Annotated in this window: 202 protein-coding genes, 4 tRNA genes, 2 rRNA genes and 5 pseudogenes (2 of these 213 only partly in view); 85 read left to right on the forward strand and 128 right to left on the reverse strand. The window is 55.9% G+C overall.

What is annotated here, in order from left to right; genetic code table 11:
- Together RGW60_RS15630 and RGW60_RS15635 are read left to right on the forward strand one after the other, a co-directional pair.
- Positions 1 to 937 carry the 3' portion of a polyprenyl synthetase family protein gene (locus RGW60_RS15630; protein ID WP_322205444.1) on the forward strand. Its footprint begins 32 nt before the window's first position, so 937 of the gene's 969 nt are visible here — the last part of the coding sequence; its start codon lies off the left edge, out of view; its stop codon occupies positions 935 to 937.
- Positions 938 to 1,043: 106 nt separating this feature from the next.
- A pseudogene (locus RGW60_RS15635) lies at positions 1,044 to 1,265 on the forward strand (hypothetical protein); the annotation flags it as partial.
- A gap of 108 nt (positions 1,266 to 1,373) precedes the next feature.
- Here RGW60_RS15635 and RGW60_RS15640 read toward each other — a convergent pair.
- Both RGW60_RS15640 and RGW60_RS15645 read right to left on the reverse strand, forming a co-directional pair.
- On the reverse strand, positions 1,374 to 1,991 hold the full coding sequence (locus RGW60_RS15640) for an FKBP-type peptidyl-prolyl cis-trans isomerase (protein WP_322205445.1): 618 nt from the start codon (positions 1,989 to 1,991) through the stop codon (positions 1,374 to 1,376).
- A 91-nt stretch (positions 1,992 to 2,082) separates the two neighbouring features.
- Positions 2,083 to 2,388 (reverse strand): DUF6482 family protein, encoded by a 306-nt coding sequence (locus tag RGW60_RS15645; protein ID WP_322205446.1) that lies wholly within the window; start codon positions 2,386 to 2,388, stop codon positions 2,083 to 2,085.
- A gap of 234 nt (positions 2,389 to 2,622) precedes the next feature.
- Between RGW60_RS15645 and RGW60_RS15650 the strand changes: the two genes are divergently transcribed.
- Positions 2,623 to 4,497: a hypothetical protein gene (locus RGW60_RS15650; protein WP_322205447.1), complete on the forward strand. Its 1,875-nt coding sequence runs from the start codon at positions 2,623 to 2,625 to the stop codon at positions 4,495 to 4,497.
- Positions 4,498 to 4,514: 17 nt separating this feature from the next.
- Here RGW60_RS15650 and RGW60_RS15655 read toward each other — a convergent pair whose 3' ends face one another.
- Positions 4,515 to 4,844: a hypothetical protein gene (locus RGW60_RS15655; RefSeq protein WP_322205448.1), complete on the reverse strand. Its 330-nt coding sequence runs from the start codon at positions 4,842 to 4,844 to the stop codon at positions 4,515 to 4,517.
- A gap of 167 nt (positions 4,845 to 5,011) precedes the next feature.
- Positions 5,012 to 7,465 carry a Lon protease family protein gene (locus tag RGW60_RS15660; RefSeq protein ID WP_322205449.1) on the reverse strand — a complete coding sequence of 818 codons (2,454 nt, stop codon included), beginning with the start codon at positions 7,463 to 7,465 and terminating at the stop codon, positions 5,012 to 5,014.
- A 280-nt stretch (positions 7,466 to 7,745) separates the two neighbouring features.
- Here RGW60_RS15660 and RGW60_RS15665 point away from each other — a divergent pair, with 280 nt between their 5' ends.
- The 3 genes from RGW60_RS15665 to RGW60_RS15675 all read left to right on the forward strand — a co-directional run bounded on the left by RGW60_RS15665 (position 7,746) and on the right by RGW60_RS15675 (position 10,792).
- On the forward strand, positions 7,746 to 8,234 hold the full coding sequence (locus RGW60_RS15665; RefSeq protein ID WP_322205450.1) for a DUF3015 domain-containing protein: 489 nt from the start codon (positions 7,746 to 7,748) through the stop codon (positions 8,232 to 8,234).
- Between the two features lie 87 nt (positions 8,235 to 8,321).
- Entirely contained in the window at positions 8,322 to 10,187 is a 1,866-nt protein-coding gene (locus RGW60_RS15670) for a DUF4105 domain-containing protein (protein WP_322205451.1), read from the forward strand.
- 107 nt (positions 10,188 to 10,294) lie between these two features.
- Positions 10,295 to 10,792 (forward strand): GreA/GreB family elongation factor, encoded by a 498-nt coding sequence (locus RGW60_RS15675; protein ID WP_322205452.1) that lies wholly within the window; start codon positions 10,295 to 10,297, stop codon positions 10,790 to 10,792.
- Positions 10,793 to 10,846: 54 nt separating this feature from the next.
- On the opposite strand, the gene ettA is transcribed toward RGW60_RS15675, so the two are convergent.
- Positions 10,847 to 12,511: an energy-dependent translational throttle protein EttA gene (gene ettA / locus RGW60_RS15680; protein ID WP_322205453.1), complete on the reverse strand. Its 1,665-nt coding sequence runs from the start codon at positions 12,509 to 12,511 to the stop codon at positions 10,847 to 10,849.
- 412 nt (positions 12,512 to 12,923) lie between these two features.
- Between ettA and RGW60_RS15685 the strand changes: the two genes are divergently transcribed.
- Both RGW60_RS15685 and glyA read left to right on the forward strand, forming a co-directional pair.
- Complete coding sequence (locus tag RGW60_RS15685) at positions 12,924 to 16,760, forward strand: EAL and GGDEF domain-containing protein (protein WP_322206943.1); 3,837 nt, start codon at positions 12,924 to 12,926, stop codon at positions 16,758 to 16,760.
- Between the two features lie 166 nt (positions 16,761 to 16,926).
- Positions 16,927 to 18,180, forward strand: a complete 1,254-nt coding sequence (gene glyA / locus RGW60_RS15690; protein WP_322205454.1) for a serine hydroxymethyltransferase — start codon at positions 16,927 to 16,929, stop codon at positions 18,178 to 18,180.
- A gap of 232 nt (positions 18,181 to 18,412) precedes the next feature.
- Here glyA and yjiA read toward each other — a convergent pair whose 3' ends face one another.
- The 3 genes from yjiA to RGW60_RS15705 form a co-directional block, all read right to left on the reverse strand.
- Entirely contained in the window at positions 18,413 to 19,390 is a 978-nt protein-coding gene (gene yjiA / locus RGW60_RS15695) for a GTPase (protein ID WP_322205455.1), read from the reverse strand.
- A 74-nt stretch (positions 19,391 to 19,464) separates the two neighbouring features.
- Positions 19,465 to 19,662: a YbdD/YjiX family protein gene (locus tag RGW60_RS15700; RefSeq protein WP_322205456.1), complete on the reverse strand. Its 198-nt coding sequence runs from the start codon at positions 19,660 to 19,662 to the stop codon at positions 19,465 to 19,467.
- Positions 19,655 to 21,760: a carbon starvation CstA family protein gene (locus RGW60_RS15705; protein ID WP_322205457.1), complete on the reverse strand. Its 2,106-nt coding sequence runs from the start codon at positions 21,758 to 21,760 to the stop codon at positions 19,655 to 19,657. Before RGW60_RS15705 ends, RGW60_RS15700 begins: the two co-directional genes overlap by 8 nt.
- Positions 21,761 to 21,966: 206 nt before the next feature.
- Here RGW60_RS15705 and RGW60_RS15710 point away from each other — a divergent pair, with 206 nt between their 5' ends.
- Positions 21,967 to 22,335, forward strand: a complete 369-nt coding sequence (locus RGW60_RS15710; RefSeq protein WP_322205458.1) for a PilZ domain-containing protein — start codon at positions 21,967 to 21,969, stop codon at positions 22,333 to 22,335.
- A gap of 76 nt (positions 22,336 to 22,411) precedes the next feature.
- On the opposite strand, the gene radA is transcribed toward RGW60_RS15710, so the two are convergent.
- Complete coding sequence (gene radA, locus RGW60_RS15715; protein WP_322205459.1) at positions 22,412 to 23,779, reverse strand: DNA repair protein RadA; 1,368 nt, start codon at positions 23,777 to 23,779, stop codon at positions 22,412 to 22,414.
- A gap of 193 nt (positions 23,780 to 23,972) precedes the next feature.
- On the opposite strand from radA, the gene mscL reads away from it, so the two are divergent.
- The gene (mscL, locus tag RGW60_RS15720; protein ID WP_322205460.1) at positions 23,973 to 24,422 is read left to right on the forward strand and encodes a large-conductance mechanosensitive channel protein MscL; all 450 of its coding nucleotides are present in this window, start codon (positions 23,973 to 23,975) and stop codon (positions 24,420 to 24,422) included.
- Positions 24,423 to 24,483: 61 nt separating this feature from the next.
- Here mscL and RGW60_RS15725 read toward each other — a convergent pair whose 3' ends face one another.
- Entirely contained in the window at positions 24,484 to 25,260 is a 777-nt protein-coding gene (locus RGW60_RS15725; protein ID WP_322205461.1) for a ferredoxin--NADP reductase, read from the reverse strand.
- 184 nt (positions 25,261 to 25,444) lie between these two features.
- On the opposite strand from RGW60_RS15725, the gene RGW60_RS15730 reads away from it, so the two are divergent.
- Positions 25,445 to 25,855 carry a helix-turn-helix transcriptional regulator gene (locus RGW60_RS15730; RefSeq protein ID WP_322205462.1) on the forward strand — a complete coding sequence of 137 codons (411 nt, stop codon included), beginning with the start codon at positions 25,445 to 25,447 and terminating at the stop codon, positions 25,853 to 25,855.
- 124 nt (positions 25,856 to 25,979) lie between these two features.
- Entirely contained in the window at positions 25,980 to 27,104 is a 1,125-nt protein-coding gene (locus tag RGW60_RS15735; protein WP_322205463.1) for a methyltransferase, read from the forward strand.
- A gap of 85 nt (positions 27,105 to 27,189) precedes the next feature.
- Here RGW60_RS15735 and RGW60_RS15740 read toward each other — a convergent pair whose 3' ends face one another.
- Genes RGW60_RS15740 through RGW60_RS15750 form a run of 3 tightly spaced genes read right to left on the reverse strand, consistent with a single transcriptional unit; the run spans position 27,190 to position 29,823 of the window.
- Positions 27,190 to 27,357 (reverse strand): DUF2474 domain-containing protein, encoded by a 168-nt coding sequence (locus tag RGW60_RS15740; protein WP_322205464.1) that lies wholly within the window; start codon positions 27,355 to 27,357, stop codon positions 27,190 to 27,192.
- A gap of 12 nt (positions 27,358 to 27,369) precedes the next feature.
- On the reverse strand, positions 27,370 to 28,377 hold the full coding sequence (gene cydB, locus RGW60_RS15745; protein ID WP_322205465.1) for a cytochrome d ubiquinol oxidase subunit II: 1,008 nt from the start codon (positions 28,375 to 28,377) through the stop codon (positions 27,370 to 27,372).
- Between the two features lie 3 nt (positions 28,378 to 28,380).
- Entirely contained in the window at positions 28,381 to 29,823 is a 1,443-nt protein-coding gene (locus RGW60_RS15750) for a cytochrome ubiquinol oxidase subunit I (RefSeq protein ID WP_322205466.1), read from the reverse strand.
- Between the two features lie 331 nt (positions 29,824 to 30,154).
- Here RGW60_RS15750 and RGW60_RS15755 point away from each other — a divergent pair, with 331 nt between their 5' ends.
- Positions 30,155 to 31,402 (forward strand): MFS transporter, encoded by a 1,248-nt coding sequence (locus RGW60_RS15755; RefSeq protein ID WP_322205467.1) that lies wholly within the window; start codon positions 30,155 to 30,157, stop codon positions 31,400 to 31,402.
- Positions 31,403 to 31,439: 37 nt separating this feature from the next.
- On the opposite strand, the gene RGW60_RS15760 is transcribed toward RGW60_RS15755, so the two are convergent.
- The 6 genes from RGW60_RS15760 to RGW60_RS15785 all read right to left on the reverse strand — a co-directional run bounded on the left by RGW60_RS15760 (position 31,440) and on the right by RGW60_RS15785 (position 38,038).
- Positions 31,440 to 32,369, reverse strand: a complete 930-nt coding sequence (locus RGW60_RS15760; RefSeq protein WP_322206944.1) for an alpha/beta hydrolase — start codon at positions 32,367 to 32,369, stop codon at positions 31,440 to 31,442.
- Between the two features lie 61 nt (positions 32,370 to 32,430).
- On the reverse strand, positions 32,431 to 33,372 hold the full coding sequence (locus RGW60_RS15765) for a choline ABC transporter substrate-binding protein (RefSeq protein ID WP_322205468.1): 942 nt from the start codon (positions 33,370 to 33,372) through the stop codon (positions 32,431 to 32,433).
- A gap of 237 nt (positions 33,373 to 33,609) precedes the next feature.
- On the reverse strand, positions 33,610 to 35,814 hold the full coding sequence (locus RGW60_RS15770; protein ID WP_322205469.1) for a xanthine dehydrogenase family protein molybdopterin-binding subunit: 2,205 nt from the start codon (positions 35,812 to 35,814) through the stop codon (positions 33,610 to 33,612).
- Complete coding sequence (locus tag RGW60_RS15775; protein ID WP_322205470.1) at positions 35,814 to 36,800, reverse strand: xanthine dehydrogenase family protein subunit M; 987 nt, start codon at positions 36,798 to 36,800, stop codon at positions 35,814 to 35,816. The genes RGW60_RS15770 and RGW60_RS15775 overlap by 1 nt, the downstream gene beginning before the upstream one ends.
- Complete coding sequence (locus RGW60_RS15780; protein ID WP_322205471.1) at positions 36,797 to 37,330, reverse strand: (2Fe-2S)-binding protein; 534 nt, start codon at positions 37,328 to 37,330, stop codon at positions 36,797 to 36,799. The genes RGW60_RS15775 and RGW60_RS15780 overlap by 4 nt, the downstream gene beginning before the upstream one ends.
- Positions 37,331 to 37,489: 159 nt before the next feature.
- Entirely contained in the window at positions 37,490 to 38,038 is a 549-nt protein-coding gene (locus RGW60_RS15785) for a DJ-1 family glyoxalase III (protein ID WP_322205472.1), read from the reverse strand.
- 256 nt (positions 38,039 to 38,294) lie between these two features.
- Here RGW60_RS15785 and RGW60_RS15790 point away from each other — a divergent pair, with 256 nt between their 5' ends.
- The 4 genes and pseudogenes from RGW60_RS15790 to RGW60_RS15805 all read left to right on the forward strand — a co-directional run bounded on the left by RGW60_RS15790 (position 38,295) and on the right by RGW60_RS15805 (position 42,054).
- Positions 38,295 to 39,590, forward strand: coding sequence for an NCS2 family permease (locus RGW60_RS15790; RefSeq protein ID WP_322205473.1), 1,296 nt, complete (start codon positions 38,295 to 38,297; stop codon positions 39,588 to 39,590).
- Positions 39,587 to 40,675, forward strand: coding sequence for a tRNA (uridine(54)-C5)-methyltransferase TrmA (gene trmA, locus RGW60_RS15795; protein ID WP_322205474.1), 1,089 nt, complete (start codon positions 39,587 to 39,589; stop codon positions 40,673 to 40,675). The genes RGW60_RS15790 and trmA overlap by 4 nt, the downstream gene beginning before the upstream one ends.
- 41 nt (positions 40,676 to 40,716) lie before the next feature.
- A pseudogene (locus RGW60_RS15800) lies at positions 40,717 to 41,066 on the forward strand (neutral zinc metallopeptidase); the annotation flags it as partial.
- Between the two features lie 4 nt (positions 41,067 to 41,070).
- The gene (locus RGW60_RS15805; protein ID WP_322205475.1) at positions 41,071 to 42,054 is read left to right on the forward strand and encodes an alpha/beta hydrolase; all 984 of its coding nucleotides are present in this window, start codon (positions 41,071 to 41,073) and stop codon (positions 42,052 to 42,054) included.
- Positions 42,055 to 42,186: 132 nt separating this feature from the next.
- On the opposite strand, the gene RGW60_RS15810 is transcribed toward RGW60_RS15805, so the two are convergent.
- The 3 genes from RGW60_RS15810 to RGW60_RS15820 form a co-directional block, all read right to left on the reverse strand.
- Complete coding sequence (locus RGW60_RS15810; protein ID WP_322205476.1) at positions 42,187 to 42,780, reverse strand: HAD family hydrolase; 594 nt, start codon at positions 42,778 to 42,780, stop codon at positions 42,187 to 42,189.
- Positions 42,777 to 43,646, reverse strand: coding sequence for an acyl-CoA thioesterase II (gene tesB, locus RGW60_RS15815; RefSeq protein WP_322205478.1), 870 nt, complete (start codon positions 43,644 to 43,646; stop codon positions 42,777 to 42,779). Before tesB ends, RGW60_RS15810 begins: the two co-directional genes overlap by 4 nt.
- Positions 43,647 to 43,794: 148 nt before the next feature.
- Positions 43,795 to 44,364 (reverse strand): GNAT family N-acetyltransferase, encoded by a 570-nt coding sequence (locus RGW60_RS15820; RefSeq protein ID WP_322205479.1) that lies wholly within the window; start codon positions 44,362 to 44,364, stop codon positions 43,795 to 43,797.
- A 354-nt stretch (positions 44,365 to 44,718) separates the two neighbouring features.
- Here RGW60_RS15820 and RGW60_RS15825 point away from each other — a divergent pair, with 354 nt between their 5' ends.
- Positions 44,719 to 45,957, forward strand: coding sequence for a TIGR03862 family flavoprotein (locus RGW60_RS15825; RefSeq protein WP_322205480.1), 1,239 nt, complete (start codon positions 44,719 to 44,721; stop codon positions 45,955 to 45,957).
- Positions 45,958 to 45,990: 33 nt separating this feature from the next.
- Here RGW60_RS15825 and RGW60_RS15830 read toward each other — a convergent pair whose 3' ends face one another.
- From RGW60_RS15830 to RGW60_RS15850, 5 genes are all read right to left on the reverse strand, one after another.
- Complete coding sequence (locus RGW60_RS15830; RefSeq protein WP_322205481.1) at positions 45,991 to 47,325, reverse strand: DEAD/DEAH box helicase; 1,335 nt, start codon at positions 47,323 to 47,325, stop codon at positions 45,991 to 45,993.
- A 39-nt stretch (positions 47,326 to 47,364) separates the two neighbouring features.
- Positions 47,365 to 48,309, reverse strand: a complete 945-nt coding sequence (gene yedA, locus RGW60_RS15835) for a drug/metabolite exporter YedA (RefSeq protein ID WP_322205482.1) — start codon at positions 48,307 to 48,309, stop codon at positions 47,365 to 47,367.
- A gap of 199 nt (positions 48,310 to 48,508) precedes the next feature.
- The gene (locus tag RGW60_RS15840) at positions 48,509 to 49,120 is read right to left on the reverse strand and encodes a 3'-5' exonuclease (RefSeq protein ID WP_322205483.1); all 612 of its coding nucleotides are present in this window, start codon (positions 49,118 to 49,120) and stop codon (positions 48,509 to 48,511) included.
- Between the two features lie 52 nt (positions 49,121 to 49,172).
- The gene (locus tag RGW60_RS15845) at positions 49,173 to 49,652 is read right to left on the reverse strand and encodes an NYN domain-containing protein (protein ID WP_322205484.1); all 480 of its coding nucleotides are present in this window, start codon (positions 49,650 to 49,652) and stop codon (positions 49,173 to 49,175) included.
- 167 nt (positions 49,653 to 49,819) lie between these two features.
- Positions 49,820 to 50,650, reverse strand: a complete 831-nt coding sequence (locus tag RGW60_RS15850; protein WP_322205485.1) for a DUF2076 domain-containing protein — start codon at positions 50,648 to 50,650, stop codon at positions 49,820 to 49,822.
- 196 nt (positions 50,651 to 50,846) lie between these two features.
- Here RGW60_RS15850 and RGW60_RS15855 point away from each other — a divergent pair, with 196 nt between their 5' ends.
- On the forward strand, positions 50,847 to 51,518 hold the full coding sequence (locus RGW60_RS15855; RefSeq protein WP_322206945.1) for a YciC family protein: 672 nt from the start codon (positions 50,847 to 50,849) through the stop codon (positions 51,516 to 51,518).
- Between the two features lie 92 nt (positions 51,519 to 51,610).
- Positions 51,611 to 52,693, forward strand: a complete 1,083-nt coding sequence (locus RGW60_RS15860; protein WP_322205486.1) for an endonuclease/exonuclease/phosphatase family protein — start codon at positions 51,611 to 51,613, stop codon at positions 52,691 to 52,693.
- A gap of 28 nt (positions 52,694 to 52,721) precedes the next feature.
- On the opposite strand, the gene hrpB is transcribed toward RGW60_RS15860, so the two are convergent.
- Positions 52,722 to 55,262 (reverse strand): ATP-dependent helicase HrpB, encoded by a 2,541-nt coding sequence (gene hrpB / locus RGW60_RS15865; protein ID WP_322205487.1) that lies wholly within the window; start codon positions 55,260 to 55,262, stop codon positions 52,722 to 52,724.
- A gap of 513 nt (positions 55,263 to 55,775) precedes the next feature.
- Between hrpB and RGW60_RS15870 the strand changes: the two genes are divergently transcribed.
- Positions 55,776 to 56,195, forward strand: coding sequence for a polyribonucleotide nucleotidyltransferase (locus tag RGW60_RS15870; RefSeq protein ID WP_322205489.1), 420 nt, complete (start codon positions 55,776 to 55,778; stop codon positions 56,193 to 56,195).
- Positions 56,196 to 56,209: 14 nt separating this feature from the next.
- Positions 56,210 to 57,106 (forward strand): cation diffusion facilitator family transporter, encoded by an 897-nt coding sequence (locus tag RGW60_RS15875; RefSeq protein ID WP_322205491.1) that lies wholly within the window; start codon positions 56,210 to 56,212, stop codon positions 57,104 to 57,106.
- A 23-nt stretch (positions 57,107 to 57,129) separates the two neighbouring features.
- Here the strand turns inward: RGW60_RS15875 and RGW60_RS15880 are convergent, their stop codons facing one another.
- Positions 57,130 to 57,873: a DUF6515 family protein gene (locus RGW60_RS15880; RefSeq protein WP_322205492.1), complete on the reverse strand. Its 744-nt coding sequence runs from the start codon at positions 57,871 to 57,873 to the stop codon at positions 57,130 to 57,132.
- Here RGW60_RS15880 and RGW60_RS15885 point away from each other — a divergent pair.
- From RGW60_RS15885 to RGW60_RS15895, 3 genes are all read left to right on the forward strand, one after another.
- Complete coding sequence (locus RGW60_RS15885; RefSeq protein ID WP_322205493.1) at positions 57,838 to 58,338, forward strand: hypothetical protein; 501 nt, start codon at positions 57,838 to 57,840, stop codon at positions 58,336 to 58,338. The genes RGW60_RS15880 and RGW60_RS15885 overlap by 36 nt on opposite strands.
- Before the next feature lie 452 nt (positions 58,339 to 58,790).
- Positions 58,791 to 59,270 (forward strand): Lrp/AsnC family transcriptional regulator, encoded by a 480-nt coding sequence (locus RGW60_RS15890; RefSeq protein ID WP_322205494.1) that lies wholly within the window; start codon positions 58,791 to 58,793, stop codon positions 59,268 to 59,270.
- Between the two features lie 72 nt (positions 59,271 to 59,342).
- On the forward strand, positions 59,343 to 59,543 hold the full coding sequence (locus RGW60_RS15895) for a DUF2788 domain-containing protein (RefSeq protein ID WP_322206946.1): 201 nt from the start codon (positions 59,343 to 59,345) through the stop codon (positions 59,541 to 59,543).
- 50 nt (positions 59,544 to 59,593) lie between these two features.
- Here RGW60_RS15895 and RGW60_RS15900 read toward each other — a convergent pair whose 3' ends face one another.
- The 4 genes and pseudogenes from RGW60_RS15900 to RGW60_RS15915 form a co-directional block, all read right to left on the reverse strand.
- Complete coding sequence (locus tag RGW60_RS15900; RefSeq protein WP_322205495.1) at positions 59,594 to 60,223, reverse strand: pseudouridine synthase; 630 nt, start codon at positions 60,221 to 60,223, stop codon at positions 59,594 to 59,596.
- A gap of 74 nt (positions 60,224 to 60,297) precedes the next feature.
- Positions 60,298 to 61,770 (reverse strand): AMP nucleosidase, encoded by a 1,473-nt coding sequence (gene amn / locus RGW60_RS15905; RefSeq protein WP_322205496.1) that lies wholly within the window; start codon positions 61,768 to 61,770, stop codon positions 60,298 to 60,300.
- A gap of 142 nt (positions 61,771 to 61,912) precedes the next feature.
- Positions 61,913 to 63,562: an acyl-CoA dehydrogenase family protein gene (locus RGW60_RS15910; protein ID WP_322205497.1), complete on the reverse strand. Its 1,650-nt coding sequence runs from the start codon at positions 63,560 to 63,562 to the stop codon at positions 61,913 to 61,915.
- 227 nt (positions 63,563 to 63,789) lie between these two features.
- Positions 63,790 to 65,718 (reverse strand): annotated as a pseudogene (locus RGW60_RS15915) (7TM diverse intracellular signaling domain-containing protein); the annotation flags it as partial.
- Positions 65,719 to 66,117: 399 nt separating this feature from the next.
- On the opposite strand from RGW60_RS15915, the gene RGW60_RS15920 reads away from it, so the two are divergent.
- A complete protein-coding gene (locus RGW60_RS15920) occupies positions 66,118 to 66,915 on the forward strand; it encodes a hydroxymethylpyrimidine/phosphomethylpyrimidine kinase (RefSeq protein ID WP_322205498.1) in 798 nt (265 codons plus the stop codon).
- Positions 66,916 to 66,952: 37 nt separating this feature from the next.
- Positions 66,953 to 67,579, forward strand: a complete 627-nt coding sequence (gene thiE / locus RGW60_RS15925) for a thiamine phosphate synthase (RefSeq protein ID WP_322205499.1) — start codon at positions 66,953 to 66,955, stop codon at positions 67,577 to 67,579.
- Positions 67,580 to 67,583: 4 nt separating this feature from the next.
- Here thiE and RGW60_RS15930 read toward each other — a convergent pair whose 3' ends face one another.
- Both RGW60_RS15930 and RGW60_RS15935 read right to left on the reverse strand, forming a co-directional pair.
- Positions 67,584 to 68,111, reverse strand: a complete 528-nt coding sequence (locus tag RGW60_RS15930) for a methylated-DNA--[protein]-cysteine S-methyltransferase (RefSeq protein WP_322205500.1) — start codon at positions 68,109 to 68,111, stop codon at positions 67,584 to 67,586.
- Positions 68,108 to 69,553, reverse strand: a complete 1,446-nt coding sequence (locus tag RGW60_RS15935) for a DNA-3-methyladenine glycosylase 2 family protein (protein WP_322205501.1) — start codon at positions 69,551 to 69,553, stop codon at positions 68,108 to 68,110. Before RGW60_RS15935 ends, RGW60_RS15930 begins: the two co-directional genes overlap by 4 nt.
- Before the next feature lie 180 nt (positions 69,554 to 69,733).
- Between RGW60_RS15935 and hemL the strand changes: the two genes are divergently transcribed.
- Positions 69,734 to 71,017 carry a glutamate-1-semialdehyde 2,1-aminomutase gene (hemL, locus tag RGW60_RS15940; protein ID WP_322205502.1) on the forward strand — a complete coding sequence of 428 codons (1,284 nt, stop codon included), beginning with the start codon at positions 69,734 to 69,736 and terminating at the stop codon, positions 71,015 to 71,017.
- A gap of 251 nt (positions 71,018 to 71,268) precedes the next feature.
- The gene (locus RGW60_RS15945; RefSeq protein ID WP_322205503.1) at positions 71,269 to 71,817 is read left to right on the forward strand and encodes a tetratricopeptide repeat protein; all 549 of its coding nucleotides are present in this window, start codon (positions 71,269 to 71,271) and stop codon (positions 71,815 to 71,817) included.
- A gap of 40 nt (positions 71,818 to 71,857) precedes the next feature.
- Here the strand turns inward: RGW60_RS15945 and RGW60_RS15950 are convergent, their stop codons facing one another.
- Positions 71,858 to 72,184, reverse strand: a complete 327-nt coding sequence (locus tag RGW60_RS15950) for a DUF1820 family protein (RefSeq protein WP_065833723.1) — start codon at positions 72,182 to 72,184, stop codon at positions 71,858 to 71,860.
- Between the two features lie 130 nt (positions 72,185 to 72,314).
- Here RGW60_RS15950 and miaB point away from each other — a divergent pair, with 130 nt between their 5' ends.
- The 5 genes from miaB to lnt all read left to right on the forward strand — a co-directional run bounded on the left by miaB (position 72,315) and on the right by lnt (position 77,731).
- Complete coding sequence (gene miaB, locus RGW60_RS15955; RefSeq protein WP_322205505.1) at positions 72,315 to 73,643, forward strand: tRNA (N6-isopentenyl adenosine(37)-C2)-methylthiotransferase MiaB; 1,329 nt, start codon at positions 72,315 to 72,317, stop codon at positions 73,641 to 73,643.
- A gap of 195 nt (positions 73,644 to 73,838) precedes the next feature.
- The gene (locus tag RGW60_RS15960) at positions 73,839 to 74,858 is read left to right on the forward strand and encodes a PhoH family protein (protein WP_322205506.1); all 1,020 of its coding nucleotides are present in this window, start codon (positions 73,839 to 73,841) and stop codon (positions 74,856 to 74,858) included.
- Positions 74,851 to 75,351, forward strand: coding sequence for an rRNA maturation RNase YbeY (gene ybeY, locus RGW60_RS15965; protein ID WP_322205507.1), 501 nt, complete (start codon positions 74,851 to 74,853; stop codon positions 75,349 to 75,351). The genes RGW60_RS15960 and ybeY overlap by 8 nt, the downstream gene beginning before the upstream one ends.
- A 5-nt stretch (positions 75,352 to 75,356) precedes the next feature.
- Positions 75,357 to 76,199, forward strand: coding sequence for an HlyC/CorC family transporter (locus RGW60_RS15970; protein WP_322205508.1), 843 nt, complete (start codon positions 75,357 to 75,359; stop codon positions 76,197 to 76,199).
- Between the two features lie 17 nt (positions 76,200 to 76,216).
- Positions 76,217 to 77,731: an apolipoprotein N-acyltransferase gene (lnt, locus tag RGW60_RS15975; RefSeq protein WP_322205509.1), complete on the forward strand. Its 1,515-nt coding sequence runs from the start codon at positions 76,217 to 76,219 to the stop codon at positions 77,729 to 77,731.
- Between the two features lie 61 nt (positions 77,732 to 77,792).
- Here the strand turns inward: lnt and RGW60_RS15980 are convergent, their stop codons facing one another.
- Both RGW60_RS15980 and RGW60_RS15985 read right to left on the reverse strand, forming a co-directional pair.
- A complete protein-coding gene (locus RGW60_RS15980) occupies positions 77,793 to 78,560 on the reverse strand; it encodes a YdcF family protein (RefSeq protein WP_322205510.1) in 768 nt (255 codons plus the stop codon).
- A 108-nt stretch (positions 78,561 to 78,668) separates the two neighbouring features.
- On the reverse strand, positions 78,669 to 79,037 hold the full coding sequence (locus RGW60_RS15985) for a hypothetical protein (protein ID WP_322205511.1): 369 nt from the start codon (positions 79,035 to 79,037) through the stop codon (positions 78,669 to 78,671).
- Between the two features lie 251 nt (positions 79,038 to 79,288).
- Between RGW60_RS15985 and leuS the strand changes: the two genes are divergently transcribed.
- From leuS to RGW60_RS16010, 5 genes are all read left to right on the forward strand, one after another.
- Entirely contained in the window at positions 79,289 to 81,895 is a 2,607-nt protein-coding gene (gene leuS, locus RGW60_RS15990) for a leucine--tRNA ligase (RefSeq protein ID WP_322205512.1), read from the forward strand.
- 90 nt (positions 81,896 to 81,985) lie between these two features.
- Positions 81,986 to 82,591 carry an LPS assembly lipoprotein LptE gene (lptE, locus tag RGW60_RS15995; RefSeq protein ID WP_322205513.1) on the forward strand — a complete coding sequence of 202 codons (606 nt, stop codon included), beginning with the start codon at positions 81,986 to 81,988 and terminating at the stop codon, positions 82,589 to 82,591.
- Between the two features lie 42 nt (positions 82,592 to 82,633).
- A complete protein-coding gene (holA, locus tag RGW60_RS16000; RefSeq protein WP_322205514.1) occupies positions 82,634 to 83,671 on the forward strand; it encodes a DNA polymerase III subunit delta in 1,038 nt (345 codons plus the stop codon).
- A 170-nt stretch (positions 83,672 to 83,841) separates the two neighbouring features.
- Positions 83,842 to 83,997 carry an alternative ribosome rescue factor ArfA gene (arfA, locus tag RGW60_RS16005; protein WP_322205515.1) on the forward strand — a complete coding sequence of 52 codons (156 nt, stop codon included), beginning with the start codon at positions 83,842 to 83,844 and terminating at the stop codon, positions 83,995 to 83,997.
- An 83-nt stretch (positions 83,998 to 84,080) separates the two neighbouring features.
- The gene (locus tag RGW60_RS16010; protein WP_322205516.1) at positions 84,081 to 85,409 is read left to right on the forward strand and encodes a lytic murein transglycosylase; all 1,329 of its coding nucleotides are present in this window, start codon (positions 84,081 to 84,083) and stop codon (positions 85,407 to 85,409) included.
- A gap of 92 nt (positions 85,410 to 85,501) precedes the next feature.
- Here RGW60_RS16010 and lipA read toward each other — a convergent pair whose 3' ends face one another.
- The 12 genes from lipA to RGW60_RS16070 all read right to left on the reverse strand — a co-directional run bounded on the left by lipA (position 85,502) and on the right by RGW60_RS16070 (position 96,954).
- Positions 85,502 to 86,533, reverse strand: coding sequence for a lipoyl synthase (gene lipA / locus RGW60_RS16015; protein ID WP_322205517.1), 1,032 nt, complete (start codon positions 86,531 to 86,533; stop codon positions 85,502 to 85,504).
- A 1-nt stretch (position 86,534) separates the two neighbouring features.
- Positions 86,535 to 87,182 carry a lipoyl(octanoyl) transferase LipB gene (lipB, locus tag RGW60_RS16020; RefSeq protein ID WP_322205518.1) on the reverse strand — a complete coding sequence of 216 codons (648 nt, stop codon included), beginning with the start codon at positions 87,180 to 87,182 and terminating at the stop codon, positions 86,535 to 86,537.
- Positions 87,182 to 87,463 carry a DUF493 domain-containing protein gene (locus RGW60_RS16025; RefSeq protein WP_322205519.1) on the reverse strand — a complete coding sequence of 94 codons (282 nt, stop codon included), beginning with the start codon at positions 87,461 to 87,463 and terminating at the stop codon, positions 87,182 to 87,184. The genes lipB and RGW60_RS16025 overlap by 1 nt, the downstream gene beginning before the upstream one ends.
- A gap of 79 nt (positions 87,464 to 87,542) precedes the next feature.
- Positions 87,543 to 88,706 (reverse strand): D-alanyl-D-alanine carboxypeptidase family protein, encoded by a 1,164-nt coding sequence (locus RGW60_RS16030; RefSeq protein WP_322205520.1) that lies wholly within the window; start codon positions 88,704 to 88,706, stop codon positions 87,543 to 87,545.
- A gap of 241 nt (positions 88,707 to 88,947) precedes the next feature.
- Positions 88,948 to 89,958: a septal ring lytic transglycosylase RlpA family protein gene (locus RGW60_RS16035; RefSeq protein WP_322205521.1), complete on the reverse strand. Its 1,011-nt coding sequence runs from the start codon at positions 89,956 to 89,958 to the stop codon at positions 88,948 to 88,950.
- On the reverse strand, positions 89,958 to 90,965 hold the full coding sequence (gene mltB, locus RGW60_RS16040) for a lytic murein transglycosylase B (protein WP_322205522.1): 1,008 nt from the start codon (positions 90,963 to 90,965) through the stop codon (positions 89,958 to 89,960). Before mltB ends, RGW60_RS16035 begins: the two co-directional genes overlap by 1 nt.
- A gap of 17 nt (positions 90,966 to 90,982) precedes the next feature.
- Entirely contained in the window at positions 90,983 to 92,086 is a 1,104-nt protein-coding gene (gene rodA, locus RGW60_RS16045; protein ID WP_322206947.1) for a rod shape-determining protein RodA, read from the reverse strand.
- Positions 92,087 to 92,117: 31 nt separating this feature from the next.
- Complete coding sequence (gene mrdA, locus RGW60_RS16050) at positions 92,118 to 94,013, reverse strand: penicillin-binding protein 2 (RefSeq protein ID WP_322205523.1); 1,896 nt, start codon at positions 94,011 to 94,013, stop codon at positions 92,118 to 92,120.
- A 13-nt stretch (positions 94,014 to 94,026) separates the two neighbouring features.
- The gene (gene rlmH, locus RGW60_RS16055) at positions 94,027 to 94,494 is read right to left on the reverse strand and encodes a 23S rRNA (pseudouridine(1915)-N(3))-methyltransferase RlmH (RefSeq protein ID WP_322205524.1); all 468 of its coding nucleotides are present in this window, start codon (positions 94,492 to 94,494) and stop codon (positions 94,027 to 94,029) included.
- Between the two features lie 9 nt (positions 94,495 to 94,503).
- Positions 94,504 to 94,914 carry a ribosome silencing factor gene (gene rsfS / locus RGW60_RS16060; RefSeq protein ID WP_322205525.1) on the reverse strand — a complete coding sequence of 137 codons (411 nt, stop codon included), beginning with the start codon at positions 94,912 to 94,914 and terminating at the stop codon, positions 94,504 to 94,506.
- A gap of 59 nt (positions 94,915 to 94,973) precedes the next feature.
- The gene (gene nadD, locus RGW60_RS16065; RefSeq protein ID WP_322206948.1) at positions 94,974 to 95,678 is read right to left on the reverse strand and encodes a nicotinate-nucleotide adenylyltransferase; all 705 of its coding nucleotides are present in this window, start codon (positions 95,676 to 95,678) and stop codon (positions 94,974 to 94,976) included.
- A 1-nt stretch (position 95,679) separates the two neighbouring features.
- Positions 95,680 to 96,954: a glutamate-5-semialdehyde dehydrogenase gene (locus RGW60_RS16070; protein WP_322205526.1), complete on the reverse strand. Its 1,275-nt coding sequence runs from the start codon at positions 96,952 to 96,954 to the stop codon at positions 95,680 to 95,682.
- A 353-nt stretch (positions 96,955 to 97,307) separates the two neighbouring features.
- Between RGW60_RS16070 and RGW60_RS16075 the strand changes: the two genes are divergently transcribed.
- Both RGW60_RS16075 and RGW60_RS16080 read left to right on the forward strand, forming a co-directional pair.
- A complete protein-coding gene (locus RGW60_RS16075) occupies positions 97,308 to 98,009 on the forward strand; it encodes a DNA-3-methyladenine glycosylase (protein ID WP_407074074.1) in 702 nt (233 codons plus the stop codon).
- Between the two features lie 3 nt (positions 98,010 to 98,012).
- On the forward strand, positions 98,013 to 99,329 hold the full coding sequence (locus RGW60_RS16080) for a bifunctional DedA family/phosphatase PAP2 family protein (protein WP_322205528.1): 1,317 nt from the start codon (positions 98,013 to 98,015) through the stop codon (positions 99,327 to 99,329).
- 15 nt (positions 99,330 to 99,344) lie between these two features.
- Here the strand turns inward: RGW60_RS16080 and RGW60_RS16085 are convergent, their stop codons facing one another.
- From RGW60_RS16085 to RGW60_RS16095, 3 genes are read right to left on the reverse strand one after another with little or no spacing between them, the layout of a single operon-like run.
- The gene (locus RGW60_RS16085) at positions 99,345 to 99,932 is read right to left on the reverse strand and encodes an LON peptidase substrate-binding domain-containing protein (protein ID WP_322205529.1); all 588 of its coding nucleotides are present in this window, start codon (positions 99,930 to 99,932) and stop codon (positions 99,345 to 99,347) included.
- Between the two features lie 11 nt (positions 99,933 to 99,943).
- On the reverse strand, positions 99,944 to 100,660 hold the full coding sequence (locus tag RGW60_RS16090) for an LrgB family protein (RefSeq protein ID WP_322205530.1): 717 nt from the start codon (positions 100,658 to 100,660) through the stop codon (positions 99,944 to 99,946).
- Entirely contained in the window at positions 100,657 to 101,019 is a 363-nt protein-coding gene (locus RGW60_RS16095) for a CidA/LrgA family protein (protein WP_322205531.1), read from the reverse strand. Before RGW60_RS16095 ends, RGW60_RS16090 begins: the two co-directional genes overlap by 4 nt.
- Positions 101,020 to 101,225: 206 nt before the next feature.
- Here RGW60_RS16095 and RGW60_RS16100 point away from each other — a divergent pair, with 206 nt between their 5' ends.
- The 3 genes from RGW60_RS16100 to RGW60_RS16110 all read left to right on the forward strand — a co-directional run bounded on the left by RGW60_RS16100 (position 101,226) and on the right by RGW60_RS16110 (position 104,232).
- Entirely contained in the window at positions 101,226 to 101,681 is a 456-nt protein-coding gene (locus tag RGW60_RS16100) for a MaoC family dehydratase (RefSeq protein ID WP_322205532.1), read from the forward strand.
- Positions 101,682 to 101,829: 148 nt separating this feature from the next.
- Positions 101,830 to 103,563, forward strand: a complete 1,734-nt coding sequence (locus tag RGW60_RS16105; protein ID WP_322205533.1) for a C13 family peptidase — start codon at positions 101,830 to 101,832, stop codon at positions 103,561 to 103,563.
- Positions 103,564 to 103,590: 27 nt separating this feature from the next.
- Entirely contained in the window at positions 103,591 to 104,232 is a 642-nt protein-coding gene (locus RGW60_RS16110) for an NAD(P)H-binding protein (protein WP_322205534.1), read from the forward strand.
- 79 nt (positions 104,233 to 104,311) lie between these two features.
- On the opposite strand, the gene RGW60_RS16115 is transcribed toward RGW60_RS16110, so the two are convergent.
- The 4 genes from RGW60_RS16115 to RGW60_RS16130 all read right to left on the reverse strand — a co-directional run bounded on the left by RGW60_RS16115 (position 104,312) and on the right by RGW60_RS16130 (position 108,699).
- Positions 104,312 to 104,599, reverse strand: coding sequence for a YceK/YidQ family lipoprotein (locus RGW60_RS16115; protein ID WP_322205535.1), 288 nt, complete (start codon positions 104,597 to 104,599; stop codon positions 104,312 to 104,314).
- On the reverse strand, positions 104,592 to 105,221 hold the full coding sequence (gene ubiX / locus RGW60_RS16120; protein ID WP_322205537.1) for a flavin prenyltransferase UbiX: 630 nt from the start codon (positions 105,219 to 105,221) through the stop codon (positions 104,592 to 104,594). Before ubiX ends, RGW60_RS16115 begins: the two co-directional genes overlap by 8 nt.
- Entirely contained in the window at positions 105,218 to 106,567 is a 1,350-nt protein-coding gene (gene mpl, locus RGW60_RS16125; protein ID WP_322205538.1) for a UDP-N-acetylmuramate:L-alanyl-gamma-D-glutamyl-meso-diaminopimelate ligase, read from the reverse strand. Before mpl ends, ubiX begins: the two co-directional genes overlap by 4 nt.
- Before the next feature lie 227 nt (positions 106,568 to 106,794).
- Entirely contained in the window at positions 106,795 to 108,699 is a 1,905-nt protein-coding gene (locus RGW60_RS16130) for a sigma-54-dependent Fis family transcriptional regulator (RefSeq protein ID WP_322205539.1), read from the reverse strand.
- Between the two features lie 281 nt (positions 108,700 to 108,980).
- Between RGW60_RS16130 and RGW60_RS16135 the strand changes: the two genes are divergently transcribed.
- From RGW60_RS16135 to RGW60_RS16190, 12 genes are all read left to right on the forward strand, one after another.
- Positions 108,981 to 110,501, forward strand: a complete 1,521-nt coding sequence (locus RGW60_RS16135) for an aldehyde dehydrogenase family protein (protein ID WP_322205540.1) — start codon at positions 108,981 to 108,983, stop codon at positions 110,499 to 110,501.
- 143 nt (positions 110,502 to 110,644) lie between these two features.
- Complete coding sequence (gene eat / locus RGW60_RS16140) at positions 110,645 to 112,015, forward strand: ethanolamine permease (RefSeq protein WP_322205541.1); 1,371 nt, start codon at positions 110,645 to 110,647, stop codon at positions 112,013 to 112,015.
- A 96-nt stretch (positions 112,016 to 112,111) separates the two neighbouring features.
- Positions 112,112 to 113,506, forward strand: coding sequence for an ethanolamine ammonia-lyase subunit EutB (locus RGW60_RS16145; protein WP_322205542.1), 1,395 nt, complete (start codon positions 112,112 to 112,114; stop codon positions 113,504 to 113,506).
- A gap of 12 nt (positions 113,507 to 113,518) precedes the next feature.
- The gene (gene eutC, locus RGW60_RS16150) at positions 113,519 to 114,352 is read left to right on the forward strand and encodes an ethanolamine ammonia-lyase subunit EutC (protein ID WP_322205543.1); all 834 of its coding nucleotides are present in this window, start codon (positions 113,519 to 113,521) and stop codon (positions 114,350 to 114,352) included.
- A 106-nt stretch (positions 114,353 to 114,458) separates the two neighbouring features.
- A complete protein-coding gene (locus RGW60_RS16155; RefSeq protein WP_322205544.1) occupies positions 114,459 to 114,917 on the forward strand; it encodes a GNAT family N-acetyltransferase in 459 nt (152 codons plus the stop codon).
- Positions 114,918 to 115,099: 182 nt separating this feature from the next.
- A complete protein-coding gene (locus RGW60_RS16160; RefSeq protein ID WP_322205545.1) occupies positions 115,100 to 115,750 on the forward strand; it encodes a DedA family protein in 651 nt (216 codons plus the stop codon).
- A 6-nt stretch (positions 115,751 to 115,756) separates the two neighbouring features.
- Positions 115,757 to 116,569 carry a M90 family metallopeptidase gene (locus RGW60_RS16165; protein ID WP_322205546.1) on the forward strand — a complete coding sequence of 271 codons (813 nt, stop codon included), beginning with the start codon at positions 115,757 to 115,759 and terminating at the stop codon, positions 116,567 to 116,569.
- Positions 116,570 to 116,690: 121 nt separating this feature from the next.
- Positions 116,691 to 117,218, forward strand: a complete 528-nt coding sequence (ppa, locus tag RGW60_RS16170) for an inorganic diphosphatase (RefSeq protein ID WP_219062705.1) — start codon at positions 116,691 to 116,693, stop codon at positions 117,216 to 117,218.
- A gap of 215 nt (positions 117,219 to 117,433) precedes the next feature.
- Positions 117,434 to 118,153 (forward strand): LexA family transcriptional regulator, encoded by a 720-nt coding sequence (locus RGW60_RS16175; protein WP_322205547.1) that lies wholly within the window; start codon positions 117,434 to 117,436, stop codon positions 118,151 to 118,153.
- Positions 118,154 to 119,009: 856 nt separating this feature from the next.
- The gene (locus RGW60_RS16180) at positions 119,010 to 119,687 is read left to right on the forward strand and encodes a response regulator transcription factor (protein ID WP_322205548.1); all 678 of its coding nucleotides are present in this window, start codon (positions 119,010 to 119,012) and stop codon (positions 119,685 to 119,687) included.
- Positions 119,665 to 121,065 (forward strand): HAMP domain-containing sensor histidine kinase, encoded by a 1,401-nt coding sequence (locus RGW60_RS16185; protein WP_322205549.1) that lies wholly within the window; start codon positions 119,665 to 119,667, stop codon positions 121,063 to 121,065. Before RGW60_RS16180 ends, RGW60_RS16185 begins: the two co-directional genes overlap by 23 nt.
- A 217-nt stretch (positions 121,066 to 121,282) precedes the next feature.
- Positions 121,283 to 122,335, forward strand: coding sequence for a D-alanyl-D-alanine carboxypeptidase family protein (locus RGW60_RS16190; RefSeq protein WP_322205550.1), 1,053 nt, complete (start codon positions 121,283 to 121,285; stop codon positions 122,333 to 122,335).
- A 140-nt stretch (positions 122,336 to 122,475) separates the two neighbouring features.
- On the opposite strand, the gene RGW60_RS16195 is transcribed toward RGW60_RS16190, so the two are convergent.
- A complete protein-coding gene (locus RGW60_RS16195) occupies positions 122,476 to 123,660 on the reverse strand; it encodes a sugar transporter (RefSeq protein ID WP_322205551.1) in 1,185 nt (394 codons plus the stop codon).
- Positions 123,661 to 124,211: 551 nt separating this feature from the next.
- Here RGW60_RS16195 and RGW60_RS16200 point away from each other — a divergent pair.
- From RGW60_RS16200 to RGW60_RS16215, 4 genes are read left to right on the forward strand one after another with little or no spacing between them, the layout of a single operon-like run.
- A complete protein-coding gene (locus tag RGW60_RS16200) occupies positions 124,212 to 125,378 on the forward strand; it encodes a SpoIIE family protein phosphatase (RefSeq protein ID WP_322206949.1) in 1,167 nt (388 codons plus the stop codon).
- The gene (locus RGW60_RS16205) at positions 125,375 to 125,941 is read left to right on the forward strand and encodes a SiaB family protein kinase (protein WP_322205552.1); all 567 of its coding nucleotides are present in this window, start codon (positions 125,375 to 125,377) and stop codon (positions 125,939 to 125,941) included. The genes RGW60_RS16200 and RGW60_RS16205 overlap by 4 nt, the downstream gene beginning before the upstream one ends.
- Before the next feature lie 21 nt (positions 125,942 to 125,962).
- Positions 125,963 to 126,352, forward strand: a complete 390-nt coding sequence (locus RGW60_RS16210) for a DUF1987 domain-containing protein (RefSeq protein WP_322205553.1) — start codon at positions 125,963 to 125,965, stop codon at positions 126,350 to 126,352.
- Positions 126,353 to 126,359: 7 nt separating this feature from the next.
- Positions 126,360 to 127,106, forward strand: coding sequence for a GGDEF domain-containing protein (locus tag RGW60_RS16215; protein WP_322205554.1), 747 nt, complete (start codon positions 126,360 to 126,362; stop codon positions 127,104 to 127,106).
- A 26-nt stretch (positions 127,107 to 127,132) separates the two neighbouring features.
- Here the strand turns inward: RGW60_RS16215 and RGW60_RS16220 are convergent.
- Positions 127,133 to 128,031 (reverse strand): annotated as a pseudogene (locus RGW60_RS16220) (DMT family transporter).
- 130 nt (positions 128,032 to 128,161) lie between these two features.
- Between RGW60_RS16220 and RGW60_RS16225 the strand changes: the two are divergent.
- The 4 genes from RGW60_RS16225 (at position 128,162) to dxs (ending at position 131,950) form a co-directional block, all read left to right on the forward strand.
- The gene (locus RGW60_RS16225) at positions 128,162 to 128,599 is read left to right on the forward strand and encodes an Lrp/AsnC family transcriptional regulator (protein ID WP_322205555.1); all 438 of its coding nucleotides are present in this window, start codon (positions 128,162 to 128,164) and stop codon (positions 128,597 to 128,599) included.
- A gap of 174 nt (positions 128,600 to 128,773) precedes the next feature.
- A complete protein-coding gene (locus RGW60_RS16230) occupies positions 128,774 to 129,016 on the forward strand; it encodes an exodeoxyribonuclease VII small subunit (RefSeq protein WP_297836734.1) in 243 nt (80 codons plus the stop codon).
- A complete protein-coding gene (locus RGW60_RS16235) occupies positions 129,013 to 129,900 on the forward strand; it encodes a farnesyl diphosphate synthase (protein WP_322205557.1) in 888 nt (295 codons plus the stop codon). Before RGW60_RS16230 ends, RGW60_RS16235 begins: the two co-directional genes overlap by 4 nt.
- Before the next feature lie 151 nt (positions 129,901 to 130,051).
- The gene (gene dxs, locus RGW60_RS16240; RefSeq protein ID WP_322205558.1) at positions 130,052 to 131,950 is read left to right on the forward strand and encodes a 1-deoxy-D-xylulose-5-phosphate synthase; all 1,899 of its coding nucleotides are present in this window, start codon (positions 130,052 to 130,054) and stop codon (positions 131,948 to 131,950) included.
- 88 nt (positions 131,951 to 132,038) lie between these two features.
- Here dxs and RGW60_RS16245 read toward each other — a convergent pair whose 3' ends face one another.
- From RGW60_RS16245 to nrdR, 10 genes are all read right to left on the reverse strand, one after another.
- Positions 132,039 to 132,458 carry an MFS transporter gene (locus tag RGW60_RS16245; RefSeq protein ID WP_322205559.1) on the reverse strand — a complete coding sequence of 140 codons (420 nt, stop codon included), beginning with the start codon at positions 132,456 to 132,458 and terminating at the stop codon, positions 132,039 to 132,041.
- Positions 132,455 to 133,072 (reverse strand): GTP cyclohydrolase II, encoded by a 618-nt coding sequence (gene ribA / locus RGW60_RS16250; protein ID WP_322205560.1) that lies wholly within the window; start codon positions 133,070 to 133,072, stop codon positions 132,455 to 132,457. The genes RGW60_RS16245 and ribA overlap by 4 nt, the downstream gene beginning before the upstream one ends.
- Positions 133,073 to 133,228: 156 nt before the next feature.
- Complete coding sequence (locus RGW60_RS16255; protein ID WP_322205561.1) at positions 133,229 to 133,738, reverse strand: phosphatidylglycerophosphatase A; 510 nt, start codon at positions 133,736 to 133,738, stop codon at positions 133,229 to 133,231.
- A complete protein-coding gene (thiL, locus tag RGW60_RS16260) occupies positions 133,735 to 134,700 on the reverse strand; it encodes a thiamine-phosphate kinase (RefSeq protein WP_322205562.1) in 966 nt (321 codons plus the stop codon). The genes RGW60_RS16255 and thiL overlap by 4 nt, the downstream gene beginning before the upstream one ends.
- A gap of 13 nt (positions 134,701 to 134,713) precedes the next feature.
- Entirely contained in the window at positions 134,714 to 135,214 is a 501-nt protein-coding gene (gene nusB / locus RGW60_RS16265) for a transcription antitermination factor NusB (RefSeq protein ID WP_322205563.1), read from the reverse strand.
- Complete coding sequence (gene ribE / locus RGW60_RS16270) at positions 135,211 to 135,687, reverse strand: 6,7-dimethyl-8-ribityllumazine synthase (protein WP_322166286.1); 477 nt, start codon at positions 135,685 to 135,687, stop codon at positions 135,211 to 135,213. The genes nusB and ribE overlap by 4 nt, the downstream gene beginning before the upstream one ends.
- A gap of 131 nt (positions 135,688 to 135,818) precedes the next feature.
- The gene (gene ribBA, locus RGW60_RS16275; RefSeq protein WP_322205564.1) at positions 135,819 to 136,910 is read right to left on the reverse strand and encodes a bifunctional 3,4-dihydroxy-2-butanone-4-phosphate synthase/GTP cyclohydrolase II; all 1,092 of its coding nucleotides are present in this window, start codon (positions 136,908 to 136,910) and stop codon (positions 135,819 to 135,821) included.
- Positions 136,911 to 136,928: 18 nt separating this feature from the next.
- Positions 136,929 to 137,597, reverse strand: coding sequence for a riboflavin synthase (locus RGW60_RS16280; RefSeq protein ID WP_322205565.1), 669 nt, complete (start codon positions 137,595 to 137,597; stop codon positions 136,929 to 136,931).
- A gap of 59 nt (positions 137,598 to 137,656) precedes the next feature.
- Positions 137,657 to 138,787, reverse strand: coding sequence for a bifunctional diaminohydroxyphosphoribosylaminopyrimidine deaminase/5-amino-6-(5-phosphoribosylamino)uracil reductase RibD (gene ribD / locus RGW60_RS16285; protein ID WP_322205566.1), 1,131 nt, complete (start codon positions 138,785 to 138,787; stop codon positions 137,657 to 137,659).
- Positions 138,784 to 139,248, reverse strand: a complete 465-nt coding sequence (gene nrdR / locus RGW60_RS16290; protein WP_322206950.1) for a transcriptional regulator NrdR — start codon at positions 139,246 to 139,248, stop codon at positions 138,784 to 138,786. Before nrdR ends, ribD begins: the two co-directional genes overlap by 4 nt.
- A 220-nt stretch (positions 139,249 to 139,468) precedes the next feature.
- On the opposite strand from nrdR, the gene RGW60_RS16295 reads away from it, so the two are divergent.
- Positions 139,469 to 139,927, forward strand: a complete 459-nt coding sequence (locus RGW60_RS16295; RefSeq protein WP_322205567.1) for a YbaY family lipoprotein — start codon at positions 139,469 to 139,471, stop codon at positions 139,925 to 139,927.
- Positions 139,928 to 140,100: 173 nt separating this feature from the next.
- The gene (gene trxA / locus RGW60_RS16300) at positions 140,101 to 140,973 is read left to right on the forward strand and encodes a thioredoxin (RefSeq protein WP_322205568.1); all 873 of its coding nucleotides are present in this window, start codon (positions 140,101 to 140,103) and stop codon (positions 140,971 to 140,973) included.
- Here trxA and RGW60_RS16305 read toward each other — a convergent pair.
- Positions 140,970 to 141,311, reverse strand: coding sequence for a hypothetical protein (locus RGW60_RS16305; RefSeq protein WP_322205569.1), 342 nt, complete (start codon positions 141,309 to 141,311; stop codon positions 140,970 to 140,972). The two genes, trxA and RGW60_RS16305, sit on opposite strands and share 4 nt — an antisense overlap.
- A gap of 175 nt (positions 141,312 to 141,486) precedes the next feature.
- Here RGW60_RS16305 and RGW60_RS16310 point away from each other — a divergent pair, with 175 nt between their 5' ends.
- The 5 genes from RGW60_RS16310 to RGW60_RS16330 all read left to right on the forward strand — a co-directional run bounded on the left by RGW60_RS16310 (position 141,487) and on the right by RGW60_RS16330 (position 145,514).
- Positions 141,487 to 142,074 carry a DUF2796 domain-containing protein gene (locus RGW60_RS16310; protein ID WP_322205570.1) on the forward strand — a complete coding sequence of 196 codons (588 nt, stop codon included), beginning with the start codon at positions 141,487 to 141,489 and terminating at the stop codon, positions 142,072 to 142,074.
- A gap of 36 nt (positions 142,075 to 142,110) precedes the next feature.
- A complete protein-coding gene (locus tag RGW60_RS16315; RefSeq protein ID WP_322205571.1) occupies positions 142,111 to 142,821 on the forward strand; it encodes an ABC transporter ATP-binding protein in 711 nt (236 codons plus the stop codon).
- A gap of 1 nt (position 142,822) precedes the next feature.
- On the forward strand, positions 142,823 to 144,088 hold the full coding sequence (locus RGW60_RS16320; protein ID WP_322205572.1) for an ABC transporter permease: 1,266 nt from the start codon (positions 142,823 to 142,825) through the stop codon (positions 144,086 to 144,088).
- A gap of 11 nt (positions 144,089 to 144,099) precedes the next feature.
- Positions 144,100 to 144,642 carry a DUF3299 domain-containing protein gene (locus RGW60_RS16325; RefSeq protein ID WP_322205573.1) on the forward strand — a complete coding sequence of 181 codons (543 nt, stop codon included), beginning with the start codon at positions 144,100 to 144,102 and terminating at the stop codon, positions 144,640 to 144,642.
- Positions 144,643 to 144,827: 185 nt separating this feature from the next.
- Positions 144,828 to 145,514, forward strand: a complete 687-nt coding sequence (locus tag RGW60_RS16330) for an OmpW/AlkL family protein (protein WP_322205574.1) — start codon at positions 144,828 to 144,830, stop codon at positions 145,512 to 145,514.
- An 80-nt stretch (positions 145,515 to 145,594) separates the two neighbouring features.
- Here the strand turns inward: RGW60_RS16330 and RGW60_RS16335 are convergent, their stop codons facing one another.
- Positions 145,595 to 146,524: an NAD-dependent epimerase/dehydratase family protein gene (locus tag RGW60_RS16335; protein WP_322205575.1), complete on the reverse strand. Its 930-nt coding sequence runs from the start codon at positions 146,522 to 146,524 to the stop codon at positions 145,595 to 145,597.
- The gene (locus RGW60_RS16340; RefSeq protein WP_322205576.1) at positions 146,517 to 147,401 is read right to left on the reverse strand and encodes a sugar nucleotide-binding protein; all 885 of its coding nucleotides are present in this window, start codon (positions 147,399 to 147,401) and stop codon (positions 146,517 to 146,519) included. Before RGW60_RS16340 ends, RGW60_RS16335 begins: the two co-directional genes overlap by 8 nt.
- A 231-nt stretch (positions 147,402 to 147,632) precedes the next feature.
- Here RGW60_RS16340 and RGW60_RS16345 point away from each other — a divergent pair, with 231 nt between their 5' ends.
- Positions 147,633 to 151,976, forward strand: coding sequence for a DEAD/DEAH box helicase (locus RGW60_RS16345; RefSeq protein WP_322205577.1), 4,344 nt, complete (start codon positions 147,633 to 147,635; stop codon positions 151,974 to 151,976).
- A gap of 87 nt (positions 151,977 to 152,063) precedes the next feature.
- Here RGW60_RS16345 and RGW60_RS16350 read toward each other — a convergent pair whose 3' ends face one another.
- Positions 152,064 to 154,283 carry a mechanosensitive ion channel family protein gene (locus RGW60_RS16350; RefSeq protein ID WP_322206951.1) on the reverse strand — a complete coding sequence of 740 codons (2,220 nt, stop codon included), beginning with the start codon at positions 154,281 to 154,283 and terminating at the stop codon, positions 152,064 to 152,066.
- 256 nt (positions 154,284 to 154,539) lie between these two features.
- On the opposite strand from RGW60_RS16350, the gene RGW60_RS16355 reads away from it, so the two are divergent.
- From RGW60_RS16355 to mobA, 5 genes are all read left to right on the forward strand, one after another.
- Positions 154,540 to 156,891 carry an FdhF/YdeP family oxidoreductase gene (locus RGW60_RS16355; protein WP_322205578.1) on the forward strand — a complete coding sequence of 784 codons (2,352 nt, stop codon included), beginning with the start codon at positions 154,540 to 154,542 and terminating at the stop codon, positions 156,889 to 156,891.
- Between the two features lie 65 nt (positions 156,892 to 156,956).
- A complete protein-coding gene (locus tag RGW60_RS16360) occupies positions 156,957 to 157,520 on the forward strand; it encodes a TetR/AcrR family transcriptional regulator (protein WP_322205579.1) in 564 nt (187 codons plus the stop codon).
- 70 nt (positions 157,521 to 157,590) lie between these two features.
- On the forward strand, positions 157,591 to 158,067 hold the full coding sequence (locus tag RGW60_RS16365) for a nuclear transport factor 2 family protein (protein ID WP_322205580.1): 477 nt from the start codon (positions 157,591 to 157,593) through the stop codon (positions 158,065 to 158,067).
- A 189-nt stretch (positions 158,068 to 158,256) separates the two neighbouring features.
- Positions 158,257 to 159,237, forward strand: coding sequence for a GTP 3',8-cyclase MoaA (gene moaA, locus RGW60_RS16370; RefSeq protein WP_407074075.1), 981 nt, complete (start codon positions 158,257 to 158,259; stop codon positions 159,235 to 159,237).
- A 44-nt stretch (positions 159,238 to 159,281) separates the two neighbouring features.
- Positions 159,282 to 159,863, forward strand: a complete 582-nt coding sequence (gene mobA, locus RGW60_RS16375) for a molybdenum cofactor guanylyltransferase MobA (RefSeq protein WP_322205582.1) — start codon at positions 159,282 to 159,284, stop codon at positions 159,861 to 159,863.
- Between the two features lie 123 nt (positions 159,864 to 159,986).
- On the opposite strand, the gene RGW60_RS16380 is transcribed toward mobA, so the two are convergent.
- Both RGW60_RS16380 and RGW60_RS16385 read right to left on the reverse strand, forming a co-directional pair.
- Positions 159,987 to 161,237, reverse strand: coding sequence for an aspartate aminotransferase family protein (locus tag RGW60_RS16380; RefSeq protein ID WP_322205583.1), 1,251 nt, complete (start codon positions 161,235 to 161,237; stop codon positions 159,987 to 159,989).
- A 258-nt stretch (positions 161,238 to 161,495) separates the two neighbouring features.
- Positions 161,496 to 162,332: an IclR family transcriptional regulator gene (locus RGW60_RS16385; RefSeq protein ID WP_322205584.1), complete on the reverse strand. Its 837-nt coding sequence runs from the start codon at positions 162,330 to 162,332 to the stop codon at positions 161,496 to 161,498.
- 243 nt (positions 162,333 to 162,575) lie between these two features.
- On the opposite strand from RGW60_RS16385, the gene RGW60_RS16390 reads away from it, so the two are divergent.
- The 7 genes and pseudogenes from RGW60_RS16390 to RGW60_RS16420 all read left to right on the forward strand — a co-directional run bounded on the left by RGW60_RS16390 (position 162,576) and on the right by RGW60_RS16420 (position 169,129).
- On the forward strand, positions 162,576 to 163,604 hold the full coding sequence (locus tag RGW60_RS16390; protein WP_322166307.1) for an ABC transporter ATP-binding protein: 1,029 nt from the start codon (positions 162,576 to 162,578) through the stop codon (positions 163,602 to 163,604).
- The gene (locus RGW60_RS16395; protein WP_322166308.1) at positions 163,601 to 164,473 is read left to right on the forward strand and encodes an ABC transporter permease; all 873 of its coding nucleotides are present in this window, start codon (positions 163,601 to 163,603) and stop codon (positions 164,471 to 164,473) included. Before RGW60_RS16390 ends, RGW60_RS16395 begins: the two co-directional genes overlap by 4 nt.
- A 3-nt stretch (positions 164,474 to 164,476) precedes the next feature.
- Positions 164,477 to 165,271, forward strand: a complete 795-nt coding sequence (locus tag RGW60_RS16400) for an ABC transporter permease (RefSeq protein WP_322205585.1) — start codon at positions 164,477 to 164,479, stop codon at positions 165,269 to 165,271.
- 13 nt (positions 165,272 to 165,284) lie between these two features.
- Entirely contained in the window at positions 165,285 to 165,575 is a 291-nt protein-coding gene (locus RGW60_RS16405) for a (2Fe-2S)-binding protein (RefSeq protein ID WP_322205586.1), read from the forward strand.
- On the forward strand, positions 165,572 to 166,924 hold the full coding sequence (locus tag RGW60_RS16410) for an FAD/NAD(P)-binding oxidoreductase (protein WP_322205587.1): 1,353 nt from the start codon (positions 165,572 to 165,574) through the stop codon (positions 166,922 to 166,924). The genes RGW60_RS16405 and RGW60_RS16410 overlap by 4 nt, the downstream gene beginning before the upstream one ends.
- Entirely contained in the window at positions 166,921 to 168,087 is a 1,167-nt protein-coding gene (locus tag RGW60_RS16415) for an FAD-dependent oxidoreductase (protein WP_322205588.1), read from the forward strand. Before RGW60_RS16410 ends, RGW60_RS16415 begins: the two co-directional genes overlap by 4 nt.
- Positions 168,087 to 169,129 (forward strand): annotated as a pseudogene (locus RGW60_RS16420) (ABC transporter substrate-binding protein). The gene RGW60_RS16415 and the pseudogene RGW60_RS16420 overlap by 1 nt, the downstream one beginning before the upstream one ends.
- Positions 169,130 to 169,246: 117 nt before the next feature.
- Here the strand turns inward: RGW60_RS16420 and RGW60_RS16425 are convergent.
- Positions 169,247 to 169,783 (reverse strand): single-stranded DNA-binding protein, encoded by a 537-nt coding sequence (locus tag RGW60_RS16425; protein WP_322166316.1) that lies wholly within the window; start codon positions 169,781 to 169,783, stop codon positions 169,247 to 169,249.
- Between the two features lie 9 nt (positions 169,784 to 169,792).
- Positions 169,793 to 171,190 carry an MFS transporter gene (locus tag RGW60_RS16430; RefSeq protein WP_322205589.1) on the reverse strand — a complete coding sequence of 466 codons (1,398 nt, stop codon included), beginning with the start codon at positions 171,188 to 171,190 and terminating at the stop codon, positions 169,793 to 169,795.
- A gap of 129 nt (positions 171,191 to 171,319) precedes the next feature.
- On the opposite strand from RGW60_RS16430, the gene uvrA reads away from it, so the two are divergent.
- Positions 171,320 to 174,163 (forward strand): excinuclease ABC subunit UvrA, encoded by a 2,844-nt coding sequence (gene uvrA, locus RGW60_RS16435; RefSeq protein WP_322205590.1) that lies wholly within the window; start codon positions 171,320 to 171,322, stop codon positions 174,161 to 174,163.
- Between the two features lie 67 nt (positions 174,164 to 174,230).
- Here uvrA and bfr read toward each other — a convergent pair whose 3' ends face one another.
- The 51 genes from bfr to RGW60_RS16690 all read right to left on the reverse strand — a co-directional run.
- Positions 174,231 to 174,695: a bacterioferritin gene (bfr, locus tag RGW60_RS16440; protein WP_322205591.1), complete on the reverse strand. Its 465-nt coding sequence runs from the start codon at positions 174,693 to 174,695 to the stop codon at positions 174,231 to 174,233.
- 151 nt (positions 174,696 to 174,846) lie between these two features.
- A complete protein-coding gene (locus RGW60_RS16445) occupies positions 174,847 to 176,295 on the reverse strand; it encodes a catalase (RefSeq protein WP_322205592.1) in 1,449 nt (482 codons plus the stop codon).
- Between the two features lie 173 nt (positions 176,296 to 176,468).
- Positions 176,469 to 176,855, reverse strand: a complete 387-nt coding sequence (rplQ, locus tag RGW60_RS16450) for a 50S ribosomal protein L17 (RefSeq protein ID WP_322205593.1) — start codon at positions 176,853 to 176,855, stop codon at positions 176,469 to 176,471.
- A gap of 42 nt (positions 176,856 to 176,897) precedes the next feature.
- Complete coding sequence (locus RGW60_RS16455; protein WP_322166321.1) at positions 176,898 to 177,899, reverse strand: DNA-directed RNA polymerase subunit alpha; 1,002 nt, start codon at positions 177,897 to 177,899, stop codon at positions 176,898 to 176,900.
- Positions 177,900 to 177,921: 22 nt separating this feature from the next.
- A complete protein-coding gene (rpsD, locus tag RGW60_RS16460) occupies positions 177,922 to 178,542 on the reverse strand; it encodes a 30S ribosomal protein S4 (protein WP_322166322.1) in 621 nt (206 codons plus the stop codon).
- A gap of 18 nt (positions 178,543 to 178,560) precedes the next feature.
- Complete coding sequence (gene rpsK / locus RGW60_RS16465) at positions 178,561 to 178,950, reverse strand: 30S ribosomal protein S11 (protein WP_002555466.1); 390 nt, start codon at positions 178,948 to 178,950, stop codon at positions 178,561 to 178,563.
- 30 nt (positions 178,951 to 178,980) lie between these two features.
- The gene (rpsM, locus tag RGW60_RS16470; RefSeq protein ID WP_002555467.1) at positions 178,981 to 179,337 is read right to left on the reverse strand and encodes a 30S ribosomal protein S13; all 357 of its coding nucleotides are present in this window, start codon (positions 179,335 to 179,337) and stop codon (positions 178,981 to 178,983) included.
- 131 nt (positions 179,338 to 179,468) lie between these two features.
- A complete protein-coding gene (gene rpmJ / locus RGW60_RS16475) occupies positions 179,469 to 179,585 on the reverse strand; it encodes a 50S ribosomal protein L36 (RefSeq protein ID WP_002555468.1) in 117 nt (38 codons plus the stop codon).
- A gap of 27 nt (positions 179,586 to 179,612) precedes the next feature.
- Entirely contained in the window at positions 179,613 to 180,941 is a 1,329-nt protein-coding gene (gene secY / locus RGW60_RS16480) for a preprotein translocase subunit SecY (protein ID WP_322205594.1), read from the reverse strand.
- A complete protein-coding gene (rplO, locus tag RGW60_RS16485; protein ID WP_150642939.1) occupies positions 180,942 to 181,376 on the reverse strand; it encodes a 50S ribosomal protein L15 in 435 nt (144 codons plus the stop codon). It lies immediately after the preceding gene.
- A 3-nt stretch (positions 181,377 to 181,379) separates the two neighbouring features.
- On the reverse strand, positions 181,380 to 181,556 hold the full coding sequence (gene rpmD, locus RGW60_RS16490) for a 50S ribosomal protein L30 (RefSeq protein WP_003444363.1): 177 nt from the start codon (positions 181,554 to 181,556) through the stop codon (positions 181,380 to 181,382).
- 2 nt (positions 181,557 to 181,558) lie between these two features.
- Positions 181,559 to 182,059: a 30S ribosomal protein S5 gene (rpsE, locus tag RGW60_RS16495; RefSeq protein ID WP_003186035.1), complete on the reverse strand. Its 501-nt coding sequence runs from the start codon at positions 182,057 to 182,059 to the stop codon at positions 181,559 to 181,561.
- 3 nt (positions 182,060 to 182,062) lie between these two features.
- Positions 182,063 to 182,413: a 50S ribosomal protein L18 gene (rplR, locus tag RGW60_RS16500; RefSeq protein WP_322205595.1), complete on the reverse strand. Its 351-nt coding sequence runs from the start codon at positions 182,411 to 182,413 to the stop codon at positions 182,063 to 182,065.
- Positions 182,414 to 182,423: 10 nt separating this feature from the next.
- Positions 182,424 to 182,957 carry a 50S ribosomal protein L6 gene (gene rplF, locus RGW60_RS16505; RefSeq protein ID WP_322166326.1) on the reverse strand — a complete coding sequence of 178 codons (534 nt, stop codon included), beginning with the start codon at positions 182,955 to 182,957 and terminating at the stop codon, positions 182,424 to 182,426.
- A gap of 12 nt (positions 182,958 to 182,969) precedes the next feature.
- A complete protein-coding gene (rpsH, locus tag RGW60_RS16510; RefSeq protein WP_065833640.1) occupies positions 182,970 to 183,362 on the reverse strand; it encodes a 30S ribosomal protein S8 in 393 nt (130 codons plus the stop codon).
- 213 nt (positions 183,363 to 183,575) lie between these two features.
- A complete protein-coding gene (gene rpsN / locus RGW60_RS16515) occupies positions 183,576 to 183,881 on the reverse strand; it encodes a 30S ribosomal protein S14 (RefSeq protein WP_322166327.1) in 306 nt (101 codons plus the stop codon).
- Positions 183,882 to 183,894: 13 nt separating this feature from the next.
- Positions 183,895 to 184,434 carry a 50S ribosomal protein L5 gene (gene rplE / locus RGW60_RS16520; protein WP_322166329.1) on the reverse strand — a complete coding sequence of 180 codons (540 nt, stop codon included), beginning with the start codon at positions 184,432 to 184,434 and terminating at the stop codon, positions 183,895 to 183,897.
- A 20-nt stretch (positions 184,435 to 184,454) separates the two neighbouring features.
- Positions 184,455 to 184,769, reverse strand: coding sequence for a 50S ribosomal protein L24 (rplX, locus tag RGW60_RS16525; RefSeq protein WP_322166330.1), 315 nt, complete (start codon positions 184,767 to 184,769; stop codon positions 184,455 to 184,457).
- Between the two features lie 11 nt (positions 184,770 to 184,780).
- Positions 184,781 to 185,149 (reverse strand): 50S ribosomal protein L14, encoded by a 369-nt coding sequence (rplN, locus tag RGW60_RS16530; RefSeq protein WP_002555479.1) that lies wholly within the window; start codon positions 185,147 to 185,149, stop codon positions 184,781 to 184,783.
- 23 nt (positions 185,150 to 185,172) lie between these two features.
- The gene (rpsQ, locus tag RGW60_RS16535) at positions 185,173 to 185,439 is read right to left on the reverse strand and encodes a 30S ribosomal protein S17 (RefSeq protein ID WP_322166331.1); all 267 of its coding nucleotides are present in this window, start codon (positions 185,437 to 185,439) and stop codon (positions 185,173 to 185,175) included.
- A 2-nt stretch (positions 185,440 to 185,441) separates the two neighbouring features.
- Complete coding sequence (rpmC, locus tag RGW60_RS16540; protein WP_322166333.1) at positions 185,442 to 185,633, reverse strand: 50S ribosomal protein L29; 192 nt, start codon at positions 185,631 to 185,633, stop codon at positions 185,442 to 185,444.
- Positions 185,633 to 186,046, reverse strand: coding sequence for a 50S ribosomal protein L16 (gene rplP / locus RGW60_RS16545; RefSeq protein ID WP_282379294.1), 414 nt, complete (start codon positions 186,044 to 186,046; stop codon positions 185,633 to 185,635). The genes rpmC and rplP overlap by 1 nt, the downstream gene beginning before the upstream one ends.
- Before the next feature lie 12 nt (positions 186,047 to 186,058).
- Positions 186,059 to 186,745 carry a 30S ribosomal protein S3 gene (rpsC, locus tag RGW60_RS16550; RefSeq protein WP_003176422.1) on the reverse strand — a complete coding sequence of 229 codons (687 nt, stop codon included), beginning with the start codon at positions 186,743 to 186,745 and terminating at the stop codon, positions 186,059 to 186,061.
- Positions 186,746 to 186,758: 13 nt separating this feature from the next.
- Positions 186,759 to 187,091 carry a 50S ribosomal protein L22 gene (rplV, locus tag RGW60_RS16555; RefSeq protein ID WP_002555485.1) on the reverse strand — a complete coding sequence of 111 codons (333 nt, stop codon included), beginning with the start codon at positions 187,089 to 187,091 and terminating at the stop codon, positions 186,759 to 186,761.
- 13 nt (positions 187,092 to 187,104) lie between these two features.
- A complete protein-coding gene (gene rpsS / locus RGW60_RS16560; RefSeq protein WP_002555486.1) occupies positions 187,105 to 187,380 on the reverse strand; it encodes a 30S ribosomal protein S19 in 276 nt (91 codons plus the stop codon).
- Between the two features lie 16 nt (positions 187,381 to 187,396).
- On the reverse strand, positions 187,397 to 188,221 hold the full coding sequence (gene rplB, locus RGW60_RS16565; RefSeq protein ID WP_322166334.1) for a 50S ribosomal protein L2: 825 nt from the start codon (positions 188,219 to 188,221) through the stop codon (positions 187,397 to 187,399).
- 14 nt (positions 188,222 to 188,235) lie between these two features.
- Positions 188,236 to 188,535, reverse strand: coding sequence for a 50S ribosomal protein L23 (gene rplW / locus RGW60_RS16570; RefSeq protein ID WP_002555488.1), 300 nt, complete (start codon positions 188,533 to 188,535; stop codon positions 188,236 to 188,238).
- Complete coding sequence (gene rplD, locus RGW60_RS16575) at positions 188,532 to 189,134, reverse strand: 50S ribosomal protein L4 (RefSeq protein WP_219062785.1); 603 nt, start codon at positions 189,132 to 189,134, stop codon at positions 188,532 to 188,534. The genes rplW and rplD overlap by 4 nt, the downstream gene beginning before the upstream one ends.
- A gap of 12 nt (positions 189,135 to 189,146) precedes the next feature.
- Entirely contained in the window at positions 189,147 to 189,782 is a 636-nt protein-coding gene (rplC, locus tag RGW60_RS16580; protein ID WP_219062787.1) for a 50S ribosomal protein L3, read from the reverse strand.
- 80 nt (positions 189,783 to 189,862) lie between these two features.
- Positions 189,863 to 190,174: a 30S ribosomal protein S10 gene (gene rpsJ, locus RGW60_RS16585; RefSeq protein WP_003186070.1), complete on the reverse strand. Its 312-nt coding sequence runs from the start codon at positions 190,172 to 190,174 to the stop codon at positions 189,863 to 189,865.
- Positions 190,175 to 190,315: 141 nt separating this feature from the next.
- The gene (gene tuf / locus RGW60_RS16590; protein ID WP_322166335.1) at positions 190,316 to 191,509 is read right to left on the reverse strand and encodes an elongation factor Tu; all 1,194 of its coding nucleotides are present in this window, start codon (positions 191,507 to 191,509) and stop codon (positions 190,316 to 190,318) included.
- A 31-nt stretch (positions 191,510 to 191,540) separates the two neighbouring features.
- Positions 191,541 to 193,643 carry an elongation factor G gene (gene fusA, locus RGW60_RS16595; protein ID WP_322205597.1) on the reverse strand — a complete coding sequence of 701 codons (2,103 nt, stop codon included), beginning with the start codon at positions 193,641 to 193,643 and terminating at the stop codon, positions 191,541 to 191,543.
- 30 nt (positions 193,644 to 193,673) lie between these two features.
- Positions 193,674 to 194,144, reverse strand: coding sequence for a 30S ribosomal protein S7 (gene rpsG / locus RGW60_RS16600; protein WP_003400433.1), 471 nt, complete (start codon positions 194,142 to 194,144; stop codon positions 193,674 to 193,676).
- 122 nt (positions 194,145 to 194,266) lie between these two features.
- Positions 194,267 to 194,641, reverse strand: coding sequence for a 30S ribosomal protein S12 (gene rpsL, locus RGW60_RS16605; RefSeq protein ID WP_213879453.1), 375 nt, complete (start codon positions 194,639 to 194,641; stop codon positions 194,267 to 194,269).
- 199 nt (positions 194,642 to 194,840) lie between these two features.
- Positions 194,841 to 199,040: a DNA-directed RNA polymerase subunit beta' gene (rpoC, locus tag RGW60_RS16610; protein ID WP_322205598.1), complete on the reverse strand. Its 4,200-nt coding sequence runs from the start codon at positions 199,038 to 199,040 to the stop codon at positions 194,841 to 194,843.
- A gap of 64 nt (positions 199,041 to 199,104) precedes the next feature.
- Complete coding sequence (gene rpoB, locus RGW60_RS16615; RefSeq protein ID WP_322205599.1) at positions 199,105 to 203,178, reverse strand: DNA-directed RNA polymerase subunit beta; 4,074 nt, start codon at positions 203,176 to 203,178, stop codon at positions 199,105 to 199,107.
- A 219-nt stretch (positions 203,179 to 203,397) separates the two neighbouring features.
- Positions 203,398 to 203,766 carry a 50S ribosomal protein L7/L12 gene (gene rplL / locus RGW60_RS16620; protein WP_322205600.1) on the reverse strand — a complete coding sequence of 123 codons (369 nt, stop codon included), beginning with the start codon at positions 203,764 to 203,766 and terminating at the stop codon, positions 203,398 to 203,400.
- A gap of 77 nt (positions 203,767 to 203,843) precedes the next feature.
- The gene (gene rplJ, locus RGW60_RS16625; protein WP_322166340.1) at positions 203,844 to 204,344 is read right to left on the reverse strand and encodes a 50S ribosomal protein L10; all 501 of its coding nucleotides are present in this window, start codon (positions 204,342 to 204,344) and stop codon (positions 203,844 to 203,846) included.
- A 195-nt stretch (positions 204,345 to 204,539) separates the two neighbouring features.
- Complete coding sequence (rplA, locus tag RGW60_RS16630) at positions 204,540 to 205,235, reverse strand: 50S ribosomal protein L1 (protein WP_322205602.1); 696 nt, start codon at positions 205,233 to 205,235, stop codon at positions 204,540 to 204,542.
- Positions 205,235 to 205,666: a 50S ribosomal protein L11 gene (rplK, locus tag RGW60_RS16635; RefSeq protein WP_065833634.1), complete on the reverse strand. Its 432-nt coding sequence runs from the start codon at positions 205,664 to 205,666 to the stop codon at positions 205,235 to 205,237. The genes rplA and rplK overlap by 1 nt, the downstream gene beginning before the upstream one ends.
- 119 nt (positions 205,667 to 205,785) lie before the next feature.
- Entirely contained in the window at positions 205,786 to 206,319 is a 534-nt protein-coding gene (gene nusG / locus RGW60_RS16640; RefSeq protein ID WP_322205604.1) for a transcription termination/antitermination protein NusG, read from the reverse strand.
- A 9-nt stretch (positions 206,320 to 206,328) separates the two neighbouring features.
- A complete protein-coding gene (secE, locus tag RGW60_RS16645) occupies positions 206,329 to 206,697 on the reverse strand; it encodes a preprotein translocase subunit SecE (protein WP_322205605.1) in 369 nt (122 codons plus the stop codon).
- A 46-nt stretch (positions 206,698 to 206,743) separates the two neighbouring features.
- A tRNA-Trp gene (locus tag RGW60_RS16650) sits at positions 206,744 to 206,819 on the reverse strand.
- Positions 206,820 to 207,109: 290 nt separating this feature from the next.
- A tRNA-Thr gene (locus tag RGW60_RS16655) sits at positions 207,110 to 207,185 on the reverse strand.
- Positions 207,186 to 207,209: 24 nt separating this feature from the next.
- A tRNA-Gly gene (locus RGW60_RS16660) sits at positions 207,210 to 207,283 on the reverse strand.
- A 24-nt stretch (positions 207,284 to 207,307) separates the two neighbouring features.
- Positions 207,308 to 207,392 (reverse strand) — tRNA-Tyr (locus RGW60_RS16665).
- A gap of 142 nt (positions 207,393 to 207,534) precedes the next feature.
- Complete coding sequence (locus RGW60_RS16670; protein WP_322205606.1) at positions 207,535 to 207,954, reverse strand: hypothetical protein; 420 nt, start codon at positions 207,952 to 207,954, stop codon at positions 207,535 to 207,537.
- Between the two features lie 7 nt (positions 207,955 to 207,961).
- The gene (locus RGW60_RS16675; RefSeq protein ID WP_322205607.1) at positions 207,962 to 208,711 is read right to left on the reverse strand and encodes a pantothenate kinase; all 750 of its coding nucleotides are present in this window, start codon (positions 208,709 to 208,711) and stop codon (positions 207,962 to 207,964) included.
- A complete protein-coding gene (gene birA / locus RGW60_RS16680; RefSeq protein WP_322206952.1) occupies positions 208,701 to 209,660 on the reverse strand; it encodes a bifunctional biotin--[acetyl-CoA-carboxylase] ligase/biotin operon repressor BirA in 960 nt (319 codons plus the stop codon). Before birA ends, RGW60_RS16675 begins: the two co-directional genes overlap by 11 nt.
- Before the next feature lie 130 nt (positions 209,661 to 209,790).
- Positions 209,791 to 209,906, reverse strand: a 5S ribosomal RNA gene (gene rrf / locus RGW60_RS16685).
- A gap of 144 nt (positions 209,907 to 210,050) precedes the next feature.
- Positions 210,051 to 212,059 (reverse strand): 23S ribosomal RNA (locus RGW60_RS16690) (it continues 882 nt past the right edge of the window).

Genomic DNA, 212,059 nt, shown 5'->3' on the forward strand with positions numbered 1-212,059 from the left:
GGACGACTTTAGTGCCGTTGACGTCATCATCAAGAAGCAACTGGCTTCGCGCGTGCCGCTGGTGTCCAAAATCGGCGACTACATTACCTCAGCCGGCGGTAAGCGTCTGCGTCCTTTATTAGTTTTGCTGTGTGGCAAGGCACTGGGTCGTGAGGGCGACGATTTGCGTCTGCTGGCGGCGACCATCGAGTTCCTGCACACCGCGACTTTATTGCACGACGATGTTGTGGATATGTCAGGCATGCGCCGTGGCCGCTCCACCGCTAACGCCCTTTGGGGCAACGCTCCTAGCGTTTTAGTCGGCGACTTCCTATATTCACGCTCGTTCGAAATGATGGTCGAACTGGGCTCCATGCCCGTAATGAAGATTCTGTCCAAGGCTACCCGAGTGATTGCCGAGGGCGAAGTGCTGCAGTTGTCGAAGATTCGTGACGCCAGCACTACTGAAGAAATCTACATGGAAGTTATTCGCGGCAAGACAGCCATGTTGTTCGAAGCCTCGACCCACAGCGCTGCGGCGCTGTGTGGCGCGCCGCTTGAGCAAAGCGAAGCCCTGCGCACTTTTGGAGATCATCTGGGTGTAGCTTTCCAACTGGTCGACGATTTGTTGGATTATCTCGGAGACGCCGAAACCCTAGGTAAAAACGTCGGTGACGACTTGGCCGAGGGCAAGCCTACCTTACCGCTGATCTACACCATGCGCGAGGGTACGCCGGAACAGGCTGCGTTAGTACGTCAAGCTATTCAGAAAGGCGGTCTCGAAGACCTCGAAAGCATCCGCGAAGCCGTCGAAAGCGCAGGTGCTTTGGACTACACCGCGCAGTTGGCGCGTGACTACGTAGCCCGCGCCATTGCATGCCTTGACGTATTGCCGCCGAGCGAATACCGCAACGCCTTGGTCGAACTGAGTGAATTTGCGGTCGCCCGAACTCACTGATCTCACCGATGATGTTTGCAGCTAGCGCTCCGGACAAAATCACCAATAGTCTCTTGCTATTATTCAAATAAGAATTATTCTCATCAATCCACCAAGGAGATGAGACATGACTTATTTGATTGATGCGTGGCTTGACCGCCCACGTCCTTATCTGCGAATTCTTCATCGAGAAACCGGGGCCGTGTGTGCGGTACTGAGAGAAGACGCGCTGGACGAGTTATGGGATCAAGGGGATTTGGATATCACTGACCTTAGTTCCAATGCACCCGGCGTGCTTAAGGAAACGGTGCGTAACTTATTTCTTTTCTGCTATGCCCGTGCATTGCGACCTGCGGGAGAATGCGCTGAGCATGGGGCTTTAAAACAGCATGCTCAGCCCGGATTGCTGAACGAACCTGCAAGATCCCTTCAGCAATCATCAGCGCGAATGCGCTACTTACAAAACGTCCAGCAGCTCCACGTCAAATACTAGGACTGTGTGCGGAGCAATGCTGCCAGCACCTTGAGCGCCGTAAGCCAATTCGCTCGGAACATGTAGACGCCATTTACTGCCGGCTTTCATCAGTTGCAACGCTTCAGTCCAGCCAGCAATGACGCCGCCAACCGGAAACTCAGCTGGCTCGCCACGATCATACGAGCTGTCGAAGACGGTACCGTCGATCAGCGTGCCATGGTAGTGAGTACGAACCTGATCATCAATAGACGGCTGAGTGCCCTCTCCTGCGGTCAGCACTTCGAATTGCAGGCCAGATGGCAATGTGGTTACGCCGTCGCGCTTACCATTCTCCGCCAGGTATGCCAAACCAGCGCCGGCAGCCTGTTCAGCCTTGGCCGCTGCCTGGGCTTGCATGATTTCGCGAATAACTTTAAAGCTGGCGGCCATTTGTGCTTGGTCAACACGGCTATCCTTGCCATGAAATGCGTCATTCAAGCCAGCCAGAATCGCGTCCAGGTCGATGCCCGGCGGCGGATTATCACGTAACTGATCGCCTAACTGACGGCCAATACCGTAGCTGACGCGGGTTTCGTCGGTGGACAGATTAACTTCGGACATAACGCTGCTCCGCTAAGGAGCGCCAAAAGACGCCCCGAACTAAAAGGCCGAGCAGCCTAGCACAATCGCAACTAACTCCCGCCCTCCAGTGCTACCACACAGAGCGGTAGGAAATCGGCACTCGCAGCACTTGCTCGTCGACATTGCGTAGACCACACATCTCATCGTGGACCACCGAATGCACCAGATTGAACGGAACTGCAGGCATCGCACGCAACACCTCTCGCGCATGCTCAACCGAGCGCAAGCTCATGGTTTTGCCGCTCATGTCATAGAGGGGATGCGCCATCCCTTGCATACGGGCTTCCAATAAGTAAATTCCACCTTCCATCGAGATTAAATTCAACTCATCAACGCGCCCGGCGTGAGCGTAAGCGTTCAATTCCTGAAGATTCATGGGTAGTCCTGTCGCAACAATACAAGTTCTGAAAACTGAGTTTCGTACAGCACAGGGAAATCACAACCCTGAGGCAGGCCGTCGGTCTGTTCATCAAGATATCGATAGGCACGCGTATGCCGTCAGCCCCCCTTGCATAAGCCTTTGATCAATCTATGGACTGAAAATATCGCCTCGTATTTTGCCGCGTGCCTTACACTTCTCAGTTGCGACCACCCGACAGGAACACCGTGAATGGCATTAAGACTTCCGCTTACCGGCTTCGCGCTGACCTGTTCTTTGCTGCTAAGTGGCTGTTTCGACAAGACCCATGAACAACAGCTTGCTGCGCTTAAGGTAAAAACTGAACAGTTCGAGGCAAAAGTCGAGGCTATTCAAGACCTGCGGCTGAAAGAAGCCGTTACTACTCTGGGCAGTTCGCTACTTATGCTTGAGCGAATTTCCCTAGAAATGCAGGCGAAGCCGGTTGAAACGGAATACGGCGAGGACGGCTTGGCGCTGCTTAACGATTACCCTAGCGGCCAAGCAGTAACGGATACTTATATAAACGGCCTGTTCATACAACGCAGAACACCTGACTCCGACTTTTTGACTACTCTAGAACCGATATTCCCGTTCTCGTTTAGTGGCGCCGATGAATTCCCTTTTCCACACAATGTGGACTGGCACTCGGTCACACTGGACAACCAAACGGTTATTCCTTTCTCCAAAGACCGTGAAGAAGACGCTGCCAATATCCAGTTAGCACCGGCGGCTGATAGCGAAACCCCGACAGCCAACTTGGAGTTAATCTACCCTTACCAGGATGGCGCTTTACCACCGACCAAGAAGAACAAGCCGATTCCTATTACCCTGAACGGCGAACTCCAGGTAGTGACGCCGCGTAAAGTGAGTCGCTTCGAGCTTACAAAAAAAGATGTTGGCGCAAAGCGAACTGACGACAACATCACAGTCACGCTACTAAGCCAAGGCAAGAGTTTCGCAGAAGTCGAAATCCAAAATAGCGCCGACCTTCCAGATGAGCTAGTCGACGAAGAGCTCAATCCACTCGTCGTTCAAGCGCAAGACAAAACCGGGCGGTTCCTCACGCGCGCGGGCGGTATTGCGCAAGACGCCAGCCAAATCGCGTTCTACGAGAAGAAACTCGACGCGCTTATGCGCCAGAAACAATTCAGCCCCGAGTTTCAAACTGAACTGAATGCCGACATGCACGCCTTCCATCTCCAGCATAAGACTCACTATGCAAAGGTGTATTTCAATGGAACAGTTGATAAGGTCGACGTCAGCGTTTTGGATTATTCGCAAACCAAGATAAGCAAGACTCAGTTGAGCGTTCCGGTGCGTCAGTTCGATGAATATACCTTTGGCCTGGAAGTTCAGCCATTGCTGTTGCCCGTGGTGGTGCACGACGTCCAGGCGGAAAACTTCCTTAAAACCTACGACATGAACGAGGGGCAACTAAGGAAATCTATCGTTATACGTCAGGACGTAGAAAATCTGGAAGATGCGAGAATCGAGTTCAGCCATCCCCCGACATTCAATAACGAGTTTAATGGTTCACCGTTGAGCACAGACGACAGTTTGATCTCGTTCTACGCAGAGGGTACTGACGACAAGCTTGGAAGCAAAATTGACTTGCCACTCAATTCCTACGAGTTCGACGTGACGCAGGGCGATATCAGCTACGATTTAACCCAATTCCCCCAATTGCCAGCCTATGCGAAAGGCACCATGCCGCTGTTGCTGGCAAACATTGAAAAAATCTTTATGGATGTCGCCGCTTTGCCTAAGGGCTTGTCGTTGAAGAGCAACGCACTGGTGATTGATCAGACGTTATTCCCCAATGACGCTTGGCGTTTCTACGCAAAAGACAATACCGGCAAATACCTCAAGGAAATTCTTGAAGTGAGCCACCAAGCTTCGCAATACAGCGAAAACGTTTTCGACGTGCACTACTTTTATGGTCAACCGACGAGCCTGGAGGCCTACCAGCGCACCAACCTGAAGCAAGTCAATTACGATTTCAAGATAAGACTGGACAAGCCGAGTACCGCCAACCTTGAACAGCTGAATCAAAATCCGTCGATCACCCCTGATGACGAACAGTAGACCTTAACGCTACCAACCTAAAACGGTGATGAGCGCTGACAGCGCGAGCTGTCGCCGTTGATACGGCGCAACTCGCCTTGCAGATGCAGTTGCCAAATGGCAACGTCTTTAGCAACCTCATACCCATGTAGCGCAAGGCTTTCAGCGATGGCCAGCATTACAGATTCTGCGGCCAATGGGCCATGAAACGGACCTTGAGCCTTCAGTGCTGAGGGTTGCTCGCCAGACATACCGGCGGCAAACAGTAACGTCCACATGCCGTTGTCTCCCGAGAGAGGGCGAATCACACATTCGATACGAGTGGTCAAGCCTAGGCATTGGCGGGTAAGACAGAGGCTGCGCGACATGGCGAGCTCCTCGTTGGCTACAGTATTCACGCTTCAGTCAGCAGAGGCGCGCGTCAATCCTTTTGACAACTGTGTGTTTCTCCAGAATAGAAGAAAAGCCAGATTCTAAAAGTCTGTAGAACAACGGGGCGCCGAATGGTCATTCCTTCCCATCAGCGCCCTTCCGGTCATTTCTTCTTCTTGGCCAGCACTTTCAGCTCTGGCAGCAACTGAACCGGTTCCTTTTCCAGCTCCTCTTTGAAGTCTTCATCGCTGAGCATTTCGGCGATGTCGCGCAAACGCTCCACAACGCGAGCATTGACGCTGCCCACAGGAAACTGGCCCTTTTCGTTAGGTGCGCCCGCAGGCTCACCGACCAACAAGCTCAATGCTTCGTCAGCCTGGCGCACGGCATAAATATGGAATTGTCCGTTGCGCACAGCCTGGAGCACCCGCTCATCAAGCATCAGGGTAGTGACGTTAGCTTGAGGAATAATCGCGCCTTGTTCGCCCGTAAGCCCTCGCGCTTCGCAGAGTCGGAAAAAACCTTCGATTTTCTCGTTGACCCCTCCAACCGCTTGAACTTCACCGAATTGGTTGATCGAACCGGTGATAGCGAAACACTGCTTGAGCGGTGTTTTCGACAACGCCGAGATCAGGGTGCAGGCTTCGCCTAGCGACGCACTGTCACCGTCCACATATCCGTAAGACTGTTCCAGCGCGATGCTTGCGGAGATCGCCAGCGGAAATTCCTGTGCGTAACGGCTGCCCAAGTAACCGGTGAGGATCATGACGCCCTTGGAGTGAATCGGCTGCCCAAGATTTACTTCCCGCTCAATATCAACGATGCCGCTGCCACCGGGGTAGACCGTTGCTGAAATCCGCGCCGGCACTCCAAAAGCCGAATCGCCGACTTCCAGAACCGTTAGCCCATTGCACTTACCCACGGCAGCGCCATCGGTATCGATGAGGATGATTCCGGCTAGCATGTCATCGAGAATTCGTGCCGATACTCGACCGGTGCGAGTGGCTTTCGCCTTGAGGGCCCGCTCGATATGCCCAGCATCGGTTTTGTCATCATTAGCCAGTTGGCGAATGAAATCCGCCTCGCTGACCAACTGAAACAAGTCGCCGATACGCGCAGACAAGCGCCCTTGATGCTCGGCCAGTCGAGCGCTGTATGTAGCCAAACGCGCCACGGCATCAGCGGTTAACGGGGCCATGCCCTCTTCAGAAGTTCGAGTTTTGAGCAACTGGGCGAATTGCTCCAGGCTTTCGTCGACCATCGGGATGTCTTCATCAAAATCCACCAATACCCGGAACATTTCCTGAAAGTCCGGATCCAGGTCTTGCAGCGTGTAATACAGCGAACGCGCTCCGATAATAATGACCTTGACCTGCAGCGGAATAACTTGCGGGGTCAGCGTCACGGTCGCCAAGCGACCCAGCTCACCCAGAGGCGACTCCATTTTCAATTTTCGCGACTGCAGGGCGCGCTTCAGAGCGTCCCACACAAACGGTTCGCTGAGCATTTTTTCCGCTTCAAGCACTAAAAATCCGCCGTTTGCGCGGTGCAATGCACCCGGACGCAGTTGACGGTAAGTAGTGTAGAGCGCGCCTTGATCAGTGCTGTATTCAATACGGCCGAATAAATTGTCGTAGGTAGGGTGCGGCTCGAACACGATTGGCGCACCGGCGTTCATCGGGTGCCCCACTACCAAGCTCGGACAGTACTGCTCCTCGAGCAGTTTGCGCGCCTCGGCATCGGGTTTGCTATCGTCGACCAATTGCTCGACCACGGTCTTTAGCAAGTACACCTGCATGCCCTGCAAGTAGGCGCAGACGCTGGCGTTTTCAGCGTACTTCTGCGAAAGAGGCGCCAATAGAGGCTGCAAAGCCAGGGTGATGGTTTCTTCGTTCAGTTGGCGCATCAAGTTACTGGACTCACGCTTCCATTGCGGCAAGCTGGCCAACTCTTCGTTGAGACGCTCTTCAAGACTGGAAATATCGTCGTGAAAGCGATCGCGGTCAATTTCCGGCAGTTGCGAAAACTCCGCTTCGTCCAGCGCCTTTCCATCGCTCATCGGCGTGAATGCAATGTTGGTGCTGTCACGGTAAAGGGCAATGTCCTTTTCCAGGGCCAGGCGTTCGATCACGTCCAGCGCTTTGTCGTAACGCTGATTGAACGCCCGGTCGATTGCGCTTTTTTTCTGCTGATACGAAGGATGTTCAAACACCGCCGGAAAGGTTGCCAGCAGGTTATCGATCAAACCGTTGATGTCGGCGATGAAGGCGCCAGCGCTGCCAGACGGCAATTCCAGTGCTCGCGGCTCGCGAGGTTCGTCGAAGTTATTGACGTATACCCAATCCGGCGGGGTTTGCATGCGCTTGCCCTCGGCCTTGAGGTAGCGCTTTACGAAGGAGAATCGCCCCGTGCCGGGTTCGCCCATAACAAATACGTTATAACCGGGACGCGGCATGGCTACGCCAAACTGCAGAGCTTCTACTGCACGCTCCTGGCCGAGCACACCGCGAAAAGGTTCCAGATCATTGGTCGTCGTGAAGCTGAACTGTTCGGCAGAAAAAGGACGTGTCAACGCTTCAGGCGCAAGACGCAGGCTAGCAGCAACAGTATCGGGCATCGGACATCCTTACATCAGGCAGGGCAGATGGGGGGCATTCTGGCGCTCCGCGCACCCAGCTGGCAAGGCGCGCCGAATCTGAATATTTTCCGACGTGTCGCGGCTTCGGCAGCGTGTCGTACTAGCCACTTGATAGATAACAATTTGTAATAAATCACGGAACCCTCGGAGAGTGCCTAAACTCCAAATTGCGCAGCTGGATAATAAAACTGGCTAGCCCTGGTGCGGTTATATGCCAGGAAACCCGACCCTTGGTTTAAACATAAAAGAGAATAAAGCTATGAAACGGATTCTTCTCGGTACTCTTTTCACCGTGGTATCTCTCAACGCCATGGCCCAAGCCCCAGGCGGCCCGGACTGCGGTTGGGGCAACATGCTGTTTGAAGGCCAGCGCGGTACGCCTGCGCATTTTCTGGCGTCAACAACCAACGGTACCTCAGGCAATGCTACGTTTGGTATGACGTCTGGAACTAACGGGTGCGCAACTAACGCAGCATTAACCTACGGCGGCAGATCCTGGATCTCTATGAACGGGATGATGGACGAGCTTTCCAAGGACATGGCCATGGGTCAAGGCGAGGCACTGACCACCTACGCGGTTGTAATGGGCGTTGCACCGCAAGACCGTGCGCATTTCGCCGCAGTCACCCACGCGCATTTCCAACAAATTTTCAGTAAGGCCGACGTAACAGCGGACGACGTGCACACCAACACTCTTGCGGTGTTGAAAAACGATCCGGTTCTGGCTAAATACGCGACCCAGGCTTAATGTTCGTTTGCCTGCCCCTTGGTTTAAGGGGCAGGCCGTCGATACAGCGCAATATGCGTAATTTTTAATCCGGACTAGTTGCCGTCTATGTTCAAACGCACTGTGTTGATGGCGCTCTTTGTCTGCGCCCCGCTGTATGCCGCTCCCCGTGTCGACAACAATCGCTTGCAGCAATTAGCGAACGCCCCTCTTTGGATTTCCTTGGGTCATTACGTCACCGCGAAACTGGGCGGGTGGCGCAGCTATGTTGACGATCCTAAATTCTTTCTTGCTGCCCAAGGTGCCCACGACCCCGTAGCCGAGTTAAGCGCGACCCTTGAAGCGATTTACAAACCCGTTGGCGACGATGCGGCTGCGCAAAACGCTCATGCGCAATGCGTTTACCCGGCGCGCACGCATTATCTTCGCGATCAATTGCACCTGACCGACTTACCCGCAGTGGACTGCAAAAATTTCAAGGAGTGGTACAACGACGTGGCCCCGGACAGCACCGTGTTAATTTTTCCGGCGGCGTACCTGAACAGTCCCTCCTCCATGTTCGGACATACGTTGCTGCGGATAGATCAGCCCGATGTACAGAAAGACCATACAGCCCTACTGAGTCATGCAATCAACTTCGGGGCCTACATCGAAGGGATGGACAACAGTATTCTTTACGCGTGGAAAGGCTTGATGGGTGGTTATCCCGGCTTGTTCGCGCTTGTGCCATATCAAGAAAAACTCTCTGAATACCGAAGCTTGGAAAACCGCGATTTATGGGAATACCGGCTCAACCTGACGCCTGAAGAAACTGGGCGAATGGTGGAGCATCTCTGGGAACTCAGGCAGATACGCTTCGGTTATTTTTTCTTCGACGAAAACTGCTCCTACCGCTTGCTGGAACTGCTCCAGGTCGCACGTCCGAGCCTTGAGCTGACCAAACTGTTCCCGCTAACCGCTATTCCGACTGACACCGTGCGTGCGGTAAAACAGGCCGGTCTGGTCGAAAAAATCGACTATCGCCCTTCCCGTGAGCGTGAGCTGCTTAACCGTGCAGCCCCACTGGATAGCGAGGACCAACAATGGGTGTTGAACATCAGTGCCGACCAGAAACAGCTGCACAATAGTGATTACCTGCTTGTGCCCAAAGAGCGCCGGGCGTTGATTCAGGACGCGGCCTACCGCCTTGAACGTTACCGCGCCAATGGACAGGAACGTGACACCGAACGCTCACAACGCAGTTTCGACCTGCTGCGGGCAATCAGCCAGAACCCGCCACCACCACTGGACATTGCCCGCCCTGGACTGCCGGAAGAAGGCCACGAATCCCGCACCTGGCAAGTGGGTGCGGGGAGCCGTGACGACAAAGCCTATGCCGAATATGGTCTGCGCATGGCGTACCACGACCTCAACGACAACGCGTATGGTTTTCCGCTGGGGGCGCAGATCGAGATTCTGCAACTCAAGTTGCGCCAATACGAAGGAAACCATTGGCAAGTGCAACAGTTCGACGTCGCCACCATCCGCTCCCTTACGCCGCGCACCGAATTGCTCAAGCCCTGGTCTTGGCAAGTCACCGGGGGGCTCGAACGGGTACTGGGCAAGCATGATTCAGAAAGATTGGTCAGCCACGTCAATGGGGGCGCGGGCGGCACTTGGCAAATAGGCAACGACCTGCTCGGTTTTACGCTGGGAACAGTACGGGTTGAACACAACACCGACTTTTCAGCGCTGGTGTCCCCGGCAGCCGGTTTTGACACTGGCCTGCTCTGGCGCAACCCACTGGGCACTCTGAGCCTCGAAGCCAAAAGTGATTACTTCACCAACGGCGAAGTGCGCCGCAACCTGAGCCTGAACCAGCAATGGGAGCTGTCACGCAACCTCGGCTTGCGCCTCACCGCCCAACGAGAATTCAGTCAACTGGCGTCACCGGTTAACGAAGTGATGCTGGAAGTGAAGTGGTATCACTATTGATTTTCTGAGACAACTTGTTGGCGAGGCGTCGGGCCTGACAACCGGCATCAAACCTTTCGCCAACAAGTTGGCTCATACAGAGGTCCAACAAAAAAGGAGAAATCGCCATGAGCCGCGCTTTCGTCAACGAAGATAACGCTGCCGCCCAAGCCAACCAACCGGTGGAGCGGCGGGTCAGTGAACAACCCAACTACGTGACCGGCCTTGGCCTAGAGCAGCTTCAGGCGCGAGTTGTCGAATTGCAGGCGCAATACAGTGAGCAATCTTCTCGGGGAGATCATGCCGACAAACAACGTCAAGCCGATATCGAACGCGACCTGCGTTACTTCAATCAACGCCTGCAAAGCGCTCAGGTCGTTGTTCCCGCCCACTCGACCGACAAGGTGCAGATTGGTAGTTGGGTAACGTTCGCGGATGAAAACAACACCGAACAGCGGGTGCAACTGGTTGGCGAAGACCAAGCTGACGCTGGCAGTGGGTTGATCAATTGGGGCTCGCCATTGGGCCGCGCACTAGTCGGCACAGCAGCAGGCGACGAGGTGCTGTGGAAACGCCCGGCCGGGGATCAGTTAATTGAGGTGGTGCGGATTGAGGCAGATATTTGAAGGGCAAAAGCTCGCCAACACGTAGGCGCCTACGTGTTGGCGAAGCAGTCTAAATCAGGCCAGCTTCTTGTGACGTACTCTGTGCGGCTGGGACGCTGAATCACCCAGGCGCTTTTTGCGGTCGGCTTCGTACTCTGAGTAGTTACCTTCAAAGAAGATCGCTTGCGAGTCATCTTCGTAAGCGAGAATATGAGTCGCAACACGGTCCAGGAACCACCGATCGTGAGAGATCACAATGGCAGCGCCTGGGAAATCGAGCAGTGCTTCTTCAAGCGAACGCAAGGTTTCCACGTCAAGGTCGTTAGACGGTTCATCGAGCAACAATACGTTGGCGCCCTCTTTCAGGGTCAATGCCAAGTGCAGACGACCGCGCTCTCCGCCGGACAAGTCTTTCACGAACTTCTGCTGATCGCCGCCCTTGAAGTTAAAGCGTCCTACGTAGGTACGTGACGGGATTTCATAGTTGCCGATGCGGATCTGATCGGAACCGTCAGAGACCATTTCCCACACGGTTTTCTTGCCGTCCAGATCGTCGCGGCTCTGATCCACGCACGCCAACTGCACGGTATCGCCAACCTCGATGGTGCCCGAGTCCGGGACTTCCTTGCCCATCAACATGCGAAACAAGGTTGATTTACCCGCGCCGTTGCCGCCGATCACGCCGACAATGGCGCCTTTGGGCATTGCAAAGGATAAGTTGTCGATCAACACTCGATCGCCGTAGCCCTTGCTGACGTTTTTGAACTCGATGACCTTGTCGCCCAGGCGTGGGCCAGCCGGGATATAAATCTCGTTGGTCTCGCTGCGCTTCTGGAATTCCTGAGACTGCATTTCTTCGAAGCGCTGCAGGCGCGCCTTGGATTTCGACTGACGAGCCTTGGCACCTTTGCGGACCCATTCCAGCTCGTCTTTCATAGCCTTTTCATGGGCGGACTGCTGCTTGGATTCCTGCGCCAAACGGTCCGACTTGGCTTCAAGCCAACCCGAATAATTGCCCTCGTAAGGAATGCCCGCGCCGCGGTCGAGCTCTAGAATCCAGCCAGCCACGTTGTCGAGGAAATACCGGTCGTGCGTGATCGCAACCACGGTGCCTGGGAAATCGTGCAGAAAGTGCTCCAACCACGCCACGGAGTCTGCGTCCAAGTGGTTGGTTGGTTCGTCGAGCAATAACATGTCCGGGGCAGACAGCAGCAAACGGCAAAGCGCCACGCGGCGCTTCTCACCCCCGGACAGGAACTCGATTTTCGCGTCCCAAGCCGGCAGGCGCAGCGCATCGGCAGCGACTTCTAACTGGCGCTCAAGGTTGTGACCATCGCTGGCCTGCAAAATGGCTTCAAGCTTGGCCTGTTCTGCCGCCAGCTTGTCGAAATCGGCATCAGGGTCGGCGTATTCGGCGTAAACCTCATCCAGACGCGACTGCGCGTTTTTGATCACGCTGACGGCCTCTTCGACCACTTCACGCACTGTTTTGGTCGGGTCCAGCTGAGGCTCTTGCGGCAAATAACCGATATTGAGCTCAGGCATTGGACGCGCTTCACCGTCGAACTCAGTGTCGACGCCGGCCATGATTTTCAACAGCGTGGACTTACCCGATCCGTTTAAACCCAGCACGCCAATTTTGGCGCCGGGGAAAAATGACAGGGAGATATTTTTTAGAATTTCCCGCTTCGGCGGCACAACTTTGCTCAGCCGATGCATGGTGAAAACGTATTGAGCCATGGAAAGAAAACCCGATGTGTGACGATGAATAGAGTGCGAGCTTAGCGCGAGCCTGGACAAAAGCGATTGAAGTTTATTTATCTAAGGCAGTTGCCGCCAGACACAATGCAGCCCTGAACGAAACAGATCCCCAAACGAGGCCGATTGCCGACCTGATTACTAGTGGATCTGGATCAGTATTTGCTAACAGCGGACTCGCTATTGTAGGAACTAGGCTATACACCACGTCAGGCAAAGTTACGCGAATGCGTACGACAGGGCAAACAACCCGGCCTAATGAGACTGGCACTTAGCCACGCTTCAGAGCATGCTATGCGCCCTTCGGGCGTGCAGCTTATAGTGCATTTCGCATTCGCTGCTTCAGGCCAGTCGTCAGGATTAACGTTTGTCCACACCAATAACCACTTCGTCAATGCGCCCTCCTCTCGGCGCGCCCACGGCACCCTTGCGCGGCTCACTCAAAGGTGCCCTTGCAGGCTTGTCGCTACTGATGCTCCTGTTGCTGTTTTGGCAATTGCTGGACCAATTTCAGCAAAATCAAGACCACCAGCGACAGCGCAGCCTGGACTACAGTGCTTTATTGGCTGACCGTTTGAGTTTGAACATGGCGCTCACTGCGCAAGTCGCGCTGAACATTCTGGATAACCAGCCACCTCAAACACCGCGCGCCAAACAACAAACGCAACTGCTCGACGATCTGCATTCGACCTTGCCCTCTATGCACAGCGCAGTGTGGCTAAGTGCCGCCGGAGAGGTAATAAAGGACAGCCGAACCAACGCGTCGTCAGATGATGCTATGTTTCTTGCACAACTGAGCCAGCGTATTAAAGAACAACCTTATTATTTTTCGTCCGCAGCCGACGGCTCTCAGGTTTATCTACTAGTACGCCAGCCGGGTGACATGGGCTATTGGGCGCTGCGCCTTTCACCGGATATTTTATCTACCCTGACCCAACAAGCGGCTCAAGACTTTCAGCCTAAGTGGCGGCTGGAAACAATCTCGACACACCAGGTCGTCTATCGCGACGAAGCGAGCATGGCCGCCGCGGCCAGCGGCCAGCCTGACGTCGACAACCAAATCGGTGTTCAGACCGTTTTGGTGTCGCCGCTGACCTATAGTGATTGGGCGTTACGCGGTCTATTCGACGCCGACAGCGCACGCAGAGCCTTGATCCTTCCCTTGATAATCAAATGCCTGATCGGATTGTTGTGCTCATTGATACCGTTATTTGCACTGGTCAGCTTGCGCCGCCGACAACGCCAGCTATACGAAAATCAACGCCGCTATCACGACATATTCGACGGTGCGGATGTCGCGCTGTGTGTGCTTAATTTATCCGGCCTTATGGTCCAGATTGAACAGTTGCAATTGAAAAGCGCTGACGACTTGGACCGTTTGTTAACCAACGACCCACAGCGACGCCTTGGGTTGCTGCAACAACTGCTGATCACTGAAGTCAATGAAGTGGCATTGGACCTGTTGAACGTGGAGTCCAGTTCACAGGTGTGGGGGCAACTGTTCAAAGATGAAACCGACAGCCTGCCGGGTATTGGCCTGCAATTGATTCGCGCAGTACTCAGCAAGCAGAGCAGGTTGGAATTGGAGATCTGCGTCACCCATCCCCAGGGGCACGATCAGCATCTATGGTTGACAATGCGTCTACCGGCGGAACCGGCCGACTATCTATCGGTAATCATCAGCATTAGCGACATAAGTAGCCGCAAACGTACCGAGTTGTCGCTGATCGAACGCGAGCGATTTTGGTCGGACGTCGTGCGCACGGTTCCAGATCATTTGTACGTGCAAGAGCGGCCGAGCCAGCGAATGATTTACAGCAACCATCATTTGGGGCAAACGCTGGGGTACAGCAAGGCCGATCTGCAACAAATGGGCGAGTATTTCTGGGAAATCCTGCTACATCCGGACGACGCAACGTATTACCACAACGTGCGCACCCAGCAGCGGCAAATCGGAAATGTTGAACTATTGCACTGCCAATTGCGCTTTCGTGACGTCAACAACCAATGGCGCCGCTTTGATGTACGTGAGCAAGCGCTCGCGTGGGACAAGGACAATAACGTAACGCGGATCATTGGCGTAGCCAAAGACATCACCGAGCAACTCGAAGCCAGTGAGTCCTTACGCGACAGCGAACAACGCTATCGTATGCTCGCCGAAAGCATCAGTGACGTGATTTTTTCCACGGACAGTGCTTTGAATCCCAACTATGTCAGCCCGTCAGTGCAGACAGTATTGGGTTACAGCGCCGAATGGATTCTCGGTAACGGCTGGCAGTCGATCATTGCTAATCCCAAGCAACTGACCGGCATATACTCGTTGCTTGAACAACTGGCCAAATCCCTTGGCAACCCTCAAGAACTCGAGGCCTTGCGCACAGACCTGCCAACTCAGCTATTTCTCTTTGATTGTCTGCGCGGCGATGGACGCAAGGTTCCCATCGAGCTGCGCTTGGTGCTGGTATGGGGTGAGCATGGTCTGTTCGAAGGTATTCTTGGGGTAGGCCGAGATATCAGCCAACAACGCCGTGCGGAAAAAGACCTGCGCATGGCGGCTACTGTATTTGAACACTCTACATCGGCCATCCTGATCACCGACCCTGCCGGCTATATCGTACAGGCCAATGACGCTTTTAGTCGGGTCAGCGGCTACGCCGTGGCGCAGGTGCTTGATCAATTGCCTACCATGCTGACCGTCGATAACCAGCAGGAGGCGCACCTGCGCTACATCCTCAAGCAACTGCATCAACGCGGCAGTTGGGAAGGTGAAGTTTGGCTCAAGCGCCGCAGTGGCGAGCATTATCCGGCATGGGTCGGTATCACCGCTGTGTTCGACGATGAAGGCGATCTGGCCAGCTATGTTTGCTTCTTCAGCGACATCAGCGAGCGCAAAGCCAGCGAGCAGCGCATTCATCGTCTGGCCTATTACGACGCGCTGACTCATCTGCCCAATCGAACGCTGTTTCAGGACCGCTTGCACACCGCCCTGCAACAGGCCGAGCGTCAGCAAGCGTGGGTTGTATTGATGTTTCTCGACCTTGACCGGTTTAAGCCAATCAATGACTCGTTGGGTCATGCTGCTGGCGACCGCATGCTTAAAGAGATGGCAACGCGCCTGCTGGCCTGCGTAGCGGACGATGATACCGTGGCTCGTATGGGCGGCGATGAATTCACTTTACTGTTGCAACAAGGCGCTACCCGGCAGATAGCTCTGAATCGAGCGATTCATGTCGCAGAGCAAATTCTTGGCAGCTTGGTGAGGCCCTTTGTACTGGAAGGCCGCGAGTTTTTCGTCACCGCCAGTATCGGGATCGCCCTCAGTCCACAGGACGGCAATGAATTGAGTCAGCTGATGAAAAACGCTGACACTGCGATGTACCACGCCAAAGAACGGGGCAAAAACAACTTCCAGTTCTACCAGGCGGACATGAACGCCAGTGCCCTTGAGCGTCTGGAACTTGAAAGCGACCTGCGACATGCCCTCGAACAGCAAGAGTTCACGCTTTATTACCAGCCTCAGTTCAGTGGCGACGGCAAGCACCTGACCGGTGCTGAAGCGCTGCTGCGTTGGCGCCACCCACGCCGTGGGCTGGTGTCGCCGAATGAATTCATTCCGGTGCTTGAAGAGTTGGGGTTGGTGGTGGAAGTGGGCGATTGGGTGCTGACCGAAGCCTGCCGTCAGCTCAAAGAATGGCATCAAGCTAACGTTCGGGTACCCAAGGTGTCGGTCAACATTTCCGCCCGGCAATTCGGCGACGGCCAGTTGGGCACCCGCATTGCGGCAATCCTCACCGACAGCGGCCTGTCGCCTGCTTGCCTGGAACTGGAGCTGACGGAAAGTATCCTCATGCGCGAAGTCAACGAGGCCATGATTATCCTTGATGGCCTGAAGCAACTGGGCCTGAGCATCGCGATCGATGACTTCGGCACCGGTTACTCATCGCTGAACTACCTCAAGCAGTTCCCCATCGACGTGCTGAAAATCGATCGTTCCTTCGTGGATGGTTTACCTTCGGGCCAGCAGGACGCGCAAATTGCCCGCGCAATCATTGCCATGGCCCACAGCCTGAACCTGGCGGTGATCGCCGAGGGTGTAGAAACCCACGAGCAGCTCGAGTTCTTGCGCGAGCATGGGTGTGACGAAGTTCAGGGCTACCTGTTCGGGCGCCCAATGCCACCAGCCCGCTTCGAAGCGCAATTCAGCAACGATGCGTTGTTTATGTTGGATTGAACCAGTTGCAAGCGGTATTCGTGAAGCTTGTGGCTTGTGGCTTGTGGCTTGTGGCTCGAACTCCAAGCCCCGTTCATCTTCCACATGATTCCCTTTCATATGCCAGATAAAACCCTATGGGTTAGAATGCGGCCTCTTTTCTACTGCCCGATCCATGAGGACCGCCATGTTCAGCCGTGATTTGACTCTCGCCAAGTACGACTCCGATCTCTTCGCCGCAATGGAGCAAGAAGCTCAGCGCCAGGAAGAGCACATCGAGCTGATCGCCTCGGAAAATTACACCAGCCCTGCGGTGATGGAAGCCCAAGGTTCAGTACTGACCAACAAGTACGCCGAAGGCTATCCAGGCAAGCGCTACTATGGCGGTTGTGAGTTCGTCGATGTGGTTGAACAACTCGCTATCGACCGCGCCAAAGAGCTGTTCGGCGCCGATTACGCCAACGTTCAGCCCCACGCAGGATCACAGGCAAACAGCGCGGTTTACTTGGCATTATTGCAAGCCGGCGACACCATCTTGGGCATGAGCCTGGCCCATGGCGGTCACCTGACCCACGGCGCCAGCGTCAGCTCGTCGGGCAAGCTGTATAACGCGGTTCAGTACGGCATCGACGGCAATGGCCTGATTGATTACGACGAAGTCGAGCGCCTGGCCGTTGAGCACAAGCCAAAAATGATCGTAGCGGGCTTCTCTGCTTACTCGCAGATTCTGGATTTCCCACGCTTCCGAGAAATTGCCGACAAAGTGGGCGCGTACCTGTTCGTCGACATGGCTCACGTAGCCGGTCTGGTGGCCGCGGGCGTTTACCCGAATCCGGTTCCTTACGCTGATGTGGTGACTACCACTACCCACAAGACCCTGCGCGGTCCACGTGGCGGCCTGATTCTGGCTAAAGCCAACGCCGACATCGAGAAAAAGCTGAACTCAGCCGTATTCCCAGGTGCCCAGGGCGGTCCACTGGAACACGTGATCGCGGCCAAAGCAGTCTGCTTCAAAGAAGCCCTGCAGCCTGAGTTCAAGACTTACCAACAACAAGTGGTGAAGAACGCCAAGGCCATGGCTGGCGTGTTTATTGAGCGCGGCTTCGACGTGGTGTCCGGTGGTACCGAAAACCACTTGTTCCTGCTGTCCCTGATCAAGCAGGACATCTCCGGCAAAGACGCCGACGCCGCATTGGGTCGCGCCTTCATCACCGTCAACAAGAACTCGGTGCCGAATGACCCACGCTCCCCGTTCGTCACCTCCGGCCTGCGCTTCGGCACTCCAGCGGTGACCACTCGTGGCTTCAAGCAAGCAGAGTGCATCGAACTGGCTGGATGGATCTGCGACATCCTGGCAGACCTGAACAATGAAGCTGTGATTGAAGCAGTACGCGAAAAAGTGAAAACCATCTGCGCGAAGCTGCCGGTGTACGGCGCTTAATACACCCGTTACTCGCTGCATGAAAAAGCCCGGTTCCTAAGCCCGGCTTTTTTATGCTTGGTGTCCCAGCAACCTCCCAGCGAGAGATTCCGCGCTGTCGCGCAGAAATATCGGCCAACTGTTGGAGCTGCCGAAGGCTGCGAAGAAGTCAGCAATGGTGTTGCTGACGTAAAACACCCTAAAGCAGATGGGCATTCAACTTTGGGGGGTCGGATCATAAGCATCAATCCTCTTAACTCCCGAGCTTGGCAAACCCGTCCCGAATCTTCGCTTCCGGCAAGTCATCAGCAATAAACACGATGACGCTTTCGCGCTTTTCGTCTTGCGCCCATTCAGTGTCCCAATCAAAGCCGTACAACTTCAGTACGCCTTGGAACACCATGCGCCGGGGTTCGTTGGCGATATTGAGTACGCCTTTGTAGCGCAGCAATTGATTGCCGTGTTCTTCCAGCAACGCGTTCATGAACTCGCTGAGTTTCTCGATATCCAGTGGGGCGTCGCTGCGCAGGACGAGGCTGGTGATGCGATCTATTGAGTTGCCCGCTGGTATCACCGGGCGCAGGTTAATACCGCCGCCAAGGTCAGCGTTGAGGTTGAAACCGCGCACGTCCAGCAATTCGGCGAGGTCGATGTTGCCGTGTTCGACGATACGAATCGGTGCGCGACGGTTGATGCGAGTCAAGCGCTGGGTCAAGGCGTCGAATGCCGCATCGTCCACCAAATCACGCTTGCTCACCAACAACCGATCCGCAAACCCGATTTGCGCCTGGGCGATGGTCTGAGTCAGGTGCTGCTCGGCATGGGCTGCGTCCACCAAGGTGATAATGCCGTCAAGGATGTAACGCTCGCGCAATTCTTCGTCAATGAAGAAGGTTTGCGCCACAGGCGCCGGATCGGCGAGCCCAGTGCATTCGATGACCAAGCGGTCGAAGGCAATTTCGCCGTTGTCGAGCCGCTCAAGCAGCAGGAACAGCGCTTTGGTCAAATCGGTGTGAATGGTGCAGCACACGCAGCCGTTGGACAGGGTCATGACTTGTACGGGCTCGGTGCCGAGCAATTGGGTGTCGATCCCGGCATCGCTGAATTCATTTTCGATGACTGCGATTTTCAGACCGTGTTCAGCCTTGAGCAGATGACGCAGCAATGTCGTCTTGCCCGCTCCGAGAAAGCCACTCAGAACGGTTACCGGAATAGGGGTTGTAACGGTCATCGGTACTCCTACACATAAAAACGCGCCACGACTGGCGTGGCGCGCTGAATCAAACCCTACTGCGAATCAAGGCCTCAACAGCACTTGGGTCCGCCCTTCCCGCCGTAACGGGCTTCCTGACGCTCCCGAAAGAACGCCTCGTAGGTCATCATCGGTTTGTCTGGGTGCGTCAGTTGCATGTGCGCGACGTAGTTGTCGTAGTCGGGCATGCCTACCATCAGGCGTGCGGCCTGACCGAGGTATTTTCCCAGTCGGCTCAAGTCATTAAACATGGGTTGCACCTCCAATAAATCCCGCTTTGCCGGTGTTCAATGGCATGGCCTGGAAAGGCGCTTCTTTATCGGTGCGTTCTTTACTGCCCCATGCCGCTACGCCGACCTTGATCGCGTAGAACAGGATGGCGAACACCACGAACAGAAACAGCGCGGTCAACGTGGCATTGGTATATGCGTTGAAGATCACGTGCTGCATCTGGTCGATGCTTGTAGCCGGAGCCAGTACCTGACCTGCGTCCAATGCCGTTTTGTATTTGCTCGCCAACGCGAGGAAACCCAGGGCTGGGCTTGGGTCGAACAGCTTTATGTAGCCTGCGGTTGTGGTGCAGATTAGCAACCAAACCGCTGGCAGCAGTGGCACCCAAATGTAGCGCTGGCGTTTCATTTTGATCAGGACCACGGTGGCGAGCATCAGCGCGATGCCGGCCAGCATCTGGTTCGAGATACCAAACAACGGCCACAGGGTATTGATCCCGCCCAATGGATCAATCACGCCTTGGTACAACAGATAGCCCCACATCGCGACGCAACCGCCGGTGGCGATCAGGTTGGCTGGCCAGGAATCGGTGCGTTTAAGCGCCGGAACAAAGGTGCCGAGCAAATCCTGAAGCATGAAACGACCCGCTCGGGTGCCAGCATCGACTGCCGTCAAAATGAACAACGCTTCAAACAGAATCGCGAAGTGGTACCAGAACGCCATGGTGTCTTTGCCTGGCAGCACTTGGTGCAGGATCTGTGCAATACCCACCGCCAGGGTCGGCGCACCGCCCGCTCGGGACAGGACGGTGGTTTCACCGATGTCTTTCGCCACGGCTATCAACGCGTCCGGGGTAATCGCAAAGCCCCAACTGCTGACGGTGTGCGCAACAGTTACTACGTCACCGCCGACAATCGCTGCCGGGCTGTTCATGGCGAAGTACACACCAGGGTCGATGACCGAAGCGGCGACCATGGCCATGATGGCGACGAACGACTCCATGAGCATGGCGCCGTAACCGATGTAACGGGAATTGGCTTCACTATCGAGCAGCTTCGGCGTAGTCCCTGACGCGATCAGCGCGTGGAAACCCGACACCGCACCGCAAGCAATGGTGATAAACAGGAACGGGAACAAGGCACCTTTCCACACCGGACCGGTGCCGTCAGTGAACTGAGTCAATGCCGGCATTTTCAGCTCGGGCGAAATAATCAGAATGCCCACTGCCAACGCGAGAATGGTGCCGATTTTCAGGAACGTCGACAGGTAATCCCGTGGCGCCAGCAATAGCCAGACCGGCAATACTGCGGCGACGAAGCCATAACCCACCAGCATCCAAGTGATCTGCACACCAGTAAAGCTAAACGCTTTGGCCCAGATTGGATCTGCAGCCACTTGACCACCCATCCAGATTGACGCCAGCAGCAGAACCACACCGATCACCGAGATCTCACCAATTCGGCCTGGGCGGATGTAGCGCATATAAATGCCCATAAACATCGCAATCGGAATCGTTGCCAGTACAGTGAACATGCCCCAAGGACTGCCCGCCAAAGCTTTCACCACGATCAGCGCAAGCACCGCGAGAATGATGATCATGATCAGAAAGCAACCAAACAGCGCGATGGACCCTGGGATAGGGCCCATCTCTTCGCGCACCATCTCGCCCAAAGATCGACCGTTGCGGCGGGTGGACAGAAACAGAATCATGAAGTCCTGCACAGCACCGGCCAGTACGACACCGGCAATTAGCCAAAGCGTACCGGGCAAATAACCCATTTGCGCGGCCAGCACTGGGCCGACCAAGGGGCCAGCGCCTGCGATGGCAGCAAAGTGGTGACCAAACAGGATGTGCTTGTTGGTCGGCACATAGTCCAGACCATCGTTATTGAGGACTGCCGGAGTGGCGCGACTGGGGTCCAGTTGCATCACCTTAGTGGCGATGAACAAGCTGTAGTAACGGTAAGCGACCAGATAAATCGCGATAGACGCGACCACAATCCACAACGCACTTATGGGCTCGCCACGGCGCAAGGCCACAACTCCCAGAGCACATGCACCGATGACCGCTAGGATTAGCCAGGGCACATGACGCAGCAGGCTATTATTGGTTTTCATTTTTTTTATTTTCCAGCTGAGTGGACTAGAAGAAGAGCCCTCGGAGTTTAGCCCCACCAGCGCGAAAGGCCATCCCCCACAATCGTCTTGAGCGGTAAATCGCCGACGAAACGCGAACTAAACGCCTTAACGAACCGCCTAAAAAATGTTCCACACGTGCAGCGCAGCTTATGACGCTATAGTCCAGCCCACTAGAGGATGAAATCATGACCAAATCCCACGAAGACCGTCGACGCTTTAAACGCTTCGCTTTCGATGCCAAAACTGAACTCAGTCAAGGCCATAATCGCTGGTCTGTACAACTTGCCGACCTGTCCCTTAAAGGCTTACTCATCCAGCGCCCGACACCTTGGCTCGGAGACCCGCAGCGCCCTTTCAACGTCACGATTCACTTGGGCGAAGACGTGGATGTTCACATGGACATAGAGCTAAGCCATGAAGCGAACGAACAGCTGGGATTTGTTTGCCTGCATATTGGACTGGAATCGATCAGCCATTTGCGCAGACTGATCGAGTTGAATCTTGGCGACCCCCTGGAGCTAGACCGTGAGTTGGCCGCCTTAGTTGACGTTTAGGTAGCCTATCCACCTCAGAAGCACCAGCAGGGTCTGAAAAAGACATCATCGAAGACGAGCACTTAAAGCGTTTTAATCACTCGAACAACGCATCCAGCGCCTGCTCAAGTCGAGTGACCGCAATCACTTGCAGCCCTGGCGGTGCTTCTTTGGGGGCATTGCCTTTGGGTACAATGGCCCGTTTAAAGCCATGTTTGGCCGCCTCTTTCAGGCGTTCCTGACCGCTCGGCACCGGTCGCACTTCGCCAGACAAGCCGATTTCACCGAACACCAGCAAATCGTGGGGCAGCGGTCGGTTGCGCAGACTGGAGATCACGGCCGCCATCAGCGCCAAATCCGAAGCCGTCTCCAACACTTTCACGCCGCCCACCACGTTCAGAAATACATCCTGATCATGGGTAGGAATACCGCCATGACGATGCAGGACCGCAAGCAACATGGCCAAACGATTTTGATCCAGGCCAAGGGTGACCCGACGAGGATTGGCCAAATGGCTATCATCCACCAACGCTTGAACTTCCACCAACATCGGCCGGGTGCCTTCCCACGTCGCCATCACCACACTGCCGGGCACTTCTTCTTGCGCTCGGGTAAGGAAGATTGCCGAGGGGTTGGAGACTTCTTTGAGGCCCTTATCGGTCATGCCGAACACGCCCAATTCGTTGACTGCGCCAAAACGGTTCTTCACCGCCCGCAGTAGGCGTAGACGGCCGTCCGACTCGCCCTCGAAATACAACACCGTGTCGACCATGTGCTCCAGAACCCGTGGCCCCGCCAGTGCGCCTTCCTTGGTCACGTGCCCGACCAGAAAAATCGCCGTGCCGCTTTGTTTGGCGTAGCGCACCAGCAAGGCCGCGCTTTCACGCACTTGCGACACACCGCCGGGCGCAGATTGGAGTTGTTCGGTGTAAATGGTCTGGATCGAGTCGATGACCATGACCTTAGGCTGTTCGATGCGCGCCGTGGCAATGATGGTTTCGATACAGGTTTCGGTCATGACGCGAAGCTTGTCTTGCGCCAGCCCCAATCGACGGGCGCGCATAGCAACTTGTTGCTGCGACTCTTCACCCGTCACGTACAGCGCAGGCATCTGCTCGGCCAAGGCGCAAAGGGTTTGCAACAGAATAGTGGATTTGCCAATGCCCGGATCGCCTCCGATCAGTACTACTGAACCGTCCACCAAACCACCCCCGAGCACGCGGTCCAGTTCAGCGGAGTTAGTCGTGAATCGCGGCATTTCCTCGACGCTGACTTCAGCCAAGGTTCTGATCTGTGCTTTTTGCCCCGTCCAGCCGGTGCGGCCGCTAGGTGGCGTGGCAGCACCGTTTTCAAGCATTGTCTCGACCAAGGTGTTCCAGGCACCGCATTCGCCGCACTGGCCAGCCCATTTCGGAAAAGTCGCACCGCACTCAGTGCAGCCGAACATGCGCTTAGCCTTGGCCATAAACACCCCAGTCATAAAAAGGGAACAATCATAACGCAGGTTTGCGAATCTGCGGATCACCGGCCAGCTCCGACAACGATACCGCGCGGATAAAACTTACCGGTAAAACCCCTGTCGATTGCTACGTCGCAAAGCACGATACGCAGAGCTGACTTACACTTTCAAATCACTCATCTGTAAAAGGAACAAGCTCATGAGCGTACTTAGCGAATTCAAGGCCTTCGCCGTTAAAGGCAATGTGGTCGACATGGCCGTCGGGATCATTATTGGCGCAGCCTTCGGCAAAATCGTTTCGTCGTTCGTCGGCGATGTTGTCATGCCACCCCTTGGGCTGCTGATTGGCGGGGTGGATTTCAGTGATTTGGCGGTAACGTTGCGTCCTGCCGAGGGAACATTCCCGGCTGTGGTTCTGGCGTACGGAAAGTTCATCCAGTCGGTTATCGACTTCTTGATTGTAGCGTTCGCGATCTTTATGGGAGTCAAGGCTATCAACCGCCTTAAGCGCGAAGAGGCTGTCACTCCGACGCTGCCAGCTGCTCCGAGTACTGAAGAAGTGCTGCTGGGTGAAATTCGCGACTTGCTGAAGCTACAAAACGGGCGGCCCCTGGAAAGCGTTCTTGTCGACCCGGCGCGTCTGGGTTGACTGACACCAAACGGCAAGCGCGCCTTTCTAAAGGGCGCCTGCTTTCACCGCACCTTGCGGTTTACCAATAGGTCTCGACGGCCACTTGCCCTGGTCGCCGGCTCAGGCTGAGCTGCATGTCACGCTGTTTAAGCAGGGTGCGCGTGTCTTCGATCATCTGCGGGTTACCGCACAACATAACGCGCGAGTGCTCTGGGGTCAGCGCCACGCCAGCGGCTTGCTCCAGCTGACCCTCTTCAATCAGTCGCGTGATGCGCCCGGTTAACGCCCCCGGATGCAGCTCGCGGGTCACTGTCGGCAAAAACAGCAATTTCCCGGCATATTCAGCGAGATAGTCTCGCTGATTCAGCCCGGCGATCAGTTGTTGGTACGCCAATTCGCACGCTTGGCGCACGCTATACACCAAAACGATGCGCTCGAATTTCTCCCACACTTCAAAGTCTTGAAGAATAGAAAGAAACGGAGCAACACCTGTGCCGGTGGACAACATCCACAGATCACGCCCATCGGCAAACCGATCAAGGGTCAGGTATCCGAACGCTTGGCGATCAATCAGTAGCGTATCGCCTTCGCGCAAATGGCTGAGCTCGCTGGTGAACTCCCCGTCCGGAACGACGATAGAGAAGAACTCCAGAAACTCATCGTGTGGCGAAGACGCCATGGAATAGGCCCGCCACACGACGCTGCCGTCAGCCTTGGTAACCCCTAAGCGCGCAAATTGGCCTGCACGAAATCGAAAGCCTGGATCGCGAGTAGTGCGCAACGTGAAAAGGCTCGGGGTCAGTGGTGTGACGTTGAGCAGCGTCTGACGGGTAAATTTTTCTGCGCTGGCATTCATGTGCGCTTCTGGCTCCTGTGGCTGGAAGTAGTTTCCTCAGTGTCCCGCAAAGTCCGGCTGATAAACACCGCCGGTTTGTAGTGGCTTTTAAAAGGAAAGGACTCAACCTCTATAGGCAAATCTTCTAACTGGCATCTCTATTTTTAACGTTTTGTTTCTACACTTAGAAATGCCTACAACGAGTATGGATGCTCAAAAAATGGAAACCTGGAATGCAGACGAAGTAAAAGGATTGATCTGCGCCGTTGATGAAACAGTCCGCGAATATGTCCCGATACGCAGACACGACGCTATTCCATCGGTAAATCAGTGGGGAAAAGCTGAACAAATCGTGTGGCTGAGCAACTTGCTCTACGCCATCATGAACCAGCGTAATTTAACCTCGAACCCCAACCTTATTCACCCGATGCTATCGCCCAGGGAGACTGATGTGCTCAGATGGTCTGCTGCCGGTAAGACAGCTGCGAACATAGGCGTCATTCTCAATTTGAAAGAGCGCACAGTGCGCTTTCATATCGCTAATGCGATAAAAAAAATGGGCACCACCAACAAAACCGCGGCCGTTGCGCAAGCGTTGAAGTACGGCATTCTCTAGGCATTTCAGGGCATAGCGGAAAACCAGAGGCCATTGAGCGAAAAATCCGTAAAATCGACCACTTCTGCGGGTACCTCTACATCTAGGACCCGTGCAATAACGTCGAACCAGAGTTTTTCTTCTCATGCCCCTGCTTAACAGCCGCTTTGCCCAGCTCGACCTCATTCGCCAGCCTGACCAGCCGAATGAGCCCTTGCAGGCATTCGATGCCGCTGATGAATACCTGCTCAGCTATGTCGCGGAAAAAGGGCTGACAGCAGACAGCCGCGTACTGGTGCTCAACGACAGTTTTGGCGCGCTAGCCACCAGCTTGGCCACTCATGCGGCGGTGGTCAGCAGCAGCGATTCATACTTAGCACTGCAAGGTTTAGAAAAGAACCTGATACGCAATGGTCATGCCTTTGACGCCGTGCCCACAATCCCGGCGAACGAATCATTTACCGGATCGTTCGACTGGGTGCTGATCCGAGTGCCGAAGACTTTGGCTTTGCTCGAAGAACAGCTTATTCGCTTGCAAGGCCATTTGGCGCCGGGTGCCCAAGTGGTGGCTGCGGGGATGGTGAAGCATCTACCCCATGCAGCGGGTGAATTGCTTGAGCAATACGTCGGACCGGTAAACGCCTCACTGGCGGTAAAAAAAGCGCGTTTATTGTTCGCCACGCCCGCCCTCAAGGGCGTACAGCCGTCGCCCTACCCCACCCGCTACACGCTTGATGAGCCGGTCATCGAACTGCTTAACCACGCCAACGTGTTCTGCCGCGAAGGCCTGGACATTGGCACTCGCGCGTTTCTGCCTCATCTGCCGACCAACCTTGGCTACGCACGCGTTGCCGATTTAGGCTGCGGCAACGGAGTGCTGGCGATTGCCAACGCACTGAGCAACCCGCAGGCGCATTACACATTGGTTGATGAATCATTCATGGCCGTGCAATCCGCGCATGAAAACTGGCAGGTAGCCTTGGGTGAGCGAGAGGTCATCGTGCGAGCGGCTGACGGGCTGGCCGGCCAAGAGGGGGGTTCGTTGGACGTGGTGCTGTGCAACCCGCCGTTCCACCAACAACAAGTCGTCGGCGACTTTCTGGCATGGCGCATGTTCCAACAAGCCCGTGACGCGCTAGTGGTTGGCGGCGCACTGTATATCGTCGGCAATCGACACTTGGGCTATCACAGTAAATTGGCGAAGTTGTTTCGAGGTGTCGAACAGGTCGCGACTACGCCAAAGTTCGTGGTGCTTAAAGCGCGCAAGTGAATAGTTCTATGAGGCCAAATTGAATTTCCAGTGTGAGCGAATTTATTCGCTCACACTGGAACCTATCTATGTGTCGTCCCCAACCTTAATGGCTGGTCAGCCCCGCCGCGTTCATGAACAAACGCATGCCATAGGCGACGATACCCAGCGCCGTGACGCTGCCGATATAAATCACAATCAACCACCCGATCCGCTGCCACATCGGCTTCTTCAGGGCCGGGTCTAGCCCGTGAACAGACTCTTTACTAGCCATCAGCGCTTCCCCCTAGTGATAACCGTCTTCGTGAGTCACCTTGCCGCGGAACACGTAGTAGCTCCAGAACGTGTAACCCAGAATGAACGGGATGATGAACAGCGTGCCCACCAACATAAAGCCTTGGCTTTGCGGCGGCGCGGCGGCGTCCCAAATGGTGATCGACGGCGGCACGATATGCGGCCACAGGCTAATCCCCAATCCGCTGTAACCCAGAAAGATCAACACCAACGTTAGCAGGAACGGCGTGTAATGCGCGTTGCGGGCCACCGCTTTAAACAAGCCGAACATCGTGACCAGCACCAGGACTGGCACCGGCAAGAACCAGAAAAGGTTCGGCAGACTAAACCAACGGTGGGCAATATCGGCATGGGCCAGCGGCGTCCAAATGCTGACTACCCCGGTCACGGCCAACACCACCAACGCCAAAGGCCGCGCCAGATCATGCATCTGCTTTTGCAGCTTGCCTTCGGTCTTCATGATCAACCACGTGCAGCCAAGCAGCGCATACGCAACGATCAGCGCCAAGCCACAAAACAGCGTAAACGGCGTGAACCAATCCAATGAGCCACCGGAGAACTGCCGATTGACCACCGGGATGCCGTCAATAAAGGCCCCCAGCGCAACCCCTTGGAAGAACGTGGCCGTCAGCGACCCGCCGATAAACGCCATGTCCCACAGATGACGTTTTTCAGCCTTGGCCTTAAAACGAAACTCGAAGGCGACGCCGCGAAAAATCAAACCGATCAGCATCAAAATCAGCGGCAAATAAAGAGCCGACAATACGACTGCATAGGCCAGCGGGAAAGCGCCGAAGAGCGCCGCGCCACCCAATACCAGCCAAGTTTCATTACCGTCCCAAACCGGCGCGACGGTGTTCATCATGACGTCACGCTCGGAATCGTCCTTGATGAAAGGGAAAAGAATCCCGATCCCTAAGTCGAAGCCGTCCATAACCACGTACATCATGATGCCGAAGATAATGATTACGGCCCAGATCAGCGGAAGATCAATACCCATGACTCAGTTCCCCTTGCTCAGGCTGTCGGGTGCGTCGCCGTCTTCGGAGCCTTCAAGGGCAGCGGAGAGTGGGCGCGAAGGCGTGCGTTTCTGGCCAGGACCGCCGTGTTTCAGTTCCTTGCCTTCGTTGTTGATCGGACCTTTGCGCACCAGACGCATCATGTAACCCAAACCCACACCGAATAGCGTGAAATAGACCACCACGAATAGACCCAGCGTCAGGCTCATCTGCCCGAAGCTATGCCCAGAAGACGCATCTGCGGTACGCAGCAAGCCGTAAACGACCCAAGGCTGACGCCCGATTTCAGTGGTAAACCAACCGGCCAACATTGCAATCAGCCCTGATGGCCCCATCCACAATGCCATGTACAAGAACGCCCGGGACTGGTAGAGCTTGCCCCGCATCCGCAGCCAGAGACTCCAGAGACCCGTGAAAATCATCAGGAAACCCAAACCCACCATGACCCTGAACGACCAGAAAACAATAGTCGAATTAGGCCGATCTTCAGGTTTGAAACTCTTCAAAGCGGGCACTTGCTCGGTCAACGTGTGGGTCAGAATCAAGCTGCCCAAATAGGGAATTTCTACAGCGTATTTGGTTTTCTCGGCTTTCATGTCCGGCAGACCGAACAGGATCAACGGGGTCGGTTTGTCGCCGTCGTTTTCCCAGTGACCTTCGATTGCGGCAATTTTGGCGGGTTGATACTTCAATGTATTAAGGCCGTGGAAGTCTCCGATTACCGCCTGTATCGGCGCAACCAATAGCGCCATCCACATGGCCATCGAGAGCATTGTGCGGATTTGCGGCGTATCACGACCACGCAGCAAGTGCCAAGCGGCTGAGGAACCGACAAAAAAAGCGGTGGCGACAAATGCTGCGGTAGCCATGTGCGCTAGGCGGTAAGGAAAGGAGGGGTTGAAAATTACAGCCAGCCAATCCACCGGAATAACTCGGCCGTCGACTATTTCAAAACCTTGGGGTGTTTGCATCCAGCTGTTGGAAGCCAAAATCCAGAATGTCGAAATCAGGGTGCCGACAGCTACCATAACGGTGGAAAAAAAGTGTAACTTACGGCCGACCTTGTTCCACCCGAATAACATTACCCCAAGGAAACCGGCTTCCAAGAAGAACGCAGTCAACACCTCATAGGTCAGCAGCGGACCAGTGACGGCACCGGCGAAGTCGGAGAACCGGCTCCAGTTGGTACCGAACTGATAGGCCATCACAAGCCCGGAGACCACACCCATACCAAAGTTGACCGCAAAAACCTTCGACCAGAAGTGGTACAGATCCCGGTATACATCGTTTTTGGTTTTCAGCCACAGGCCTTCGAGTACCGCCAGATAACTTGCCAGACCGATGGTGATGGCAGGAAACAGGATGTGAAACGAAATGGTGAATGCGAACTGAATTCGGGCGAGATCAATTGCCTCCAAACCGAACATAGGTCTTCCTCTAATCAGGTGATTGTGACGACAGACCGAAGTCATCACCAGCTGCCCCCAAGGATAGGAGTGCTGGGTGTTGGCATTGTTCTGTAATCATTTCGCAACGCGGGGATTTCAGTAGATCAGGTCTATAGCACCGCATGGCACCTTGATCCAGATCAACCATGGATCAAAGAGTAGACCTATTTGAGGCATGAACTGTGCGGTTGATTGTCGCGTGGCGAGTTGTCTCACTCTGTTACAAGAGGTACGACAACCTTAACCGCCGCAAACAAATGTTACAGAACACATGCTAGTCTCGCCGTTCACCGTCGAGGCCGCGTTACCAATGCCTAACCAAGAACCGAAGTTATTGCGTCAACATCGTCCGTTTTTGGCGTTTTGGTTTGCACGGATTTTCACCGCCAGCGGCTTTCAGATGCTCAGCGTCGCCATCGGCTGGAATATTTATCAATTGACCGACAACGTACTGGATCTGGGGCTTGTGGGCCTGGTTCAGTTCATTCCACGGGTTATTTTCATGCTGCACACCGGGCATGTGGCAGACCGTTATGACCGACGCAAGGTTGCATCGATGTGTCAGGCGGCTCAAGCGTTGATCGCACTGGCGCTGTTCGTCGGCAGCAGCACCAGCACCATCACCCCGGCAATAATCTTCATTCTGTCGTTTTTGCTCGGAGCAGCCCGTTCGTTTGAAATGCCAACGACCCAAGCGCTCCTGCCCTCCATTGTGCCCAATACGCTGTTCCCGCGAGCGGTGGCCGCTGCGCAGTCGGCTCAACAATCGGCGACCATTGTTGCGCCCGCCCTCGGCGGTTTTTTGTACGCCTTCGGCAGTTCTTGGGTCTACGGACCGACTGTGGCGCTGTACATCATTGCCTGCTTACTGATGCTCAACCTACCGGCGCGTCAAACACCGATGAATACGGGCAAGGCGACACTGGATTCATTGCTGGCAGGCATTCGTTTTATCCGCAGCCGCCCGGACATCCTCGGCGCTATTTCTCTGGATTTGTTCGCGGTGCTGCTGGGCGGTGCCACCGCGCTACTGCCGGTATTTGCCAAAGACATTCTGCTGACCGGACCGTGGGGCCTTGGCCTGCTGCGTTCGGCGCCAGCGGTGGGTGCTTTGCTGATGTCATTCTGGCTGGCGCGATTCTCGGTAGACCGAAACGTGGGTCGAGTGATGTTCACTGCGGTGGGCGTGTTCGGCGTGGCTACCATCGCCTTCGGCTTGTCGACGTCGTTCTGGTTTTCCTTGGCGGTGCTGGCAGTACTCGGCGCGGCGGACATGATCAGCATGGTGATTCGCGCCTCGTTCGTTCAGCTGGAAACCCCCGACGAAATGCGCGGCCGGGTCAGCGCAGTGAATGGCTTGTTCATTGGCGCATCCAACCAGTTGGGCGAATTTGAATCAGGCCTCACCGCACACTGGTTCGGCACTGTGCCCGCCGTTGTATTGGGCGGACTCGGTACGCTAGTGGTCACCGGGACGTGGATCAAATTGTTCCCGACATTGGCCAAGCGTGATCGGATGCGGGACATCGTGGTGGAGCAGGAGAAAGAGGCCGTTTAGGTTTTTTTGAGTTTCGGGGAGTGCTTTTGGGAATGTCTTAGGCCAAAAACTTTCTTAGGGCGACCAAAAGCTCTTCATATAACGTGTCTACCTCTGCAGCTTTGCCTTTGGCGCGTAAGCAGCCATGGACCAAGCCTGTGCCCAGATAAAACTCACTCGACACCTGCGCATCCTTGAGTGCTTGGTGATAGCAAACGCCATCGTCCCGCAACGGATCGTATTGAGCCGAAGCTATGAATGCCGGGGCCAATCCGCTGAAATCGCTGGCCATCAACGGCATCGCGTAGGGCAGTTTTTCCTGATGACGATGGGTCAAGTACAGCGCTCGATAACATTCCAGATCGTTATTGCTCAGCAGCGGCGCATCCGCACACTCGGTACGTGACGGTAGGTCCGACGCCCCGCCCAACCCCGGATACAGCAATGCTTGCCCTTTGGGCTGAGGTTCACCGCTATCACGCAACGCTAAACAGAGCGCCGCTGCCAGGTTACCGCCTGCGCTGTCCCCGGCAATAGCCAGCCTCTGAACGTCTACGCCCAAGCTGCTGGCCTGTTGCTGAATGGCTCGCCAGACTGCCAAACAATCATCGAACGCCGCCGGGAATGGAAACTCCGGAGCCAAACGGTAATCCACCGCGATAACTACTGCGCCCAAATCTGACGCCAATGCGCTGGTCAAAAAATCGTGGGATTGAAGGTCGCCCACTACCCAGCCGCCCCCGTGCAGATACACCACGCATGCCCAGCCATTTGCAGGCGCTGCCCCCCAAGGTTGATAACAACGCACGGGCACTTCGGCGAGGCAAAAATCAGTAACATTCAGACCCGCTGGTCGTTCAGGAGTAAAGGCACGGCACATGCGCGAATAGGCTTCACGCATGCCGTCGATGTCGGGGGTTGTGGCGGTAAAACTGAGGGTCTGCGCGACAAATTCGGCCATCGCGGCAGACAAAACATAAGAAGAGATCATGCGGACTCCAGCCCCGCCCAACAGCAGGGTGGGGACGGGCAATGCGAAGGTGTTAGCGTTATTGGCTAAGGCTAAGCTGCAGGTTTTTGGCTGCGTCCTTGCCATCGAAAGTAGTGACACCGGCCAACCAGCGTTGCACGTCTTCCGGATGATCACGCAACCATTGCTTGGCCACGTCGTTTGGCGCCTTGCGGTCCATGATCGGCACCATTAACTGGCTTTCCTGTGCAGCGTTGAACGTAAGATTACTCAGCAAGCGGCTGACGTTAGGGCACCGCTGAGCGTAATCCGGTGCCGTAACGACCGATACGGTAGCGGCACCTTCGTTCGGACCGAACACATCTTCACTGCCACTCAAGTAAGCAATTTTCATGTTGATGTTCATGGGATGCGGGGTCCAGCCGACGAACACGACCCATTCATTGCGCTTGATCGCCCGCGATACGGCAGCAAGCATTCCGGCTTCACCCGACTCGACCAGCTGGAAACCTCCGAGGCCGAACTGGTTGCTATCGATCATGGCTTTGATGGTTGAGTTGGCCCCGGTGCCCGGCTCGATGCCGTAAATCTTACCCCCGAGCTTGTCTTTGAATTTTGCGATATCGGCGAAGGTTTTGAGGCCGCCAGCAGCTACGTAGTCAGGCACAGCAAGGGTCGCTTGTGCATCACTCATGCTAGGTTTTTCAAGCACCTTCACCTGATTGGCCGCGATAAACGGTGCGATATTTTTATCCATGGCCGGTTTCCAGTAGCCAAGGAACACGTCCAGTCGCCCGTCCCGCATCCCACCAAATACAATTTGCTGCGCCGCACTGGTCTGTTTGACCTGATACCCCATGTTCTGGAGCAACACTTCAGCCACCGCACTCGTGGCAATTACATCCGTCCAGTTGACCACGCCCATGCGCACATTTTGGCAAGCCGCAGGCTCGGCCGCCATCAACGCCGTACTGCTCAATATCAACACACCACAACTGATATGACGGATAAATTTTTTCATGCATGCTCCCTCGGGCTGGCTGATTTTTTTATGTGCAGCGCGGCGATCGAACGTCGCCGTGATGGACCAAATTACCCAGCAGCCCGGGGAACAAAACGCCTCTATGCGACCTGCATTTGCACCCTAGCGACATTAAGCAACACACAAGCGCTGCAAAAACCCACTGGTTAGTGAAGGGGTCGAGGCGGCGGCCTGAACATGCCGCCTCGCGAACAACTTCTCTCCTGCAAAGGGTGCCTACATAAGCTTATCCAAGGTAATCGGGAAGTCGCGAATCCGCTTGCCCGTGGCATGGTAGATGGCGTTCGCAACTGCGGCGGCTACGCCACAGATCCCGATTTCACCGACCCCTTTGGAACCTAGCGCATTTACAATGTCGTCATTTTCCTCAACGAATATCACCTCGATCTGACCAATATCCGCGTTCACTGGAATGTGATATTCAGCCAGGCTGTGGTTCATGGTTCGCCCCAGGGTGTGGTCGGTCTGCGCTTCCTCGTGCAATGCCATGCCGATGCCCCAGACTACACCGCCGAGAATCTGACTACGCGCCAGCTTCAGATTGATTACCCGCCCAGCCGCAATGGCACTGACCACTCGACTGACATGCACCGTGCCCAAATCTTCATCTACCTGCACCTCGACGAACACTGCCGAATGCGTCGCAGTGGCATAGGGTTCGCGCTTGTTTTCGTCAGGTTTGGCGTCGACCTGAACCTCCAGCTGTTGTCCAGGAAGGCTGCACACGACTTGCGCCAATGAAAGCCGATGCTCACCCCAGTGAAGATAGCCTTCGGCTACCGTCACCTGATCAGCAGCAACCGAATCTAACGCCGGGTTTACCCTGCGAGCCGCTTCCAACAGTTTTTCTCGAAGTGACTCACACGCTTGCTGCACCGCCGTGCCTACTGATGAGACGGTGAATGAGCCACCTTGCAGAGGCGCCGTGGGCAGCGATGAATCACCTAGTACAAACGTAACGTTTTCCAGCGCCACCCCGGCGCTGGCCGCCGCGATTTGAGTCATGACGGTGTAGGTGCCAGTACCGATGTCAGTGGTTGCGCTGCTAACGGTCAATCTGCCGTCAGCGTCAATCTGCGCCTTGGCACTGGCCTTCATTTGCAGTGACTCCCAGACGCCGCCGGCCATTCCCCAACCGATCAGTTGCCGACCATTGCGCATGCTGCGGGGTTCAGGATTGCGCTGGTCCCAACCGAAGCGCTCCGCGCCCTGGGCATAACAGGCTCGCAGTTCTTTACTGGAATAGGGTTTGTCTTCGTTGCCGTTGCGCTCGGCGAAGTTGACCAGGCGCAACTGCACCGGGTCGATAGCCAGGGCGCATGCCAGCTCGTCCATGGCGCATTCAAGGCCGTTGACGCCTAACGCAGCACCAGGGGCACGCATATCCAGCGGGGTGTAGACGTCCAGTGGTGCCAGCTTGTAGGTCAACTCAACGTTGTCGCAGGCGTAGAGCATGCCGCTCCATTCCACAACGTGCTCGGTGAAATCTTCGAACCGCGAGGTCTGGCCGATTGCATCGTGTCCCACCGCTACCAACCGGCCATTGGCAGCAGCGCCCAGACGCAGGCGCTGCAAAGTGCGCGGGCGATAGCCGAACGTAAACATCTGCTGGCGAGTCAGGGTCACGCGCACTGAACGCTTGAGCTCCAACGCCGCCATCACCGCCAACGGCAGCTGATATTGCGGGCGCAACCCCGAGCCAAAGGCGCCTCCGACAAACGCCGCCAAAATCCGTACCTTGTCCTTTTCCAGCCCAAAGACTTTTTGCACGTAGCTCTGGCAGTTTTGCAGGCCTTGGGTTTTGTCGTGAATCTGCAAGCTGCCATCAGCTTGGTAAAGCACCGTCGAGGCGTGGGGCTCCATTGGGTTGTGGTACTCGTTCGGCGTGCTGTAGTGAACATCGACGCTGAGTGCTGCACCGGCCAGCTCTGCCTTGAAACTGCCGCGTGGTTTGGGCGTTTCGGCGGGCGCGGTGTATGCCTCATCTTGCGCGGCCAACAAATCAGTTTCGTGCGGTTCGCGGGCGTATTCGATGCGAATCAATGAACCCGCATAGCGCGCCAGTTCCAAGGTATCGGCGATCACCAACGCTAATGGCTGACCGCTATAAAGGACACGGTCGTTATATAGCGGGCGAAACGGAGCACCCTCGGCGGCGTCAGCATCGTCATAATCTTTGTCGTAACTGGCGAGCTTGGGTCGATTGCGATGGTCAAGCACCTTCACCACGCCCGGGACCTCCAGCGCTGCCGAGGCGTCAATGTTCAACACCCGACCTTTTGCGATGGTGCTTGATACCACGCTGCCGTGTAGCAGGCCGACTTCTGAATACTCACCTGCATAACGCGCTTGGCCCGTGACTTTCAATACGCCATCGACGCGGTCCAGCGCTTGATCCATTGGGGACGAAGTAGTGTTCATCAGGCGTGCCCTCCTGCAGCGGCATTTTCAAGGGCACGAATGATTGCGCGGCGTGCCAATTCAATTTTGAATCCGTTATGTTCCAGCGGCTGCGCATGCTTTAGCAGGGCGTCGGCGAGTGCAGTGAAATGCTCTGCCGTCGCGGTTTCACCAATCACCAACGCCTCGGCCTCTTGATCGCGCCACGGTTTATGCGCCACACCGCCTAACGCCACCCGTGCATCGAGAATCACGTCGCCGTCCATCTCCAGCGCCGCTGCAACAGACACCAACGCAAAGGCGTAAGAGGCTCGGTCTCGAATTTTCAAATAACTACTGTGGGCAGCGAAGCTTTCAGCGGGAAGCTCGACAGCAGTAATCAATTCATCACCGGCCAACTGGTTGTCGCGCTCGGGCGTGTCGCCTGGCAGCCGGTGGAAGTCGGCAAAATCCAAGGTGCGCTCGCCATCCCGGCCTTGTACATGCACAACCGCTTCCAGCGCCGTTAGTGCTACACACATGTCTGACGGATGAGTGGCAACGCATTCGTCGCTGGCACCCAGGATCGCGTGAATGCGGTTTAAGCCCTTTCTTGCGGAGCAACCGCTGCCCGGCTCGCGCTTGTTGCAAGGCACCGTTGCGTCATAAAAATAGTAACAGCGGGTGCGTTGTAACAAATTGCCACCGGTAGTGGCCATGTTGCGTAACTGCGGCGATGCCCCGGCGAGCAGCGCTTGAGAGAGCAAGGGATAGCGCTGCTCAATCTGCGGGTGCCACGCCAGATCGGCATTACTTACCAGTGCGCCAATCAATAGGCCGCCGCCAGGGATGTCATGGACTTCCCGCAGGGGCAACCCAGTTATATCGATCAAATGCTCCGGGCGTGAGACGTTTTCTTTCATCAAGTCCAGCAGGTTGGTACCGCCCGCAATAAATCGCGTGGCCGGACCTGCCAAATTGATCGCTTGAGCCACGTCGAGCGGCTTGCTGTAGTTAAACGGATTCATTCGTCAGCCCCTCTGTGCGGGACGATGGGCTGCTGCGGGCGCAACTGCGGCAAGGCTTCTTCGACAGCTGCAAGAATGTTGCTGTATGCACCACACCGGCACAGATTGCCGCTCATCATTTCCTGAATCTCGGCCGAGCTGTGAGCGCGACCTTCATTGGCCAGCCCTACAGCGGAGCAGATTTGCCCAGGCGTGCAATAACCGCACTGAAACGCATCGTGTTTGATGAAGGCTCGCTGCATCGGATGCAATGTATCGCCTTGGGCTAGCCCCTCGATGGTGGTCAGCTCGGCGCCATCGCACATGATTGCCAGCGTCAGGCACGCATTAATGCGTTTGCCATCGCGCAACACCGTACACGCACCACATTGACCATGGTCACAACCCTTTTTGGTGCCGACCAGGTCCAAGCGGTCGCGCAGCAAGTCAAGCAACGTAGTCCAAGGTTGCACATCAAGCTGTCGTATTTGGCCATTGAGAATCAGACGGATCGCGTGGCCAGCGAAATCCGTTTGGGGTGTCACGCTCATGGGAACCTCACGATGGGTAGCTGCAGCGCAGTTTGTCCGCGTCTTGGTTTTACGACTTCGTGAGATTGGCAACGTTCAGGCTGGAGTGATGGGTGTCAGAATCAGAAGTGGGTATTTGTAGGAGTTGGCTTGCCAACGAAAGGGAAAGCGAACTACGTATCAACCCAGCATTTTCAAAACCGCCGCCCGCCTTCCCTTCCCGCAGAGAAGTTCAACCAGCACCAAAGCAAACTCCAGCGCCACCGTAGAACCCTGGGCGGTGATGCAATTACCATCTACCACCACCGGCTGGTCAATAAACACACAACCCGATAGCCGACTGCTCACGTCGGGGTGGCAAGTCATACGTCTTTGTTTAAGCACTCCGTAGCCTTGCAACGCAACCGCAGGCGCTTCACCGATAGCAGCAAACAAAAAACCGGCTTTCATCTGTTCGACCAGTCGTTGGGCTAGCGGCTGATAAGCAGCCAGGTGCTCAGCGCCAGGCATACCGCCGGGCAGGACTATCAAATCAAAGGGTTGCGCCAAGACATCGACTAACATGGCATCGGCGGTTATACGCGTTCCGCGTGCGGCGGTCAGCATCCGCCGCGACTCGATACTGGCGACAACCACTTCAACTTCGGCACGGCGCAATACGTCAATCACGTTCACGCTCTGCAGGTCATCAATGCCGTCCGCGACGACTATCAAGGCACGTTGAGTCATCTAAAACTCCTTTGTGGTAGTGCTGTGAGAGTAGTCAGCTTTTGTGACCGGGTCGCTATTAAGTGTCGATAGTGCGCATGGCCGGCTTCCTGCATGTTTTACGCTGAACATCTGCCGGCAGCCATCCACTCGGGCGGCTGGTATGATGCGCGGCTTTTTCCGACACGCAGAAAATGTACGGGCACATTCAACAGCCTGTGCTTTGCTGCATTAGTCGATTCATTTACGGCGCAGGATGCGTCATGGGGAGCTAGACATGCTGGAAAGGCTGTTCCAACTCAACGCACACAATACGAATGTGCGTACCGAAATTCTTGCGGGCGTCACCACCTTCCTGGCCATGGCCTACATCCTGTTCGTCAACCCGAGCATCCTCGGCGAAACCGGCATGGACAAAGGCGCAGTCTTCGTCGCAACCTGCCTCGCCGCAGCCATTGGCTCGGCCATCATGGGCTTTATTGCCAACTACCCGATCGCCCTTGCACCGGGCATGGGCCTAAACGCTTTCTTCACCTACACCGTGGTCCTGCATATGGGCCACACCTGGCAAGTGGCGCTGGGCGCGGTGTTTATCTCGGCAGTGATGTTTTTCATCCTGTCGATCTTCAAGATTCGCGAATGGATCATCAACAGCATCCCGCTGCCGTTACGTTCGGCAATTGCGGCGGGCATCGGCTTGTTCCTGGCACTGATCGCCTTGCACAACGCCGACATCGTGGTGTCCAACCCGGCAACCATGGTCGGCATGGGGGATCTCGCGAAACCGGCACCCATTTTCGCGACGCTGGGCTTTTTCCTGATCGTGGCGCTGGAAGCCCTGCGGGTGAAAGGCGCGGTGTTGATCGGAATCCTGGCGGTGACCATTGTTTCCATCGCATTCCACTTCTCACCGTTTGGTGGCGTGATGTCGATGCCGCCTTCGCTGGCCCCGACCTTCCTGCAACTGGACATCAAGGGCGCGCTGGACATCGGTCTGTTCAGCGTGATTTTCTCGTTCTTGTTCGTCGATTTGTTCGACAACTCCGGCACCCTGATCGGCGTCGCCAAGCGCGCCGGTTTGATGGGCAAAGACGGCTACATGCCGAAAATGGGTCGCGCGTTGGTGGCTGACAGCACCGCTGCCATGGCCGGTTCGCTGCTGGGCACCTCGACCACCACCAGTTACATCGAGTCAGCCGCAGGCGTCAGTGCCGGGGGCCGTACCGGTCTGACCGCCATCGTCGTCGCGATTCTGTTCCTGCTGGCGCTGTTCTTCGCTCCGCTGGCCGGCAGCGTTCCGGCTTACGCCACCGCCCCGGCGCTGATGTTTGTCGGGGTATTGATGATGTCCGGCCTGGCCGAAATCGAATGGGATGACATCACCGTTGCCGCTCCAGTGGCGATCACCGCACTGGCGATGCCGTTTACTTTCTCGATTGCTAACGGTATCGCTCTAGGCTTTATCTCTTGGACTGCGATCAAGTTGCTGTCCGGCAGGGCGCGTGAGCTGAACTCGGCGCTGGTAGTGCTTTCGATTTTGTTTGTGATCAAGTTGGGCTGGTTTAACGCATGAGTGTTTCTTTCGACCCCGCGAGCTATAACCATCAGTTCGCAGAAAAAGCTACGCGCTTGCGTGAACTACTGGCGCCGTTCGATGCGCCAGAGCCTCAATTGTTCGAATCACCGCACGAGCACTATCGGCTACGTGCGGAGTTCCGTCTGTGGCGCGAAAACCAGCAGCGCTTTTATGCGATGTTCGCGCCGGGAAACAACCACACGCCGATTCTGATTGACGATTTCCCCATCGCCAGCCAGCGTATCAACGACTTGATGCCCTTGCTACGCGAACGCTGGGAGGCTAGCGCAACGCTGAACTTCAAGCTATTTCAGGTGGACTTTCTGACCACCCTGGCAGGCGACGCGATCATTACGCTGTGCTATCACCGCCCGCTGGATGAGGTCTGGCAGGTAGCAGCGGAGACGCTCGCCGCCGACCTTAACGTCAGCGTGATTGGCCGATCGAAAGGCAAGCGCATTGTGATCGGTCGCGATTATGCGATCGAAACGTTGGAAGTGGCCGGTCGCACTTTTACCTATCAGCAGCCAGAAGGCTCGTTCACCCAACCCAACGGCGCGGTTAACCAGAAAATGCTCGGCTGGGCTTACGACGCCCTAGGGCAACGTGATGACGATTTGCTTGAGCTGTATTGCGGCAATGGAAATTTCACTCTGCCGCTGGCGACTCGGGTCCGTCATGTATTGGCGACCGAGATCAGCAAAACCTCCGTCGCAGCTGCATTGAGTAATCTTGATGATAACGGCGTGACGAACGTCAAGTTGGTGCGATTGTCCGCTGAAGAGCTGACGGAGGCTCTGAACGACGTACGTCCTTTCCGGCGTTTGGCGGGCATCGACCTGAAAAGCTATGCGTTCGGCAGCATTTTCGTCGACCCGCCCCGCGCGGGCATGGACACCGACACGTGTGAACTGGCACGCCGTTTTGAACGCATTTTGTACATCTCCTGCAACCCGCAAACCCTCGCCGCCAACATTACGCAGCTGCACGACACCCACCGCATTGAGCGCTGTGCATTGTTCGATCAGTTTCCGTATACGCCGCATATGGAATCGGGCGTGCTATTGGTCCGCAGAACTTAATCTCTGATTGTTGCCTCATTGCCCTATCACTGCAGGACGTTCATGTGCAGACATTGCTCGAAATTTCAGCGAAGATTCAAATCGTGCGGCGACGCGGTGTAGCATTGAGGCAGCAACGGCTATTAGTGCGTTCGGATCTGCAACTAGACTGTCTTGAAGGTCTCTGGGCCTAAAACAGACAAAAGCGTTTGAATTGGTTGAAGCCGGGTGATATTGAAGAAGTCTTGAATGCCAGCCCATGGCGATGACTGATGGCAACAACAGAGTCAGTGCCTGTCGTGCCCGACTCTTTCACTCACACATCTCGGCACAGCGCGTGCGCTGGTTCAAGTCCGGTTTTGCCCAGGGACAAATCAATCAGTGCGAAACCTTCTCCGCAAAGAGCCTTTAATCACATGATAAAACCGTTATTGGTCCTGTTGTTGAGCACCCTTCTGAGCCTTACGGCGAACGCAGCGGATCAGGCGGTGAGAGCCTTAAGCCCCGAAAGGCTGGCCATCAATGGCAGCTTGGCAACCATCGGCCTGAGCAAACAATGGAAACAACCGCAGCCCGGCACGCGGCGGGCGGTGATTATCATCCACGGCCGGTTGCGCAATGCTCAAACGTATTTGCGCAGCGCCGAGAAAGCGTCCTATCGCTCCGGGCTGCGTAGCTCAACCCTGCTGATTGCACCGCAGTTTCTGGACCACAAAGATATTGTCAGTCACCACCTACCGGACGTGATTCTACGATGGCACAAGGATGACTGGATGGACGGCAGCGCCGCCACCGGTCCTGCGCCAGTGAGCTCGTTTACGGTTATCGATGAAATCTTGCTGAAACTCAGCGACCGAAAACTGTTCCCGAACTTGCAAGAAGTCGTGATTGCCGGTCACTCCGGCGGCGCTCAGGTGGTGCAACGTTATGCGATGGTCGGCAAAGGCGGCGTAGAACTGGAAAAAGTCGGTATCAAGTTGCGTTATGTCATCGCAAACCCTTCGTCCTACGCTTATTTCAGCCCGCAGCGGCCTGAACCGGTAAACGCGACGACATGTCCCGGGTTCGATACCTGGAAGTTCGGCATGAACAAGCTACCGCCGTATGCTGGCAAACAAACCGCCGAGCAGCTCGAAGCCACCTATGTTAGCCGTGACGTTACCTACCTGCTCGGGGAACTGGACACCGATGTCAACCACCCGGCCTTGGATAAAACCTGCGCCGCTGAAGCTCAGGGCACACAGCGTTTGATTCGCGGACACAACTTCTTCAGCTACCTGCAAAAGCGCCATCCCGAAGGACTGAAGCAGCAAATGATTGAAGTCCCAGGCGTAGGCCACGACGGCGACCTGATGTTCACCTCGCCCGAAGGTCAGGCCGCCTTGTTCAGACAGCTCTGAGGACCAAGACGCGACCATCGGTCAAACCTTTGTAAGAACCAACTTGTAGGCCAAGCGGGATGCCACGCATACCGCATCAGGGCCAAGGCCAACAAGTTGGCTCGTACACATCGCCTCATTTGATAGTCACGGTTAAATCGCCAACATCCCACGCAATGCGATGCAATCAACCGCGTACCAATCGGTTAATTCTGGCCACGGGTTTTCCGGCAGATTGACCAATACGGTCTGTGCGCCCGCCGCGCGGCCGCAGTCGAGGTCGAAGCGGTAATCGCCGACCATGACCATCTTCGACGGTTCGACATTCCAGCCTTGTGCCAGCTTCAGCAGTCCACCGGGATCTGGTTTCGGTGGCGCTTCGTCACGGCCAAGTACGTCGTCAACGGCAAAACAGTCGGCCAAGCCAATTGCCTCAAGCGTTACGTGGGCCAATTCACGGGCATTGCGAGTGAGGATGCCAAGACGGTATCCGCGCGCCGCTAACTCACGCACCAGTGCTACCGCGCCGGGCGCGGGTTGCGAGGCCAGCGCCAATTCACGCTCGTGCTCCAGCAGCCACGCATGCTTGGCGGCAGACACATCAGACGGCAGGGCAGCAAGGTGGCTGAGAATGTCGTCTTGCAGCGGAATGTCCAGCGCACGCTTGATTGCCAGAAAGTCATGCACGGCGAGGGTCAGGGTGCCGTCCATATCGAACACCCAGTGCCGAACCTGTTGAAGACTCATGCCCAGTCCTTGCGATGACGAATCAAGCCTTCCTGACATACAGATGCCACCAACTGCCCGGCGCGATTGTAAACACTGCCACGACTGAATCCGCGAGAATTGCCAGCCCAAGGGCTGTCCATGGCGTACAGCAGCCAATCGTCAGCACGCAGGTCTGCGTGGAACCATAGGGAATGATCGAGGCTGGCGATCTGCATGTCTTTCTGAAACACCGACTTGCCATGGGGTTGCAGGGAAGTCGTCAGCAGGTTGAAGTCCGAGGCGTATGCCATCAAGTATTTATGCAGCGCAGGTATGTCGGGCAAGCTGCCGTCAGCGCGGAACCAGACATACTTCACAGCTTCGGTCGGGGCCGGGTTATAGGGGTCAATGTCCGTCACCGGTCGAAATTCGATAGGTTTGGGGCACAGCAGTTTTTCACGCAACTTTTCAGAAATCAGGGGCGCGCGCTGCTGGGTCAACTCCAGTTCGGAAGGCAAGTTCTCAGGCCCGACGACGTCCGGCATCTGAGTTTGATGCTCGAAACCCTTTTCGTCGTACTGAAAAGAAGCGCTGCACGTAAATATAGGTTGGCCCTTCTGAATCGCCGTGACCCGACGGGTGCTGAAACTGCCGCCATCACGCACGCGATCCACCTGATACACCACCGGCAGCGCTACGTCGCCGGGGCGCAAAAAATAACCATGCAGCGAATGCACATGGCGTTCGTCTTCCACTGTCTGGCTCGCCGCCGACAACGATTGGCCCAGCACTTGACCGCCGAACAATTGACGAAAACCAAGGTCTTGGCTGCGCCCGCGAAAGAGGTTTTCTTCAATCGGCTCCAGGGTCAGTAGCGCAACCAGATCATCCAACACTTGGCTCATTTGGGAATTCCTCACACAAAAACAATGCTGCGCCTTCAGGGCGGCGGCGAACGGTTCCATCAGCGGCAACGGGCAGTGAACTCAGAGCTCATCCCAGACTGCGGGGTCAAGCCGCAAATGATACAGAAATTGTCAGCGTGAACCGTATTCATCCTTGCAACGTTTGCAGCCACTGTTGCCGGGTTATTCGGTAGAGCACGTGGGGCTTCAACGGATTGCCACGAACCAATGTCGGGTGATCAAAGTCGTCAGCTGAATTACGCTGCATGCCAATGGCTTGCATGACTTTTTGTGAAGGCAGATTGAGTTCGGCGGTAAACGACACGATTTCGTCCAATCCAAGGCGATCAAAACCGCATCCCAGCGCGGTCCAAGCGGCTTCGCTGGCATAACCCAACCCCCAGTGTTCACGCGCCAGGCGCCAGCCAATTTCCACCGCAGGGGTGAAATGTGCTTCAAACCCCACCACGCACAATCCGGTAAAACCAATAAACGCTCCGGTATCCTTGCGTTCAAGCGCCCATAGGCCAAACCCCAACTCCGCGAAATGGCCACGCACACGACCGATTAGCGCCGCGCTTTCCAGACGGCTCATAGGTTCCGGAAAATAGCGCATTACCTGAGGATCGGCGCACATCGCTGCGAATTCGGGCAAATCATCATCGCGCCAGCGACGCATTAGCAGTCGCGGGCTGTTGAGTTCGAAAATCGGCTCCATCGGCTTACCCCCCCTGACTCACCCAAGTCCCGCCGTATTGTTCTCTCGCTCAACCGCCCTCATCTCCGACAATGCAGGCAACATCAGGTCTTCGACCTCGAATAAGCTACAAAATGTCCATGCCGCTCATCTACCGTGCCGATTACGTAAAATAGCGCCTATGACGACGGCGCAACTGCCCACATTGGCGGTGATAACGGAGCGAATTCTTGCAGGGCCTTATGACATTGGAGCTAGTGTTGCCTGATTTAGGTCAATCACAGGTGACGCCCAGGATCGTTCATTGCGAGGCGCTTAAAAGCGTGGGCGTCCTCGGGTAGAATGCGCGGCTACTTCGCTGATCCACAGTGCACCATGACCTCTACCCATTCAGCAGTCCCCCTTACAGTCGCGATCATCGGTGGCGGCCCTGCTGGACTGATGGCGGCTGAAGTTTTGAGCCAAGCGGGAATCAAGGTCGATCTGTACGACGCTATGCCGTCGGTGGGTAGAAAATTTCTGCTGGCAGGCGTCGGCGGCATGAACATAACCCATTCAGAGCCTTACCCGGCGTTTCTCGCTCGATACGCTGAACGTTCGCCATTTATTGCACCACTGCTGCAAAGTTTTGGCGCTGACACGTTGCGCGACTGGATTCATCAGTTGGGCATCGAGACCTTTGTTGGCAGCTCCGGTCGTGTATTCCCCGCCGACATGAAAGCCGCGCCGCTTTTGCGCGCCTGGCTCAAGCGCTTGCGCGACGCGGGCGTGGTGATCCACACCCGCCACCGCTGGCTGGGCTGGAACGCCGATGGCAGTCTGCGAATCGCCAATGCTGAGAAGGAGCAGAAGATCAAACCGGACGCGCTGCTCCTCGCCTTGGGCGGCGCTAGTTGGGCGCGTCTGGGTTCCGATGGCGCATGGTTGCCCTTGCTCGAACAACAAGGCATCGCTATGAAGGCTTTGCAACCCAGCAACTGCGGGTTTGAAGTGACGGGATGGAGCGAGTTACTGCGCAGCAAATTTTCAGGCGCACCGCTGAAGAACATTGCTATCGGATTACGCGGGCAAATACCGCGCTTGGGCGAATGCGTTGTGACCGCGACGGGCGTCGAGGGCAGCTTGATTTACGCGCTGTCAGCGCAGATTCGGGAGCAGATCAATCAGCAGGGATTTTCCACCGTGGAGATTGACCTGCTGCCAGGAAAAAACATCGACAACATCCAGGCCGCGCTGACGAAACCGCGTGGTTCGCGTTCGATGTCCAAACACTTGCACGGCCAGCTAGGGATTGATGGCGTGAAGGCGGCTTTGCTGCGCGAATTGGCGCCAGCTGAGGTCTTTGCAGACCCACTGCTGTTGAGCCAAACACTGAAAACCCTGCCGCTGAAACTGGTTAAACCGCGCCCCCTCGATGAAGCCATCAGCACCGCAGGCGGTGTTCCTTTTGAGGCGCTGACCCAAGAACTGATGCTCAAACACTTGCCAGGTGTGTTCTGCGCGGGCGAAATGCTCGACTGGGAAGCACCCACCGGTGGCTACTTGTTGACCGCGTGCTTCTCCAGCGGCCAAGCGGCCGGGCTGGGAATAGCCCGCTGGCTAAAGCGCTTGTAGGGGTTCTCGGCAGCTACTCTGTCACCAGCGAAATTAAGGCTTTTTCTTGCGCGGTCCGGTGTTGAACACGGGCACTTTGCGCACGGCTTTGACTGCAGGGATGTCGGCCGCCTTCTCGTTGCTGTCGACCCATTTACCCAGGTTGCGCTTGGCGCCACCCGGTACTTTGGGTTTTTTCGGCTTCTTGGGTTTTTTCAGGATCTGGCCGCTGGCGTCAGTGGCTGGCACCCGATGTTCCGGCTCAAAGTCCTGCTCTTCGTGGCGATCCAGCGTCTGACGAGTCAGAGTTTCGATGGCAGAAAGCAATTCAACTTCATCGGCGCAAACGAACGAAATGGCTTCGCCGGTAAGCCCGGCACGACCGGTGCGGCCGATACGGTGGATGTAATCTTCGGCCACGATGGGCAGGTCGAAGTTGACCACCGTTGGCAGGTCTTCGATGTCCAGACCACGAGCAGCGACATCGGTGGCCACCAGAATCTTGACCTCGCTGGCCTTGAAACGGTCCAGCGCACGCTGGCGGGTGGCTTGGGGTTTGTCGCCGTGAATACCGTCGGCATTGATACCGAGACCTTGCAAACGCTCGACCAATTGATCAACGCCAATGCGGGTCTTGGCGAACACCAATACCTGACCCCAATGCTGCTTTTTCAGCAAATGAATAAACAGCTCGGTCTTACGTTTCTTGTCGACCGGCACCACCCACTGCTTCACTGAGCTGGCGGCGACGTTACGCGGGCTGACTTCAATGGTCAGCGGGTCGTCGAGCATCTGACCTGCCAACTGACGAATCGCATCAGAGAAGGTCGCCGAAAACAACAGCGTCTGGCGGCGTTTCGGCAGCGCGGCATAGATGTCGCGCAGCTCTTCGGAGAAACCGAGGTCGAGCATGCGGTCGGCCTCATCCAGAACCAGAATTTGCAGTTGGTTGAATTTCAGCGCTTTCTGCCGATAAAGATCAAGCAGACGACCCGGTGTGGCCACCAATACATCCACGCCGCTGCGCAGCTTCATCATTTGCGGATTGATGCTGACGCCGCCATACGCCGCGTAGGTTTTCAGCGGCAGGTTTTCGTTGTACTGCTCAATGTTTGCGTGAACCTGCTCGGCCAATTCGCGAGTTGGCACCAACACCAGCGCCCGTACCGAGTTGGCGGCTACTTTCGGGCCTTCCATCGTCAAGCGCTGCAGCAAAGGCAAGGCGAAACCGGCGGTCTTGCCGGTTCCGGTTTGAGCGGCGGCCATCAAGTCGCGGCCAGCCAGCACCGGCGGAATCGCCTGAGCCTGAACAGGCGTCGGAGTCTGGTAGCCGAGGGCCGTAACGGCACGCAACAGGGGTTCGATCAGGCCGAGAGTGGCGAATGTCATGGGGATACCGTAGAGGAAATTCAGCGCAAGGCGCGCAGTTTACCCTGTCCGCACCGATCCAGCCTGCTCCTGTTCCGTTTCCAGCGGCACGGGCTGTGGCTGCGATCGCTTGCGCCACTGAGGTAAGCCGATCAACACGACAGCGCTAATGATCACCGCCATGGCCAAACACTCTTCGATACCGATATGTTCACCGGCAAAGAGCATACCCAACAGCACCGCCACCGCCGGATTGACATAGCAATAACTAGTCGCGGCCGCCGGACGGACGTTTTTCAGCAGGTACATGTAAGCACTGAACGCGACGATGGAACCGAACACCACCAGATACGCCAAAGCGCCCCAGCCTGCAGCGGGCGGCATCTGTTCCAGGCGCTCACCGCGCACGGCACTGGCTAGCAATAACGCGCCCCCGGCCACAATCATTTCTGCCGCGCTGGCCATGGGGCCGGGTGGCAAAGGCAGGCTTTTGCTCCACACCGAGCCGAACGCCCACGAGGCCGCCGCGAAGATCACTAATGCGGCACCATAAGGGCTGGATTGCAGGTTAGACCCCATGTTGAGCAGGCCGATGCCGATCAATCCAAGAAAGATGCCCGCCCATTCCAAACGCGTGTTGCGATGCCCCCACAGCAAGCCAAACAGGAGTGTGAACAACGGCACCACAGCAACAGACAGCGCCGCAACGCCTGACGCTACGCCTGCGTGCTCGGCCAGTGTAATACCGCCGTTGCCGCAGCCCAGCAGCAGAAAGCCGATCACTCCCGCCGCTCGCCATTGCTTCCACGTAGGCGCAGGAGCGCCGCGAAAACGCAGGAAGGCATAAAACAGACCGCCCGCGATCGTGAACCGAATCCCGGCCAGCATCAGCGGCGGCCACGACGCGACACCAATGCGGATCACCAAATAGGTCGATCCCCAAATCACGTAGAGGGCAAAGAAGGCTCCGATTAAAATCAGAGGAAAACGGCGAGAAGTCGGCATGGCGTGCTTTTAAGTCCTTTTTAGAGTGACTTATCTTATGAAAGCAACACATCAAATATAAGGAACAAAACCTGTTTATCTAGGCCATACAGTTTTCAAAGCACGGATCATTGGCTTATAAACTGTGTTTTCGAAAGATGCAGGCAGGCGCATGCCGCTGGGCCATCTGGACGTGAATGGCAAAGCGATAAGCCTGTGCTCAGAACCCGCGTTGGCGTTTGAGGGCTTCGCTGATCTTTGCAGCCGGAACTTTCTGCAGCGTACACAAAAACTGATGGGAAACCCCGGAAATACCGTGGGTCTGACGCAATTCGTTGGCCAAGTGCACGGTCAAGTTGGCGGCCATTTCGGCATCGGCCATGGCCCGGTGAGCCTTGCCGGTGTGGGGCAGTTTGGCCCAGGTCGTCAGGGTGCCAAGCTTGTGATTCGGCGCGCTTGGCATCAAGCGCCGCGCCAGCAGCATGGAGCAGGCAAAACTCTGCTCGCGATTACGCTGAATCCGCGACAACTCGTAATCCCAGAACTTCTGGTCGAACGAAGCGTTGTGCGCCACCAACGGTGTGCTGCCGACGAATTCTGCCACCTCCTGCATGACCTCAGTCGCAGGGGGCGCCGTGCGCAGCATGCTATTGCTGATCCCGGTCAGCGCTTCGATAAACGCCGGAATACGCACACCAGCATTCATCAGGCTTTGGTAACGCTCGACAATGCGCCCTTGCTCCATGATGACCACCGCAATTTCAGTCGCCCGACAGCTGTGGCTCGGGGAAATCCCGGTGGTTTCAAAGTCGATGACTGCAATACGTTCCAAACCTGGCCCAACCCTTCAGAAATCCAATAACAAAAAAACGGCTTTCAGACGCTTAGCTTCTTAAAAGAAACGCGCCTTCAATCGGCACATAACGGCTGGCGGCGCGAATCAGCGAATTGGCAGTCAACCCCGGCACGCCATAGGCAATTGCCTCGACCCCATGCTTGCTGATGATGCGCTCTAGCAGCAGATCAAAGTCGCCATCACCGGAAGCCAATACCACTTCATCGACGTGAGGCGCGACGTCCATGATGTCGATAGTGATGCCCACATCCCAATCACCCTTGGCCGAACCATCGCTGCGCTGAATGTACGGTTTGAGTTTTACCGTGAAGCCAAGGTTGCGCAAAATTTGCTGGAATTGCTGCTGCTTGCTGTCGCCACGGTCGATGGCGTACGCATAGGCTTCGACGATCTGCCCGCGCTGGCTGATATCGGCCCACAGGGCGGCATAGTTGAAATGGCAACCATGGGCCTGGCGTACGGTGTAGTAGAGGTTCTGTACATCGGCGAACACAGCAATTCTTTTCACCGGATATCCTCTATGGCGCAAGCGCGCGAGCTGGCAGCAGCGACCCAGAAATTGAATCGGCGCTCAGTATGCCAGTTTGAGGACGGTTTTGAAGCGCTGAGGGAAGTCAATAAGCGATCAGCTACCCAAGCTGGGGGCAGCTGATCTTTAGCAATCAGACAGCCGGATCAGACGTAGGAATCGTCGTCATCGGAAAAACCACCACCGTCGTCGCCGTAGCTATTGTCGGCAAACCCACCGTTTGGATCGTTATTACCAAAAGAGTCGTTACCGCTCACGCGCTGGTTATCGTTGCCCCAACCGTTGTCGCCGCCATTGGAGTTGTTGTCATTGCTGCGGTTCGGCTCCTGAATGACTTCAACAATTTCCTGCGGCTGCTGGTTGTGATGGAACATGCTACTGATGCCTTCCGCCAGCATCACACCACCCGCTACGCCGGCGGCGGTTTTCAATGCGCCACCGAGAAACCCGCTGCCAATCGGCGCGGCAGCCGCTGCTTGCGGCTGGTATTGACCCTGAGGCGGACCGTTGTAGTTGCCTTGCGGGGCGTTGTTGTACGGAGGCGGGCTCTGAGAAGGCCCGGACTCACGCCAGCCGCCAGACGATTGCTGAGGCGATGCCGGCCGCGGCTGCGAGAACGACGACTGTTGGGCTTGTGGCGCAGGATCACGGGAGCTGCCGAAAATACTCGACAGGAAACCACCGCTGCTTGGCGCTGGCGCCGACTGAGCCTGTTGCAGCTGGGCTTGGGTCTGCTGCAGTTGGTTTTGCAGTTGAGCCACTTGCTCGGCAAGCTGCTTGCTTTGTGCATCGAGCTGCTTGATCGCGGCTTCTTGCACCAGAATCGTCTGCGTCATGTAGTACGGCAGAGCCGGCTGCTGAGTCAGATGTTCCTTGATCCGTGCTTCAGCCTGGGTGTCACGGGGGGCTGAATCCGCTTCGGCTTGTCTCAATTTCGAGAAAAGACCATCGATCAGGGTTTGCTCTTCGCTGTTCATGGCGACCTCGTTAGATTGCCGTTAAAAAACATCGTCTGGCCAAAATGGGACAGGCGTATCTAAGGTTATGGGGCTGAACCGCACCGTTTCAATAGATCGCTCAAAATGTTACCGCCTCCACACTGAACGGAGGCTGTTGGCCGCTCAGTGGCCATACGCTAAAGTGTCGGACCGCTTTTATCTTGCGATCTAAATGATGAACCCGCTGACCGTTCTACAAGACTCGTTATATTTTTTCCGGCGCAATCTGAGCAGCATCGTCATGCTGTGCCTGCCACTGGTGGTGCTTGAAGCATTGAGCAAACAGGCACTAAGTAACGCAATGGCGTCCAACGCTTCGCAGGTTTACGAGTTACTGATCGGGCTGCTTTTTTACCCGCTGTACACTGGCGCACTGATCCTGTTTCTCGACGCCCGCAGCCGTAGCGAACAACCGCGCAAACGCGACTTGATGGCGATGGCCCTGCGCCTTTGGCCGACGTTCGCGGTGCTGTCGGCGTTGAGTACCTTGCTGATCATGTTTGGGTTATCGATGTTCATCGTTCCAGGCATATGGGTCATGGTCAAACTGGCGTTTTCCGAATACCTGCTGGTGCTGCGCGGCATAACACCGCTGGCCGCCATGCGTGAAAGCATCAAGATGACCCAAGGCCATTTTCTACGGATTTTGGCCTGTGTTTTGTGCGTCTATATTCCGCTGTCGGTGCTTGAAGGGATCAGCTTATTCATCTTGCCTGAGCCGCAGAGCGCACCGGTTTCGTTACTGATCGACAGCGTGAGCAGTTTCTTGCAGCTGTTTACCAGCGTCGTGATTTTTCGCCTGTTCATGCTGATCAACGAGCCACCGGCAAAAGGCCTGACCCTTTAGCGCCCTGCCCCTTTGGCGGCCAAGCGGTTATGCTCGGGCGCATCTTGCAACGCGATTCAGTCATTGAACGCTCTGCGTTCTAAGTCGAGCCGATGACCCGATTATTGCGCTACACCGTAATTGGCCTGATAGCGATTGGGCTGTTGGGTTCCTTGATCTATAGCTTGGCTTGGCATCCTTCCGCCAAGGAGACCGTGACGCCTATCTGTAAAGGCAGCGCTCCGGTGTTGGTGCCCGGCCAGGCGCTGAAAGTCATGACGTGGAACATCCAATACTTAGCCGGTAAACGCTATGTGTTCTGGTATGACATGGCCGACGGTAGCGGTACAGACGAACGGCCAACACCGGAAGACATCGCCTACAACCTCGATGAAGTCGCCCGGGTAGTCCGCGACGAACAGCCAGACATCGTTTTGCTGCAAGAGGTAAACGACGGCGCCAAGAATACCGACTATGACAACCAACTGGCGCTGCTTCAGGAACGGGTTGCTGATTTATACCCATGCAGTTCAGAAGCGTTCGACTGGAAGGCCGATTTCGTCCCTAACCGGCATATTTTCGGCAGCGTCGGAATGAAACTCGCCACCTTGTCTCGTTATGAAATCGCACACGCCGAGCGCATCCAATTGCCGCGCCCCGCCGGCAACTTCATTTATCGCCAGTTCCAACCCAAACGCGCCTTGCTGGTGAGTTATCTGCCATTGCGTGACGGCGGGCAAATAGCAGTGATCAATACGCACCTGGATGCTCCTCGAGCAAACGATGACACCTTGCAGCGCCAAGTGCAGGCCGTCAGTCAATGGCTCGATACCCTTGAGAGTCGAGGCACGCCGTGGTTGATCGGCGGTGATTTCAATTTATTGCCACTGGGCCAGTACCAACGGCTGGCACCGGCAATGCGCGGTGAATATTCGCAAGACAGCGAGTTGCATGAGTTGTGGGACAAATACCCGATGATCCCCACCAATGCCGAATCCGGCGGTATAGATCGCAGGCAGTGGCTGACCCATTTCCCCAACGACCCACGGATCGATGGACCGGACAGGACTGTCGATTACTTCTTCTACAGCCCGCGAATTAAAAGGGTTGAGGCGCAAGTGAGAGGAGAAGACACGTTGTTGATTTCGAATCACTTGCCCGTGATTGCCAGGTTCTTGTTGCCGGTGTTGCCCTGATCCCTCCTACAGATAAGTGTCATTATCTTTACTTGCGCGGCTTTATCCGCGCTGTCGGCTCCGCTACCAGTGGATCATCCGGCCAGTAATGTTTCGGATAACGCCCTTTTAAATCCTTCTTCACCTCGGCATAGGTACTGCGCCAGAAGTTCGCCAGATCTTGCGTCACTTGCACCGGGCGGCGGGCCGGGGACAGCAGGTGCAGTTTGATGATCTGCCGGCCACCGGCAATGCGCGGGGTGTCGGCCAAACCGAACAATTCTTGCAGACGCACGGCCAAAATCGGCGGGTGCTCACTGTAATCCAAGCGCACTGATGACCCTGACGGCACGCTCAAATGGTGCGGCGCCAGTTCGTCCAAACGTTGCGGCAATGGCCACGGCAAGACGTTATGCAGAATCGACGACAGGTCCAGAGTGCCAAAATGAGCAAGCCGCGACACTTTGCCTAAATAAGGCATCAACCAGGTTTCCAGACTCGCCAGCAATGCCGCATCACGCACGTCGGGCCATTCGCTGTCGGGCTGTTTTTCCAGATCAAGTTGACGTAACAACGCGACCCGCGCCTGCCACTGGCGCAGTTCGGGTGTCCAGGGCAACAGTTCCAAACCCTTGCGCCGGACCAAGGCCAACAACGCTTGGCTGCGTGCAGACTCATCCAGACCGGTAAGCGGTTCACGACTGAGTATCAACTCGCCAACCTTGCGTTGACGCTCAGCACGAAACACGCCTTCACGCTCGTCCCACTCAAGATGATCGACCGCCGCGACTTGCTCGGCCAATACCGAATCAAACAGCGCCGGGTCAAACTCGGCGGCCATGTAGATGCGCTCTTCCCGCTGCCCTTGGCGACTGCCCAAATCAGCGACCACCAGCCACGGTTGCTTCATCAAGGCATCGGCTTCGGAGAACAGCGCTGCACGGCCGTTGGCCAGTCGGTACTCCGCCCCACCAGCACGCCGCTGTTGCGCAACGCGATCGGGGTAAGCAAACGCCAGCAGCGCACCGGGCCAGCGTGGGTGATCAGGATCATTGACCAAGGTGCTGGTCACGCCACGCTGTTTTTGTAGGAGACCTTGGTATTGCCGCGACAGTTGCTTCGCACGCTGCACGCCGCCTTGCGCGCCTCGGGCTGCGCGCTCAGTACCCGCTAACAAGGTCAGACGACTGTGCAGATCGGCGCCAGCGCCACGCAAAATATCGCGTTCGCCTAACAACGCCGCCACGTCACACGCCAGCTCACCAAGGCCCAGCGCCTGACCGCGCAACACCAAATGCGCAATCCGGGGATGTGCCGGAAGTTCGGCCATGGCTTGACCGTGGCTTGTAAGTTTCCAGTCTTCGCCCGGTTTCTGGCTCAGGCCACCTAACCGACCGAGCAAATCCTGGGCTTGGGAATACGCGGCGGCAGGCGGCAGATCAAGCCACACCAATTGAGCCGGGGTCACACCCCAGCGCGACAGTTGCAGCGCGAGTCCGGCCAAATCCGCCTGCAGAATTTCCGCCGTGCCATACGCCGCCAATTGATCATGCTGGGCCTCAGACCACAGCCGATAACACACACCCGGTTCCAGTCGCCCGGCCCGACCGGCACGCTGGGTGGCACTGGCGCGTGAGATACGCTGAGTATCGAGGCGGGTCATGCCGCTGCCGGGATCAAAGCGCGGCACTCGCGCCAACCCGGCATCAATCACCACTCGCACACCATCGATGGTCAAACTGGTCTCGGCGATGTTGGTCGCCAGCACCACTTTGCGCACACCCCTTGGCGCAGGCTCGATGGCCGCACGCTGGGCATTCAGGTCCAGCTCGCCGTGCAGCGGGCAGAGCATGATGTCGTGACGCTCACCCAAGGCTTCGGCCAACTGTTGGTTAACCCGACGAATCTCGGCTTGCCCCGGCAGAAACACCAGAACGCTGCCAGACTCATTTCCGAGGGCATCCAGCACGGCCTGCACCACCCGTGGCTCGATGAACTCACCAGGCTGAAACGCACGCCCCCAGTTCATAGCCACCGGAAACATACGCCCATCGCTGCGAATCACCGGCGCGTCGTCGAGCAGGCTGGACAAGCGTTCGCCTTCCAGCGTGGCGGACATTAACAGGATCTTCAGCGGCTGCTCATCTCGAAATAATCCGCGACCATTGAGGCTAAGCGCCAAGGCCAAGTCGGCATCGAGACTGCGCTCGTGGAATTCATCGAAAATCAACAGACCCACACCTTCCAGCGCCGGGTCGTCCTGCAAGCGACGAGTGAGAATGCCTTCGGTGACCACTTCAATCCGGGTAGTCGGGCCGACTCTGCTTTCCAAGCGGATACGATAACCGACGGTTTCCCCGACCTTCTCGCCCAACTCACTCGCCAACCGCTCAGCCGCCGCCCGCGCCGCCAACCGACGCGGCTCAAGCATCAAAATGGTTTGCCCGGCGAGCCACGGCTCGTTCAGCAATGCCAACGGCACACGAGTGGTTTTACCGGCCCCGGGCGGCGCTTCGAGTACCGCTTCATGGCGTATAGACAAAGCTTCGCGCAGGGCGGGGAGGACAGCATCAATGGGCAGGGAAATCATGGCGGCTCCGGGGCAGGCCGGGGAGTATAGCGGTGAACGTTATAGGCCCGTCAAAGCCACTGATGAGTGTGTCCTATTCTTGCCCGAAGAGCATGCGTCAGCCTGACACCATTCGAACTCGCTTGAATAAAGGGCGAGATTTGCGCACCCGCTGCTTCCATCACGAACCTCTTTTGTGGCGGCCACTTTTTGGGCTGCATCGGGACATTTCGAAAGTCATCAAATGGATTGATCCATCCGTGCATGCTTGGCTCAAGAGTCACGACAGAGTGCCTGACACGCTGTCCGACTGGGGAAAATGGAAGCAGCACCCGAGCCCACGCAGCCTGTCGAATGATCTAATAGGTAAAGAAAGCAGTTGGCACACTGCGTTGCCATCGTTGCTCTAAAGGCCGATGACTGCCGCTGATACAGCCACACCCCCATCACCCAATCGCACGAAGCACCACACCAATAGTCTTAGCTACGAAGCATTTGCCTTGTATAGTTGCGCCTTTCTTTCAGGAGATCCTCATGCGCATACCCTCCCGTTTCATCGGCGGCGTCTTGGTCGCCGCACTGCTGACTCAAATGACCGCTTGCGGCAGTATTTTTTACCCTGATCGTCGCGGGCAGATTGACGGTAAGGTCGACCCCTTGATTATCGGTCTCGACGCCATCGGCCTGTTGTTCTACATCATTCCTGGAATAATCGCGTTTGCGGTGGACTTCACCACGGGCGCGATTTACCTCCCCGCTGGCAAGACTGCTCAGATCAATCCGGAAAAACTGCGCCCGGCGATCAAGGCTGACGGTACTGTCGATAACAGCAAGTTGCAGGCCATCCTCGAAACCGAACTAGGCCGCAGCCTGCCGCTCGATGATCCCCGCCTGATCCAGCACCGAGGCAGCGCGCAACAACTGGCCATGCTTGGCTTGAAGCCCGCCGCCTGATTATGGAAACCGTTATGACCGTCAGCACAGAACACGAACGCCTGTTGCGTCTGGCAACACGAGCGTCGCTGGCGGTGGCCGCCATTTTGATCGTTGCCAAAGGTATAGCCTGGTGGTTTAGCGGTTCGGTCAGTCTGCTTGCAGGCTTGACCGACTCGGCGCTGGACGGTGCCGCGTCGTTCCTTAACTTGCTCGCGGTGCATTACGCACTGCGTCCCGCCGATGATGATCACCGTTATGGGCATGGCAAAGCTGAGGCGCTGTCTGGCATCGCGCAGTCGTTGTTTATCGGCGTAAGTGCGGTATTGATTGCATATCAGGCCATTGAGCGCATGTTGCACCCGAGCCCATTGGGCGCGCCGGGGTTGGGCATCGCGGTGATGGTGTTGTCGATTGCGCTCACCGTGGCGCTGTTGATGCTGCAGCACAAAGTCATTCGCGAAACCGGCTCGACCGCTATTCGCGCCGACTCGCTGCATTACCGATCCGATCTGTTACTCAACGCCAGTATTTTGGTCGCGCTGATCCTCGCGTTAGTCGGCTTCCAGCAACTGGACGCGTATTTTGGTTTGGCGATTGCGGTGTACATCCTTTGGAGTTCGGTCCAGATCGCGCGGGAAACTGTTTCCGTGCTAATGGATGAAGAACTGCCGCCAGAGATTAGCCTGCACATGCTGAGCTTGGCGCGCGGTGTGCCTGGTGTACTCGGAGCGCATGATTTGCGCACACGGATATCAGGCAACCACTGGTTCGTTCAGTTGCATCTGGAACTACCGGGGCATTTGACGCTGTCGGTTGCTCACACTTTATGTGATCACGTGGCCGATGCTATCGAGGGCGAGTACCCAAAAGCGGAAGTACTGGTACACGCCGACCCTCGAGACGTCTTACTACAACCAGCCGTCATTTAACAGCTGGTTTGTTCACGCTACAGCTAGTTGACGCTATAGCCACGTCCTGCCAAACAGCCTGCCATTGCTCGTCGGTAAACATCAACGACCTGAGGCGAGGGTGCATAGGTCGCAACTTGCGGATCAAAGCCGCTCTGGTTGACGCCAAACAGGTGGCAGTCATACATATCTTGCTGTTGCTGCTCCTGGCTCTGACCGTTGACCGGGTAAGCGACCGGGTCATAGCTGTACGTAGACGCCTCTCGTGGCGGTTGAGCGTCCGGGGTGTAGATTGGCTCAACATTTTGTGGCGGCTCGGAAACCACATAGTCTTGAGTGTCAGGTTGGTACAAGTAATAAGTGCCTGCCGCAACGAAAAAAAGCGTACTGCCCAGCCAGACTTCCTGCGAATACGACGGCAAGTCGTGGACACGAACGCCCCGTGGGGGCTCAACAATCACGTAGCGTGGGCCTTGCGGGCGATACCAGTAGCCGCCGGAATAGAAGTAGTCCTGACCGTGCCAGCCAATCCGTGAATGGTCATCTGGCATCCTATTGATCACATAACCTGGGCGATACTGCGGGCCTGGGCCCCAGCCATCACCATGTCCGTCCGGCCGACCATGCCAATGATCATTGCCCGGACGACCGTCGCCACCACCGAGCCGCGGAGGAGATCCGCCGCCCTGCCAGTGTTCATTTGAGTTGCTCTCACGATGGTCCTGGAAGTCCCCACGGCGAGAGGACTGAGATTGGCGCGCTTCTTCGGGACGACCCTGGATTGGCAAACGTACCGGCTCAGGCTGACGTTGCTGCTGGCGCTGTTGCTGTTGTACCTGCTGCTGACGTTGCTGATCCTGCTGCTGGCGCTGTTGCTGTTGCACCTGCTGCTGGCGTTGCTGATCCTGCTGCTGGCGCTGTTGCTGTTGCACCTGCTGCTGACGTTGCTGGTCTTGTTGCTGGCGCTGTTGCTGTTGCACCTGCTGCTGACGTTGCTGGTCTTGTTGCTGATGCTGCAACTGCTCTTGGTGCTCTTGGTGCTGTTGTTGCTGTTGCTGCACTTGATGTTGCTGTTGCTGCATCTGCTGTTGCTGTTGCTGCACCTGCTGATGTTGTTGTTGCTCTTGCTGATGCTGCTGGCCACTCTGAGGACGGCCAGCGGAATGCTCATGATTATCACCTTGACCATCATTCGGACTCTCTGCCAGCGCCGGAGTGCTAGTACCCAAACACATCAAAACAACACCTGCTAAATGCCAGATGCACGATTTCATGCTTTCCTCACAGTGGTGCAAATGCCCATTAATAAAACTGCCTTGTGGATGCTCCATGGGGCAGCACTCTAACAGTCCATTGGACAGCATGCGGGCGCTTTTAGTGGAACGGCGCGCACAATTAAAAGGGAGCCTGATGGCTCCCTTTCGGAATGGGTCCGTGCTCAACGCTTATGGCATTGGCTCACCTCACGCCGTCTTCTAAACGGTGTGTAGCCCGGTGGCCTGACAACCTTGTAGGGTTGGCGGCCGCAGCTAACCTGATTCGGAGAGCCGCGCTGGACGCTATATCCGGGCAGTGATTCTGTTAATAAGAATAGGCCCGAGCCACCAGCAGCGGATTGCGAATATCGCCTTCAAAAACATAACTTGCGCAATTTTTTACTTCATATCCATAATATCGCGCAATAGATCTTGTAAAGGTGCGAACAGTGAGCAAGCTCGATAGATATGACCTAAGTATTTTGGCGGAACTTCAACGGGACGCGCGCATTTCCAATCAAGAGCTGGCTGAGCGCATAGGCTTGTCACCCTCCCCCTGCTCTCGACGGGTAAAGCAGCTGGAAGATGATGGCTATATCTCCCGTCAGGTCGCTTTGCTAGACCGTAAAAAACTAGGCTTGAGCCTGACTGCCTATGTGCTGATAGGCATGGACCGTCACACCCCGGAGCGCTTCGAGCACTTTGAGCAACAGATTCGCGGCCTGCCACAGGTGCTGGAGTGCAGCTTGGTCACAGGGATGGATGCCGATTATCAACTCAAGGTAGTAGTGCCCGACATGGACCATTATCAGAAATTGCTACTGGGCCATTTGACCCGCATTGAAGGCGTCACCAGCGTCCGATCAAGTTTTGTCCTGAATCAAGTACTCGCTAGCACCGAATTACCGTTGACGCACCTGCGACCTTAAGTGCAAGCGCAGTACCTCGGACGTTGCGTATAATCGTGGCGCATCGCCGACTGGATGGAGAGATTGATGAACGTGGACCCCGCAGTATTTGAAGAGTGGATGATGACAATTCTGGTCACTATCCTCGTCGGTTTCATGGGTTTTATCGTTTGGGACTTGGCTAAAAAATCCAAAGCCGGCAAGTTTGGCACCATGATCCTGTTCTTCGTACTAGGATTGGGAATTCTCGCGTTTGTGATCAAAAGTGTTGTGATTGCGTTTATTGAAGCGTAATTCCGCTAAAGACATTGAAGGATTTACTACCCCTGTTGAAGCGAATTTATTTAAAGCTTCGCAGGCACTTCTCGCCACTGCCCCTGATCCAGCCCTTCGATCGTCCAGTCACCAATCCGTACCCGCACCAGACGCAAAGTCGGCAACCCCACAGCAGCAGTCATACGTCGAACTTGGCGGTTGCGGCCTTCCTTAATGATCAACTCTAACCAACTGGTCGGCAGGTGCTGGCGAAACCGTACCGGCGGAGTGCGCGGCCAGAGTTGCGGTTCGGCCAACTGACGCACCTGTGCTGGCAACGTCGGGCCATCGTTAAGTTCAACGCCATCGCGCAGACGTTGCAATTGCTCTTGCGTCGGTTCACCGTCAACCTGAACCCAATAGGTTTTGGCCAATTTGTGTTTAGGATCGGCAATTCTGGCCTGCAATTGACCGTCATTGGTTAGCAGCAATAAACCTTCGCTATCACGGTCCAGACGCCCCGCTGGATAGATGCCGGGAATATCAATGAAATTTTTGAGCGTTGGTCTTCCGTCTGCGTCGCTAAATTGCGTCAGCACATCGAACGGCTTGTTGAACAGAATCAACTTGGGTTCGGCAGGCGGGGCTTTGGCAACGCGACGCGTATTGCTTGGCGGGCTAGTGGTATGGCGAGACGCAGGACGTTGAATGCGTGGCATGACAGTTCAGAATTCGAAAACAGAAAGGGCCACTTTAGTGGCCCTTTCAGTAAATACCTAACCGAGCCGCTCAATTAACGGAACGGCGGCTCATCGAAGCTGCGCAGTTTGCGTGAGTGCAGCGAGTTAAGCTGCGTGCGTAACAGGTCAACCGCCGCGATGCCAATTTTCAAATGCTGACTGACTGCACGTTCGTAGAAAGCGTTGGCCGAGCCGGGCAGCTTAATTTCGCTGTGCAGCGGTTTATCCGACACACAAAGCAACGTGCCGTAGGGCACCCGCAGGCGATAACCTTGAGCAGCAATGGTGCCGCTTTCCATGTCCACAGCGACTGCGCGGGACAAGTTGATCAGCGGACGCTCCTGGGCCCAACGCAATTCCCAGTTTCGGTCGTCGTACGTCAAGACCGTGCCAGTGCGAAGGCGCTTTTTGAGGTCATCGCCGCGCTCGCCAGTGACTTGTGCAGCCGCTTCCTGCAACGCGAGCTGTACTTCAGCCAATGCCGGAATTGGAATGTTCGGCGGCACGACCCGGTCGAGAATGCCATCGCGGCGCATATAGGCGTGGGCCAGCACGTAATCACCAATGGTCTGCGATTGGCGCAGGCCGCCGCAGTGACCGATCATCAGCCAGCAATGCGGACGCAGTACCGCCAAGTGATCGGTGATATTTTTGGCGTTGGACGGCCCGACACCAATGTTTACCAGTGTTACACCGTGACCGTCAGAGGCGATCAAGTGATACGCCGGCATCTGATAGCGATGCCATACCACACCGGCAACCACCGCCTGTGCCTCATCATGGTTCATGTTTTTGTCGACAACTACGTTGCCCGGCAAAACCATGCGCAGAAAACGTGGGTTGTCTCGCAGTTGCTCCAGACCATGAGCGATGAACTGGTCAACATAACGGTGATAGTTGGTCAGCAAAATCCAAGGCTGCACATGGCGCCAGTCGCTTCCGGTGTAATGCACCAGACGGCGCAGAGAAAAATCCACCCGCGCCGCGTCGAACAGCGCTAAAGGCAGAGGGTCGGTGTTAGCCCAGTCGTACAAGCCATCAGCTATGCCATCAGTGGCGGCCGACAGGTCGGTGCTCGGAAAAACCCGGGCCAGCGCAGCGGCGGTAACGCCGGAACCGGCCAATTCGTCGCCCTGTTCGACCACATAAGGGTAAGGAATGTTTTGCTCGCTGACACCCACCGTTACCGTGACGGTAAAGTCGTTCATCAAGGGCACCAGTTGCTCAAGCAAATAGGCGCGAAACGACGACGGATGGGTAACGGTGACGCTGTAAGTGCCAGGCAGTTGAACTTTGGCATAGGCCCGAGTCGTCAACGGCACTTCACCCTGGCACGAATAAACAAGGCGCAACTCTGGGTAGCGAAACAGTTCACGCTCTGCCGCCGTCGGTTCCACACGGTCTTTGAGATACCGCTTGAGCGCTTGGCTCAATGCGCTGGTAGCGCGTTCATGCAACACAGCGAGGCGGTCTACAGCTTGCTCGGCAGTTTCAACGACAATAAAAGCTTCGGTCACGTTACACATCCTGTCTGATCTTGCAGGCTTGTATCTTGCCTGCATCTCCCTGCGGGAGCCAACTTGTTGGCGAAACGTTGCGTCAGACATACGGTGTCAAACTCTCCGCCAGCCAGTTGGCTCCCACAAAAGGCGTCAAAGACCGCAGCCATCACTCCACTTGCGGCGACGACCTGGCTACCAGCGCAGTGACGTCAACGCCTCTGGGAAGTGCACCATACACCCGGCCTGCCGAACTCAATCGGCTGCTGATGAAGCCGTCACTGACGCTGGCGTTACCGGCTTGAAGCAGCAGTTTTGCTTGCAGGGCTAAGGCGATGTCTTCGGTCAGCTGCCGCGCGCGATATTGAATGTCAGTGGTGTCCTTGAACGCGTTTTTCAGCTGATCGATGTGGCCAGCCAATCGCCGGTCGCCATGACCGTCGCCCAATTCGTCGAACAACGCGTCCAGTACGCCCGGCTCTTTCGACAGCGCGCGCAACACGTCAAGGCATTGCACGTTGCCGGAACCTTCCCACGTCGAGTTCACCGGGGCCTCACGGTACAGACGCGGCAAAATACTGTCTTCGACGTAACCGGCGCCTCCCATGCATTCAGCCGCCTCGTTGATCATCGCGGGAGCGCGCTTGCAGATCCAATACTTGCCCACCGCCGTGACCAACCGAGCGAAGCGGCCTTCCTGCGAATCTTGCAGATGATCCAGCGCTCGGCCCATGCGCAGGGTCAGTGCGAGTGCTGCCTCGCTCTCCAACGCCAAATCGGCCAGTACGTTTTGCATCAGCGGTTGTTCGCTTAGCATTCGGCCACCGACACTACGATGCGCACAATGATGAGCAGCCTGGGTCAAGGCCTGACGCATCAAGGCGCTGGAGCCAACCATGCAATCAAAACGGGTCATGGCGACCATCTCAATAATCGTCGGTACGCCACGGCCTTCTTCGCCGATCATCCAGGCCAGTGCGCCGCGAAACTCAACCTCACTAGACGCGTTCGAGCAGTTTCCCAGTTTGTTTTTGAGGCGTTGAATATAGAACTCATTACGGCTGTCGTCCGGCCGATGGCGCGGCAATAGAAAACAGGACAGGCCTTTTTCGGTTTGCGCCAACGTCAGAAATGCATCACACATCGGAGCAGAGCAAAACCATTTATGTCCGACCAACTCATAAGCTTGTCCCGGTCCAACGGTACTCACCGGATAGGCCTTGGTGGTATTGGCGCGCACATCGGTGCCACCCTGTTTTTCGGTCATTGCCATGCCGATGGTCGCACCCGCTTTATGGCCAATACCTACATTGCGCGGGTCATATTCAGTGGCCAGAATTTTCGGCAGCCAAATGTTGGCCAGATCAGGCTGGATTTTCATCGCCGGCACACTGGCAAAGGTCATGGTTAACGGGCAACCGCTTCCCGCTTCGGCTTGGCTGTGCAAGTAGCTCATCGCCGCACGCGCAACATGGGCGCCGGGTTGCGGATCGGTCCAGGGGAGCGACGGCAACCCATGTTCAACGGCGGCACGCATCAGTTCGTGGTAAGCAGGGTGGAACTCGACAAGATCAATCCGATGCCCGTAACGGTCGTGACTGACAAACACCGGTTTGTTTTCATTGGCCAGAAAACCGGCAATCATCAACGGGCCGCCAGCGAGGGAGCCGTAGGCGTCAATTCGCGACTGCGCCCAGCCAGCCCCAAAACGCAGAGACCATTCCTGCAAAGGTAAATCAATGCGGTACAGGTTAACGCCGTCCAATGAAGGAGGCTGATTAGTCACTTCATGGGTTTCGGCGAACTGGTGCAGGTTCATGGGCCGCTCCTGTCTCGAACGCGCCGAAAGGGCACGCCCGTAAAAAGAAGTGAATCACGCGCGACAAGGCTTTACAAAGCGCCATATCGGACTTAGATACCGGTGTTTTCACCTTAAAACCATATGAAAACTCGCTCCAACGGTGTCTCTCCAGCACGCCAAATCGCCGGTCAGATCGTGTGAATCACCGACGTGCAACGCTGCGATTCAACCTCGGAACGGCACAGTTCGAGGCGCAGAGTGAAGCAACTGCCCCGTCCAGGCTCGGATTGGTGGCTCAACGTTCCGCCCACTAATTCAATCAGTTGTCGACAGATAGCGAGGCCAATACCCAATCCGCCATATTCGCGGGTCATTGAGCTGTCCACCTGGAAAAACGTCTGATATAGCGCGGCTTCGTCCAAACGACTAAAGCCTATTCCACTGTCGATCACGTCAATCCGTACAGAGTATCTTTGCTGATTATCGGACTTCCCGGTAATTTTCAAAATCACGCTGCCAGCCTTGGTGAATTTAATCGCGTTATCCAACAAGCAACCCATGCACTGTTGCAATTTGCTCACGTCGCCCAGCAGGCTGTCGGGAAGCGAATCATCCAGCTCGATGACAAAACTCAAATGCTTGACCTGAGCCGCACCGACGTATTGCCTACGTAGATCCGCCATCAACCGACGCAGGCTGAACGGCTCATTGACTGCATACAACTTGCCCGCCTGCAATTGGGTAAGGGTCAAAATACCATTGACCATGCCCATCATGTCCTGAGCAGAATCGGCGGCGGTTTGTTGGTAGAGGCTGAGTTCGCTGTCCATCGGTAGCATCTGCATCAACTCCAATGAGCCAATCACACCGTTCATGGGTGTGCGCAATTCATGGGTCAATGTGGCCAGAAACTCATCCTTTAGCCGGTTACTGGTTGCCAACTGTTGATTCACGCGCTCAAGGTTTTGACCGGCTTCTAACACAATCTGCGCCTGCTGCTCGCGCATCATATTGATGCGATCAGCCAGCGCCAGCGACAGCAGCGCCACTTCCAATACTGAACCTATCTGGCTGGAATACATGGTGAAAAAGTTGTTAGGTAGATAACCCATCAGCATGAACGCGTTAATTAGCCCGCCTGTCAGGAATAGCGACCAAGCAACGATGTAATACCGTGCCACGCGCAGCCCACGAATCTTGGCGGTAATCCCCGTGGCGACGATCACCAATGTGAACAGCAATACCAAACCGGTTGCCAGTCGCAGCGCGACACCGTAATCCACGGTTATCGACAAGACCATGACCGCAGCCGCAAAGGCCATGAGCAGCAGCAGCGAACGATCAAGCCAGCGGTTAAGCGAGGGTGTCTGGAGGAAGTGTCGAGAAAACTGACTGGCAAAAAATACTGCCGAACCCACCAGAAACGGGGTGGAAGCATTAGCCCACCATGGATTTTCTGGCCAGAAAAACTCAATGCCAGCGCCATTTACCGAGATCTGATATAGACCAAATGACGAAATATAGAGGATGTAATACAGGTAGCTGGTATCGCGTACACCGACGTAGATAAACAGGTTGTAAACCAACATCCCCATCAACATACCGTAGATCAGCCCGAGCACATAAATGCGCGCTGGCTGCGCTTCGATGTAGGCGTGGCTCGACCAAAGCGCAAGCGGAGCCTGAATTGAACCATGCCCGGCGACCCGCACGTAAAGCGTCTTAACCTCATCGGGAGGCAAGTTCAGGTCGAAAAGGAAGTTGTTCTGCTTAATCTGACGGCTGGAGAAGGGCAACATGTCCCCGGTCTGCCACGCCAATCGAAAGCGCCCTGAGGCATCGGCAGTGTATAGATCGACGTGATCCATCGGGGGATAGGCCATTTCTAATAACCAATCCGGCCGAGCATCTAATTGTTTCGGGCGAAATTGCAGTTCGACTTTCAACCAATAAGCCGAGCGCGAGTAACCCGCGTTAAGCGCGTCTGCATTTTGATCACGAAACCGAACCTGCAGGGCCGGGTCGCTTACCTCTTCAATCGTCGCCTCACCCGTAACATCTTCAAACACCTGAACTGCTCGCCCTAGGGGCAAGTTGCGAGTGTTTTCGTCGAACTCGACGGCATCGGCCAGCAACGGCAACCAAGCAACCAGCATAATCAGCAAATAGCGCATACAGCCCCAGAGTGGCCCGTCCGACTGGTCGCAAAGCCTCTTTTCCCTTTGAGACAACGTCAGCCCACAGATCCTGTTGTTGATATGGAAATGAGTCCGCACGGTGTGAGACTAACTTTATAATGTGTCAGCATGTTTCATCAACAAGTCAGCATCCCGTCATTCGAAGCTGAAACTGGCGTATACCGTTCGTCAGAAGCTGCGAGCATAACGGCGAAACGTAAGTCGACACCACACTTTTAAATGGAAAGAAGGCTCTAGAACGGGCATTACAGCAGTTTATGCGTCTATTAAATGACGCAGCCAAGCTAACAAGCCCGATATTACCGTTTGCGCAAACAAAAAAAATCCTACGCCCGCGAGCGGCCGCAGAAAAGTTTGGTGGTAAGCTCGCGCACCATGACTATCTATAGCTCCCGCCCCGTTGTCCTTTGTCTCTCCGGCCACGACCCTAGTGGCGGCGCCGGCATGCAGGCCGATATTGAAGCCCTTCTCGCTCAAGGCTGCCACGCTGCACCGGCAATCACCGCCCTGACCGTACAAGACACCGTTAACGTGACCGATTTCCGGGTGCTGGACCGGGATTGGGTATTGGCGCAAGCCAATGCAGTGCTTAACGACTCCACGGTGGCCGCGGTCAAGTTGGGCATGCTCGGTTCGCTGGAAATGGTCGACACTGTCGTTGGCCTGCTGGAAGTTCATCCGCATCTGCCGTTGGTGTGCGATCCGGTTCTGCGGGCTGGTGGTGGGGGTCGCTTGGGCAAGGATGAAGTCGGTTATGCCATGCGAGAGCGTCTTCTGCCATTGGCAACCATTGCAACCCCTAATCTGCCCGAAGCACGCATCCTCGCCGAGCTGCCCGAAGGTACTGCGGACGAATGCGCTGAAAAGCTGCTGCCGTTCTGCAAGCATTTGCTGATTACCGGCGGCCACGGTGACGAAGACCTTATTCACAATCGCTTGTACATTCGTGGTGGCCGGACGCTTACGTTTACCTGCCAGCGTTTGCCTGGCAGTTATCACGGCTCTGGCTGCACGTTGGCCAGCGCTCTGGCTGGACGCTTGGCACTGGGGGAAAATTTGATCAGTGCGGTGCAATCGGCGCTCAACTACACGTGGCGTACGCTGCGAGACGCTGAACAGTTGGGTAAAGGGCAATTTGTTCCGCGCCGTTTACCACTGGATTTTTGCTCGTGATACGACGTTTTGGGGCCCGCCCGATGAAGCTACAACAATGAAATTACGTGGCTTGTATGCCGTTACTGATAGCCAACTGTTGGCTGGCAAGTTTTTGTCTTACGTCGAAGCCGCTCTCGAGGGTGGCGTAACCCTGCTGCAATACCGTGACAAAAGCGGTGACGAAACTCGCCGCCTGCGTGAAGCGGATACGCTTCTGCGTCTGTGCGAACGCTATAAGACTCAATTGATTATTAACGACGACGCAGAATTGGCGGCGCGTCTCGGCGTCGGCGTGCACCTTGGGCAGACCGATGGCTCGCTGCACACGGCTCGCGCACTGCTGCGGCATAAAGCGATCATCGGCGCGACGTGCCATGGCCAACTGGAACTGGCCGCTCAAGCCAAGGCCGATGGTGCGAGCTATGTCGCATTTGGACGCTTTTTCAACTCAAATACCAAGCCGGGTGCGCCGGTCGCCGATCTCGATTTGTTGGATCAGGCGCGTGCTCGCATTCACTTGCCGATTGCAGTGATTGGCGGCATCACGCTGGAAAATGCTGCGCCTCTGGTGGAGCATGGCGCCGATTTACTGGCCGTGGTTCACGGTTTATTCGGAGCTGACAGCACCCAAGAAGTCACCCGCCGCGCCAAGGCCTTTAACGCCTTGTTCAAACACAGCTAGTTAGCTACTCGTTCGAACTGACCAGCTCGAACTCAAATCCGACGAGCCTGCCGCTCATGTTTTCCAGTGACAGCAACGCCTGTTTGCGATCAACCCCGCCCGCGTAGCCTGTAAGGCCACCGCCGCCTCCGATGACCCGGTGGCAGGGAATAATGATCGATATCGGATTTCGGCCATTGGCAGTGCCTACTGCTCGCGAATGTCCGCTGCTCAACCCCATGCTCTTTGCCAGGGTGCCGTAAGACACAATCTCGCCATACGGAATCAACGACAGTTGCTGCCAGACCAGGCGTTGGAACGGCGTGCCGCGCATTACCAGCGGTAAATTGAACACCCGCCGTTCGCCTTTGAAAAACTCATCCAGTTGCTCGCGCGCCAAGCTTACGACCTTTGGAACTGAGAGCTCGTCAGGCGTGAATACCAAATCGGGATAGTATTTTTGACCCACGAAAAAAACTCCGGTCAATGCGTCATCTTCCACACGCAGGGCGATATCGCCGAGCGGACTCGCTGCTATATAGCCCTGACTCATGATTTCGCTGCCTCGTGTTGTCGCCACAGGTGCACGGTGGCATAAGCGCGCCACGGTGCCCACTGACTGGCGTGTTCATTCAAGAGTGCCGCCGCTGAATAGCCCAAGTGTTTTTTCAGTACCGCATCCCCTTCCGGGAACGCGTTGGGCCAACCGAGCGCGCGCATGGCGATATATTGCACGGTCCACTCGCCGACGCCGCGTATAGCGCGCAATGCAGTCAGTGTTTCTTCCAGCGGAACCAGTGGTTCGAGGATTATTCGACCGGACGCCACTGCCTGTGCGACAGCAATGATGGCCTCAGCGCGGATACGAATCAGCCCGGTGGCGATCAAATCCTCGGCCGACAGTTGAGCAATGTCGCCTGCCGCTGGGAATGCACTGAACAGACCAAACGGCGCATCCGGCACTTTTGCGCCGAACCGCTCGGCGATTCGACCCAATACCACTCGGGCGTTCGCCACCGATATTTGCTGCCCGACAATCGCGCGCACCGCAATTTCAAATCCGTCGACTGCACCCGGAACGCGCATACCCGGCAGATCCGCCGCCAACGCACCTAGGTGAGCGTCGATAAGATCGGGCCGACAATCGGTATCGAATATACGGCGCACACGCCCCAGAAGCGGCGCAATCCCATATTGCAAAGACGCCGAAGCAGTCACCAACAAACTATGCCGCAACGGCGCATGCTCAATACTGATCCATCCCATTAGTGGCCGTCCCGCGTGCTCAAACGCGATGATCCGCGTGTAGCGGTCTTCACCTACCTGCTCGACACCACGAATCTGACGATGAGCAAGAAAGTCGAGCACCCCACGCCAGGCAAACGGAGGCCGATAGGACAGCTCAAATTTCATCACGTGTGAATCCGGCGCACGACTCATCTTTCTCAGCCGTAACGGACTCAACCCGTATTGCGACTGAAATAACGCATTGAAACGTCTGACGCTGCCAAAACCTGCGGCTAACGCCACTTCAGTCACTGACATCTGAGTATCCGTCAGCAGCCGCTTGGCAATTAACAAACGCTGGGTGCGCGTGTACGCGGTCATCGACACACCGAACTCAGCTTCAAAAATCCGACGCAGGTGTCGGGTTGTAATACCCACACGGCCGGCCAGTGCTGAAAGGTTTTTGCCGCTAAGGAAACCTTCTTCAATCAATCGTGCGGCGGCTTGCGCCAATCCAGTGGAGAGGTCGAGCACTCTATGACCGGGCGCGAGTTCCGGGCGGCAGCGCAAGCACGGACGATAGCCCGCATGTTCTGCCGCGGCCGCGCTGGAGTAGAAGCTGCAGTTTTTGGCATGAGGCGCTCGCGCTGGGCATATGGGACGGCAATAGATGCCCGTCGAAGTTACCCCCATGAAAAACCAACCATCAAAGCGGCGGTCTCGGGCGACGAAGGCGGCATAGCAAACCCGCGGATCAAGAGTGTTCATGGGCAGGACTGTAATTGAGGCGCCTGGAAAAGTCTGGCCAAATTCGGACATGTATAGCCCTGACGGACGTAGGTATAATCCGTCCCCTGCACATTCTGGACAACCGCCTACGCTGACCAGCAAGCGCCGCCGCTGTGATCCGCGCAGAACATATTTCTGGTTAAAAAGCTGAGACCCATCATGTCCCGTTCTGAAATCCTGTTTGCCAACGCTCAAAAACACATCCCTGGCGGCGTCAATTCGCCAGTTCGGGCTTTCAAAAGCGTGGGTGGCACGCCGCTGTTCTTTAAGCACGCGGCAGGTGCTTACGTCACTGATGAAGACGACAAGCGTTACGTGGATTACGTCGGTTCATGGGGACCGATGATTCTCGGCCACAGCCACCCGGAAGTCCTCGACGCCGTGCGTAAGCAGCTGGAACATGGTCTGTCGTATGGCGCGCCGACTGCGCTGGAAACCGAAATGGCCGACTTGGTCTGCACCCTTGTGCCATCGATGGAGATGGTGCGGATGGTCAGCTCCGGCACCGAAGCGACCATGAGTGCAATTCGCCTGGCCCGAGGCTTCACCGGCCGCGACAGCATTATTAAATTCGAAGGCTGCTACCACGGCCACTCCGACAGCCTGTTGGTAAAAGCCGGCTCCGGTGCGTTGACTCAAGGCGTGCCAAGTTCGGCAGGCGTCCCTGCCGCGTTTGCCAAACACACCTTGACCACCGCGTTCAACGACATTGATGCAGTCGCAAAAATGCTCGATGAAGTGGGAAACGAAGTGGCGTGCATCATTGTTGAGCCGGTTGCCGGCAACATGAACTGCGTGCCGCCAGCACCCGGTTTCCTGGAAGGCTTGCGCACGTTGTGTGACCACCACGGCGTGGTGTTGATTTTCGACGAAGTGATGACCGGTTTCCGTGTCGCATTGGGCGGCGCCCAGGCGCATTACGGTGTCACGCCAGATTTGAGCACGTTCGGCAAGATCATCGGCGGTGGTATGCCGGTCGGCTGTTTCGGCGGCAAACGCGAAATCATGTCGCACATCGCACCGCTAGGTCCGGTTTATCAGGCCGGTACATTATCAGGTAACCCATTGGCCATGGCCGCTGGCCTGGCTACTCTTCGCCTGATAAGCCGCCCCGGCTTTCATGCCGAGCTCAGCGCATTCACCACCCGCCTGCTCGTGGGCTTGCAACAATGCGCCGATGCTGCGGGCATTCCTTTCGTGACCACACAGGCCGGTGGCATGTTTGGCCTATATTTCAGCGGCCTTCCGGAGATCGTGACCTTCAACGACGTAATGACCAGCGACGCGGATCGCTTCAAGCGTTTCTTCCACGCGATGTTGGACGGTGGTGTGTACTTGGCACCGAGTGCTTTCGAGGCGGGCTTCACCTCAATCGCGCATGGCGAAACCGAACTGCAACTGACCCTCGATGCTGCGGCAAAGGCATTTGCCGCGCTGAAATAAGCCTTTTTCAGGAGCCCACTTATTGGCGGAAGGCTTGATGCGGCGGGACAGTTACGCCGCTTCACCAACAAGTGGGCGCCTACAGAGGGTTATGGATTACGGGAATCCCTCGCAAAATCAGGCACATCAAGCCCGTGTAGCAGAAATTCCGTAAAGACTTTGTAAGGTTGGCCCCGCTTATTTCATAATGTGCCGCCAGCGCGTTCTGCTGGACGGGTACGCCCGCACCTTTTAGAGGTAAGTCGATTCCCATGAACCGCACCGGCCGCACCCTTGCTTTGGGCTGCCTGATGCTTCTTCATCCCCTGCTGGTGAATGCAGGTGGCAACTCGTTGTTAATACCAGCGGTGGGTCGCTGCACCCTCAATACTCAGCCAGACAACCTGCCTGATGCATTGGCAGCCTGCCAAAAAGCTGCGCAAGCTGGGGACGCACAAGCACAATTCGAGTTGGGGCAGTTTTACTACAACGGTAAAAATGCGCCTCGCGACCTTGCCCAAGCGTTAAATTATTTCGAAAAGGCTTCGCTGCAAGGCCATGCTGAGGCTCAGTATCGTCTCGGTTTAATGTTTTTTCACGGCGAAGGCGTTCAAGCCAACAACATTCAGGCGTATATCGTGCTGAAGATGGCGGCCGTCAATGGCTCAGAAGACGCGCTGGACAGTGCAGATGAAGTGTCCGCGAAGATGAAGCGCGATGAGCTGGAAGTGGCGACCCAAGTGCTTGGGCAGATCTTCCGCAATTACCTGCAAGAGCTGCAAACGGCTGAAGGTCGTACCCCGTTCGCCCCGCTGCCTTAAATCACTAAGCCGGTCAGCCTCACAGTCCTGATTCAATCGTTTATTTATCCGGCATCGGCATCGGGAATGGCATTACATTGCTGGTGCCCCGGGCCTCGCTGATCTTCGGCGTACCGACGCGCTCTACTTCATCAATGCGCACTATCGAGTGCATTGGCACAAAACTGCGCACTACGCCTTCGAACTGAGCTTTTAGTTTTTCTTCGCTGGGGTCCACCACCACGGTTGTACGCTCACCGAAGACGAATTCTTCCACCTCAAGGAAACCCCACAGATCGCTCTGATAGATTTGCTTGGCGTACATTTCGAACACCTGGCCCTGGTTGAGAAAAATCACCTTATAAATTGGAGCTTCGCGTTTGGTCATGGCGGGGGGGTAAAAATCGGGGGCTTAAAGAGGGCGCGAACTATAGCACGTCCATCGGACAGTCAGCGCTAGGAACCAGACACCTACACCCCTATAATGCGCGGTTCTTCGAATCACCTGATGATCACGCATGGCCAAGAAGCTTTATATCGAAACCCACGGTTGCCAAATGAACGAGTACGACAGCTCGCGCATGGTCGATCTGCTGGGCGAACATCAAGCCCTGGAAGTCACTGCTCGCGCAGAAGATGCCGACGTCATCCTGCTCAATACTTGCTCGATCCGCGAACGCGCCCAAGACCGGGTGTACTCTCAGCTGGGTCGCTGGCGTGAGCTGAAACTGGCGAACCCTCAGATGGTGATCGCCGTGGGCGGGTGCGTGGCAAGCCAGGAAGGTGCCGCGATTCGTGATCGTGCACCTTACGTCGACGTTGTCTTTGGCCCGCAAACCCTGCACCGCCTGCCAGATATGATTAACGCTGCGCGCCTCACTGGCCTACCGCAGGTCGATGTGTCGTTCCCGGAAATCGAGAAGTTCGACCACTTGCCTGAGCCTCGCGTCGATGGGCCGAGCGCTTTTGTGTCGGTGATGGAAGGTTGCAGCAAATACTGCACGTTTTGCGTTGTACCTTACACCCGCGGCGAAGAAGTCAGCCGACCGTTCGATGACGTCGTGAGCGAAGTCATGCACTTGGCAGAAAACGGCGTGCGTGAAGTAACGCTGCTGGGGCAGAACGTCAACGGCTATCGCGGTACGACTCATGACGGACGCTTGGCCGATCTGGCCGAGCTTATCCGCGTCGTAGCGGCCATCGACGGTATCGACCGCATTCGTTACACCACCTCGCACCCACTGGAGTTCTCCGACAGCCTGATCCTGGCCCATGCCGAAGTGCCACAGCTGGTGAAACACCTACACTTGCCAGTGCAATCAGGTTCCGACCGAATCCTCTCGGCCATGAAGCGCAACCATACCGCGCTCGAATATAAATCCAAGCTGCGCAAGTTGAGGGCCGCAGTTCCCGGCATCAGCATCAGCTCTGACTTCATCGTCGGCTTCCCTGGCGAGACTGAAAAAGACTTCGAACAGACCATGAAGCTGATCGAAGACGTCAATTTCGACTTCTCGTTCTCCTTCGTCTATAGCCCGCGCCCCGGCACGCCCGCGGCTGATATCAAAGACGAAACCCCTGAAGCCTTGAAAAAAGAGCGTCTAGCCGCCTTGCAGCATCGCTTGAATCAACAGGGCTATGAGATCAGTCGGCAGATGGTCGGCAGCACCCAGCGAATTCTGGTCACCGATTACTCGAAAAAAGACCCCGGCGAACTGCAAGGGCGCACCGAGAACAATCGCATCGTTAACTTTCGCTGCGATAATCCTAAGCTGATCGGCCAGTTCGCCGACGTACACATTGACGACGCTCAACCGCACTCGCTGCGCGGGTCTTTGCTGCAGTAATGCTGCACTTAAATAGGAGCCAACTTTTTGGCGAAGCATCATGCCTGACACACCGCGTCAGAGCCCTCGCCAATAAGTTAGCTCCTACAGATTGAACGCCCTGTATCACCATTAGTAAGTGAAGGCTTTCGTCCACCGACCACTAGGGGTTATTCTCCAGTCATCTTAATTGCCGTAGGGCGGCTAAAAACGACCTTGAACGCTCCCATCGAACCACATCGTTTTATCCTCGAACCTTTTGAGGCTCATCGATTCGCAAATCTGTGCGGGCAATTTGACGAGCATTTACGCTTGATTGAACAACGCCTGGACATCGAAATCCGCAACCGCGGTAATCAATTCGAACTGATTGGCGAACCCCGGCACACCACTTCGGCTGAAAATCTGCTACGACGCCTGTACCGGGAAACCAAGGGTACGGAGCTTTCACCTGACATGGTTCACCTGTTCCTTCAGGAATCGGGCGTCGAAGAACTGGACAACCACCCTGCTGCCGAAGTCGGCGTAGCGTTGCGCACCAAAAAGGGCATGATTCGCCCGCGCGGCCTGAATCAGCAGCGGTACGTCAAAGAAATCCTCGCCAACGACATCAACTTCGGTATTGGCCCTGCGGGCACCGGCAAGACCTACCTTGCGGTGGCCTGTGCGGTGGACGCGCTTGAGCGTGAACAGATTCGCCACATCCTGCTGGTACGTCCGGCGGTAGAAGCGGGCGAAAAGCTCGGTTTCCTGCCCGGCGATCTGGCTCAGAAAATCGACCCGTATTTGCGCCCACTGTACGACGCGCTGTACGAAATGCTCGGCTTCGAATACGTCGCAAAACTGATGGAGCGTCAAGTGATCGAGGTAGCCCCGCTGGCCTACATGCGCGGTCGGACCCTTAATAACAGCTTCATCATTCTTGACGAAAGCCAGAACACCACCGTCGAACAGATGAAGATGTTCCTGACCCGCATCGGCTTCGGCTCCACGGCCGTCATCACCGGTGACATCACCCAGGTCGATCTGCCCAAGGGCACCAAGTCTGGCCTGAACCATGTGATGGAAGTCCTCAAAGACGTGCCCGGCATTAGCTTCACGCACTTCAAGCCTAAGGACGTAGTGCGTCACCCGCTGGTGCAACGTATTGTCGAAGCCTACGAGCGGTACGAGAATCGCGCCAACGATGAAACCATCAGTTCGTCTTCCAGCAGGGATAACCGCCGCGATGGTTGAGCTGGACTTGCAACTGGCGACCGAAGCGACAGTCCCTACCGAAGCCCAGTTCCGCCAATGGTGTGAACTGGCGCTGCGTCAACGTACTGCGGATTCGGAGCTGACCATTCGCCTGGTCGACGACGCTGAAGCCCGTGAACTTAATAACACGTGGCGGCACAAGGACTACGCGACCAACGTATTGTCCTTCCCCGCTGACGTGCCTGATGAGTTTCTCGATATTCCGCTGCTCGGCGACCTGGTGATTTGCGTTGACGTTGTAGCCCGCGAGGCCACGGAGCAAGGGAAGATTTTGGATGCGCATTGGGCGCATCTTGTTATTCACGGCTGCCTGCACTTGCTCGGTTACGACCATATCGATGATGCCGAAGCGGAAGAAATGGAAGCACTGGAACGCACGTTGCTTGATGAGCTGGGCTATCCCGACCCTTACGCCGACGACGAAACCGCTGACCATCATTTTTTAGAGACCACTAGCAAGGACCACGAGTAAGGGCTATGAGCGAAGACCGATCGAGCAACGGGCAAAAGTCATGGCTGGGGAAACTCACCCAGGCCTTTGCCCACGAGCCGAAAAACCGCCAGGAGCTGCTTGAGCTGCTGCGCGAGGCCCATCAAAACAAGCTACTGGACAGCGAAGCGCTGGCCATCGTCGAGGGTGCCATTCAGGTGGCTGACCTCCAGGTACGGGACATCATGGTTCCGCGCTCGCAGATGATTAGCATCAAGGCCACACAAAACCCTCGCGAGTTCCTGCCTGCCGTCATCGACTCCGCGCATTCGCGCTATCCGGTGATTGGCGAGAGCCATGACGATGTTCTCGGCGTATTGCTGGCCAAGGATCTGCTACCGCTGATCCTCAAGGAAGACGGTGACAAGGGCAGCATCAAGAATCTGCTGCGTCCTGCCACCTTCGTACCTGAATCCAAGCGGTTAAACGTACTACTACGCGAGTTTCGCGCCAACCATAACCACATGGCCATCGTTATTGACGAATACGGCGGCGTGGCGGGTCTGGTGACTATCGAGGACGTGCTGGAACAGATCGTCGGCGATATCGAGGACGAGCATGACGTAGAGGAAGACAGCTACATCAAGCCGTTGCCCAGCGGCGACTTCCTGGTCAAAGCGCTGACCCCGATCGACAGTTTCAATGAGTTTTTCGACAGCGAGTTTTCAGATGATGAGTTCGATACCGTTGGCGGCCTGGTAATGAGTGCATTTGGGCACCTGCCCAAGCGCAACGAAACGACAGAAATTGGCGCGTACCGTTTCCGCATTCTTAATGCCGACAGCCGTCGCATTCACTTACTGCGCTTGAGCCCGATCTCGCGGGCCTAAGCCCCTAAGGAATACCCATGCACTGGAACACCCGACCCGGCTGGCCCGGCAACCTGCTGGCCATGCTGGCTGGCGCGCTGACCACTCTGGCATTGGCGCCGTTTGATATTTGGCCATTGGCGATCCTATCGTTAATCGTTCTCTATCTTGGTTTGCGTGAACTTAACCCTCGCCAGGCTTTAGGTCGTGGCTGGTGCTATGGTTTCGGTCTGTTCGGCGCGGGTACCAGCTGGATTTACGTCAGCATCCATACCTACGGAGGCGCTTCGGTGCTGCTGGCGGGTCTGTTAATGCTGGGTTTCATCGCGGCGATTGCCTGGTTCTTTGCCCTGCCCACCTGGATCTGGGCGCGCTGGATTCGACGCAACGACGCACCGCTGACCGATGCCTTGGCCTTTGCAGCTGTGTGGCTGGCGCAAGAGGCTTTTCGCGGTTGGTTTTTGACCGGGTTTCCTTGGCTTTATTCCGGCTACAGCCAGCTCGACGGCCCTTTGTCCGGGCTGGCGCCCATTGGTGGCATGTGGCTGATCTCGTTTACCCTGGCCCTGACCGCCGCTTTGCTGTGCAATCTGCCACAGCTTCGAGCGAATAAGTCCGCGCTGAGTATTGGCGTTCTGCTGTTGGTCGCACCTTGGGTGCTGAGTCTGTCGCTTAAAACCTACGAATGGACGTCTCCGGCAGGCCCACCGCTTAGCGTCGCCGCGATTCAGGGCAACGTTGAACAAAGCATGAAATGGGACCCTAAGCAGCTCAATGCGCAATTGGCGCTTTACCGCGACATGACCTTCACCAGTAAACGCGCTGATTTGATCGTCTGGCCAGAAACCGCGATTCCGATCCTCAAGGAGTCGGCAGAAGGCTATTTGGCCATGCTCGGCAAGTTTGCCGCTGATCGCAATTCGGCACTGATTACCGGTGTACCGATTCGTCAGCAAGGTGGCCGTGGCGAGTATCGGTACTACAACGGCATCACCGTCGTCGGTGAAGGCGACGGCACTTACCTCAAGCAGAAACTGGTACCGTTTGGTGAATATGTTCCACTGCAAGACCTGCTTCGGGGACTGATCTCCTTCTTCAACCTGCCAATGTCGGACTTTGCCCGCGGACCAAGCGATCAAGCGTTGTTGCAAGCCAAGGGCTATCAAATCGCGTCCTTCATTTGCTACGAAGTCGTCTACCCAGAGTTTGCCGCCAGCCTCGCCGCGAAAAGTGAATTACTGCTGACGGTGAGCAACGACACGTGGTTCGGCACCTCTATTGGCCCGTTGCAGCATTTGCAAATGGCGAAAATGCGCGCACTTGAAGCGGGTCGCTGGATGATCCGCGCCACTAACAACGGCGTGAGTGGCCTGATCAACCCGTTCGGCAAGATGACCGCGACCATCCCGCAATTCCAGAAAGGGGTGCTTTACGGCGAAGTCGTGCCGATGCAAGACCTTACCCCTTACCTGCGCTGGCGTTCATGGCCGTTGACGATTCTGTCGATTGTGCTGGTAGGCTGGGCGTTACTGGCGCGGCGTATTAAACGCTAAGCAAGGATTCTAGATTTTGGTGGGGGCGAACCTCTTCTCTCCCACACAAACTCACCGCTACCTACAGCGCCCGATAAAACAATGGATACGCCAGCAACCCCACCGCTTCATTCAGCAACTGTCCGCTCTGCCATACGGATTTGCTCTCCGGTAGCCAGCCGTTGAATGGCCGGGCATTGTCGACGCCGAGAAACCCCACAGGCGCCGCAATGACAGTGAATCCGGCCTTTTCAAAGCTCCAGCGGGCACGCTGCATGTGCCAGGCTTGAGTCACTAGCACCACACGCTTGACGCCTTGAGGCTGCAATACCGCAGCGGTCATCGTGGCATTTTCCCAAGTGGTCCGGCTGAGCCCCTCTTGCCAACGCACGGTCACCCCGAAATCGCTTTTCAGCGAATCGGCCATAATCGCCGCCTCGCTAGGTGGCAGGTCGTAATGCAGCCCACCCGTGGTCAAAATCGGCAAACCCGAATCTTTGGATAAGCGCGCCGCAAAGCGCATGCGTTCCAAGGCAACGCCGGTGGGTATGTCTGTGCCCCATGTCGGATCTTTGCGCTCGCGGCCAGATCCCAAAACCACTATCGCATCAGCTTGCTGGCCCAAGGTTGCCCATTGGCTATGCGCCAAGGGTGGATCGCGCTCGATACCTCTCGCGGCCCATTCCACCGCAATCGGTAGACTCATGATCCACAGCCCGCCAAACCCAATGGCAAAACAGGCGCCAGCGAGCCGCGGCCGTGAGCGGCGAAACCACCAGGCAAGCACCAGCAGTAGCAAAAGAATGCCGGGAGGCAAAAGCAATTGTTTGATCAAATAACGGATAGGCATCGAGCATCTCCAAAGATGCTCGAAGCCTAGAAGGATTGACGCTAAGCAACAATGCTTATCAGTAGACCGAAGCCTGTTTGTTTCACCTAAGCCGTTTATAACAGCGTCTTATTTGAAATATAACGACTTGCCCCGCGCTGAAGCTTTACTGCGCTTATGATCGTCCAGCCAAATGATCTTGGCTGAACGTTTCGGCACGGTAGCAGGTCCATCAAGCACCTGCGTAGCGCAAGCGTCCTTAGTCATACCCTCAGCCTTGATACCAAAGGCATCCCCTTTGAAATACAAAGCGCCCTTGTCCAAATACGCCTCAATCAATTCGAATTCCGCCGGGCTCAACCCTCGCAACTCCAGCTCGGTAGGTGCTTCATGGCGAAGTCGAACTGCAGTTTTCGCCACCTCCAAGGCAAGCCCGATACGATTGATCAAGCGTTCGTAAAGCTCAGGTTTTACAGCGGGTCGTTGCGACTCTGCCATCCGTTCACCTCATCGAAGTTAAAACACGCCCCCCCCGTTGATTAGCTTAGCGTTGCTGTCTGAAACAGCCGGATGCCGCGACCAACGGCCTGTGACGGCCCCTAACAAGCAATCAGGGTTTCCCTCGATAGTGAGCGCTCATGTATGCTACGGCGCTTCCTTTAATTCCACTTCCCGCTCGACTGAGCACTACCTGACTCAGCGATGCAATGAAGAGGATGAGGTCACCACTTCTTTAGTCAAAAGTAGCCATGCACGAACTCTATCAGCCCCGCGAAATCGAAGCCGCCGCCCAAACGTTCTGGGACGAGCAAAAATCCTTTGAAGTCAGTGAGCAGCCAGGCAAAGAGACGTTCTATTGCCTGTCAATGTTCCCTTACCCCAGCGGCAAGCTGCACATGGGTCATGTGCGCAACTACACCATCGGCGACGTCATCGCCCGCTACCAGCGCATGCAGGGCAAAAACGTCCTGCAACCCATGGGTTGGGATGCGTTCGGCATGCCGGCAGAAAATGCCGCCATGAAAAACAACGTCGCTCCGGCCAAGTGGACCTACGAAAACATCGCCTACATGAAAACCCAGCTGCGCAGCCTGGGTCTTGGCGTTGACTGGTCCCGTGAGATCACCACCTGCAAACCCGATTACTATCGCTGGGAACAGTGGCTATTCTCTCGCCTGTTCGAAAAAGGCGTGATCTACCGCAAAAACGGTACGGTGAACTGGGACCCGGTTGACCAGACTGTATTGGCCAACGAACAAGTGATCGACGGTCGCGGCTGGCGTTCCGGCGCGGTGATCGAAAAACGCGAAATACCGATGTATTACTTCAAAATCACGGCGTATGCAGATGAACTGTTGTCGGGCCTTGACGAATTACCAGGCTGGCCTGAACAAGTCAAAACCATGCAACGCAACTGGATTGGTAAATCCCGTGGCATGGAAGTGCAGTTTCCGTACGACCGGGCTTCCATTGGTGAAGCGGGCGCACTGAAAGTATTCACGACCCGTCCAGACACCTTGATGGGCGCGACCTATGTTGCAGTTGCGGCGGAACACCCGCTGGCAACATTGGCAGCCCAAGGCAACCCCGATCTGCAAGCCTTTATCCTCGAATGCAAAAGCGGCAGCGTTGCCGAAGCAGACATCGCCACCCAAGCGAAAAAGGGCCTGCCAACGCCATTTTTCGTTGAGCATCCACTGACCGGTGAAAAGTTACCGGTGTGGGTCGCTAACTATGTACTGATGCATTACGGCGACGGCGCCGTGATGGCAGTCCCGGCTCACGACGAGCGCGATTTCGAATTTGCTACCCAATACAACCTGCCTATCAAGGCCGTTGTACTCACCAGCGTCGGCGACGAACTGCTTACGCAGTGGCAAGCCGCTTACGGAGAACACGGCACGCTGATCAACTCCGGCATTTACGACGGACTGGAATTTCAAGCCGCCTTCGATGCCATCGAAGCCGATCTGCTCAAAAAGCAATTGGGTCAGTCACGCACACAGTTCCGCCTGCGCGACTGGGGTATAAGCCGCCAGCGTTATTGGGGCTGTCCGATTCCGATCGTGCATTGCGACACCTGCGGTGACGTGCCGGTCCCGGAAGACCAATTGCCGGTTGTGTTACCTGAAAATGTAGTCCCCGATGGCGCAGGTTCGCCTTTGGCTCGCATGCCGTCGTTCTACGAGTGCAACTGCCCGTCATGCGGAGCTCCGGCTAAGCGCGAAACCGACACCATGGACACCTTCGTCGAGTCCTCATGGTACTTTGCGCGCTACGCCTCGCCTCACTACGAAGGCGGCATGGTTGATCCCAAAGCAGCCAACCACTGGTTGCCGGTAGACCAATACATCGGCGGCATCGAACATGCGATTCTGCACCTGCTCTACGCGCGCTTCTTCCACAAACTGATGCGTGACGAAGGCCTGGTCAGCTCCAACGAGCCGTTCAAGAATCTTCTGACCCAAGGCATGGTCATCGCCGATACGTATTACCGCCTTGAGGCCAATGGCAGCAAGACGTGGTACAACCCGGCCGACGTCGAGCTCGAACGCGACGGTAAAGCCAAAGTTATCGGTGCCAAATTGATCAGCGATGGCCTGCCGGTCGAGATCGGCGGCATCGAGAAAATGGCCAAGTCGAAGAACAATGGCGTTGACCCGCAGTCGATGATCGACCAGTACGGTGCTGATACTTGTCGTCTGTTTATGATGTTTGCATCACCACCAGACATGAGCCTGGAGTGGTCGGATTCAGGCGTAGAAGGCTCACATCGTTTTCTGCGTCGCGTCTGGAGGCTGTCCCATGCTCACGTCACATTAGGTCTGACCGCCAAGCTTAATGTCGCAGGCTTGAACGACGAACAAAAAGCCGTCCGCCGTGCGATTCATTTGGCGATCAGAAACGCTAGTCAAGACGTCGGTCAGCACCACAAATTCAACACCGCCATCGCACACGTCATGACGTTGATGAACGTATTGGAAAAAGCCGCGCAGGTAACACCGCAGGACCGTGCGCTACTTCAGGAAGGTCTGGAAACTGTTGCGCTGCTGCTGGCACCTATCACGCCGCACATCAGCCATGAACTGTGGAACCGGCTAGGACACAGCGACGCCATCATCAATGCGGGGTGGCCGGTATTGGACAAGACTGCGCTGGTGCAAGACAGCCTAATACTGGTGATTCAGGTTAACGGTAAGCTGCGTGGCCAGATCGAAATGCCGGCTAACGCAACCCGTGAAGAAGTCGAAGCCGTGGCCCGAATCAATGAGAACGTGCTGCGTTTCACCGATGGCCTGACGATCCGCAAAGTAATCGTAGTCCCGGGCAAGCTGGTTAACATCGTCGCAAGCTAATTGGATCAAACGCCCGGTATTGACCCGGCGTCGAACAGTATTTCCAAGGGACGCAACGTCGGCCCAAACGGATTCAAGGGGAGCATCAATATGATCAAACGCAATTTGCTGGTGATGGGTCTCGCCGTATTGCTGAGCGCCTGTGGTTTCCAGCTGCGTGGCACTGGCACCACTGAACTGACGATCAAGGAACTGGATGTCAGCGCCCGTGACGCCTATGGCCCAACGGTTGTTCAACTGACCCAAATGCTGAAAAACAGCGGGGTCAACGTACACCAGGGCGCCGAGTACAAGCTGGTTTTGGTCAGTGAAGGAGAAGTTTCACGCGCCGCCAGCTACAACGGCTCGTCTCGTTCGGCCGAGTACGAGCTGACCGACACCGTCAACTACGAAATCCGTGGCTCGCGCAGCCTGTTATTGCTCGAAGACAAGGTACAGGTTCAGAAAATCTACGTTCAGGACAGCAACAACCTGATGGGTTCCGATCAGGAAGCTGCGCAAGTTCGCAAAGAAATGCGCGCTCAATTGGTCCAGAATTTGGTTATGCGCCTGCAACTGCTGACTCCAACGCAACTGGATAAACTGCAATCGACCGCAGAAGCCAAAGCCAAAGCCGAAGCGGACGCTCTGGAAGAAGCACAGCGGATCGAGAACGACACGCCTCGCCAGTCTCCGATCGAAATACCCACCAAGTAAGTGATCAGGGGCTAGCCTGCTGGCCCTTGTATTCCCTGACCTATGAAACTGATACCAGCCCAACTCGGTAAACACCTCCAGAGCGCTCTGGCGCCCGTGTACGTTGTCAGCGGTGATGATCCTTTGCTGTGTCAGGAAGCAGCGGACGCTATTCGTACTACCGCGCGCCAGCAAGGCTTTGACGAACGCCAAGTTTTCAGCGCGGATGCCAATTTCGACTGGGGCACGCTGTTACAGGCCGGCGCCAGCATGTCGCTGTTCGCGCAAAAGCGTCTGCTGGAACTGCGCTTGCCCTCGGGAAAACCCGGCGACAAGGGAGCTGCGGCGTTTATCGAATATTGCTCGCGCCCTCCAGAAGATACGTTGCTACTGATCAGCGTACCCAAGCTCGACGGAAGCGCGCAGAAAACCAAGTGGGGCAAGGCACTGATCGAGGGGCCACACACTCAGTTCCTGCAAATATGGCCAGTGGATGCCAGCCAGTTGCCGCAATGGATTCGACAACGTTTATCCCATGCAGGATTGTCTGCCAGCCACGACGCGATCGAACTTATCGCCGCACGGGTTGAAGGCAATCTGCTTGCTGCGGCCCAGGAAATTGAAAAGCTCAAGCTGATGGCGCAAGACGGCCAGATCACCGTCGAAACTGTGCAGGGCGCGGTAGCCGATAGTGCAAGGTTCGATGTTTTCGGTTTGACCGATGCAGTGCTCAACGGCGAAGCAGCCCACACATTGCGCATGATAGAGGGCTTGCGTGGCGAAGGAATTGAGCCGCCTGTCATCCTGTGGGCGCTGGCTCGTGAACTTCGGCTATTGGCTAATCTGGCCTTGCAGATCAGTCAGGGCACCCCTCTAGACAAAGCCTTTAGCCAAGCCCGACCACCGATCTGGGACAAGCGCAAACCGCTGATGAGCAAAGCGTTGCAACGTCACTCCGCACAACGCTGGAGCCAACTGCTGATGGACGCGCAACGCATTGACGCGCAGATCAAAGGCCAAGCGCCGGGTTCGGTCTGGAGCAGCCTGACCCGTTTGGCCCTATTGATGGCGGGTCAACGGTTGAGTTTGCCGGCTGAATAGCCAGCATCCGATCCCTTGCCTTCCCGAATGGTCCCACCCGTCATATGCGCTCCTTGCGCCAACAAGCCCACGTCAATTAAACAAATGCCCGATAGCGCACTTCTATTAGACACACACCCTGCTCTGCCCGATGATTTGCATCGTTTCATCACCAGAAGAGAGTAGTCCCCATGAGCAAGCCAAAGCGGCCGAACAAGGCCAAATCCATCATCGCCCAGCCGTTGTTCCGCAGTCGGCATGAACCCGCCGGCAAGGGCAAAGGCAGCTACCGCCGCGAAGCCTTCCAGTCTAAAAGCTGGGAGGCTTCTTACTTTCTGGCGGCTTAAAAACATCCCTACATCTCCCGAAGCCCCATATGCAGGGCAAGCATGATAAGGTTTGCGTCTGTTGGAACACCCTGGACCTAAGCATGCCCTCTAGCTTTTCCCGTCAGTTGCATTTTCGCCAACTGATGACCGTCTCTAGCTTCATCCTGTTAGTTGCCTGCGCAGAAAAACCAACTGCTGCCGATGCCACGCCTATTCAAATTGCGAACATACCGCCGGTCGGGACCACTAAGACCCAAGCTTCTATGGCAGCTGGCTCAACTGATTTCGATATTCAGCCGACCATTAGCTTTAGTGACTGGGAAGCCGGATTTCGTGTCGATGCAATTAAAGCCGGTATTAAGCCTAACTTATTCGATCAAGCCTTCGCGGGTGTAATTCCGGACATGAGCGTGGTCAAGGCTGATCGAAGCCAGCCCGAGTTCACTCGACCGGTGTGGGAATATCTCGACGGCGCTGTCTCCGCAGCCCGTGCGCGTAAAGGCCAAGCCCTTCTGGCGCAATACGCTGATGTGCTGCAAGCCATTGAGCAACGCTATGGCGTCGACCGCCAGTCACTCGTGGCGATTTGGGGTATGGAAAGCAACTTCGGCCAGTTTCAAGGCTCTCAGTACGTGATTCGTTCCCTGGCGACATTGGCCTACGAAGGCCGTCGCCGCGCATTCGCACAGGATCAATTGTTGGCAGCGCTGCAAATTCTCCAGCATGGTGACATCCAACCCGCCCAGATGCTGGGTTCTTGGGGCGGAGCAATGGGACAGACGCAGTTTATTCCTACCACCTATAACAGATATGCCGTGGATTTCGATGGCGACGGCCGCCGCGACATCTGGAATACCCCAGCCGATGCATTAGCGTCGACTGCACATTATTTGCAGAGCTCGGGCTGGCAATTCGCTCAGCCGTGGGGTTTTGAAGTGCAGTTAGGTCAAAATTTTGATTATGCATTGGCCGACGCATCAACCCGTAAAACAGTTGCCGAGTGGCAGCAGATGGGATTGAAACTACCAAATGGCGGTGCACTTCCGGCCAATGTGGCGCAATTGCAAGCGGCGCTGTTGTTGCCTGCCGGATATAAAGGTCCGGCGTTTCTGGTACTGGATAACTTCCGTGCAACGCTCAGGTACAACAATTCCTCGTCTTACGCCTTGGCGATTGGCTTGCTGTCTGAGCGTTTCAGCGGAGGCGGTTATGTTCTCGGCAGCTGGCCGCGAAGCGACCTTCCGCTAAACCGCTCTGAGCGCATAGAACTGCAAACATTGCTCTCATCCCGCCAATACGACGCAGGCGCTCCAGATGGAATTATCGGGGCTAATACGCGCAAAGCAATTCGTAGCGCACAACAGGCATATGGTTGGCCCGCCGACGGTTACCCAACGCATGAGTTGTTGAACAGTTTGCGTAAGCCGTAACGGCCTCTTCGCGAATTAATTCGCGAAGACGCTTACTCCACAAAAAAGGGCCGGATATCGCTATCCGGCCCTTTTTATTTGACTCGCAACGTTTAGCTCATGGCTTCGACGGCGGTCTTTGCCTGCTTATCCGCATGGTAGGAAGACCGCACCAAAGGACCTGAGGCCACATTCTTGAAGCCCATCTTGTAGCCTTCTTCGGCGAACCAGGCGAACACGTCCGGGTGCACGAAACGCTGTACCGGTAAGTGGCTGCGGGAAGGCTGCAAGTATTGGCCAAGGGTAAGCATGTCTATATCATGCTCGCGCATGCGCTTCATGACTTCGATGACTTCTTCGTCCGTCTCACCCAGACCCAACATCAAACCGGACTTGGTTGGAACGTGAGGCACCAACTGCTTGAACTTTTGCAGTAGGGTCAGCGACCACTGGAAATCCGAACCAGGACGTGCCGCTTTGTATAAGCGCGGCACAGTTTCCAGGTTGTGGTTGAACACGTCTGGTGGCTCGGCAGCGGTAAGCGCGAGCGCGATGTCCATACGTCCACGGTAATCCGGGACCAAAGTTTCTAATTGTACGTCTGGCGACAGCAGGCGAATTTCGCGGATGCAGTCAGCAAAATGCTGAGCCCCGCCGTCACGCAGGTCATCGCGGTCTACTGACGTGATCACAACGTACTTCAGACGCAAGTCAGCGATGGCGATGGCAAGGTTTTTGGGCTCGTCGGAATCCAGCGCTTTCGGACGTCCGTGGCCAACGTCGCAGAACGGGCAACGGCGAGTGCAAATATCACCCATAATCATGAACGTCGCGGTGCCGCCGGAGAAACACTCGCCCAAGTTCGGGCAAGACGCTTCTTCGCAAACACTGTGCAGTTTGTGCTTGCGCAGCAGTTGTTTGACGCGATCCACTTCCGGGGAAACAGGAATTCGTACGCGAATCCAGTCTGGTTTCTTCGGCAGGTCGACCGTTGGAATGATTTTGACCGGAATGCGTGCAACTTTATCCGCACCACGAAGTTTTACACCGGCTTCCACTTTAGGTTTGGCCGTGCGTTCGCCGACGTTTAGTGTCGGGATCAGTTCTAGCACAGCGCTTTGCGCAGTCTCTGTCGCAGTAGTCATATCAATCGATTCCGCCCGCTAGGGTCGTCTGCTCAGCATAGTCGAGGTGTTTGACGAGCTGCGCGCGCAGCCGGGCACTTACCTCGGCAAATTCAATCGGGCCTGCATGATCGCACAGCTGGGTCATTGCCAGCCCCGCGTAACCACAGGGATTAATGCGGCGAAACGGCTCAAGGTCCATGTCCACATTCAGCGCCAGGCCGTGGAACGAGTAACCGTTACGAATACGTAAACCCAAGGAGGCTATTTTCGCTTCGTCGACATAAACGCCCGGCGCGTCTTTCTTCGCAACAGCCTCGACGTCGTAACTCGCCAGCAGCGCGATCAGACTGCGTTCAATCCGGGAAACCAGTTCGCGCACACCGAAACCAAGGCGCCGCACGTCCAACATCAGGTAAACCACCAGTTGACCGGGGCCATGATAGGTCACTTGGCCACCCCTATCGACCTGAACCACCGGAATATCACCCGGCAGCAACAAGTGCTCGGCTTTGCCTGCCTGGCCTTGAGTGAAAACAGGCGCATGTTGCACCAGCCAGACTTCATCGGCCACATCGTGCACCCGCGATTCAGTAAACCGCTGCATGGCGTGCCAGGTGGGTTCGTAAGCCACTTCCCCTAGTTCGCGAAAGCCCAGGCTGCCAGACATCAGAGCACCATGTGCACGAGGCCGGTAGCGCGCAGGGCACTATTGATATCGCGCAATTGGTCTTCGCCGGTGGCGATGATGTGCAACTGAACAGTGGTGTATTTGCCGTTGCTGCTTTGTCGCTCGGCCAGCGTATCCATGTCGAGGGTGGCGTGCTTCGCCAAAATCTCGATAACTAACGCAGTAAACCCCACACCGGTATCACCGATCACTTTGATCGGGTAATCAATGCAGGGGAAAACAATCAGGTGCGACTTAACGTCAATTTCGGTATCAGCCATGGCAGTAACGGCCTCGTAAGCTGTTGCGAGCGACAGGCACTCAGCTCCGAACAGAGCCAGTGCCCACCGGTCGGCAGTATCAGTTAAACAAACCGTAGAAGAACAGACGGATGCTATCCCACACGCGGCGGAAAATTCCACCTTGGTCCACGGCGTCGAGAGCAATCAGGTCAGCGGTATGCACCACCTTGTCGTCCATCTTCACTTCTACTTTACCGATTACATCGCCCTTGGCGATCGGCGCGACCAGACGTGGGTTCATCGTCATGCTGGCGGCCAATCTTTTCAATTGGCCTTTAGGCAAGGTCATAGTCAAGTCATCGGCCAGACCGGCCTTGACCTGATGCTCCGAACCTTTCCAAACCGGCGCCTGAGCCAACTCAACGCCCTTCTGGTAGAAGGTTTGGGTTTCGAAGAAGCGGAAACCGTAAGTCAGCAATTTCTGAGTTTCAGCCGCACGAGCCTGCTCACTGGTGGTGCCGAACACCACCGCGATCAAACGCATACCATCACGGACGGCCGAAGACACCATGCAATAGCCTGCCTCTTCGGTGTGGCCGGTTTTCAGACCATCAACGGTCTTGTCGCGCCACAGCAGCAGGTTGCGGTTAGGCTGCTTGATGCCGTTCCAGAAGAATTCTTTCTGCGAGTAAATCGCATAGTGCGCCGGGTCGACGGTAATGATCGCCCGTGCCAGCAGCGCCATGTCGTGAGCCGAAGAATAATGATCCGGATTTGGCAAACCTGTCGGGTTCATGAAATGGGTATTGACCATGCCCAAGTCACCAGCGGTTTTATTCATCATGTCGGCGAAAGCATCCTCGCTTCCGGCAATATGCTCGGAAAGCGCGACGCTGGCGTCGTTGCCTGACTGGATGATGATGCCGTGCAGCAGGTCACTCACGGTAACCTGACTGCCCACCTTGATGAACATTCGCGATCCGCCCGTACGCCAAGCGTTTTCGCTAACGGTCACCGGATCGTTTTCACCGATTTGACCGCGACGAATTTCCAGGGTCGCGATATAGGCCGTCATCAATTTGGTCAGGCTCGCCGGCGCCAAACGCTGGTCACCGTTGTTTTCGACCAAAATGTTACCGCTAGAGGCATCCATCAGCACATAGGCTTTGGCGGCCAATTGCGGCGCGGCGGGCGTCATCTGTTCTGTCGCCCAGGCGGCGGCAGGGGTGATGATCAGGGGAACAAGCAGGCACAGGCGTTTTGCAAAGGTGGTGATGTTCATCCGTCTCTCGAAATTGCTAATGGGCAAACATGCCCTCGCGGGCAAAGCTGATCTGACCGAATAAACCCGTCGTGCGTTTATTTGGCCTTGAAGCCAGGCTTCTCCCTGGCTAACAAAACCGCCTGAGTGATCGGGCTGTTCTGTTGAAAGTTGCTTATAACGCTTGCTCTGTCGGCAAGTCCCTTCCAAACCTGGGCCGTAGAAGCAACTGTATGGCGACCTTGAAAAAACCAAGGCTAAATCATTGATCCAGAGCAACCACCGTCGGCTGACCTAAGTTGGCTGACCTGACGTTCGCTTGTAATTGCTGCGCTTCAACCGGCGTGTTCACCGGCCCCATCCGAACCCGATACAGCGTTTGCTGACTGCGTACTATCGAGCTGACGAATACTGGCGTCTGGACCATCCCGCTCAGTTTCGACCTCAAGAGTTCCGCAGCGTCCGGGTTGGCGAAGGCGCCCACCTGGAGATACAGCCCAGACGCTGGTCCGGAAGCGTTTTTTTTTGCGTCAATCTGGACGGGGGACACCGCAGCCGCGTGTTGCTGAGGCGGCGGCGAGTACTGCTCTATCGTGCCTGTGGATGCAGTAAACGCAGGTGCTGCTGCCTGCGCCACGACTTGTGGCTCATCAAGCATCAACGGCGCTGGGCGTCCACGCTGCGCCCACCACTCTTGAGGATCGATGCCTTCGACCTTGACCCGCGCTGTACCGATTTCCGCGTACCCAAGCTTTTTTGCAGCGGCGTACGACAAATCAATAATACGATCGGAATAGAAAGGCCCACGGTCATTGACGCGCAAAATCACAGTGCGGTTGTTATCGAGGTTGGTCACTCGAACATAGCTTGGCAACGGCAACGTCTTGTGCGCGGCACTCATTCCATACAGGTCGTATTTTTCACCGTTGGCGGTGTTCTGACCGTGGAATTTAGTGCCATACCAAGACGCCGTCCCGGTAGCGACATAGCGCTTGGAGTCGGTCAGTGGGAAATAAGTTTTGCCCAGCACAGTGTAAGGGTTGGCCTTGTAAGGCCCGCTGTGCAAAGTCGGCACAGCGTCGGGAATGCGGGATACGTCAACGTCCCACCACGGCGCGCCGTCTTTGTGCGCACGGTTGATGTCCAGACCCGGCCCCGAGGTCACAGCACTATTGTTCTGCGGAGATCGACTGGTTGAACAACTGGCCACCAGAACGGCCAAGGCCGCGAAGGCCATGAACTTTAGTGGTTTGCGAATCGGCATTGCCCGCATTACTTGACGCCCCGTGCTTGGACCAGCAGTTCAGACAGCTGATGCACGGCCATTGCGTACATCACACTGCGGTTATAGCGCGTGATTGCGTAAAAATTCTTCAAACCCATCCAATACTCCGGCCCCTCTGCGCCCTCCAGGCGAAAAGCGGTCGCGGGCATATCGTCACGCAGCGCATCATGACTCGACCACCCCAATGCTCGCAACTCCCCAACAGTTTTTACCGGCTCGATACCGGGGCTCAAACCGCTGTCGGCCAGATCACCGCGCACGGAAGAAAGGCTTACAACGGGCTCACCGGCAACCCAGCCGTGGCGCTTGAAATAACTGGCGACGCTGCCAATCGCGTCATCGGGATCGGTCCAGATATTAATGTGCCCGTCACCGTCAAAGTCCACGGCGTACGCGCGAAAACTGCTCGGCATGAACTGCGGCAAACCCATTGCCCCGGCATAAGAACCTTTAAGCGTTAGCGGATCAACTTGCTCTTCACGCGCCAGTAAAAGGAACTCGCGTAGTTCTTTACGAAAGAATTCGGCACGCGGCGGATAATCGAAACTCAGCGTCGATAAAGCGTCAATGACACGGTAATTGCCAGTGTTGCGGCCGAAAAAGGTTTCGACGCCGATGATGGCAACAATCACTTGAGCCGGAACACCATACTCTTGCTCGGCACGCTTCAAAGCGGCCTCATGCTGACGCCAAAAATCCACACCGCGCGCGATTCGCGCGTCAGTAATGAACATCGGCCGGTATTCTTTCCAAGGCTTGACCCGCTCGGCCGGTCGAGAAATAGCATCGAGAATAGACTGTTTACGCTCAGCCTCACGAAAGACAGCCATTAGCTGCTCGCCTGCGAAACCGTAATCACGGGTCATTTCACCGACAAATTCAGCGACCTGGGGTGAACCCTCGTAGTCGCCTGCGTGTGCCTCAAATACCCAACCAAGGATGCCCACCAGGCCGACCAACGGAGCAAATCGAGCCGCCCAGTTACGCAATTGCATTGAGTTGTTCACCTTAATCAAACCTGCGCGATCCACTTCCGATGGGTATGGATCGACATCAAAACCCCAAACGCTGACAGTAATGTCACTAACGAAGTTCCACCGTAACTAATGAAGGGCAGCGGCACCCCTACAACCGGCATCAGACCACTGACCATACCGATGTTGACGAAAACGTAAACAAAAAAAGTCATCGTCAGGCTGCCCGCCAGCAGTTTTCCGAACAAGGTCTGAGCTTGAGCGGTGATCACCAGCCCACGCCCGATCAACAATAAATAGATCAATAAAAGGGCGCAAATACCGACCAGACCGAACTCCTCACCCAGCACCGCGATGATGAAGTCGGTATGGCTTTCCGGCAAAAAATCCAGATGCGACTGGGTTCCCAGCAACCAGCCCTTACCAAATACACCACCCGACCCAATCGCCGCTTTGGACTGAATAATGTTCCAGCCGGTACCCAGCGGATCGCTCTCAGGATCGAGGAAGGTCAGAATTCGTTGTTTCTGATAATCGTGCATAAAGAAAAACCACATGCAAACGGCCACTGGAACGGCGGCAGTGAATACGCCGATAATCCAGCGCCAGCGCAAACCAGCCATGAACAGTACAAATGTGCCGGAGGCGAGAATCAACAACGAGGTGCCGAGGTCCGGTTGACGCACGATCAGAATAAAGGGAAGGCCAATAAGCCCCAAACTCAGTGCCACATGTTTCAAGTGCGGGGGCAGGGTTCGTTTAGCCAAATACCAGGCAATAGTCGCCGGCATAATAATTTTCATGAATTCTGACGGCTGAAAGCGAATGACCCCAGGAATGTTGATCCAGCGGGTAGCGCCCATAGCGTTATGGCCCATAACATCAACAACCACCAACAGCAGCATCCCAAACACATACATCACAGGAACCCAGCGCGCCATAAAGCGCGGTTCTAGCTGAGCGATGACCACCATTGAAACCAGTCCAATGGCGAAAGAAGTCGCCTGTTTGATCATAAGATCCCAATTCTTGCCGCTGGCTGAATACAGCACAAACAAACCACCCGCACCGATGGTCAGCAGCAGAATCAGGAGAGGCCCATCGATATGGATGCGCTGCAGGAACGTCGCTCGGCGGCGCATCACATCATCGCTGGAGAGGATGCGATCAAAATTACTCTTCACTGGCCGCAGCCTCCGCGCTTGAGGTGCTGGTGTACTCGGGCTTGAGCAAACCGTTTGAACCGAGCAACCACGAATCCATTACCTGGCGGACCACAGGGGCTGCAATACCGGAGCCGGACTCGCCGTTCTCCACCATCACAGCGACTACTATTCTAGGATTGTCGGCAGGGGCAAAGCCCACGAACAAGGCGTGATCTCGGTGGCGTTCCTGAACCTTGGTCCGGTCATATTTCTCGCCTTGCTTGATCGCAACCACTTGCGCAGTCCCGCTTTTACCGGCAATCCGATATTGCGAACCAACAGCCGCTTTGCGTGCTGTTCCGCGTGCGCCGTGCATGACTTGCTGCATACCGTGGTTCACCTTGGCCCAGTCCGACGCATCACGCAGCACAATGTTCTCCATGGGGTTTTCGTCAACTGGGCGTATGCCAGCCACGGTTTTAGCCAGATGCGGTCGATTCCACACCCCTTTGTTGGCCACCAGCGCCGTAGCTTGCGCCAGTTGCAATGGCGTCGCCTGCATATAGCCCTGACCGATGCCAAGAATCAATGTTTCACCCGGAAACCAGGCTTGACGCCGGGTCGCTCGCTTCCATTCGCGCGATGGCATAAGCCCCGGGGATTCTTCGAACATGTCTAGCGAGACTTTTTGTCCGATCCCGAACTTGTTTAAATAAGAAGAGAGCCGATCAATCCCTATTTTGTGCGCCAAATCATAGAAATACGTGTCATTGGACCGCATGATCGCCGTGTCCAGATCAACCCAGCCGTCACCGGTACGGTTCCAGTTACGGTACTTGTGATCGTAGTTGGGCAGTTGATAGAAACCCGGATCGAACACCCGCGATGAGGCCGTGACCACACCGCTATCCAGACCGGCGATGGCAACGGCAGGTTTGATCGTCGAACCTGGCGGGTAAAGCCCGCGCAGAATGCGATTGAACAACGGTCGGTCAATCGAATCTCGCAACTCGGCGTAGTCTTTGAAGCTGATACCCGTGACAAACGGATTCGGGTCGAAGCTCGGCTGACTGACCATCGCCAGTACCTCGCCGGTTGTCGGGTCCAGCGCAACCACTGCACCGCGACGACCGCCCAGTGCAGCCTCCGCAGCCTGTTGAAGCTTGATATCAAGGCTCAGAACAATGTCTTTTCCAGGGATTGGATTGGTTCGATTAAGCACCCGCATGACGCGCCCACGGGCGTTGGTTTCAACTTCTTCGTAGCCAACCCGCCCATGCAAGTCCGCCTCATAGAAACGCTCAATTCCTGTTTTCCCAATGTGGTGAGTCCCGCTGTAATTGACCGAATCAAGGGCCTTGAGCTCTTTCTCATTGATTCGACCCACGTACCCTACGGAGTGTGCGAAGTGTTCGCCCTGAGGATAATGGCGAACCAACTGCGCAACCACTTCAACACCCGGCAACCGGAATTGATTGACCGCAATAAGGGCTATTTGCTCTTCGGTCAGTTCAAACAGGATGGGCACCGATTCAAACGGTCGGCGGCCCTGCTTCATGCGTCTCTCGAACAAAATTCGGTCGTCAGCGGTCAGCATCAGGATTTCAACGATGGCGTCCAGCACTTGCGCCGAATTGCCGGAACGCTCGCGGGTCATGCTCAGACTAAAGCTAGGTCGATTGTCCGCAACCACTACGCCATTACGGTCGAAGATCAGGCCTCGACTCGGCGGAATGGGCTGAACATGCACCCGGTTATTTTCCGAAAGCGTCGAGTGGTAGTCGTATTGGATGACCTGAAGGAAATACAGCCGCGCTAACAGTACGCAAACAGCTAACACCACAACCACAGCTCCGACCACGACTCGGCCGCGCACCATGTGTGCGTCTTTCTCGTGGTCTTTGAGGTGGATCGGCTGAGACATTTAGGCGCGCAGGCTATTTGTGATAAGGGTGCCCGGACAGAACTGTCCAGGCGCGGTACATCTGCTCACCAATAAGAATACGCACCAATGGATGTGGCAACGTTAACGGCGACAGCGACCAGCGCTGCTCGCTACGCGCACAGACTTCCGGCGACAGTCCCTCAGGACCGCCGACCATCAAGTTGACCGTGCGTGCGTCGAGACGCCAGCGATCAAGCTCGACCGAAAGCTGTTCGGTACTCCAAGGCTTACCCTGCACTTCAAGCGTGACAATTCGCTCGCCCGGCTGAACTTTCGCCAGCATGGCCTCACCTTCCTGGCGAATAAAACGCGCTACGTCAGCGTTTTTGCCACGGGTATTGAGCGGAATTTCCACTAACTCAAGCGCAAGCTCGGACGGCATCCGTTTGGCATATTCCTGCCAACCTTCTTCCACCCACTTGGGCATGCGCGAACCAACAGCGATCAAACGCAAACGCACGGAGACCCCTTACTCTTTGTCGAGAAAGGTCATCGGGTCGAATGGGTTGCCTTCATGCACAGAATGCAGCGCACGGCTCTGCTCAGCGCCTTGCCACAGGCGCTCGAGGTCGTAGAACTGACGGGCAGCGGAGGTCATAACGTGAACAATGACGTCGCCCAGGTCCAGCAACACCCAATCGCTGTCGCCTTTGCCTTCTTCACTTAGCGGCTTGACGCCGGCAGCCTTGCATTTGTCGCGGACGCTATCGACCAGAGCGTTAAGCTGGCGATTGGAGGTGCCGGTGGCGATCAGCATGTAATCAGCGATGCTGGTCTTGTCGCGAACATCGATGGCGAGGATATCGGTACCCTTAATGTCTTCCAAGGCAGCCGTTGCCAACTTAACCACTTCTTCGCTACTCAATTTTTGCTTTGTCATATAAAACTCATTCAGCTCGTATGTGTGGGATGCCGAAACGCGTGTTGAACACAGCAGTTTCAGAGGCTCCCCTCAGTGTTCGGCGCATGGTACAGCCCGTGCGCGTCGATATAGGCCAGTACCGCGTCTGGCACCAGAAAACGTACCGACTTCCCGCTGGCCAGCAGTTGGCGGATCTGGGTGGCAGACACTGATAACGGTGTCTGCCAGACGAATGTAATGTGTCCACCCGGCCCCTTGAGGGCCTTAGGGTTGCTGACCGCGCGCCCTGCCAGCAGATTTCGCATGGCGTCAGGCGACTCGCTGTCGGCGTCCGGGCGTTGCAGCACCACGATATGGCAGTGCTCCAGCAGCTCTTCCCAGCGATGCCAAGTCGGAAGTCCGCAAAATGCGTCCCAACCCAATAACAGGAATAACTGGTCATCTGCGGCCAATTCGGCCCGCATCAGTTCCAGGGTGTCGATGGTGTACGACGGTTTGTCCCGCTTTAATTCACGGTCATCCACCGTCAAAGGTGACACTCCGGCTACCGCGCATTGAACCATTGCCAGACGGTCCTGCGCGCTCACGCTCGGGGTATCGCGATGGGGTGGCCTGGCACTGGGTGTCAGGCGCAACTCATCGAGTTCAAGCAGCTCGGCAACTTCCAGCGCACCGCGCAAATGGCCTATATGCACCGGATCGAAAGTGCCACCCAACACGCCAACGCGTCGCGGCGCATGAGGGGGTGATTTCGCCGCCGCAGTCTTTTCAGGCTCGACCAAGTCAGACAGGTCCTTGGCCACGTAACTGATGACCGTCGCCGATCACGATGTACTTTTCGCAGGTCAGACCCTCAAGGCCGACCGGGCCGCGGGCGTGCAGCTTATCAGTAGAAATGCCAATCTCGGCACCCAATCCATATTCAAAGCCATCGGCGAAGCTGGTCGGTGCGTTGACCATCACTGAACTGGAGTCAACTTCGGCCATGAAACGTCGGGCCTGAGTCTGATTTTCAGTGACGATGGCGTCGGTGTGGTGTGACCCATAGTGATTGATGTGTTCAATGGCCTGATCCAGGCCATTGACGACCAAAATCGACAAAATCGGCGCCAGGTATTCGGTGTGCCAGTCTTCTTCAGTAGCTGGAACGGCATCAATCAACGCTTGTGTGCGCTCGCAACCGCGCAATTCAACACCTTTTTCCCTCAGTTGCGCAGCCATTGGCGGAAGAAAATCAGCCGCCACAGCCGCATCGACCAGCAAGGTTTCCATCGCGCCACAGATGCCGTAGCGGTAGGTCTTGGCGTTAAAACAGATGCTCTGGGCGTTGGTCAGGTCTGCGTACGCACTCACATAAACATGGCAAATACCGTCCAGGTGCTTAATAACCGGCACCCGCGCATCCCGACTGACGCGCTCAATCAAGCCTTTGCCGCCGCGTGGAACAATGACGTCAACATACTCGGGCATGGTGATCAAAGCCGCAACGGCTTCGCGGTCAGTGACTTCGACGACCTGAACCACCGCCGCCGGCAAATCGGCTGCCGCCAAACCACGCTGGATGCAGGCAGCGATTGCGCGGTTGGAGTGAATAGCTTCGGAGCCGCCGCGCAGGATCGTGGCATTGCCAGACTTGAGGCACAAGCTAGCTGCGTCGATGGTCACGTTGGGGCGAGACTCGTAAATAATCCCCACCACCCCCAACGGCACCCGCATTTTGCCGACTTGAATACCGGACGGGCGAAAGCTCATGTCGCGGATCGAACCTATTGGGTCTGGCAGGTTAATCACCTGGCGCAAACCAACGATCATGTTGTCGATGCGTGCCGGAGTCAGGGCCAGACGCTCAAGCATGGCCGGAGAAAGGCCGTTGGCCCGGCCCGAAGCCAAGTCCAGTTCGTTGGCAGTAGAAAGCTCAGCGCGAGCTTCATCCAACGCAGCAGCAGTGGCCTGCAATGCATGGTTTTTCTGCGCGGTGCTGGCACGGCCGATTACGCGCGAAGCTTCGCGGGCAGCTCGACCCAGGCGGGTCATGTAGTCAAGAACGGACTCAGTCATGGTCTCAGAGGTCTTGGCGTAGAGGAAAGCGGCCGATTATAGCTGTCGAGCAGGAGTAACGACAGCAGTGGCAGGCGGATGGTCGATAACAGCGGTGAAATAGTGAGAAGAATTTCATGTTTCATGCCATGCCCGCGACGACGGACGACCGCTTGACCGTGTCGTGACTTGCGCAGGCAAACCCGCTCACACAGAATTGCGACCAGCCAAAGACGATGTAGGCGTTGGCTTGCCGCCGAAAATGTCGATGCATACCGCACGGGTTTATCTCGACAACCGGGGTCAACCCCGTTCAGCGTCGATTAAGACACGTGTTGTTATCATCACACCCCATTCGCCGATCATTTCCGTAGATGCCGATGCCTGACTACGTGCCTAACCCGCTCCCTGACTCGTTTTTCGACCGTGATGCACAATTGCTTGCCCGTGGTCTGCTGGGCAAGGTTATCCGCCATCGAGTAGGAATCGCCCCGAATTTTTTGTGGCTGTCGGCAGTGATTATCGAAACTGAAGCGTATTACGCAGCAGAACGGGGGAGCCACTCATCGCTGGGGTACACCGAAAAGCGCAAGGCATTGTTTCTAAGCGGCGGCCACATTTATATGTATTACGCCCGCGGCGGCGACTCACTGAACTTCAGCGCCGGTGGGCCAGGCAACGCGGTGCTGATTAAGTCGGCCTACCCGTGGGTCGATACGCTCTCCGATAGCATCAGCCTCTCCCACATGTTGCTTAACAATCCGAATGCCAACGGCACGTTGCGCAAGCCAGAACGCTTGTGCGCGGGGCAAACCCTATTGTGCAAGGCATTGGGGCTTAAGGTTGCGATGTGGGACGCCAAACGCTTTGATTGCGAACAATTGTTCGTCGACGATGTCGGAGCAGCGCCGATACATATTATTCAAACCACGCGACTGGGCATCCCCGAAGGCCGGGACGGACACCTGATGTACCGTTTCGTCGATGCTACCTATGCAAGGTTCTGTACACGTAACCCCCTGCGACGTGGACAGCTGGAAGGCCGTGACTATTTCTTACTGGAACAAGGAAGCTAAAACATGGGCTCATGGCTCGACAGCATTACCGGTTGGTTGACGGCAAATCCCTCGTGGTTGGGTACGGCGATTTTTCTTATAGCGTGTTTCGAATGCCTGGCAATTGTCGGCCTCGTCGTGCCGGGCACCGTGTTCATGTTCGCCGTTGCGGTATTGGCCGGCAGTGGTTCGCTGCCGCTTGGCGAAACACTGTTATTAGGATTTGCAGGTGGACTGCTGGGCGACATCTTGTCGTACTTCCTCGGCAGACGTTTTCATCAGAATATTCGCCGATTGCCAGGGTTGCGACACCACCCGGAATGGATCGACCGTGCCGAAATCTATTTTCAGCGTTACGGCATTGCCAGTTTGCTGGTTGGGCGCTTCATCGGGCCGCTGCGTCCCATGCTGCCGATGGTCGCTGGAATGTTCGACATGCCGTTTTTTCGATTTTTAGCCGTCAGCCTCGTCGCCGCGGCCGGCTGGTCTGTCGTTTTCTTGCTGCCCGGCTGGGCAACGGGTGCGGCTATCCGCTTGCCGCTGCCACAAGGGTTTTGGCCCCAGGCCGGAATAGTTGGCGCCGGGCTTGCTGCCTTGCTGGGCGTGAGTATCCACAGCAGCGTCGCAGGCAAGCGCTACGCCACACGGTTGATTGCGCTGCTGAGCCTGGTAATGCTGATTGGCCTATTCATCGGCTGGCCATACCTTGCGCAGTTTGACCAAGGCTTGATGTCGTTGGTACAGGAACACCGCAACTCAGCCGCCGACCCATTCGCGGTGATGATCACTCGACTCGGTGACTTCAAAACCCAGGTTGTGATAACGATCGTGTTACTTGGCCTGCTGTTGGCTCTTCGACAGCGGCGACAAGCAACCTTTGCGATGGGCGCCATTTTAGGCTCGGCACTGGTCAACACCCTCGTAAAATGGGCGGCGGCGCGTGCTCGCCCCGACGTGATACTTGACCCCATCACGAGCTACAGCATGCCGAGCGGTCACAGCTCCGGCTCGTTTGCGATGTTTATGGTGCTGGCGATTCTGGCTGGGCGCGGCCAACCGCTGCGCTTTCGTCTCACATGGCTGCTAGTGGGTAGTATTCCAGCGTTAGCGATTGCGATGTCGAGGGTTTATTTAGGCGCGCATTGGCCTACAGACGTACTGGCCGGCGCCACGCTGGCGTTCTTTATGTGCGCAGCCAGCTTGACGCTCATTCAGCGCCAGGAACCGTTGCGACCCATGCCGACAAAAGTCTGGTGGATCATTCTGCCTTCGCTGGTTGCGGTGTATGGTTTCTTCGCGCTACATGCCTTAGCCAACGCCATCAGTCAGTATCAGTATTGAGCACAACCTGGCGATCTAAACGTGCAGATCGCCTTGCATTTCGTCGAGCAAGTCCTGGATCGCGTTGAGGCGCTGCTGTGCGTCACTGAGTTCAAGAAGCTCAACTTTGTCTTCTTCGGTAAATGGCAATAGATACGCCAACTGATTGGCCAGCGACTGCTGGCCAATAGCAGTAACGCCCATGTTCAGCGCAGCAACCATCGGATGCTCGGCCAGCGCAGACAGCAACGCCATCAAGTCCGCGTCCCGCTCCTGCAACGGATGATCTTGAAGTTCATCGAGCCATTCAACTTGCGCCACTATCAATTGATCGCGCTGAACATCGCTGCTGACGACCCTAAAGCGTCTTGCGCCCTCCACGCGAATCCCCAACAAGCCATTTTCTTGCTGCTGGAAATCACGCACCAACGCCTCGCATCCAATCAGTGCATAGCCATCGGGGGCCTGAGCGACGTATTCGTGGTCGAGAATGCACACAACACCGAAACCCTCACCCTTTTTCATGCAGCGACCAATCATGTCCAGATAACGCGCTTCGAACAGCTGCAAATCCAGGGTGCAGCCGGGGAATAACACGGCGTTGAGGGGAAATAACGGCAGCATATAGAATTTCCTTAAACGAATAACGACACAGCCAGGGGAAGAAACACCGCCGTGGCAACGCCCATCAAGCTCATTGCCAGCGCAGCAAATGCGCCGCACTCCTCGCTTTCCTGCAGCGCCACCGAGGTGCCGACGGCATGAGCGGTCAAGCCCAGGGCCATACCGCGCGCCGCATGATTCTGAACACCTATTACAGACAGCAAGCCCGGGCCGAAAATGGCACCGATAACGCCAGTAATCAACACAAACACCGCAGCCAATGGGGCAACACCACCAATTTGCTCAGCTACCAGCATCGCTATAGGCGAGGTTACTGACTTAGGCGCCATAGTCATCAAAATCATGTGCTCGGCGCCAAATAACCAGCCCAGCGTCACGCCAAGGGACGTTGCCAACACACCGCCAATAATCAGCGTAGTAAACGTCGGCCAAAATAATTGCTTGATCCGTCGTAAATTCAGATAAAGCGGCACAGCCAAGGCGACGGTAGCCGGGCCTAACAGAATGCTTAGAATCTCCGTACTTTTGCGGTACTCAACATAAGTCAGGCCACAACTGATCAATATGCCAATCACCAACACCATCGAAATGAGCACTGGCTGCAAAAATATCCAGCGGGTTTTCTCATAGGCCGCCAACATTAGCTGGTACGCGCCTAACGTAATCGCAATTCCGAACAGCGGATGATGAATAACCGATCCCCAGGCACCACTCCAGCCGATACTCATGGAGTCACCCGACGTCGCGTCTGACGCTGAATCAACTTCTGCATCAGCCAACCGACGAAGGCCAGCGACAATAACAATGACAACACAAGCGACCCGACAATGGCCCAGAAATCTGCAGCAATATCGGCGGCGTAGACCATCACCCCCACCGCTGGCGGCACTAGCAGCAAGGGCAGATAACGCAAGAGGCTGCTGGCGGCAAGGCTGATTGACTCATCGACTTCACCACGAATCATGAGAAAGACCATCAGTAACACCAGACCGATAATCGGCCCTGGCAGGACTGGAAGGAACAGGTGATTAAGCCCGGTACCCACCAATTGAAACAGCACCAACCAAGTCAGACCTCTGAGCAACATAAATAACTCCAACTAATTTGCGGCGCCATTATAGGCATGCCGTGGTGATGGCTGATAAATCGGCATTCGCCAAGCGCATACATCCTTGACCATCCCGATGACCCGTGCTGATCTTAGAACCTGATACGCCGACAATGACGCTATCAACTTGCAATAAATGACAGGCCCGACAACCACTTTAATAAGAAAAAACAAGGAGAGTACCCATGCCATTTGTACCCGTCGAAGAACTCAAAACCTATGCAGGCAAGGAGCTAGGGTGTTCCGAGTGGCTCACCATTGATCAAGAACGTATCGATCTGTTCGCTGAAGCGACGGGCGACTTTCAGTTTATCCACGTCGACCCTGAAAAAGCAGCTCAAACGCCGTTTGGCAGCACCATCGCCCACGGTTTTCTGTCGCTATCGCTGATCCCAAAACTCATGGAAGACCTGTTCGTGGCGCCTGAAGGCTTGAAAATGGTGATCAACTATGGCTTGGACAGCGTACGTTTCATCCAACCCGTAAAAGTTAATTCGCGGGTTCGACTGAACGTTTCCATCGCTCAAGTGACTGAGAAGAAGCCTGGTCAATGGCTGATTAAAGCTATTGCCACTCTGGAAATTGAAGGTCAGGAAAAACCTGCCTACGTCGCCGAACCGCTGTCGCTGTGCTTCGTATAAGTCGCTAAAAACGCAAAACGCGGCTCACTCGCAATGTATTTGCCTCTATAAGCAACCACATAGCTGCGGCATACTCCCCGTGGCTGTGTGAGCGCGACTGCTCGAAGACCGTATTCACACGCCTGGAATCCTATTTTCGAGATCAACCATGCGCGCGCTCGCTTCACTCGCTCCACTGGCAATCATCCTACTACTCGTCGCTTGCGGTGAGGGCGAACCGTTATCGCCCCCCGACGCCCGCCTGCCCGATGGCGGCCGTTATCGCGGGGAGGTGGTCAACGGTCTACTGCAAGGGCGGGGCCGAGTGGATTATCCCAACGGTAGCTGGTACGTCGGTCAATTTCAGAATGGTCAGTGGCACGGCGAAGGTGAATGGCACGCCAGCAACGGCGAGGTCTATCGCGGCCAGTTTCAAAACGGGCTATTTCATGGTTTCGGTACGTTGACCACCAGCACCGGCAGCTATGTGGGCGGCTTCAAACTCGGCCGACGTGATGGTGAAGGCACACTCAAAGAGCCTGGGGTGACCTATCGTGGCGAATTCAAAGCCGACCAATACGACGGGCTTGGCCATCTGGAGCTTGATGACGGCAGCCAATATCAAGGCTTGTTCGCCCATGGCAAACCCAATGGCGAAGGGCAACGCAGCGACGCCAGCGGTAATCAATTCGCCGGCAAATTCGTCAGCGGTCAGTTGGAAGGCAACGGCAGCTTTAACAGCGCCGATGGCGACCAATACGTCGGCGGCTTCCATGACAATCAACTGCAGGGCAGAGGCCGCTATGAAAATAGCGATGGCGACGTCTGGATAGGGCAGTTCAAAGACGGCGCGCTCGGCGGCCAGGGCCAGTTGATTGGCGCCGATGGTAGCCGTTACGAGGGGCAATTCGCCAACTGGCGCTTCTCCGGGGAAGGCCGTTTGCGCCTCGCCGATGGCAGCGTGTATCAGGGCGGGTTCCTTGCTGATAATTATGAAGGCCGAGGTGTCCTGAGCCTGCCGGACGGGGCAATACAAAGCGGGATCTGGAGTAACGGTCAGCGGGTGCGTGATGCCCAAGGTAAATTGCTGCCCGATTCGCTGGAAATCGGTTTACTCGCCCAAGGCTCCTTACTGGACAAAGCTTTAGCTGCTGTTCCAGCATCGACCCCTGCCGTAGAGCTTTATACATTGGTGGTGGGTGGCGATGGCAAGCAGAGTGTGTTCATGCGCGAAGCCGACTACGTCAGCAACCTGCTGGCGACACGCTTCGGCGCCTACGGGCAAATCAGCCTGGTCAATCATCGCGACCACATGGGTGATCGTCCATTGGCCACCCGAGAAAGTATCAGTCGGGCTGTGCAGACGCTGGCACAGCGCAGTGGTCCCGAAGACCTGATATTTATCTACCTGACCAGTCACGGTACACATAATCATGAGTTGGTCCTTGATCAACCACGCCTGGAGCTGACAGATTTACCCGCAGACGAACTTGCCGCTGTTCTTGCTCCCTTAAAAGGACGAGACAAGATCGTAGTGATATCAGCGTGTTACTCGGGCGGCTTCATTCCGGCTATCAAAGACGATCGAACTTTGGTCATCACTGCGTCACGGTCCGACCGAGTTTCGTTTGGGTGCTCGGAAGAGGCCGACTTTACCTATTTTGGTGAAGCCCTTTTTGCCAAAGCATTGGCCGAGACAGATGACCTGCAACAAGCTTTTAATCTAGCCAAAGTGTATGTCGCGGCCCGAGAGGCCAGCGACAACTTCGAAGCATCGGAACCACAAATCTGGGCACCTAAAGCGGTACTCGCACACTGGCAGCAGTTGAGAAAAACCCAGGCACAACGGGCACTTTCTGCCTCGCTGGTCCGCAAGGACGCAAAAATTATAAGCAGCCACTAAACTGCAGCGTATTGAGGGAGAAACATTATGTATTTGACGCCCCAACACATTCTGCTAAGCGGTGCCACTGGATTGACCGGCGAACATTTACTTGATCGTTTGCTCAACGAACCCACCGTCAGTCGTGTACTTGCTCCAACTCGCCGCCCACTTGCTGACCATCCCCACCTGGAAAACCCAGTAGGGGAACTGACTGCCTTGTTACCCGCGTTAGCTGGCCCGGTAGACATCGCCTTTTGTTGCCTGGGCAGTACGATCAAACAGGCAGGGTCCAAAGAAGCCTTTCGCGCCATCGACTTCGATTTGGTGGTGGCGTTCGCCCACCGAGCCCGTGAGCTGGGCGCGCGGCATTTGGTGGTAATGAGCGCGGTGAACGCAGACCCGGCATCCAGCATTTTCTATAGCAAGGTCAAAGGCGAAGTGGAACAAGCGCTCATGGCTCAAGGCTGGCTACAACTGACCATCGCCAGGCCCTCGCTGCTGATCGGCGAGCGTTCGGAACAACGTTTGGCCGAACAATTGGCAGCGCCCTTCGCTAAATTGATTCCAGGCAAATACAGAGGCATCGACGCTTGTACCGTAGCCCGCGCGCTATGGCGCCTGGCGCTGGAAGAACAGAACGGCGTACGCATTGTCGAGGCACAAGAGTTGAGTAGGTTGGGCAAGTAAACGTGCGGCGCTGTCGGAACGATCTTCGGCTGCTTCCGGTAGTTCCAATCAATAAATTTTTATAATTCAATGTCATGCACTACAAACCACCCGTCGCTGAATACCCTACACCCAGTACGCTTAACAGCGACAACGGTAAAAGGAGGGTATCGAGCAAAGCACTTGCCGGCAGGTCGACGCGGGGCCAATCGGGGGCTTCGGCGCCAAAGCGGTCTTTAGCGCAGCATCCGCCTTCTATGGCGTACAAATCCAGTCGCATGCCCGAGTAAACCACCGGCGCACCTGGTTGGGCAGCGTCGAGGGTTCGGGCCGTTGCGCAGCCGGTCAGGTTTAACAGCATCAAGCTCAGTAACAGTGGCTTATTCATCGGCGCTCAAATGGTGTTCGCCCCAACGTGGCAGCATGTCTTGGGGGATATTCAACAGATTCAGAATCCGCGCGACAACGAAATCAATGAGGTCGTCGATGGTCTGTGGTTGGTGATAAAAGCCCGGCGACGCAGGCAAAATCACCGCCCCCATGTTCGACAGTTTGAGCATGTTTTCCAGATGAATACTTGAGTAAGGCGCCTCACGCGGTACCAGAATCAACTGGCGTCGCTCTTTCAGCGTCACGTCCGCAGCGCGCTCAATAAGATTGTTACAGGCGCCGGTGGCAATTGCCGACAAGGTGCCTGTCGAGCATGGCACCACCACCATTGCAGCCGGAGAGCCTGAGCCGGAAGCGACGGATGACATCCAGTCTTCCTTGCCATACACCCGAATCTGCCCGGCGGCGGCACCGGTATACTCGGTCAAAAACGCCTGCATCATCATCGTCTTTGGCGGCAACGAAACGTCGGTCTCGGTCGCCAGTACCAACTGTGCCGCCTTGGAAATCAGAAAATGCACTTCTCGCTCTTCCCTTACCAAGCAGTCGAGCAAGCGCAAACCATATTGCGCACCAGACGCGCCCGTCATCGCTAGAGTTATACGCTCAGGACCACTCATTTCAGTGCCTCCGCCAATTTGCTATGTAAACCGCCAAATCCGCCGTTGCTCATGATTACCACCTGGGTACCCGGCTTAGCCTGGCTTTTGACTTTGGCGATGATGGCGTCGAGGGACTCACATACCACCGACGGCACCGAACACAAAGCGGCCGTAGCGGCGAGATCCCAGCCCAGATTAGCAGGGGCATACCAAATGACCTGATCAGCCAGATGCACGCTGTCCGGCAAACCGTCCCGGTGGGCGCCGAGCTTCATTGAATTGGAACGTGGCTCAATGATCGCAATCAAGTGGGCATCGCCGATGTGTTTGCGCAGGCCATCAAGTGTTGTAGCAATGGCTGTCGGGTGGTGGGCGAAGTCGTCATAAATAGTCACGCCGTTGACTTCGGCAACCTTTTCCATGCGCCGCTTGACGCTTTTGAACGCACTCAGCGCTTCAACGCCCTGCTTGGGCACGACGCCGACATGTCGCGCGGCTGCCAACGTCGCCAGGGCATTGGCCACGTTGTGTTGGCCGGTCATGTCCCACTCGACCACACCCTGCACAACGCCTTCAAAAATCACTTCAAACCGCGAACCGTCCTCGCTCAACAAACGCGCTTGCCACTGGCCTCCCTGGCCAGTGGTTTGCACAGGTGTCCAACAGCCCATCTGAATGACCCGCAACAGAGCGGGTTCGGTGGTGGGATGAATCACTAACCCTTCACTTGGAATGGTCCGCACCAAGTGATGAAACTGCCGCTCAATCGCCGGCAGATCAGGAAAGATGTCAGCGTGATCGAATTCAAGGTTATTCAAAATCACGGTGCGCGGGCGGTAGTGGACGAACTTGGAACGCTTATCAAAAAAGGCGCTGTCGTATTCGTCGGCCTCCACCACGAAAAACGGTGTATCTCCCAGGCGAGCAGAGACTGCGAAATTCTGCGGTACACCACCAATCAAAAAGCCAGGGCTCATGCCCGCATGTTCCAGTACCCAGGCGAGCATGCTGCTGGTGGTGGTTTTACCGTGGGTACCGGCGACGGCCAAGACCCAACGACCTTGCAACACATGATCAGCCAGCCATTGCGGACCCGACACATACGGCAGGCCCTTATTCAGCACGTACTCCACCGCAGGATTGCCCCGCGACAACGCGTTCCCAATCACCACCACATCAGGTGCCGGGTCCAGCTGCGCCGCGTCGTAACCCTGAGTCAGTTCAATGCCTTGCGCCTGCAACTGGGTGCTCATGGGCGGGTAAACGTTAGCGTCCGAGCCTGTGACCCGATGGCCCTGTTCCTTAGCGAGCACCGCCAACGAACCCATGAAAGTCCCGCAAATACCAAGAATATGAATATGCATGATCAACCTCGTAAAACATGGGCGCAGGTTAGCGTAGCGAGCGGTGTGTGGCGAGGGGGCAGCCCTTGTCATGAACGAATGCAGGCCTGTCGTTGCGCATTCGAGAGCATGTCGACTGGGTATCCCTTACCATCAATGCCCCTGAGCGAAGCAGGGACATTTTTGCACGGTTAACGGGTGACCGATGCCCACTTCCAATTGAAAGACCGGGCGGTCACGAGTTTGGGCTAGCGCTCTATCCCGTGTTTACGAAGTTTGCGATACAAGGTATTGCGGCTAACGCCTAATTGTTCGGCAGTGTGGGTCATGTGCCAGCGCTGCTCTTCCAGCACGGCCAACAGCGCAGTGCGCTCAGCGTCGTCCAGTGGGTGCTCGCTTACCAGTGTCAACGAGGCAGACGCGACGTTTTTTCGGATAGCGCCAGGCAACTCATCCAAGCCAATACGCTGCTCATCGCACAACGCGATTACGGTCCGTAGTACCGTGCGCAGCTGTCGCACGTTTCCCGGCCAAGCGAAATCCAGCAGCGCGCGACGGGCCGACTCTTCGAGCACAACGACCTGACCTCCAGCCTCTTCTGCCAGTAAAAAATCCAGTAGTTGCGACTTATCGCTGCGTTCACGTAACGCAGGCAACGCGATCTCAAGACCATTGAGGCGGTAATACAAATCCTCGCGAAAACTGCCGTCGGCCACCCGCCCCAGCAGATTACGGTGAGTCGCACTAATAACCCGCACATCTACCGCAAGAGGTTCGCCGCCGAGTGGGACGACCAGACGGTCTTCCAGCACCCTTAATAGACGCGTTTGCAGCGCCAGCGGCATGTCGCCGATTTCGTCGAGAAACAATGTTCCACCATCGGCCTGCTGCAGCTTGCCGCGCATGCCTTCTTTACGGGCACCGGTAAAACTGCCGCCGCGATAGCCGAACAACTCGCTCTCAATCAAGCTTTCAGGAATTGCGGCACAGTTGAGGGCCACGAACGGTTTGTCGCTGCGTAGGCTTGCTTGATGCACGGCCTTGGCAAAGGCTTCTTTACCCGAGCCGGTTTCGCCGTTGACCAACAAGGGCACGTCGCGCTCAAACACCCGCAGCGCTCGACGAAAATCATTTTGTAACGCTGGGTCGGCCAAGCAAATACCGCTCAACCGCGGCGTGACGGTGGGCGTTAGGGGCGCCAACGTTAGCGGAACGTTGCGCGGTTGCCCGCGCAACAAAGCAAACAAACGCCGACCGTCGCGGGTACGCAACGGCCAAGTGGCGGTGGGCTGGGCACTGCCGCGAGCGAATAACTGATCCATCGAACAATCAAATAAAGCGTTAACCGCTTGGCCAAGCAGGTTGCCGCGACCATAACCTAGAAGATTCAGAGCGCTCTGATTAACAGCGCTGACAAGCCCTTCGCCGTCAAATGCCATCAGTCCTTCGCTGAACAAACCGACCGATTGCGCCTGAAGATGAAAGCGCAGCAGCCATTGGTCATCGCAATGATGCAAAAAATAGCTGCGCTCGATCACCTTAGCGGACAGGTTGACCAGCGCCATCGTGTGAAACTGGCTCTGCCTGGATACGTCATGCCGCGCCGACGAAACGTCCAGCACCGCGAGCAAATCGCCATGTGGATCGAATACTGGGCTCGCCGAACAAGTCAGACCAGTATGGCGGCCACGAAAATGTTCTTCTTGGTGAATGGTCAATGATTGGCGCTCGACCAAGCAGGTGCCGATGCCGTTAGTGCCTTCACACTCCTCGCTCCAGTCAGCCCCAAGCCACAGCCCCGCGCGTTCGAAAATGGTGTGTTCAGTAGGTGCGGTAACACAGTTGAGAATGATCCCGCGGGCGTCGGTTAACAACACCGCGTGCCCAGCGCCCGAAAGCTGCTGGTGCAGGCTGTTCATTTCGCCGCCTGCAAGGCTCAGCACCTGCTGCATCCGCTCGCGGCGCTCAAGCAATCGACCATGCTCAAGCACCGTGGGGGCAATGGTCAGCGCCGGATCGAGATGGTGTTCCTCAAGACAACGCAGCCAAGAGCGAGCGATAGATGGATCGCTGCTCGGACCTCGCAAATGGGTTTTGCCCTGTGCGAACGTAAGGACTTGTCGGGCATGGCGTGTTAAATGGTCACTTTGCACTTTTTATTATTCTCCAGTGGAGTTGCCGCAAGCATCCTCCACGACAACCTGCTTTGCAATGTGACCCGTTGTTCAGCCATAGCGCTGTACCGAGAACGGTACAAAGTGTCACGCAGTTCGTCCCAGCAATGAGACAAAGAGGATATTTTATCGCGATAAATTTGAGGCAAACCCCTATAAAACCTACGTTTCGCGGCGCTGGCCCGACCTTTGCTCTACGCTTTACCTAAGCGCCAAAGCGCGTACTCCCCTATAAACACAAAAGCCAGGAGACACTCATCATGCGTTACGCCCATCCCGGAACTGAAGGCTCCATCGTTTCCTTCAAAAGCCGCTACGGCAACTACATCGGTGGCGAATTCGTGCCGCCGGTCAAAGGCCAATATTTCGAAAATATTTCGCCAGTCAACGGCAAGCTGATCGCCGAATTTCCACGCTCCAGCGCTGAAGACGTCGATAAAGCCCTCGATGCCGCACATGCTGCTGCCGATGCATGGGGTAAAACGTCGGTTCAGGCGCGGTCGTTGGTCCTGCTGAAAATCGCAGACCGTATCGAGCAAAACCTGGAACTGTTGGCCGTTACTGAAACCTGGGACAACGGCAAAGCGGTTCGTGAAACCCTGAACGCCGATATCCCATTGGCCGTCGATCACTTCCGTTACTTCGCCGGCTGCCTGCGCGCGCAAGAAGGCAGCGCAGCAGAAATCGATGGCAACACCGTGGCTTATCACATTCATGAACCACTGGGCGTGGTCGGCCAAATCATTCCGTGGAACTTTCCATTGCTGATGGCCGCCTGGAAGCTTGCACCGGCGTTGGCTGCCGGTAACTGCGTGGTGCTGAAGCCTGCCGAGCAAACTCCTTTGGGCATCAGCGTCCTAATGGAATTGATTGGCGACCTTCTGCCACCAGGCGTGCTGAATATCGTTCAGGGTTATGGCCGCGAAGCTGGCGAAGCACTGGCCAGCAGCAAGCGCATCGCCAAAATTGCTTTCACCGGTTCGACGCCTGTTGGCTCGCACATTATGAAGCTGGCGGCGGAAAACATAATTCCGTCCACCGTAGAGCTGGGCGGCAAATCGCCGAACATCTTCTTTGAAGACATCATGCAAGCCGAGCCAGAGTTCATCGACAAAGCCGCTGAAGGCATGGTCTTGGCGTTCTTCAACCAAGGGGAAGTTTGCACCTGCCCGTCGCGGGCACTGGTGCAAGAGTCGATTTACCCTGAGTTCATTAAAGCCGTGCTGAAAAAGGTCGAGCAAATCAAACGTGGCGACCCGCTGGATACCGACTGCATGGTTGGCGCCCAGGCCTCCGAACAGCAATTTGACAAGATTCTTTCGTACCTGGAAATCGCCAAGGGCGAAGGGGCCGAGTTGTTGACCGGTGGTAGCGTCGAAAAACTCGAGGGCGACATGGCTGGCGGTTATTACATCCAGCCGACGCTGCTCAAAGGCAACAACAAGATGCGCGTCTTTCAGGAAGAAATCTTCGGCCCAGTGGTCAGCATCACTACGTTCAAAGATGAAGCTGAAGCCATTGCCATCGCCAATGACACCGAGTTCGGCCTGGGCGCTGGCCTGTGGACCCGTGACATCAACCGCGCTTACCGCGTCGGCCGGGCACTGAAAGCGGGGCGCGTATGGACTAACTGCTATCACTTATATCCAGCACACGCTGCATTCGGTGGCTACAAAAAGTCCGGCGTAGGCCGCGAAACCCACAAAGTTGCACTAGAGCACTATCAGCAGACTAAAAACTTGTTGGTCAGCTACGACACTCATCCGCTGGGCTTCTTCTAAGTCCACACTTTAAACGGTTGCTCATAATCTCCGGTCAGTTGCGGCTAGTTCGCGACTGGCGCGGGGGTTGCATGCGTTTAACCATCGAGCAGCAGTACTCGTATTGAAAGTTAACTAAACCAATAATGCTGACGCGAGGACTTATGACTACTACAACAACGCTCAAACCAACACTGGGTACCCTGCATTTATGGGGTATTGCAGTAGGACTGGTAATTTCCGGCGAATATTTCGGATGGAGTTACGGTTGGGGTGCGGCAGGGACGCTGGGGTTTTTAATCACTACGTTAATTGTCGCCACGATGTACACCTGTTTTATTTTCAGCTTTACCGAACTCACCACCGCGATTCCTCATGCGGGCGGCCCGTTTGCCTATAGCCGCCGAGCCTTTGGTGAAAAAGCCGGGTTAATCGCTGGCATAGCGACCTTGATCGAGTTTGTCTTTGCACCCCCCGCCATCGCCATGGCCATCGGCGCTTACTTGAACGTGCAGTTTCCAGAGTTGGACCCGAAACTCGCGGCCGTCGGCGCGTACATCATCTTCATGGGCCTGAACATATTAGGCGTTAGCATTGCCGCCACCTTTGAATTGGTGGTGACTGTATTGGCTGTCCTTGAACTGCTGGTTTTCATGGGCGTGGTCTTGCCTGGCTTCAGTTTTAGTAACTTTGCCCTTAACGGCTGGTCGGGTGCCGACACTTTTAGCGTCGGCTCGGTGCCGGGTATCTTCGCCGCCATCCCCTTCGCTATCTGGTTCTTTCTCGCCATCGAAGGCGCCGCCATGGCTGCCGAAGAAGCCAAAGATCCCAAGCGTACAATCCCCAAAGCTTACGTCAGCGGCATTTTAACCTTGGTGTTCCTGGCGATTGGCGTGATGGTCATGGCCGGCGGTGTAGGCGATTGGCGTCAGCTATCGAACATTAACGATCCGCTCCCGCAGGCGATGAAAGCTGTAGTCGGGACTAACTCCAGCTGGATGCACATGCTGGTATGGATTGGTTTATTCGGCCTGGTGGCGAGCTTTCACGGCATTATCCTCGGCTACTCTCGGCAGTTTTTCGCCCTGGCGCGTGCCGGCTACCTGCCAAAAAGTCTGGCTAAACTCTCGCGATTCCAGACACCGCACCGGGCCATTCTGGCCGGTGGAGTGATCGGTATTGCCGCGATCTACAGCGACGGCTTGGTTAACTTACAAGGCATGACCCTGACGGCAGCGATGATCACCATGTCGGTGTTTGGGGCCATTGTGATGTATATCATCAGCATGCTCAGCCTGTTTAAACTGCGCAAAACCGAACCGTTGCTGGAGCGTACCTTTTTGGCGCCGGGCTACCCTATCGTGCCGGGCATTGCGCTGTTTCTGGCATTGGTGTGTCTGGTAGCGATGGCATGGTTCAACGCAGTCATCGGTTTAGTCTTCCTTGGCTTCATGGTGGCAGGCTTCATCTACTTCCAATTGACCGCCAAACAACGCTCCGATGCTCCAGCGGACGCTATGCTGACAGGGATCTAAGTTGCTCCTGTGCCGGGCCCCGCCCGGTACAGGCCCCATTCAAGTGCAGGCCAGTCGCCCGGCGCGCACTGGTAGAGCCACAGGAGGACTTGGTCCATGGCTGCGTTTGCCCACACCGTCGGTGCCCAAACTTACCGTTTCGATAACCTCAAAGAGCTGATGGCCAAAGCCAGCCCCGCACGTTCGGGGGATTTTCTGGCAGGTATTGCGGCACTCAACGACGGCGAGCGAGTGGCCGCGCAGATGGCGCTGGCCGATACCCCGCTCAAGCATTTCCTTGAAGAAGCGTTGATTCCTTACGAAAACGACGAAGTCACCCGACTGATCATTGATACCCACGACACACTGGCTTTTGCGACCGTCAGCCACCTGACTGTCGGCGGCTTTCGCGACTGGTTGCTTAGCGACCACGCCAATGAAGACAGCCTACGCGCCTTGGCGCCCGGCCTGACCCCGGAAATGACTGCCGCCGTGTCGAAGATCATGCGCGTGCAAGATTTGGTGTTAGTGGCGCAAAAGATCCGTGTGGTCACCCGTTTCCGCGGCACTATGGGCTTGCGCGGGCGCTTATCTACCCGGCTGCAACCTAATCACCCTACCGACGAACCCGCTGGAATCGCCGCCAGCATTCTTGATGGTCTGCTCTACGGCAACGGCGATGCAATGATCGGCATCAATCCGGCCACGGACAGCACGGCGTCGATCATTGCGCTGCTGGAAATGCTCGACGCGATCATCCAGCGCTACGAGATTCCGACCCAAGCCTGCGTGTTGACCCACGTCACCACCGCGATCGAAGTGATCAATCGCGGTGTGCCTCTGGACCTGGTGTTTCAATCCATCACTGGTACTGAAGCGGCCAATGCCAGTTTCGGGATCAATCTGAATGTTTTGCAGGAAGGCTACGAAGCGGGTCTGAGCCTGAATCGCGGCACTCTTGGGCACAACCTGATGTATTTCGAGACCGGCCAAGGCAGCGCGCTGTCGGCCAATGCCCACCACGGCGTCGATCAACAAACCTGCGAAACCCGCGCCTATGCAGTGGCCCGGCATTTCAATCCGTTCCTGGTCAACACCGTGGTTGGTTTCATCGGCCCGGAATACCTTTACAACGGCAAACAGATCATCCGTGCAGGGCTTGAGGATCACTTTTGCGGCAAGTTGCTGGGCGTGCCCATGGGTTGCGACATCTGTTACACCAACCATGCCGAAGCCGATCAAGACGACATGGACACTTTGCTAACGCTGCTGGGCGTGGCCGGGATCAACTTCATCATGGGTATTCCGGGCTCCGACGACATCATGCTCAACTACCAAACCACGTCGTTTCACGATGCATTGTATGCGCGGCAAACCCTTGGCCTGCGGCCCGCGCCTGAATACGAAGCCTGGTTGGCAAAAATGGGCATCTTCACTCAGGCCGACGGCCGCGTGCATTTCGGTGACAGCCTGCCACCCGCCTTTCGCCACGCGCTGGCAAACCTTGGATGAGCGAACTGACCCATGGCTGAAAAACCTGTTTTGCCCAGCAACAGCCAGAATCCCTGGCTTGAATTACGGCGCCTGACCCCGGCCCGGATTGCCCTCGGACGCACTGGAACCAGCCTGCCCACGAGCGCGCAGCTGGATTTCCAATACGCTCACGCTCAAGCGCGGGACGCCGTCCATCTTCCTTTCGATCACTCGGGACTCAGCGCGCAACTGGCAGCACGTGGCCGCGAAACACTGCTGTTGCACAGCGCGGCGATGGACCGGCACAGTTATTTGCAGCGCCCAGACTTAGGCCGCCGTTTGGATGATGCCTCTGCCCAGCAACTGCGCGACTACTCGGCAGCCCATCCCGGCGGCGTCGATGTGGCGATCGTGGTGGCGGATGGCTTGTCATCCTTGGCAGTGCATCGACATACATTGCCGTTCTTGCAGCGCATGGAAGAGCAGACTGCCGCCGAGGGCTGGTCACTGTCTCCCGTGATATTGGTGGAACAAGGCCGAGTCGCCGTAGCTGATGATATCGGCGAGCGATTGGGGGCAAAAATGGTAGTAATCCTGATTGGTGAACGCCCTGGCCTTAGTTCTCCTGACAGCCTAGGCCTGTATTTCACTTACGGACCAAAAGTTGGCCTGACCGACGCGTCCCGCAATTGCATTTCCAATGTACGTCTAGAGGGGTTGAGCTACGGCTTGGCGGCCCATCGTTTGTTGTACTTGATGCGTGAAGCCTGTCGGCGGCAACTGTCCGGGGTGAGCCTGAAAGACGAAGCGCAGCTTCACACACTGGAATCGGCCCCTTCAGCACCGATAAAAAACAATTTCCTGCTGGCGAAACCTAAAGACTGAGCAGCATTGGATTGCGCTTTCTAAAAGGTTTAGGCAGCATCGAAGCCCACTGACACACCCCGTTGACTTGCCATTCCTCTCATTGCCGTGAAGTTGAGGCCCAAATATGCGGATTATCCAAGCCACTCTCGAGCATCTGGACCTTCTGACTCCGCTGTTCGTCAAATACCGCGAGTTTTATGGCGAGCTGTCGTACCCCGATTCATCCCGCGCCTTTTTAGAAAAACGTCTACGCCGCAAAGAGTCAGTGATCTACCTGGCATTACACGATGATGACGATAAAAAAGTGCTCGGCTTCTGCCAGCTTTATTCAAGTTTTTCATCGCTGTCGCTTAAGCGCGTGTGGATTCTCAACGACATCTACGTCGCCGAAGACGCCCGTCGCCAGTTGGTCGCTGATCACTTGTTAAAGAGCGCAAAGAAAATGGCCAAAGATACCCAAGCGGTGCGCATGCGTGTCTCCACCAGCAGCAGCAATAAAGTGGCGCAGAAGACCTATGAATCTATTGGGTTCAAGATCGACATACAATTTGTTAACTACGTGCTGCCGATCAGCGAGGATTGAGATTACTTCACAGAACCTCGGCGTCCATGAATATTGTCGGGATCGCTGAGCCGAAACATCCTGATACGCTCCATGACAAACTGTTCCAGCAAAGCCCAGCTCGCCCCCTATAATGCAGCCCTTGAAGTACTCCCCTTTTAAGCGCTCGGCCCAAACATGGGTCATGTACACAGGTGCCGCACATGGATTTCAACCCGATTGACGTTATTTTGCATCTCGATGTTTACCTCGACATGCTCGTGACTAACTACGGCACCTGGATCTACGCGATCCTGTTTTTGGTGATTTTCTGCGAAACCGGGCTAGTGGTCATGCCTTTCCTGCCGGGCGATTCGTTGCTGTTCATCGCCGGCGCAGTGGCGGCGGGGGGTGGTATGGACCCGGTTCTGTTGGCTGGTTTACTGATGCTGGCCGCGATCCTTGGCGACAGTACTAACTACATCGTCGGCCGAACAGCGGGAGAAAAATTATTCAGCAACCCGAACTCAAAAATATTCCGTCGCGATTACCTGAATAAAACTCATGACTTCTACGAGCGCCATGGCGGAAAAACCGTGACGCTGGCACGCTTTCTGCCAATCATTCGCACCTTCGCGCCTTTCGTCGCAGGCGTCGGCAAAATGACCTATCTGCGGTTTTTCCTCTTTAGCGCGCTGGGCACTGTCGCCTGGGTTGGTGGGTTGGTAACCCTGGGCTACTTCTTCGGCAACGTTCCGTTCATCAAGAAGAACCTTTCGTTATTGGTCGTGGCGATCATTCTTCTGTCACTGCTACCCATGATCATTGGTGTGGTTCGTGGGCGCCTGGCCTCTCGCTCGGCTAATGCGCGCTGACACGCTATGTGGTCACTCAGCGCTTGGCATCGACGCCGGATTCTCGACCAGCATCCAGTAGATGACGACGTATGGAATCGCGTGCTGCACCGGCTCGCGATTCTGGACGGGCTGACCGCCGACCAACATCAGCAGTTACTCGAATGCAGCGTGTTGTTCCTGCGAGACAAACACCTGACAGCCTTGCCAGGCGTCGAACTCAATCAAGAGCAGCGTCTGTTTCTTGCCGCTCAGGCACAACTGCCGCTGCTTAACCTTGGCGACTTGAACTGGTACCGGGGTTTTCACGAAGTGCTGCTATACCCTGGCGACTTCGTCAGTCCGCAACGCCATCGCGATGCCAGCGGCGTCGAGCATGAGTGGGAAGGCAAGCACAGCGGAGAAGCGTGGTCTCAAGGCCCGGTGATTCTGGCTTGGCCTGGCGTGCTATCCAGCGGCAGTTGGAACGGCTCCAATTTGGTTATCCACGAACTGGCGCACAAACTCGACATGCTCAATGGATCAGCCGACGGCTTTCCGCCACTGCACAGCGACATGCGTAACAGTGACTGGGCCAGCGCCATGCAAAGCGCCTACGACCACCTCAATCAGCAACTGGACTATCACCCCCACAGCCCACCGGCCATTGATCCGTATGCGGCGCAAAACCCGGCGGAGTTCTTTGCGGTCACCAGCGAATACTTTTTCAGCGCCCCCGATGCTCTGTTCAAGGCCTTCCCAGCTGTTTACGAGCAGCTCAAAGCCTTCTATCGTCAGGATACTTTGAGCCGGCTGCACCAACTTCGGCGCGAGCATCACGCGCACAACACACACGACTAAGGTCTAGGGCCTATGGGCCCATTGCCATGCGTGGCAACGGGCCTTGAATATGCCTATAATCGCGGCCACTTTTTGATCTTCTGATCAAAGCCTGACTGGTTAACTACGGGGGCAACGCCCAATGAGCTACAGCAAAATTCCGGCTGGCAAAGACCTGCCGAACGACATCTACGTCGCGATCGAAATTCCGGCTAACCACGCGCCGATCAAATACGAAATCGACAAAGAAACCGATTGCCTGTTCGTTGACCGTTTCATGGCCACCCCGATGTTTTACCCGGCCAACTACGGTTTTATTCCGAACACCCTGGCTGACGACGGTGATCCCCTCGACGTGCTGGTCGTGACGCCTTATCCGGTCACCCCAGGTTCGGTCATCCGCGCCCGCCCGGTCGGCATCCTGCACATGACCGACGACGGCGGCGGCGATGCCAAAGTCATCGCAGTCCCGCACGACAAGCTGTCCCAGCTATACGTTGACGTCAAAGAGTACACCGACTTGCCGCCGCTGCTGCTTGAGCAAATCAAGCACTTCTTCGAGAACTACAAGGATCTCGAAAAAGGCAAATGGGTGAAGATCGAAGGTTGGGGTGATGCTGAAGCTGCCCGTACTGAAATCATGAAGTCGGTGGCCGCGTTTAAAGGCTGATCAACGACCTAAATAGCCTCGGTTTTCTTGCCCGGAAGCCGAGGCTTTTTTTATGCGCGGGATTTGACTGTTTACTCATTAAGCAACACTCCGAGAAACATCCTACACAACAGCACGGAACATGTAGTCCGAGCACTCAAAATCCCGTTTGATCTACCTCTCATTTGAACACCTCGTTTATTTAAACGGCCTGCCGACCTCCGTAAACTCGCATTATGAATACATCAGGTGACCGCTTACGCGCCCTCCTTCGGGAGTGCCATCTCTCAGCCACAGACTTCGCTGCCAACCGCAACGTGACGCCCCAACACGTGAATAACTGGTTCAAACGTGGCATCCCCATGGCGCGTATGGGTGAAGTGGCTGAACTATTAACTGTTAACCCGAGATGGCTGCGATCGGGAGAAGGCCCAAAACACCCTGGTGACAACTACGATGAGACGAGCGTCGCCGACACTGATCGTGCAACCCTCCAAATTGCCGAAGACGTGCGACTGCCGCTCCTTGAGGAAATAGAGGCGCCCCAAGGCTTAGGCCAAACTGTAGTCGTCCAAGCAACCACGCGAAAAATCCGCCTGCCGCTAAGCACACTGCAATCCATGAGCATCGAACCGGGCAACGCCGTATGCGCTCAGATGATCGGCAACAGCATGGCCGAGAAGATCCAGGCGGGGTCCATCGTCGGCATCGACCGCGGCCTGACACAAATCATCGACGGCGAAATGTACGCCCTCGAACACGATGGCATGCTCCGCGTGAAGTACCTTTATCGATTAGCCGGCGGATGCCTCAGGCTGCGCAGCCACAACAGCGCCGAGTACCCCGACGAGGTCTATGCCCCCGAACAAATTCAGCAACAAAATATTCGAGTCGTGGGATGGGTTTTTTGGTGGTCCACATTAAACACTCGCCGACGACCGGTATCGTTTCGATAAAGATGTTAAACGGTCTGTTGAAACGGGGGGTAGGAATCGAGACTCACCTCAAATTGGTTACCTCTGAGAGAGCGAATTTATTGGCGAAGGCCGTTAAGTGGTCGACCTGGAACACCTCGCTCACTCTGGCGAAAACGCCAATTCAGCCAGCCCTCTGCACATAAATGCTGGGCTTCCCCCCCGATCCCCAGTATCATCCGCGCCATGTTTTACTCGAAGCGAACGACCTGTTTGCCTCGCACCTATTCAGTCGCCCCCGCTGCGGGACGCACATTTGAAGGCGGTTGCGGTTTACCAAAAATAAACCAAACCCGTCACCGAGAAGCCGGCCACAAGCCGGCTTTTTAATGTCTGTTAACAACCTGTTCGTCGTTTGAAACTCGTTTTTGTCGAAAAAATTATTTGATTGCGCACCTAGAGCCCCGGGAATGCAGACCCCCGACAAATCAAACTTAACCACGCAACCATCGCGAAACACTTCCTCCGGTTTGTGCCCCCGTTGATGGCGCCTTCACGGTGAGCTTCACGCGATTGGTTTTTTCGTAATCAGGAGCGATGGCGTGCATCGTACTCATGAAGCCAATTGAGCTGAGCATCTTCCCCGGCGCTGGGGCGGTTTTTGGTGCATCGGCGGCATGGCTCACACAGGGAATAAACAAGGCACAAGACAGCAACAAAGGTCTGAATAAAGGGCTCACGGCAGGTAATTCCTCGCCTGGAAAGGCCGTCACGCTAGCTCAGGCCTCTTCTCCCACCGCGTGAACCCGGGTTAAGAAAAATTTAGTTTACCTGCCCAACGTACCCGCCCAAGGTTTCCTGCCTTAGAATAAATGCCGCTTTTCGCCTGGAGATTCGAATGAATCGTGCATTGGTCATCGAGGATGACGAAGTCACGGCACAGGCCATTATTGCTGAGCTTGCGGCTCACGGTTTCACTACGCAGTGGGCCGACAACGGCCGCGAAGGCCTTGCGATGGCTATTGCCGGTGGCCACGAAGTCATTACGCTGGACCGCATGCTGCCAGACTTCGATGGGCTGACCATCGTCAGCACGTTGCGCCAGTTGGCAATCCAAACGCCCGTTCTGATGATAAGTGCTCTGTCGGACGTCGACGAGCGCGTGCGCGGTCTGCGCTCCGGTGGTGATGACTATCTAACCAAACCGTTTTCAATGGTGGAAATGATCGCGCGTCTGGAAGTTTTGTTACGTGATCCTGCCCCAGGCAACGCTGATCGCTGCCTGAATTTTGGCTGTTTGCAGGTCGATTTGATTGAACAGTCAGCGACGCTCAACGGCGATGCAATCACTCTCCTCCCCACCGAGTTCAAGCTCCTGAGATACCTGATGCGCAACGCTGGGCAGTTGGTGACCCGTACCATGTTGTTTCAGGAAGTATGGGGGTATCACTTCGATCCCGGCACCAACATCATCGACGTCCACATCGGTCGGTTGCGTAAGAAAATAGAAGGCGCGACTGCACCGGCCATTCAGACGATTCGCGGGTCAGGTTATGTTCTGGTCGAAAAAAACTGATCGCTGGCGCTCCAGCAATAGCCGTCTGATCGGACTGTATGCAGTGTTTTTTGTCGCCTGGGGCGCGGTATTTACCGGTGTGCTGTATTGGGAAATTTCCCGCTACTTGGGCACCGTGGCCGAGCGCACCCTGATGCAGCGCGCGCATTACTATCAAAGGGTGGACGACGCCATGCTGGAGGCTGAACTGGCTGGGAGCGAGGTGTACTCCGTACCAGGAATCGACGCTTATGGCCTGTTTAAAGCCGATGGCAAGCACCTGACCGGGGATCTGCTCAAGCTACGTTTGAATCTCCCGGACGACGGCCAAGTGCATTATCTGGAACGTGGTTTGAGCATTGCGTTGCCCAGCGAGGAAACTCGCAGCAGTTACGCGCTCAGGCTGAACAGGCCAGATGGCAGAATCCTGATTCTGGCCCGTGATGGGGGCTCTATTTCCGCAGTGGGCGGCATCATTGGACAGGCGCTGTTTTGGGGATTGTCATTGACGCTGATTCCCGGCTTGGTTGGCTGGCGCCTGTTGCGCAGGCGGCCCATTCGCCGAGTGGAACGGCTACAGCGCAGTACCGAAAGTATCGTCTCAGGCAACCTGCGCGAGCGTCTGCCACTGTCTGCTCGCCGCGACGAACTCGACATGCTCGCGAACGCCGTGAACACCATGCTCGAACACATCGAGCAACTGATGCTAGAGGTCAAAAGCGTGTGCGACGGTATCGCTCATGACCTTCGAACCCCGCTGACCCGCCTTCGCGCGCGACTGTACCAACTGCAAAAGTTGCCGTTGCAACAGGCTCACGCCGATACGCTTAGCCTGGCGCTGGAAGAAAGCGAGTCAATCATGTTGCGGTTTCAGGGTCTGCTGCGAATCTCAGAACTGGAGGACACCCGGCGACGTTCGGCCTTCGAGTCGTTCCAGCCCGAAGCATTGCTGCAGCAGGCGCACGAGTTCTATGAACCGCTGGCTCAAGAAAAGGGTCAACGACTGATCCTGCACATGAGCGGTCACTATCCGACGCTACGCGGTGATGTATCGCTCCTGTTCGAGGCGCTGGTGAATCTCATGGATAACGCGATCAAGTTCACTCAGCCTGGGGGCGAAATACACCTGAGCTGCCTGCAAAAAGAGCACAGCCTGAGTATTGAAGTGCTCGATAACGGCCCCGGTATCCCGGCCGCCGAACGCAACAGTGTCACCCGGCGCCTCTATCGCGGCGACGCAACGCGACAGCAACCCGGCAACGGACTAGGCCTGTCGCTGGTCGCCGCCATTGCGCGCCTGCATGGGTTTGGCTTGCACATCGAAGAAGGCAATCAGGGTCGCGGCACTCGAATTATCCTTGACTGCCCATTACGTGGCGCTCAATACGAGGATTCTTAAATAATTCTTAACCCTGCTTAATTTGAGCGGGTCAGACAGCTCGCCTAGGTTGATGGACCTTCCGTCGACCCAAGGCTATATGTTCGTGAAACGCCCGATACTGCAGCTCGTTCTGACACTTGTTTGCGCTCACTGGATGCCGGCGTCTGCCGCACCTGTTCCCTCAGGACCAATGACCCCTTCACCGCCCCAGTTGAACGCCAAGTCCTGGGTACTCATGGATGCCGCCAGCGGTAACATCATTACCAGCCACGACCCGCAAGAACGCTTGCCGCCTGCCAGCCTGACCAAACTGATGACGGTGTACGTAGCCACCAACGAGATTCAGGCGAGCCGTCTGAAAGACGATGATGTAGTAACCATCAGCGAGAACGCCTGGCGCACCGGTGGTTCACGCATGTTCCTTGACCCGCGCAGCAAAGTGCCGGTACACGATCTGCTGCGCGGCATTGTGATTGACTCTGGCAACGACGCCAGCGTTGCCCTGTCGGAACATATCGCGGGAAGTGAAGAAAGCTTTGCCGGTTTAATGAATGCCACGGCCCAACGCCTGAGGCTGGAAGATACCCACTTCATGAATCCTACTGGCCTGCCTGTACCCGATCATTACTCGTCCGCCCTAGACATGGCGAAACTCGCGCGGGCGATCATCACTGACGAGTCGGCCTACTACTCGCTGTACAAAAACAAATACTTCACCTGGAACGGCATCCGCCAGCCCAATCGAAACCTGTTGTTGTGGCGCGATAGCTCAGTTGATGGCCTGAAGACCGGCCACACCGAGGCTGCTGGTTATTGCATGGTCACCTCTGCGGTGCGAGACGGTCGTCGTTTGATCACCGCAGTTTTCGGCTCCACCTCCATGCGCAATCGTGCCAATGACGCCGAAAAACTGCTGACCTACGGATTCCGATTCTTCGATACCCAGACCTACGCGAAAGCCGCTGAAGTGCTGGCAAACCCAATGGTCTGGAAGGGTGAAAACCGCACACTGGCGGTGGGCTTACTGGACGATATTTCGCTGACCCTGCCGAAGACTCGGGACCGCAAAATCGAAACTCGTTTGAACATCGATAAACGTCTTGTGGCACCCGTTGCAATGGGCGCGGTGGTCGGCAGTCTTGAGCTTTACGACGGCGAGCAGAAACTGGCAACTCGCCCCTTGATTGCTCTCCAAGCCGAAGCACCAGGGCCTTGGTGGACCCGCGCATGGGATACGGTGCGGCTGTTTATTCTCGACCTGCTGGGTATCGTGGTTCCGACGGAGTGAGGGCGACACACCCGTCCAGAACCATGGTCGAAGCCCTCCCTGCGCTGCTCAGCGAGGATAACTTCGACCGCGCGTTGATGGCGCCGGGTCAGGCCGTTTCCAAGTCGCACTCTGCGGCCCCGGTAAACGAATAAAAAAACTTAAGCCCGCAACGCTTTTTCCCCAAACCGATACGTCGCCAAGCAACACACCAACAAACCGCTCACCGCAATCAATCCACCCACCAGGCCGATATTCGCAATGCCCAGTTGGCTGATCACCATGCTGCCCAACAACGCACCGCCGCCGATGCCGATGTTGTAGATAGCCGAGTGCAGGGACATTGCCACGTCGGTTGCGTCTGGCGCCATGGCCAAGACTTTGGCTTGCATGACCAAGCCGAAGCACATGATTGCCATGCCCCAGACCACGCTCATGGTCGCGAGCCAAGAGGCTTTGCCGGAGAGCGGCAATAACAACATCAAGCACAGGGCCAGGGCGCCGATGGCGGTGATTAACATGCCTTTCGGGAAGCGGTTGTTGTAGCGGCTGAACACCACGGAGCCGAGGATACCGGCGCCGCCGAACAGCAACAACAGGATGGTGGTCATCTCGCCGCTCATGTGGGCGACGACTTCCGCGAAGGGCTCAATGTAGCTGTAGGCGGTGAATTGCGCGGTGATCACCAGCGCGGTCAGGACGTACAACGACACCAGTGCCGGGCGTTTGAAGAGAATCGGCAGACTTCTTAGGGAGCCGGAATTCTGACTGGGCAGTAGCGGTAACGATTTGATCAAGCACAACACCGTCACGCCGGCGGCGACGGCAATTGCCAGAAACGTGGTGCGCCAGCCTAGCGCTTCGCCTAACACGCGACCCAGCGGTATTCCGAGCACCATGGCCAACGACGTGCCGGTTGCCAGCAATCCCAGCGCCTGCACGTGTTTACCCGGCGGAGCAACGCGCACGGCCAAGGACGCGGTGATCGACCAGAACACCGCGTGGGCAAAGGCGATTCCGATGCGGCTGATCAGCAGCATGCTGAAGCTGGTCGCCATGCTGGAGAAGATGTGGCTGGCGATGAACAGCATGAAGACGAAGACCAGCAATTTACGCCGCTCAATGTTGCGGGTGAGCAGCATCATCGGCAGCGACGTCAAGGCCACCACCCACGCGTAAACCGTCAGCATCAGGCCGACCTGGGCCGTGGTCATGTTGAAGCTGTGGCCAATGGCGCTCAGCAGCCCGACCGGAACGAATTCGGTGGTATTGAAAATAAAAGCTGCTAGAGCCAGCGCGATCACGCTAAGCCAACTGCCGGTGCGAGCGTCCAGGATGCTGTTCATTGGATGCCGTGCAAACCTCAAATTAAAATCGATTAAAGCGGCCGCTCTTCAACACTCAAAAATCTTGCGTACAAAAACGCTACCCGAGGCTGGTTGCCGGGGCAGTGCATAGAGTAAGCAAAATATTATGAGTATGAGGGGTGCTGCGGGATGCCGAGAATTCTACGCGACTGCAAACGTTGTCACAACACGACACACTCAGGCTCAGGCCACAGAATGACGACTGGCACATGAACGCAAAATCGAAACGGGCCAAGCCCTGGACCTTCGACGTAAACAAAAGCCGGTTATGAGCTTCGCCAGGCTGTGCACAATCGCGCCGCCAGATCCGCTAAACGCGCCTCGAATTAGCGGGGATATTAAAATTTGGGCCGGAATCGCGCGCCAATAATCCAAGTGACTGAATCGACTGTCACACGACGTACACATCATAAGGCCACTATCCCAGTTCTCATTCAGTGTGATGGTTGGGTATGGACACTACTTTTTCGCCGTTCCGTCGTCCCGAAGTGCCGGGCGATCATCGGTGCGCCGGCGATTTGTGTCAGAACATGCCGACCATCGACGTAGCCGGTGCCAACTCGCAAGTGATGGAAATGTTCTCCTCCCATCGTGACCTGGCCAGTTTGGCGGTGTTGGAAGATGACAAACCTATCGGTTTGATCAACCGCACCATTTTCCTGTCGCAGATGAGTAAACCGTTTCATCGCGAGTTGTATGACAAAAAAAGCTGCATCGCATTCATGGACAAAGAACCGCTGATTGTCGATGCCGCCATGAGCATCGAAGCGCTGACGTTCAAGACTGTGGAGTTCGGCGAAAAAACCTTGGCTGATGGTTTCATCATCACCCGCGAAGGGCGCTTCCTCGGGTTGGGCAGTGGGCTGCAATTGATGGGCGTGGTCGCCGCGTTGCAGGCGGAAAAAAATCGTCAGATCATGCAGAGCATCGAATACGCCAGCGTCATTCAGCGCGCCATGCTCCGCGCGTCTCGTGAAACCCTGGCTTTGACCCTGCGTGACGCGGCCTTGGTCTGGGAACCTCGGGACGTGGTGGGTGGCGATTTCTATCATTTCGCCACTCACGCCGATGGCTGGTTCGGCGCGGTCGCCGATTGCACCGGCCACGGTGTGCCGGGGGCGTTCATGACCTTGATCGCTTCATCATCGCTGTCCAAAGCCCTCGAACACCTCGGTCCACGCAACCCCGCAGCGTTGCTGGCGGCGGTGAATCGCAGCGTCAAAGGCCTGCTGGGACAGGTCAATGGCGTCGACGAGACCCCCGAATCAGACGACGGCTTGGATGCCGCGTTTTTCTGGTTCGACACCGGACGTTCCGAGCTGACCTTTGCCGGGGCCAGAATTGCCCTATATATCCTCAGGCCCGACGCCGACCAGTTCGACACCCTCGCAGGTCAGCGCATGGGCGTTGGATACGTAGACAGCCACGCCGACTACGAATGGACTCAAAGCACCGTTGCCGTGCCGCCCGCAAGCGTCTTATTCATCGCCACCGACGGCCTGATCGACCAAATCGGCGGGCCGCGTAACATTGCATTCGGCAAGCGTCAAACCTGCGACGTAATCCTTGAGCACCGTGGCGAACCGGCAAGCGTGATCTGCGAGCAGTTACGGCAAACCCTCGGAACATGGCAGGCGACTCAAACCCGTCGCGACGACCTGACCCTATTTTGTGCCCGCATTCAGGACAACCTATGAGTGATTTGTCTTCGTCCGATCTGGACTGCGCGTTTTTCGACCTCGCCCAGCAGCGCAATGTGATTTTTTATCACATGGGTTATTTCTCCCACAGCATCGTCGCGGCCATGGCCGAGGTGGTGAAGCTACAACTGGAAGTTTCAGGGGTCAGTGGTCCGACACGGCGCAAGTTGTTTTCATCGTTTGTCGAACTGTCGCAAAACATCATTCACTACTCCTCGGACGCGCTGCCTCCAGGCCCAGATAACGGCGCACTACGGCAAGGCGCGGTGTGTATCACCGCGAACCCGGGTGGCCATTTGATGCTGTGCGCCAACCCCATCGCCACTGCGGACGTCGTTGCATTGCGTGCCAAGTTAGAGCCGTTACGTGACATGACGCTTGAGCAGATCAAGGTGGCCTACAAGGCAACACTACGTGCAGAAACTCCAGTGGACAGCAAAGGCGCGGGGCTAGGTTTTCTAACCATGGCGCGCGACGCCAGCGCGCCGCTGGAATTCGACTTTCACCCGCGCGCGGACGACCCCGAAACCACCTTGTTTTGTCTGAAAGCCATCATCTGAATAACAAGAGCGACAAGAGCCATGGATAACCTGCATATCGCTGCAACGGCTACTTCACCTGAAGTCGATTTTCGTTTCGATCAGCACCTGTTGTCTCTCAAGGGGGAGTCGTACCCAGAAAACGCGGCGGCGTTCTATGCCCCGATCATCCAACAGTTGCGCGCCTACCTGGAGACCTGCGAAAGCGTAGTGATTACCGCCAACGTCGCACTGGCCTACTTCAACAGTTCCAGCACCAAGATGCTTTTCAGCATCTTTGACGCCCTGGACCGATCGGCGCAGTCCGGTAACCGCGTGCAAATGAATTGGTATCACGACGAAGAAGACGAAACAATTCTGGAATTCGGCGAGGAGTTGCAAGCAGACTTCAAGGCCATCGACTTCACCGATCATCCGGTTTCAACTCAGTGAGGACACCATGCCCGCTCTAGCTTCTTCTCAGGACATGCCGATGGACGATCTCCCGGACTTGTTCAAAAGCGAGAACACGGCCCTCGACAGCGCCCGTGCAGCGTATGCCGCGTCTAACGCGGAGTCCCACGTGCATCGCCAATCGTTGGGTGAATTGATCACCCACTTCGAACGCTTGATGCGCGAGACCCGCCGCCTGATTGGCCGTAGCGACCGCGCCGAGCGAGAAATGAATGCGCTAAACGTGCAACTGAAGATGCTGGCTCAGCAACTCGAACACCGGGCGACCCATGATGCGCTGACAGGCGTACTGAACCGTGGCGCCGTGATTGAGCTGGCGGGGCAAGCATTGCGCGACGGCAGCGTGGTGATGATCGTGCTAGACATTGATTATTTCAAGCGCGTCAACGACGACTTCGGCCATCCCACCGGCGATGCGGTAATTCAAGGCATCGTCACCTGCCTGCGACGGATCGTGGCTGACCACGGAGTCATCGGCCGCGTCGGCGGTGAAGAATTCACCGTACTGCTTTCTACGCGAAACCTTGAGGAAGGCGCGCGTCTTGCCGAAGCCATGCGCGATGCCATCGCCAGCCACGTATTCGCAGCGCCGGTCAATCGCACTATAACGGCCAGTTTTGGCGTGAGCATCAGCCCCGGCGGCACCGACTTTGACACCGCGTACAGCATCGCCGACGCTGCGCTCTACGACGCAAAACGCAGCGGGCGTAATCGGGTGGAAGTGGCGGTTTAGCAGCAGACACCTGTGGGAGCGCGCGCCTAGGATGGCCGAGGGTGCCGAACGGCCTTGCGCAAACCCCAACCCCGCTGCATCCCCGCAGCGGCCAGCAAAATCGCAATCACGCCCAGCCACTGCATAACGTTCAAGCGATGGCCGAACGCAAACCAGTCGACGAAATCGCCGCAATCGGGTAGATAAACGACAGTGCACCGGTCAAAGCAGTCGGCAATTTTTGAATCGCTCCATACAGCAGCACGTACATCACACCCGTGTGAACCACGCCGAGGGTCAATAAGCTGGACCAACCCGCGAACTGCTGCGGCAGACCGTGAAAGTGTGCCCAAGGCGCCAACAACAGCGCCCCAGTGCTGACCTGAATCAACGCGATCAAATGCGGCGGCGTGCCAGTTAACCGTTTGATGATCAACGCGGCGAAAGCGTAGAGCAGGGCGGCGCCCAATGCCAAAGCGATCCCCGACACGTATTCATCGCTGGCTTGGTACTGGTCGCCGTGGGCACTCACAATCGCCAACATTCCAAGAAACGCTACGCCGAGCCACAGCATTTTTTGTGCGGTGATTTTTTCGCCGAGAAATAACGCCGCCAACCCCACCAACATAAACGGCTGAACGTTGTAGACCGCCGTACCAATGGCTATCGACGCACGGGAATAGGAAGCGAACAGCAGCAGCCAATTGCCAACGATGGCGACACCGCTGAGCACGGCCAGGGCAAAAATTCTGCGGGTTAAGATACCCGGGCGCAAAAAGCCCAAGACCCCGCAGATCAATAACAAGGTGACGGCACCGAACACGCAGCGCCAGAACACGACATCCACTACCGGCTGCCCGGAGACCAGCACGAACCAGCCAATGGTCCCCGATATCAGCATGGCGGTGATCATTTCCAGCGAGCCGCGACGTAGTGAAGCGTTCATGGTTCGACTCCTTTGAGAGGGCTAAAGTATGACCAACCCATGGCCGCGCGCTCCAGCGACTATAAAAGGCTAGAATCAATTTATGCCTTTTTTATCAAGGCAAACTTGATGAACTACCTATCAGACGGATATGACTGACGACATTGACCAATTGCTGATCAGCGCGCTCATGGAAGATTCCCGGCGTTCGCTGAAGGCGTTGGCCCAGATAAGTGGCTTATCAGCTCCCAGCGTCGCGGAGCGCTTGCGCAGGCTCGAAGAGCGCGGGGTGCTCAAAGGCTACACCGTCGAAATAGACCCTAAATGCTTCGGCTACCAACTGCAGGCCATCGTCCGCGTGCGCCCGCACCCTGGCCAGTTGCAGGAAGTCGAACGGCAGATCCAGGCGATCCCCGAATTCACCGAATGCGACAAAGTCACCGGCGAGGACTGCTTCATCGCCCGCCTGCATGTGCGCTCAATGGAGCAACTGGACACCTTGCTGGACAGGCTCAATGCTTATGCCGAGACCAACACCGCCATCGTCAAGAAAACCCCGGTAAAAAGGCGATTGCCACCGATGGCGTGACCCCCTGCAGGAGCCAACGTGTTGATAAGGCTTATTGTCAGGCGGATAGCAATTAACCGCTCGCCAACAAGCTGGCTCCTACAATGCGAATCGATTTTCGCCGCCTGTCATTTGCCCCAAAGCCCTCGCTCTGCTAGTGTCGCGCCGGTTTAATGCCCATCGAGATCGCCACCCATGGCCCGCAAAAAAGCTGCATTGGATTTCGAACAGTCCCTCGCTGATCTGCAAACGCTGGTCGAACGTCTCGAAAACGGCGAACTGTCGTTGGAAGATTCATTGACCGCTTTCGAGCAAGGTATCCGCCTGACCCGTGACTGCCAAGGCGCATTGGCCCAAGCCGAGCAGAAGGTGCAAGTCCTCCTTGAACGCGACGGCGAATTGGCTGAAGAGCCTTTCGATGCGGACCAGCCGGAATGATTGCCGTCTATCAGGCCCTTATTCAGGCCCGCGTCAACGCGGCCCTTGATGGCCTGTTTCTGGCACCCAGCCCTGAATTGAATCGCCTCTACGCCGCCATGCGCTATAGCGTAATGAACGGTGGCAAACGTGTCCGCCCATTGCTCGCCTATGCTGCCTGCGAAGCGCTAGGATCGCCTTTGGCGCTGGCCGACGGCGTAGCGTGCGCAGTTGAGCTGATTCACGCTTATTCGCTGGTGCATGACGATTTACCGGCGATGGACGATGACGATCTACGTCGCGGCCAGCCCACTACTCACAAAGCTTTCGATGAAGCCTGCGCGATTCTCGCCGGTGATGGCCTGCAAAGTATGGCTTTCAGCGTGCTACTCGATTCAACCCTGACGCCACAGGATGCCGACACCCGACTCAACATGGTCCGCGTGTTGACTCATGCGGCAGGCCCGGCCGGCATGGTCGGCGGACAGGCGATTGATCTGGGGTCAGTGGGGCTCAAGCTTGATCAAGCCGCCTTGGCGTTTATGCATCGGCACAAGACTGGCGCACTGATCGAAGCCAGTGTCACGCTTGGTGCACTTGCCAGTGGTCGCGCAGCAACGTCTGAACTCAACGCTCTGCAGACCTATGCTCAAGTCGTCGGCCTCGCGTTTCAGGTGCAAGACGACATTCTTGACGTTGAAAGCGATACCGCCACCCTCGGCAAACGCCAAGGTGCCGATATTGCCCGCGATAAACCGACTTATCCTGCGCTGCTTGGCCTCGATGCAGCCAAAATCTATGCCCTGGAGCTACGCGATCAGGCGCTGCATGCACTGCGACCTTTCGACGCGGCTGCCAAGCCGTTACGCGAACTTGCGCGCTATATCGTTGATCGCCGCAGTTGAAATGCGCCATTCACCGAACTGACTGACATCAGTCGGGTCTAGAACCTAGGTGTATACCACCATTGTCTGATCATCCTCTGCCCTGCTTCGTGGGCAGCTCGCGATGCATCAGGTAAACTGCCGCCTCTTTTTACTTATATCGATTCGCCTGATGCCCACGACGTTCAAAGAGATCCCCCGCGAGCGCCCAACGACGCCCCTGCTCGACCGTGCGAATACGCCGGACGGCTTGCGCAGATTGGGCGAGGCTGAGCTGGAAACCCTGGCGGACGAACTGCGCCTGGAGCTGCTCTATACCGTAGGCCAGACAGGCGGGCACTTTGGTGCCGGCCTGGGCGTCATTGAGCTGACCATCGCCTTGCATTACGTGTTCGACACCCCGGACGACCGTTTGGTCTGGGATGTGGGCCATCAGGCCTATCCGCACAAGATCCTCACCGGGCGTCGCCAGCAAATGGGCAGCCTGCGGCAGAAGGACGGCGTCGCCGCTTTTCCGCGTCGCAGTGAAAGTGAGTACGATACTTTTGGCGTCGGCCACTCCAGCACTTCGATCAGCGCAGCACTGGGCATGGCCCTCGGCGCCCGCCTGCAAAAAAGCTCACGCAAGGCCATCGCTGTTATTGGTGACGGCGCGCTGACTGCAGGCATGGCTTTCGAAGCGTTGAACCACGCGCCGGAAGTCGCCGCCGACATGCTGGTTATACTCAACGACAACGATATGTCGATCTCGCGCAACGTTGGCGGGCTGTCGAATTATCTGGCGAAGATCCTCTCCAGCCGCACCTACGCCAGCATGCGCGAGGGCAGCAAAAAAGTGCTGTCACGCCTGCCTGGTGCCTGGGAAATTGCCCGGCGCACCGAAGAGTACGCAAAGGGCATGCTGGTTCCCGGCACGCTTTTCGAAGAGCTCGGCTGGAACTACATCGGCCCTATCGACGGCCATGACTTACCCACCCTGATCGCAACCTTGCGCAACATGCGTGACCTCAAAGGCCCGCAGTTCTTGCACGTGGTAACCAAAAAAGGCAAAGGCTTCGCTCCGGCGGAAGCTGACCCGATTGGCTACCACGCGATTACCAAACTCGAACCGTTGAACGCCCCTGCCGCCGCGCCGAAAAAACCCAGCGGACCGAAGTATTCCGGGGTGTTCGGGCAATGGATCTGCGACATGGCCGAGGCTGACCCGCGTCTGGTCGGCATTACCCCTGCGATGAAAGAAGGCTCGGACCTGGTTGAATTCAGCGAGCATTATCCAGAGCGTTATTTCGACGTCGCCATCGCCGAGCAGCATGCCGTTACGCTGGCAGCGGGCATGGCGTGCGAAGGCGCCAAGCCGGTGGTAGCGATCTACTCCACGTTCTTGCAGCGCGGTTACGATCAACTGATCCATGACGTCGCCGTGCAAAATCTTGATGTGTTGTTTGCAATCGACCGTGCCGGTCTGGTGGGCGAAGACGGCCCGACCCATGCCGGCAGCTTCGACTTGTCATATTTGCGCTGCATCCCCGGCATCCTGGTGATGACGCCCAGCGATGAAAACGAATTACGCAAAATGCTCAGCACCGGGTATTTGTACGCCGGCCCCGCAGCCGTGCGTTATCCGCGTGGCACTGGCCCGAATGCTTTGATCGACAGCGGTCTTGAGCCTTTGGAAATCGGCAAGGGCGTTGTCCGCCGAACCGGGCAAAAGGTCGCCATTTTAGTGTTTGGCGTGCAAATGGCTGAAGCGCTGAAAGTAGCCGCAACCCTGGACGCCACCGTGGTCGACATGCGTTTCGTCAAGCCACTGGATGAAGCGCTGGTTCGAAAAATAGCCACTGAGCATGACCTGCTGGTCACCCTCGAAGAGAACGCCATCATGGGCGGCGCCGGCGCGGCGGTCAGCGAGTTCCTGGCCAGGGAAAACATCCTCAAGTCCGTGCTGCACCTTGGCTTGCCCGACAGCTACGTCGAACACGCCAAACCCGCGCAAATGCTGGCCGAGTGCGGGCTGGACGAAGCCGGGATCGAAGCGTCTGTGAGACAGCGTTTGGGATTGATGGCACGCTAAAAGCCGAGCGTTGAAGTGAGTTATACCTGATGCGCCGCATTAAGCAGCTCGCCACCAGTTGCCTCCCACAGGGGCGCAGATTTGGGGCTTAGCCCAACTGTCGTGGAATGCGGTAGAGGTAAAGCAGCACGGCGCTGGAGAACGCCAGAAGAAATAACGGCACCGCCTCCAGCCCGACAAAAACCGCTAACGCACCAACCCAAGCAGGTAAGCCAGCGGCCAGAAAGGCGATACGTCGACGCGCTGCCAACTCAATCCAGGCGGCGGGCTCTTCGGGCGTGTCCAAGGCTTTTTCAGTAGCGATCAACGCATGCTTGTAAGGGCCGAAGTATTTCAAACTAACGAACATCGTCGCCAAGCCGGCGACAAACATTGGCATCGCCAGAATCGGCACAAGCGCCTCGCTGGTGCCAAAAATCCCGTTGACCACCAGCAGCGGCGCCAAGGTCAAAAACAACTGCCACCACCACGCCAGAGCCAATCGGCGGCGTACGTTATTTCGGGTCACGCGCGGCCAGCCTCAGTCAGATGTTCGTTGCCCATCATATGGCCGAGTTTTCCGGCTTTGGTCGCCAAGTACTGTTTATTGTGCGGGTTATGCCCTGTGTGCAGCGGCACTCGCTCAGCGATGGTGATGCCCATGTCGGTCAGTGCCTTGACCTTGCGTGGGTTATTCGTCATCAAACGCAAGGATTTGACACCCATATGCTCAAGCATTGGCAAGCAGATGGCGTAATCACGCTGGTCGGCGGCGAAACCCAGACGTTCGTTCGCTTCAACGGTGTCAGCACCGCCATCTTGAAGCTCATAAGCGCGGATTTTGTTCAGCAGACCAATACCCCGGCCTTCCTGTCGCAGGTACAACAACACGCCACGGCCTTCTGCGGCGATGGCGCGCAATGCCGCTTCGAGCTGGGAGCCACAGTCGCAGCGCTGACTGAACAACGCATCGCCAGTCAGGCATTCGGAATGCACACGGCCCAGTACTGGCGCGCCATCAGCCACGTCACCGAGACTGAGAACGATGTGCTCGCGCCCAGTGGCCTTCTCAAGAAAGCCGTGCATGGTGAATTGCGCAAAGGGTGTTGGCAGCTTGGAAGCAGCGACGAAGACGACGGGCACCTTTGTGCTCCTGATCATGATTGGGACTTAGATTTCGCAAGGACAGTATTGTAACAGCAGGTTCTCAGGGACGCTTCGGCTGAATTATTGCCTATAAATATCGAGTTGATCGATAACACCCTATGAGCATCAATGAATTAGAAGACAAGGCGCTCATTAGAACGAGGCGGAAAGCCACACCAGCGCCTGCATCCCCAACCAGGCAAATACCCCCGCCAGCACGTCGTCCAGCATGATCCCGACGCCGCCGTGTACGTGCTTATCGATCCAGCTAATTGGCCACGGCTTGAGAATGTCGAAAAAGCGGAACATCAAAAATCCAGCCAGCAACCAATACCAGCCCTCGGGAACCAGCCACAGGGTAATCCACATCCCGACGAATTCGTCCCAGACGATGCCCTCATGGTCATGGACGCGAAGGTCATCGGCGACTTTGCCGCACAGCCAAAAACCAAACAGCATGGTGATGCCTAGCATCAGCCAATAACCCCAGTCCGGCAGCATTTGCCACAGCGGAACAAACGGCAGCGCGACCAGCGACCCCCAAGTACCTGGAGCTTTAGGCAGAGTGCCAGAGCCGAATCCGAAGGCTAGAAAATGCCACGGGTTGGTCCACACCGTCGGCGGCACCCGTTGTCCTGGCGTTTTTTTAGAATGATTTGTCACGGGTTCTCCTGAAAATGTTGATAGCCCCGCGCCAATGGCGTGACGTCTGCTCCGTCGCTGTCGATCAGGCGCACACCCTGCCCCGCCTCGACCCGACCGATCACATGCACGGGCAAGCCCGCGGCGAGCAACCCAGCCAAATTCGACGCGGGCAAGGTAAACGCGAGCACGTAATCGTCGCCGCCACTAAGCGCCGCCTCACGTGCAGCTTCCAGCCCAAGAAAACCTATCAGGGCCGCCGACATTGGCAGCGCATCGCGCTCAATCACCAGCCGCACAGCGGATGCCAAGGCGATGTGCCCGCAATCGGCCAATAACCCGTCAGAGATGTCCAACGCTGCCGTGGCCTTGCCGCGCAGAGCCAGGCCCAGCGTCAATTGCGGTTGCGGTGACCAATAGCGCGCCAACAACGCTTCAGCGATGGTCGACTCGGCAGCGCGCTGGTTGAGTACCAACGGTAATGCGCCGGCCCCGTCACCCAATTCGCCGCCAACGCACAATAGATCACCCACTTGGGCGCCACTACGAGTCAATGCCAAACCGGCCGACACCCGGCCAAACACCGTCAACGTCAGGCTCAGCGGCCCGCGGGTGGTATCACCCCCCACCAGCCGTAGCGAGCACCGCTGAGCCATCAAGTCCAAACCCCGGGCGAACGCGTGCAGCCAGTCGGCATGGACGTCGGGCAACGTCAGGGCGAGGGTAAAGGCTAGCGGGGTTGCACCCATGGCGGCCAAGTCGCTGGCAGCCACCGCAAGCGCACGCTGACCCAACAGAAAAGGGTCGCAGCGATCGGGGAAATGCACGCCAGATACCAGCGTGTCGGTAGAAATGGCTAACTGCTCGCCGGACGACACCGTCAGCAGGGCGCAATCGTCGCCGATCCCCAAGACAATGCCCTCGCCGACTTGCGCACAGGGCGCAGCGGCGAAGTAGTTACGGATCAGGGCGAATTCGTCCATGAGGATCAAGCGTTCAAGAACGCTTGTGAGCCTTTACCTCGGCTTCACGCAAGCGCGGAGCCAGTTTATCCAGCACACCGTTGACGAACTTGTGGCCGTCGGTAGAGCCATAGACTTTCGCCAGCTCGATACCTTCGTTTATTACCACGCGATACGGCACGTCGATGCGCTTGAGCAGCTCATACGTCGACAGACGCAAGATCGCCAGCTCAACCGGGTCGAGCTCGTCGATGGTAATGTCCAGGCAAGGCGCTAGAGCGGTGTCGATCTCGGTCTTGTTGGTCGGAACGCCGTGCAGCAATTCCTGGAAATAAGTAGCGTCGACGTTGCTGAAATCGTTATCGACGCGAAATTGCGCTTCGATTTCGTTTAGCGAATGTCCTGCCATGTGCCATTGATACAGCGCTTGTGTCGCGAGTTGACGCGCTTCACGACGCTTGGCGCTTTTGCCCTTGGCGATCTCAGGGTCTTTGGCATCGCGAGGGTTGAACTGGTCGCTTTCGTCGGAAATCATTGGGCCTCCAACTGTGCCAGCAAGCTGACCATTTCAATGGCGCAAAGGGCGGCTTCAGCGCCTTTGTTACCGGCTTTGGTGCCGGAACGTTCGATGGCTTGCTCAATGGAGTCGACAGTCAGCACACCGAAAGAAACCGGCACGCCGAACTCCATGGAAACCTGGGACAGGCCTTTGACGCATTCGCCAGCGACGTATTCGAAGTGCGGCGTGCCGCCACGAATAACAGCGCCCAAAGCGATGATGGCGGCGTATTCGCTGCGCTGAGCAACTTTTTGCACCACCAGCGGAATTTCGAAGGCACCCGGCGCACGGATGATGGTGATATTGCTTTCGCTCACACCATGGCGAACCAATGCATCAACAGCACCGCTCACCAGGCTTTCGACGACAAAGCTGTTGAAGCGGCCAACCACCAAGGCGTAACGGCCTTGGGGCGTGATGAAGGTACCTTCGATGGTCTTCAGGGTCATTAGGGTGCGTCTCATCTTAAAGAGCAAGCACGCCCAATCGGCGTGCTTTGAGGGATTTTAGGCCACCAACTGCAGACTGTCGGGCAGAACGCATGAAAATCATCGATTTTCAGCCGCTGCCTGACCGGTCGCTATTCGGAGGGCACGTATTCTACAACTTCCAGATCGAAACCGGATATCGCATTGAACTTCATTGGCGAACTCATGAGGCGCATTTTTCTTACGCCCAGGTCGCGAAGGATTTGCGAGCCAGCACCGACGATGCTGTAAGTGGTGGGCTTCTTCAGCGGTGTGCCCTCTGCGGTTTCACGAATATGTGCCAGCAACACGTCGCCATCCAGTGGGTGGCCCAGCAATAACACGACGCCACTGCCGGCCTCGGACACGGAGGTCATCGCGGCTCGAAGGCTCCAGCGACCAGGCTGCTTGACCATTAACAGGTCACGCAACGGGTCCATGTTGTGCACTCGCACCAAAGTCGGCTCGTCCGCGCAAATCTTGCCTAGGGTCAGGGCCAAGTGCACATCGCCTTCGACTGAGTCGCGGTAGGTCACCAGATTGAACTGGCCCAATTCGCTGTCCATTGGCTGCTCGGCAATCCGCTGAACGGTACGTTCGTGGATCATCCGATAATGGATCAAGTCGGCGATAGTGCCAATTTTAATGCCGTGTTCAGCCGCAAAGGTTTCCAGCTCAGGACGACGGGACATGGTGCCGTCGTCGTTCATTACTTCACAGATCACGCCGCTCGGTTCAAAACCGGCCATGCGCGCCAAGTCGCAGGCTGCTTCGGTATGGCCAGCGCGTGCAAGCGTGCCGCCGGCCTGGGCCATCAGCGGAAAAATATGGCCTGGGCTGACGATGTCTTCAGCCTTGGCGTCTTTGGACGCAGCCGCCTGCACGGTGCGGGCGCGGTCGGCAGCAGAAATACCGGTGGTGACGCCTTCCGCCGCTTCGATGGAAACCGTGAACTTGGTGCCGAAACCGGAGCCGTTGCGCGGCGCCATCAACGGCAACTTGAGGGTTTCGCAGCGCTCGCGGCTCATGGGCATGCAAATCAAGCCACGCGCATGCTTGGCCATGAAATTGATGTGTTCAGCCTGGACGCACTCGGCGGCCATGATCAGGTCGCCTTCGTTCTCACGGTCTTCGTCATCCATGAGGATGACCATTTTGCCTTGGCGGATATCTTCAACCAGTTCTTCAATGCTGTTGAGCGCCACACGGCACCCCCTATCGGTTCAGGATTTTAGGTAGCCATTGGCGGCTAGAAAACTTTCGGTAATGCCGCCTGCTGCAGCGTTCGGCTCTGCGGCCTTATCGCCCAATAACAGACGTTCCAGATAACGCGCCAGCAAGTCCACTTCCAGGTTGACCCGGCGTCCCGGCTTGTACTCGGCCATGATGGTTTCAGCCAGGGTATGCGGGACGATGGTCAGATCGAATTCAGCGCCATTGACAGCGTTCACGGTCAGGCTGGTGCCATCGACGGTGATTGAGCCTTTGTGCGAGATGTATTTGGCTAACTCACGCGGCGCTCGTATGCGGAACTGGATAGCGCGGGCATTTTCCTCCCGCGACAACACCTCACCCACTCCGTCGACATGCCCGCTGACCAGATGGCCGCCGAGGCGCGTGGTGGGGGTCAACGCTTTTTCCAAGTTTACCGGGCTGCCGGTCTTAAGATCGTCGAACGCCGTGCAATCGAGGGTTTCGCGGCTGACATCCGCCCAAAAACCATCACCCGGTAACTCGACGGCGGTCAGGCAGACGCCATTCACCGCAATGCTGTCGCCAAGCTTGACGTCGATGAGGTCGAGTTTGCCGGTGGCCACATGAACGCGAACATCGCCGCCTTTTGGGGTCAGCGCGCGGATACTGCCAATGGATTCAATAATGCCGGTAAACATGTGGTCCCCCTGGAGAACAAAGCCAGCGCGGAGCAGTGGCTAAAAATAATAGGCGCCTATCAGGCGGGTACGGCGATGACTCGCCAATCGTCACCGACAGCACGCATTTCAATGATTTTGAGTTCCAGCGCTTCGCTCATTTTTGCCAACGGCAAATCAAGCAGCGGCCGCGCCGAGGAGCCCAAGAACTTGCCTGCGACAAAAATCTGAAATTCATCGACCAGCCCGAGCCGAGTAAACGCACCTGCCAGTCCTGGGCCGGTTTCGATCAGCACGTCATTAACGCCGCGTGCCGCCAGCTCGACCATCAATTTATGCAGATCAACTTGACCTGCGCTGTTCGCCAACGCCAGCATTTCATGGCCTTCGGCGAGATAGCGTTCACGGGCAGATGCAGCAGCGCAGGTCACCACCAGGGTGCTACCTGCCTTAAAGAAAGGTGCATCAAGCGGTACTCGCAAGCGACCATCCACCAGAACGCGCAAAGGCGGCCGAGTGAGGGCCAGCGCGGTCAATTCAGCATCAAGGCCCAATTCGTCTGGGCGCACCGTCAGGCGTGCGCCGTCGGCCAATACCGTGTCGGCACCGGTCAATACCACGCTTGATTGCGCACGAAGCCGCTGTACTGCAGAACGCGCCGCAGGGCCGGTTATCCATTTGCTTTCGCCACTGGCCATGGCGGTGCGCCCATCAAGGCTCATGGCCAACTTGACCCTCACGTACGGAAGGCCGTGCTCCATGCGCTTCAAAAAGCCTTTGTTCAGTGCTCGCGAGTCACTTTCCAGCACGCCGCTTTGCACCGCGATACCCGCTGTCATCAAGCGCAACAAGCCTTTGCCCGCGACCTCCGGATTGGGGTCTTGCATCGCTGTCACAACCCGTGCGACACCGGCAGTGACCAAGGCGTCGGCGCACGGCGGGGTACGGCCATGGTGACTGCAAGGTTCAAGGGTGACGTAAACGGTGGCGCCATTGGCCTTGTCACCAGCCTGACGCAGTGCGTACACCTCAGCGTGCGGCTCACCGGCGCGGACATGCCAGCCTTCGCCGACCACCTGCCCGTCGCGGACGATGACGCAACCGACCCGTGGGTTCGGGTGCGCGGTATAAATACCCTTGCGCGCTAGTTCCAACGCACGGGACATGTAATGGCGGTCAAGGGCGCCCTGTTCAGTCGACAGTGAGTTCATTCTTTCACCGGTTCGCGGGCAAGACGGTCTATCTCTTCCCGAAATTCATTGAGGTCTTGAAAACGCCGATAAACCGAAGCGAAACGGATGTAGGCCACTTCGTCGAGCTTTTGCAGCTCGCCCATCACCAATTCGCCCACCACCAGCGATTTGACTTCGCGCTCGCCGGTCGCGCGCAGTTTGTGCTTAATGCGCGCCAGCGACGCCTCAAGAAGCTCAACACTAACGGGACGTTTTTCCAATGCGCGCTGCATGCCGGCACGGAGCTTATCGTCGTCAAAGGGCTGGCGACTGCCGTCTTGCTTGATCAGGCGCGGGAGTACCAGTTCGGCGGTTTCAAACGTCGTGAAACGCTCGCCACAGGCTAGGCATTCGCGACGGCGACGGACCTGCTCGCCTTCGGCGACGAGGCGTGAATCAATGACCTTGGTGTCATTGGCACCGCAGAAAGGACAGTGCATGGTGGCAGGCAACAAAAAAAGGGAGGCTCATGGTAGGGCGAGTTTTCATTTATTTCCAGCGCGGCAAACATAAGGCGCACGCCAGGACATATTACCGGCGAGACAAGACCAGAGGTTTACGGTATATAGACGCGCTGCGCGCAGTGTGAAATTCATCCGCTGGGCAATACTGCGCGCCCCTGTCGCGCCTCCCCCAGATTTTGTTTTGTTGGAGTTGTTCATGTCGCTACGACACTTTGTTTTGCTAAGCCTTGTTGGCCTTTTGGCCGCGTGCAGCAGCGAAGCGCCGAAAAAACCTGCCGAGGCCAAACCAGCAGTGCAGCAGCCTGCCGCCGTTAAAGTTCAGGAAGGCTTGGGTCCATTACCCGCCCATCAACGCGAATTAAGCGGCCAGTTACTCGGCGCGCCACCAGGCGCGCAAGTGGAACTGGCGCTGTTGGTCATTGATGACCGTGGCCGCCCCCAGCGTTTGTTAGCCAACACTACGCTGACCGGCACTAATCAGCCTCTACCGTTTCAACTGCGCTTCAACCCGGAATCGTTCCCGGTGGGTGCCCGCGTCGAATTGCGCGGCCGGGCGAGCCAGTCCGGTCAATTGATCCTGCACCTGCCGTCGCTGCGTATCGAACAAGGTAATACTCAGGCGCTGGGTGCGTTGCAGTTGGTTGTGGCGCCGTAAAGCGATGCCCCGAATCAATCGAAAAACCTCTGGGGCCGTATTTATTCGCGAAGGCCGCGCCGCCCGCGTCCCGAATAAGTTCGCTCGCACAGATCTCGATAAGCGCAGTAACTGAATCGAGGCCAAACGCGGTGATATAGTTGCGCCATTGAACGCACTTTTCGAGACTAGCGATGAGCCAGGACACCCCGTACATCTTCGACGCAACCACCGCGACCTTCGACCAACTGGTTATTGAGGCGTCGTTTCATCGGCCTGTGCTAGTGGACTTCTGGGCTGAATGGTGTGCGCCCTGCAAGGTGCTGATGCCGCTGCTGAAGAAAATCGCCGATGAGTACCAAGGTGAATTGCTGCTGGCGAAGGTCGATTGCGACGCCGAGCAAGACATCGTGGCGCGCTTTGGCATTCGCAGCCTGCCAACCGTAGTGCTGTTTAAGGACGGTCAACCGGTGGACGGGTTTACCGGCGCACAACCTGAGTCTGCCATTCGAACGATTCTCGAACCGCACGTCCAGTTACCTCTGCCTGCCGCCGCCGACCCATTGGAGCAAGCACAGTTACTGTTTGCCGAAGGCAGCATCGCGGATGCCGAAGCTGTGTTGAAGCATCTGCTCGGCGAAGACAACACCAACACCGCTGCGCTGATTCTGTACGCACGTTGCCTGGCTGAACGCGGTGAGCTGGTCGAAGCTGGCGCAGTGCTCGACGCGGTGAAGGGTGATGAACACAAGGCCGCTCTGGCTGGCGCAAAAGCGCAACTGACGTTCTTGGTTGAAGCGGCGAGCTTGCCGGACGTTGCCGACCTTAAAACCCGTTTGGCGAAAAATCCGCAGGACGATGAGGCCGCTCATCAATTAGCGATTCAGCAACTGTCCCGTCAACAATACGAGGCCGCGCTGGAAGGATTATTGAAGCTGTTCATCCGCAATCGCAGCTATGCTGAAGGTCTCGCGCACAAAACCCTGCTGCAAGTGTTTGACCTGCTGGGCAACGACCACCCGTTGGTCACCACCTATCGCCGCAAATTATTTGCCGCGCTTTACTAACTGACCCAGCTATAAAGCGGCGCGTCGGCACCGTTCACCACCTTGACATCGGCGCTGTGGCGTAAACGCACTAACAAGCGTTTGCCTGCTGCAGTGCTACCGGTCATGGCCTCAAGTTGACCCAGCAGCTCCGGGCCATTCATTTGCCCTGCTTTGCGCAACAAATCTTTGGCAATCAGCCAGATGGCGTCATCCCGGCTGACAGGCGTCTGTGTTGGTGCCGGGCTTGCCGGTTTCGTCGCCTGTACTTGCGCGCCGAGTTGCGCCCAATCGCTTTCATCCAATTCGAGCGTCAGGTCCACCGGCCAATCGCCGATGGTTCCGCGAATTCGTAACATGTCTATTTCCCTATTAAGAATGACCGCCGCAGGGGCCTTCCCGAATGAATTTGGTTCCACAGGGTGATCGAATAGTATCAGTGGGACCGAACTCATTCGGGAAGCGGTCGCATGGCGCTAATTAATTGTTATAAGATCACATAACGAATTAATCCCCTCTGTCTCCGGAGTTACCATGCGTCATTTGCTGCTCGCCTTGCCTTTCGCTCTGCTTCCACTAGCCATGGTGCATGCCGCCGAAGTCGAGCATGCCAGTCTCGGCGCCCATGAGCACGGTGTTGCGCGCCTGGACATAGCGCTAGACGGTAAGTCGCTGGAATTCGAGCTAGACAGCCCGTCGATGAATATCGTCGGTTTCGAACACGAAGCGAGTACTGACACCGACAAAGCTAAACTCGCTAACGCCCGCGAATTGCTGCTGAAGTCCCAAGCGCTGTTCAATCTGCCGTTGGCCGCTAAATGCGCGGTGACCACGCAAAAACTCCAGAGTCCGCTGTTCGGCGACAAGCCTGATGCAGCCGATGATCACAACGACGATAACGACACGCATGCCCAGGCTGAAGCCGGCGAAACGGATCACCATAGCGAAATCCATGCGCATTACGTCTTTGTCTGCGATGCCCCTTCCGCATTGAAAAGTTTTGATCTTTCACAAATTTTCAAGACGTTCCCCAACACCCATAGAATTCAGGTACAACTGATCGCGCCGAGTGGCCAGCTAGGCACCGAAGCGACGCCTGATAACGCCACCCTGAAGTTCTGACAACCCTGTTTTGATCACCCTGTGAACTTGCCCCTCATGACCCAAGCACTTATCGAGCTATCCGATCTTGGCTTTAGCTGGCCGGGCCATGCGCCGCTGCTGGATATTCCGGTGTTTCGCCTGGAGCCAGGTGAAACCCTTTTCCTGAAAGGCCCTAGTGGCAGCGGAAAAACCACGCTGCTCGGGCTGCTGGGCGGCGTGCAGACTCCAGACCGAGGAAGTATCCGCCTGCTGGGCCAAGAGCTGACGCAAATGTCGGCCGGCGCCAGGGACCATTTCCGAGTGGACCATACCGGTTATATCTTTCAGCAGTTCAACTTGCTGCCGTTTTTGTCAGTGCGGGAAAACGTAGAGCTGCCTTGTCATTTTTCCAAACTCCGCGCCGCTCGGGCGGCCCAACGCCATGGCAGTGTCGATCAGGCTGCCGCAACGTTGCTCGCGCACTTGGGGTTGAAGGACCCGGCGTTGTTGAGCCGGCGCGCGGATTCATTGTCCATAGGCCAGCAACAACGAGTTGCCGCCGCCCGCGCACTGATCGGCCAACCCGAGCTGGTAATCGCTGACGAACCTACGTCTGCGTTGGATGCCGATGCCCGTGAAGCATTTATCCGCCTGCTGTTTGCGGAATGTCAGGAAGCCGGGGCCAGCCTGCTGTTTGTCAGCCACGACCAAAGCCTTGCGCCACTGTTCGACCGTAACCTGTCGTTGTCCGAACTCAATCGCGCCGCCGTCGCCGCAGAGGTCTGAGATGTATTTGTTTCGTCTAGCCATGGCTAGTCTGGCTAATCGCCGCTTCACCGCGTTTCTGACCGCATTCGCTATCGCTTTGTCGGTCTGCTTGCTATTGGCCGTCGAGCGCGTTCGCACCGAGGCGCGAGCCAGCTTCGCCAGCACTATTAGCGGCACCGACTTGATCGTCGGCGCGCGGTCCGGCTCGATTAACTTGCTGCTGTATTCGGTATTCCGCATCGGCAACGCCACCAACAATATTCGTTGGGACAGCTTTGAGCATTTCGCCAACGATCCTCACGTGAAATGGGCCATCCCGATTTCCTTGGGTGACTCACACCGTGGCTATCGGGTCATGGGCACCAACGAAGCCTACTTCGAGCACTATCAGTACGGCCGTCAACAGCACCTGGAATTAGCCAGCGGTCGAGCATTTGCCACCGACCCGTTTGAAGTGGTGTTGGGAGCGGAAGTAGCCGATGCGTTGAAGTATAAGTTGGGCGACAAACTGGTACTGGCTCACGGCGTGGCGGTGGTCAGCCTGGTCAAGCACGACGACAAGCCGTTCACCGTGGTCGGGATTTTGAAACGCACCGGCACCCCTGTGGACCGCACGCTGCATATCAGCCTCGGCGGCATGGAAGCGATCCATATCGATTGGCATAACGGCGTTCCCGCCCGAGGCGCCGGCAGAATCAGCGCTGATCAAGCACGCAACATGGACCTGACACCCACCGCAATCACAGCCTTCATGCTCGGCCTGAATAACAAGATTGCAACATTCGCCGTGCAGCGCGACATCAATGAGTTCCGGGGCGAGCCGATGCTGGCGATTCTGCCCGGTGTCGCGTTACAAGAGCTCTGGAGCCTAATGAGCACCGCAGAACAAGCGCTGTTTATTATTTCGTTGTTCGTGGTGGTGACCGGCTTAATAGGAATGCTCACCGCAATTTTGACCAGTCTCAACGAGCGACGTCGCGAAATGGCGATCCTGCGTTCGGTGGGCGCGCGACCTTGGCACATTGCCAGCCTGTTAATTCTCGAAGCCTTCGCGTTGGCTTTGGGGGGCGTGGTCAGTGGCGTGGTTTTACTGTACGTCGGCATCGCATCGGCGCAGGGCTATGTGCAATCGAGTTACGGATTGTTCTTGCCACTGTCACTGCCCAGCACATATGAATGGACCCTGCTCGGCGGTATTCTGGCCGCTGCTCTGCTGATTGGCACCGTGCCCGCCTGGCGCGCCTACCGCCAATCTTTGGCTGACGGTCTGTCGATTCGCTTATGAGGGTTTTCATCATGTTGCGCACACTGTTCGCGCTGTTGCTGCTGATGGCGCCATTACTGGCCGCGACGGCCGCGGACGCGGCCGATGCCCAGCCGCGTGATTTGGCGTGGGAACAAATGATTCCCCCCGATGCGCCAAAACTCAAGCCACAACCCGCACCGATTCATAACCTGTCAGGTATGTCCGATGCGCTGTCAGCTGAGTCCGCTCCCGCAGCGAAACAGCAGTCGCCGTCTGCCCCTGTGGTCAAATCGCTCAACGGCCAACACATTCGTTTGCCAGGCTATATCGTGCCACTGGAAGTAACCGAAGAGGGCCGCGTGACCGAATTTCTGCTGGTGCCCTACTTCGGCGCCTGCATCCACGTGCCGCCTCCGCCTTCGAATCAAATTGTCTACGTCACCAGTAAAGTCGGGGTAAAACTCGATGAGCTGTATCAACCGTACTGGATCGAAGGCTCGATGAAAGTCGAATCATCCACCAGCGAATTGGCCGACGCAGGCTACAAAATGGCCGCGGAGAAAATCTACGCCTATGAACTACCCGATTCCTGAATCCAGCTTTCTCGCGTTGCAAACTCGGGACACAGACGCCCCGATATTGAGTGTGTCAGGTGCGAGACGGCACCGTTGCCCGGTTAGTTCCCTATAGTTCAATTTCATTGAGCTGGGTCAAAAGGGTCGCTGCATTGCCGCCATACCATTAGACATCGCCACAATTAATGTCTAACGGAGCCTTCATGCACAAATCACTGCTCGGCGCGTCTCTTTTTGCGCTGGCGCTCAGCGCCTCCCTCGTTGCCCAAGCCCACGAAGCTGGCGACATCATCGTTCGTGCGGGTGCGGCGGTCGTAGCCCCCAATGAAGATAGCGGTAACCTGAAGTTTGACGGGGTGAAAGCCGCCGGCACGAAAGCGACGCTGGACAGCGACACACAGCTCGGCCTAGCGGTAGCTTACATGCTGACCAACCACGTCGGCATTGAACTGCTAGCGGCAACCCCGTTCAATCACACTGTTGGTGTCAAAGGCCTTAGCCCGGCACTGGATGGCAAGCTGGGTACCATCAAACAGCTGCCACCTACCTTGTCGTTGCAGTACTACCCGCTGGACACTGCGTCGAAGTTTCAACCCTATGTCGGTGTTGGCTTGAACTACACCGCATTTTTCAGCGGCGACTTGACCGGCGAGCGCAAAAACGAAGGCTTCAGCAACCTTAAGGTCAAGGACTCAGTAGGGATAGCCGGGCAACTGGGTGCCGACTACATGTTGACTGACCGAGTGATGCTTAACGCCTCTGTCTGGTACATCGACATGAGCACCAAAGCGACAGTGAACGGCCCATCCGCACTGGGCATCGGCCAGACCAAAGTTAGCCTTGAAGTTGATCCTTGGGTCTACATGGTTGGCCTGGGCTACAAGTTCTAACTGAGCGTTTTTTAGTTCGACATCTCGCGAATAAAGGCGCCCTCATCTAATGAGAGGCGACTTCATTCGCGAAGTGCTGTCTAGCGTCCCAGCAACCGTGCCAACCCCACACTCAAGGGCGTCGGTTCAGGGAACTTAAATCGCTCCAGCAAGCGCCCGTTATTGGCACGCGAGTGGCGAATATCCCCAGAGCGCGCCGGCAGGTAAGTAACCTCGGGCAATGCCCCAACCACTTGCGATAACGCTGCCAGCAACTGGTTCAACGTGGTGGCCTGATTAAGCCCGACGTTGATCGCGCCCGCCGCGACTTCCGGTAACTCCAATGCTTGCACCAACACCCCAGCCAGATCGCCCACGTAAACGAAATCACGGGTTTGCTCGCCATCGCCAAAGATAGCGATAGGCAGGCCGCTTTCGGCGCGCTTGCAGAAAATGCTGATCACACCCGAATAGGGCGACGATGGGTCTTGGCGTGGACCGAAGATATTAAAGAAGCGAAAAATTACCGGTTCCAGCCCATGTTGGCGGCGGTAGAAATCCAAATAATACTCGCTCGACAGTTTGTCTGAGGCATAAGGGGTTAGTGGTGACTTGGGCGTATCTTCGTCGATGGACTCCCCTTCACCGTTGTTGCCATAAACCGCCGCGCTCGACGCAAACAATACCCTTTTGATCCCGGCTTGGCGCATGGCTTCGCAGACGTTCAGGGTGCCGATGAAATTGCTTTGATGAGTGCGCACCGGATCGTCCACGGACGCTTGAACCGAAGCCACCGCCGCAAGGTGCGCCACCGCACTACAGCCCAACGCAGAACGAGCAACTAACATTGCATCGGCGACATCGCCTTCAATCAATTCGAGACGCGGGTTGTCCATCGGTAAATTACTGCGTTTACCGGTAGAAAGGTCGTCCAGTACGCGCACAGCGTAGCCTTTGGCGAGCAATGCATCGACCAAGTGCGAACCAATAAAGCCGGCGCCGCCGGTAATTAAAACAGGTGCATCAAGCATGGCGATAATAACGGTCCAGTAAGCTTGGCAAACCGGCACGCCAGGCGCGGGGCTTGATACCAAAGGTATGGAGGATTTTTTTGCAGGCAAGCACACCGTGTTGCGGCTCGTCAGCAGCGTCTGCGCGGGCGGCATGGGCCTGCGCGGTAGGGGCTTCGATCGCCAGCGGATGCAACAGACGAGCTTCGGTCAAAATTGCCTGACCCAACGCCAGTGGCGTAGTCGCTTCGTGTCCCGCGTAGTGATAAGTACCCCACAACGGCGCTGCACAATCGAGTTGCTTGAGTACGGAAATGATCACCCGTGCCGCATCGTCCACAGGCGTCGGGTTGCCGCGACGGTCATCGGCCATCAACAATTCTTCAGGTTGCTCAGCGCGTTTGAGCAAACGGCCAAGCACACCATCGCTGCTGTCATCAAGCAGCCAGCCAAAGCGTAACAGCACATGCTGCGGACAGATTGCTCGCACGCTTTGCTCAATTCGCCATAGCGCCTGGCCACGCAGGCCCAGCGGCACCGGCTCGTCTTTTTCACTGTACGCCGTTGCCCGCGAACCATCGAATACCCGGTAGCTGGACGGTTGCAGCAAACTGATATTGTGGTGCTGGCACAGTTCGGCAAGACGCTCCACGGAGCGTTCCTGTCCGGCCAGACGGGTTTCGCTCACGGTCTCCGCCTGAAACCAGTCGAAGTAGTAAGCGAGGTTGATCAAGGCATCAGGACGGGTGTCATCAAGCAGTTGCGTCAGGCTCGCGGCATCCCAACCGTCTTGCGGTGGGCGCGGTGCGAGGAAACCAACATTTTCCTCGGCACCAAGTCGAATCAGCGCCTGCCCAAGGGCATTCCCGCCGCCCAACAGCATAAGGCGCATTCGCATAGAGTCAGCAGGCTCGGTATCAGAATCGGTTCAAAAAAAAATTAATAAAAACGGCTGCAAACATAACACGTTGACTCCTTTCACCCAAGAGGCGCCCGGCCGGTATGGGTTTGCGTCTTTTTTTGGTGCCGATGAAACGCGTTCGGAGTGAGCGTCGAAACGGTATCTAAAGGGACGCTTGTTTGACGAGAGGCGCTTGCATCTTTACGGCCCCGCCCGCATAAAAAGCGGATGAATCTTCTAACCCTTCCCGACCCGGTGCTGAGCCCGTTTCATCCGGCGGTCAGCGCTTGGTTTAGCAATACATTCCCGGCGGTCACTCCCGCTCAGGCGCAAGCATGGCCGTTGATCAAGGCACGGCGCTCGACCTTGATTGCAGCGCCCACCGGCTCAGGCAAAACCCTGACCGCGTTTCTGGCAGTGCTTGACGATTTGGTCCATGAAGGTTTGGCGAACGGCGGTGAGTTGCCAGAGCAGACCTTCGTAGTCTACGTGTCCCCGCTTAAAGCGCTGTCCAACGACATTGAGATCAACCTGCAAAACCCGCTGACCGGGATCACCGAGCAGTTGGCGCGGATGGGCCTGCCCGAACTGCGCATCACCACCGCTGTGCGCACCGGCGACACCCCGCAAAAAGAACGCACCGCGATGCGCAAGACTGCGCCGCATATTCTGGTGACTACTCCCGAATCGCTTTACGTGCTGCTGAGTTCAGACTCGGGGCGACGCATGCTGTCCAGCACCCGCACGGTAATTGTCGATGAAATCCATGCCATTGCATCGAGCAAACGCGGTAGCCACTTGGCGCTGAGTCTGGAGCGTTTACAAGCCCTGTGCGACAAACATGGGGGTAGCAATGGTGAGCAACTGCTGCGCATCGGTTTGTCCGCCACGCAAAAACCCATCGAACAGGTGTCCAGATTTCTGGTGGGCAGCGATCCGCTAAAACGACCCTGTGCCATCGTCGACATCGGCCACGCCCGACCACGGGATCTGGCGATTGAAGTACCGCCCGTGCCGTTGGGTGCAGTGATGGCCAACGACGTGTGGGAGTTGGTGTATGACCGGCTCGCGCAGTTGGCCCGAGAACATCGAACCACGCTGATTTTCGTCAACACCCGGCGCCTGGCCGAGCGTTTGGCCCGACATTTAAGTGATCGACTGAGCAAAGACGCGGTCGCCGCACACCACGGCAGCTTGGCGAAAGAACAACGTCTGGACGCCGAACAACGGCTCAAACGCGGCGAACTACAGGTGTTGATTGCCACGGCCTCGCTGGAACTGGGGATTGATATTGGCGACGTCGATTTGGTCTGTCAGATTGCCTCGCCGCGTTCCATTGCTGCATTCCTGCAAAGAGTCGGTCGTTCTGGGCATCAGGTCGGGGGCACCCCCAAAGGTCGGTTATTCGTCACTTCACGCGATGACTTGATCGAATGCACCGCGCTGCTCGATTGCGTGCGCCGTGGCGAACTGGACACGCTGCTGATACCCAAAGCACCGCTGGACGTGGTGGCGCAACAAATCATCGCCGAGGTCAGTTGCGAGGAATGGCAAGAACAGGCGTTGCTGGACATGATTCGTCAGGCATCACCCTATGCAGACTTCGATGACGCGCACTTTCAAGCGCTGCTGCGAATGCTCGCCGAAGGCTACAGCGGTCGCCAGGGCGTGCGCGGCGCTTACCTGCATCGCGACGCACTGACCCGCAGCTTGCGCGGGCGCCGGGGCAGCAAACTGACGGCCGTCACTAGCGGCGGCACGATTCCGGATAACGCCGATTACAGCGTCATTCTTGAACCACAGGCATTGAATATCGGCACGGTGAACGAAGACTTTGCCGTGGAGAGTATTGCAGGCGACGTGTTCCAACTGGGCAATACGTCGTATCGAATTCTGCGAGTGGAGACTGGCCGGGTACGGGTTGAGGATGCCCACGGTCAATCGCCGACCATTCCCTTTTGGCTCGGTGAGGCGCCGGGCCGTAGCGCAGAGTTGTCCTCGGCGGTGGCGCGTCTGCAAGCCCACATTGATGAACTGCTCGGCGCCAGCCTCGGCGATTTACAACCCTGTATCGACTGGTTGATGGACACCTTGGGACTGGACTTGGCCAGCGCTGAACAACTGGTGGATTATCTGGCGCGGACACGGCTGGCGCTTGGCGCGCTGCCGTCCCAGGACACCTTGTTGATGGAACGCTTTTTCGACGAGTCGGGCGGCACGCAACTGATCATCCACACCCCGTTCGGTAGCCGGATCAACCGTGCCTGGGGCCTGGCGTTGCGCAAACGCTTTTGCCGCACCTTCAATTTCGAGCTGCAAGCGGCGGCCAGTGAAGACGCCATCGTGCTGTCGTTATCCACCAGCCACAGTTTCGAGCTCGACGACGTCTGGCGTTACATCAAGGCCCACAGCGGCGAACATTTGCTGATTCAAGCGCTGCTGGATGCGCCATTGTTTGGTGTGCGTTGGCGCTGGAATGCCGGTACAGCGCTGGCTCTGCCCCGTTTCAGCGGCGGGCGAAAGGTGGCGCCACAGCTGCAACGGATGAAAAGCGAAGACTTGATTGCCACGGTGTTTCCCGATCAGATTGCCTGCCTGGAAAACGTAGTCGGCGAGCGTGACATTCCCGACCATCCGCTGATTGAGCAAACCCTCGACGATTGCCTGCACGAAGCCATGGATTGCGAAGGCTGGCTAACACTGCTGCGGCGCATGGAAAGCGGCGACGTGCGCTTGATCAGTCGGGATTTGCCCGCGCCCTCACCATTGGCGGCGGAAATCCTCAATGCACGGCCGTTTGCATTTCTCGACGACGCGCCGCTGGAAGAGCGTCGCACCCATGCAGTGCTCAATCGGCGCTGGAGTGATCCGAGTTCCACCGACGATCTCAGCGCACTGGACGCCGACGCGATTAGCGCCGTTGGCGCAGAAGCCTGGCCACAACCGCACACTCTGGATGAAATGCACGAAGCGCTGATGACCCTCAGTTGCGTCAGCGGCGCCGAACTTCGTGAGCACCCGCATTGGTTAGCGTGGCTGGAAGTCTTGGCCAAGAGTGGCCGCGCCAGCCGTTTGCAGGTTAGCCCGGATAACGCGTTGTGGTTCGCTATTGAACGCCTGACGTGTTTGCGCGCTGTTTATCCAGAGGCGCAAATGCACCCGTCATTAGAGCCATTAGCAGGCTTTGATGATCCATGGGACGCAGACGAGGCCACCATAGAAATCGTCCGCGCGCGCCTTGCCGGTTTTGGACCGTTGTCGCTGGCGGCGATTGCCGAGCCGCTGGCCTTGTCCGCCGCCCGAGTGAGTCAGGCACTGGCGCGACTCGAAACCAACGGCTATGTGCTGCGCGGTCGCTTCAGCCCCGGCGCAGTCGGCGATCAATGGTGCGAGCGGCATTTGTTGGCGCGCATTCATCGCTACACGGTGAAACGCCTGCGACGGGAAATCGAGCCAGTTTCATTGCAGGATTACATGCGGTTTTTATTTGATTGGCAGCATCTGTCCAGCGTCACCCGCAGCCAAGGTAAAGCCGCACTGCCGGAGGTGGTCGAACAGCTCGAAGGTTATTCGGCGGCGGCCGGGGCCTGGGACAGCGATATTCTCCCGGCGCGGCTCAAGGACTATTCACTGTTGTGGCTCGATGAGCTGTGTCGGTCGGGCAAAACAGTGTGGACACGTTTGGCCCCGCGCAACAAAACCGCTGCCTCAGCGCTGCGCAGTACGCCCATCGTGTTGTTGCCCCGGCGCCATGTGAATCTGTGGAGCGAACTCACCGAACAGCCATCACCCTCTGAGCTGTCGTTGCGCGGCCAAAAAGTCCACGCGGCATTGGTCAGCCACGGGGCGCTGTTTTTCGATGAGCTGGTTCAAGAAGCCCATTTGCTGCGCAGCGAATTGGAGACCGCGCTGCAGGAATTGGTCGGCGCCGGACTGGTAAACGCCGACAGCTTTGCCGGGCTGCGGGCGCTGATCACGCCGGCCAGTAAACGCTCGGCCCACACCAGCCGACGCAACCGTGGCGCTTTTATCGGTGGTATGGACGATGCCGGGCGCTGGGCGTTGCTGCGTCGTGTACCGGCTTCGGTGGACAGCGAAACCCTAAAGCAAAAACAAACAGCAGCGGCGACGCTGGAACATGTAGCCATGACCCTGCTGCGACGTTACGGCGTGGTGTTCTGGCGGATGCTGGAACGTGAAGCGGATTGGTTACCCAACTGGCGAGAATTACTGCGCACCTTCCACCGATTAGAAGCCCGGGGTGAAATTCGCGGCGGTCGGTTTATCAGCGGGTTGGCGGGCGAGCAGTTTGCGTTGCCAGAAGCCATCCCGCTGCTGCGAGAGATTCGGCGGCGGCCGCTGGATGGCAGCTTGATCCGCCTCTGCGGCGCTGACCCGCTGAATCTGGTCGGCACCCTGCTCCCCGGCCAAAAAGTCCCGGCGTTGGTAGGTAACCGGCTGGTGTACCGCGATGGTATTCCGGCAGCCGCGATCATCGCCGGGAAACCGCAGTATTGGCTGGAGCTGGAACCACAAGCTGCGGCGCTGCTTAGGGATCGGTTGCTGCATTGAAGCCTCACCGCGCCCTTCGCGAATGAATTCGCTCCCACCAAAACCGTGGTGCAGCCACTGTTCCCTACAGACTCTTGCGAAGGCGGTTTATACGGTCGGCGCCGGGCTCTCCGATCCGTCGCCATTGGTCACCGTAGGTTTGGCGAGCGCCGGTTGTTCTTCAACGCCAGGCTCACGTTGGGGGCTCATGACCATCTGTGGATAAGTTTGGGCAAAATGCACATTCGAGGTTTTATCCACAAGCTTTTTCAACCGCTCGTTGAACGCACGGCTCACGCCATATTGCCCGCCCGAAACGGTGCGGAATTGCGCAGTCAATACGACGCCATTGAGGTCCATGCGGTCCAGACCGAACACTTCCAACGGCCCTTGCAGATTGCTGCTGAGCAACAAGTCATCACTGATGGAGCTACCCGCCTCGCGAATCAACGCCATGGCCGAATCGATGTCGGTGTCATACGTGAACTGCACGGCAAAAAACGCGTAGGCGAATTGCCTGGATTGGTTGGTCACCGCCTTAATCTGTCCAAACGGCACCGAATGCACAAACCCTTTGCCGTCGCGCAAGCGCAGGGTGCGAATGGTCAAGCTTTCAACGGTTCCGGAGTGCCCGGAATCCAGGACTACCCAATCGCCGATGGAAATGGTGTCTTCGATGATGATGAACAATCCGGTGATCACGTCTTGAACCAGTTGCTGCGAACCAAAACCGATGGCTAAGCCGACTACACCGGCACCGGCCAGAAGGGGCGCGACGTTAATTCCGAGATTGGCCATGGTGGTGATCGCACATATCACCAGCAGAATGATTTTTATCGCGTTGCGCAACAGCGGCAAAATGGTTTTTATCCGGGTGCTGGGCTGATGCGAAGAGCGTTTGTTCATCGGCGGCTTTAGGGCTTCCTGAATCGCCGTATCGAGGATTACCCACAGCAACCAGGTGACCAGGAAGATCAGACCAATCCGACTCAGAGAATCACTGATAGCTCGGCCAACGGTATTGCCTTGAGCAAACTCCAGCAGCGAAAAACCCCAAATACGCGCCAACACTTCAATAAACGTCACCGCCAATGCGATGCGCAGCACTGCATGCAGCAGGCTTAGTAAACGAGTTTTATACACATGATCGTTGCGATCATTTGTCTGCAACGGTTTGAACAGGTGCTGAAACACCGTGCTCAAAAACACGGTGGAAATCAATAGGACGGTGGTCAGTAATGCACAGCGCAGAGCCTTTTGGCTGTCTTGGCCAGCGCCAATCAGGTGGATCGCCGAGACCAGAATCATCAACAGAATCGGCAGGTACCATACGCTGGAAAATATGTTCAGAGACTCTTGCAGCGCAGGTTGCCGCAAGCGGCCCGCCAACGAACGATCGCGAATCAAGTGCGCAACCGGGCGCCGTAATTTGATTACCAGCATGCAAAACACTACCGACGCAAACAGCCCGGTGAACACCGCGATGCTACTGGTGATATTGCTGCCCAACTGACGAGAGATCTGCGGGCTGGTCAGCGCATCGCTCAGCGCCGCGAGAAAGCCAATCAAGAATAGGGGTCGTGGACTGTATTGGCGGATGATGCGCACCGCAACGCGCTTGTGTCCGGCGTTGAACATCACGATGACGCACAGGATCACTGACGTCGAGACGATGCCGCTGCTGGTGGCATAGGCGAAGCACAGCGCCAAAGCCCGACCTACTGAAGCTTGCAGAAAATGGCTGACGTATAACGTCAACGGCAGGCTGATCACCGCAGGTAATGTGTACGCCAGCAAGTAGCTCAGCAGTGCTTGCGGACGGTATCGCGTGGCAAGGAATCGGTGCTGGTTGAGGCGCGCGGTAAAGAAGCGTCCTGTCAGCAAAAGCATCACAAACGCGCCCATCCACACCGCCGAGAGCACCAGAAAGTCACCGGCGATGCTGACCTTCGAGCGCGAGGTACGCTGATTCACCAGAACATCTATTTCATCGGCGGCGCGATCTGCTCGCAAGCGCCAAGCGTCAATCAGGTTGTTGTCCAGATCAATATTATTTTGGACGTTATCGATGCTGGAGCTTATGGCCCCCAACAAACCACCCTGCACCAGGATCTCAGGTTTGGCGGGAATCGCTACGGGAGCGACAGGTACGGGTATAGCCGCAGCAGGAGTAGCCGGGGCGGTCTTTGGTGCGGCGGGTGCTGCCGGTGCAGTGGTGGCTGCATCAGCTGCCGTGGCGGGCGTTGCAATCCCCACAGCATCAAGTACAAACCCCGGAAGTTCAGCAGCCTGCACGTTGAAAATACCCGCGCAGAACAGAATGCACATCAGCGAAATGGTCTTGAACTTCAACAAAACTCTGGCCCCTCCAACGTTTGATACACCCGTGAATGTGAAGCACTTTGGAACTGATCGATATTAGCTCGCCAAGTTCGGTTCACATTGCTTATGGTCATGCAGCTTTCGAAAAAACAGGCTCTATCGCCGTCCGTAAGCAGCTGCGAACCTTTTGCCGCGTCGGCTCGTCGTAGCTTGATAACGCTGAAGTTGTAACAGCATTACGGTCTGGTCGAGGTGACATTCAATGCTTATTCATCCCAAAGCACGTTATAAGCCCTACGAATCATCGTCTGGGGGCTGGGGCTCAGCAAAATCGGTGATGGAAATTCTCTGGCGTGAGCAAGCACTCGCCAAGGCGCCCAGCGCACTGTTTAAACAAAACAAGCCCGGCGGATTTGCGTGCGTCAGTTGTGCGTGGGCCAAACCCGGGAAACCGCATCATCTGGAGTTTTGTGAAAACGGTGCTAAAGCCACCGCTTGGGAGTTGACCTCGCTCAAAACCAGCCCCGAGTTTTTTAAGCGGCATACGGTCAGCGAACTGCTGCAATGGGCCGATTACGACCTCGAACAGCACGGACGTCTGACTCATCCGCTACGTTATGACCGCACCAGTGATAAATACCTGGAAACCACTTGGGAAGAAGCCTATCGCGAGATCGGCGCGCAACTGCGGGCCATGGACCCTGAAAGCGTAGTGTTTTATGCCTCGGGCCGCGCCTCGCTGGAAACATCGTTCATGTATCAGCTGTATGCCCGGGCTTATGGCAGCAACAACCTGCCCGACAGCTCAAACATGTGCCACGAAAGCACTTCAGTAGGTTTGCAAGAAAGTATTGGAGTCCCGGTCGGGACGGTAACGCTGGCGGATTTCGAGTTAACGGACTGCATCTTTTTCTTCGGCCAAAACGTTGGCAGCAATAGCCCGCGCATGCTTCACCCGTTACAGGAGGCGCGCAAGCGGGACGTGCCAATTATCACCTTCAACCCCCTACGCGAGCGTGGACTGGAGCGCTTCGTCAATCCGCAATCGCCCATTGAAATGCTCGGTCCTGAATCCACCGTCATTAGCACCCAATACCATCAGGTAGCCATTGGCGGCGACACCGCCGCCGTGATGGGTATCGCCAAAGCGTTGTTTGAGATGGACAAAGCGGCGCTGATCAAGGGCGAACCGGGGGTCATTGATCAAGCGTTTATCGCCGAGCACACCGAAGGTTTTAACGAGTTTGCCGTCGCCGCTCGCGGCTGCGATTGGAGCGCCCTGGAAGCCCGTGCCGGGCTTTCGCGCTCGGCGATGGAGGCGGCGGCCACGGTGTACGCCCGCAGCCAACGCACGATGTTCGTGTATGGAATGGGCCTGACTCAGCATCGCCACGGCGTGGAAAACGTGCAGATGCTGGTCAACCTCCTGCTGCTGCGCGGCAACATTGGCAAACCCGGTGCCGGCATTTGCCCAGTGCGTGGGCATTCGAACGTGCAAGGTCAGCGCACGGTTGGCATCACCGAGGATCCGAAAAAAGTCCCTGTGGATAAGATCGAAGCGCTGTTCGGTTTCCACGTACCGGAGAAAAAGGGCCTGTGCACGGTGGATGCCTGCGAGGGCATTCTCGACGGCAGCGTGCGTGGCTTCATCGGTCTGGGCGGTAATTTCCTGCGCGCGGTTCCCGATACCTCGCGCATGGAACCCGCTTGGGGAAACTTGCAGTTAAATGTACAAATTGCGACCAAGCTCAATCGCACTCACTTGGTGACCGGCAAACAGAATTGGCTGCTGCCGTGTTTGGGCCGAATCGAAATCGATCGGCAAAACGGCAAGGCCCAGGCTTACAGCACAGAAGACAGTACCGGGTGTATCCACGGCTGGTGGGGCAATAGCGAGCCAGCGAGCGAACACCTTCGATCAGAAACAGCGATCATTGCCGGATTGGCTGTCGCAACGTTGTATGGCATTGAACGTGTCGACTGGGACGCGTGGCGCGGCGACTACGCGAAGATCCGCTTAGCTATTGCTGAAATTTATCCAGAAATATTTCACGACATGGAAACCCGAATGTGGGAACCCGGTGGCTTTCACCGGCCTATTGCGGCAGCCGAGCGAAAGTGGAAAACCCCCAGCGAATGCGCGCAGTTCATTGTCCCGAAGAGCTTGGACGAAAATACCGACGTCAGTCCCGGACTCCAGCGGCGCGACGTTCTGCAACTGATGACGCTGCGCAGCAATGATCAATTCAACACCACAATTTATGGCTATGAAGACCGCTTCCGAGGAATAAGTGGCACTCGCAAAGTGATCTTCATGAACCGAAACGACATCGTACGTTTAGGGTTCGTCGTCGGGGACTGGGTCATGCTCACCACGGCTGTCGAGCTGGAAGTAATTCGGGAAGCAGGACCGATGCAAATTGTCGCGTATGACATTCCCGAAGGCTGCAGCGCGGGCTATTACCCGGAATGTAATCCACTGGTTCCACTCTGGCACCATGCCGAGCGAAGCAAAGTGCCGGCTGCGAAATCAGTGCCTATTACCCTGCGCAAAACCAAACCGGAGCCTGAAGACCTTGAACATGCGGTGCCGGACAAGGACCAGATTCATTGAGATTCCTACGGACATTTTAGTTCTACTACTTGACCAAGGAGAACGATCGTTCTACCATCCCCAACATGAACACACAGCCCCATTCAGATATCCGCGACACCGTTCTTAAAACAGCAGAACAACTTATTTACCAACATGGAATTCACGCCACCGGCATGGACCTGCTGGTGAGAACCTCGGGGGTCTCGCGCAAAAGTATTTATCGGTACTTCGGCACCAAAGATGACATCGCGGCTCACGCGTTAATGGCCCGAGATATTCGCTGGATGGCGTGGTTCAGGACTGAAGTCGATAAAGCCCCCACTCCCGAGGCCCGTATTCTCAATCTGTTTACAGTGCTTAAAGGCTGGTTTCTCAGCGATGGCTTTCGTGGCTGCGCCTTCATCAATACCGCAGGTGAAGTCGGTGACCCTACCGACCCTGTTCGTTTGATTGCCAAAGAACACAAACAGAAGTTGCTGGATTACACGCTGGAACTATGTGGAGCGCTGGCGGTGGTTGCCCCTATAACTTTGGCCAAACAACTGCTGATATTGATGGATGGCGCAATTACCGTGGCGCGTGTCATGGGCGATCCGACCTCGGCAGATAACGCGCGTGACATTGCTCGACGTCTGCTGGATACCTGATGCCAAACAGAATTTGGAGGCCTCCTCCAATTTGCTAAACCGGCATGCGTTTTTAACTGGAGACCTAGTAATGCCTAACGCCGAAACTCGTCCACCGTTACCTCCGTTTACCCGCGAGTCTGCCACGTTGAAAGTTCGCTTGGCTGAAGATGGCTGGAACGGCCGCGACCCGGAAAAAGTCTCGCTGGCTTACACCCTTGATACCAAATGGCGTAATCGAGCGGAGTTCGCCGTTAACCGCGAAGAAGCCAAGGGGTTTTTGACTCGCAAATGGGCTAAGGAGCTGGATTATCGCTTGATCAAGGAACTGTGGGCCTTCACTGATAATCGTATTGCGGTGAGGTACTCCTACGAATGGCATGACGACTCAGGTAATTGGTTTCGCTCATACGGTAACGAAAACTGGGAGTTTGCTGAGAACGGTTTGATGGCTAATCGATTTGCGTGCGTCAACGACATGCCGATTAAAGAGTCCGAACGCAAATTCCATTGGCCGCTGGGCCGCCGTCCAGACGATCACCCAAGCCTCTCCGACCTCGGCCTATAGCGCGCAGCATCGGCTGTAGCCAACACGGAGGCTGGTCGATAGATGCCATCTATCATGTCTTCATCAATAGCTATTTGATAAATACCTTTCAGCCGCTTAGGCTCGCACGGTCAAGACCGTCTGACGGTTAACTCACATTAGCGCGCTCAGTTTTGAGCGAACGAGGTGTCATTGCACGATCAGATCTTGATGGACAGCTACTCTCGCAAGGTTGATTACTTGCGAATGTCGGTGACTGATCGTTGCGATTTTCGCTGCGTCTATTGCATGGCCGAAGACATGGAGTTTTTGCCGCGCCAACGCATCCTGACCCTGGAAGAAATTTTTCAGCTGGCCGAACGCTTCGTTGCCCTAGGCACCCGCAAAATTCGCCTGACCGGTGGTGAGCCGCTGGTTCGTCCTGGCGTGGTCGAGCTGTGTCGGCAAATCGCCGCACTACCCGGCTTGCGCGAGCTGTGCATGACCACTAACGGATCGCAATTGGGCAAATTGGCTGGGCCACTATTCGATGCCGGCCTCAAGCGCCTAAACGTCAGCCTCGACAGCCTCAACCCTGAGCGCTTTCGTGAATTGACCCGCACCGGCGACCTGAACAAAGTGATTGCCGGTATCGATGCCGCCAACGCCGCCGGGTTTACCCATACCAAGCTCAACTGCGTGGTGATGAAGGGCCGCAACGATCACGAAGTCAAAGATCTGGTCAGCTTCGCCATCGATCGAAAACTCGACATCACGTTCATCGAGGAAATGCCGTTGGGCATCATCAGTGAGCACAGCCGCGCCGATTCTTTTTTCTCCAGCGCTCAAGTACGAGAACTTATCGCCCAACGCTACACCTTGATTGAATCCGCAGAATCAACCCAGGGCCCCTCGCGTTATTGGCGCTTGGCCGAGGCGCCAGAGATTCGGATCGGCTTCATTTCGCCCCACAGTCATAACTTCTGCGCCACCTGCAACAGGGTGCGCTTAACTGTGGAAGGCCGTTTGTTGTTGTGTTTGGGTAATGAGCATTCGGTGGACCTGAAAACCGTATTGCGCAGCCATCCGGGTCAGCCGCAGAAACTGGAAAAAGCCATCATCGACGCCATGCAACTCAAGCCCTACAGCCATAACTTCGAAATCAACGATGATGTTCAGGTCGTGCGATTCATGAACATGACGGGCGGCTAGTGCCGCTGTCTTGAACCGCTTTTGCTGCACAGCCAGGCGCCACCATGATCATTTCTCCACGTGACAACCCGTGTTCGATCCTGTTACTGGCCGGTGGCCGAGGGCAGCGTATGGGCGGCCAGGACAAGGGGCTGATGCTGTGGAATGGACAGCCATTGATTACGTATGTGCACGAGGTTGTCAGGCCGCTGACAACCCATGTGATTATTTCCTGCAACCGGAATCAGTCGAGCTATGCGGCGTTTGCGGATCAGCTAGTGGGCGATGAACAACAGGATTTTCCGGGACCGCTGGCGGGTGTTCTGGCGGGACTCGGGGTTGCTCGTCATCCATGGATGTTGGTGCTGGCGTGTGACGCGCCGAGAATTGACCGCGCTTTGATTGAACAACTGTTGCAAGGTGCTAGCTCCATGTCCTCCCCATTAATGGTGCGGCAGGCGGGGCAGTGGCAGCCGATGTTTAGCTTGATTCCGACCGCGTTATTACCGGTGTTACGCGAATGCTGGGAGGCAGGCGAACGCAGCCTGTTGCGAGCGTTGCTGAGTCAGGATTTAAGGGCAATGGAATGCGCGCCTGATGATCCCCGACTGACCAACTTCAACACACCGGATTTGTTGGAAACGTAAATCCGTGTCGCCTGCATTCGCGAAGCAGGCGACACGGTTGCCCAAGTCACTGCGTTGGTTCCTTCTTAGGCAGGCCTGCTCTCACCGGGCATCCCCCTGGCCAGATTCTAAGCCGTGCCCCGATCAGCGCAACTGCGCCAAACACCCTTCAAGAATATCCAGCCCTTCGTTGAGCACATGCAGCTCGGTGGTCAGCGGCGGCAGCAAGCGGATGATGTGTCGCGCTTTGCCACTGGGCATCAACAGCAGGCCTTTGTTCCTGGCCGCTTCTAGCAGCGCGGCCAATTGGGCGGTGGCGGGCTCGCCTTCTAGGGTCATCAGTTCGATTCCGCGCATCGCGCCGACACCGGTCAAACGCCCGAGAAATGGCGAGCGCGCGGTGTCGATCCAATGTTGATAACGGGTGGCTATGGCTTGGCTCTGGGTCTCACTCCACGCAGACAAGTTAGCGTCGGTCAATTGCTCCAGCGTCGCCAAACCTGCTGCGCAGGCGATGGGGTTGCCCGAATAGGTCCCGCCCAATCCGCCTTTAGGCAGCACGTCCATCAGCGCTTTTTTGCCGACTACCGCGCCAAGGGGCATTCCGCCCGCGATACTTTTACCGAGTAGAAGCAGATCCGGTTCGATCCCCAATCGCGAAAAAGCGAAGCGCTCACCCGAGCGACCGAAGCCGGATTGAATTTCGTCGATGATCAGCAAGATACCTTTTTCATCGCAGAAAGCCCGCAGGGTTTGCGCGAACTCAATGTCCATCGCGAGAAATCCGGCTTCGCCCTGAATCGGTTCAAGAATGAAGCAGGCGATGTCGTTCACGTCGATTTCAACACTGAACAAACGATCCATGGCCTTCAAGGCTTCGGCGGCGGTAACGCCGTTATCTTTGCTCGGGTAAGGCAAGTGGTAGACCGGACCGGGCAGTACGCCGACTTTTTGTTTGTAAGGCGTCACTTTGCCGTTGAGGTTCAGGGTGGCGAGGGTTCGGCCGTGAAAGGCGCCGTCGAAGGCGATCACGGCCGTGCGACCGGTATAGCCACGGACGATTTTCAGCGCGTTTTCCGCCGCCTCGGCCCCACTGTTGGTGAGCATGCCACTGACCGGGTAACTCACCGGAATGAACGCTGCGAGCTGGGCCATGAATTGTTTATACGGGCTGTGGGGCACGGCGTTGAAGCAGTAATGGGTCAGTTTGGTGGCTTGTTCGCGAATGGCGTCGACGATACGCGGGTTGCAATGCCCAAGGTTCAAAACACCAATGCCGCCGACGAAGTCGATGTAGCGTTTGCCGTCTTCATCCCAGACTTCGGCGTTCTTGCCGTGGTCCAGGGTGATGGGGTGGACCCTGGAAATCGAACCGCTGATCGATGAATCGCTCATGCTTGGCTGCTCATACAAAAGACTTCGTCAAAAAAGACAGTGGGTTATATAAGCGAGGAATACACACCGGTCACAAGCGAAATAAACTCGCGGGGTTATTCCTGAAATTCGTGAATGCCTACTTCGATCAATGCGGGGACTCAGAGGCAAAGCTTCCCGAATGAATTCGGTCCTACAGAGATCAGGTTTATCTGTGGGACCGAATTTATTCGGGAAGGGAACGACCCGGTGTTTCAGGCACATTGCGAAGCCTGCGATTTAACTTCTTCCCCCAAAAATCTGCGAAGGCCGGCGCAGGGTGGGGTCGAAAGGGTTGATCTTCGGGCCGATTGCCGCCGCTTCGCGTTTGAGCAACTCAACCACGGTTGGCAGTCGATCTGGCCCCAGGCGATCAGTGATGGTCGCAACGCTGAGCGCCGCGACGGCATGCCCATTGCGGTTGAGAATCGGCACGGCGAGGCCAGCCATTCCCGGCAGCGCGCCGGTATTGCGCGCCGCGTACCCGAGTCGCCGAACGTTCTCCACCTCCGAACGCAGAAACACTTCGTCGTACAGGTGAAAGTCCTTGAGCCGTGGCAGGTTGTAACAGATTACGGTCTCGCGTTCTTCCTCAGGCAAGAATGCCAGAATTGCCAAGCTGCCCTGCCCCACGCCCAACGCCACGCGCCCGCCGATGTCGCCGGTGAAGGTCCGAATCGGGTATGGCCCCTCGCTGCGGTCCAGGCAGATGGCATCGAAACCGCTGCGGGCCAACAGAAATAATGAATCCCCCAACGAGGCGCTTAGTCTCAACATGCTTGGCCGGACCAGATCCCGCAGGTTGCCGGTATTCCCCGCCAGCGCCGCCAATGCAAAAAATTCCAAGCTCAGGCGGTAGCGCTTGCTGCGCTCATCCTGCTCGACCATGCCTTCGTCCATCAGGCTACGCAGCAAACGATGGGTGGTCGGTTGCGACAAACCGACCTGCTGCGCCAACTGGGTCACTCGGGCGCCACCGTCGGGCGCAGTGCCGAGGCTGCGCAGCACGGCAAACATTCGAGAGACGCTGCCAACGCCGACTTCCTTCAACTCACCATTCCGTTCAGCGGAAGACATAAGGTTATTTCCTTCTTATAAATTTGCTGAGCGAATGAAAATGAAAAAAACAGTTCTTTCAGTGAAATTCGCTCTTTCGCCCATCCTAGGCTTCGTCCTAATGTGAGTCCACAGGGGCGAATCGAACAACACATGGCAGCCGACTTAGAGCGAGCGCCGACGCACCCAGCGGTATCCCTTCGCATCTGCCCATTACAAAAGAGCGTGTTTCGACGCGCCCAATAAACAAGGTGGACCGCGCACATGGCATTTCTCCAACTCGAAGGCCTCAGCAAACGCTATGGCGCCATCGACGCCGTTGTCGCCACGGATCTGGCGGTTGAAAAAGGCGAATTCGTTTCTCTGCTCGGCCCCTCCGGCTGCGGCAAAACCACCACCCTGCAAATGATCGCGGGCTTTGTCGACGCCACGGCCGGGCGCATCGTGCTGGACGGCCGCGACATTACTCACGCCAAACCCAGCAGCCGTGGGCTGGGCGTTGTGTTTCAAAGTTACGCGCTGTTTCCCCACATGACCGTCCGCGACAACGTCGCTTTTGGCTTGCGGATGCGTAAGGTGCCATCGGCCGATATGGCCCGGCGCGTGACCACGGTATTGGACTTGGTGCGATTGGCAGCGCATGCCGAGCGTTACCCGCGAGAATTGTCCGGCGGCCAGCGCCAGCGTGTGGCCCTGGCCCGCGCATTGGTGATTGAACCGCCCGTGCTGTTGCTCGACGAACCGCTGTCCAACCTCGACGCCAATTTGCGCGAAGAGATGCAGTTTGAGATTCGTCGCATCCAGTGCGAAGTCGGCATCACGACCTTGATGGTGACCCACGATCAAGCGGAAGCGCTGTCGATCAGTGACCGGGTGGTGGTGATGCAGGCCGGCCGCGTGACCCAGATCGACGAGCCCTACAAACTCTACGAACATCCGCGCACGCCGTTTATTTCCGGCTTCGTCGGCAAAGCCAACATGCTCGCCGGAGACCTCGATGCCGCCGGTTGCCCGCAGGTACGCCACACCCCTGGCCATGGCGCGCTAACCCTCAGTTTGCGCCCGGAAAAAATCGACCTGCTCGACGCCGGCAACGGTCGGTTGCAGGGGCGTATTTCAGTCCGCTATTTCCTCGGCAGCCAATGGCTGTACCGCATCGACACTGCATTGGGCGAACTAACTGTGGTCCGCCGCAACGACGGCAGCGCGCCGCTGACTGAAGGCACGGCGGTGGGACTCGACTGGCAAGCTGATTTATTGCGCGTGCTGGCCGCCGACGAGGTGCATGCATGAATGCGCTCGCCTTTTTGCGCAACGGCGGACGTGGTTATCTGCTGTCACTGCCGGCCATTATTCTGTTCAGTTGCCTGTTGATACTGCCGCTGGTGCTGACGCTGGTGTTGTCGTTCAACGTGTTCGACTACCAGCTTGGGGTCAAAAACGGCGAGTTCACCTTCGCCCATTACATCGACCTGTTCAGTGATTCGTACTATTACGAAATCTTCTTTCGCACGCTGTGGATCAGCGCCGTGGTCACGCTGTTGTGCGTGGTGATCGGCGTCCCCGAGGCGTACATCCTCAGCCGCATGGGCACACCGTGGCGCTCAATTTTCCTGATTTTGATTTTGACCCCGCTGCTGATTTCCGTGGTGGTGCGGGCATTTGGCTGGAGCTTGCTGCTCGGCTCCGATGGCTTGGTCAACCAGGCGATTCAGGCGTTTGGCGGACATCCGGTGAAGCTGCTCTATACCTCGTTCGCGATAATCATCGCGCTGGTCCACGTGATGCTGCCGTTCATGATCATTCCGGTCTGGACCTCGCTGCAAAAGCTCGACCCCTCGGCTGAACAAGCCGCGCTGTCCCTCGGCGCCAGTCAGGCCAAGGTCATGCGCTTGGTGGTGCTGCCGCAAGTCATGCCCGGCGTGCTGTCGGGGACGTTGATCGTCTTCGGGTTGTCTGCCAGTTCCTTCGCCATTCCCGGCCTGTTAGGTGGACGACGTTTGAAAATGGTCGCCACCGTGGTCTACGACCAATACCTGTCGGAACTGAACTGGCCCATGGGCGCGGCCATCGCGGTGGTGCTGCTGGTGATCAATTTGCTGGTGATGCTGACGTGGAACCGGTTTGTCGAACGCCGCTATAAAAAGACCTTGGGAGAATAAGACATGTCCAAAAACGGTCCTTTGTCGCTGGGTTTTCATACCTTAGTGGTGGTGTTCATGCTGGCGCCGCTGGTGGTGGTATGCCTGGTGGCGTTCACCCCGGAAAATACCCTGAGCTTGCCAACGTCCGGGTTTTCCCTGCGATGGTTCAGGGCAGTGTTTGAACGCGCTGATTTCATTCATGCGTTCTATAACAGTCTGATTCTGGCGTTCGTGGCCGCCTCGCTGGCCACCCTGATTGCCGTGCCCGCCGCACTAGCGATCACCCGCTATACATTCCCTGGCCGCGACTTCCTGAACAGCCTGTTTCTGTCGCCGATCATCATGCCGCACTTGGTCTTGGGCGTGGCCATGCTGCGGCTGTTCGCGCTGATGGGGGTCAACGGCAGTTTCGCCTGGCTGATGCTTGCCCACGTGGTGATCATCACGCCGTACGTATTGCGGTTGGTGATCGCCGCCGCCATCGGCATCGACCGCAGCGCTGAACAAGCCGCTGAATCATTAGGCGCCAGTCGCTTTACCCTGTTTCGCCAAATCACCTTACCGATGATTTTGCCGGGGGTCGCCGGCGGCTGGCTGCTGGCGTTCATTAACAGTTTCGACGAGGTCACCCTGTCGATCTTCGTCAGCTCGCCATCGACCCAGACACTGCCGGTGCGCATGTACGTGTACGCCACCGAATCCATCGACCCGATGATGGCGGCAGTGTCGGCATTGGTTATTGCGTTGACCGCTGCGGCCATGATTGTGCTCGACCGGGTGTATGGCCTGGACCGCGTTCTGGTTGGTAAACATTGAGGAAGGCACTGAAATGGCGTTGTTTAAACGACTGGTCGAGACAGATCGACCAGCGCTGGTGTTCACCCTCGACGGTCAACCGGCCACTGGCTTACAAGGTGACACCCTGCTGACCGCCGTGTTGACCTGCGGCGAGCACGTGCGTGGTAGTGATTTCAGCGCCGAACCGCGAGCGGGCTTTTGCATGATGGGCGCCTGCCAGGAGTGTTGGGTGCGCCTGGGTGACGGTCGCCGCGTGCGGGCCTGCTCGACGTTGCTGGAAGCCGGACAGATCATCAGCCGTGAACCGGGGCGCCGCCTATGAACGTGGTGATTGTTGGCGCGGGTCCGGCCGGAATTCGGGCGGCACACACTTTGTTGGCCCACGGCGTTAAAGCCTGTTTGCTTGACGAATCGCCACGCGGCGGCGGTCAGGTCTATCGCCGCCAACCGGCCAACTTTCGGCGCACGGCTAAACAGATTTATGGCTTTGAGGCGTCGAAGGCCGAATCGGTGCATCGCGCCATCGACGATCTGTCGACCCAAATCGACTACCGTCCCGAGACGCTGGTGTGGAATGCCGAAGACGGGCGCCTGGACACCTTGAGCGATGGTCATGCTCGCGCAGTCAATTATTCGCAAATCATCGTCGCCACCGGCGCCACCGACCGTATTTTGCCGGTACTGGGCTGGACACTGCCCGGCGTCTACAGCCTGGGCGCGGCGCAGATTGCGTTGAAGTATCAGGGTTGCGCCATCGGTGAGCGCGTAGCCTTTTGTGGCAGCGGGCCATTGCTGTACCTGGTCGCTTATCAATACGCCAAAGCCGGGGCCAAGGTGGTCGCGGTGCTCGACAGCGCACCGTTCAGTGCCCAATGTCGGGCGTTACCTGCGCTGCTTGGCCAGCCTGCGACCTTGGCCAAAGGTTTGTATTACCGCAGCTGGCTAACCGCCCACGGCATTGCGGTGCATCAGGGCGCAACCCTGGAGCGTATCGAGGGTGAGCACCGCGTCGGCGCGATCACTTGGCGTCAGGGTAAGCGCCATCAACGGTTGGAATGTGATGCGGTGGGGTTCGCCCACGCCCTGCGCAGTGAAACGCAATTGGCCGATTTGTTGAGCTGCGACTTTCACTGGAATGAATTGAACCGCGCCTGGTTGCCCACCCGTGACAGCGCTGGCCGCAGCTCGGTCCACGGTGTGTACCTGGCTGGCGATGGCGCTGGAATCATGGGCGCCGACGCCGCGGAAATGGCCGGTGAGCGCGCCGCGCTGGCCGTGCTTGAAGACAGCGGGCGCGTCATCGACAGCGCCCGTCGCCGGTCTCTGGAACACAAGCTCGCAGGCATAGAACGCTTTCGCCACGGATTGGAAATCGCCTTCCCATTCCCGACTGACTGGGCGGCCAACGCGCCCGACGAATTGATGATTTGCCGCTGTGAGGAAGTCTCAGCCGCTGAAGTCCGTGCGGTGGTGGATGATGGTCACTGGGAACTCAATCGAGTCAAAGCCCATTGCCGAGTAGGCATGGGCCGCTGTCAGGGTCGGATGTGCGGGTCGGCGGCGGCAGAGATTGTCGCCCAACGCAGCGGCCGAGCACTGAACAGCATCGGTCGGTTGCGCGGTCAGGCGCCGATCAAACCCTTGCCGTTTGGCGTGGAGATTGAGTCATGAGCACGCTGATCGAAACCGATGCCGTGGTGCTCGGCGGCGGCATCGTCGGGGCTTCGGCGGCCTTGATGCTCGCGCGCAAAGACAAACGGGTGGTGCTGCTGGAGCGTGATTTTTGTGGCTCGCATTCCAGCGGGGTTAACTATGGAGGTGTTCGCCGGCAAGGTCGGCCACTGAGTCAGTTGCCCTTGTCCCAGCGCGCCCACGCGATGTGGGACAACCTGCTCGAACTGATCGGCACCGACGGCGAATACGTGAAATCAGGGCATTTGAAACTGGCCCGCAGTCACGCGGACATGGCTGCGCTTCAATCGTATGCCGACGCCACGCGGGGGTTTGGCTTGGGCTTGCGGTTGCTTGATCGCGCCGAATTGCGCGCGCGATACCCCTGGGTGGGTGACGTGGCGCAGGGAGCATCGTTGTGCCCGGAAGATGGTCACGCCAATCCGCGTTTGATTTCGCCTGCCTTCGCCCGCGCCGCGCAACGTGCTGGCGCCCAGGTGTTCGAGCAGGCCAACGTCATCGACATCGAACATGACGGGCAAGCATTCAACGTCCACTGCGCCAACGGGATCAAGGTTCGCGCGCCGTGGCTGCTCAATTGCGCTGGCGCCTGGGCCGGGAACGTCGCCGCCCAATTTGGCGAGTCGGTGCCGATGCGCACCGGGCACCCGGCGATGCTGGTCACCGAACCGTTGCCCATGGTGATGGACGTCAGCACCGGGGTAGAAGGCGGTGGGATTTATGCGCGCCAAGTGGCGCGAGGTAATTGCGTGTTGGGCGGCGGCCAAGGGTTTGCAATGACCCCGGAGCAGGCACGTCCAGGCCAAGCCGCCGTGCTTGAGATCCTGCGCAACGCCGCCGAGCTGTATCCGTTTCTTGCGCACGCTCAAGCGATTCGGACCTGGAGCGGCACCGAAGGTTATCTGCCAGATCGCGAACCCGTGATTGGCGTCAGCACCACCCAAGCGGGTTTGCTGCACGGTTTCGGTTTCGCCGGGTCCGGTTTCCAGATCGCCCCGGCGGTGGGTGAAGCCCTCGCCGAACTGGTGTGTTCAGGTTCCGCTACACAGCCGATTGAAGCGTTTTCAATCGCTCGTTTTCAAACCACTCAAACCGCGCAAGCGGGGACCGTCGTTCAATTGCCTAGAGGAAGATCGCGTTAATGAAGAACATCAATCGTATCGCCCTGTCTTGTCTACCCTTGGCCAGCTTGCTAATGACGGGCACGGCCCACGCCGATCCGACGCTGTACTTGGGCATGAACGGCGGCACCATGGAACGGGTTTACGCCGACAAGGTGTTGCCCGCGTTCGAGAAGGCCAACCACGTTAAAGTCGTGATCGTGCCTGGCACCTCGTCGGACATTTTGGCCAAAGTTCAAGCGAGCAAAGACACCCCACAGATGCACGTCATATTCCTCGACGACGGCATCATGTACCGCGCCATTTCCATGGGCTTGTGCGACAAGCTTCAGGACAGCCCGGTGCTGGCGGATATTCCGGCCAAAGCGAAGATCAAGGATCAGGCCGTGGCCGTGACCCTCGGCGTGACCGGCCTCGCCTACAACACGCGGATGTTCAAAGAAAAAGGCTGGAGCGCACCGACCTCGTGGATGGACCTGGCCGACCCGCGCTTCAAGGACAAAGTAGTGTTCCAGTCACTCGCGTCATCGACGTTCGGCCTGCACGGTTTCTTGATGTTCAACCGTATTCAGGGCGGCAGCGAAGCCAACGTTGAACCTGGCTTTAAAGCGTGGCCGAAACCATTGGCCCTAACGTCCTGGAATACATCGCCAGCTCGGCGAAGATCTCGGAAATGGTACAGACCAATGAAGCGGCCATCTTTCCGCTGACCCCGACCGGCGTCAGCACCCTGCAACTGCTGGGCGTGCCGGTGGAATACGCGCAACCGAAAGAAGGCGCCGTGGTGCTCAACGTCGCCGAATGCGCCATCGCCCACAACGACCAACCGGAACTGGCGCAAAAACTGGCGGCATTTCTGCTGAGCCCAGAAGCCCAAGGCCCGGCACTGGAAGAAGGCGATCAAATTCCTTCCAACCCAAAAACCCCAACCACCGACAAAACCCGCGCGCGAGTCGAGGCCATGAACAAATACCTGGAAACAGCGATTTCGATCGATTGGGATCAGGTGAATCAGCTACGACCCGAGTGGAATGCGCGCTGGAGCAAGACGATTGAGCGATAGGTGAGGCGGCTGTCAGCTTGAACTGCTCTGAGTATTTACTCATGAAAAAACCCCAAAAGTCAGGACGGGTGTCCAACTTTTGGGGTGCAGTTCAGAACCGGGCTTTTTGATTGATTTCTAGAACGGAATATCGTCATCAAAACTATCAAAATCCGGAGCCGGTTGCGGCGCTTGCTGCTGGGGAGCAGGGCGCGATTCGCGTTGTGGCTGGGATTGCTGCGGCTGCGATGACTGCTGCGGACGCTGCTGTTGAGGGCGTGGCGCAGAGTTGCTGTTGCCGCCTTGACCCTGTGGAGCACCGTCACCTTGTGGGCGACCGCCCAGCAGTTGCATGGTGCCTTGCATGTCGACGACGATTTCAGTGGTGTAGCGCTTGATGCCGTCTTTTTCCCACTCGCGGGTTTGCAGCTTGCCCTCGATGTAAACCTGCGAACCTTTGCGCAGGTATTCGCCGGCGATCTCAGCGACTTTGCCGAACATCGAAACACGGTGCCATTCAGTCTTTTCGACTTTCTGACCGGTTTGTTTGTCGGTCCATTGTTCGCTGGTCGCCAGACTCAGGTTGGTCACGGCGTTACCGTTAGGCAAGTAGCGAACTTCGGGATCCTGGCCGCATGTACCGACCAATATGACTTTGTTAACCCCACGGGCCATAACGCTCTCCTAGGCTTCGCATTCCGCTGGCTTCGGGTCGTTGACCAGGCGCTCAAGGGAGTTGCGATCCAATAATTCGGTATCTAGTTTGATATAAATGGCAGCTTCGTCACTGACGACCACTGCATCTGTTACCCCCGGGACGGCCATCAAACGCGCGATCAAGCCACCTTCGCGTTGTGCTTCAGGCGTCAACGGCACACGCAGGCTCGTCACATACGGTGGTTCGCGCATAGTTACAGCAAAGGCTAGCCAGATGGCACATAGAGCGGCACCGCCGAGGAACACAATACTGAGTCCTCCGTGCTGAAAAAGCCAGCCTCCAAGAATGCCTCCTGCGGCTGAACCGAGGAACTGACTGGTGGAATAAATCCCCATGGCCGTGCCTTTGGCGCCTGCCGGTGACACTTTACTGATCAGCGATGGCAACGAGGCTTCAAGCAGGTTGAACGCGGTGAAAAACACCACCGTACCAATCACCAAGGCCCGCAACGTATCGCCGAACGCCCAGAAGAATAGCTCAGTCATCAGCAACACGCTGACGGCGCCAAGCAGTACGCGTTTCATCTGGCGTTTTTTCTCGCCATAGATGATGAACGGAATCATCGCGAAGAACGAAATCAACAACGCGGTCAGGTACACCCACCAGTGCTGTTCCTTGGGTAAACCGGCTTTTTCGACTAACGCCAAGGGCAGCGCAACGAAGCTGGACATGAGCATCGCGTGCAACACGAAGATACCTAAATCCAGTCGCAGCAGGTCGGGATGACGCAGCGTCACACCCAACTCCGCTCGTGCAACGCCCGATTCTCTATGGGTCAGAGGTCCAGTCGAATGCGGCACCATAAAAGCGACGACGAAAATGCCCAATAACGCTAGGCCGCCAGTGGCAAGAAACAACCCGGAGAGGCCGAAAGCCCTGGTCAACAACGGCCCGACAACCATGGCCACCGCGAACGAAAGACCAATGGTCATACCGATCATGGCCATGGCCTTGGTGCGATGCTGTTCACGGGTAAGGTCCGACAGCAACGCCATTACGGCCGCTGATATTGCGCCTGCACCTTGTAAGATTCGCCCGGCGATTACGCCCCAGATCGAATCTGCATTGGCGGCAAGCAGGCTGCCGAGGGCAAATATTATCAAGCCCAAATAAATGACCGGGCGTCGACCGATGCGGTCGGAAATTATCCCGAAAGGTATTTGCAGCACTGCCTGAGTCAGGCCGTAAGCGCCGATTGCCAGACCGATGAGCGCTGGAGATGCGCCCGCGAGGTCCATGCCGTAGGTGGCGAGGACCGGTAAAACCATAAACATGCCAAGCATTCGGAAGGCAAACACCAGCGCCAGGCCGCTTGCTGCGCGGGTTTCGCTGCCACTCATGCGTTCGCTAAGGGGATCGTGCATGGATAAACCTCATGTGAACCGGCAATGATTCTACCAGTCCCATCGATGAGCAGCACATACGTGACGCTTTGCCGCGTACTGGCATGGAGCCGTATACTCCCGTGTTTATGCCCGCCAAGCGAGGCCGCAGTGGACAAGATCGTGATACGTGGGGCCCGAACCCACAACTTGAAGAACATTGACTTAACCCTGCCACGCGACAAATTGATCGTGATTACCGGGCTTTCCGGCTCTGGCAAGTCGTCACTGGCCTTTGACACGCTGTACGCCGAAGGGCAGCGGCGCTATGTCGAATCGCTTTCGGCGTACGCGCGGCAATTTCTGTCGATGATGGAAAAGCCGGACGTCGATACGATAGAAGGGCTCTCGCCTGCAATTTCTATTGAGCAGAAGTCTACATCGCACAACCCGCGCTCGACCGTGGGTACGATTACTGAAATTTACGATTATTTGCGCCTGCTTTACGCTCGCGTCGGCCAACCGCGCTGTCCGGATCACGATATTCCGCTCGAAGCGCAGACGGTCAGCCAAATGGTTGATCTGGTGCTAGCTCAGCCAGAGGGCAGTAAGCTGATGCTGCTCGCACCCGTGATCCGGGAACGCAAGGGCGAGCACCTGGCGATCTTTGAGGAATTGCGCGCCCAAGGCTTCGTCCGCGCCCGAGTGAATGGCCGACTATGCGAGCTGGATGAGCTACCCAAGCTCGACAAGCAGAAGAAGCACTCCATTGATGTGGTAGTTGACCGATTCAAGGTTCGTGAGGACATGCAGCAGCGGCTCGCTGAATCGTTTGAGACTGCACTGAAGTTGGCCGACGGTATCGCTTGGGTAGCGCCGATGGACGACGAGCCCGGCGAAGAAATGATTTTCTCGGCGCGCTTTGCTTGCCCAATTTGCGGGCATGCAATCAGCGAACTAGAACCCAAGCTGTTTTCTTTCAACAACCCGGCTGGTGCGTGCCCAACCTGCGACGGTCTGGGCGTGAAGCAATTTTTCGATATCAAGCGGTTGGTCAATGGTGAACTGACACTGGCCGAAGGGGCGATTCGTGGCTGGGACCGGCGTAACGTTTATTACTTCCAGATGCTCGGCTCGCTGGCGAGTCACTATGGCTTCAGCCTGGAAGTACCGTTCAATGAGTTGCCGGCTGACCAGCAAAAGATTTTGTTGAATGGCAGCGGCACGCAAAACGTCGATTTCCGTTATCTCAATGATCGCGGCGACATCGTTAAGCGTGCGCACCCCTTCGAAGGCATCGTGCCAAACCTTGAGCGACGCTATCGCGAGACTGAGTCGGCGACGGTTCGTGAGGAGCTGGCCAAGTTTCTCAGCACTCAGCCTTGCCCAGACTGCCGTGGCACGCGTCTGCGTCGCGAAGCGCGTCACGTGTGGGTCGGCGAGAAAACCTTGCCTGCTGTCACCAGCCTGCCGATTGGCGACGCAACAGAATATTTTTCCACGCTAAAACTGACGGGCCGACGCGGCGAAATTGCCGACAAGATTCTCAAGGAAATCCGCGAGCGTTTACAGTTTCTGGTCAACGTCGGGCTCGATTACTTGTCCCTCGACCGTAGCGCCGACACGTTGTCTGGCGGTGAAGCTCAGCGTATCCGTCTGGCGAGTCAGATCGGCGCAGGTCTGGTGGGGGTTTTGTACATTCTCGACGAGCCGTCCATTGGTTTGCATCAGCGGGACAACGATCGCCTGCTGGGCACGCTGAAACACCTACGCGATATCGGCAATACGGTGATCGTGGTTGAGCATGACGAAGACGCTATTCGTTTGGCCGACTACGTAGTGGACATCGGCCCAGGCGCTGGTATTCACGGAGGGCACGTTGTCGCTGAGGGCACACCCGCTGAAGTCATGGCTCACCCTGATTCGCTGACCGGTAAATATTTGTCGGGGCGAGTCAAAATTGAAGTGCCGGCCAAACGTACGCCGCGCAACAAGAAGCTGTCGCTGACACTCAAAGGCGCTCGCGGCAACAACTTACGCAATGTCGATTTAGAAATCCCGATTGGCTTGCTGACCTGCGTGACCGGCGTTTCCGGCTCGGGGAAGTCAACGCTAATAAACAATACGCTGTTTCCCTTGAGCGCCACGGCCCTTAACGGTGCCACCACGCTTGAAGCGGCGGTGCATGACAGCATTGATGGCCTGCAGCATTTGGATAAGGTGGTCGATATCGATCAGAGCCCTATCGGACGGACGCCGCGGTCTAACCCAGCGACCTACACCGGGCTGTTTACGCCAATTCGCGAATTGTTTTCCGGGGTGCCGGAGTCGCGGTCACGAGGTTACGGCCCTGGACGTTTCTCGTTCAACGTGAAGGGCGGACGCTGCGAAGCCTGTCAGGGCGACGGCTTAATCAAGGTCGAAATGCACTTTCTGCCGGATATCTACGTGCCGTGCGACGTGTGTAAGAGCAAGCGTTACAACCGAGAAACGTTGGAGATCAAATACAAGAGCAAGAGCATCCACGAAGTCTTGGAAATGACCATCGAAGAAGCGCGCGTGTTCTTCGATGCGGTGCCAGCGTTAGCACGCAAACTTCAGACGTTGATGGACGTGGGGCTTTCATACATCAAGCTAGGACAATCTGCGACCACGCTGTCCGGTGGTGAAGCGCAACGGGTCAAGCTGTCTCGTGAGCTGTCCAAGCGCGATACCGGCAAAACTCTTTATATCCTCGACGAGCCGACTACCGGCCTGCACTTCGCAGATATTCAGCAGTTGCTCGACGTACTGCATCGCTTGCGCGATCACGGCAATACCGTGGTGGTGATCGAGCACAACCTGGACGTGATCAAAACAGCCGACTGGCTCGTTGACCTTGGGCCTGAAGGCGGTTCCAAAGGCGGCCAAATCATCGCCTGTGGCACGCCGGAAGAAGTGGCTGAGATGGAACAGTCCTATACCGGTCACTACCTTAAGCCGCTACTGATACGGGATAAGGCCACAGCGATCTAGTTTGATAGTGCATAAAAAACGCCCCTGTCGCATCGCTGCGGCAGGGGCGTTTTATTGTGGCAGTGAATCAGAACTGCGATTGCAGGTAGTTCTCCAATCCGATTGATTTAATCAGACCTAACTGCTGCTCCAGCCAATAGGTGTGATCCTCTTCGGTATCGGCCAACTGAACACGAAGAATGTCGCGGGAAACGTAGTCCTTGTGCAGCTCACAGAGGGCGATACCTTGGCAAAGCGCGGCACGGACCTTGTATTCCAACCGTAAGTCGCTGGCGAGCATCTCAGGGACCGTGGTACCGATATCTAGATCATCGGCACGCATGCGCGGCGTACCTTCTAGCATCAGAATCCGGCGCATCAACGCATCGGCATGCTCCGTTTCTTCCTGCATTTCATGGCTCATACGTTCGTAGAGCTTACTGAGGCCCCAGTCTTCGTACATCCGGGAATGGATAAAATATTGATCACGGGCCGCCAGTTCGCCTGTAAGCAACGTTTTGAGGTAATCGATTACTACTGGGTGACCTTGCATCGCCCTAAATCTCCTGCTTAAAGCTGCCAGTTTGGACCAAGCTGAAGGTAAGGTCACTTCTGAAAACATGTTGAATTGGAAAAGCTGCGAAAGTGGAACACTGGATAGAAAAAACCGCCCTGACATGGGCGGTTCTTGTTATCACTTAGATTCAGCCGAGTTGTACACCTAACGCTTTGGCAAGTCCTTCGCCATACGCTGGATCAGCCTTGAAGAAATACTGCAGTTGACGCTGCACGACATCGCTGGTTACACCTGCCATTGATCCGGCAATGTTCTCAATCAATAGAGCCTTCTGCTCGGCACTCATCAAGTTGAAGAGTGCGCCTGCATGACTGTAGTAATCGGTGTCTTCCCGATGATCGTGACGCGCAGCAACACCGCTTAACGCCAGCGCCGGTTCAGCGTAGGCCGGCGCTTGTTTTGGAGCGTCCGCATAGCTGTTGGGCTCGTAGTTCGGTGTGCCGCTGCCATTGTTTCCAAACCGCATGGCGCCGTCACGCTGATAGCTATGAACCGGGCTTTTCGGCGCATTGATCGGCAGTTGTTGATGGTTAGTGCCAATGCGATAGCGATGCGCATCGGCGTAAGCGAAGACCCGGCCTTGCAGCATGCGGTCTGGTGAGAGACCAACGCCAGGAACCATGTTGCTTGGACCGAATGCTACTTGTTCAACCTCTGCGAAGTAGTTCGCCGGATTACGGTTCAGCTCCAGCTCGCCGACTTCAATCAGCGGATATTCTTTCTGCGACCACGTCTTGGTGACGTCGAAAGGATTCTCATGATGAGCGACTGCTTGAGCCTCGGTCATGATCTGTACGCAGACCTGCCACTTGGGGAAGTCGCCTCGCTCAATTGCAGAGAACAGATCACGCTGAGCGTAATCCGGATCCGTACCCGCCAAACGTGCGGCATCCTTCGGAGCAAGGTTTTTGATGCCCTGCATTGTCTTGTAGTGCCATTTGACCCAATGACGTTCACCGTTCGCTCTGACCAGACTGTAAGTGTGGCTGCCGAAGCCGTGCATGAAGCGATAGCCGTCTGGAATTCCGCGATCCGAGAACAGGATAGTGACCTGATGCAAAGCTTCAGGCGAATGCGACCAGAAGTCCCACACCATTTGACCGCTTTTCAGGTTGGTTTGGGGTTGGCGTTTTTGAGTGTGAATGAAATCAGGGAATTTGATCGGATCACGAATGAAGAACACCGGAGTGTTGTTACCAACGATGTCCCAGTTGCCTTCTTCTGTGTAGAACTTGACCGAAAAACCACGTGGGTCGCGCTCGGTGTCGGCCGATCCGCGTTCGCCGCCTACGGTAGAGAAGCGGATGAAGATTGGGGTTTGCTTACCTACGGTATCGAACAGTTTGGCGCTGGTGTATTGAGTGATGTCGCGACTTACCGTGAAGGTACCGTGGGCACCTGAACCCTTAGCGTGGACACGGCGCTCGGGAATGTTTTCGCGGTTGAAGTGGGCAAGCTTTTCGATCAGATGGAAGTCATCAAGCAACAGCGGGCCACGGGGGCCAGCGGATCGGGAATTCTGATTGTCGGCAACAGGGGCGCCGCTGGCGGTTGTAAGCGTTTTATTCTGACTCATGCAAAGTCTTCCTCTGGCGAACGTATCTTGCCGGCTAATCGGCATGGAACGAAGTATTCGACAAAAAGATTACACCAGCAAATTCATTAAATTGTGAGGATCGATAGAATTTTATAATTTATAGATAACAAAAAACCGGGCACTAGGCCCGGTTCTTTGATCAGACTAACGTCTTATTCAGCAGCTTCTACAACGCCACCAACAGGACGATCAACCAGTTCGACGTACGCCATAGGCGCGTTGTCGCCAGTGCGGAAGCCGCACTTGAGGATGCGCAAGTAGCCACCCTCACGGGTTGCATAGCGCTTGCCCAGATCGTTGAACAGCTTACCAACAATGGCTTTCGAACGAGTACGGTCGAATGCCAGACGGCGGTTAGCCAGACTGTCGATCTTAGCCAAGGTTATCAGCGGCTCAGCAACGCGACGCAGTTCCTTGGCTTTTGGCAGTGTAGTTTTGATCAGCTCGTGCTCGAACAGCGACACCGCCATGTTTTGAAACATGGCCTTACGGTGAGAGCTAGTACGGCTCAGATGACGTCCACTTTTACGATGACGCATGATTCATTCCTTACCAAACATGACGTTCGGTGATTACGACGATCAGGCAGTCGCCTTGTCGTCCTTCTTAAGACTTGCAGGCGGCCAGTTGTCGAGGCGCATGCCGAGGGACAGACCGCGGGAGGCCAGAACGTCCTTGATTTCCGTCAAGGATTTCTTGCCCAGGTTCGGAGTCTTCAACAGTTCTACTTCGGTGCGCTGAATCAGGTCACCAATGTAGTAAATGTTCTCCGCCTTAAGGCAGTTGGCCGAACGTACAGTCAGTTCCAGATCGTCAACCGGACGAAGCAGGATCGGATCGATCTCGTCTTCCTGTTCGATAACCACTGGCTCACTATCACCTTTGAGATCGACGAACGCAGCCAACTGCTGTTGCAGAATGGTTGCAGCGCGGCGAATAGCCTCTTCAGGATCCAACGTACCGTTGGTTTCCAGATCAATAACCAACTTGTCCAGGTTAGTACGCTGCTCGACACGGGCGTTTTCCACCACGTATGCGATACGGCGAACCGGGCTAAATGAAGAGTCAACTTGCAAGCGACCAATGCTGCGGCTTTCGTCTTCATCGCTCTGACGCGAATCAGCCGGTTCATAACCACGACCACGAGCTACGGTGAGCTTCATGTTCAAGGCGCCGTTAGACGCCAGGTTAGCGATTACGTGATCGGGATTAACGATCTCGACATCATGATCCAGCTGAATATCGGCAGCGGTAACCACCCCCGAACCCTTCTTCGACAAGGTCAGCGTAACTTCGTCACGACCGTGCAGCTTGATAGCCAGACCTTTAAGGTTTAACAGGATTTCAATGACATCTTCCTGTACACCTTCGATGGCGCTGTACTCATGGAGTACACCGTCAATCTCGGCCTCGACTACTGCACAGCCGGGCATTGAGGACAACAGGATGCGACGCAGCGCATTGCCCAGGGTATGGCCGAAACCACGCTCGAGAGGCTCGAGTGTGATTTTAGCGCGGGTTGGACTGACAACCTGCACGTCAATGTGACGGGGTGTCAGGAACTCATTTACCGAAATCTGCATGGATGCACCTATTTTCTAGCCCTTACTTGGAGTAGAGCTCGACGATCAGGCTTTCGTTGATGTCGGCGGACAGATCACTGCGAGCTGGAACGTTTTTGAAGACGCCAGATTTTTTCTCAGTGTCTACTTCTACCCATTCTACGCGGCCACGCTGGGCACACAGATCGAGAGCTTGGACAATACGCAGTTGGTTCTTTGCTTTCTCGCGAATAGCGACCACGTCACCAGGACGAACCTGGTATGACGGAACGTTAACGGTTTTGCCGTTAATGCTGACCGACTTGTGCGATACCAACTGACGAGATTCGGCACGAGTCGAACCAAAGCCCATACGGTATACAACGTTGTCCAAACGGCATTCGAGCAATTGCAGCAGATTCTCACCAGTAGCGCCTTTCTTGCCGGCTGCTTCTTTGTAATAACCGCTGAATTGACGTTCGAGAACGCCGTAAATACGACGGACCTTCTGCTTTTCACGCAGTTGGGTGCCGTAATCGGACTGGCGACCGCGGCGTTGGCCGTGGATACCAGGAGCTGCTTCGATGTTGCACTTGGATTCGATAGCGCGGACGCCGCTCTTCAAGAAGAGATCGGTGCCTTCACGACGTGCAAGCTTGCATTTTGGACCAATGTAACGAGCCATTTTTTACAGTCTCCTGGATTACACGCGGCGCTTCTTCGGCGGACGGCACCCGTTGTGCGGGATTGGCGTCACGTCGGTGATGCTGGCGATCTTATAGCCACAGCCGTTCAAAGCACGGACAGCAGACTCACGACCTGGACCTGGACCCTTGACGTTAACGTCGAGGTTCTTCAAGCCGTATTCCAGCGCAGCTTGGCCAGCACGTTCAGCAGCTACTTGAGCAGCGAACGGAGTGGACTTGCGTGAACCGCGGAAACCCGAGCCACCGGAGGTAGCCCAAGAAAGCGCATTACCTTGACGGTCGGTGATGGTGACGATTGTGTTGTTAAACGACGCGTGGATGTGGGCGATGCCATCAACCACTGTCTTTTTAACTTTTTTACGAGGACGAGCAGCAGGTTTTGCCATGACTAAATTCCTGTCGATTCGCTGGTGCGATTACTTGCGGATCGGCTTACGCGGACCTTTGCGAGTACGCGCGTTGGTCTTGGTACGCTGACCGCGCACTGGAAGACCACGACGATGGCGCAGACCGCGATAGCAGCCCAAATCCATCAAGCGCTTGATTTTCATGTTGATTTCGCGACGAAGGTCACCTTCAGTGGTGAACTTCGCCACTTCGCCACGCAGCTGTTCAATCTGCTCGTCGCTCAGATCTTTGATTTTTACCGCTGGGTTTACCCCAGTAGTTGCACAAATTTTCTGTGCAGTGGTGCGACCAACACCATAGATGTAGGTCAACGAGATAACAGTATGCTTGTTATCTGGAATGTTAACGCCTGCAATACGGGCCATTCAGTGGGACTCCAATTGACAGCTACCTACGCCCCGGAAGCCAAGAAATAGGGCGCGAGATAATATCGCTGTAATAACAAATAATCAACCCAGCAGCGCACTAGCTACTGGGCTTTTAGCACAAATCACAATCAGCCTTGGCGCTGCTTATGACGTGGTTCCGCGCTGCAAATTACTCGAACCACACCTTCGCGGCGAATAATCTTGCAGTTACGGCACAGCTTTTTAACCGATGCACGAACTTTCATGACCAACTCCTAAACCTTATGGGTGCTTCAGCGCAGCATGCCGCTACCGTAGCCCTTCAGGTTGGCTTTCTTCATCAGGGATTCGTACTGGTGCGAAACGAGGTGCGATTGTACTTGGGACATGAAGTCCATCACAACCACTACGACGATCAGCAACGAAGTCCCGCCAAGGTAGAACGGTACGTTTGCCGCCACCACCAAAAACTGGGGAAGCAGACACACGGCCGTCATATAAAGAGCACCGAACATGGTTAAGCGAGTCAAAACGCCGTCAATGTAGCGCGCCGACTGCTCACCTGGACGAATGCCCGGAATAAAGGCACCGGACTTCTTCAGGTTTTCCGCTACGTCTTTCGGATTGAACATCAACGCCGTATAGAAGAAGCAGAAGAAAATAATCCCTGCACTAAACAGCAGAATATTCAACGGCTGACCAGGAGCGATCGACTGCGAGATGTCCTGCAACCAGCCCATACCTTCGGACTGACCAAACCAGGCACCTAACGAAGCCGGGAACAGCAAAATGCTGCTCGCAAAAATGGCCGGAATTACACCAGCCATGTTCACTTTCAGCGGCAAGTGGCTCGTCTGCGCAGCAAAAACCTTGCGGCCCTGCTGACGCTTAGCGTAGTGAACAGCAATACGACGCTGACCACGCTCAATGAACACCACAAAACCGATGATCGCTACTGCCAGCAAACCGATGGCAACCAAGGCGAAGATATTGATATCGCCCTGACGCGCAGACTCGAAAGACTGCCCTATCGCTCTCGGAAGACCGGCGACGATACCCGAAAAAATCAACATCGAGATACCGTTACCAACACCGCGCTCAGTAATCTGCTCACCCAGCCACATCATGAACATTGCACCAGCCACAAACGTGGACACCGCAACGAAATGGAAGCCAAAGTCACCAGTAAACGCTACACCCTGCCCCGCCAAGCCAACGGACATACCGATTGCCTGAACAAGAGCGAGAACGACGGTGCCATAGCGGGTGTATTGACTGATCTTACGACGACCAGCCTCACCTTCCTTCTTCAACTGCTCCAACTGCGGACTGACGGCGGTCATCAACTGCATGATGATCGATGCCGAAATGTACGGCATGATCCCCAGCGCAAAGATGCTCATCCGTTCCAGCGCGCCGCCGGAAAACATGTTGAACAAGCTAAGAATGGTCCCCTCATTCTGTCGAAACAGGTCCGCCAACCGGTCCGGGTTGATACCAGGAACTGGGATGTGTGCGCCTATCCGATAGACGATAATCGCCAACAGAAGAAAACGCAGTCGAGCCCAGAGCTCGGATAACCCGCCTTTGCTGAGCGCTGAGAGAGCACCTTGCTTAGCCATTTATTCCTCGAACTTGCCGCCAGCTGCTTCGATAGCCGCACGCGCACCTTTGGTGGCTGCGATACCTTTGATGGTGACAGCGCGAGTAACTTCACCGGACAACATGATTTTCACACGCTGTACGTTTTGGTTAATCACGTTGGCATCCTTCAGGGACTGCACAGTGACGATGTCGCCTTCAACTTTAGACAGTTCGGACAAACGCACTTCTGCGCGGTCCATTGCCTTAAGGGAAACGAAACCGAACTTCGGCAGACGACGATGCAACGGTTGTTGGCCGCCTTCAAAGCCCGGAGCGATAGTGCCACCGGAGCGGGAGGATTGACCTTTGTGGCCGCGGCCACCCGTCTTACCCAAACCACTACCGATACCACGGCCCGGACGATGCTTTTCGCGACGGGAACCCGGCGCTGGACTCAGATCATTGAGTTTCATCGATTAACCCTCGACTCGCAGCATGTAGTAAGCCTTGTTGATCATCCCGCGATTCTCAGGAGTATCAAGCACTTCTACAGTGTGACCGATGCGACGCAGACCCAAACCCTTAATACACAATTTGTGGTTAGGGATGCGTCCGGTCATGCTTTTGATCAACGTTACTTTAACGGTAGCCATGATCAGAAGATCTCCTTGACACTTTTACCGCGCTTGGCAGCAATAGATTCAGGAGATTGCATAGCTTTCAACCCTTTGAACGTAGCGTGAACCACGTTTACCGGGTTAGTCGAGCCATAGCACTTGGCGAGCACGTTCTGAACACCAGCAACTTCCAACACTGCGCGCATAGCGCCGCCAGCGATGATGCCGGTACCTTCAGAAGCAGGCTGCATGTACACCTTCGAAGCGCCATGGGCAGACTTCATTGCGTACTGCAGAGTAGTGCCGTTCAGGTCTACTTGGATCATGTTACGGCGAGCAGCTTCCATTGCTTTCTGAATCGCAGCAGGCACTTCACGTGACTTGCCGCGACCGAAACCAACACGCCCTTTACCATCACCAACCACGGTCAACGCGGTAAATGTGAAGATACGGCCGCCTTTTACAGTCTTAGCAACGCGGTTCACTTGAACCAACTTCTCGATGTAGCCTTCGTCGCGCTTTTGGTCGTTATTTGACATAACTTAGAACTCCAGTCCGCCTTCACGAGCAGCATCAGCCAGCGCTTTCACGCGGCCGTGGTACTTGAAGCCAGAACGGTCGAAAGCCACTTGTGAAACGCCGACGGCTTTCGCACGCGCAGCGACCAGCTGGCCAACCTTAGTGGCCGCGTCGATGTTGCCAGTGGCTCCATCACGCAGGTCTTTGTCCAAAGTCGAGGCGCTCGCCAAGACTTTGCTGCCGTCGGCCGAAATGACCTGGGCATAAATGTGCTGCGAAGAGCGGTACACGCAGAGACGCACGACTTCTAATTCGTGCATTTTCAAGCGTGCTTTGCGAGCGCGACGCAGTCGGGTAACTTTTTTGACGGTCATTTGCTATGCCCTACTTCTTCTTGGCTTCTTTACGGCGGACGACTTCGTCCGCGTAACGCACACCTTTGCCTTTGTATGGCTCAGGACGGCGGAAGTCGCGGATCTCAGCGGCCACTTGACCAACCAACTGCTTGTCGATACCTCGGATGAAGATATCGGTCTGGTTGGGAGTCTCAGCGGTGATGCCGTTCGGCAGGTCGTATTCCACCGGGTGCGAAAAGCCAAGTGCCAGAGACAGCACTTTGTCTTTTGCTTGCGCTTTATAACCAACACCGACCAGCTGGAGCTTACGCTCGAAGCCTTGGCTTACGCCCTGGACCATGTTGTTAACCAGTGCACGAGTGGTGCCGGCCATTGCGCGAGTTTGTTGATCGCCATTGCGAGCAGCGAAACGCAGCTCACCAGCTTCTTCAACAATCTCAACGGACGAATGGATGTTCAGATCTAGAGTGCCCTTGGCACCCTTCACCGAAAGCTGCTGGCCGACGAGCTTAACTTCGACGCCTGCTGGCAACTTTACGGGGTTCTTAGCTACGCGTGACATGCTTATCCCCCCTTAGAACACTGTGCAAAGAACTTCGCCGCCGACACCGGCAGCGCGCGCAGCACGATCCGTCATCACACCTTTATTGGTGGAGACGATAGACACACCGAGACCGCCACGAACTTTAGGCAGATCATCGACGGACTTGTACTGACGCAGGCCTGGACGGCTAACGCGCTTCACTTCTTCGATGACTGGACGGCCTTCGAAGTATTTCAGCTCGATGGACAGCAACGGTTTGATTTCGCTGCTGATCTGATAACCCGCAATGTAACCTTCGTCCTTCAGGACTTTGGCAACAGCAACCTTCAACGTGGAAGATGGCATGCTTACGACGGGCTTTTCAGCCATCTGGGCATTACGGATACGAGTTAGCATGTCCGCTAACGGGTCCTGCATACTCATGGGCTAGACGCTCCTATTACATAAAAATAAGCCTTACGGCTACAGCTTGTCGCCGAGAAACTCCGGGCAATTGAACGCACGGGCTCAGGCGAGCCGATCATTCTAGACACACCCCGAAAATGAATCAAGCCCCAAAAGGGGCCTGATTCAAATTCTTGCTTCACGCGGGTCGATCTTATGCAAGATCGACCGACGCAAAACGAGATTAACGCTTTACCAGCTGGCTTTAACCAGACCCGGAACGTCACCACGCATAGCTGCTTCACGCAGCTTGTTACGGCCGAGACCGAACTTGCGATAGACGCCGTGTGGACGACCAGTGATGCGGCAGCGGTTACGCATGCGCGAAGCGCTTGCGTCACGGGGCTGCTTTTGCAGAGCTACTTGAGCTTCCCAGCGTGCTTCTGGACTTGCGTTCAGATCCACGATGATAACTTTCAACGCTGCACGCGCCTTGGCGTACTTGGCAACCGTGAGCTGACGCTTCAGCTCGCGGTTCTTCATGCTCATCTTGGCCATTGTCCTACTCCAATCAGTTGCGGAACGGGAACTTGAAAGCACGCAGCAATGCGCGACCTTCATCATCCGTCCGAGCAGTGGTGGTCAGGGTAATGTCCAGACCGCGAAGAGCATCGATCTTGTCGTAATCGATTTCCGGGAAAATAATCTGCTCTTTTACACCCATGCTGTAATTACCACGACCATCGAAGGACTTGGCATTCAGGCCGCGAAAGTCGCGAACCCGAGGCAGGGAGATCGACAGCAGACGATCCAGAAATTCATACATACGATCGCGACGCAAAGTGACTTTAACGCCGATCGGCCAGCCTTCACGAACCTTGAAGCCCGCGATGGATTTCCGAGCGTAAGTAACAACGCACTTCTGACCCGTGATCTTTTCAAGGTCTGCAACAGCGTGCTCGATGACTTTTTTGTCACCGACCGCCTCACCCAGACCCATGTTCAAGGTGATCTTTGTAACGCGCGGAACTTCCATCACGTTCGAAAGCTCAAGTTCTTCTTTGAGCTTCGGAGCGATTTCCTTCCGGTAAATCTCTTTTAGTCGTGCCATGGTCTTCTACCTAGCAGTGTTCAAGCATCAACCGCTTTTTGGGTCGACTTGAAGACACGAATTTTCTTGCCTTCTTCAACTTTGAAACCAACGCGATCTGCCTTGTTGGTTGCGCCGTTGAAAATGGCGACGTTAGAAGCGTGCAATGGCGCTTCTTTTTCGACGATACCGCCTTGTACGCCCGACGCAGGGTTTGGCTTGGTATGACGCTTTACCAGGTTGATCCCACCAACGACCAGACGGTCATCAACGAGAACCTTAAGCACCTTACCGCGCTTACCTTTGTCTTTGCCGGCGATCACGATGATCTCGTCGTCACGACGAATCTTTTGCATGTCGGATCTCCTTACAGCACTTCTGGGGCGAGGGAGACGATCTTCATGAACTTTTCAGTCCGAAGTTCGCGCGTCACTGGCCCAAAGATACGGGTGCCGATCGGCTCTTGCTTGTTGTTCAACAGAACAGCAGCGTTGCCATCAAAGCGGATAATGGAGCCGTCTGCGCGACGAACACCATGGCGAGTGCGGACTACTACAGCAGTCATCACTTGGCCTTTTTTCACTTTGCCGCGAGGAATTGCTTCCTTCACGGTTACTTTGATGATGTCACCGATGCCAGCATAACGACGGTGGGAGCCACCCAGAACCTTGATGCACATAACGCGGCGTGCGCCGCTGTTATCAGCCACATCGAGCATGGATTGAGTCTGAATCATATAATTTCTCCGACCCCTAGTCCTTAGACTTCCACAGCGCGTTCGAGAATCTCAACCAGCGCCCAAGACTTGGTCTTGGCAACTGGACGAGTTTCACGAATAGTGACTTTGTCACCGATGTGGCTCTGATTAGTTTCGTCATGCGCATGCAGCTTCGTCGAACGCTTAACGTATTTACCGTAGATCGGGTGCTTTACGCGACGCTCGATCAGAACGGTGATTGTCTTGTCCATTTTGTCGCTGACAACACGGCCAGTCAGCGTACGGACGGTCTTTTCGGCTTCAGCCATGATCACTTACCTGCCTGCTGGTTGAGCACAGTCTTCACGCGAGCAATGTCACGCTTAACTCGCGAGAGCAGATGAGACTGCCCCAACTGGCCAGTTGCTTTCTGCATACGCAGATTGAACTGGTCACGCAGCAGGCCGAGCAGTTGCTCGTTCAGCTGCTGTGCTGATTTTTCACGAAGTTCATTCGCTTTCATCACATCACCGTCCGTTTAACAAAGGAGGTGGCGAGTGGCAGCTTTGCAGCAGCCAGGGCGAAAGCCTCACGCGCCAGCTCTTCAGAAACACCCTCGATTTCATACAGGACTTTGCCTGGCTGAATCTGGGCAACCCAGTATTCCACGTTACCCTTACCTTTACCCATTCGAACTTCGAGTGGCTTTTTGGTGACGGGCTTGTCCGGGAATACACGGATCCAGATTTTGCCGCCACGTTTAACGTGACGGGTCAGTGCACGACGCGCTGACTCAATCTGACGGGCGGTAAGACGACCACGAGCAACAGACTTCAGCGCATATTCGCCGAAGCTGACTTTGCTACCGCGCTGTGCCAAGCCACGGTTGTGGCCTGTCATCTGCTTGCGGAACTTCGTACGCTTTGGTTGCAACATTTGGCGTACCCCTTACTTAGCAGCTTTTTTACGAGGCGCTGGTGCTTGTGGTTTCAGCTCTTCTTGGCGACCACCAATTACTTCGCCTTTAAAGATCCAAACCTTTACACCGATCACACCATAAGTGGTGTGAGCTTCGTAGTTGGCATAGTCGATATCGGCACGCAAGGTGTGCAATGGAACACGACCCTCGCGATACCATTCAGTACGTGCGATTTCAGCACCGCCGAGACGACCGCTCACTTGGATTTTGATGCCTTTGGCACCAATGCGCATGGCGTTCTGAACAGCGCGCTTCATAGCGCGGCGGAACATTACACGGCGCTCCAGCTGCTGAGCTACGCTCTGCGCAACCAACATACCGTCCAGTTCCGGCTTACGGATCTCTTCGATATTGATGTGCACAGGCACACCCATTTGCTTGGTCAGGTCCTGACGCAGTTTCTCAACATCTTCACCTTTCTTCCCGATCACAATGCCAGGACGAGCGGTGTGGATGGTGATACGTGCAGTCTGAGCCGGACGATGGATATCGATACGGCTTACGGACGCGCTTTTTAATTTGTCTTGGAGATACTCGCGCACCTTCAGATCAGCGAACAAATAGTCCGCATAAGTCCGACCGTCTGCGTACCAGACGGAGGTGTGCTCCTTGACGATTCCCAGGCGAATGCCAATGGGATGTACTTTCTGACCCATCTCTTCGACTCCGTTACTTGTCAGCAACCTTGACAGTGATATGGCAAGACCGCTTGACGATGCGATCAGCGCGGCCTTTGGCACGCGGCATGATGCGCTTCAGCGAACGCCCTTCGTTGACGAAAACGGTGGAAACCTTAAGGTCATCAACGTCTGCGCCTTCGTTATGCTCGGCGTTGGCTACAGCCGACTCCAGCACTTTTTTCAGGATCTCGGCGGCTTTCTTACTGCTGAAAGCCAACAGGTTGAGCGCTTCGCCCACCTTCTTCCCGCGGATCTGGTCGGCGACCAAGCGGGCTTTCTGGGCGGAGATTCGAGCGCCCGACAACTTAGCGGCTACTTCCATCGTTCCTTACCCCTTAACGCTTGGCTTTCTTGTCTGCCACGTGCCCACGATATGTGCGGGTACCGGCAAACTCGCCTAGTTTATGGCCGACCATGTCTTCGTTCACAAGAACTGGGACATGTTGACGACCGTTATGCACAGCAATGGTCAAACCGACCATTTGCGGCAGGATCATAGAACGGCGCGACCAGGTCTTAACTGGTTTGCGATCGTTCTTTTCCGCCGCCACTTCGATCTTCTTCAGTAGGTGAAGATCAATAAAAGGACCTTTTTTCAGAGAACGTGGCACTGTCGTATCCCTCTATTTACTTGCGACGACGGACGATCATTTTGTCGGTACGCTTATTACCACGAGTCTTCGCGCCCTTAGTCGGGAAGCCCCACGGCGATACCGGATGACGACCACCAGAGGTACGACCTTCACCACCACCATGTGGGTGGTCAACCGGGTTCATGGCAACACCACGAACGGTTGGGCGAACGCCACGCCAGCGTTTGGCACCAGCTTTACCTAATGAACGCAGGCTATGCTCGGAGTTCGAGACTTCGCCAAGCGTTGCACGGCATTCAGCCAATACTTTACGCATTTCACCAGAGCGAAGACGCAGGGTCACGTAGACACCATCACGCGCTACCAGCTGAGCCGAAGCACCAGCGGAACGTGCGATTTGCGCGCCTTTACCCGGCTTCAACTCGATGCCGTGTACGGTGCTACCAACTGGAATGTTACGCAGTTGAAGAGCGTTGCCCGGCTTGATCGGTGCCAAAGCACCTGCGATCAGCTGGTCGCCAGCACTAACGCCTTTAGGGGCGATGATGTAGCGGCGCTCGCCGTCTGCGTACAACAGCAGTGCGATGTGAGCAGTACGGTTTGGATCGTATTCAATTCGCTCAACAGTGGCACTGATGCCATCTTTGTCGTTGCGACGGAAATCGACCAGACGATAATGCTGCTTATGACCACCACCAATGTGACGCGTGGTAATACGGCCATTGTTGTTACGACCACCAGTCTTCGATTTCTTCTCGAGCAGCGGTGCGTGAGGAGCGCCTTTATGCAGCTCCTGATTGACCACCTTGACCACGAAACGGCGGCCAGGGGAAGTCGGTTTGCATTTAACGATTGCCATGATGCACCCCTTCCTTACTCAGCACTGCTGCTGAAATCGAGATCTTGGCCCGGTTGAAGGGAGATAACTGCCTTCTTCCAGTCATTACGCTTGCCCAGACCGCGAGCCGTGCGCTTGCTCTTACCCAGAACATTCAGGGTAGTAACGCGCTCCACTTTCACGCTGAACAGGCTTTCGACGGCCTTCTTGATTTCCAGCTTGGTTGCGTCAGTTGCAACCTTGAAAACAAACTGGCCTTTCTTGTCAGCCAGAACCGTGGCCTTCTCGGAAACGTGCGGGCCAAGTAGAACTTTAAATACGCGTTCCTGGTTCATCCCAGCAGCTCCTCGAATTTCTTCACGGCCGACACAGTGATCAACACTTTGTCGTATGCGATCAGACTAACTGGGTCGGAACCTTGGACGTCACGTACATCTACGTGCGGAAGGTTGCGAGCAGCCAGGTACAGATTCTGGTCAACAGCATCGGACACGATCAGAACATCGGTCAGACCCATGCCATTCAGCTTGTTCAGCAGATCCTTGGTTTTCGGTGCTTCAACAACGAAGTCCTGAACCACGACCAGACGGTCAGTACGAACCAGCTCGGCAAGGATGGAGCGCAATGCTGCGCGATACATCTTCTTGTTAAGCTTCTGAGAGTGGTCTTGTGGACGAGCTGCGAAAGTAGTACCACCGCCACGCCAGATTGGGCTACGAATAGTACCGGCACGAGCACGGCCAGTACCTTTCTGACGCCAAGGGCGCTTACCGCCACCAGAAACGTCGGAACGGGTCTTCTGCGCCTTGCTACCCTGACGGCCGCCGGCCATGTAGGCCACGACTGCTTGGTGTACCAGTGTTTCGTTGAACTCGCCGCCAAATGTCAGTTCGGAAACTTCGATCGCTTGAGCGTCATTTACATTTAATTGCATGTCAGCTTCCCCTTAACCGCGAGCCTTGGCTGCCGGACGTACAACCAGGTTGCCGCCAGTAGCGCCAGGAACAGCACCCTTGACCAACAACAGATTGCGTTCAGCGTCCACGCGCACCACCTCCAAGGACTGCACGGTCACGCGCTCAGCGCCCATATGACCGGACATTTTTTTGCCCTTGAATACACGACCAGGAGTCTGGCACTGGCCGATAGAGCCTGGGACGCGGTGGGATACGGAGTTGCCGTGAGTATTGTCTTGGCCACGGAAATTATGGCGTTTGATAGTACCCTGGAAACCTTTACCCTTGGACTGACCGGTCACATCGACCATCTGCCCAGCGGCGAAGATTTCTGCATTGATTACGTCGCCAGCCTGGTAGTCGCCTTCTTCAAGACGGAACTCCCAAACACCGCGACCAGCAGCAACGTTCGCTTTAGCGAAGTGACCTGCTTGAGCAGCAGTCACACGCGAAGCACGACGCACACCGACAGTAACTTGCACTGCACGATAGCCATCGGTTTCTTCGGTTTTAAACTGGGTGACGCGATTCGGCTCGATCTCAATGACCGTAACCGGAATGGAGACACCTTCTTCGGTGAAAATACGGGTCATACCGCATTTACGACCGACTACACCAATAGTCATGTTGTAAACCTCATGAGTGTACGGGGCTTTCACCCGCTATGGCCGCCCATTTCAGAGCGTTACACGACTAAGACCGAGTCTTAGCCGAGGCTGATCTGTACTTCCACACCGGCCGCAAGGTCTAGCTTCATAAGTGCGTCTACGGTTTTATCCGTAGGCTGGACGATGTCCAGAACGCGCTTGTGAGTGCGGATCTCATACTGGTCGCGCGCGTCTTTGTTGACGTGCGGAGAAACCAGAACAGTGAACCGCTCTTTACGGGTAGGGAGTGGAATCGGACCACGCACTTGTGCACCAGTACGTTTCGCGGTTTCCACGATTTCCTGGGTAGATTGGTCGATCAGACGATGGTCAAAAGCCTTCAACCTGATACGGATTTGCTGATTTTGCATTGGATTTCAGACTCCCAGCTGCTGTTCCCACCGAGCGCAATACGCCCGTTAAAAGGAGGCGCAATTCTATAGACGCTCCCACATAGTGTCAACCCAATAAAAAAGCCCCCGCAAGCGGGGGCTTTTTCGACAGATCATCGATTACGCGATGATCTTGGCTACGACGCCAGCGCCGACGGTACGACCGCCTTCACGGATAGCGAAACGCAGGCCATCTTCCATCGCAATGGTCTTGATCAGCGTAACAACCATTTTGATGTTGTCGCCAGGCATAACCATTTCAACGCCTTCTGGCAATTCGCAGTTACCGGTCACGTCAGTTGTACGGAAGTAGAACTGCGGACGGTAGCCTTTGAAGAAAGGAGTATGACGACCGCCTTCTTCTTTGCTCAGAATGTAAACTTCAGCTTCGAACGTAGTGTGCGGCTTAACCGAACCCGGCTTAACCAGAACCTGGCCACGCTCTACGTCGTCACGCTTGGTACCGCGCAACAGAACGCCGCAGTTTTCGCCTGCACGGCCTTCGTCGAGCAGCTTACGGAACATTTCAACGCCAGTGCAGGTGGTGACAACAGTGTCACGCAGACCAACAATTTCCAGCGAATCTTGAATCTTAACGATACCGCGCTCGATACGACCAGTCACAACAGTACCGCGACCAGAGATCGAGAATACGTCTTCGATCGGCATCAGGAACGGCTTGTCGATAACACGGATTGGATCTGGGATGTAAGTATCCAGAGTCTCAACCAATTTACGAACAGCAGTGGTGCCCATCTCGTTGTCATCTTGACCATTCAACGCCATCAGCGCCGAGCCAATGATGATCGGAGTGTCGTCGCCCGGGAAGTCGTAAGTGCTCAGCAGATCGCGCACTTCCATCTCAACCAGCTCTAACAGCTCAGCGTCATCGACCATGTCAGCCTTGTTCAGGAAGACAACGATGTACGGAACGCCAACCTGACGGGACAGCAGGATGTGCTCACGAGTTTGCGGCATCGGACCATCAGCAGCCGAACAAACCAGAATTGCGCCATCCATCTGCGCAGCACCGGTGATCATGTTCTTCACATAGTCAGCGTGACCTGGGCAGTCAACGTGAGCGTAGTGACGAATCTTTGAGTTGTACTCAACGTGTGCGGTATTGATGGTGATACCACGAGCCTTCTCTTCCGGAGCACTGTCGATTTTATCGAAAGCAACAACGGCGCTACCGAAGATTTCGGAGCAAACACGGGTCAGTGCAGCAGTCAACGTGGTTTTGCCATGGTCAACGTGACCGATGGTGCCAACGTTTACGTGCGGTAAATCACGTACAAATTTTTCTTTAGCCACGACAATTAACTCCTAGCCTAAAGGGGCTGAATCAGCCTTGTTTTTTAGTGACAGCTTCGACGATATGCGACGGAGCTACATCGTATTTTTTGAATTCCATAGAGTAGCTTGCGCGACCCTGGGACATCGAGCGAACGTCGGTCGCATAACCGAACATCTCACCCAACGGAACCTCGGCACGAATCACTTTGCCGGAAACCGTGTCTTCCATTCCCAAGATCATGCCGCGACGACGGTTCAGGTCACCCATCACGTCACCCATATAGTCTTCAGGCGTCACAACTTCTACTGCCATGACTGGCTCAAGCAGAACGCCACCGCCCTTGGAAGCCAATTGCTTGGTCGCCATGGAAGCAGCCACCCTGAACGCCATCTCGTTTGAGTCGACGTCATGGTAAGAACCATCGAACACAGTAGCCTTCAGGCCGATGAGCGGATAGCCGGCAACAACGCCGTTCTTCATCTGCTCTTCGATACCCTTCTGGATAGCCGGGATGAATTCCTTAGGAACCACACCACCCACTACTTCGTTCACAAATTGCAGACCTTCCTGACCTTCGTCAGCCGGTGCAAAACGGATCCAGCAGTGGCCGAACTGACCACGACCGCCAGACTGGCGCACGAACTTGCCTTCGATCTCACAGGCCTTCGTGATTTTCTCACGGTAGGAAACCTGAGGCTTACCGATGTTGGCTTCGACGTTGAACTCACGGCGCATCCGATCTACCAGAATGTCCAGGTGCAACTCGCCCATGCCAGAGATGATCGTTTGACCAGTCTCTTCATCAGTTTTGACGCGGAAAGATGGATCTTCCTGAGCAAGCTTGCCCAAAGCGATACCCATTTTTTCCTGGTCATCCTTGGTCTTCGGCTCAACGGCAACCGAAATAACCGGTTCCGGGAAGTCCATACGAACAAGAATGATCGGCTTATCAGCCGAACAAAGGGTGTCACCCGTGGTGACGTCCTTCATACCAATCAAGGCCGCGATGTCACCAGCGCGCACTTCCTTGATTTCTTCACGGGTGTTCGCATGCATTTGCACCATACGACCAACACGCTCTTTCTTGCCCTTGACCGAGTTGATCACGCCGTCGCCGGAGCTCAACACGCCCGAGTAAACGCGCACGAAAGTCAGAGTACCCACGAATGGGTCAGTAGCAATTTTGAAAGCCAGAGCCGAGAACGGTTCTGTATCGTCTGCATGACGCTCCATTGCGACTTCTTCATCATCAGGATCGGAACCCTTGATGGCTGGAATATCGGCTGGAGCCGGCAGGAAGTCGATGACAGCATCAAGAACCAAAGGAACACCCTTGTTCTTGAAAGAAGAGCCACAGACAGCAAGGACGATCTCGCCAGCGATAGTACGCTGACGCAGAGCAGCCTTGATCTCATCGATAGTCAGCTGCTCCTCATTGAGGTACTTGTCCATCAGCTCTTCAGAAGCTTCGGCAGCAGCCTGGACCATGTTGTCGCGCCATTCAGCAGCGAGTTCAAGCATGTCCGCAGGAATTGCTTCGCGACGAGGAGCGGCACCTTTGTCAGCATCATCCCAGTAAACCGCTTCCATGTTGATCAGATCAACCTGACCCTGGAAGTTGTCTTCTGCACCGATAGCCAACTGGATCGGCACCGGAGTGTGACCCAGGCGCTTTTTGATCTGCTCAACCACACGCAGGAAGTTCGCACCAGCACGGTCCATCTTGTTTACATAAACAAGACGTGGAACGCCGTACTTGTTGGCTTGACGCCATACGGTTTCCGACTGAGGCTCAACACCCGAGGTGCCACAGAACACAACTACCGCGCCATCAAGTACGCGAAGCGAACGCTCAACTTCAATGGTGAAGTCAACGTGGCCCGGGGTATCGATGATGTTAAAACGATACTTGTCGAACTGCTTGGCAGAGCCGGCCCAGAAGGCCGTGGTCGCAGCGGAGGTGATAGTAATACCACGCTCCTGCTCCTGCACCATCCAGTCCATGGTCGCGGCGCCGTCATGCACCTCGCCCATTTTATGGTTTACGCCGGTGTAAAAAAGGACGCGCTCAGTGGTGGTGGTTTTACCAGCATCCACGTGAGCAACGATACCAATGTTACGGTAGCGGTTAATCGGAGTAGTACGAGCCATAAAGCCCTCGCAAAATTAGTGACGCTAAAATTAGAAGCGGTAGTGCGAGAAAGCCTTGTTGGCTTCAGCCATACGGTGCACGTCTTCACGCTTCTTAACTGCAGCACCTTTACCTTCAGCAGCGTCCATCAATTCACCAGCCAAACGCAGTGCCATAGACTTTTCGCCACGCTTGCGCGCGAAGTCTACAAGCCAGCGCATTGCCAGAGCATTACGACGGGACGGGCGAACTTCAACAGGAACCTGGTAGGTAGCACCGCCTACACGGCGCGACTTCACTTCGACCAGCGGAGCGATGGCGTCGAGAGCTTTCTCGAAGATTTCCAGGGGATCGCTGTTCTTGCGTTCTTTAACTTTTTCCAGCGCGCCATAAACGATACGTTCGGCAACGGCTTTCTTGCCGCTTTCCATAACGTGGTTCATGAACTTGGCCAAGATCTGGCTGCCGTATTTTGGATCGTCAAGCACATCGCGCTTGGCTGCTACGCGTCTTCTTGGCATGGATAAGCCCTCAAACGGTCTTCAGGTTAGCTCGGGACTACTACTCTCTTGCGAGGCGCGCCCGACCTTACTCTTATCGACTCAGAAAAATAGAAATCTGCAATTTACTACTAAGCGTCAAATTACTTCTTCGGACGCTTGGTACCGTATTTCGAGCGACCTTGGTTACGACCTTTAACACCGGAAGTATCCAGGGAGCCACGAACGGTGTGGTAACGGACACCTGGCAAGTCTTTTACGCGACCGCCACGAATCAATACAACACTGTGTTCTTGAAGGTTGTGACCTTCACCACCGATATACGAGGAAACCTCGAAACCGTTGGTCAGGCGCACACGACATACTTTACGCAATGCCGAGTTAGGTTTTTTCGGCGTAGTGGTATACACGCGAGTGCATACGCCACGACGCTGCGGGCAGTTCTGCAGCGCAGGTACGTCGGATTTCTCGACGATACGCTTACGCGGCTGACGTACCAGCTGGTTAATCGTTGCCATCTTAAGCTCCACTGTTGTCTTTCGACGCTATTGCTTTACGAAAAAGCAAGATGGCAGGACATCAGTCCCGCCAAATTTAGGGGTACAAGAGTCTAAAGAGGATCTTGCCCCCAGTCAAGACAAAGCCCCAGCATCCCTGACCATCAAGACAGCAGAGATATCTCTGCAGCTTTAGGCCGAAAATGCCAGGGCTCTACTCTCAATTACCGCTGGAGTTCAACGCTTCGGTCAGTGCTGCTTCCACTTCACTCGCGCTAACACGCATCGGCTTGTCTGCTTCACGACGACGCTTACGCTCGCTGTGATAAGCCAGACCAGTACCGGCCGGAATCAAACGACCCACGACCACGTTCTCTTTCAGACCACGCAGGTAATCGCGCTTGCCAGTCACCGCCGCTTCGGTTAGCACGCGGGTTGTCTCCTGGAAGGAGGCCGCAGAGATAAACGACTCGGTGGACAGCGATGCCTTGGTAATACCCAGCAATACACGGGTGAACTTGGAAACGAATTTCTCGTCCGCGCTCAGACGCTCATTCTCTACCAGAACGTGCGTCAACTCCATCTGATCGCCTTTGATGAACGTGGAATCGCCAGACTCAGCGATCTCAACTTTACGCAACATCTGACGAAGAATCGTCTCGATGTGCTTATCGTTGATTTTCACGCCCTGCAGACGATAGACGTCCTGAATCTCGTTAACGATGTACTTAGCCAGCGCACTCACACCCAGCAAACGCAAGATGTCGTGTGGATCGCTAGGACCGTCGGAGATAACTTCGCCGCGGTTCACTTGCTCGCCTTCGAAGACGTTCAGGTGACGCCACTTTGGAATGAGCTCCTCATACGGATCGCTACCGTCATTCGGGGTAATAACCAAACGGCGCTTGCCTTTGGTCTCCTTACCGAATGCGATGGTGCCGCTGACTTCAGCCAAGATCGAGGCTTCTTTCGGACGACGAGCTTCAAACAAGTCAGCTACGCGGGGCAGACCACCCGTGATGTCGCGAGTTTTCGAGGTTTCTTGCGGGATACGAGCGATAACATCACCGATCGCAACCTGCACACCATCCGCTACACCGACTAAGGCGTTGGCTGGTAGGAAGTACTGAGCCGGTACGTCTGTACCCGGCAGCAGAAGGTCCTTGCCATCCACACCCACCATCTTAACGGCAGGACGGATATCTTTACCGGCTGCAGGACGGTCTTTGGCGTCGAGAACTTCGATGTTGGTCATACCGGTCAATTCGTCGGTCTGACGCTTGATCGTGATGCCTTCTTCCATGCCCACGTAGGTCACGGTACCTTTCATCTCGGTGACGATTGGGTGAGTGTGCGGATCCCACTTGGCCACGATAGCGCCAGCGTCGACCTTGTCACCCTCTTTAACCGAAATCACGGCACCGTAAGGCAGCTTGTAACGCTCGCGCTCACGACCGTAGTCATCAGCGATCGCCAGCTCACCCGAACGGGATACCGCAACCAGGCAACCATCTACCCGCTCAACGTGCTTCAGGTTATGCAGACGGACGGTACCGCCATTCTTAACCTGAACGCTGTCAGCAGCGGAGGTCCGGCTTGCCGCACCACCGATGTGGAACGTACGCATGGTCAGCTGCGTACCTGGCTCACCGATAGACTGAGCGGCAATAACGCCGACCGCTTCACCGATGTTGACCTGATGTCCGCGAGCCAAATCACGGCCGTAGCATTTGGCGCAAATACCGAAACGGGTTTCGCAGCTGATCGGCGAACGCACGATCACTTCATCGATGCTGTTCAGCTCGATGAACTCAACCCATTTCTCGTCAACCAATGTGCCAGCAGGAACGATGATGTCATCGGTACCCGGCTTGAATACGTCGCGGGCGATTACTCGACCCAATACGCGCTCACCCAATGGCTCAACAACGTCACCGCCTTCAATGTGAGGCGTCATCAGCAGACCATGTTCGGTACCGCAATCAACCTCGGTAACAACAAGATCCTGTGCGACGTCCACCAGACGACGAGTCAGATAACCGGAGTTCGCAGTTTTCAACGCGGTATCCGCCAAACCCTTGCGAGCACCGTGAGTAGAGATGAAGTACTGAAGTACGCTCAAACCTTCACGGAAGTTCGCGGTGATCGGCGTTTCAATGATCGAGCCGTCTGGCTTGGCCATCAAACCACGCATACCTGCAAGCTGACGAATCTGTGCAGCCGAACCCCGGGCGCCGGAGTCAGCCATCATGTACATCGAGTTGAACGACTCTTGGTCAACCTCGACGCCGTGACGGTCGATAACGCGCTCTTTCGAGAGGTTCGACATCATCGCCTTCGACACTTCGTCGTTAGCCTTGGACCAAAGGTCGATTACCTTGTTGTACTTCTCGCCCTGGGTTACCAGGCCTGATGCGTACTGGGCTTCGATTTCTTTAACTTCGTCGGTAGCAGCTTCGATGATGCGAGCTTTTTCATCAGGGATAACGAAGTCGTTAACGCCGATGGAGACACCCGAAATGGTCGAATAAGCAAAACCGGTGTACATCAATTGGTCAGCGAAAATTACGGTTTCTTTCAAACCAACCACGCGATAGCACTGGTTGATCAGTTTAGAGATCGCTTTTTTCTTCATCGGCTGGTTGACCACGTCATACGACAGGCCGGCCGGGACCACTTGGAACAACAGCGCACGGCCGACAGTGGTGTCGACGATACGGGTGTTCTTGACGCTACCGCCGTCACGATCGTTAACCGTTTCGTGGATGCGGACTTTGACTTTGGCATGCAGCGCAGCTTCGCCGGCGCGGAATACACGGTCAACTTCCTGCAGATCCGCGAACACTCGGCCCTCGCCCTTGGCGTTGATCGCTTCACGAGTCATGTAGTACAGACCCAATACAACGTCCTGCGACGGGACGATGATCGGCTCACCGTTGGCTGGCGACAGGATGTTGTTGGTCGACATCATCAGCGCACGCGCTTCGAGCTGAGCTTCCAGCGTCAACGGTACGTGAACGGCCATCTGGTCGCCGTCGAAGTCGGCGTTGTACGCAGCGCAGACCAACGGGTGAAGCTGGATAGCTTTACCCTCGATCAGAACCGGTTCAAACGCTTGGATACCCAGACGGTGAAGAGTTGGTGCACGGTTGAGCAACACCGGGTGTTCGCGAATGACTTCAGCGAGAACGTCCCAAACTTCTGGCAATTCACGCTCAACCATTTTCTTGGCGGCTTTAATGGTGGTGGCGAGACCACGCATTTCCAACTTGCCAAAAATGAACGGTTTAAACAGCTCAAGAGCCATTTTCTTAGGCAGACCGCACTGGTGCAGACGCAGGGTCGGGCCTACGGTAATTACCGAACGACCCGAGTAGTCAACACGCTTGCCGAGCAAGTTCTGACGGAAACGACCCTGCTTACCCTTGATCATGTCAGCCAAGGATTTCAGAGGACGCTTGTTGGAACCGGTAATCGCGCGACCGCGACGACCGTTGTCGAGCAGTGCATCGACCGCTTCCTGCAACATACGCTTTTCGTTACGCACGATGATGTCCGGAGCGGACAGATCAAGCAGACGCTTCAAGCGGTTGTTACGGTTGATTACTCGACGATACAGATCGTTAAGATCAGATGTAGCGAAACGACCGCCATCAAGCGGAACCAAAGGACGCAGATCTGGCGGCAGAACCGGCAGAACGGTCAGAACCATCCACTCAGGAAGGTTGCCGGAACCTTGGAAGGCTTCCATCAACTTCAGGCGCTTGGACAGCTTTTTGATTTTGGTTTCGGAGTTGGTTTGCGGAATTTCTTCGCGCAGACGGCCAATCTCGTGCTCCAGATCGATAGCGTGCAGCAGTTCACGGACAGCTTCAGCACCCATACGGGCATCGAAGTCATCGCCGAACTCTTCGAGCGCTTCAAAATACTGCTCGTCGTTGAGCAACTGCCCTTTTTCAAGGGTGGTCATGCCTGGATCGATAACGACATAGCTCTCGAAATAGAGAACGCGTTCGATATCACGCAGGGTCATGTCCATCAGCAAGCCGATACGGGACGGCAGCGATTTCAAGAACCAGATGTGTGCAACTGGCGAGGCCAGTTCGATGTGAGCCATACGCTCGCGACGAACTTTTGCCAGTGCGACTTCAACGCCACACTTCTCGCAGATTACACCGCGGTGCTTCAAGCGCTTGTACTTACCGCACAAGCACTCGTAATCCTTGACCGGGCCAAAGATCTTGGCGCAGAACAGGCCGTCACGCTCAGGCTTGAACGTACGGTAGTTGATGGTTTCCGGCTTTTTAACTTCACCGAACGACCACGAACGGATCATCTCAGGCGATGCCAATCCAATGCGGATGGCGTCGAACTCTTCGACTTGACCCTGGTTTTTCAGCAAATTCAATAGGTCTTTCAAGGCCTTTCCTCCTGGCGGAGCAGGGAGCAGGCAATACCGCCCTACCCCCAATTCGCGTCACGTGTTATTCGGTTTCCAGATCGATATCGATACCGAGCGAACGAATTTCTTTGATCAGTACGTTGAAAGACTCGGGCATGCCCGGCTCCATACGGTGATCGCCGTCCACGATGTTTTTGTACATCTTGGTCCGACCGTTCACATCGTCCGACTTCACTGTGAGCATTTCTTGCAGAGTGTAAGCCGCGCCGTATGCTTCCAGCGCCCACACTTCCATCTCCCCGAAACGCTGACCACCGAACTGAGCCTTACCACCCAGCGGCTGCTGGGTAACCAGGCTGTAAGAACCAGTGGAACGCGCGTGCATCTTGTCGTCCACCAAGTGGTTCAGCTTCAGCATGTACATGTAGCCAACAGTGACCGGACGCTCAAACTTGTTACCGGTACGACCGTCGAACAGCTGCATCTGGCCACTTTCTGGCATATCTGCCAGTTTCAGCATGGCCTTGATTTCGCTTTCCTTGGCACCGTCGAAGACCGGCGTAGCCATTGGAACGCCGCCACGAAGGTTCTTCGCGAGATCCAGAATTTCTTTATCGGACAGATCTTCCAGACTTTCTTGGCGACCGCCGATTTCGTTGTAGATCTCGTTCAAGAACTTACGCAGGTCTGCAACTTTACGCTGCTCTTCCAGCATGCGGTTGATCTTCTCGCCCAAACCTTTAGCTGCAAGGCCAAGGTGAGTCTCAAGGATCTGACCGACGTTCATACGCGAAGGTACGCCCAGCGGGTTGAGGACGATATCTACCGGGGTGCCATTGGCATCGTGCGGCATGTCTTCAACTGGCATGATTACGGAAACCACACCTTTGTTACCGTGGCGACCGGCCATCTTGTCGCCCGGCTGGATGCGGCGACGGATTGCCAAGTAAACCTTAACGATTTTCAGAACGCCAGGTGCCAGATCATCGCCTTGCTGCAGCTTGCGCTTCTTGTCTTCGAACTTGTCGTCCAGAAGGCGGCGACGATCAACGATATAAGCTTGGGCTTTTTCGAGTTGATCGTTCAGAGCATCCTCAACCATGCGCAGTTTGAACCACTGACCATGCTCAAGACCGTCGAGTGTTTCGTCGGTGATGTCCTGACCTTTCTTCAGACCTGCGCCGCCTTCAGCCTTACGGCCAACCAAAGCGGAACGCAGACGTTCAAAAGTTGCGCCTTCAACGATGCGGAACTCTTCGTTCAAGTCTTTGCGAATTTCATCGAGTTGGGTCTTCTCGATCGACAGGGCACGAGCATCACGCTCAACACCATCACGAGTAAACACTTGAACGTCGATAACAGTACCCTTGGTACCGGTAGGTACGCGCAGGGAAGTGTCCTTAACGTCGCTCGCTTTCTCGCCGAAGATTGCACGCAACAGTTTCTCTTCCGGGGTCAGCTGAGTCTCGCCTTTCGGAGTGACTTTACCAACCAGGATGTCGCCTGCGCCTACTTCAGCACCTACATAGACAATACCGGCTTCATCAAGCTTGTTCAGTGCAGCTTCACCCACGTTAGGGATGTCTGCAGTGATTTCCTCAGGCCCAAGCTTGGTGTCACGGGCCACACAGGTCAGTTCCTGAATGTGGATCGTGGTGAAACGGTCTTCTTGGACTACACGCTCCGAAAGGAGGATGGAGTCTTCGAAGTTGTAACCGTTCCATGCCATGAACGCGATGCGCATGTTCTGACCAAGTGCCAGCTCACCCATATCGGTGGATGGACCGTCAGCCATGATGTCGCTGCGCTCAACTCGATCACCCTTGCTCACCAGCGGGCGCTGGTTGATGCAGGTGTTCTGGTTGGAGCGGGTGTATTTGGTCAGGTTATAGATGTCTACGCCGGCTTCACCAGTTTCAACTTCATCATCAGCAACACGAACCACAATACGGCTAGCATCTACCGAATCGATCACGCCGCCGCGACGAGCAACAACACAAACGCCTGAGTCACGAGCAACGTTACGCTCCATCCCGGTGCCGACCAACGGCTTATCGGAACGCAGGGTCGGTACTGCTTGGCGCTGCATGTTCGAACCCATCAACGCACGGTTGGCGTCATCGTGTTCAAGGAACGGGATCAACGAGGCTGCAACCGAAACTACCTGCTTCGGCGAAACGTCCATCAGCGTGACGTCTTCCGGCGCCTTGACGGTGAATTCGTTGAGGTGACGTACCGCAACCAATTCATCAACCAGGTGACCGGTTTCGTTCATTGTCGCCGAAGCTTGAGCGATAACGTGATCCGCTTCTTCAATTGCCGACAGGAAAACGATCTCGTCAGTTACCAGCGCGTCTTTAACAACACGGTATGGGCTTTCGAGGAAGCCATACTTGTTGGTACGCGCATAGGCCGCCAATGAGTTGATCAGGCCGATGTTCGGACCTTCTGGCGTTTCAATCGGGCATACACGACCGTAGTGAGTAGGGTGTACGTCACGAACTTCAAAACCAGCACGCTCACGAGTCAAACCGCCGGGGCCGAGCGCTGAAACACGACGCTTGTGGGTGATCTCTGACAGCGGGTTGTTCTGGTCCATGAACTGCGAAAGCTGGCTGGAACCGAAGAACTCCTTCACCGCTGCCGCAACCGGCTTGGCGTTGATCAGGTCCTGCGGCATCAAGCCTTCGCTTTCCGCCATCGACAAGCGCTCTTTAACTGCACGCTCTACACGCACCAGACCTACACGGAACTGGTTTTCAGCCATTTCGCCAACGCAACGAACACGACGGTTACCCAAGTGGTCGATGTCGTCGACAATGCCTTTGCCGTTACGGATATCAACCAGAGTCTTGAGGACGGCGACGATATCTTCTTTGCACAACACGCCCGAACCTTCGATCTCGGTACGACCGATACGACGGTTGAACTTCATCCGGCCGACCGCAGACAGGTCGTAACGCTCAGGGCTGAAGAACAGGTTGTTGAATAGCGTTTCGGCTGCATCTTTTGTTGGTGGCTCGCCAGGACGCATCATCCGATAGATTTCGACCAGCGCTTCCAATTGGTTGCTGGTGGAGTCTATTTTCAGCGTATCCGAGACGAACGGTCCGCAGTCGATATCGTTGGTGTACAACGTTTCGATACGGACAACCTGAGATTTGGCGATTTTTGCAAGAATCTCAGTGTTCAGTTCAGTGTTGCATTCAGCGATGATTTCGCCAGTCGCAGGGTGCACGATGACCTTGGCGGTAGTACGACCCAAGACATAGTCCAGAGGCACTTCCAGCTCTTTGATCCCGGCTTTTTCCATCTGGTTAACATGGCGAGCGGTAATCCGTCGGCCTTGCTCGACAATGACCTTGCCTTTGTCATCCAGAATATCCAATACCGCAATTTCACCACGAAGGCGCTGAGGAATCAGCTCCAAATTCAGGTTTTCACCCTGCACGTGGAAGATGTTGGTGGTGTAGAACGCATCGAGCACTTGCTCAGTCGTGTAGCCGAGTGCGCGCAACAATACGGACGCAGGCAGCTTACGACGACGGTCGATACGAACAAACACGCAGTCTTTCGGATCGAACTCGAAGTCCAACCACGAACCACGGTAAGGAATAATACGCGCGGAATAGAGCAGTTTACCGGAGCTGTGCGTTTTGCCGCGGTCGTGATCGAAGAACACGCCCGGGGAACGGTGCAACTGGGAAACGATTACGCGCTCGGTACCGTTGATTACGAAGGTACCGTTTTCAGTCATCAGGGGGATTTCACCCATGTAGACTTCTTGCTCTTTGATGTCCTTGATCGCTTTGTTCGACGATTCTTTGTCGAAAATGATTAAACGAACCTTGACCCGCAAAGGCACAGCGTAAGTCACACCGCGCAGCACGCACTCTTTGACATCAAATGCCGGTTCGCCCAAGCGATAACCCACATACTCCAGCGCAGCATTGCCGGAGTAGCTGATGATCGGGAAAACGGATTTGAAGGCTGCATGCAGACCGACGTCGCGGAACCCATCTTTGGTTGCTCCCGCTTGCAAGAATTCGCGATACGAATCCAGCTGGATGGCCAATAGATACGGCACATCCATTACGTCCGGCAACTTGCTAAAGTCCTTGCGGATACGTTTTTTCTCAGTATATGAGTAAGCCATCAGCGTTCCCCAGCTTGGTCACCTGCTTGTTTGGCTCCTCCCGACGGGAGCAACCAGAAAATCGTGCAAACCCCTTGGTCTGCACCACCACATCGGGTGGGTCTTGCACGCTATAGATGCCGACCAGGCCGGCGATCTATAACGGAAAAAGGCCGGTGGCAAAAGCCACCAGCCATCAGCCTTTTGCTTTACGCTTGGGCTGGAGACACAAGTCGATGCTTACTTCAGCTCGACTTTAGCGCCTGCTTCTTCCAGTGCAGCTTTAGCTTTGTCAGCAGCGTCTTTCGATACTGCTTCCAGAACCAACGAGCCAGCACCAGCATCAACTACTGCTTTGGCTTCTTTCAGGCCAAGACCAGTCAATTCACGTACAGCCTTGATCACGTTGACTTTTTTGTCGCCAGTTTCAGTCAGGATCACGTTGAATTCAGTCTGCTCTTCTGCTACGGCAGCAACAGCAGCTGGACCAGCGGAACCGGCAGCAGCAGTAACGCCAAATTTTTCTTCGAAAGCTTTGATCAGCTCAACAACCTGCAGTACGGACATTTCGCCTACAGCGTTGAGGATATCGTCTTGAGAGATAGACATGACTCTAATTCCTAATTGGGGGACGGCCTACATGACCATCAAAATAAACAAAAAAGCGCGAGAGAAAGTGCTCAGCTTTAAGCTGCGGCCGCTTCTTTTTGCTCGCGAATAGCCGCCAGAGTACGAGCCAATTTGCTGGTAGCGCCTTGAATCACGCTCATCAGCTGAGAAATTGCTTCGTTACGGGTCGGCAGAGTTGCCAGTACGTCGATCTGATTAGCTGCGAGGTACTTGCCCTCAAACGCAGCTGCCTTGATCTCGAACTTATCCTGACCCTTCGCAAATTCTTTGAACAAACGAGCAGCAGCGCCCGGATGTTCGTTGGAGAATGCGATCAAGGTCGGGCCCGTGAACACGTCGTTGAGAACACTGTATTCAGTGTCAGCAACTGCGCGCTTAAGCAGCGTGTTACGTACTACTCGTACATAAACGCCGGCTTCACGAGCCTCTTTACGGAGTCCGGTCATAGCGCTAACTGTCACACCACGGGCATCAGCCACGACAGCAGACAGAGCAGCTTTGGCAGCCTTGTTGACTTCAGCGACGATGGCCTTCTTGTCTTCAAGTTTAATTGCCACGGGTTTAACTCCTGCTTGTTACCGTTTCATCCAACCGGAGCCGGATGTCGTTTTGGTGTCTGATTCGGTAAGGAACCGGGAGCACCATCTGCGTAGGCTTGAGGTTTAAGACTCGCGCCGCCTACGGTCTTGGATAGCCCCCGCCAGGCAGGGACCCCAATTTTCATGGATGCAGTGCAACACACCCATTGTGTCTTACGCGTCCAACGACCCTTGGTCGATGATCAAACCTGGGCCCATAGTAGTGCTCAGGGTAACGCGCTTGACGTAAATACCTTTCGAAGAAGCTGGCTTGATACGCTTCAAATCAGCGATCAGCGCTTCTACGTTTTCCTTCAGCTTGGTAGCGTCGAAACCGACTTTACCAACTGAGGTGTGGATGATGCCGTTTTTGTCGGTGCGATAACGAACCTGACCAGCTTTTGCGTTTTTAACGGCAGTAGCTACGTCGGGGGTTACGGTACCAACTTTAGGGTTAGGCATCAGGCCGCGTGGGCCGAGGATCTGACCCAACTGACCAACAACCCGCATCGCGTCCGGGGAGGCAATAACAACGTCGAAGTTCAAGTTGCCTGCTTTCATTTCGGCAGCCAAGTCGTCCATACCAACGCGATCAGCGCCGGCAGCCAAAGCAGCCTCAGCAGCTGGGCCCTGAGTAAACACTGCAACGCGAACGGTCTTGCCAGTGCCGTGTGGCAGCACAGTAGCGCTACGAACAACTTGGTCAGACTTACGCGGATCAACGCCAAGGTTTACAGCGATATCCACGGATTCGCTGAATTTGACAGTCGACAATTCGGTCAGCAACGCAGCAGCATCTACGAAGTTATAGGCTTTGCCCGCTTCGATTTTGCCGGCGATAGTTTTTTGGCGCTTAGTTAGCTTAGCCATTACACACCCTCCACGTTAAGGCCCATGCTACGAGCAGAACCGGCGATGGTACGCACGGCTGCATCCATATCAGCTGCAGTCAGATCCGCATTTTTTGCTTTTGCGATATCTTCCAGCTGAGCACGAGTAACGGTGCCAACCTTAACGGTGTTTGGACGAGCTGAACCGCTAGTCAAACCGGCAGCCTTCTTCAGCAATACTGAGGCTGGCGTGCTTTTCGTTTCGAAAGTAAAGCTGCGGTCACTGTAAACAGTGATAATCACGGGAGTCGGCAAACCCGGCTCAATACCCTGAGTACGGGCGTTGAACGCTTTGCAGAATTCCATGATATTGACGCCGTGCTGACCCAACGCAGGACCAACAGGCGGGCTAGGGTTAGCTTGAGCGGCTTTCACTTGCAGCTTGATGTAAGCGGTAATTTTCTTGGCCATGAGGCACTCCAATTACGGGTTCAGACGCCTAAATTAGGCTCCCCGGTTACTTGCGCGTATATCCCAGTGACGACAAAACCCCACAGCCTAGGGCTGCGGGGTATGGGACTTTCGTTCATCTATGCCTTTTCGACCTGGCTAAACTCAAGCTCTACAGGAGTAGAGCGACCAAAAATGAGAACTGCCACTTGAATTCGGCTCTTTTCATAATTAACTTCTTCTACGGTGCCGTTAAAATCAGCAAACGGCCCGTCGGTGACACGAACAACCTCACCCGGTTCGAAAAGTGTTTTAGGCTTCGGCTTATCGCTGCCGTCTGCAACACGGCGCAGAATCGCCTCTGCCTCTTTATCAGTAATCGGCGCAGGCTTATCAGCTGTACCGCCAATAAAACCCATCACTCGAGGAGTATCCTTGACTAAGTGCCAAGTACCCTCATTCATGTCCATCTGGACCAGTACATAACCTGGGAAAAATTTACGCTCACTCTTGCGTTTCTGGCCGTTACGCATCTCAACCACTTCTTCAGTGGGAACCAGAATCTCGCCGAAGCCATCTTCCATACCAGCCAGTTTCACACGCTCCAATAAAGAGCGCATGACATGCTTCTCATAACCCGAGTAGGCATGCACTACGTACCAACGCTTAGCCACGGGACACCCTTAGCCGACGATCGAGGAAACAAGCCAACCGAGCAGGGAATCTAAACCCCACAGCAGCAGCGCCATAACCAAAACAACAGCCACCACAATCAGTGTGGTCTGCGTAGTTTCTTGGCGAGTAGGCCAAACAACTTTACGAATCTCGGCACGAGCTTCCGTTGCCAAAACGAAGAAAGCCTTACCTTTAGCCGTCTGCAAACCTACAAATGCCGCAGCAGCAGCAATAGCCAGCAATACGAGCACGCGGTACAGGATCGGTTCCGCTGAGTAGTACTGATTACCGACAACGCCAACAACTACCAAAGCGCCAACAAGCAGCCATTTAGGTAGATCAAAGCGAGAGTCTTGGGCTTCAGCCTTAGGAGTCATCTACGAGGATCCTGTGAAAAGAAAGCCAGATTACACCGAGTGAATCTGGCAGGTCAGGAGGGAATCGAACCCCCAACCTACGGTTTTGGAGACCGTCGCTCTGCCAATTGAGCTACTGACCTAAAAGCAAAATTAGGCCGACCATTATGCCGACCCAACGAGAGTTTTTCAACCACTTACGCAACATTTTCCGCACGAATCTAAAATGTCAGCGGAGCAAACTTGATACCCGACGCAAATCAGCCCATCATTGCCGACCAAAACAGTCTAACAAACGCTCTACTCCGAACTGCGGCACTAAAACACTGGAGTCGCACCGCAGCAAGTAGCCATCGACCTTATAAATCCGAAACAAACCGAAAACATGCAACACTTAAAACAAAGGCAGATATTTTCATATCTGCCTTAGTAATGGAGCTCTTGAGCAGATTCGAACTGCTGACCTCACCCTTACCAAGGGTGTGCTCTACCAACTGAGCTACAAGAGCAAACACATGCATAAACAAAAAACTTGGAGCGGGTAGCGGGAATCGAACCCGCATCATCAGCTTGGAAGGCTGAGGTTTTACCACTAAACTATACCCGCAGAGCTTATGATTACGCTCAAATTTGGTGGAGGGGGAAGGATTCGAACCTTCGAAGTCGTAGACGTCAGATTTACAGTCTGATCCCTTTGGCCGCTCGGGAACCCCTCCTGAACGAGGCAGCATTTTCAACTCATGCTACCCTTCTGTCAACCTTTTTCTCATTAAAAACCTGAGGTTACATACGCTGACAACTGCGACACCGCTTTCGCGATCATTCTCTCACTGCGAAGCGGGCGCCATCATATGCAAACTAGTCGATAGTTGCAATGCCCTTACAAGACATTATTTTCTGTTTTAGCTGCGTAAAATCTTGAGCAAGCTCTTGAATCAAACTGTCGTCAATTAGTCGTCGATTGGCGGGCAGGATTTTCAACCAAAAAGTGGCATTGAAGTCTCCTTCTAGAGAGACCGGCTGTGACTGTATGTCTAGACTGGTTAAGCGCTGCTCAACTGAGAGCACATCTTTTTGATTAGTAAATCCGCCTAAATAGAGGCATTTGTCATCGCCCTTACCAGCTGAATCCGATTCGCTGAGGAGCCTAATATCTTGCTGAGACCCTTTGTATAGTGAGAATGGGATTATCTCCTTTGCACGCAAAGGCGCTTCTTGCTGATGCCAGAGGTAATAAAATGAATTTAGCACCAGCAATAAAAGAAATATCCAGCGCATACACACCTCAATTCAGCGGGCAAGCCAATGCCAGTCCAACAAAAACCAAATCAGGCAATACTCGCGCAAATGGCAAAATATCTTGGACCAAGATAGCGTCTCCACCTGTCACAAAAACGGAGAAATCTTCGCCCCAATACTTCTTAGCCATATCTAACTGCGTCAGCACAAAACCTTTCAACATAAGCGAACAACCGCGCTCAACAGCCTCCGCAGTTGAACGACCTGGCGCGAAGCTCGCAAGGGCAGCATGTGCGGTATCGCCGCTGTAGCGAATACGCCGGGTATGGGTCCGCAGCTGACTGCGCATAAGCGGCGCACCGGGGCAAATAAAACCTCCCAGGTGTAGGCCACCTGGAGAAACAAAATCCGAAGTTATTGCCGTACCTAAATCGATGACCAAGCAGGCACCCGCGGCGAGTTGGAAGGCGCCAACCAGGGCAAGCCACCGGTCAAGACCCAATCGCTCGTATTCGTCATAGCCATTGGTAACGCCTGCCAGGTGCTCGGTCGAGGAGGCCTTAATAATCTTTACCGCAAATGTGACAGACAACACCGCGACCAATAACTCTGTCTCCTCATCACTGCGCACACTTACAAGCCGACACCCGAAGAGACTTAATTCTTTTACTAACTTAACAGCCTGCAGTAAAGCGGCATTAGAATCGACTATCCCGCCAGCAACCACCTCAGTACCGTTCAGCAAAACCACTCGCCATTTTATGAAACTGTTTCCGCAATCAAGCTCAAGAATCATCACGTAGCCTCAGACTAATCTCGCCACCACTGAAAATCTTTTCTTCTCCCGCGACCTCAAGCCGCAAAGCTCCGCGCACGTCAACCCCCAAAACCACTCCGTCGATTTGGTTCGCCGCTGTCAGCAGCGTTACAGTGCGACCCTGCCAAAGATGGTTTTTCTCCCAGTCAGCCTGCACTGCAGTGAAACCGTTTTTCAGATGCATATCGAAGTAATGCTCAAGCGAGCGATTAAGGCGAGCGATTAAGTCGTTCCGATCCGTTAGAGCACCGGTCTCTAGCCGGACAGAGGTCCATCCTTGATCTACTTCTGGCGCAGTTTGCATATTCACGTTGATTCCCACACCAACTACCACATGGCAAATATCTGCAGGGTCACCCACCAGCTCTAAAAGAACACCCGCCAACTTTCGCTGTCCTACGAGGATATCGTTTGGCCATTTTAGGCCAGCACCCTTGACCCCAACCTCACGCAGGACATGCAATACCGCCAGACCCACTAACAAGCTCAGACCTTCAAGCTGACGCATACCACCTTCAACTCTTAAAGCAAGACTGTAGTAAATATTCTCAGCAAAAGGACTTACCCATGTTCTTCCGCGCCGACCTCTACCAGCAGTTTGCCGCTCGGCAAGCACTAGGATCGGCATTTGGTGTCCATGCGAAATCAAACGCATTGCTTCTGCGTTGGTTGAATCAACGGAATCAAAAATTAACATCGGCCATTCCGGAGAAAAGCCCCGCCCCAGGATTTTATCTTGACTCAACAACGAAATAGGATTTGCCAGACGATACCCTTTACCTCTCACCTTATGGATTTCAATTCCCAGTTCAGCCTCAAGCTGCTGGAGCTGCTTCCAAACCGCGCTACGACTGACCCCTAAAGCATTCCCTAATGCCTGCCCTGAATGAAAAGCGCCATCCTTGAGAAGTTTTAACAACGTTAGCATGCGGATATCGCCTAACAGTGAGGCACGCATAATAACTATGCACACCGTTAATGCATAGAAACCACAGCGCCTTTAATTTGCACAAACAAAACCCCTGAACGCGTAAGCGATCAGGGGTTCTGGAATTTAATCTTGACGATGACCTACTCTCACATGGGGAAACCCCACACTACCATCGGCGATGCATCGTTTCACTACTGAGTTCGGGATGGGATCAGGTGGTTCCAATGCTCTATGGTCGTCAAGAAATTCAGTAGCCGACCCGCGTATCCCTTTCAGGACGCCCGGTTCAGCGAATGGGGATGTGATAGATCTGTGGGTTTGCCAATTTTCGGTTGTGTCGTCTTCACACACCTCAATCTGCTTCATCGCAAATTGCTTGGGTGTTATATGGTCAAGCCTCACGGGCAATTAGTATGGGTTAGCTCAATGCCTCACAGCACTTACACACCCCACCTATCAACGTCGTAGTCTTCGACGGCCCTTCAGGGGACTCAAGGTCCCAGTGAGATCTCATCTTGAGGCTAGTTTCCCGCTTAGATGCTTTCAGCGGTTATCTATTCCGAACATAGCTACCCGGCAATGCCACTGGCGTGACAACCGGAACACCAGAGGTTCGTCCACTCCGGTCCTCTCGTACTAGGAGCAGCCCCTCTCAAATCTCAAACGTCCACGGCAGATAGGGACCGAACTGTCTCACGACGTTCTAAACCCAGCTCGCGTACCACTTTAAATGGCGAACAGCCATACCCTTGGGACCGGCTTCAGCCCCAGGATGTGATGAGCCGACATCGAGGTGCCAAACACCGCCGTCGATATGAACTCTTGGGCGGTATCAGCCTGTTATCCCCGGAGTACCTTTTATCCGTTGAGCGATGGCCCTTCCATACAGAACCACCGGATCACTAAGACCTACTTTCGTACCTGCTCGACGTGTCTGTCTCGCAGTCAAGCGCGCTTTTGCCTTTATACTCTACGACCGATTTCCGACCGGTCTGAGCGCACCTTCGTACTCCTCCGTTACTCTTTAGGAGGAGACCGCCCCAGTCAAACTACCCACCATACACTGTCCTCGATCCGGATAACGGACCTGAGTTAGAACCTCAAAGTTGCCAGGGTGGTATTTCAAGGTTGGCTCCACGCAGACTGGCGTCCACGCTTCAAAGCCTCCCACCTATCCTACACAAGCAAATTCAAAGTCCAGTGCAAAGCTATAGTAAAGGTTCACGGGGTCTTTCCGTCTAGCCGCGGATACACTGCATCTTCACAGCGATTTCAATTTCACTGAGTCTCGGGTGGAGACAGCGCCGCCATCGTTACGCCATTCGTGCAGGTCGGAACTTACCCGACAAGGAATTTCGCTACCTTAGGACCGTTATAGTTACGGCCGCCGTTTACCGGGGCTTCGATCAAGAGCTTCGCGTTAGCTAACCCCATCAATTAACCTTCCGGCACCGGGCAGGCGTCACACCCTATACGTCCACTTTCGTGTTTGCAGAGTGCTGTGTTTTTAATAAACAGTCGCAGCGGCCTGGTATCTTCGACCGGCGTGGGCTTACGCAGTAAATGCTTCACCCTCACCGGCGCACCTTCTCCCGAAGTTACGGTGCCATTTTGCCTAGTTCCTTCACCCGAGTTCTCTCAAGCGCCTTGGTATTCTCTACCCAACCACCTGTGTCGGTTTGGGGTACGGTTCCTGGTTACCTGAAGCTTAGAAGCTTTTCTTGGAAGCATGGCATCAACCACTTCATGTGCCTAAGCACACTCGTCATCAGCTCTCGGCCTTAGAATCCCGGATTTACCTAAGATTCCAGCCTACCACCTTAAACTTGGACTACCAACGCCAAGCTGGCCTAGCCTTCTCCGTCCCTCCATCGCAATAACCAGAAGTACAGGAATATTAACCTGTTTTCCATCGACTACGCTTTTCAGCCTCGCCTTAGGGACCGACTAACCCTGCGTCGATTAACGTTGCGCAGGAAACCTTGGTCTTTCGGCGTGGGTGTTTTTCACACCCATTATCGTTACTCATGTCAGCATTCGCACTTCTGATACCTCCAGCAAGCTTCTCAACTCACCTTCACAGGCTTACAGAACGCTCCTCTACCGCATCACCTAAGTGATACCCGTAGCTTCGGTGCATGGTTTGAGCCCCGTTACATCTTCCGCGCAGGCCGACTCGACTAGTGAGCTATTACGCTTTCTTTAAAGGGTGGCTGCTTCTAAGCCAACCTCCTAGCTGTCTAAGCCTTCCCACATCGTTTCCCACTTAACCATGACTTTGGGACCTTAGCTGACGGTCTGGGTTGTTTCCCTTTTCACGACGGACGTTAGCACCCGCCGTGTGTCTCCCATGCTCGGCACTTGTAGGTATTCGGAGTTTGCATCGGGTTGGTAAA

The sequence above is a fragment of the Pseudomonas sp. AB6 genome, from assembly GCF_034314105.1.
Taxonomy (GTDB): domain Bacteria; phylum Pseudomonadota; class Gammaproteobacteria; order Pseudomonadales; family Pseudomonadaceae; genus Aquipseudomonas.

Coding starts and splice junctions, on each gene's coding strand:
- RGW60_RS16380 (WP_322205583.1), bottom strand. CDS start 161,237: ATGAGCGATTCATCGATCAGCGGTTCGATTTCCAGGGTCCACCCCATC.
- RGW60_RS16280 (WP_322205565.1), bottom strand. CDS start 137,597: ATGTTTACCGGCATTATTGAATCCATTGGCAGTATCCGCGCGCTGACC.
- RGW60_RS15700 (WP_322205456.1), bottom strand. CDS start 19,662: ATGTTTAATGACTTGAGCCGACTGGGAAAATACCTCGGTCAGGCCGCA.
- ribD (WP_322205566.1), bottom strand. CDS start 138,787: ATGAACTCACTGTCGACTGAACAGGGCGCCCTTGACCGCCATTACATG.
- RGW60_RS16315 (WP_322205571.1), top strand. CDS start 142,111: ATGACCCAAGCACTTATCGAGCTATCCGATCTTGGCTTTAGCTGGCCG.
- rsfS (WP_322205525.1), bottom strand. CDS start 94,914: ATGACAAAGCAAAAATTGAGTAGCGAAGAAGTGGTTAAGTTGGCAACG.
- RGW60_RS15875 (WP_322205491.1), top strand. CDS start 56,210: ATGACCGTCAGCACAGAACACGAACGCCTGTTGCGTCTGGCAACACGA.
- rplC (WP_219062787.1), bottom strand. CDS start 189,782: ATGACTATTGGTGTAGTCGGTCGTAAATGCGGTATGACCCGTATTTTC.
- RGW60_RS16165 (WP_322205546.1), top strand. CDS start 115,757: ATGTGGTCACTCAGCGCTTGGCATCGACGCCGGATTCTCGACCAGCAT.
- RGW60_RS15920 (WP_322205498.1), top strand. CDS start 66,118: ATGACTATCTATAGCTCCCGCCCCGTTGTCCTTTGTCTCTCCGGCCAC.
- RGW60_RS15805 (WP_322205475.1), top strand. CDS start 41,071: ATGATAAAACCGTTATTGGTCCTGTTGTTGAGCACCCTTCTGAGCCTT.
- RGW60_RS15830 (WP_322205481.1), bottom strand. CDS start 47,325: ATGACATTCGCCACTCTCGGCCTGATCGAACCCCTGTTGCGTGCCGTT.
- glyA (WP_322205454.1), top strand. CDS start 16,927: ATGTTCAGCCGTGATTTGACTCTCGCCAAGTACGACTCCGATCTCTTC.
- RGW60_RS16090 (WP_322205530.1), bottom strand. CDS start 100,660: ATGAGTATCGGCTGGAGTGGTGCCTGGGGATCGGTTATTCATCATCCG.
- RGW60_RS15725 (WP_322205461.1), bottom strand. CDS start 25,260: ATGAATGCCAGCGCAGAAAAATTTACCCGTCAGACGCTGCTCAACGTC.
- RGW60_RS16180 (WP_322205548.1), top strand. CDS start 119,010: ATGAATCGTGCATTGGTCATCGAGGATGACGAAGTCACGGCACAGGCC.
- leuS (WP_322205512.1), top strand. CDS start 79,289: ATGCACGAACTCTATCAGCCCCGCGAAATCGAAGCCGCCGCCCAAACG.
- RGW60_RS15870 (WP_322205489.1), top strand. CDS start 55,776: ATGCGCATACCCTCCCGTTTCATCGGCGGCGTCTTGGTCGCCGCACTG.
- mltB (WP_322205522.1), bottom strand. CDS start 90,965: ATGCAATTGCGTAACTGGGCGGCTCGATTTGCTCCGTTGGTCGGCCTG.
- rpsN (WP_322166327.1), bottom strand. CDS start 183,881: ATGGCCAAGATGAGCATGAAGAACCGCGAGCTGAAGCGTCAGCTCACG.
- rpsJ (WP_003186070.1), bottom strand. CDS start 190,174: ATGCAAAATCAGCAAATCCGTATCAGGTTGAAGGCTTTTGACCATCGT.
- rpoB (WP_322205599.1), bottom strand. CDS start 203,178: ATGGCTTACTCATATACTGAGAAAAAACGTATCCGCAAGGACTTTAGC.
- RGW60_RS16155 (WP_322205544.1), top strand. CDS start 114,459: ATGCGGATTATCCAAGCCACTCTCGAGCATCTGGACCTTCTGACTCCG.
- RGW60_RS15860 (WP_322205486.1), top strand. CDS start 51,611: ATGACCCGATTATTGCGCTACACCGTAATTGGCCTGATAGCGATTGGG.
- trmA (WP_322205474.1), top strand. CDS start 39,587: ATGAGTGTTTCTTTCGACCCCGCGAGCTATAACCATCAGTTCGCAGAA.
- RGW60_RS15980 (WP_322205510.1), bottom strand. CDS start 78,560: ATGCCTATCCGTTATTTGATCAAACAATTGCTTTTGCCTCCCGGCATT.
- dxs (WP_322205558.1), top strand. CDS start 130,052: ATGCCCACGACGTTCAAAGAGATCCCCCGCGAGCGCCCAACGACGCCC.
- RGW60_RS15810 (WP_322205476.1), bottom strand. CDS start 42,780: ATGAGTCTTCAACAGGTTCGGCACTGGGTGTTCGATATGGACGGCACC.
- rplO (WP_150642939.1), bottom strand. CDS start 181,376: ATGAAACTCAATGATCTGAGTCCAGCGCCGGGTTCCCGTCGCGAAAAG.
- rplL (WP_322205600.1), bottom strand. CDS start 203,766: ATGTCTATCTCTCAAGACGATATCCTCAACGCTGTAGGCGAAATGTCC.
- lnt (WP_322205509.1), top strand. CDS start 76,217: ATGCACTGGAACACCCGACCCGGCTGGCCCGGCAACCTGCTGGCCATG.
- tesB (WP_322205478.1), bottom strand. CDS start 43,646: ATGAGCCAAGTGTTGGATGATCTGGTTGCGCTACTGACCCTGGAGCCG.
- RGW60_RS15825 (WP_322205480.1), top strand. CDS start 44,719: ATGACCTCTACCCATTCAGCAGTCCCCCTTACAGTCGCGATCATCGGT.
- RGW60_RS15705 (WP_322205457.1), bottom strand. CDS start 21,760: ATGAAAACCAATAATAGCCTGCTGCGTCATGTGCCCTGGCTAATCCTA.
- lipB (WP_322205518.1), bottom strand. CDS start 87,182: ATGTCTGGCAGCCTGGGCTTTCGCGAACTAGGGGAAGTGGCTTACGAA.
- secY (WP_322205594.1), bottom strand. CDS start 180,941: ATGGCTAAGCAAGGTGCTCTCTCAGCGCTCAGCAAAGGCGGGTTATCC.
- RGW60_RS15665 (WP_322205450.1), top strand. CDS start 7,746: ATGAAACGGATTCTTCTCGGTACTCTTTTCACCGTGGTATCTCTCAAC.
- RGW60_RS15755 (WP_322205467.1), top strand. CDS start 30,155: ATGCCTAACCAAGAACCGAAGTTATTGCGTCAACATCGTCCGTTTTTG.
- RGW60_RS15740 (WP_322205464.1), bottom strand. CDS start 27,357: ATGGCTAGTAAAGAGTCTGTTCACGGGCTAGACCCGGCCCTGAAGAAG.
- RGW60_RS16225 (WP_322205555.1), top strand. CDS start 128,162: ATGACTGACGACATTGACCAATTGCTGATCAGCGCGCTCATGGAAGAT.
- RGW60_RS16105 (WP_322205533.1), top strand. CDS start 101,830: ATGCGCGCGCTCGCTTCACTCGCTCCACTGGCAATCATCCTACTACTC.
- rplR (WP_322205595.1), bottom strand. CDS start 182,413: ATGACCGTCAAAAAAGTTACCCGACTGCGTCGCGCTCGCAAAGCACGC.
- RGW60_RS16390 (WP_322166307.1), top strand. CDS start 162,576: ATGGCATTTCTCCAACTCGAAGGCCTCAGCAAACGCTATGGCGCCATC.
- RGW60_RS16295 (WP_322205567.1), top strand. CDS start 139,469: ATGTCGCTACGACACTTTGTTTTGCTAAGCCTTGTTGGCCTTTTGGCC.
- RGW60_RS16175 (WP_322205547.1), top strand. CDS start 117,434: ATGAATACATCAGGTGACCGCTTACGCGCCCTCCTTCGGGAGTGCCAT.
- bfr (WP_322205591.1), bottom strand. CDS start 174,695: ATGCAAGGTCACCCAGTAGTAATCGATTACCTCAAAACGTTGCTTACA.
- RGW60_RS16430 (WP_322205589.1), bottom strand. CDS start 171,190: ATGCACGATCCCCTTAGCGAACGCATGAGTGGCAGCGAAACCCGCGCA.
- RGW60_RS16675 (WP_322205607.1), bottom strand. CDS start 208,711: ATGATTCTTGAGCTTGATTGCGGAAACAGTTTCATAAAATGGCGAGTG.
- rodA (WP_322206947.1), bottom strand. CDS start 92,086: ATGCGCCGCCGAGCGACGTTCCTGCAGCGCATCCATATCGATGGGCCT.
- hrpB (WP_322205487.1), bottom strand. CDS start 55,262: ATGATTTCCCTGCCCATTGATGCTGTCCTCCCCGCCCTGCGCGAAGCT.
- lipA (WP_322205517.1), bottom strand. CDS start 86,533: ATGACTACTGCGACAGAGACTGCGCAAAGCGCTGTGCTAGAACTGATC.
- RGW60_RS15670 (WP_322205451.1), top strand. CDS start 8,322: ATGTTCAAACGCACTGTGTTGATGGCGCTCTTTGTCTGCGCCCCGCTG.
- mscL (WP_322205460.1), top strand. CDS start 23,973: ATGAGCGTACTTAGCGAATTCAAGGCCTTCGCCGTTAAAGGCAATGTG.
- RGW60_RS16670 (WP_322205606.1), bottom strand. CDS start 207,954: ATGCGCTGGATATTTCTTTTATTGCTGGTGCTAAATTCATTTTATTAC.
- RGW60_RS16345 (WP_322205577.1), top strand. CDS start 147,633: ATGAATCTTCTAACCCTTCCCGACCCGGTGCTGAGCCCGTTTCATCCG.
- amn (WP_322205496.1), bottom strand. CDS start 61,770: ATGTGTAACGTGACCGAAGCTTTTATTGTCGTTGAAACTGCCGAGCAA.
- rplQ (WP_322205593.1), bottom strand. CDS start 176,855: ATGCGTCATCGTAAAAGTGGACGTCATCTGAGCCGTACTAGCTCTCAC.
- RGW60_RS16215 (WP_322205554.1), top strand. CDS start 126,360: ATGCCCGCTCTAGCTTCTTCTCAGGACATGCCGATGGACGATCTCCCG.
- RGW60_RS16095 (WP_322205531.1), bottom strand. CDS start 101,019: ATGTTGCTCAGAGGTCTGACTTGGTTGGTGCTGTTTCAATTGGTGGGT.
- RGW60_RS16110 (WP_322205534.1), top strand. CDS start 103,591: ATGTATTTGACGCCCCAACACATTCTGCTAAGCGGTGCCACTGGATTG.
- eat (WP_322205541.1), top strand. CDS start 110,645: ATGACTACTACAACAACGCTCAAACCAACACTGGGTACCCTGCATTTA.
- ubiX (WP_322205537.1), bottom strand. CDS start 105,221: ATGAGTGGTCCTGAGCGTATAACTCTAGCGATGACGGGCGCGTCTGGT.
- RGW60_RS15730 (WP_322205462.1), top strand. CDS start 25,445: ATGGATGCTCAAAAAATGGAAACCTGGAATGCAGACGAAGTAAAAGGA.
- rplB (WP_322166334.1), bottom strand. CDS start 188,221: ATGGCAATCGTTAAATGCAAACCGACTTCCCCTGGCCGCCGTTTCGTG.
- RGW60_RS16340 (WP_322205576.1), bottom strand. CDS start 147,401: ATGCGAATGCGCCTTATGCTGTTGGGCGGCGGGAATGCCCTTGGGCAG.
- cydB (WP_322205465.1), bottom strand. CDS start 28,377: ATGGGTATTGATCTTCCGCTGATCTGGGCCGTAATCATTATCTTCGGC.
- RGW60_RS16135 (WP_322205540.1), top strand. CDS start 108,981: ATGCGTTACGCCCATCCCGGAACTGAAGGCTCCATCGTTTCCTTCAAA.
- RGW60_RS16445 (WP_322205592.1), bottom strand. CDS start 176,295: ATGAGTCAGAATAAAACGCTTACAACCGCCAGCGGCGCCCCTGTTGCC.
- RGW60_RS16145 (WP_322205542.1), top strand. CDS start 112,112: ATGGCTGCGTTTGCCCACACCGTCGGTGCCCAAACTTACCGTTTCGAT.
- RGW60_RS16455 (WP_322166321.1), bottom strand. CDS start 177,899: ATGCAGATTTCGGTAAATGAGTTCCTGACACCCCGTCACATTGACGTG.
- RGW60_RS15750 (WP_322205466.1), bottom strand. CDS start 29,823: ATGTTCGGTTTGGAGGCAATTGATCTCGCCCGAATTCAGTTCGCATTC.
- nrdR (WP_322206950.1), bottom strand. CDS start 139,248: ATGCACTGTCCTTTCTGCGGTGCCAATGACACCAAGGTCATTGATTCA.
- RGW60_RS15775 (WP_322205470.1), bottom strand. CDS start 36,800: ATGAATCCGTTTAACTACAGCAAGCCGCTCGACGTGGCTCAAGCGATC.
- ppa (WP_219062705.1), top strand. CDS start 116,691: ATGAGCTACAGCAAAATTCCGGCTGGCAAAGACCTGCCGAACGACATC.
- birA (WP_322206952.1), bottom strand. CDS start 209,660: ATGCTAACGTTGTTAAAACTTCTCAAGGATGGCGCTTTTCATTCAGGG.
- RGW60_RS16355 (WP_322205578.1), top strand. CDS start 154,540: ATGCTTATTCATCCCAAAGCACGTTATAAGCCCTACGAATCATCGTCT.
- hemL (WP_322205502.1), top strand. CDS start 69,734: ATGTCCCGTTCTGAAATCCTGTTTGCCAACGCTCAAAAACACATCCCT.
- mobA (WP_322205582.1), top strand. CDS start 159,282: ATGATCATTTCTCCACGTGACAACCCGTGTTCGATCCTGTTACTGGCC.
- rplV (WP_002555485.1), bottom strand. CDS start 187,091: ATGGAAGTAGCCGCTAAGTTGTCGGGCGCTCGAATCTCCGCCCAGAAA.
- RGW60_RS16415 (WP_322205588.1), top strand. CDS start 166,921: ATGAGCACGCTGATCGAAACCGATGCCGTGGTGCTCGGCGGCGGCATC.
- RGW60_RS15785 (WP_322205472.1), bottom strand. CDS start 38,038: ATGACTCAACGTGCCTTGATAGTCGTCGCGGACGGCATTGATGACCTG.
- rplF (WP_322166326.1), bottom strand. CDS start 182,957: ATGTCACGCGTAGCTAAGAACCCCGTAAAGTTGCCAGCAGGCGTCGAA.
- RGW60_RS16035 (WP_322205521.1), bottom strand. CDS start 89,958: ATGCGGGCAATGCCGATTCGCAAACCACTAAAGTTCATGGCCTTCGCG.
- RGW60_RS15935 (WP_322205501.1), bottom strand. CDS start 69,553: ATGAACACTCTTGATCCGCGGGTTTGCTATGCCGCCTTCGTCGCCCGA.
- thiE (WP_322205499.1), top strand. CDS start 66,953: ATGAAATTACGTGGCTTGTATGCCGTTACTGATAGCCAACTGTTGGCT.
- rpsH (WP_065833640.1), bottom strand. CDS start 183,362: ATGAGTATGCAGGACCCGTTAGCGGACATGCTAACTCGTATCCGTAAT.
- rplE (WP_322166329.1), bottom strand. CDS start 184,434: ATGGCACGACTAAAAGAGATTTACCGGAAGGAAATCGCTCCGAAGCTC.
- thiL (WP_322205562.1), bottom strand. CDS start 134,700: ATGGACGAATTCGCCCTGATCCGTAACTACTTCGCCGCTGCGCCCTGT.
- ybeY (WP_322205507.1), top strand. CDS start 74,851: ATGGTTGAGCTGGACTTGCAACTGGCGACCGAAGCGACAGTCCCTACC.
- RGW60_RS16325 (WP_322205573.1), top strand. CDS start 144,100: ATGTTGCGCACACTGTTCGCGCTGTTGCTGCTGATGGCGCCATTACTG.
- RGW60_RS16030 (WP_322205520.1), bottom strand. CDS start 88,706: ATGAACATCACCACCTTTGCAAAACGCCTGTGCCTGCTTGTTCCCCTG.
- RGW60_RS15945 (WP_322205503.1), top strand. CDS start 71,269: ATGAACCGCACCGGCCGCACCCTTGCTTTGGGCTGCCTGATGCTTCTT.
- RGW60_RS16200 (WP_322206949.1), top strand. CDS start 124,212: ATGCCGACCATCGACGTAGCCGGTGCCAACTCGCAAGTGATGGAAATG.
- radA (WP_322205459.1), bottom strand. CDS start 23,779: ATGGCCAAGGCTAAGCGCATGTTCGGCTGCACTGAGTGCGGTGCGACT.
- RGW60_RS15660 (WP_322205449.1), bottom strand. CDS start 7,465: ATGCCCGATACTGTTGCTGCTAGCCTGCGTCTTGCGCCTGAAGCGTTG.
- RGW60_RS15710 (WP_322205458.1), top strand. CDS start 21,967: ATGACCAAATCCCACGAAGACCGTCGACGCTTTAAACGCTTCGCTTTC.
- RGW60_RS16305 (WP_322205569.1), bottom strand. CDS start 141,311: ATGTTACGAATTCGCGGAACCATCGGCGATTGGCCGGTGGACCTGACG.
- moaA (WP_407074075.1), top strand. CDS start 158,257: ATGGACAGCTACTCTCGCAAGGTTGATTACTTGCGAATGTCGGTGACT.
- RGW60_RS15790 (WP_322205473.1), top strand. CDS start 38,295: ATGCTGGAAAGGCTGTTCCAACTCAACGCACACAATACGAATGTGCGT.
- rpmD (WP_003444363.1), bottom strand. CDS start 181,556: ATGGCTACCGTTAAAGTAACGTTGATCAAAAGCATGACCGGACGCATC.
- RGW60_RS16160 (WP_322205545.1), top strand. CDS start 115,100: ATGGATTTCAACCCGATTGACGTTATTTTGCATCTCGATGTTTACCTC.
- RGW60_RS15765 (WP_322205468.1), bottom strand. CDS start 33,372: ATGAAAAAATTTATCCGTCATATCAGTTGTGGTGTGTTGATATTGAGC.
- RGW60_RS16405 (WP_322205586.1), top strand. CDS start 165,285: ATGGCGTTGTTTAAACGACTGGTCGAGACAGATCGACCAGCGCTGGTG.
- RGW60_RS15640 (WP_322205445.1), bottom strand. CDS start 1,991: ATGTCCGAAGTTAATCTGTCCACCGACGAAACCCGCGTCAGCTACGGT.
- RGW60_RS15650 (WP_322205447.1), top strand. CDS start 2,623: ATGGCATTAAGACTTCCGCTTACCGGCTTCGCGCTGACCTGTTCTTTG.
- RGW60_RS15970 (WP_322205508.1), top strand. CDS start 75,357: ATGAGCGAAGACCGATCGAGCAACGGGCAAAAGTCATGGCTGGGGAAA.
- ribE (WP_322166286.1), bottom strand. CDS start 135,687: ATGACCCTGAAGACCATCGAAGGTACCTTCATCACGCCCCAAGGCCGT.
- rpsM (WP_002555467.1), bottom strand. CDS start 179,337: ATGGCCCGTATTGCAGGCGTTAACATTCCAGATAACAAGCATACTGTT.
- RGW60_RS15735 (WP_322205463.1), top strand. CDS start 25,980: ATGCCCCTGCTTAACAGCCGCTTTGCCCAGCTCGACCTCATTCGCCAG.
- rplW (WP_002555488.1), bottom strand. CDS start 188,535: ATGAACCAGGAACGCGTATTTAAAGTTCTACTTGGCCCGCACGTTTCC.
- RGW60_RS16185 (WP_322205549.1), top strand. CDS start 119,665: ATGTTCTGGTCGAAAAAAACTGATCGCTGGCGCTCCAGCAATAGCCGT.
- RGW60_RS16010 (WP_322205516.1), top strand. CDS start 84,081: ATGCCCTCTAGCTTTTCCCGTCAGTTGCATTTTCGCCAACTGATGACC.
- rplX (WP_322166330.1), bottom strand. CDS start 184,769: ATGCAAAAGATTCGTCGTGACGACGAGATCATCGTGATCGCCGGCAAA.
- yjiA (WP_322205455.1), bottom strand. CDS start 19,390: ATGACCGTTACAACCCCTATTCCGGTAACCGTTCTGAGTGGCTTTCTC.
- rpsG (WP_003400433.1), bottom strand. CDS start 194,144: ATGCCAAGAAGACGCGTAGCAGCCAAGCGCGATGTGCTTGACGATCCA.
- RGW60_RS15850 (WP_322205485.1), bottom strand. CDS start 50,650: ATGAACAGCGAAGAGCAAACCCTGATCGATGGTCTTTTCTCGAAATTG.
- RGW60_RS16230 (WP_297836734.1), top strand. CDS start 128,774: ATGGCCCGCAAAAAAGCTGCATTGGATTTCGAACAGTCCCTCGCTGAT.
- RGW60_RS16410 (WP_322205587.1), top strand. CDS start 165,572: ATGAACGTGGTGATTGTTGGCGCGGGTCCGGCCGGAATTCGGGCGGCA.
- RGW60_RS15900 (WP_322205495.1), bottom strand. CDS start 60,223: ATGCCACGCATTCAACGTCCTGCGTCTCGCCATACCACTAGCCCGCCA.
- RGW60_RS16350 (WP_322206951.1), bottom strand. CDS start 154,283: ATGTGCATTCTGTTCTGCGCGGGTATTTTCAACGTGCAGGCTGCTGAA.
- ettA (WP_322205453.1), bottom strand. CDS start 12,511: ATGGCTCAATACGTTTTCACCATGCATCGGCTGAGCAAAGTTGTGCCG.
- RGW60_RS16365 (WP_322205580.1), top strand. CDS start 157,591: ATGCCTAACGCCGAAACTCGTCCACCGTTACCTCCGTTTACCCGCGAG.
- rplA (WP_322205602.1), bottom strand. CDS start 205,235: ATGGCTAAGCTAACTAAGCGCCAAAAAACTATCGCCGGCAAAATCGAA.
- rpsD (WP_322166322.1), bottom strand. CDS start 178,542: ATGGCTCGTTACATTGGTCCAAAATGCAAGCTTGCACGTCGTGAAGGC.
- RGW60_RS16395 (WP_322166308.1), top strand. CDS start 163,601: ATGAATGCGCTCGCCTTTTTGCGCAACGGCGGACGTGGTTATCTGCTG.
- rplN (WP_002555479.1), bottom strand. CDS start 185,149: ATGATTCAGACTCAATCCATGCTCGATGTGGCTGATAACAGCGGCGCA.
- RGW60_RS16330 (WP_322205574.1), top strand. CDS start 144,828: ATGCACAAATCACTGCTCGGCGCGTCTCTTTTTGCGCTGGCGCTCAGC.
- RGW60_RS15855 (WP_322206945.1), top strand. CDS start 50,847: ATGAACCCGCTGACCGTTCTACAAGACTCGTTATATTTTTTCCGGCGC.
- RGW60_RS16335 (WP_322205575.1), bottom strand. CDS start 146,524: ATGCTTGATGCACCTGTTTTAATTACCGGCGGCGCCGGCTTTATTGGT.
- RGW60_RS16075 (WP_407074074.1), top strand. CDS start 97,308: ATGCCGATGCCTGACTACGTGCCTAACCCGCTCCCTGACTCGTTTTTC.
- RGW60_RS16115 (WP_322205535.1), bottom strand. CDS start 104,599: ATGAATAAGCCACTGTTACTGAGCTTGATGCTGTTAAACCTGACCGGC.
- RGW60_RS15645 (WP_322205446.1), bottom strand. CDS start 2,388: ATGAATCTTCAGGAATTGAACGCTTACGCTCACGCCGGGCGCGTTGAT.
- arfA (WP_322205515.1), top strand. CDS start 83,842: ATGAGCAAGCCAAAGCGGCCGAACAAGGCCAAATCCATCATCGCCCAG.
- RGW60_RS15950 (WP_065833723.1), bottom strand. CDS start 72,184: ATGACCAAACGCGAAGCTCCAATTTATAAGGTGATTTTTCTCAACCAG.
- rpmJ (WP_002555468.1), bottom strand. CDS start 179,585: ATGAAAGTTCGTGCATCGGTTAAAAAGCTGTGCCGTAACTGCAAGATT.
- RGW60_RS16080 (WP_322205528.1), top strand. CDS start 98,013: ATGGGCTCATGGCTCGACAGCATTACCGGTTGGTTGACGGCAAATCCC.
- rpsL (WP_213879453.1), bottom strand. CDS start 194,641: ATGGCAACGATTAACCAGCTGGTACGTCAGCCGCGTAAGCGTATCGTC.
- nusB (WP_322205563.1), bottom strand. CDS start 135,214: ATGATTTCCGACGAAAGCGACCAGTTCAACCCTCGCGATGCCAAAGAC.
- RGW60_RS15780 (WP_322205471.1), bottom strand. CDS start 37,330: ATGAGCGTGACACCCCAAACGGATTTCGCTGGCCACGCGATCCGTCTG.
- RGW60_RS16425 (WP_322166316.1), bottom strand. CDS start 169,783: ATGGCCCGTGGGGTTAACAAAGTCATATTGGTCGGTACATGCGGCCAG.
- secE (WP_322205605.1), bottom strand. CDS start 206,697: ATGACTCCTAAGGCTGAAGCCCAAGACTCTCGCTTTGATCTACCTAAA.
- RGW60_RS15675 (WP_322205452.1), top strand. CDS start 10,295: ATGAGCCGCGCTTTCGTCAACGAAGATAACGCTGCCGCCCAAGCCAAC.
- mrdA (WP_322205523.1), bottom strand. CDS start 94,013: ATGTCTCAGCCGATCCACCTCAAAGACCACGAGAAAGACGCACACATG.
- RGW60_RS16205 (WP_322205552.1), top strand. CDS start 125,375: ATGAGTGATTTGTCTTCGTCCGATCTGGACTGCGCGTTTTTCGACCTC.
- RGW60_RS16385 (WP_322205584.1), bottom strand. CDS start 162,332: ATGTCTTCCGCTGAACGGAATGGTGAGTTGAAGGAAGTCGGCGTTGGC.
- RGW60_RS16310 (WP_322205570.1), top strand. CDS start 141,487: ATGCGTCATTTGCTGCTCGCCTTGCCTTTCGCTCTGCTTCCACTAGCC.
- RGW60_RS15985 (WP_322205511.1), bottom strand. CDS start 79,037: ATGGCAGAGTCGCAACGACCCGCTGTAAAACCTGAGCTTTACGAACGC.
- RGW60_RS15770 (WP_322205469.1), bottom strand. CDS start 35,814: ATGAACACTACTTCGTCCCCAATGGATCAAGCGCTGGACCGCGTCGAT.
- fusA (WP_322205597.1), bottom strand. CDS start 193,643: ATGGCTCGTACTACTCCGATTAACCGCTACCGTAACATTGGTATCGTT.
- rpsQ (WP_322166331.1), bottom strand. CDS start 185,439: ATGGCTGAAGCCGAAAAGACCGTCCGTACGCTGACTGGCCGTGTTGTC.
- RGW60_RS16320 (WP_322205572.1), top strand. CDS start 142,823: ATGTATTTGTTTCGTCTAGCCATGGCTAGTCTGGCTAATCGCCGCTTC.
- rpsK (WP_002555466.1), bottom strand. CDS start 178,950: ATGGCAAAACCTGCTGCTCGTCCTCGTAAAAAAGTTAAAAAGACAGTG.
- rpsE (WP_003186035.1), bottom strand. CDS start 182,059: ATGTCAAATAACGACCAAAAGCGCGACGAAGGCTACATCGAGAAGTTG.
- RGW60_RS16085 (WP_322205529.1), bottom strand. CDS start 99,932: ATGCTGCCGTTATTTCCCCTCAACGCCGTGTTATTCCCCGGCTGCACC.
- RGW60_RS16360 (WP_322205579.1), top strand. CDS start 156,957: ATGAACACACAGCCCCATTCAGATATCCGCGACACCGTTCTTAAAACA.
- rplP (WP_282379294.1), bottom strand. CDS start 186,046: ATGTTGCAACCAAAGCGTACGAAGTTCCGCAAGCAGATGACAGGCCAC.
- RGW60_RS15930 (WP_322205500.1), bottom strand. CDS start 68,111: ATGAGTCAGGGCTATATAGCAGCGAGTCCGCTCGGCGATATCGCCCTG.
- RGW60_RS16235 (WP_322205557.1), top strand. CDS start 129,013: ATGATTGCCGTCTATCAGGCCCTTATTCAGGCCCGCGTCAACGCGGCC.
- RGW60_RS16195 (WP_322205551.1), bottom strand. CDS start 123,660: ATGAACAGCATCCTGGACGCTCGCACCGGCAGTTGGCTTAGCGTGATC.
- RGW60_RS16400 (WP_322205585.1), top strand. CDS start 164,477: ATGTCCAAAAACGGTCCTTTGTCGCTGGGTTTTCATACCTTAGTGGTG.
- rplD (WP_219062785.1), bottom strand. CDS start 189,134: ATGCAATTAAATGTAAATGACGCTCAAGCGATCGAAGTTTCCGAACTG.
- RGW60_RS15655 (WP_322205448.1), bottom strand. CDS start 4,844: ATGTCGCGCAGCCTCTGTCTTACCCGCCAATGCCTAGGCTTGACCACT.
- mpl (WP_322205538.1), bottom strand. CDS start 106,567: ATGCATATTCATATTCTTGGTATTTGCGGGACTTTCATGGGTTCGTTG.
- yedA (WP_322205482.1), bottom strand. CDS start 48,309: ATGCCGACTTCTCGCCGTTTTCCTCTGATTTTAATCGGAGCCTTCTTT.
- RGW60_RS15820 (WP_322205479.1), bottom strand. CDS start 44,364: ATGGAGCCGATTTTCGAACTCAACAGCCCGCGACTGCTAATGCGTCGC.
- RGW60_RS16210 (WP_322205553.1), top strand. CDS start 125,963: ATGGATAACCTGCATATCGCTGCAACGGCTACTTCACCTGAAGTCGAT.
- lptE (WP_322205513.1), top strand. CDS start 81,986: ATGATCAAACGCAATTTGCTGGTGATGGGTCTCGCCGTATTGCTGAGC.
- RGW60_RS15910 (WP_322205497.1), bottom strand. CDS start 63,562: ATGAACCTGCACCAGTTCGCCGAAACCCATGAAGTGACTAATCAGCCT.
- RGW60_RS16025 (WP_322205519.1), bottom strand. CDS start 87,463: ATGGCTGATACCGAAATTGACGTTAAGTCGCACCTGATTGTTTTCCCC.
- miaB (WP_322205505.1), top strand. CDS start 72,315: ATGGCCAAGAAGCTTTATATCGAAACCCACGGTTGCCAAATGAACGAG.
- holA (WP_322205514.1), top strand. CDS start 82,634: ATGAAACTGATACCAGCCCAACTCGGTAAACACCTCCAGAGCGCTCTG.
- RGW60_RS16100 (WP_322205532.1), top strand. CDS start 101,226: ATGCCATTTGTACCCGTCGAAGAACTCAAAACCTATGCAGGCAAGGAG.
- rpmC (WP_322166333.1), bottom strand. CDS start 185,633: ATGAAAGCGAATGAACTTCGTGAAAAATCAGCACAGCAGCTGAACGAG.
- rpsC (WP_003176422.1), bottom strand. CDS start 186,745: ATGGGTCAGAAAGTACATCCCATTGGCATTCGCCTGGGAATCGTCAAG.
- trxA (WP_322205568.1), top strand. CDS start 140,101: ATGAGCCAGGACACCCCGTACATCTTCGACGCAACCACCGCGACCTTC.
- eutC (WP_322205543.1), top strand. CDS start 113,519: ATGGCTGAAAAACCTGTTTTGCCCAGCAACAGCCAGAATCCCTGGCTT.
- RGW60_RS15685 (WP_322206943.1), top strand. CDS start 12,924: ATGCGCCCTCCTCTCGGCGCGCCCACGGCACCCTTGCGCGGCTCACTC.
- RGW60_RS16070 (WP_322205526.1), bottom strand. CDS start 96,954: ATGACTGAGTCCGTTCTTGACTACATGACCCGCCTGGGTCGAGCTGCC.
- RGW60_RS16190 (WP_322205550.1), top strand. CDS start 121,283: ATGGATGCCGCCAGCGGTAACATCATTACCAGCCACGACCCGCAAGAA.
- rplK (WP_065833634.1), bottom strand. CDS start 205,666: ATGGCCAAGAAAATTACCGCTTACATCAAGCTGCAAGTGAAAGCCGCT.